At 37.1% G+C, this 230,686-nt stretch carries 214 protein-coding genes, 1 other RNA gene, 12 pseudogenes and 3 riboswitches (1 of these 230 cut by a window edge); of the genes and pseudogenes, 72 read left to right on the forward strand and 155 right to left on the reverse strand.

What is annotated here, in order from left to right:
• Window positions 1-698: 698 nt before the first annotated feature.
• Window positions 699-1,193: a hypothetical protein gene (locus OR571_RS08550; RefSeq protein ID WP_282242403.1), complete on the forward strand. Its 495-nt coding sequence runs from the start codon at window positions 699-701 to the stop codon at window positions 1,191-1,193.
• Between the two features lie 183 nt (window positions 1,194-1,376).
• On the opposite strand, the gene ssrS is transcribed toward OR571_RS08550, so the two are convergent.
• The 5 genes from ssrS to OR571_RS08575 all read right to left on the reverse strand — a co-directional run bounded on the left by ssrS (window position 1,377) and on the right by OR571_RS08575 (window position 4,460).
• A non-coding RNA gene (ssrS, locus tag OR571_RS08555) (6S RNA) lies at window positions 1,377-1,570 on the reverse strand.
• A 65-nt stretch (window positions 1,571-1,635) separates the two neighbouring features.
• Window positions 1,636-2,157 (reverse strand): YhcN/YlaJ family sporulation lipoprotein, encoded by a 522-nt coding sequence (locus OR571_RS08560; protein ID WP_142539159.1) that lies wholly within the window; start codon window positions 2,155-2,157, stop codon window positions 1,636-1,638.
• 64 nt (window positions 2,158-2,221) lie between these two features.
• Window positions 2,222-2,905 (reverse strand): YqjF family protein, encoded by a 684-nt coding sequence (locus OR571_RS08565; protein ID WP_282242404.1) that lies wholly within the window; start codon window positions 2,903-2,905, stop codon window positions 2,222-2,224.
• A gap of 107 nt (window positions 2,906-3,012) precedes the next feature.
• A complete protein-coding gene (locus OR571_RS08570) occupies window positions 3,013-4,074 on the reverse strand; it encodes a VCBS repeat-containing protein (protein WP_481900374.1) in 1,062 nt (353 codons plus the stop codon).
• Window positions 4,075-4,292: 218 nt separating this feature from the next.
• Complete coding sequence (locus OR571_RS08575; protein WP_282242405.1) at window positions 4,293-4,460, reverse strand: hypothetical protein; 168 nt, start codon at window positions 4,458-4,460, stop codon at window positions 4,293-4,295.
• 355 nt (window positions 4,461-4,815) lie between these two features.
• Here OR571_RS08575 and OR571_RS08580 point away from each other — a divergent pair, with 355 nt between their 5' ends.
• Window positions 4,816-5,745 (forward strand): C40 family peptidase, encoded by a 930-nt coding sequence (locus tag OR571_RS08580; RefSeq protein WP_282242406.1) that lies wholly within the window; start codon window positions 4,816-4,818, stop codon window positions 5,743-5,745.
• A 131-nt stretch (window positions 5,746-5,876) separates the two neighbouring features.
• Here OR571_RS08580 and OR571_RS08585 read toward each other — a convergent pair whose 3' ends face one another.
• Entirely contained in the window at window positions 5,877-7,271 is a 1,395-nt protein-coding gene (locus tag OR571_RS08585; RefSeq protein ID WP_282242407.1) for a UDP-N-acetylmuramoyl-tripeptide--D-alanyl-D-alanine ligase, read from the reverse strand.
• A gap of 144 nt (window positions 7,272-7,415) precedes the next feature.
• Entirely contained in the window at window positions 7,416-8,795 is a 1,380-nt protein-coding gene (locus OR571_RS08590; RefSeq protein ID WP_282242408.1) for a Mur ligase family protein, read from the reverse strand.
• Window positions 8,796-8,958: 163 nt separating this feature from the next.
• On the opposite strand from OR571_RS08590, the gene OR571_RS08595 reads away from it, so the two are divergent.
• Window positions 8,959-10,179 (forward strand): ATP-grasp domain-containing protein, encoded by a 1,221-nt coding sequence (locus OR571_RS08595; RefSeq protein WP_282242409.1) that lies wholly within the window; start codon window positions 8,959-8,961, stop codon window positions 10,177-10,179.
• A gap of 417 nt (window positions 10,180-10,596) precedes the next feature.
• On the opposite strand, the gene OR571_RS08600 is transcribed toward OR571_RS08595, so the two are convergent.
• From OR571_RS08600 to OR571_RS08615, 4 genes are all read right to left on the reverse strand, one after another.
• Window positions 10,597-12,765, reverse strand: coding sequence for a YheC/YheD family protein (locus OR571_RS08600; RefSeq protein WP_282242410.1), 2,169 nt, complete (start codon window positions 12,763-12,765; stop codon window positions 10,597-10,599).
• Window positions 12,766-12,901: 136 nt separating this feature from the next.
• Window positions 12,902-13,345, reverse strand: a complete 444-nt coding sequence (locus OR571_RS08605; protein WP_282242411.1) for a CotY/CotZ family spore coat protein — start codon at window positions 13,343-13,345, stop codon at window positions 12,902-12,904.
• Window positions 13,346-13,432: 87 nt separating this feature from the next.
• A complete protein-coding gene (locus OR571_RS08610; protein ID WP_348775032.1) occupies window positions 13,433-14,041 on the reverse strand; it encodes an ATP-binding protein in 609 nt (202 codons plus the stop codon).
• Between the two features lie 41 nt (window positions 14,042-14,082).
• A complete protein-coding gene (locus OR571_RS08615) occupies window positions 14,083-14,655 on the reverse strand; it encodes an ATP-grasp domain-containing protein (protein ID WP_282242412.1) in 573 nt (190 codons plus the stop codon).
• 205 nt (window positions 14,656-14,860) lie between these two features.
• Between OR571_RS08615 and OR571_RS08620 the strand changes: the two genes are divergently transcribed.
• Window positions 14,861-15,760 (forward strand): DMT family transporter, encoded by a 900-nt coding sequence (locus OR571_RS08620; protein ID WP_348775033.1) that lies wholly within the window; start codon window positions 14,861-14,863, stop codon window positions 15,758-15,760.
• Window positions 15,761-16,366: 606 nt separating this feature from the next.
• Here the strand turns inward: OR571_RS08620 and OR571_RS08625 are convergent.
• Together OR571_RS08625 and cypC are read right to left on the reverse strand one after the other, a co-directional pair.
• Complete coding sequence (locus tag OR571_RS08625) at window positions 16,367-16,591, reverse strand: hypothetical protein (RefSeq protein ID WP_282242413.1); 225 nt, start codon at window positions 16,589-16,591, stop codon at window positions 16,367-16,369.
• A 22-nt stretch (window positions 16,592-16,613) separates the two neighbouring features.
• A complete protein-coding gene (gene cypC / locus OR571_RS08630; protein WP_282242414.1) occupies window positions 16,614-17,870 on the reverse strand; it encodes a CYP152 family fatty-acid peroxygenase CypC in 1,257 nt (418 codons plus the stop codon).
• 152 nt (window positions 17,871-18,022) lie between these two features.
• Between cypC and OR571_RS08635 the strand changes: the two genes are divergently transcribed.
• Entirely contained in the window at window positions 18,023-18,649 is a 627-nt protein-coding gene (locus OR571_RS08635; RefSeq protein ID WP_282242415.1) for an alpha/beta hydrolase, read from the forward strand.
• A 75-nt stretch (window positions 18,650-18,724) separates the two neighbouring features.
• On the opposite strand, the gene OR571_RS08640 is transcribed toward OR571_RS08635, so the two are convergent.
• The gene (locus OR571_RS08640; protein ID WP_282242416.1) at window positions 18,725-20,128 is read right to left on the reverse strand and encodes a tetratricopeptide repeat-containing diguanylate cyclase; all 1,404 of its coding nucleotides are present in this window, start codon (window positions 20,126-20,128) and stop codon (window positions 18,725-18,727) included.
• Window positions 20,129-20,442: 314 nt separating this feature from the next.
• Between OR571_RS08640 and OR571_RS08645 the strand changes: the two genes are divergently transcribed.
• The 3 genes from OR571_RS08645 to OR571_RS08655 are packed head-to-tail and all read left to right on the forward strand — an operon-like array spanning window position 20,443 to window position 23,090.
• Window positions 20,443-21,420, forward strand: a complete 978-nt coding sequence (locus OR571_RS08645; RefSeq protein WP_282242417.1) for a BMP family lipoprotein — start codon at window positions 20,443-20,445, stop codon at window positions 21,418-21,420.
• A 21-nt stretch (window positions 21,421-21,441) separates the two neighbouring features.
• A complete protein-coding gene (locus OR571_RS08650; RefSeq protein ID WP_282242418.1) occupies window positions 21,442-22,077 on the forward strand; it encodes a hypothetical protein in 636 nt (211 codons plus the stop codon).
• 35 nt (window positions 22,078-22,112) lie between these two features.
• On the forward strand, window positions 22,113-23,090 hold the full coding sequence (locus tag OR571_RS08655) for a methyl-accepting chemotaxis protein (RefSeq protein ID WP_282242419.1): 978 nt from the start codon (window positions 22,113-22,115) through the stop codon (window positions 23,088-23,090).
• Window positions 23,091-23,624: 534 nt separating this feature from the next.
• Here the strand turns inward: OR571_RS08655 and OR571_RS08660 are convergent.
• From OR571_RS08660 to OR571_RS08670, 3 genes are all read right to left on the reverse strand, one after another.
• Window positions 23,625-24,806 (reverse strand): amidohydrolase, encoded by a 1,182-nt coding sequence (locus OR571_RS08660; RefSeq protein WP_282242420.1) that lies wholly within the window; start codon window positions 24,804-24,806, stop codon window positions 23,625-23,627.
• 15 nt (window positions 24,807-24,821) lie between these two features.
• On the reverse strand, window positions 24,822-26,210 hold the full coding sequence (locus OR571_RS08665; protein WP_282242421.1) for an MFS transporter: 1,389 nt from the start codon (window positions 26,208-26,210) through the stop codon (window positions 24,822-24,824).
• A gap of 394 nt (window positions 26,211-26,604) precedes the next feature.
• Window positions 26,605-28,806, reverse strand: coding sequence for a helix-turn-helix domain-containing protein (locus OR571_RS08670; RefSeq protein ID WP_282242422.1), 2,202 nt, complete (start codon window positions 28,804-28,806; stop codon window positions 26,605-26,607).
• Between the two features lie 509 nt (window positions 28,807-29,315).
• Between OR571_RS08670 and OR571_RS08675 the strand changes: the two genes are divergently transcribed.
• From OR571_RS08675 to OR571_RS08720, 10 genes and pseudogenes are all read left to right on the forward strand, one after another.
• A complete protein-coding gene (locus OR571_RS08675) occupies window positions 29,316-29,930 on the forward strand; it encodes a TerD family protein (protein WP_282242423.1) in 615 nt (204 codons plus the stop codon).
• 14 nt (window positions 29,931-29,944) lie between these two features.
• Window positions 29,945-30,520, forward strand: a complete 576-nt coding sequence (locus OR571_RS08680) for a TerD family protein (protein ID WP_282242424.1) — start codon at window positions 29,945-29,947, stop codon at window positions 30,518-30,520.
• Window positions 30,521-30,772: 252 nt separating this feature from the next.
• Window positions 30,773-31,798: an HpcH/HpaI aldolase/citrate lyase family protein gene (locus OR571_RS08685; RefSeq protein WP_348775034.1), complete on the forward strand. Its 1,026-nt coding sequence runs from the start codon at window positions 30,773-30,775 to the stop codon at window positions 31,796-31,798.
• A complete protein-coding gene (locus OR571_RS08690; RefSeq protein ID WP_282242425.1) occupies window positions 31,725-33,080 on the forward strand; it encodes a phosphoribosyltransferase domain-containing protein in 1,356 nt (451 codons plus the stop codon). Before OR571_RS08685 ends, OR571_RS08690 begins: the two co-directional genes overlap by 74 nt.
• Window position 33,081: 1 nt before the next feature.
• The gene (locus tag OR571_RS08695) at window positions 33,082-34,197 is read left to right on the forward strand and encodes a cysteine protease StiP family protein (protein ID WP_282242426.1); all 1,116 of its coding nucleotides are present in this window, start codon (window positions 33,082-33,084) and stop codon (window positions 34,195-34,197) included.
• A complete protein-coding gene (locus OR571_RS08700) occupies window positions 34,194-35,000 on the forward strand; it encodes an HAD family hydrolase (RefSeq protein WP_282242427.1) in 807 nt (268 codons plus the stop codon). The genes OR571_RS08695 and OR571_RS08700 overlap by 4 nt, the downstream gene beginning before the upstream one ends.
• A 171-nt stretch (window positions 35,001-35,171) precedes the next feature.
• Window positions 35,172-35,770 (forward strand): annotated as a pseudogene (locus OR571_RS22920) (YceG family protein); the annotation flags it as partial.
• Window positions 35,771-35,941: 171 nt separating this feature from the next.
• Entirely contained in the window at window positions 35,942-36,637 is a 696-nt protein-coding gene (locus tag OR571_RS22925; RefSeq protein WP_481900383.1) for a YceG family protein, read from the forward strand.
• A gap of 18 nt (window positions 36,638-36,655) precedes the next feature.
• The gene (locus OR571_RS08715; protein WP_282242429.1) at window positions 36,656-37,732 is read left to right on the forward strand and encodes a toxic anion resistance protein; all 1,077 of its coding nucleotides are present in this window, start codon (window positions 36,656-36,658) and stop codon (window positions 37,730-37,732) included.
• Between the two features lie 32 nt (window positions 37,733-37,764).
• A complete protein-coding gene (locus OR571_RS08720; RefSeq protein WP_282242430.1) occupies window positions 37,765-38,343 on the forward strand; it encodes a TerD family protein in 579 nt (192 codons plus the stop codon).
• A gap of 62 nt (window positions 38,344-38,405) precedes the next feature.
• Here OR571_RS08720 and OR571_RS08725 read toward each other — a convergent pair whose 3' ends face one another.
• The 22 genes from OR571_RS08725 to OR571_RS08830 form a co-directional block, all read right to left on the reverse strand.
• Window positions 38,406-38,597, reverse strand: coding sequence for a hypothetical protein (locus OR571_RS08725; RefSeq protein WP_282242431.1), 192 nt, complete (start codon window positions 38,595-38,597; stop codon window positions 38,406-38,408).
• 58 nt (window positions 38,598-38,655) lie between these two features.
• Window positions 38,656-39,843: an MFS transporter gene (locus tag OR571_RS08730; RefSeq protein WP_282242432.1), complete on the reverse strand. Its 1,188-nt coding sequence runs from the start codon at window positions 39,841-39,843 to the stop codon at window positions 38,656-38,658.
• Window positions 39,844-39,878: 35 nt separating this feature from the next.
• Window positions 39,879-40,592, reverse strand: a complete 714-nt coding sequence (locus OR571_RS08735; protein WP_282242433.1) for a Type 1 glutamine amidotransferase-like domain-containing protein — start codon at window positions 40,590-40,592, stop codon at window positions 39,879-39,881.
• Window positions 40,593-41,568: 976 nt separating this feature from the next.
• Window positions 41,569-42,666 (reverse strand): ABC transporter ATP-binding protein, encoded by a 1,098-nt coding sequence (locus tag OR571_RS08740; RefSeq protein WP_282242434.1) that lies wholly within the window; start codon window positions 42,664-42,666, stop codon window positions 41,569-41,571.
• A 283-nt stretch (window positions 42,667-42,949) separates the two neighbouring features.
• Entirely contained in the window at window positions 42,950-43,657 is a 708-nt protein-coding gene (gene nagB, locus OR571_RS08745) for a glucosamine-6-phosphate deaminase (protein WP_282243133.1), read from the reverse strand.
• A gap of 10 nt (window positions 43,658-43,667) precedes the next feature.
• Window positions 43,668-44,834, reverse strand: a complete 1,167-nt coding sequence (gene nagA / locus OR571_RS08750; protein ID WP_282242435.1) for an N-acetylglucosamine-6-phosphate deacetylase — start codon at window positions 44,832-44,834, stop codon at window positions 43,668-43,670.
• A 28-nt stretch (window positions 44,835-44,862) separates the two neighbouring features.
• Window positions 44,863-45,741, reverse strand: coding sequence for a MurR/RpiR family transcriptional regulator (locus OR571_RS08755; RefSeq protein ID WP_282242436.1), 879 nt, complete (start codon window positions 45,739-45,741; stop codon window positions 44,863-44,865).
• A gap of 40 nt (window positions 45,742-45,781) precedes the next feature.
• The gene (locus OR571_RS08760) at window positions 45,782-46,741 is read right to left on the reverse strand and encodes a GNAT family N-acetyltransferase (RefSeq protein ID WP_282242437.1); all 960 of its coding nucleotides are present in this window, start codon (window positions 46,739-46,741) and stop codon (window positions 45,782-45,784) included.
• A gap of 5 nt (window positions 46,742-46,746) precedes the next feature.
• Entirely contained in the window at window positions 46,747-47,661 is a 915-nt protein-coding gene (murQ, locus tag OR571_RS08765) for an N-acetylmuramic acid 6-phosphate etherase (RefSeq protein ID WP_282242438.1), read from the reverse strand.
• A gap of 12 nt (window positions 47,662-47,673) precedes the next feature.
• Window positions 47,674-48,837: an exo-beta-N-acetylmuramidase NamZ family protein gene (locus OR571_RS08770; protein ID WP_282242439.1), complete on the reverse strand. Its 1,164-nt coding sequence runs from the start codon at window positions 48,835-48,837 to the stop codon at window positions 47,674-47,676.
• On the reverse strand, window positions 48,834-49,805 hold the full coding sequence (locus tag OR571_RS08775) for a carbohydrate ABC transporter permease (RefSeq protein ID WP_282242440.1): 972 nt from the start codon (window positions 49,803-49,805) through the stop codon (window positions 48,834-48,836). Before OR571_RS08775 ends, OR571_RS08770 begins: the two co-directional genes overlap by 4 nt.
• Window positions 49,806-49,819: 14 nt before the next feature.
• A complete protein-coding gene (locus tag OR571_RS08780; protein ID WP_282242441.1) occupies window positions 49,820-50,764 on the reverse strand; it encodes a carbohydrate ABC transporter permease in 945 nt (314 codons plus the stop codon).
• A gap of 60 nt (window positions 50,765-50,824) precedes the next feature.
• On the reverse strand, window positions 50,825-52,159 hold the full coding sequence (locus OR571_RS08785; RefSeq protein WP_282242442.1) for an ABC transporter substrate-binding protein: 1,335 nt from the start codon (window positions 52,157-52,159) through the stop codon (window positions 50,825-50,827).
• A 24-nt stretch (window positions 52,160-52,183) separates the two neighbouring features.
• Window positions 52,184-52,381 carry an anhydro-N-acetylmuramic acid kinase gene (locus OR571_RS08790; protein WP_282242443.1) on the reverse strand — a complete coding sequence of 66 codons (198 nt, stop codon included), beginning with the start codon at window positions 52,379-52,381 and terminating at the stop codon, window positions 52,184-52,186.
• 41 nt (window positions 52,382-52,422) lie between these two features.
• Window positions 52,423-53,334 carry an anhydro-N-acetylmuramic acid kinase gene (locus OR571_RS08795; RefSeq protein ID WP_282243134.1) on the reverse strand — a complete coding sequence of 304 codons (912 nt, stop codon included), beginning with the start codon at window positions 53,332-53,334 and terminating at the stop codon, window positions 52,423-52,425.
• Between the two features lie 119 nt (window positions 53,335-53,453).
• The gene (nagZ, locus tag OR571_RS08800) at window positions 53,454-55,022 is read right to left on the reverse strand and encodes a beta-N-acetylhexosaminidase (protein ID WP_282242444.1); all 1,569 of its coding nucleotides are present in this window, start codon (window positions 55,020-55,022) and stop codon (window positions 53,454-53,456) included.
• Between the two features lie 11 nt (window positions 55,023-55,033).
• The gene (locus OR571_RS08805; RefSeq protein WP_282242445.1) at window positions 55,034-55,741 is read right to left on the reverse strand and encodes a PIG-L deacetylase family protein; all 708 of its coding nucleotides are present in this window, start codon (window positions 55,739-55,741) and stop codon (window positions 55,034-55,036) included.
• Window positions 55,742-55,751: 10 nt separating this feature from the next.
• Window positions 55,752-56,804, reverse strand: coding sequence for a serine hydrolase domain-containing protein (locus OR571_RS08810; protein ID WP_282242446.1), 1,053 nt, complete (start codon window positions 56,802-56,804; stop codon window positions 55,752-55,754).
• Between the two features lie 19 nt (window positions 56,805-56,823).
• Window positions 56,824-57,225, reverse strand: coding sequence for a GNAT family N-acetyltransferase (locus OR571_RS08815; protein ID WP_282242447.1), 402 nt, complete (start codon window positions 57,223-57,225; stop codon window positions 56,824-56,826).
• Window positions 57,226-57,245: 20 nt separating this feature from the next.
• On the reverse strand, window positions 57,246-57,770 hold the full coding sequence (locus OR571_RS08820) for a GNAT family N-acetyltransferase (protein WP_282242448.1): 525 nt from the start codon (window positions 57,768-57,770) through the stop codon (window positions 57,246-57,248).
• A complete protein-coding gene (locus OR571_RS08825; protein ID WP_282242449.1) occupies window positions 57,767-58,753 on the reverse strand; it encodes an N-acetylglucosamine kinase in 987 nt (328 codons plus the stop codon). The genes OR571_RS08820 and OR571_RS08825 overlap by 4 nt, the downstream gene beginning before the upstream one ends.
• Before the next feature lie 175 nt (window positions 58,754-58,928).
• Complete coding sequence (locus OR571_RS08830) at window positions 58,929-59,561, reverse strand: Yip1 family protein (RefSeq protein ID WP_282242450.1); 633 nt, start codon at window positions 59,559-59,561, stop codon at window positions 58,929-58,931.
• Window positions 59,562-60,039: 478 nt separating this feature from the next.
• Between OR571_RS08830 and OR571_RS08835 the strand changes: the two genes are divergently transcribed.
• From OR571_RS08835 to OR571_RS08850, 4 genes are all read left to right on the forward strand, one after another.
• Window positions 60,040-60,741 (forward strand): response regulator transcription factor, encoded by a 702-nt coding sequence (locus OR571_RS08835; RefSeq protein ID WP_282242451.1) that lies wholly within the window; start codon window positions 60,040-60,042, stop codon window positions 60,739-60,741.
• On the forward strand, window positions 60,738-62,096 hold the full coding sequence (locus tag OR571_RS08840; RefSeq protein ID WP_282242452.1) for a sensor histidine kinase: 1,359 nt from the start codon (window positions 60,738-60,740) through the stop codon (window positions 62,094-62,096). Before OR571_RS08835 ends, OR571_RS08840 begins: the two co-directional genes overlap by 4 nt.
• Before the next feature lie 80 nt (window positions 62,097-62,176).
• The gene (locus OR571_RS08845) at window positions 62,177-62,743 is read left to right on the forward strand and encodes a PepSY domain-containing protein (protein ID WP_282242453.1); all 567 of its coding nucleotides are present in this window, start codon (window positions 62,177-62,179) and stop codon (window positions 62,741-62,743) included.
• Between the two features lie 171 nt (window positions 62,744-62,914).
• Complete coding sequence (locus tag OR571_RS08850; RefSeq protein WP_282242454.1) at window positions 62,915-63,475, forward strand: PepSY domain-containing protein; 561 nt, start codon at window positions 62,915-62,917, stop codon at window positions 63,473-63,475.
• A 778-nt stretch (window positions 63,476-64,253) separates the two neighbouring features.
• Here OR571_RS08850 and OR571_RS08855 read toward each other — a convergent pair.
• Genes OR571_RS08855 through OR571_RS08865 form a run of 3 tightly spaced genes read right to left on the reverse strand, consistent with a single transcriptional unit; the run spans window position 64,254 to window position 68,560 of the window.
• Window positions 64,254-65,690 carry a M20 family metallopeptidase gene (locus OR571_RS08855; RefSeq protein WP_481900375.1) on the reverse strand — a complete coding sequence of 479 codons (1,437 nt, stop codon included), beginning with the start codon at window positions 65,688-65,690 and terminating at the stop codon, window positions 64,254-64,256.
• On the reverse strand, window positions 65,691-67,001 hold the full coding sequence (locus OR571_RS08860; protein WP_282242455.1) for an amidohydrolase: 1,311 nt from the start codon (window positions 66,999-67,001) through the stop codon (window positions 65,691-65,693).
• A gap of 17 nt (window positions 67,002-67,018) precedes the next feature.
• Complete coding sequence (locus OR571_RS08865; RefSeq protein ID WP_348775035.1) at window positions 67,019-68,560, reverse strand: AbgT family transporter; 1,542 nt, start codon at window positions 68,558-68,560, stop codon at window positions 67,019-67,021.
• A gap of 107 nt (window positions 68,561-68,667) precedes the next feature.
• Between OR571_RS08865 and OR571_RS08870 the strand changes: the two genes are divergently transcribed.
• Window positions 68,668-69,981: a helix-turn-helix domain-containing protein gene (locus OR571_RS08870; RefSeq protein WP_282242457.1), complete on the forward strand. Its 1,314-nt coding sequence runs from the start codon at window positions 68,668-68,670 to the stop codon at window positions 69,979-69,981.
• Window positions 69,982-70,348: 367 nt separating this feature from the next.
• Here OR571_RS08870 and OR571_RS08875 read toward each other — a convergent pair whose 3' ends face one another.
• The 8 genes from OR571_RS08875 to OR571_RS08910 all read right to left on the reverse strand — a co-directional run bounded on the left by OR571_RS08875 (window position 70,349) and on the right by OR571_RS08910 (window position 80,077).
• Window positions 70,349-71,659 carry a hypothetical protein gene (locus OR571_RS08875; protein WP_282242458.1) on the reverse strand — a complete coding sequence of 437 codons (1,311 nt, stop codon included), beginning with the start codon at window positions 71,657-71,659 and terminating at the stop codon, window positions 70,349-70,351.
• A 2-nt stretch (window positions 71,660-71,661) separates the two neighbouring features.
• The gene (locus tag OR571_RS08880; protein ID WP_282242459.1) at window positions 71,662-72,714 is read right to left on the reverse strand and encodes an ABC transporter ATP-binding protein; all 1,053 of its coding nucleotides are present in this window, start codon (window positions 72,712-72,714) and stop codon (window positions 71,662-71,664) included.
• A 14-nt stretch (window positions 72,715-72,728) separates the two neighbouring features.
• Entirely contained in the window at window positions 72,729-73,691 is a 963-nt protein-coding gene (locus tag OR571_RS08885) for an ABC transporter ATP-binding protein (protein WP_282242460.1), read from the reverse strand.
• Between the two features lie 15 nt (window positions 73,692-73,706).
• Window positions 73,707-74,612, reverse strand: coding sequence for an ABC transporter permease (locus OR571_RS08890; RefSeq protein ID WP_142539116.1), 906 nt, complete (start codon window positions 74,610-74,612; stop codon window positions 73,707-73,709).
• Between the two features lie 13 nt (window positions 74,613-74,625).
• Window positions 74,626-75,540 carry an ABC transporter permease gene (locus OR571_RS08895; RefSeq protein WP_142539115.1) on the reverse strand — a complete coding sequence of 305 codons (915 nt, stop codon included), beginning with the start codon at window positions 75,538-75,540 and terminating at the stop codon, window positions 74,626-74,628.
• A 376-nt stretch (window positions 75,541-75,916) separates the two neighbouring features.
• Window positions 75,917-77,464 carry an ABC transporter substrate-binding protein gene (locus OR571_RS08900; protein WP_282242461.1) on the reverse strand — a complete coding sequence of 516 codons (1,548 nt, stop codon included), beginning with the start codon at window positions 77,462-77,464 and terminating at the stop codon, window positions 75,917-75,919.
• Window positions 77,461-78,702: a M20 metallopeptidase family protein gene (locus OR571_RS08905; RefSeq protein ID WP_282242462.1), complete on the reverse strand. Its 1,242-nt coding sequence runs from the start codon at window positions 78,700-78,702 to the stop codon at window positions 77,461-77,463. Before OR571_RS08905 ends, OR571_RS08900 begins: the two co-directional genes overlap by 4 nt.
• The gene (locus tag OR571_RS08910) at window positions 78,689-80,077 is read right to left on the reverse strand and encodes a M20/M25/M40 family metallo-hydrolase (protein ID WP_282242463.1); all 1,389 of its coding nucleotides are present in this window, start codon (window positions 80,075-80,077) and stop codon (window positions 78,689-78,691) included. The genes OR571_RS08905 and OR571_RS08910 overlap by 14 nt, the downstream gene beginning before the upstream one ends.
• Before the next feature lie 180 nt (window positions 80,078-80,257).
• Between OR571_RS08910 and OR571_RS08915 the strand changes: the two genes are divergently transcribed.
• The gene (locus tag OR571_RS08915; protein WP_282242464.1) at window positions 80,258-81,445 is read left to right on the forward strand and encodes a M20 family metallopeptidase; all 1,188 of its coding nucleotides are present in this window, start codon (window positions 80,258-80,260) and stop codon (window positions 81,443-81,445) included.
• A 278-nt stretch (window positions 81,446-81,723) separates the two neighbouring features.
• Here OR571_RS08915 and OR571_RS08920 read toward each other — a convergent pair whose 3' ends face one another.
• Entirely contained in the window at window positions 81,724-82,365 is a 642-nt protein-coding gene (locus tag OR571_RS08920; protein WP_282242465.1) for an SIMPL domain-containing protein, read from the reverse strand.
• Between the two features lie 225 nt (window positions 82,366-82,590).
• Here OR571_RS08920 and yyaC point away from each other — a divergent pair, with 225 nt between their 5' ends.
• Complete coding sequence (gene yyaC, locus OR571_RS08925; RefSeq protein WP_282242466.1) at window positions 82,591-83,130, forward strand: spore protease YyaC; 540 nt, start codon at window positions 82,591-82,593, stop codon at window positions 83,128-83,130.
• Between the two features lie 35 nt (window positions 83,131-83,165).
• Here yyaC and OR571_RS08930 read toward each other — a convergent pair whose 3' ends face one another.
• The 11 genes from OR571_RS08930 to OR571_RS08980 form a co-directional block, all read right to left on the reverse strand.
• A complete protein-coding gene (locus tag OR571_RS08930; protein WP_282242467.1) occupies window positions 83,166-84,488 on the reverse strand; it encodes a CitMHS family transporter in 1,323 nt (440 codons plus the stop codon).
• A 254-nt stretch (window positions 84,489-84,742) separates the two neighbouring features.
• On the reverse strand, window positions 84,743-85,447 hold the full coding sequence (locus OR571_RS08935; RefSeq protein ID WP_282242468.1) for a response regulator: 705 nt from the start codon (window positions 85,445-85,447) through the stop codon (window positions 84,743-84,745).
• A gap of 210 nt (window positions 85,448-85,657) precedes the next feature.
• The gene (locus OR571_RS08940) at window positions 85,658-87,253 is read right to left on the reverse strand and encodes an ATP-binding protein (protein ID WP_282242469.1); all 1,596 of its coding nucleotides are present in this window, start codon (window positions 87,251-87,253) and stop codon (window positions 85,658-85,660) included.
• A 457-nt stretch (window positions 87,254-87,710) separates the two neighbouring features.
• Window positions 87,711-88,478 carry a LysM peptidoglycan-binding and 3D domain-containing protein gene (locus OR571_RS08945; protein ID WP_282242470.1) on the reverse strand — a complete coding sequence of 256 codons (768 nt, stop codon included), beginning with the start codon at window positions 88,476-88,478 and terminating at the stop codon, window positions 87,711-87,713.
• Between the two features lie 202 nt (window positions 88,479-88,680).
• Window positions 88,681-89,469 carry an ABC transporter ATP-binding protein gene (locus tag OR571_RS08950; RefSeq protein ID WP_282242471.1) on the reverse strand — a complete coding sequence of 263 codons (789 nt, stop codon included), beginning with the start codon at window positions 89,467-89,469 and terminating at the stop codon, window positions 88,681-88,683.
• 42 nt (window positions 89,470-89,511) lie between these two features.
• The gene (locus OR571_RS08955) at window positions 89,512-90,735 is read right to left on the reverse strand and encodes an ABC transporter substrate-binding protein (protein ID WP_481900376.1); all 1,224 of its coding nucleotides are present in this window, start codon (window positions 90,733-90,735) and stop codon (window positions 89,512-89,514) included.
• Window positions 90,736-90,895: 160 nt separating this feature from the next.
• Window positions 90,896-91,957: a branched-chain amino acid ABC transporter permease gene (locus OR571_RS08960; protein WP_282242472.1), complete on the reverse strand. Its 1,062-nt coding sequence runs from the start codon at window positions 91,955-91,957 to the stop codon at window positions 90,896-90,898.
• Window positions 91,958-91,961: 4 nt separating this feature from the next.
• Complete coding sequence (locus OR571_RS08965; protein WP_282242473.1) at window positions 91,962-92,294, reverse strand: ABC transporter permease subunit; 333 nt, start codon at window positions 92,292-92,294, stop codon at window positions 91,962-91,964.
• Window positions 92,295-92,296: 2 nt separating this feature from the next.
• The gene (locus OR571_RS08970) at window positions 92,297-92,992 is read right to left on the reverse strand and encodes an AMP-binding protein (RefSeq protein WP_282242474.1); all 696 of its coding nucleotides are present in this window, start codon (window positions 92,990-92,992) and stop codon (window positions 92,297-92,299) included.
• A 15-nt stretch (window positions 92,993-93,007) separates the two neighbouring features.
• Entirely contained in the window at window positions 93,008-93,781 is a 774-nt protein-coding gene (locus OR571_RS08975) for an ABC transporter ATP-binding protein (RefSeq protein WP_142539102.1), read from the reverse strand.
• Between the two features lie 523 nt (window positions 93,782-94,304).
• The gene (locus OR571_RS08980) at window positions 94,305-95,510 is read right to left on the reverse strand and encodes an EAL domain-containing protein (protein ID WP_282242475.1); all 1,206 of its coding nucleotides are present in this window, start codon (window positions 95,508-95,510) and stop codon (window positions 94,305-94,307) included.
• A 327-nt stretch (window positions 95,511-95,837) separates the two neighbouring features.
• Here OR571_RS08980 and OR571_RS08985 point away from each other — a divergent pair, with 327 nt between their 5' ends.
• Complete coding sequence (locus tag OR571_RS08985) at window positions 95,838-97,190, forward strand: uracil-xanthine permease family protein (RefSeq protein ID WP_282242476.1); 1,353 nt, start codon at window positions 95,838-95,840, stop codon at window positions 97,188-97,190.
• 587 nt (window positions 97,191-97,777) lie between these two features.
• Here OR571_RS08985 and OR571_RS08990 read toward each other — a convergent pair.
• The 3 genes and pseudogenes from OR571_RS08990 to OR571_RS09000 all read right to left on the reverse strand — a co-directional run bounded on the left by OR571_RS08990 (window position 97,778) and on the right by OR571_RS09000 (window position 100,787).
• On the reverse strand, window positions 97,778-98,677 hold the full coding sequence (locus OR571_RS08990) for a glycine betaine ABC transporter substrate-binding protein (RefSeq protein ID WP_282242477.1): 900 nt from the start codon (window positions 98,675-98,677) through the stop codon (window positions 97,778-97,780).
• Complete coding sequence (locus OR571_RS08995) at window positions 98,674-99,531, reverse strand: ABC transporter permease (RefSeq protein WP_282242478.1); 858 nt, start codon at window positions 99,529-99,531, stop codon at window positions 98,674-98,676. Before OR571_RS08995 ends, OR571_RS08990 begins: the two co-directional genes overlap by 4 nt.
• Before the next feature lies 1 nt (window position 99,532).
• Window positions 99,533-100,787 (reverse strand): annotated as a pseudogene (locus tag OR571_RS09000) (quaternary amine ABC transporter ATP-binding protein).
• Window positions 100,788-101,136: 349 nt separating this feature from the next.
• Here OR571_RS09000 and OR571_RS09005 point away from each other — a divergent pair.
• Window positions 101,137-101,694 carry a GbsR/MarR family transcriptional regulator gene (locus tag OR571_RS09005; protein ID WP_282242479.1) on the forward strand — a complete coding sequence of 186 codons (558 nt, stop codon included), beginning with the start codon at window positions 101,137-101,139 and terminating at the stop codon, window positions 101,692-101,694.
• A 52-nt stretch (window positions 101,695-101,746) separates the two neighbouring features.
• On the opposite strand, the gene OR571_RS09010 is transcribed toward OR571_RS09005, so the two are convergent.
• The 3 genes and pseudogenes from OR571_RS09010 to tlp all read right to left on the reverse strand — a co-directional run bounded on the left by OR571_RS09010 (window position 101,747) and on the right by tlp (window position 104,436).
• Window positions 101,747-102,529, reverse strand: a complete 783-nt coding sequence (locus OR571_RS09010) for a YqhG family protein (protein WP_282242480.1) — start codon at window positions 102,527-102,529, stop codon at window positions 101,747-101,749.
• Window positions 102,477-104,073 (reverse strand): annotated as a pseudogene (locus tag OR571_RS09015) (DEAD/DEAH box helicase). The gene OR571_RS09010 and the pseudogene OR571_RS09015 overlap by 53 nt, the downstream one beginning before the upstream one ends.
• Window positions 104,074-104,199: 126 nt before the next feature.
• The gene (gene tlp / locus OR571_RS09020; RefSeq protein ID WP_282242481.1) at window positions 104,200-104,436 is read right to left on the reverse strand and encodes a small acid-soluble spore protein Tlp; all 237 of its coding nucleotides are present in this window, start codon (window positions 104,434-104,436) and stop codon (window positions 104,200-104,202) included.
• A 169-nt stretch (window positions 104,437-104,605) separates the two neighbouring features.
• Between tlp and OR571_RS09025 the strand changes: the two genes are divergently transcribed.
• The gene (locus tag OR571_RS09025) at window positions 104,606-105,247 is read left to right on the forward strand and encodes a hypothetical protein (RefSeq protein WP_282242482.1); all 642 of its coding nucleotides are present in this window, start codon (window positions 104,606-104,608) and stop codon (window positions 105,245-105,247) included.
• Between the two features lie 231 nt (window positions 105,248-105,478).
• Complete coding sequence (locus tag OR571_RS09030; RefSeq protein WP_282242483.1) at window positions 105,479-106,504, forward strand: TDT family transporter; 1,026 nt, start codon at window positions 105,479-105,481, stop codon at window positions 106,502-106,504.
• Between the two features lie 34 nt (window positions 106,505-106,538).
• On the opposite strand, the gene OR571_RS09035 is transcribed toward OR571_RS09030, so the two are convergent.
• A complete protein-coding gene (locus OR571_RS09035) occupies window positions 106,539-107,309 on the reverse strand; it encodes an NRDE family protein (protein WP_282242484.1) in 771 nt (256 codons plus the stop codon).
• A 109-nt stretch (window positions 107,310-107,418) separates the two neighbouring features.
• Between OR571_RS09035 and OR571_RS09040 the strand changes: the two genes are divergently transcribed.
• Window positions 107,419-108,840 (forward strand): aldehyde dehydrogenase family protein, encoded by a 1,422-nt coding sequence (locus OR571_RS09040; protein WP_282242485.1) that lies wholly within the window; start codon window positions 107,419-107,421, stop codon window positions 108,838-108,840.
• 70 nt (window positions 108,841-108,910) lie between these two features.
• Here OR571_RS09040 and OR571_RS09045 read toward each other — a convergent pair whose 3' ends face one another.
• Window positions 108,911-109,222, reverse strand: coding sequence for a hypothetical protein (locus OR571_RS09045; RefSeq protein WP_282242486.1), 312 nt, complete (start codon window positions 109,220-109,222; stop codon window positions 108,911-108,913).
• 199 nt (window positions 109,223-109,421) lie between these two features.
• On the opposite strand from OR571_RS09045, the gene OR571_RS09050 reads away from it, so the two are divergent.
• Together OR571_RS09050 and OR571_RS09055 are read left to right on the forward strand one after the other, a co-directional pair.
• Window positions 109,422-110,297, forward strand: a complete 876-nt coding sequence (locus tag OR571_RS09050; protein ID WP_282242487.1) for a radical SAM/SPASM domain-containing protein — start codon at window positions 109,422-109,424, stop codon at window positions 110,295-110,297.
• 154 nt (window positions 110,298-110,451) lie between these two features.
• Entirely contained in the window at window positions 110,452-110,664 is a 213-nt protein-coding gene (locus tag OR571_RS09055; RefSeq protein ID WP_282242488.1) for a hypothetical protein, read from the forward strand.
• Window positions 110,665-110,736: 72 nt separating this feature from the next.
• Here OR571_RS09055 and OR571_RS09060 read toward each other — a convergent pair whose 3' ends face one another.
• From OR571_RS09060 to queF, 5 genes are all read right to left on the reverse strand, one after another.
• Window positions 110,737-111,276, reverse strand: a complete 540-nt coding sequence (locus OR571_RS09060; RefSeq protein WP_282242489.1) for a VUT family protein — start codon at window positions 111,274-111,276, stop codon at window positions 110,737-110,739.
• A gap of 30 nt (window positions 111,277-111,306) precedes the next feature.
• Window positions 111,307-112,035: a 7-carboxy-7-deazaguanine synthase QueE gene (gene queE, locus OR571_RS09065; RefSeq protein WP_282242490.1), complete on the reverse strand. Its 729-nt coding sequence runs from the start codon at window positions 112,033-112,035 to the stop codon at window positions 111,307-111,309.
• The gene (queD, locus tag OR571_RS09070; RefSeq protein WP_282242491.1) at window positions 112,028-112,501 is read right to left on the reverse strand and encodes a 6-carboxytetrahydropterin synthase QueD; all 474 of its coding nucleotides are present in this window, start codon (window positions 112,499-112,501) and stop codon (window positions 112,028-112,030) included. The genes queE and queD overlap by 8 nt, the downstream gene beginning before the upstream one ends.
• A gap of 3 nt (window positions 112,502-112,504) precedes the next feature.
• Window positions 112,505-113,164, reverse strand: coding sequence for a 7-cyano-7-deazaguanine synthase QueC (gene queC / locus OR571_RS09075; protein ID WP_282242492.1), 660 nt, complete (start codon window positions 113,162-113,164; stop codon window positions 112,505-112,507).
• 266 nt (window positions 113,165-113,430) lie between these two features.
• The gene (gene queF, locus OR571_RS09080) at window positions 113,431-113,931 is read right to left on the reverse strand and encodes a preQ(1) synthase (protein ID WP_282242493.1); all 501 of its coding nucleotides are present in this window, start codon (window positions 113,929-113,931) and stop codon (window positions 113,431-113,433) included.
• Window positions 113,932-114,047: 116 nt separating this feature from the next.
• Window positions 114,048-114,094: riboswitch (PreQ1 riboswitch) on the reverse strand.
• A 380-nt stretch (window positions 114,095-114,474) separates the two neighbouring features.
• Here queF and OR571_RS09085 point away from each other — a divergent pair.
• Window positions 114,475-115,293 (forward strand): purine-nucleoside phosphorylase, encoded by an 819-nt coding sequence (locus OR571_RS09085; protein WP_282242494.1) that lies wholly within the window; start codon window positions 114,475-114,477, stop codon window positions 115,291-115,293.
• A 27-nt stretch (window positions 115,294-115,320) separates the two neighbouring features.
• On the opposite strand, the gene OR571_RS09090 is transcribed toward OR571_RS09085, so the two are convergent.
• Complete coding sequence (locus tag OR571_RS09090; RefSeq protein WP_282242495.1) at window positions 115,321-116,358, reverse strand: threonine aldolase family protein; 1,038 nt, start codon at window positions 116,356-116,358, stop codon at window positions 115,321-115,323.
• Between the two features lie 301 nt (window positions 116,359-116,659).
• Here OR571_RS09090 and OR571_RS09095 point away from each other — a divergent pair, with 301 nt between their 5' ends.
• A complete protein-coding gene (locus OR571_RS09095; protein ID WP_282242496.1) occupies window positions 116,660-117,718 on the forward strand; it encodes an LLM class flavin-dependent oxidoreductase in 1,059 nt (352 codons plus the stop codon).
• Between the two features lies 1 nt (window position 117,719).
• Complete coding sequence (locus tag OR571_RS09100) at window positions 117,720-118,667, forward strand: ATP-grasp domain-containing protein (protein WP_282242497.1); 948 nt, start codon at window positions 117,720-117,722, stop codon at window positions 118,665-118,667.
• Between the two features lie 293 nt (window positions 118,668-118,960).
• Here the strand turns inward: OR571_RS09100 and OR571_RS22790 are convergent, their stop codons facing one another.
• The 16 genes from OR571_RS22790 to OR571_RS09180 all read right to left on the reverse strand — a co-directional run bounded on the left by OR571_RS22790 (window position 118,961) and on the right by OR571_RS09180 (window position 136,685).
• The gene (locus tag OR571_RS22790) at window positions 118,961-119,824 is read right to left on the reverse strand and encodes an HD domain-containing protein (RefSeq protein WP_348775036.1); all 864 of its coding nucleotides are present in this window, start codon (window positions 119,822-119,824) and stop codon (window positions 118,961-118,963) included.
• A gap of 70 nt (window positions 119,825-119,894) precedes the next feature.
• On the reverse strand, window positions 119,895-120,533 hold the full coding sequence (locus OR571_RS09110) for a DUF1643 domain-containing protein (protein ID WP_282242498.1): 639 nt from the start codon (window positions 120,531-120,533) through the stop codon (window positions 119,895-119,897).
• 206 nt (window positions 120,534-120,739) lie between these two features.
• The gene (locus tag OR571_RS09115) at window positions 120,740-121,405 is read right to left on the reverse strand and encodes a vWA domain-containing protein (RefSeq protein ID WP_282242499.1); all 666 of its coding nucleotides are present in this window, start codon (window positions 121,403-121,405) and stop codon (window positions 120,740-120,742) included.
• Window positions 121,406-121,510: 105 nt separating this feature from the next.
• Window positions 121,511-122,536, reverse strand: coding sequence for a macro domain-containing protein (locus OR571_RS09120; protein ID WP_282242500.1), 1,026 nt, complete (start codon window positions 122,534-122,536; stop codon window positions 121,511-121,513).
• 27 nt (window positions 122,537-122,563) lie between these two features.
• Window positions 122,564-122,845, reverse strand: coding sequence for a hypothetical protein (locus OR571_RS09125; protein WP_282242501.1), 282 nt, complete (start codon window positions 122,843-122,845; stop codon window positions 122,564-122,566).
• Complete coding sequence (locus OR571_RS09130) at window positions 122,832-123,080, reverse strand: hypothetical protein (protein WP_282242502.1); 249 nt, start codon at window positions 123,078-123,080, stop codon at window positions 122,832-122,834. The genes OR571_RS09125 and OR571_RS09130 overlap by 14 nt, the downstream gene beginning before the upstream one ends.
• A 10-nt stretch (window positions 123,081-123,090) precedes the next feature.
• On the reverse strand, window positions 123,091-123,468 hold the full coding sequence (locus OR571_RS09135; RefSeq protein WP_282242503.1) for a hypothetical protein: 378 nt from the start codon (window positions 123,466-123,468) through the stop codon (window positions 123,091-123,093).
• 4 nt (window positions 123,469-123,472) lie between these two features.
• The gene (locus OR571_RS09140) at window positions 123,473-123,736 is read right to left on the reverse strand and encodes a hypothetical protein (protein ID WP_282242504.1); all 264 of its coding nucleotides are present in this window, start codon (window positions 123,734-123,736) and stop codon (window positions 123,473-123,475) included.
• Between the two features lie 579 nt (window positions 123,737-124,315).
• Window positions 124,316-125,227, reverse strand: coding sequence for a PD-(D/E)XK motif protein (locus OR571_RS09145; protein ID WP_282242505.1), 912 nt, complete (start codon window positions 125,225-125,227; stop codon window positions 124,316-124,318).
• 19 nt (window positions 125,228-125,246) lie between these two features.
• The gene (locus OR571_RS09150) at window positions 125,247-125,930 is read right to left on the reverse strand and encodes a DUF6339 family protein (protein WP_282242506.1); all 684 of its coding nucleotides are present in this window, start codon (window positions 125,928-125,930) and stop codon (window positions 125,247-125,249) included.
• Window positions 125,930-126,874, reverse strand: a complete 945-nt coding sequence (locus OR571_RS09155) for a hypothetical protein (protein WP_282242507.1) — start codon at window positions 126,872-126,874, stop codon at window positions 125,930-125,932. Before OR571_RS09155 ends, OR571_RS09150 begins: the two co-directional genes overlap by 1 nt.
• Window positions 126,867-128,873, reverse strand: coding sequence for a hypothetical protein (locus OR571_RS09160; RefSeq protein WP_282242508.1), 2,007 nt, complete (start codon window positions 128,871-128,873; stop codon window positions 126,867-126,869). The genes OR571_RS09155 and OR571_RS09160 overlap by 8 nt, the downstream gene beginning before the upstream one ends.
• Window positions 128,873-131,746, reverse strand: coding sequence for a Z1 domain-containing protein (locus OR571_RS09165; protein ID WP_282242509.1), 2,874 nt, complete (start codon window positions 131,744-131,746; stop codon window positions 128,873-128,875). Before OR571_RS09165 ends, OR571_RS09160 begins: the two co-directional genes overlap by 1 nt.
• Window positions 131,747-131,968: 222 nt before the next feature.
• Window positions 131,969-132,415, reverse strand: coding sequence for a DnaA N-terminal domain-containing protein (locus OR571_RS09170; RefSeq protein WP_282242510.1), 447 nt, complete (start codon window positions 132,413-132,415; stop codon window positions 131,969-131,971).
• 108 nt (window positions 132,416-132,523) lie between these two features.
• A complete protein-coding gene (locus OR571_RS09175) occupies window positions 132,524-134,920 on the reverse strand; it encodes a restriction endonuclease-like protein (RefSeq protein ID WP_282242511.1) in 2,397 nt (798 codons plus the stop codon).
• Window positions 134,892-136,685 (reverse strand): McrB family protein, encoded by a 1,794-nt coding sequence (locus OR571_RS09180; protein ID WP_282242512.1) that lies wholly within the window; start codon window positions 136,683-136,685, stop codon window positions 134,892-134,894. The genes OR571_RS09175 and OR571_RS09180 overlap by 29 nt, the downstream gene beginning before the upstream one ends.
• Before the next feature lie 137 nt (window positions 136,686-136,822).
• Here OR571_RS09180 and OR571_RS09185 point away from each other — a divergent pair, with 137 nt between their 5' ends.
• Complete coding sequence (locus tag OR571_RS09185) at window positions 136,823-137,800, forward strand: HNH endonuclease (RefSeq protein WP_282242513.1); 978 nt, start codon at window positions 136,823-136,825, stop codon at window positions 137,798-137,800.
• 177 nt (window positions 137,801-137,977) lie between these two features.
• Here the strand turns inward: OR571_RS09185 and OR571_RS09190 are convergent, their stop codons facing one another.
• The 4 genes from OR571_RS09190 to OR571_RS09205 form a co-directional block, all read right to left on the reverse strand.
• The gene (locus OR571_RS09190; RefSeq protein WP_282242514.1) at window positions 137,978-139,192 is read right to left on the reverse strand and encodes a DNA cytosine methyltransferase; all 1,215 of its coding nucleotides are present in this window, start codon (window positions 139,190-139,192) and stop codon (window positions 137,978-137,980) included.
• A gap of 1 nt (window position 139,193) precedes the next feature.
• Window positions 139,194-140,270, reverse strand: a complete 1,077-nt coding sequence (locus OR571_RS09195; protein WP_282242515.1) for a DNA cytosine methyltransferase — start codon at window positions 140,268-140,270, stop codon at window positions 139,194-139,196.
• Between the two features lie 32 nt (window positions 140,271-140,302).
• Entirely contained in the window at window positions 140,303-140,530 is a 228-nt protein-coding gene (locus OR571_RS09200) for a single-stranded DNA-binding protein (RefSeq protein WP_282242516.1), read from the reverse strand.
• 932 nt (window positions 140,531-141,462) lie between these two features.
• Complete coding sequence (locus OR571_RS09205) at window positions 141,463-142,335, reverse strand: hypothetical protein (protein WP_282242517.1); 873 nt, start codon at window positions 142,333-142,335, stop codon at window positions 141,463-141,465.
• Between the two features lie 361 nt (window positions 142,336-142,696).
• On the opposite strand from OR571_RS09205, the gene OR571_RS09210 reads away from it, so the two are divergent.
• From OR571_RS09210 to OR571_RS09235, 6 genes are all read left to right on the forward strand, one after another.
• Entirely contained in the window at window positions 142,697-143,845 is a 1,149-nt protein-coding gene (locus OR571_RS09210; RefSeq protein ID WP_282242518.1) for an ABC transporter substrate-binding protein, read from the forward strand.
• A gap of 79 nt (window positions 143,846-143,924) precedes the next feature.
• Window positions 143,925-144,809: a branched-chain amino acid ABC transporter permease gene (locus OR571_RS09215; protein WP_282242519.1), complete on the forward strand. Its 885-nt coding sequence runs from the start codon at window positions 143,925-143,927 to the stop codon at window positions 144,807-144,809.
• Window positions 144,810-144,816: 7 nt separating this feature from the next.
• Complete coding sequence (locus OR571_RS09220) at window positions 144,817-145,797, forward strand: branched-chain amino acid ABC transporter permease (RefSeq protein ID WP_282242520.1); 981 nt, start codon at window positions 144,817-144,819, stop codon at window positions 145,795-145,797.
• Window positions 145,769-146,542: an ABC transporter ATP-binding protein gene (locus tag OR571_RS09225; protein WP_282242521.1), complete on the forward strand. Its 774-nt coding sequence runs from the start codon at window positions 145,769-145,771 to the stop codon at window positions 146,540-146,542. The genes OR571_RS09220 and OR571_RS09225 overlap by 29 nt, the downstream gene beginning before the upstream one ends.
• Window positions 146,535-147,245, forward strand: coding sequence for an ABC transporter ATP-binding protein (locus tag OR571_RS09230; protein WP_282242522.1), 711 nt, complete (start codon window positions 146,535-146,537; stop codon window positions 147,243-147,245). The genes OR571_RS09225 and OR571_RS09230 overlap by 8 nt, the downstream gene beginning before the upstream one ends.
• 53 nt (window positions 147,246-147,298) lie before the next feature.
• Window positions 147,299-148,423, forward strand: a complete 1,125-nt coding sequence (locus tag OR571_RS09235; protein WP_282242523.1) for an alpha-hydroxy-acid oxidizing protein — start codon at window positions 147,299-147,301, stop codon at window positions 148,421-148,423.
• Between the two features lie 208 nt (window positions 148,424-148,631).
• Here the strand turns inward: OR571_RS09235 and OR571_RS09240 are convergent, their stop codons facing one another.
• From OR571_RS09240 to OR571_RS09250, 3 genes are all read right to left on the reverse strand, one after another.
• Window positions 148,632-148,931: a hypothetical protein gene (locus OR571_RS09240; RefSeq protein WP_282242524.1), complete on the reverse strand. Its 300-nt coding sequence runs from the start codon at window positions 148,929-148,931 to the stop codon at window positions 148,632-148,634.
• Complete coding sequence (locus OR571_RS09245; protein ID WP_282242525.1) at window positions 148,906-149,910, reverse strand: glycerophosphodiester phosphodiesterase; 1,005 nt, start codon at window positions 149,908-149,910, stop codon at window positions 148,906-148,908. Before OR571_RS09245 ends, OR571_RS09240 begins: the two co-directional genes overlap by 26 nt.
• 149 nt (window positions 149,911-150,059) lie before the next feature.
• Window positions 150,060-151,214 (reverse strand): ABC transporter substrate-binding protein, encoded by a 1,155-nt coding sequence (locus OR571_RS09250; RefSeq protein WP_348775042.1) that lies wholly within the window; start codon window positions 151,212-151,214, stop codon window positions 150,060-150,062.
• 339 nt (window positions 151,215-151,553) lie between these two features.
• Here OR571_RS09250 and OR571_RS09255 point away from each other — a divergent pair.
• Window positions 151,554-153,544, forward strand: a pseudogene (locus OR571_RS09255) (catalase).
• A gap of 109 nt (window positions 153,545-153,653) precedes the next feature.
• Here OR571_RS09255 and OR571_RS09260 read toward each other — a convergent pair.
• Window positions 153,654-153,869, reverse strand: a pseudogene (locus OR571_RS09260) (ankyrin repeat domain-containing protein); the annotation flags it as partial.
• Window positions 153,870-154,047: 178 nt separating this feature from the next.
• Window positions 154,048-154,544 (reverse strand): annotated as a pseudogene (locus OR571_RS09265) (ankyrin repeat domain-containing protein).
• Window positions 154,545-155,356: 812 nt separating this feature from the next.
• Here OR571_RS09265 and OR571_RS09270 point away from each other — a divergent pair.
• Both OR571_RS09270 and OR571_RS09275 read left to right on the forward strand, forming a co-directional pair.
• Window positions 155,357-156,391, forward strand: a complete 1,035-nt coding sequence (locus OR571_RS09270) for a sensor histidine kinase (protein WP_282242526.1) — start codon at window positions 155,357-155,359, stop codon at window positions 156,389-156,391.
• Between the two features lie 38 nt (window positions 156,392-156,429).
• Entirely contained in the window at window positions 156,430-157,734 is a 1,305-nt protein-coding gene (locus OR571_RS09275; protein ID WP_282242527.1) for an MFS domain-containing histidine kinase, read from the forward strand.
• Between the two features lie 16 nt (window positions 157,735-157,750).
• Here OR571_RS09275 and OR571_RS09280 read toward each other — a convergent pair whose 3' ends face one another.
• The 10 genes and pseudogenes from OR571_RS09280 to OR571_RS22935 form a co-directional block, all read right to left on the reverse strand.
• A complete protein-coding gene (locus OR571_RS09280; protein WP_282242528.1) occupies window positions 157,751-158,044 on the reverse strand; it encodes a hypothetical protein in 294 nt (97 codons plus the stop codon).
• Complete coding sequence (locus tag OR571_RS09285; protein ID WP_282242529.1) at window positions 158,041-158,418, reverse strand: hypothetical protein; 378 nt, start codon at window positions 158,416-158,418, stop codon at window positions 158,041-158,043. Before OR571_RS09285 ends, OR571_RS09280 begins: the two co-directional genes overlap by 4 nt.
• Window positions 158,419-158,538: 120 nt before the next feature.
• Window positions 158,539-159,048 carry an ankyrin repeat domain-containing protein gene (locus OR571_RS09290; protein ID WP_282242530.1) on the reverse strand — a complete coding sequence of 170 codons (510 nt, stop codon included), beginning with the start codon at window positions 159,046-159,048 and terminating at the stop codon, window positions 158,539-158,541.
• A gap of 412 nt (window positions 159,049-159,460) precedes the next feature.
• On the reverse strand, window positions 159,461-159,673 hold the full coding sequence (locus OR571_RS09295) for a bacteriocin immunity protein (RefSeq protein WP_282242531.1): 213 nt from the start codon (window positions 159,671-159,673) through the stop codon (window positions 159,461-159,463).
• A 19-nt stretch (window positions 159,674-159,692) separates the two neighbouring features.
• The gene (locus OR571_RS09300; protein ID WP_282242532.1) at window positions 159,693-160,820 is read right to left on the reverse strand and encodes a hypothetical protein; all 1,128 of its coding nucleotides are present in this window, start codon (window positions 160,818-160,820) and stop codon (window positions 159,693-159,695) included.
• Between the two features lie 15 nt (window positions 160,821-160,835).
• Window positions 160,836-161,311, reverse strand: a pseudogene (locus OR571_RS09305) (T7SS effector LXG polymorphic toxin); the annotation flags it as partial.
• A gap of 1,260 nt (window positions 161,312-162,571) precedes the next feature.
• Window positions 162,572-163,189, reverse strand: coding sequence for a hypothetical protein (locus tag OR571_RS09310; protein ID WP_282242534.1), 618 nt, complete (start codon window positions 163,187-163,189; stop codon window positions 162,572-162,574).
• A 15-nt stretch (window positions 163,190-163,204) separates the two neighbouring features.
• On the reverse strand, window positions 163,205-164,383 hold the full coding sequence (locus OR571_RS09315) for a ParM/StbA family protein (RefSeq protein WP_142539054.1): 1,179 nt from the start codon (window positions 164,381-164,383) through the stop codon (window positions 163,205-163,207).
• Window positions 164,384-165,100: 717 nt separating this feature from the next.
• Window positions 165,101-166,513 (reverse strand): annotated as a pseudogene (locus OR571_RS22930) (DEAD/DEAH box helicase); the annotation flags it as partial.
• Between the two features lie 30 nt (window positions 166,514-166,543).
• A pseudogene (locus OR571_RS22935) lies at window positions 166,544-168,261 on the reverse strand (SNF2 helicase associated domain-containing protein); the annotation flags it as partial.
• A gap of 155 nt (window positions 168,262-168,416) precedes the next feature.
• On the opposite strand from OR571_RS22935, the pseudogene OR571_RS09325 reads away from it, so the two are divergent.
• Together OR571_RS09325 and OR571_RS09330 are read left to right on the forward strand one after the other, a co-directional pair.
• Window positions 168,417-169,648 (forward strand): annotated as a pseudogene (locus OR571_RS09325) (mechanosensitive ion channel family protein).
• Window positions 169,649-170,201: 553 nt separating this feature from the next.
• Window positions 170,202-171,095: a YsnF/AvaK domain-containing protein gene (locus tag OR571_RS09330; RefSeq protein WP_282242535.1), complete on the forward strand. Its 894-nt coding sequence runs from the start codon at window positions 170,202-170,204 to the stop codon at window positions 171,093-171,095.
• Window positions 171,096-171,155: 60 nt separating this feature from the next.
• Here the strand turns inward: OR571_RS09330 and hpaB are convergent, their stop codons facing one another.
• Window positions 171,156-172,604: a 4-hydroxyphenylacetate 3-monooxygenase, oxygenase component gene (gene hpaB / locus OR571_RS09335; RefSeq protein WP_282242536.1), complete on the reverse strand. Its 1,449-nt coding sequence runs from the start codon at window positions 172,602-172,604 to the stop codon at window positions 171,156-171,158.
• Between the two features lie 291 nt (window positions 172,605-172,895).
• On the opposite strand from hpaB, the gene OR571_RS09340 reads away from it, so the two are divergent.
• The gene (locus OR571_RS09340) at window positions 172,896-173,555 is read left to right on the forward strand and encodes a Dph6-related ATP pyrophosphatase (RefSeq protein WP_282242537.1); all 660 of its coding nucleotides are present in this window, start codon (window positions 172,896-172,898) and stop codon (window positions 173,553-173,555) included.
• Between the two features lie 147 nt (window positions 173,556-173,702).
• Here the strand turns inward: OR571_RS09340 and OR571_RS09345 are convergent, their stop codons facing one another.
• The 16 genes and pseudogenes from OR571_RS09345 to OR571_RS09420 all read right to left on the reverse strand — a co-directional run bounded on the left by OR571_RS09345 (window position 173,703) and on the right by OR571_RS09420 (window position 186,940).
• The gene (locus OR571_RS09345; protein WP_282242538.1) at window positions 173,703-174,554 is read right to left on the reverse strand and encodes an ABC transporter permease subunit; all 852 of its coding nucleotides are present in this window, start codon (window positions 174,552-174,554) and stop codon (window positions 173,703-173,705) included.
• Window positions 174,554-175,342, reverse strand: coding sequence for a phosphonate ABC transporter, permease protein PhnE (gene phnE, locus OR571_RS09350; RefSeq protein ID WP_282242539.1), 789 nt, complete (start codon window positions 175,340-175,342; stop codon window positions 174,554-174,556). Before phnE ends, OR571_RS09345 begins: the two co-directional genes overlap by 1 nt.
• A 13-nt stretch (window positions 175,343-175,355) precedes the next feature.
• The gene (gene phnC / locus OR571_RS09355) at window positions 175,356-176,129 is read right to left on the reverse strand and encodes a phosphonate ABC transporter ATP-binding protein (RefSeq protein ID WP_282242540.1); all 774 of its coding nucleotides are present in this window, start codon (window positions 176,127-176,129) and stop codon (window positions 175,356-175,358) included.
• A gap of 78 nt (window positions 176,130-176,207) precedes the next feature.
• Complete coding sequence (locus tag OR571_RS09360; protein ID WP_282242541.1) at window positions 176,208-177,248, reverse strand: PhnD/SsuA/transferrin family substrate-binding protein; 1,041 nt, start codon at window positions 177,246-177,248, stop codon at window positions 176,208-176,210.
• A 128-nt stretch (window positions 177,249-177,376) separates the two neighbouring features.
• A complete protein-coding gene (locus OR571_RS09365) occupies window positions 177,377-178,198 on the reverse strand; it encodes a PHP domain-containing protein (protein WP_282242542.1) in 822 nt (273 codons plus the stop codon).
• On the reverse strand, window positions 178,188-178,910 hold the full coding sequence (gene phnL, locus OR571_RS09370) for a phosphonate C-P lyase system protein PhnL (protein WP_282242543.1): 723 nt from the start codon (window positions 178,908-178,910) through the stop codon (window positions 178,188-178,190). Before phnL ends, OR571_RS09365 begins: the two co-directional genes overlap by 11 nt.
• A 20-nt stretch (window positions 178,911-178,930) precedes the next feature.
• Window positions 178,931-180,112 carry a phosphonate metabolism protein PhnM gene (gene phnM / locus OR571_RS09375; protein ID WP_282242544.1) on the reverse strand — a complete coding sequence of 394 codons (1,182 nt, stop codon included), beginning with the start codon at window positions 180,110-180,112 and terminating at the stop codon, window positions 178,931-178,933.
• A gap of 14 nt (window positions 180,113-180,126) precedes the next feature.
• Window positions 180,127-180,966 carry an ATP-binding cassette domain-containing protein gene (locus OR571_RS09380; RefSeq protein ID WP_282242545.1) on the reverse strand — a complete coding sequence of 280 codons (840 nt, stop codon included), beginning with the start codon at window positions 180,964-180,966 and terminating at the stop codon, window positions 180,127-180,129.
• A pseudogene (locus tag OR571_RS09385) lies at window positions 180,959-181,824 on the reverse strand (alpha-D-ribose 1-methylphosphonate 5-phosphate C-P-lyase PhnJ). The gene OR571_RS09380 and the pseudogene OR571_RS09385 overlap by 8 nt, the downstream one beginning before the upstream one ends.
• Window positions 181,814-182,929 carry a carbon-phosphorus lyase complex subunit PhnI gene (locus OR571_RS09390; protein WP_282242546.1) on the reverse strand — a complete coding sequence of 372 codons (1,116 nt, stop codon included), beginning with the start codon at window positions 182,927-182,929 and terminating at the stop codon, window positions 181,814-181,816. The pseudogene OR571_RS09385 and the gene OR571_RS09390 overlap by 11 nt, the downstream one beginning before the upstream one ends.
• A complete protein-coding gene (gene phnH, locus OR571_RS09395) occupies window positions 182,929-183,525 on the reverse strand; it encodes a phosphonate C-P lyase system protein PhnH (protein ID WP_282242547.1) in 597 nt (198 codons plus the stop codon). Before phnH ends, OR571_RS09390 begins: the two co-directional genes overlap by 1 nt.
• A gap of 19 nt (window positions 183,526-183,544) precedes the next feature.
• Window positions 183,545-183,967, reverse strand: a complete 423-nt coding sequence (phnG, locus tag OR571_RS09400) for a phosphonate C-P lyase system protein PhnG (RefSeq protein ID WP_282242548.1) — start codon at window positions 183,965-183,967, stop codon at window positions 183,545-183,547.
• A 555-nt stretch (window positions 183,968-184,522) separates the two neighbouring features.
• A complete protein-coding gene (locus OR571_RS09405) occupies window positions 184,523-185,227 on the reverse strand; it encodes a GntR family transcriptional regulator (protein WP_282242549.1) in 705 nt (234 codons plus the stop codon).
• A 61-nt stretch (window positions 185,228-185,288) separates the two neighbouring features.
• Window positions 185,289-185,627 (reverse strand): YrdB family protein, encoded by a 339-nt coding sequence (locus OR571_RS09410; protein WP_282242550.1) that lies wholly within the window; start codon window positions 185,625-185,627, stop codon window positions 185,289-185,291.
• Window positions 185,628-185,629: 2 nt separating this feature from the next.
• Entirely contained in the window at window positions 185,630-186,307 is a 678-nt protein-coding gene (locus tag OR571_RS09415) for an MBL fold metallo-hydrolase (protein ID WP_282242551.1), read from the reverse strand.
• A 12-nt stretch (window positions 186,308-186,319) separates the two neighbouring features.
• Window positions 186,320-186,940, reverse strand: a complete 621-nt coding sequence (locus OR571_RS09420) for a TetR/AcrR family transcriptional regulator (RefSeq protein ID WP_282242552.1) — start codon at window positions 186,938-186,940, stop codon at window positions 186,320-186,322.
• Window positions 186,941-187,030: 90 nt separating this feature from the next.
• Here OR571_RS09420 and OR571_RS09425 point away from each other — a divergent pair, with 90 nt between their 5' ends.
• Window positions 187,031-187,153: a hypothetical protein gene (locus OR571_RS09425; protein ID WP_282242553.1), complete on the forward strand. Its 123-nt coding sequence runs from the start codon at window positions 187,031-187,033 to the stop codon at window positions 187,151-187,153.
• A gap of 67 nt (window positions 187,154-187,220) precedes the next feature.
• On the opposite strand, the gene OR571_RS09430 is transcribed toward OR571_RS09425, so the two are convergent.
• From OR571_RS09430 to OR571_RS09440, 3 genes are all read right to left on the reverse strand, one after another.
• The gene (locus OR571_RS09430) at window positions 187,221-187,991 is read right to left on the reverse strand and encodes a sporulation protein (RefSeq protein ID WP_282242554.1); all 771 of its coding nucleotides are present in this window, start codon (window positions 187,989-187,991) and stop codon (window positions 187,221-187,223) included.
• 81 nt (window positions 187,992-188,072) lie between these two features.
• Window positions 188,073-188,810 carry a hypothetical protein gene (locus OR571_RS09435; RefSeq protein ID WP_282242555.1) on the reverse strand — a complete coding sequence of 246 codons (738 nt, stop codon included), beginning with the start codon at window positions 188,808-188,810 and terminating at the stop codon, window positions 188,073-188,075.
• Window positions 188,811-189,515, reverse strand: coding sequence for a hypothetical protein (locus OR571_RS09440; RefSeq protein WP_282242556.1), 705 nt, complete (start codon window positions 189,513-189,515; stop codon window positions 188,811-188,813).
• A gap of 202 nt (window positions 189,516-189,717) precedes the next feature.
• Here OR571_RS09440 and OR571_RS09445 point away from each other — a divergent pair, with 202 nt between their 5' ends.
• From OR571_RS09445 to OR571_RS09455, 3 genes are read left to right on the forward strand one after another with little or no spacing between them, the layout of a single operon-like run.
• Window positions 189,718-190,488 carry an isocitrate lyase/PEP mutase family protein gene (locus OR571_RS09445; protein ID WP_282242557.1) on the forward strand — a complete coding sequence of 257 codons (771 nt, stop codon included), beginning with the start codon at window positions 189,718-189,720 and terminating at the stop codon, window positions 190,486-190,488.
• 30 nt (window positions 190,489-190,518) lie between these two features.
• Window positions 190,519-191,076 carry a bifunctional transcriptional activator/DNA repair enzyme AdaA gene (locus tag OR571_RS09450; RefSeq protein ID WP_282242558.1) on the forward strand — a complete coding sequence of 186 codons (558 nt, stop codon included), beginning with the start codon at window positions 190,519-190,521 and terminating at the stop codon, window positions 191,074-191,076.
• Entirely contained in the window at window positions 191,073-191,561 is a 489-nt protein-coding gene (locus OR571_RS09455; RefSeq protein ID WP_282242559.1) for a methylated-DNA--[protein]-cysteine S-methyltransferase, read from the forward strand. The genes OR571_RS09450 and OR571_RS09455 overlap by 4 nt, the downstream gene beginning before the upstream one ends.
• Window positions 191,562-191,604: 43 nt before the next feature.
• Here the strand turns inward: OR571_RS09455 and OR571_RS09460 are convergent, their stop codons facing one another.
• The 3 genes from OR571_RS09460 to OR571_RS09470 form a co-directional block, all read right to left on the reverse strand.
• A complete protein-coding gene (locus OR571_RS09460; protein WP_282242560.1) occupies window positions 191,605-192,531 on the reverse strand; it encodes a DUF2971 domain-containing protein in 927 nt (308 codons plus the stop codon).
• The gene (locus OR571_RS09465; protein ID WP_282242561.1) at window positions 192,521-194,557 is read right to left on the reverse strand and encodes a bifunctional diguanylate cyclase/phosphodiesterase; all 2,037 of its coding nucleotides are present in this window, start codon (window positions 194,555-194,557) and stop codon (window positions 192,521-192,523) included. The genes OR571_RS09460 and OR571_RS09465 overlap by 11 nt, the downstream gene beginning before the upstream one ends.
• 285 nt (window positions 194,558-194,842) lie before the next feature.
• Window positions 194,843-195,601, reverse strand: coding sequence for an SDR family oxidoreductase (locus tag OR571_RS09470; protein ID WP_282242562.1), 759 nt, complete (start codon window positions 195,599-195,601; stop codon window positions 194,843-194,845).
• A 156-nt stretch (window positions 195,602-195,757) separates the two neighbouring features.
• Between OR571_RS09470 and OR571_RS09475 the strand changes: the two genes are divergently transcribed.
• Window positions 195,758-196,357, forward strand: coding sequence for a TetR/AcrR family transcriptional regulator (locus tag OR571_RS09475; RefSeq protein WP_282242563.1), 600 nt, complete (start codon window positions 195,758-195,760; stop codon window positions 196,355-196,357).
• Between the two features lie 51 nt (window positions 196,358-196,408).
• Here the strand turns inward: OR571_RS09475 and OR571_RS09480 are convergent, their stop codons facing one another.
• From OR571_RS09480 to OR571_RS09495, 4 genes are all read right to left on the reverse strand, one after another.
• Entirely contained in the window at window positions 196,409-197,599 is a 1,191-nt protein-coding gene (locus OR571_RS09480; protein ID WP_282242564.1) for a quaternary amine ABC transporter ATP-binding protein, read from the reverse strand.
• Window positions 197,596-198,456 (reverse strand): ABC transporter permease, encoded by an 861-nt coding sequence (locus OR571_RS09485; RefSeq protein ID WP_282242565.1) that lies wholly within the window; start codon window positions 198,454-198,456, stop codon window positions 197,596-197,598. Before OR571_RS09485 ends, OR571_RS09480 begins: the two co-directional genes overlap by 4 nt.
• A 75-nt stretch (window positions 198,457-198,531) precedes the next feature.
• Complete coding sequence (locus OR571_RS09490) at window positions 198,532-199,527, reverse strand: ABC transporter substrate-binding protein (RefSeq protein ID WP_282242566.1); 996 nt, start codon at window positions 199,525-199,527, stop codon at window positions 198,532-198,534.
• Window positions 199,528-200,468: 941 nt separating this feature from the next.
• Entirely contained in the window at window positions 200,469-201,464 is a 996-nt protein-coding gene (locus tag OR571_RS09495) for a 2-hydroxyacid dehydrogenase (RefSeq protein WP_481900377.1), read from the reverse strand.
• Window positions 201,465-201,550: 86 nt separating this feature from the next.
• Window positions 201,551-201,656, forward strand: a riboswitch (TPP riboswitch).
• A gap of 80 nt (window positions 201,657-201,736) precedes the next feature.
• Between OR571_RS09495 and OR571_RS09500 the strand changes: the two genes are divergently transcribed.
• The 6 genes from OR571_RS09500 (at window position 201,737) to OR571_RS09525 (ending at window position 206,161) form a co-directional block, all read left to right on the forward strand.
• Window positions 201,737-202,318 carry a YkoF family thiamine/hydroxymethylpyrimidine-binding protein gene (locus tag OR571_RS09500; protein ID WP_282242568.1) on the forward strand — a complete coding sequence of 194 codons (582 nt, stop codon included), beginning with the start codon at window positions 201,737-201,739 and terminating at the stop codon, window positions 202,316-202,318.
• A gap of 4 nt (window positions 202,319-202,322) precedes the next feature.
• Window positions 202,323-202,901, forward strand: a complete 579-nt coding sequence (locus tag OR571_RS09505; protein WP_282243138.1) for an ECF transporter S component — start codon at window positions 202,323-202,325, stop codon at window positions 202,899-202,901.
• Between the two features lie 19 nt (window positions 202,902-202,920).
• The gene (locus tag OR571_RS09510) at window positions 202,921-204,264 is read left to right on the forward strand and encodes an ABC transporter ATP-binding protein (protein WP_282242569.1); all 1,344 of its coding nucleotides are present in this window, start codon (window positions 202,921-202,923) and stop codon (window positions 204,262-204,264) included.
• Window positions 204,245-205,000 carry an energy-coupling factor transporter transmembrane component T family protein gene (locus OR571_RS09515; RefSeq protein WP_282242570.1) on the forward strand — a complete coding sequence of 252 codons (756 nt, stop codon included), beginning with the start codon at window positions 204,245-204,247 and terminating at the stop codon, window positions 204,998-205,000. Before OR571_RS09510 ends, OR571_RS09515 begins: the two co-directional genes overlap by 20 nt.
• 34 nt (window positions 205,001-205,034) lie before the next feature.
• Complete coding sequence (locus OR571_RS09520; protein WP_282242571.1) at window positions 205,035-205,535, forward strand: DUF1697 domain-containing protein; 501 nt, start codon at window positions 205,035-205,037, stop codon at window positions 205,533-205,535.
• A gap of 257 nt (window positions 205,536-205,792) precedes the next feature.
• Window positions 205,793-206,161, forward strand: coding sequence for a VOC family protein (locus OR571_RS09525; protein WP_282242572.1), 369 nt, complete (start codon window positions 205,793-205,795; stop codon window positions 206,159-206,161).
• A 35-nt stretch (window positions 206,162-206,196) separates the two neighbouring features.
• Here OR571_RS09525 and OR571_RS09530 read toward each other — a convergent pair whose 3' ends face one another.
• On the reverse strand, window positions 206,197-207,381 hold the full coding sequence (locus OR571_RS09530) for a DUF418 domain-containing protein (protein ID WP_348775043.1): 1,185 nt from the start codon (window positions 207,379-207,381) through the stop codon (window positions 206,197-206,199).
• A 114-nt stretch (window positions 207,382-207,495) separates the two neighbouring features.
• Here OR571_RS09530 and OR571_RS09535 point away from each other — a divergent pair, with 114 nt between their 5' ends.
• The 3 genes from OR571_RS09535 (at window position 207,496) to OR571_RS09545 (ending at window position 210,537) form a co-directional block, all read left to right on the forward strand.
• Window positions 207,496-208,200 (forward strand): response regulator transcription factor, encoded by a 705-nt coding sequence (locus tag OR571_RS09535; protein ID WP_282242574.1) that lies wholly within the window; start codon window positions 207,496-207,498, stop codon window positions 208,198-208,200.
• On the forward strand, window positions 208,201-209,895 hold the full coding sequence (locus OR571_RS09540) for a sensor histidine kinase (protein ID WP_282242575.1): 1,695 nt from the start codon (window positions 208,201-208,203) through the stop codon (window positions 209,893-209,895).
• A gap of 429 nt (window positions 209,896-210,324) precedes the next feature.
• Window positions 210,325-210,537: a hypothetical protein gene (locus OR571_RS09545; RefSeq protein WP_282242576.1), complete on the forward strand. Its 213-nt coding sequence runs from the start codon at window positions 210,325-210,327 to the stop codon at window positions 210,535-210,537.
• A gap of 66 nt (window positions 210,538-210,603) precedes the next feature.
• Here the strand turns inward: OR571_RS09545 and OR571_RS09550 are convergent, their stop codons facing one another.
• The 6 genes from OR571_RS09550 to OR571_RS09575 form a co-directional block, all read right to left on the reverse strand.
• Window positions 210,604-211,635 (reverse strand): ribonucleotide-diphosphate reductase subunit beta, encoded by a 1,032-nt coding sequence (locus OR571_RS09550; protein ID WP_282242577.1) that lies wholly within the window; start codon window positions 211,633-211,635, stop codon window positions 210,604-210,606.
• Complete coding sequence (locus tag OR571_RS09555; RefSeq protein ID WP_282242578.1) at window positions 211,607-212,050, reverse strand: flavodoxin; 444 nt, start codon at window positions 212,048-212,050, stop codon at window positions 211,607-211,609. Before OR571_RS09555 ends, OR571_RS09550 begins: the two co-directional genes overlap by 29 nt.
• On the reverse strand, window positions 212,050-214,275 hold the full coding sequence (locus OR571_RS09560) for a ribonucleoside-diphosphate reductase subunit alpha (protein WP_282242579.1): 2,226 nt from the start codon (window positions 214,273-214,275) through the stop codon (window positions 212,050-212,052). The genes OR571_RS09555 and OR571_RS09560 overlap by 1 nt, the downstream gene beginning before the upstream one ends.
• A 180-nt stretch (window positions 214,276-214,455) precedes the next feature.
• Window positions 214,456-214,634, reverse strand: a riboswitch (cobalamin riboswitch).
• A gap of 148 nt (window positions 214,635-214,782) precedes the next feature.
• A complete protein-coding gene (locus OR571_RS09565) occupies window positions 214,783-215,610 on the reverse strand; it encodes an undecaprenyl-diphosphate phosphatase (RefSeq protein WP_282242580.1) in 828 nt (275 codons plus the stop codon).
• A gap of 9 nt (window positions 215,611-215,619) precedes the next feature.
• Window positions 215,620-216,222, reverse strand: coding sequence for a DedA family protein (locus OR571_RS09570; protein ID WP_282242581.1), 603 nt, complete (start codon window positions 216,220-216,222; stop codon window positions 215,620-215,622).
• Complete coding sequence (locus OR571_RS09575) at window positions 216,222-217,340, reverse strand: metallophosphoesterase (RefSeq protein WP_348775037.1); 1,119 nt, start codon at window positions 217,338-217,340, stop codon at window positions 216,222-216,224. Before OR571_RS09575 ends, OR571_RS09570 begins: the two co-directional genes overlap by 1 nt.
• 127 nt (window positions 217,341-217,467) lie before the next feature.
• Between OR571_RS09575 and OR571_RS09580 the strand changes: the two genes are divergently transcribed.
• From OR571_RS09580 to OR571_RS09605, 6 genes are all read left to right on the forward strand, one after another.
• Window positions 217,468-217,821: a lmo0954 family membrane protein gene (locus tag OR571_RS09580; protein WP_282242582.1), complete on the forward strand. Its 354-nt coding sequence runs from the start codon at window positions 217,468-217,470 to the stop codon at window positions 217,819-217,821.
• A gap of 13 nt (window positions 217,822-217,834) precedes the next feature.
• Window positions 217,835-218,473: a PspA/IM30 family protein gene (locus OR571_RS09585; RefSeq protein ID WP_282242583.1), complete on the forward strand. Its 639-nt coding sequence runs from the start codon at window positions 217,835-217,837 to the stop codon at window positions 218,471-218,473.
• A 125-nt stretch (window positions 218,474-218,598) separates the two neighbouring features.
• Window positions 218,599-219,300: a cell wall-active antibiotics response protein LiaF gene (gene liaF / locus OR571_RS09590; RefSeq protein WP_142539005.1), complete on the forward strand. Its 702-nt coding sequence runs from the start codon at window positions 218,599-218,601 to the stop codon at window positions 219,298-219,300.
• On the forward strand, window positions 219,297-220,430 hold the full coding sequence (locus OR571_RS09595; RefSeq protein ID WP_282242584.1) for a sensor histidine kinase: 1,134 nt from the start codon (window positions 219,297-219,299) through the stop codon (window positions 220,428-220,430). The genes liaF and OR571_RS09595 overlap by 4 nt, the downstream gene beginning before the upstream one ends.
• Window positions 220,405-221,046, forward strand: coding sequence for a response regulator transcription factor (locus OR571_RS09600; RefSeq protein WP_282242585.1), 642 nt, complete (start codon window positions 220,405-220,407; stop codon window positions 221,044-221,046). The genes OR571_RS09595 and OR571_RS09600 overlap by 26 nt, the downstream gene beginning before the upstream one ends.
• A 59-nt stretch (window positions 221,047-221,105) precedes the next feature.
• On the forward strand, window positions 221,106-221,393 hold the full coding sequence (locus tag OR571_RS09605) for a coiled-coil domain-containing protein (protein ID WP_282242586.1): 288 nt from the start codon (window positions 221,106-221,108) through the stop codon (window positions 221,391-221,393).
• Between the two features lie 2 nt (window positions 221,394-221,395).
• Here OR571_RS09605 and OR571_RS09610 read toward each other — a convergent pair whose 3' ends face one another.
• Window positions 221,396-221,935 carry an AAA family ATPase gene (locus tag OR571_RS09610; RefSeq protein WP_282242587.1) on the reverse strand — a complete coding sequence of 180 codons (540 nt, stop codon included), beginning with the start codon at window positions 221,933-221,935 and terminating at the stop codon, window positions 221,396-221,398.
• A gap of 225 nt (window positions 221,936-222,160) precedes the next feature.
• Here OR571_RS09610 and OR571_RS09615 point away from each other — a divergent pair.
• Window positions 222,161-222,508: pseudogene (locus OR571_RS09615) on the forward strand (nuclease-related domain-containing protein); the annotation flags it as partial.
• Between the two features lie 63 nt (window positions 222,509-222,571).
• Window positions 222,572-223,030, forward strand: coding sequence for an RING finger protein (locus tag OR571_RS09620; RefSeq protein WP_282242588.1), 459 nt, complete (start codon window positions 222,572-222,574; stop codon window positions 223,028-223,030).
• Between the two features lie 489 nt (window positions 223,031-223,519).
• Here the strand turns inward: OR571_RS09620 and OR571_RS09625 are convergent, their stop codons facing one another.
• The 4 genes from OR571_RS09625 to OR571_RS09640 are packed head-to-tail and all read right to left on the reverse strand — an operon-like array spanning window position 223,520 to window position 226,527.
• Window positions 223,520-224,986 (reverse strand): sensor histidine kinase, encoded by a 1,467-nt coding sequence (locus OR571_RS09625; RefSeq protein WP_282242589.1) that lies wholly within the window; start codon window positions 224,984-224,986, stop codon window positions 223,520-223,522.
• Window positions 224,987-225,039: 53 nt separating this feature from the next.
• Window positions 225,040-225,693 carry a hypothetical protein gene (locus OR571_RS09630; RefSeq protein ID WP_282242590.1) on the reverse strand — a complete coding sequence of 218 codons (654 nt, stop codon included), beginning with the start codon at window positions 225,691-225,693 and terminating at the stop codon, window positions 225,040-225,042.
• Entirely contained in the window at window positions 225,690-225,857 is a 168-nt protein-coding gene (locus OR571_RS09635; RefSeq protein WP_282242591.1) for a hypothetical protein, read from the reverse strand. The genes OR571_RS09630 and OR571_RS09635 overlap by 4 nt, the downstream gene beginning before the upstream one ends.
• Window positions 225,835-226,527 carry a response regulator transcription factor gene (locus OR571_RS09640; protein ID WP_282242592.1) on the reverse strand — a complete coding sequence of 231 codons (693 nt, stop codon included), beginning with the start codon at window positions 226,525-226,527 and terminating at the stop codon, window positions 225,835-225,837. The genes OR571_RS09635 and OR571_RS09640 overlap by 23 nt, the downstream gene beginning before the upstream one ends.
• A 150-nt stretch (window positions 226,528-226,677) precedes the next feature.
• Here OR571_RS09640 and OR571_RS09645 point away from each other — a divergent pair, with 150 nt between their 5' ends.
• Complete coding sequence (locus OR571_RS09645) at window positions 226,678-227,544, forward strand: BsuPI-related putative proteinase inhibitor (RefSeq protein ID WP_282242593.1); 867 nt, start codon at window positions 226,678-226,680, stop codon at window positions 227,542-227,544.
• 95 nt (window positions 227,545-227,639) lie between these two features.
• Window positions 227,640-227,987, forward strand: a complete 348-nt coding sequence (locus OR571_RS09650) for an ASCH domain-containing protein (RefSeq protein WP_282242594.1) — start codon at window positions 227,640-227,642, stop codon at window positions 227,985-227,987.
• A gap of 56 nt (window positions 227,988-228,043) precedes the next feature.
• On the opposite strand, the gene OR571_RS09655 is transcribed toward OR571_RS09650, so the two are convergent.
• The 5 genes from OR571_RS09655 to aceA all read right to left on the reverse strand — a co-directional run.
• Complete coding sequence (locus OR571_RS09655) at window positions 228,044-228,412, reverse strand: YolD-like family protein (RefSeq protein WP_282242595.1); 369 nt, start codon at window positions 228,410-228,412, stop codon at window positions 228,044-228,046.
• Complete coding sequence (locus OR571_RS09660; protein WP_282242596.1) at window positions 228,413-228,634, reverse strand: transcriptional regulator; 222 nt, start codon at window positions 228,632-228,634, stop codon at window positions 228,413-228,415.
• A 253-nt stretch (window positions 228,635-228,887) separates the two neighbouring features.
• Window positions 228,888-229,010: a YhfH family protein gene (locus OR571_RS09665; RefSeq protein WP_188713325.1), complete on the reverse strand. Its 123-nt coding sequence runs from the start codon at window positions 229,008-229,010 to the stop codon at window positions 228,888-228,890.
• Window positions 229,011-229,022: 12 nt separating this feature from the next.
• A complete protein-coding gene (aceB, locus tag OR571_RS09670; protein WP_282242597.1) occupies window positions 229,023-230,615 on the reverse strand; it encodes a malate synthase A in 1,593 nt (530 codons plus the stop codon).
• 30 nt (window positions 230,616-230,645) lie between these two features.
• Window positions 230,646-230,686 carry the final stretch of an isocitrate lyase gene (gene aceA, locus OR571_RS09675; protein ID WP_282242598.1) on the reverse strand. The gene runs 1,243 nt beyond the window's last position, so only the last 41 of its 1,284 coding nucleotides appear in the window; its start codon lies off the right edge, out of view; it ends in the stop codon at window positions 230,646-230,648.

Raw genomic sequence — 230,686 nt, forward strand, 5'->3', positions numbered from 1 at the left:
CTCACTTTGTTTTGCTGGCATCATCATTAAATGATGTCAAAAAAATGTATTGCTATCAAGCTAACCGAGGTTAGTCTTTCAAGCTGTATGTCTTAACGTTTTGCATGTTCAGTTTTCAATGTTCATTTTTCGTAACCGATTATTCAGGGCAACTTTTATATGATAACAAGTTCAGTTGTCGTTGTCAACAAATTTTAATGTCGTTTTTAAAAATTAGTAATTAAAACGACAGGTGATTATCATACCACCCTCTAAATATTATAGCAAGTTTTTTCTCGAAATTTCTAAAAAAATTTCGAACAATTGATTTACCGAAAATTATATATAGAAGAAACTCATTTCATGTATTTCCTCTTACTAAGAAGAGGCCGACCAGATGTTACAGTAACAGAAGAGTTTAAGATCCCCTAAGACCGTGGTAGTTATAAGTACATCTTCAAAATTTAAGATTGGAATTTCTTTTATTTTTCACTCTATGATATCCACATTTATTAAAACCCGAAAAATCTTAGGTGATTCACTAGAGCTTGATGGATATTGTGAGTTACCAAATCAATTAAAAATTGCTTTTGAATATCTAGGAGAGCAACATTATAAATTTAATAAGTACTTTCATGGCAATGCTGATGGATTTATGAAACAAATAATTCTCGACTTAGAAAAAAGGCATCGCTGCAAGGAGTTAAACATTCATTTAATTGAAATCCCCCTACAATCATCCCGAAGAATTAAGTGATTTTATCAAACATGAATTAATTAAGCGTAACATCCCTTATAACGAGAAGATAGAAATTAGTACGGACTTGGTTTACAGATCTAAAAGTAAAATAGCTTATCTGAAATCTCTTGCAAAATTGAATAGCGGCGAACTCCTAACTAACCATTATGAGCATTATTTGACCAAACTCGACTTCAAGTGCCACAAGGGCCATACTTTCCAACTAAAACCTTATGATTTAGAAGTACTCGGTAAATGGTGTAAACATTGCAACTCTGAGAAACGGCGTCAAATACATTTTGAAGAATTACTTAAAATCGTTCATGAAAGAGAAGGAACTTGTTTATCTAATGAGTACATTGATTCAAAAACACCTTTAGTTTTCCGTTGTAAGGAAGGTCATAAATGGCATACTATACCATACGTAATAAAAAAGGACATTGGTGTACAGATTCAGATATCACGATTCATTTAGTATGATCTACTGGCATAGATGTGATTATGCTAAGCGATAATAAGAAATTTATGCATAAGTTTATATTTAGATATAAATTTCAATTTTATTGCGATAAATTTGCGACAAACCAAAAATCCATAAAAAAACACCCCAACCATTTCTGGAAGGAGTGCTCTATAAACCTTGCTATAATAAGCTTTTAAATAAGCCGCCTTTGCCGTATTTTATTAGAAAGTTTTAAACCACCACTCCTCAAAGTGGGTGTTCGCAAAAGCTATCTTGCATGTCCTTATTGTCAAAAGAGAATAAGGCCTGTCATTCCAGCTTCTATATAAAACTCCCTGTTACAGCATAAAGGTTAAAACTTAATATCCATACGTACAATGCAGCTCGTATTTATATAATAGACCTATTTCCTGCGAAAATCAACGGAAATGATTGCCACAGATTTTACTTTTAATTAATGTGCATCTGGGAATACTCTTTTTACCGTATCCGAAAACTCTTCAAAAAATCCTTCTACAGGTTCATTTGCTCTAATTTTCTCGCCGTATTCATTAAATTGTTTAGTGAAATCTGGATTTGTTGTCACGTACACATTATTAAAGTTTGCATTTGCCGCTCTAGCCTCATCTGCAACTTTATTTTCCAATTCTTCGCTCGCGTCTACCCCATCTTTCAGGTCAACAGCTACATAAGCATTGTTATCTGTTACAAATACACTTGCACCTTTTACTTCTTCCATTCCTTCGATTTTGTCAGCCACATCATCCGCTAGCTCTACTTTATGACCTTCGTGACCATTTGTATCGTCCGTGTCGGTATTAACAGTATCGGTGTCTGTATTGATGTTTGTATCCGTCGCATTATCCGTTGTAGTAGCGTTATTGTCAGCAACATCATCATTTTTGTTATTTGTTCCACACGCTGCTAATGATCCAACCAGAAGCATCATCATAGAAATTTGTAGCAATTTGTTCATATTAAATCCTCCTTTTAATCTAATTACTCGAGGATAGTGTGCGTTGTTTTTTACTATTTATTCATTACTTTTCTAATATTGGAGGGTAAAATCGAGCTTTTTTCATCGTGGAATAATGAGCTATGGGACGCTTCATACTAAAATTCTCTTTTAAATAGGGAGCCATTGTATTCTCATAAACAAGCCCATTTACATTTTGCAGTTTCCAAGGAGTATGGGATATCTCTACTCGGAACAATCGTCCTTTTGTTTTCGTCCATAGACAGTACCTTTCTGTAAGCCAAGTATTGAGCCGAGTGCTTTCCAAAGGTTTAGCGTTCGGTTTGAATGTAGTAAGGATACTTTCATTTGGGCGTTCGTATTTGCTGTAAAGTAAAAATGTTTTTTTATGTTTTTTAAAACTTATTTTGGCATTACGATACGGTAAAAAACCACCCAGGTTCGCTAATTCCACAACAAAGGGATGATTAGCATCTAAACTGAAGAAATAAACTCCTTTTTTTCCTTTATAAGTAACGTATGTTCGAATATTTAGTTCTAAATAAGATTTGAACCCAGGTAAAGGAGGGATGAATCTTGGGCGATTTCCTTTCACTTGGAAAAATACTACTCCAATCCATGCTTGATGATTATATAAATCCATTTCGAGTTCGGCGGGGATATATGTGCGTACTTTCTCAGGAGAAACTGGCCAATGCAGAAATAATACATGATGCCATTCCTGAGTCATGATCCAAGTTTTTTTCACATGAAGTTTCTCCTTTCATTTGAGATAACACGCTTATAGTGCCCTATTTTTTATTCCTCAAACCCAAAAACCCCTTTCAATTAAAAAAGGGGTTGTAACTTGTTCCTCTATGCATTTAAATCCTTACCGAATATAGAAACACTTTGTCGATTGACTACAAATTCCTGTCCATCCCATTTCCATTCATTTTGAACGTATCCCAGTGCATCCGCGTGATATCTACCTGCAATTTCTTGATAAGACAGTAGCTCGTAAGTGCCATCCCTTGCATAATCAACCGGATATAAACCACTAATCGGGTCTACCCATCCTTCTATCGGTTCTTTTAGCGTACCGTCCTTATTATAAATTTCCGATAAATACTCTTCTCCTTTGTACATTAAATCTAGTGTGTATTCCTTCTTTGGATTCGAGCTATTTACTGTTACTTTATAATGGTCTCGGTAGTTAACTTCATATTTGGAATGCTCATTATATACATCGGTATCAAATATTTGTTTCATTTCCCCATCTAAAAATGCAAATACATATGCATAAATCGTTCCGCCACTTCCGCCAGTATCGATTACTATTTGTATGTCATCTACATGATTTCCAGTAAAATCACCGAGAAAAATAGTTGGGTTATATCCCATATTTTCTTTCAAAGGAATACTTTCATACATATTCGTTTTTCCATTTAGTATTACAAGGGTAATGTTTTTCCAAAGTGGACTTCCCTTTGTCATTTCCCCGGATAAATAGACAGTATCCTGGACTCCATCACCGGTTACATCTCCCATCGCCCAATCTATTACAACTGGTCTATCTGAATTTGTTGTCCCCAGGTGATTTAAAATTTCTTGTCTTTTTTCTGTCAGCACTTCTTTTGATGGATAAGGAGTAGAAAAAGATAGAGCTTTATCAATAGAAGCTAAAGCTTGATCGAGCTCTCCCGCTTTCATTTGAGCATCAGCCAAGTAGTACCAGTAATAAGAATAATCATTTGTTTGTAGTAGCTTTTCATAATAGGCTGCGACTTTTTTAAAATAATAAGGATAGACATCTTTTGTCTGTACAAGATTATTTTTATCGACCCGATAAACTTCCACTTTATAAGCTTCCCCAGTATCATGCGTCCAAATAGCAAATTCATACTTGCCGTCTTTGTTCATATCTTCTACTTCCAACTTACTATAGACGATATCATTTGTAGGTAACCAGACAAAACCATTATTTGTCCATTGCAGTAAATTTAATTGGGACCATATACTACCTTGTCGCCAACCAATGATTAGCGTATTTATACCAGTATCTGTGAGTGGTAAGGCTACTAAATCTGAAATACCGTAACCACTTCCACTTAAAATAATTAATGGCTGCCACTGATTGTTTCTGTTTTTTAATATTAAAATATAGTTTTCCCTTGATACTGGAACGCCCCGATTAACTCAGCCACCTGATCCCCATCGATATCTGCTACTATCACTGCTGGTTTCTTTTCAGGTTGTTGCAATTCTAATATAGTTGCAGTTTGCGGCAAAAATTGCTTAAACATCTTTATATAATCGTTCATCATACACTCCTTCTACACATCATATGCAGAAATTTGGGCAAATGTGGCCTATTCGTTTAAAAATAAAGTGATTGATCTTTTCATTAGAATTAATGGTACAAATTAGACTTAGCCAAACCATAAAGATACATCTACTAGTAGAGCAGACACTACTTTCCACCCTTGTATACCAAGATATATAAGGATTTTTGTAACATTTGTAATCAAACTGTAAAGTTCCTCGACAAACCTTTTAGTGGCAAGGCTTCCTTCCTGTCACATTATCACGTGGAATAATCTACCTAAAAGTAGTCATACTTTTACATGCTAAAATCAGTGCAGTGAAAGCCACCAATAAAAATTCAGGAGGGACATAATGAAAAAAAAATTCGTCACAACTACATTATCAGTCGTAATCGGTTTTAGTGCATTAGGGGTTTCTCCTACTGTTATTCATCCAATAGAGGCTTCAGCTGCAGCCGTTAATAGTCAGCATAACCAACAAGCAGTAGAAGCAAAGGCCAATCAATTAATTCAAACAGCTAAGAGTTTAATAGGCAAAGCTACTTATAGTAATACGGTGTACAAGGATACATATCCTTACAAATTTTCATGTGCAAGTTTTCTAATGTACATTTTCGAGAAAAATGGAGTAGACCTTGGAACGTATAATGAAGATTATATGATGAAACAAGGAACAGCCGTTTCCAGAACTCAACTACAAAAAGGGGATCTTCTTTTCTTTGATAGCAGAGGTGGTAAAGTGCCAAATCACGTTGCCATGTATATAGGGAACAATAAAGTCATTCACATGGCAGACCCAAAACAAAATATTGTTATTTCAGACTTAAACAGTAAGCCATATTATAAAGATAACTATATTACAGCAAGAAGAGTATTACCGACTCTACTTCCTGCAAACCCTGCAACTAAAGGGGATAACATCGTTGCAAAAACGATCAGTTTAAAGAGTAAGGTGAAGATGGGTAATGTCAATAATGCTGCAGCATTACGTTTCACTGCTACTGGATTTGTGGATTATGTATACAAAGCAAATGGTGTTAAATTAGGGACAACTAATATGAAAGAACTTATGAAAAAAGGGACAACCGTATCTCGCTCCAACTTAAAGAAAGGTGATTTAATTTTCTTTAACAGTACTAAAGGATCTAAAACACCAACTATGGTAGCAATTTACGCGGGTGATCATCGTATCATTATTCCAAATTCAAAGGGAGTTATAACAAGAGTGCTATTTGTTGATTATTATAATCAGCATTATATAACAGCAAAACGCGTTCTTTAAGTCACTATAATATAAGAGGGAAGGAAAGTGGTCCGCCACTTCCCTTCCCTCTTTTTCGATATATTAAAAGCTGTGAAAACAAAAGAAGTATTTAATGCGTAGTGCCTGAATGCTTCTATTTTAGCATTCTATTATTTTCTTTTATTTTCTTTCAAGCTATTGGCAAATTCAATCATAGATCTGCTCGACATAGGACCTTTTATCAATAATATGGAATTTTCGTCAAGGATAGGCTCTAATACATCAATAACACCTTTGACATCTTTAAAGATATGGACTGTGGCCTCTGTTCCATCTTTCTTTGCTTGGTTTGCTATATCTTCTGCTTTGCTCCCTATTGTGATAAGTGTATGAATGTTTCTTTTTGCAACCATACTTCCAATTTCCCGATGATATTTCTTTTCAAAGTTTCCTAATCGCTTAATATCGCCGAGTACAAGGATGACCTTTTTCCCCTGCCCAATAGAATCTAGCACCTTTAATGCAGCTTCGACAGATGTAGGATTATTTGTCCAAGTATCATCTATAATTGTACTTCCACCTAGTCCATCTGAAAACTCTAAGTGTCTTGTCATATTTTTATAGGTCGCTAATTGGGAAATGGCTTCATTTATATCCATCCCCATTTCGTTTACAGCTGCGATTGCTGCGAGCGCGTTATATACTTGATGTTCACCATATCCTGGTATAAATGCATTATATTTTTTATTAGAAATATGAATTTGAAAATTCATTCCATTATTTGCAAATTTTATATTGGATGCTCTAAAATGAGACTTCTCACTTACTCCAAAATAAATTATTTTTCCTTTAAATGATTGTAAAGGAACTTTTTTTGAATTGGCATCATCGGCATTTAGTATTAATGTGCCGTTTTTCTTTATACCATCCACTATCTCTGACTTCGCTTTTATATATCCTTCCAGATTTCCACAACCATCTAAATGATGAACTCCGATATTTGTAATAATTCCGATTGTCGGCTGATAAATATTGCACTGATGTTTTATATTGCCGGTGTTACCCAATCCAAGCTCAAAAACAGCTGCATTTGTGTTTTCAGCAATACCCATCAAATAAGGTAAAGATTGACGTGGTTCATTTTTGCTGCTAATGGATGCTTGCACATTCCATCTTTTACTTAAAATATGTTTGATCATTTCCTTCGTTGTAGTTTTACCACATGTCCCTGTTATTGCAACTACTGGTATTTGAAATAGATTTCTATAGTAGTCCATAAATTTCCAATACGCTTGTACGAGACTTCTTACTCTTATAACGGTTGTATCCGATAGAGCATTTTTCAATTCTGAGGAAGGCTTATCTGAAATCACAAGAGAAGGTCCCTTATTATTAATTTCCTGCCAATTAATAGAATCACTCCTGCTTACAAACATTAGCGAATTTCGTTTTGTTAGTTCATGCCGATTATAGTAGATAGCATTACTTACATTCCAAAGTTCGGAACCACTTATTAGTTCCCCTTGTAATAAATTTCGGATTTCTTTCACGCGTAAAGGTTTCATAGTACCCTCCTTCCCTCTGTATAGTATGAAATCAGTTTTTAGATGATTAGGTATGAAATGTGCATAGTGTTTGTCCATCTTTTTAAATTTATTTATCACCAATATTTCAGAACAGTATTATTAGTAGCTTGGTGCAGTAATGAATTATTTCTTCTTCCTCAATAATGCAGCTAACTCAATTATAGGTTGGCTGTACATATCTCCCTTAATCAGAACAATTGTATTGGAGTCTACAATGTTATTTAATAGATTTAAAACGAGGACTTCATTCCTAAATGTGTAGACCGGTGAAGTTAAACCTCTTTTTACAGCATGGTCTGCTATTATGCTCGCATGCTCTCCTATCGTAATGAGGACATCCACTCCATTTTGATAAATTAAATCTCCTGCCTGTTCATGAATAATATAACCCCATGAACCTAAATCAGTAATTGTCCCTATGATTGCTACCTTCTTTTTTCCTTTGCCAATTTCATTTAATACTTTTAATGCTGCTTCTAAAGAGGTTGTTGTTATACTCCATGTATCATCTATAATTACAGAGTCATTTATACCATCCACCACTTGCAGTTGCTTATTGAACTTCCGAAATGTTTTTAATAGAAAAGCAGCTTCCGGGATAGTTACTCCCATTTCATAAACAGCCGCAATAGCTGCAAGCGCATTGTAGACTTGATGAACCCCCAGCCCAGGTACATATACTTGATAATTTCTCTTCTTGTGCCTAACACTGAATTCCATACCGTCTTGACAGTACTGAATATTACGAGCTCGAAAATGGCAAGATCTATGAGTCCCAACTTTTATAATTTTCCCTTTAAAGCTACTCATATTAATCTTGCTTGTATTGCTATCCTCCGCATTTATTATTAATATACCCGCCGGATTAACAATTTGTAACATCTCCCCTTTTGCCTCAATATAGGCTTCTAGCGTTTTACAATAATTTAGGTGATGTGCCCCGATATTCGTAATAATCCCTATTGTAGGTTTGAAATATTCTCCTGCTTTTAATACATCCCCTGGTGAACCAACAGCCGTTTCAAAAATAGCCGCATCCGTTTCTTCATCTATGCTTAAAAGATACTGCAAATTTGCCGTTCTAGAATTACTAGTAAGACTTGTAGCTGTAACTATCCTATCTGCCGAAAGAATATGCTTGATCATTTCTTTTGTTGTTGTTTTCCCAGAGGTTCCTGTTATGGCTACCACAGGGATATGAAATAGACTGCGATAGTAGTGAACAAATTTCCAATATGCTTCGTCGGCATTCGTTACTTGGATGACAGTTACATTCTCAGGAATTTCATCTTTATTATATTTCCACTCTGTTGCAAGTACTAAAGGGAAAAACTTTTTAAGGCTTCTCCAGTCGATAATTCTTTTATCTGTAAAAAGTATGGTATTTTGATTTTTTATTTGTTTTAAACGGTATGCTCCATATTTTACTAGCACTTCATCAGAACCTTGCACCAACTCACCAGAGATGATTGCTCTTATATTGCCGACTGTATGGGATTTCATTAGCTTATTCACACTCCTTTCCTCTATATAATATGTTTTTAAACGGAAGTTGACTGGATAAATGGAACATAATTGCGTGATACATAACTATGCCAAAGCTAGAACATGTCATAAATATAGAAAGAAACATATTAATGAAAATTTTGAGAAGGGAGTGAGCCGTTTGAAAGCAATTATTTTTATCAGCACAAACAAATCCGGATCTAGCAGGGAAGCGATTAAAGCAGCCGGAGATTTAGGATACTTTACCATCCTTTTCACAAATAACGAGAAGCAAATCCAACAAAGACAGGAATATACAGACGTCCACAAAATGGTTTTTGTAAACACATACGAGCTAGACGATATGAGAGAAGAAATTTTCAAGTTACAAAAAGTTGGTGTCGATATAAAAATCATCGTTAGTTTTGTTGATCCTTTTGTTCATACCGCTTCTATCCTTTGTGATGAATTTTGTCACAATTATGTTCTGTCTAAAGCCATTGAAATAATGGAAAATAAAGAGGAGACACGGTCGGTTTTAAAAGATCAGCCCTATACCCCTAAATTTTTCTTGATCAACCCAGGCGATTCAATTCCTATAGAAACGATATGTGAACAGTTTGATTTTCCTATTATTATAAAATCACCCAAATCCACCGGATCTAAAGACGTATTGTTAGCCGAAGGAAAAGAACAACTAAAAAAACATATTGAAAATCTTCTAAGTAAGAATCCAGATACCACTATAATGATAGAAGAATATATAGAAGGTGATCAATATTTGGTAGAAGTAATCGTTCACAAACATAAACCACGTATTGTTGGAATTCTTGAACAAGAAATTACAAAGAACAAGCGATTTATCATTACAGGTTATGGTGTGCTTGCAAATGTTCCTTTAACGATTAGAAAAGGAATTGAAAATGTTCTGCTATCCATTATTCAAGAGCTCAATATTGAAAATGGCGCTTTACATTTGGAAATCCGTTTAGCTAAGAATGGTTGGAAACTCATCGAGATTAATCCAAGAATTTCCGGAGGTGCCATGAACAAAATGATTCAAGCAGCATTCGGAATAAATTTAGTAGAAGAGACGCTTAAATTATATTTAGGAAAAAGTCCTGCTCTATTACCGAAATTTAAGAAGTTTGTTTTTACCAAATATGTTATTGCCACAAAGAAAGGAATACTAGCTAAAGTAACTGGTAAAGCGAGGGCTAAAAAGTCTCCGGGAGTCGTAGAGGTTTACGTGAAGCCTAAAAAAGGAACTCTTTTAACGCCACCATTATCCATGGGACATCGATATGCTTATGTAATTGCTGTTGGTAGTAGTTTAGAAGAAGCCAAAAAACTCGCAAATACTGCAGCAGGCGAAATTACTTTCCATTTAGAAGAGGAGTAAAACTAAGAACACCTTACAGGTGCTCTTTTTTTAATTTTATAAACAAAAGTGTAGTTCCTATCTCTGTCCGATGTCGCAAGGTGGAAATATAAATAGAGTAACGAATATTATAGGAATAATACGTGATAAGACAGAGCTATTAAGTGTCTGTTGGGATTTCCGCTACAGGGTGGACGCTTTCCGCGGGCACGGCTTCAATCTCCTCGTCGCTCACCTGGCGGAAAGCGTCCATATAGTAACGAAAATCACAGCTGTCACTAGTCAACACACTACGTCGCACTTTCTCTATACCACGCATCATAAAAAAAGTCATATCTTATTTTACTTAAAAAGTTATTAGCTTGTTTTTCTTAGCCCAAATACAAGAAACCTGAATAACGCTCCTTTAGTCAGAGTGTTATTCAGGTTTCTTTAAGATTATTCTTTAAACGTTTGATCCAAAAACTTGACTGTATCAAACATATTCGTTTTACTTGCTCCTTTGATCAAAATCGTATCGTCTTTCTCCACAATCTCTGCCAATAATTCATGTAATTGTTCCTTATTTAGAAAATGATAAACATTTTTAGAGGGAAATCCTTTTGCCTTCGCTTGAGCTCCAATTTCTTCCGTTCTAAACCCATAGGTGATTAATATATCAATGCCTTTTTCCTGAACGTAATCGCCTACTTTCCGATATTCTTGTTCTCTTAACTCACCTAGCTCTCTCATTTGACCAATAATTGCTATTTTTCGTTGTTTCCCTATATTAGCTAGTACATCCAACGCAGCACGTACTCCTTGTGGATGAGAGTGGACAGTGTCATCAATTACTGTAATGTTGTCCCGACAATTATATATTGTTAATCTTCTAGGCGGTTTTCTAAAAATCAACCCGGCTTTAATTTCCATTGGGGTGAACCCTAAATAGTCAGCCACAGCAATCGCATTTAAAGCATTGTATACATGATGCTCGCCTAAAATAGGGATAAATAGTTCAATTTCTTGCCGCTGCAGTCTCATTTTGAAACTCATACCATTCTCTTTATATTGAATCTTATAGGCCCTGTAGTTAGCTGGTGACTTTGTACTGACCGTCATTATTTTCCCTTTAAATTGCTGAGTCTCCAAATACTTAGAGTTTTCATCATCTTTGTTTACGACGAGGATACCTTCTTGATCCATCCCGTGAATTAGTTCAGATTTTGCATGAGCAACTCCTCTAATATCACTATCAAAGTTTCCGACATGTGCAAGACCGATATTGGTCACTATGCTAATGTTTGGTCTAATAATGCTACAATGTTCCGTGATAACCCCTGGATAAGCCATACCATATTCTAATACTACCGCCTCGTGAGCATCATTAATTTCTGCAGCATGTTTTTTGGTATGCTCCGTTGTATTCCAATAATCTTTGGATTCAAAAATGTTCCACCTCTTAGACAATATCGATGCAAGGAATGCCTTAGTCGTTGTTTTACCAGCGCTTCCCGTTATCGCAATGATTGGTATTTCTCCTTTTTCTTCGATCTTTTTCCTCTTTACTTTGCTAATTTCCTTTGTTATTTTCGTTTGATTTTCTGCTATAAATTTTGCATATTGAATGGAATGGATTACTACATCTAGTTCCAAATAAAAAGCAGGAGGACAGCCTGGACGCCAGTTTACTTCGTAAATCCAAATTTTTAAATTTTCATCTAGTCCAACGTCAATTCCTATTTCATCGATAACTTCTCCATATTTCACCATTTGTATTTCATCTAAATGATTAGCTAACGACAACGAAAAGTGCTCAAGCATCCGTCTAATATCAAATGCTTCTTCCTTAAATTCCTGTAGCAAAAATGGATCTAAATAATTTGTGAAACCACCATTATTAATATTGGGAATGATAGATCCGTTTGGAGCGACTCGTGGATAAATAGTAGTAATCACCCACTTGCCTTCCCCATTTTTTTGTACATGAAGCCTAAAATCATACACTTGACCAGATTTATTGACCGATTGTATATATGGTTGAACTATAAAAGTGCCAGACGATAGCTTATCCTCCAAAAATACATTCAGCTGTTCCCTTGTATAAAATACATTATCTGAGTCCTTCCTCACTTCATAACCCTTTTCTATTTCAGAAATAAAAAAGATTCCTTTCCCCTTTCTTCCATCAATCGGTTTAAGGACAACTTTATGAAAAGAAGAGATGAACTTGTAAAAATTCTCTACATTCTTTACCACTTCAGAGGGGATTAAGTAGCTTGCAAATTCCTTGGCCTCCATTAGGCGCTCAGTGATATTCCACTTATTACCTATTGAGTTTGTAGTAAATGGGATTTCACTTTTCAATTTATCAATGATTTCTTTTGACTTCGCTAATTTTTCAGGGCTCCCTGCATTATAAATAACATCTGGAAAAGGCATGATTTTCTCTTTCCAGCTTCCATTTTCATAAACTTGACCTCGAATAGATCGATTCACAAAATTTACTACACCTGGTGAAAAGTAAAAAAAGTTGACCCCCTCCGCTTTAGCGACTGCAGCATATGCATATGACTTGATGACGGATTTTGGATCTTTACGATGGTGCAGCATTCCTATTGTTGTCATTTAATATTCTCCTTTTAACATTTGTGTGATTATATTTGTATTAAATTCATCCATCTTGCATTGGATACGGACAAACGTTCAGTTTTTTTAGTAAAAATAAAAAACACCCCAAGACTTGTAGGGTGAAGAGGTGCCATTACCATTTCGGCTCAATAATTATTTTTCTTGTTAACAATTCGGTCTCCAATAGTTGTATGGCACAAATACGTGACAAATCAACATTCTTACATATAGATGTTTTTTCTAATCTAACCAAATCACAAAAAGAATTAGAGTAATTCCCCTCAATATCAAGAGGACGTAGTAACGAAATTGTTGTACAACATCTTTCTTTATCGATGGACTCTATTCTAAAATAAATTGTTTCAAAACACTCTTCCCTACTGCTAAAGCTTAATGGGTCCCCTTTTTTGGTTATTAAGAGTAAGGGAATCGTATCGGTACCTGCTATTTTGGCAAGTAATCGACCGAAAAATTTCGTTTGGGAATTATTTAATAAATCCTGGAGCAATTTCAATTCACAGAGTGCATCACATATACATTGGTTACTTTTTATTTCGCTGCTCAATTGATTTTTCAACCCCCTTCCTACTCTTAGTACTTATAATATTACGGCTTGAGAAGGTTACACGGGTAAACAGACTAACTTATTGAACCACTGTTGCTTTCAAAAAGGTTCTAGATAAAATTTAATTTCTTTTGCAGCTTCTAAGGCAATCTCTTCTGCTTGTTCCGCTGTTTCTGAAACAGCAATGACACATGCATAGCGATTTCCCATTGAATATGGGCTCGTTATAATTCTTCCTTCCAGAGGTTTAATGTGAACATGCCTCACACCTTCATGCATTAAAGCCTGTTCTTTTCCGGAAATTTTGAGTAGTTTTCCACGGGAACCTATTGTTAAATATTTGGCATACACTTGCTTTTTCTTCTTTTCTAGTAAAATAGGCTCCTCACCTAAATATATTTTTAAAATTTGTTCTAACAGATTAATCCCGGTTCCTTCTTCGATAATTCTATTCATCTCTCCTCCAGCCATTCTCGGATTTATTTCTATTAGTTTCCATTCACCACTAACAAGTTTCATCTCCATATGACAGGATCCATTCTCAAGACCTATTTCTTCTATAATTTTGGAAATGCCAGCATATAAACTGCGATATTCATCCATATCGACTTTCCCAGGAAAACTATAACCAGTAACGATAAATCTGCCATTGTATAACACTTCCTGCTCCACTAATCCTAGGAACTTAATTTCATTGTTATAAACCAAAATTTCAATAAGATACTGTGGTCCTTGTAAAAATTCTTCTATTAAAAATGGGTAATGTGGGTGATTTTTTTTAGTAACGTTAAAGCATTTACTAGCTTTTCTATCGTTTCAACAAGTAGTACATCCTTTGAACCATTTGATATTGGGGGTTTTATAATAAAGGGAAAGAGGGATTTATATTCTTTTTCAAACTTTTCAAGGGAATCATCTGACCGAAAAATTGTATAAAAGGGGGTAGTCGGAAAGTTCTTTAGTTTTTCCCTTATCGCTATTTTGTTTTCCATTAATATTAAGGAATCGATGGACGTTTCAGCTAGCTCAAAAAACTTTGATATCCTAGCTGCATAAGAAACATATGGATCAATTAAACTGACGCATGCGCAAATATGCTTCCCTTGTTCCATCAGCCTCGTTATTTCTTCCACCATTTGCTGTTCGTCTAATAAATCTTCCATTAGCACAAACTGATCCACTTCCGAGAAATCAGAATTACTCGTGATGCGCTTAGTCTTGTCCGTGCAAAGAACGACACAATATCCCATTTCTTTTGCTATCTTCAGGGCTTCCTTACTTGTTCCATATTTATAACTTCCGATAAATACAATTGTTTTCATAGGAATAGCCACCTATTCATTTATACACTTTTTCTCTATAAAGTATGTATGCAAAACCATTTAGCCACTACATTCGCCTAATAGGATATTTCTTTTCATTAAGTTGTTTTATAGTGGGTTTTATTGTAGTATTAGTTGTTTACTTTTACTATGTAATATAAATAACGGTAGGTGTTTTTTCATCTATTCGTTAGTAGAAAGTCTGGTGAAAAAATTGAATAAGAAAGCACTCATTTTAGCCTCATTTACAGTCTTTATCTGGGGATCCACTTTTGCAGCAATTAGTTCTAGCTTACACGGTGGCTATTCTGCCGGTCATTTGATATTATTCCGCTTTATCATTGCATCCATTATTTTCGCTATAATTGCATGTTGGCCAGGGGTTAGTTTTCGCTTGCCGAAAAAAGAAGATTTACTCAAAATAGCGTTTCTTGGATGGATTGGAATCAGTTTATATCATATATGTGTAACCTTTGGACAACTGACTATTACTGCCGGCACTGCAGGGATGCTAATCGGTTCTGCTCCCATCTTCACAACTATTATCGCAGTGATTGTATTAAAAGAACGTCTCGGAACGATTGGATGGTTTGGATTAGCATTTGGTTTTGTTGGTATTGTGTTAATCGGAATAGGTACTGGAGATTCCTTATTCAACATCTCACCTGGCGTATTTTTAGTTATTATAGCAGCTATTGCAACTTCCATATTTTTTGTATATCAGAAATCATTACTGTTAAAATACAATCCAATTGAGTTAACCGCTTATTTCACTTGGACAGGTACCATTCCTTTTCTTGTGTTTGCTCCAGGATTGCTAGACGACATCGGGCATGCAACTCTTGAAGCAAATTTGTCCGCAATATACATAGGAGTATTTCCAACAGCCATTGCCTATTTAACTTGGGCGATTGCTTTATCGCTAAGCAAAGCAAGCTCCATCTCTAGCTTACTCTATGCAGAACCGGTTATTGCGATAGTGGTCGCTTGGTTGTGGTTAGGTGAACTACCAACCATTCTTTCTATCATTGGAGGATTTATCGCAATCGCAGGTGTATTGATCGTACATTTGTATGGTAGAAGACGAGGTTCTGTTCGAAAATGAAATATAAAAGTGCTAAAGCTCCCGTTTCTGATCCGATTTAGCTTATAGGAATGATAAATGGAATAACGCGCATAATAGGGAAACTGCGTGGTAGAGAGTTGAATGAAGGGACCGCTGGGATTTTAGCTACAGGGTGGACGCTTTCCGCGGGCACGGCTTCAATCTCCTCGGAGCTCACGCTCCTGCGGGGCTTTCAGCTCGTACTGTTCCCGCCGGAGACGCCACCCCTTCGCTACAATCTAATAGAGTTTGCTATTTACTCCATAAGGAGACACTAAATTTAGTACTATGTTGCATTTTCTATGGGTGAAAACCTTTGATTAGTCAGCAAGTTCTATTGATTGAAGCGCAAGGCGGCGACACCTGCGGGAACAGCGGGACAGATGAGACCCCGCAGGAGCGTGCGACGAGGAGGCTCACCGCCCGCCCCGCGGTAAGCGTCCGCCTGGAGCGGAAATCAATTGCCTTTGCCATGTCTCTTTACCGTGCAGTTTCCCTATACCCCGTTTAAAATAAAAATATCCCATCCCTGACGCTACTTGAAAAAGTATCACATGACTAAACCTTTATAGATCCCCATTAAAAAATATTAGGTTTCAGTATAACCTAATATTTTTTCGTTTTATCTATTCTGTGATATTCGGATATTTGAATCACTCGAACGTTTCGCGTATTCAGTTCATGGTAAATTCCTCTACTATCGGTGAAGGAAATATATTGATCTCGCTCCATTTGAACAAGTTCTTCCGCTTTTTCTTGGGACTCTACATGGATGAATCTTCGAATATAATGCTCTTCATCAAAAAAGTAAGTTATTTTGAATTCTTTCACCGCTACTATCTCCTGTTCCATACTATAATCGTTTGACGTTTTTAAGAATTACTTTGCTATGAGGCATACTTGGCATGCTTACCAGACTGTAACTCAAATCTTGCGAGGGAATTTGATAGGATAGACGATTCGCTAAGTAATCCAAGCTTACCTTCATCACTTCAATTGTGACAAATTCTCCTGCACAGCGATGCCCCATCATATAATCTCCACCGCCTTGAGGAACAAAACTAAAAGGACTCCCCTTCCAATCAGCAAACCTTTCTGGATTGAATGTATCAACATCATCCCAAAGCTCAGCATCATGATTTGTTCCATACAAATCAAGCAAGGTTAGTGTTCCTTCTTCAAATGTGTAATCTTTCCATGTGAATTCTTTCTTTACTCTAGCCGCAACTAATGGGAAAAAAGGATAGTAACGTCGAATCTCTTGTACAAACATATGAGCATACCGGTCGTCACTGTTTTTCAACTTTTCACTTTCCTTAGGATTATGATGTATAGCCAACGCCGTAAAATTAATGAATATGGCAATCGCCACAATCGGGCGTAATATATTGACCAATTCCACAGCAGCTATTTCTATATCCAACAATTTTCCTTCTAAGTCACGATGCATAGAAATAGTATATAGCGCAGATTCTTCAGAGCATTTCATCGTTCCTTCTCTTACTTGTACGATCATCTCCTCTATCCACTTTTCCACTTTCTTGCGGGAATGTCGGACTTTCCAATACTCTGGACCTACGGAGATTGGAGATTCAAATAGATTCCCTAACTGATTTGCTCGTTCTAGTACTTCTCTTTCCTCCAATGGAATACCAGCCCATTGGCAAGCTATGCGGCACATAATTTGTTTGCTTTCTTCATAAAGTATGATCTCTTCTTTATGTTCCCATTTTTCCGCAGCATATGCCCATTGCTTTGTAGTAATACTTTTAAGTTCTTCTAGCTTTTCCGGAGTCATTAAGGACATGAACATCTTTTTACGATGCGTATGGGCCTCTCCATCTAAGGTTTGAACCCCTTTTTCACCAAATAATGTTTTCTGCACACGTTTGGGAGCTGCCCCATTTCTTATGAATTTTTCGTTATCATAAAAAACCTCTACTGCTTCTTCTCCGCCCATACAAATTGCTTTTTGCCCTAATAAACGTGTTTCAAATACCTCAGTTACAAAGCTATGTCTTCTATTTGGAATATACATGTATCCTTCTCTTAACAAGCTTAAACTATTATCTATTCCTTCTTCACGCGGTACTTGGCTAGAACCCGTCATATAATCCGTCTCCTTTTACTTCTCCATAGTTTTCTCCTTTCCTTATTCTTCCCTTTTCCTTCCCATTAAAACTCACTAAATAGATATCTGGCGATGAATAACTTCTGCTATGTTAAAATGGATATACTTTTAGCTTGAAAGGAAGAAATGAAATGAAATCACCTTTTACTTATAAACATACAGCTCCTGTGGAAACCGGAAAGCAACCGGGTATCTTTTTATTACACGGCATGGGAAGTAGCGAAGAAGACTTACCACAGCTTGTCAGAAGTTTTGAAGAAAGCCATCACATTTTCAGTTTACGTGGCCCGATTGTTTACAATCCAGGCTATGCGTTTTTTACAATTGCAGAAGTAGGTAAACCCGATCGTGATGTATTTGATAAAGTACTAACTTTTATTCAATCTTTTATACACGAAGCAATCGAAGAGTATGACCTTGATCCAAACGATATTACACTATTAGGCTTTAGCCAAGGAGCCATACTCGTACAATCTTTAGCACTAGTTATGGGGAATTCGATTAACAGAGTTGTTGCATTAAGTGGATACATACCTGCTTTTGTAAAAGAAGAATATAGTAAACGTCCAATCGACCATTTGAACATCTTTATTTCTCATGGGGATTATGATTACGTGATTCCTTCCCAGTGGGGGGCAGAAAGCAAAGATTATTTCGAAGCGCTCGGAGCAAATGTTACGTTTAAAACATACGGGGATGGGCACGGTGTAACACCGGAAAATCATCAAGATTTACTAACATTTCTAAAGGATCAATAATACCAACTTTCGGGACTCTTCTAGAGTCCCTTTTCAATTTCGAGAATAATTATCTGGCTCGGAATTTTCGTATATTTAACTTCTAGCATACACTTGATTCTTACCATTTTGTTTTGCCTGATACAGCCGCATGTCGGCCAGATGAAAAAGCTCATCAAAAGAATGAATGGACTCATGTTCCGTAGAAGAAATCCCAAAACTGGCCGCAATTTGTATAAATTGCCCGTTTTTCACTAATTGTAGGCTTGCTATTGTTTCTTTCAGGACATTCGCAAGTCTCAACGTCTCCTCAAAAGATTCTCTACCGATTATGACAAACTCATCTCCACCGTAACGACCAACAAAGAACCCAGCACTCAAAGTACTTTTACATAGCATCCCTACTTCTCGAATAACTTCGTCACCTACTAAATGTCCATGTACATCATTAACCATCTTAAACCCATCTAGGTCAAATGCTATACAACTAATTGGTGCATTTACATTTTTCAAGTCACTGAACCAACTTGTAGCAAGTTCATTTAAGTAGCTTCGATTGTACAAACCTGTCAAATAATCTAATTCTGCTTTTTTCCGTATCTTGGATAATTGATGCTTTACATTCAGCTTTATAGCCTTAAATTCAAGTTCTCGTTCATTAATCTTCTGCAGCAGTTGGATATACTCTTTTTGCACTTGGTAGGATTGATGGATGTCCTTCATAGCCTCGCTTATTTTCAATCGTTTTTCTTGGATAGTCTTCAATAAATACACATCCTGATAAGTATCTACAATTTCCTTTGCAGTGGAATATGCTTCAAAGGTTTCTTTATATGATCCTCTCTTACTCAGCCAGTCCCCTTTTAACATATGAAACTGTGCACGTTCTCGTATAAAGGATTCGAACACATTTTTCTTTTCCATTTCATCCATCACTAATTTCGCTTCTTCCAGTAGATTCAAGCAAATATACGCATGAGCAATATTAAACATTACTCGTACTTCTAACACAGAAGAATAAGGCTTATGTAGCTTTGCGGCAACAAGCCCTTTTTTAGCATTTTCTAATGCTTCTTCATAAGCATCGAGCTTAATACAAACATGACTATAATTACTATAGGCATTACTCAAAATGTTATATCTCTTTAGTCGCTTCGCAAGTTGCATACTTTTGTTTAAGGTTTCCTTTGCATACTCATATTGCTTATTGAATTCATATAACAAGAACATAACATTATATAATTGCAGATAGTCTGTATCATCCCCATGAACCATTGTAATTTCCTCATACCGTTCCATACTTGCAAAGGCTTCCTCTATGTATCCAATTGAATAATAAGAAGCGGCCTGAGTGATATGAGCAATAAGTATAGATTTGTAATCTTTATGTGCTATTCCAAGCTCTAATAGCTCGCTTGCCAGTTCTATTGTTTCTTGGTATTTCCCGTCAGCTCTTAACTGCGTAACCTCTGCCTGCAAACTGCTTAATACTTCTTTCATGATCACTTTACTCCAATCTTTTCGGGATTCTAGATTAAAATAATATGAATGATACTTAACACCTATTCTATAAAATGTGTTGAACACCCTTTTCCCTATATATCCATTTTTTTATAATCACTTTTTACTCAATTTATTATAACTTGGAAATGTCTAATTATCTAATCATTGTATTTATTCATAAGTGTGAAATAATTTGTCAATAGATTGTAATTTATCATTACTTTTAACATGCCATATCTCTAATTATTAATAACTTTACCGAGTTGCCGATACATATTAAGTGGAAATAATAAATAGTTAGGAATGATTTTATGAAGAAGAGCATCATTTTATATATGGCCATCATTTTTTCGCTTATACTCACTGGATGTTCGAATAAGGAAGAGAGTACAGATGCCAAAGAAAGAGTAAAGATAGGGGTGATGCTTTCAGATGACGGTCTAGGAGATCAATCATTCTCGGACCTTGGATTGATAGGCTTGGAACAAGCTCGTGATGAGTTAAATATATCTTTTGATTACCGAGAAATTCAAAATACAAATACATATGAAAATGGACTGGAAGAGCTAGTTGCACAAGGGAATGATTTAATCATAGGACTGGGCTTTTCTTTACAAGAGGCGCTTGAAACAATAGCTCCAAAATATCCAGATACTATGTTTGTACTTATTGATTCCGTATCAGATGTGCCTAATATTTATAATGTTACTTTTAAAGAAGATGAAGGCTCTTATTTATTAGGAGCTTTAGCTGCACTTAGAACAGAAAGCAATGTTGTTGGATTTATAGGAGGTATGGATACCCCCCTTATTCAAAAATTTGAGAGAGGTTTCACAGCAGGAGTCAAATCCCAAAACCCAGAAGCACAAGTGCTTACTACTTATGCAAATAGTTTTAGCGACGACAAACTCGGAGCAAGTATTGCAAAAGAAATGATTTCTGCTGGAGCTGATTTTATTTATCCTGCAGCTGGATTTACAGGAGTTGGGGCAATTCTAGAAGCCCAGAAAGCTGGTATTTACTCATTCGGAGTAGATAGTGATCAATACTATTTAGCTGAGAACAGTATCGTGTCCTCTATGTTAAAACAAGTAGACATCGCTATTTTCAAGACGATCAAAGAGTTCGTGGAAACCGGGGAAATTTCCGAAAAAAATCAGGTGTTAGGCATAAAAGAAAACGGTGTAAACTTGGCTCCTATTCGTGTCATTAATCTTTCACCCGCCGAACAGAGTAAACTCGATAAACTACAAGAAGATATTTCAAATGGCTCGATTACAATACAATAATAAAAAGCGAGGTGAAATTAGATGAAACTTAAACAAAAAATATTATTGATCTCTCTTATCCCATTACTGCTTTCAACTTGCATTATTGGATATAACATTACTCAATTAGCTTCACTAAAATCTTCTACCGAACAAATCGTGAAGGACTTAGTGAAAGTAGAAGAACTGAATAGCACAGCAAAAAGCCTTCAAAAATCTTTAAGCGCTTATTCTTTAAATATTTCCGAGAGCAATAAAAACGATATAGACGTCGACTTAGCAAATATGCAATCACTCTACGACGCACTAAGCCCCACCTTAACAAAAGAGGACCAGCAAGCTATTTCGAAACAACTTTTTCGTAAATATGAAGAAATTTTAAACGAGACAAATAACGCGTTAAGTACGCAAAATATAGCCGAAATAAAGCGGCAATCTCTTCGAACAAAAGGGATGATAAATGATGTAATCGAACTAAAACGAAGTATTACATCTGAATATCTAATGATGCAGACTGACTTACAAACGAAGATAAATGGAATTATGTCTATTTCAATTATTTTAGTGGCAGTCCTTTTAATTGGCAGTATTTTATCGACTTTCTTCTTTACGAACCGGATTGTACGTCCAATAAAACAAATTACTAAAAGTGCAGAAGAAATTGCAAAGGAAATTTAACTGTCAAACTAGCAGATGTCACAACTCGTGACGAAGTGGCAGCTTTACAAAATTCCTTCCAACAAATGACCATCCATTTAAGAGATGTCATTACCCATGTTTCAGATAGCTCCAGCCAAGTTGCTGCTTCTGCAGAAGAGTTAATGGCAAGTGCAGATGAAACAATGAAAGGAACCGAGCTAATCTCTACTTCCATTCAACTTGTTTCAGATGGAGCGGACCAACAAACCTTCATGTCTGATGAGTCTGCTCGTTCAGCTGAAGAAAGTTTAAACGCAGTCACTCAAATAGCTGAGCAAGCGAATGCAGTCATGGAGCTTTCCGTTTCAACCAATGAAAAAACAAAACAAGGTGCTGAGTTCGTTCAAGAAACCGTCTCACAGATGAAATCGATCAGCACATCCGTTGTGGAAACAGACAAAGCACTTATTATACTAAACGATCGCACCAAAGAAATCGTACACGTATTAAAACTAATTACTGATATCGCAGAACAAACAAATTTACTTGCATTAAACGCTGCAATTGAGGCTGCAAGAGCTGGTGAAGCAGGAAAAGGATTTGCTGTGGTAGCAGATGAGGTAAGAAAACTTTCCGAGCAAACAAGAAATTCTGTTTCAAGTATTTCCGGAATTGCATCAGAAATCGAACTAGATACTAACAAGACCGTTGCTTCGATAAATGATGTGAAGAATAGAGTCAATGCTGGTCTAGAAATTGCCCATCAGACCGAAGAGACATTCCATGATATCCTGGTTTCTGTAGAGCTTGTAAAAGAACAAGTAAGTACTATTACAATAGTTACTAACAATATTAATGATCAAATGCTACAAGTATCTACTCACGCGCAAGAGATGACCAATGTCGCTAAAATAACTGCGGACAGCTCCAATTCCGTTGCAGCTGCTTCCGAGGAGCAATTAGCCTCTATGGAAGAGGTCACTGCTGCGGCCGTTTCCTTAGCAAACCTTGCAGAAGAATTGCAACAAAGAATTTCCAAGTTTACGGTTTAGGGGAAACTGCGAGGTAAAGATGTCCGCCATAATTTCCGCTCCAGGCGGACGCTTTCCGTGGGGCGAGCAGTGAGCCTCCTCCGCTAATGCTACGTGCGGGGTCTCACCTGTCTCGCTAAATCCCACAGGAGTCGCCGCCTTGCGCTTCAATCAATAGAACTTGCTAATAATCTAAAGTAAATCTTATTCAAATATTGATAGGTTTTCCCTATAGAAAACAATCTAGTACGAGATCAAGTACATTATTTCTTAGTAATTAGCAAACTCTACTGGATTGTAGCGAAAGGATGGCGACTCAGCGGGAAAAGCACGAGCTGAAAGCCCCGCAGGAGCGTGAGCGACGAGGAGATTGAAGCCGTGCCCGCGGAAAGCGTCCACCCTGTAGCGAAAATCACGACGGACACCCAATGAAGCCTTACCGCACAGTTTCCCTTAATAGCGATTACCTTGTGAATTATTTTAATGCATTTTATCATGCAACAAAATTAGGCTATCTCTTAAGTCAAAATAGACTTTAGAGATAGCCTTACTTTTTTATTCCTGCAAACTACATACAACTTGCCCTACAGCTTTTGCAGCGACTAATAAAGATGCTTCATCAATATCAAATTTGGGATGATGATTAAAATATGGATCCTCCACTCCTTCAGGCGTACAGCCAATATAGAAGAAGCACGCTGGGAATTTCTCCGCATAGTAAGCAAAATCTTCTGATGGAGCTAGCGCCGGGAACTCTCTCACTTCTTTAATATGTGGATCATTGGCATTTTTAAGTGTCTCAGCCACTTTCGCTGTCAATTCAGGGTTATTGTATACTGGTGGATAATCTGGTGTATATGTTAACTCACAAGTAACACCAAATTCTTCTTCCAGTCCTTTCACAAGACGTCTTATTTCTCTTTCAATCGTTTCTTTCGTTTCCACTGTCATATAACGAATGTCGGCTTCAAGTTCTACACTATCTTTAATGACATTGAATGTACCTTTTCCATCAAATGAACCAATGGTAATCACTCCAATATCAAACGGACTTAATCTGCGACTAATAATCGTCTGAACTGCTGTAACAAAATGTGCACCTGCAACAATTGCATCATTCGCTAAATGAGGAGAGGAACCATGTCCACCTCTACCTTGAATTTTTAATTTCATATATGCTCTTCCATTGAATGCGAAGCCAGCGTGATAGCCGACTAATCCTGCCGGACCCATCGGTAGCAAATGAATTCCATACACTTCATCTAAATCATCAATTAATCCAGATTCTACAATACTTTTTGCCCCACCTGGTGGAACCTCTTCAGCATGCTGATGAATGATTTTAATCGTTCCAGACAACTCTGATTTCAATTGGATCAAGCAATCTGCCAATACCAATAAATAAGCTGTATGACCATCATGACCACACGCATGCATTACACCTTCATTTTTCGATTTAAATGGGACTGGTGTTTCTTCTACAATTGGGAGTGCATCAAAATCTGCACGAAGCCCAATTGTTTTACCAGGTTTAGCCCCTTTGATTGTTACAATAATACCGTATCCATTCCCAACATTCGTTTGAACTTCCACATCTTTACCTTTATAAAAGTCTTCAATATATTTAGCCGTGTTTTCTTCTTTAAAAGATAACTCTGGGTTTTCGTGTAAATATCGACGAATTTGAATAATTTCTTCTTCTCGCTCTTCTAACATTTTCATTAATGTTTCTTTCATAATCTGCACTCTCCCTTATTTAACTTCACTTTTACCAGCGTTATTAGGAACCATGAAGAGAATTGATAGCAATGCAATAATTGCGAAAATCACGTTTGTTATAATACCACCAGTTGCCGCTGCATCAACTCCACTTTTGTCTGCAATCATTGCATATACAGTAGCAGAAATTGCAACCCCAAAAGCTGAGCCGAGGGAACTAGCCATCTTATATATACCAGATGCTGCACCAATTTTATCATCCGGTGCATTGGATACAGCTGTATCTGTAGACGGCGTTGCGTACAGACCTAAGCCTAAACCGAACAAAGCAAAACCGATGAATACGACAACTGTATACGCTACGTCTGGTAAAAATGTTAAGCCCATTACACCAACGCCGATTAGAGTCAAAAATGCACCCCAAAGCATCGGTTTTTTCGCACCAATTTTTTGTAGAATTTTTTCACCAACACGAATCATTCCTAGAACTGCAATGAGGTAGCCTATTGATAACATACCTGATTGGAAAGATGTAAATCCTCTCCCCTCTTGTACATACGTATTTGCAACCACTAATGTCCCTGCAACCGCATTAAGCAAGAAGTTAGAAACTGTTGCACCTGTATATGGTGCATTTTTAAATAGCGCAAAATCGATTAACGCATTTGATTTACCATTTTCTACTTTCACGAATATTATCGCACCAATGATTGTCACCGCTACTAAAACGATTGTAATCCAGTTTGTCCAACCAATTTCAGCACCTTGTGTGATGAAAATATTCAGCGCCAACATCGTAATAATGAAGACAATTAATCCACCTATATCGAATTTCGAATTACCATTGTCTTTTGCTTTACTTTCAGGCGTGTCTTTTATTAACCATAACGCAAGAACTGCGAAGATAATTGAAAAAATGAAAATCCATTTCCATCCCATATACGTTGCGATTGCTCCGCCCAGTAAAGAACAAACACCAGATCCACCCCATGAACCAATAGACCAAAAGCTTAGCGCACGCTGACGTTCTGCTCCTTCGAAGTAAGCTTTCATTAATGCGATTGTAGAAGGCATAATACATGCCGCTGAAATCCCTTGAATAATACGACCAATAATGAGTAAAGTAGCACCATTTGCTAACACTAAGCAAAGTGAACCGATAATACTTAAGATCAGCCCAATATTAGTAATTTTCTTACGTCCCACTTTATCAGCAAGTCCACCTGCTGCTACGATAAAAATACCTGAGAATAATGCCGTTAAGCTAATAGCAATATTTAATGTTCCCATCGAAATCCCTAAATCTTGTTGGATAGCTGGAACCACGTTAACCATCGCTTGGGCAAATAACCAGAATGTTAATACACCAAAAACGATACCTGTAATCATTTTATTTGAACCTTTATAGGTTGTTTCCATCATGTACACTCCTAATTTCGTTGTTTCACTACGTAGTGATTATTTGTTAAAAATGCTGTTTCATACAAAATACCTTAGAATTAGTACAAGGCCTGTTTTAACTTGTTGGGTAAGCTTCCCTATAGCTATATTTTAAAAGAAAGATCATTTTATCATCATGCCTTTTTTGATGTGTTCCTATATAAAATTAGGCATTATTTTGATTGACGAAATGTTAGGTACAAAAAAGACGGTTAATATTGTACCTTTTAGTGTAGATTTTTCTCAAAGGTTCGTTCGGAAATATAGAACAATGGACAACGAAAAATATTATATTTGGTTGCACAAAAAAACACACCAGTGGAGACACTAGCTACGCTAGTATCACTGGTGTGTTCTGATGTCCATATGACTGCTGTTAAACATACGATTTGCGTATATCAAAAAAGTGAATGGCGTTGATTGTTAAATAGGAGTAGAATGACCAGTCTTCATCTATTGTTTCATCAAAAATTTGCAAGGATGGATGACTAAGTCGATTAATATATTCAGCTATTTCTATATCTACTCCATGCTTACTACCTAAGTTCCACCAATTTGTATAAAGTGCTCCATTATCTTTATCATACGTATACTTTCTAACCTGATACTCACCAGGCTTCAACCCCTCTATAATTACCCGTACATCCTTATTCAACTTTTTCAAAAATGCATCTTCAATGGAGAAATAAGGGTTTATATTAATACAATTCATGAGCACTAATTGATAGCCCCTCTCATACTCCGTCATGATGAAATCTAGTCCTTGTGCAACAATGCTTCCAGACAGTTTTTCTGCAAACGACATTGCATAAAAAGCAGGACGTTTTCCATTAAAATAATGAAACAATTCCATTCCTTCCAATTGAATACGATGGTGTTGATCATCAACTTCATGCAATTCCGTGTTAATCCAAAAAGCAAGTGAGTCGACATCATTTGAAATATCCCATGCACTTTTTAACACTAAAGCCCCTCGAAAAAATGTGCCGTTTGTATAACGTGTATTTCCAGATAACGTATTCCACGTCACTAAATGGAGGGGTTTGTCGATATGATGCTGCTTTAAATAATATTTCACCTTATTTGTTTTTTCTTTAATATAATCCTTTGCCAGCAAAAATCGATCATTACTCGTATCCTCAAAATCAATGACTTCATTTTGATTGGCATGGAAACCAATAAAATCTATGTTATCTTCTTCTTGTAAAATCCATGAATGACGATTGCTTGTTTTTTCTTCTTCAAAAGAAAACGGCAAATACACACCGATATGGATACCGGGAACAATTTTTTTGATACTGCTGTACAATTTCGTATACATACGGCACAATTCTTTTTGATCAACTGCTGTAAAATACGATTCATAAAAGAGAACATGCCACTTACTAACATAATTCTCGCCAAACACTTGAAGACAATGGCGAAGAAATTCCTCCAATTTTTTAAAATAAGAAGCTTCATTCGCTGATATATCTTGATAGCTAACACGACTAAATATGGCAAGATCATGCTTTTTCAAAAAGTTAATAGCCATATCTGCCTTAAAATACGGAGAAGAAGTCGCAATCGCCTCATCTGTTTCAACAGTTGGTAGAAATGTTGCATTACTTACTAAGTTTTGAATCCCTACATAGCTAAGCCTTAAATCTTCTTTTACAGTTAATACTTGCTCCCGTATATCCTCTTTTAACAGCTCTTTTAATTCTCGAACGATTAAGACATGATCTGGGCGAGTAATTTTGTCATTTATAGGAACAGAAACATCAATTCGTAACTCTTCAAAACGTGTTTCTGTATTGCTGTATGTTTTATTTGTTTCAGCAAGCATTGATCCTAATTGAAGAAAAATGGAGGATGAGTTAGTGATTGTTTCCACGCCTTTTATATTTCCAGTGTTATCGATGGTTATATCCTCTTTCATATGACGTTCCCGATATATTTTTGGTGTTTCCTCGTAAATTTCTTTAAAAAGGCTCGTAAAGGATTTAGTGTTCGGAAAGCCATTATTCATCGCTATAGAAGCAATGGAATCTGACGTATAAAGTAAGTCTTTCACACTATGCTTTAATCGAATATCCATTAAAAAACGACTAAATCCCAAGCCCATTTTTCGTTTGAAATAGCGGGATAAGTACCCTGGTGACACATAGAGCATATGAGCCATCTGTTCTAGTGTAATCTGTTCTTGATAATGTCTCTCCATATAATCAATGAGCTGTACGAGTCTATCATCTTCAGTATCTAGCTGCCCTAATGCATTTCCTTCCTCTTTGAAACGACGAATAAGTATAAGAAGAATTTCACTTACAATTCGTTGCATTTCTATCGTGTAAATATCGTCTTTCCGGTAGAAAGTGATGACCATTTCACCAAATAATGTACGGAGCTGATCCATTAATGCTTCCCGCCCGATGTCTATGTCTTGTGAAAAGCATTCAAACCATTGATGGCGATACTCTTTAAAGGATTGTTCCATATATAAATCAGAAATGGTGAATCGCAGAACACTGTTTTCTTTATTTCCCTTCATTTCAAAGAGCTCGTTTCGATTAATAACAAGTAAATCCTTTTCTTTCATTTGATAAATTCTACTACTCGTCTCAATGGTAAGTTCCCCTTCGATCACTAAAACTAATTCGATCCCGCGATTACTTCACGGTCCACATTTCCAATTTTTTGTATCCGAAGATGAAAATCTTTTAATCGCTCGTCCATAACGATCACCTCCTAAACTCTTATCGTCATCTTACTAATAGAGAAGTATATGGTGCAACATTTATCAGTTCATCTTAGCACTCTATCTTTTTACAGAGGGTTAATTTTGAGATTGTATTTATCGCAGTTTCTATTTTCAACGACCTCGATTGGTTAAAATAAAAAGAAAATAAAAAAACATTTACGGGACACTTTCATATTAAGTGAAGTTCAGCTCATTTTGTGTTAATAATAGTAATAGGTAAAAGATTCTGATATACATTCTCTACCTGCTCTTTATAAAAACAGAATGTATGATTTGTTCTATTTTTTGAAACTTTTTGCACGCAATAACGTATCATTATAAGGCTATTTTTAAATGGAGGGATATGAATGGGCATTAATTTGGTAAAAGGTCAAAAAATAGATTTAACTAAAGGGAGATCTTCCTTATCAAGCGTTATGGTTGGTTTAGGTTGGGACCCTGTTGAAAAGAAAAAAAGTGGTGGCTTTTTAGGAGGTCTACTAGGTGGCGGTGCTAGCGGTGCTGAAGTAGATTGTGATGCTTCTGTATTACTGCTAGATGAGAACGGCAAATTGCAATCTAAAAAAAACCTAGTGTATTTTGGCAACAAAGCAAGCCAAGATGGTAGTGTCGTTCACTCAGGCGATAATTTAACTGGAGCTGGAGAAGGCGATGACGAGGTTATCAATGTTAACTTAAACGCGATTTCATCTTCCGTACATAGGTTGGTATTCGTAGTTAACATTTATCAAGCGAAACAAAGAAAGCAAGATTTCGGTCTTATTCAAAATGCCTTCATCCGACTGGTAGATAATGGAACGAAAGAAGAGTTAGTACATTATAACTTATCTGAAAGCTATGCTGGAAAAACCTCTCTTTTCCCAGGTGAGTTATATCGTCATGGTTCTGAATGGAAATTCTCCGCTGTCGGTGAAGGCACATCTGATTTAGACATAGGTTCTATTGCAAACAAATACTTATAAGGAGTTGTTTATGAATGGGCATTAATTTATCAAAAGGACAAAAGGTAGATTTAACAAAAACAAACCCAGGTTTAGTGAATGTAACAGTAGGATTAGGTTGGGATACAAATAAATATGACGGTGGGAACGATTTTGACTTAGACTCATCTGTATTCTTACTTGGAAGCAATGGAAAATGCTCTTCTGAAAGTGACTTCATTTTCTATAATAATACAACGGGTGCTGGTGGTGCTGTTGTCCATACAGGAGACAATCGTACTGGAGACGGAGATGGGGACGATGAGCAAGTAAATATTAACCTATCAACTGTGCCGGCTTCCATTGAAAAAATTGCATTTAGTATTACTATTCACGATGCAGAAGCACGTGGGCAAAACTTTGGTCAAGTAAACAATTCATATGCACGAATTTTAAATGCTGATAGTGGAGAAGAATTGATCCGTTATGACCTAGGAGAAGATTTCTCTATTGAAACTGCAGTAGTAGTAGGAGAATTGTATCGTCATAACGGCGAATGGAAATTCAATGCCATTGGTAGTGGATACCAAGGTGGTTTAGCAGCTTTAGTTACTGACTTCGGTCTTAACTAAAACAGCACAAGCAAAAAGCAAGGGTCTTTTTCCTTGCTTTTTATTTTACAAAAAGTAAAACATAAGTGGAATATGGGTGAACCTAACAGCGCCTTCTTCATTTTTAGGAGTGAAATTCATGAAGCATTTTCGAGGAGTGCATGACAATGAATTACAACATTTTTTTCATGTACCGCCTAAAGATTTTTCGAAAGATCTAGATAAAAAAAATTAGGCATTGCACTAGGAGCTACCTTATATATTCCAGGTTCCATGCCGGACATCAAATCAAAGTTAACAAACAATAATTTACGAAATTTAACAAACGCTATTATTTGCTTAGAAGACTCGATTGCAGATTCTGAGCTTATCTTGGCAGAACATAACGTCATCCATGAGCTCCGCCTAATAGACCAAGGTTTTGAAAAAGGAGTAATTTCAGAACATGAACTCCCCCTTCTATTCCTTCGCATTAGAAACGTAGAGCAGCTTCAAAAACTAGCAGAACAATTAGGTAGCACCATTGGCCTTTTTACTGGGATTGTTTTCCCCAAATGTACAACTTCGAATGCCGAGAATTTTTTAGCCTGCTTGCAAGACATTAATCGATATTATTCAACCTATTTATACGCATTGCCTATTTTAGAAACAAAAGAAATAATTTATACAGAGTTGAGAGAACAAGAGCTTACTAGCTTGTACAAGTTATTCAAGGAATATGAAGATACTATTTTAACCATCCGTGTAGGGGCAACCGACTTTACAAGCCTCTTTGGTTTAAGACGCCCTGGCAACCGAACAGTATATGATATAAAGCTTGTTTCAGATTGTTTAACTGCTGTTTTAAACCAATTCACAAGGCAAGAGGATAACTTTATCGTCTCTGGTCCTGTTTATGATTATTTTAGCTCGCAAAACCATGCGATAACTACTGATGACTTAAATGGATTTGAAGCTGTTCTATGGAACGAAGTACAACTAGATATTGACAATGGTTTTTTCGGGAAAACCTGTATTCATCCTTCTCAAATTGACATTGTGAATGCTGCTTACATAGTACCAAAAGAAATATACGATGATGCACGATTAATCGTCGGAAATAAAGACGAGACGAACGGAGTTTTACGAAGTTCGGCGAGAAATAAAATGAATGAAGTGAAGCCTCATTATAACTGGGCTTTAAAAATACTAACACAAGCAGAAATATATGGGGTGCTTAAAGAAAATGTTACATCACTCGACTTCCTCCAACATATCAAAAACGTACAACTTACACGGAGACTTAAAATTAACAATTGAAGTAAAAAACAATCCAAATAACTTTTCACCTGATGCCCTTTTTGAAATGGGGGTAAGAATAAACAAAAAAAGAAACTTTTTATTCGTAAGCCGCTTACTCGGAAAGCATTTGGCAGTAGACCCCACCATCTCTCTTGCAACTGGGTCTATTTTAGCTTCTATGCTTCTTGAGAATGAAGGTCAAAAACCTCTTCCACAGTTAGATGAAATTGTGGAAATGATTAATTCAGGTATTCCAGATCGAGCATTAAGCGCAAAATCATTGGCATACAAAGCAAAATTACCAACCAAAACTGTTTTTATTGGTTTTGCTGAAACTGCTACTGGCTTAGGACATGCGGTATTCAACCACTTTTATGATGCAACATATATCCATACAACGAGAGAAGAAATAATCAATTTAAAGCCTTCCTTTTATTTTGAAGAAGAGCATTCTCATGCTACCTCACACCGCGTCTATGCACCTGAAGAAATATTAATGGAAGCGGAAACGATTGTCCTGGTGGATGATGAAATTACAACAGGCCTTACCGCCTCCAACCTTATCGCAGCATTAAGTAAATCATTTCCTGACAAACAATATAAAGTTTTATCTATTTTAGATTGGCGAAGTGACGATCAACGAAGTGAATTTAATCATGTGATGAAAGCTCGCGGTATATCAGCAGAAGTAATTTCTATTCTCTCTGGTCAGTTTTTATTGAGCAATGAAGCATCGATTGAAGAAAAAGAGCAGAGTTATCTTGAAGGCGGGAAGGAATTCGAACTATTTGCGGATAAATCATTAACGGCACCAGTCACTTCTTCTTATTATAGTGCACATGCTGCGTACAACAGTTTTACAGGCAGATTTGGTATAACCGCTGATCATCATGAAGAAATGGAAGAATGGATTCAAAATATGTTTAATAAGCTCCCTTCCATAGATAGAAACAAATCTACACTCGTGATTGGTGTGGGAGAAAATATATATGTTCCATTAAGATTTGCTTTGGCTTTTGGCGAAAAAACGAAAGTACAAACAACGACAAGAAGCCCTATTTTCGCTAAAGATGAAAAATCCTATCCTATTAAACAAAAATGTAAATTCACTTTACCGGACTCAATCGGAATCGATCAATATATATATAACCTAGCAGAAGTTGAAGCCGAACAAATCATTGTAATAGCAGAATCTGTGAAAGAAAAAACGAGCTGGTTTCCACTGCTTACACATCTAGAGAATTTTGCACCTGTTACATGGATATCCCTTACTATGCCATATGAAGAAGGAGGAGAATAAGATGAAGTTACATACGAATGAGTTAGTAAAAACAAGCTATTCTCCAGAAGATATTACTTTTTTATTGAAGGATTTATCGAACGAACAAATCGAGTCATCGATCGAATCACGGGAAAAGTCTTTTCAAAACGGTTCTCACTATGCTGAGTCATTACCGATTGAATATCGCCCCACCGCTGAATACGTTAAAGTATACGAGCAAGCGCTAAAGGATTCTGCTGATCATATCGCACAACTAGTTGGTATTTTAACAAGACGAGTGCGTAAATTCGCAAATACGGATGATGTCGTACTTGTTTCTCTTGCACGAGCAGGAAGCCCAATTGGCATATTAATGAAAAGATATGCTAAAAACTTTTTGAAACTTAATTGGCCTCATTTTAGTATATCTATACTAAGAGGAAAAGGAATCGATGAGGAAGCAGTTAAAACAATCAGGGAACTTCACCCAAATAGCCATATACAATTTGTAGATGGTTGGACTGGAAAAGGAGCCATTCAAAACGAGCTGACAAAATCAGTACTGCATTTAAATGAAGCATACAAACTTCGTTTAAATGATGATTTGGCTGTTTTAACCGACCCTGGGGAATGCGCCACTCTATTTGGTACAAGGGAAGATTTCCTTATTCCAAATGCATGCTTAAACTCAACCGTATCCGGCCTTGTTAGTCGCACCGTTTTAAACGATCAACTTCATCACCCTGGTGATTTTCACGGGGCGAAGTATTATGCAGAACTTGAAAATGAAGATGTATCTAATGAATTTATTGACCATATTTCTAAACGATTTTCAGAGCAGGAAACTAGCATTAAGAAATTAGCAGCAGAATTCCCTATTACGGATACAAGAACTTGGAGAGGTATGCAAGAAGTAGAAGCAATTGGTAAACAGTTCTATAAAACAATAGATATTAGTAAAGTAAAACCAAGTGTTGGAGAAACAACAAGGGTATTATTGAGAAGAAAACCATATAAAATATTAGTACGTGATACGAGCCATGAGTCAGTCCGCCATATCCTGCAGTTGAGCAAGGAAAAAAACATTCCAATTGAAGTAGTTCCCGAATTATTTTATCTTGCCATTGGACTGATTGAATCGGAGGATCTACGATGACTATCCTTTTTGCCAGTGATTTAGATCGTACACTTATCTATAGTAAAAACTCCAGAGGTGCCGAGGTCCAAGAAAAGGACCTTTCCCCTGTAGAATGGGTCGATGAAAAACCAACTGCTTTTATGACCACAAAAGAAATTGAATACTTTCATAAACTTTCACCTACCATCACTTTTGTACCAGTTACTACAAGAACTGCGAGTCAATATAATCGGATTACAGGGATATTCAAACCATCTGAAAAACCAACCTATGCAATCGTTTCCAATGGAGCTGTTATTTTAGAAAATGGAAAACCTCTTACGGAGTGGTCAGACAAAGTGAAAAAGCAACTCCAGCTAGATTGCACATCGATTGAACATGTAATGCCCCAGTTAGAGGCATATGCTAAAAAAGAGTTCGTTCTCCGCGTTTTACATGCAGAGTCTTGGTTTGTATATATGATTATTGATGAAAAAATGTTCTCAGTGGAAGAGCTTGAAAATCTTTCGCAAATTTTTTATGAACAAGGTTTTACACTTTCTCATCAAGGCAGAAAATTGTATATTATGCCAAATTGTATTAATAAATCAACGGCACTTCAATTTGTGAAAGAACGAATAGAGGCTAAAACTGTTATTGCTGCAGGTGATTCCATGCTTGATTTTGATATGGTTATAAGTGCTGATCAAGGCTATATCCCCTCTCACGGGGAAGCAGTAAAACAAAAGGAACTACTCCCTCCTCATGTTTTCGTTACAAACAATATCGGAGTACTTGCTGGGGAAGAAATAGTAAAAAAAGTATGTGAGTATTTGTTATAATAGTTGTGAATAGGGGGAGAACCCATGGTGAATTTAAATCCAAAACGGATGAACTCGTGGGATTCATCCAATATTGGAAATTGGTTAAAAGATTCTTTAGGAGATCCTACGAAAGTATCTATTGACGGGGAAACATTAACTTACCCTCAATTAATTTGCCAATACGTCGGTATGTCCTTAGATGAAGATGAATATTTCTCTTTCCTGCATACACAAGTAAACGAGTCTTCTGGCATGTTAACCATCCTTTCTGATGCGCTCAATAAAGAAATCACAGCAGAAAGGTTACGCTCGATCAATCAATTGTTTGATATGCATCGAAAAGAAAAAGGATTATCCCCAAATCGGATGGTCGCCTTTTTAGACGGGTATGCACTATTGCCTTCTTTAAATGATGCTGACCTAAATAGAAGAATTCGAACTACATTAATAGATCTATTAAAAACCTGCAAGCTACTTATGCAGAAGGAACCCTTCATCACGAATATAGACGAATTACAACCGATCTAGTGAAGTGGATTTTCAACCATGTAGAACCTGCTTTAGAAATAGTAGATTTTAAAAAAGGACTACCTGGATTTCTTTGGTATGGCGACTCTACACCGAGCGAAAAATGGTTCCTTTCCTATCTAGCTAATTTCGGTTTTCATGTAGTTGTATTTAATCCTTCCGATGAGGCTTGGCCAAAACAAATGCTAGGAATTGATGCAGAGCATAGCCATCGCTTTCCGAAAATAGAAACTGAACTAAAACCATTGCCAGATGAAATGCCTAAAATTGCAGGAACTGTTGCTTTTAAAGCAACACAAGAGATTAATGAACTATTACATCATGAAAACTCAGGATTATATAAGCCATTCCAATTCAAGTCTTTTTCTACGAATTCTATTCGGTTAAAAACGACGGAAGATGAAGTATTTTTAATCGCAAAAGAAAGAGCGATGATTCGCCCATATTTTGAGGTAAGCAATAAGCAAGTAACTATCCCTGTTGTGTTTGCTAAAATGATGGGAATTGATAAAAATCGAAAGCGCTTCTGGAACAATGTGCATTCTTTAACTGAACGTGAGGATACACATGTCATTCGACATTTCCCTTTCACAAAGGAGCAAAAAACAAATCAGCTTTTTCATTATCGAGATGCATTAGGAGCAAATGGAATACTAGATGCCGAAAAGATGAAATCTGCCAATTGGTGGACATATGGAAAATTACCCACAGGAACACAAACTGTCATTGGAGAAGCGATAGCTAAACATGCAGAAGATCCAATTTTACTTCCTCAAGGAAAAGAATCAACGGAAGATCTTCAGCTATATGCATTTGCACAATCGATGGTATTACCAGACTTTGTGATTCGTCTTTTACAAACTTTTGACTATCCACAATTTGTCCCCACCATTTTTCTTTATAATGAGGAAAATGGTCCAGAGTTAAGTAGAGCAGACGCTAATGCATTGTGTATGATGCATTTACTAGGACTAGATGTTATCATTGTTAACCCCAAAGGTCATTTGGACATTGAAAAATGGGTACAAGAAGGCACATTCGACTTACATTGGATGGATGATCGAAGTTTTAATGAACCATTTAAAAATCCAAGTGTCGTACAAAAAATCTTTAAAAAATTTCGATAGTATGAGGGGGAATAGAAAATGGAACTAGAAAAGCTAGAAATAGACCAACAAGAAAAGCTTTTAGAAGAAAGTAACGATTTAAAAGCACAACTAAAGCGAGATCCTCAAGTGTTACAGCTAGTAGCTAGAATAGATCCTAAAAACCAAGTGGAACTTCTAGAATTTGGTCGTGAGCCAGCAAATGAAATATCCACGTTTACAAGCAAAATTTTAAACACGATCAAATCGAGCAGCATGGAAGAATCAAGCGAACTTTTAAAACAGCTTGGTAAAATCATGGATAAATTCGACAAAAAAGATTTCGTTGAAAAGCCTTCATTCCTCGGTAAAATATTCAAACAAGGTGAAAAGCTTATCGAAAAGTTATTCAACAAATACCAAACAATGGGCAGTGAAATCGATAAAGTATATGTTGAAATAACAAAATATGAAAAAGAGATGAAAAATTCAACAGCTACATTAGAAGAGCTGTATGATAAAAACTTTAACTACTTTATGGAACTAGAAAAGTATATTGTTGCAGGTGAACTCAAAGTAAACCAGCTAAGACAACTTGTTCCTAATTTACAACAAAAAGCAGAATCCGGTGATCAGCTTGTATTAATGGAGCTAAATAGCCTACAAAACGCAATCGAGCTACTCGACCAACGCATATACGATTTAGAAATGGCTAAACAAGTTTCCTATCAATCGGCTCCACAAATTAGAATGCTACAACGAGGCAATACAAAGTTAATCGGTAAGATAAACTCTGCATTTGTCACGACTATTCCAATTTTTAAAACCGGACTAATCAATGCCATTTCTGCTAAGAGACAAAACCTTGTGGCACAATCGATGAGTGAATTAGACCGTAGAACAAATGAAATGCTTCTTCGGAATGCCAATGACATTTCGAAACAAAGTGTAGATATCGCTCGAATGTCCGGCCAACCGAGCATTAAAATTGAAACGATTGAACAAACATGGGATACAATTATGCGTGGAATGAATGAAACAAAGGCAATTGAAGAAGAAAACCGCAAAATGAGGGAACAAGGACGTCTTCGACTAGAAGAGCTACAAAAGAAATACGAGGACGGACAAAGAAAATAATTATTTTTAACAATGGATGAGGAGGAAACAGAATGTCAGTTATCAACCTTTCAAAGGGGCAAAAAATTGATTTAACGAAAACGAATCCAGGATTGAAAAATGTCTTAGTCGGATTAGGCTGGGATACGAATAGGTATAGTGGTGGGAATGACTTTGACTTAGACGCTTCCGCATTTATCGTAGATGGAAATGGGAAAGCATTTAATGAAAAAAGCTTTATCTTTTATAATAATCTTCAAAGTGAAGATGGCTCAGTTATCCACACTGGGGATAACCGTACTGGAGTCGGTGACGGAGATGATGAACAATTACTCATCAAATTACCACTTGTTCCAAGCGTTGTACAAAAAGTCGTTTTTACGGTTACTATTCACGATGCAGAATTACGTAAACAAAACTTTGGTCAAGTTTCCAATGCGTTTATCCGAATTGTCAATGAAGATACAAATGAAGAAATCGTCCGTTATGATTTAGGTGAAGACTTTTCCATTGAAACAGCACTTGTAGTTGGAGAAATTTACCGACATAATAACGAATGGAAGTTCAATGCAATAGGTAGCGGCTTCCAAGGCGGATTAGCTGCATTAATTACCGAATTTGGACTAAACTAAAGCGAAAACGTTTTGAGGCTATCCCCAATGTCAATAATGACTTGTGGATAGCCCCTTTTTACTTAACCTTTATCTTTGTACATTTTATCCGCTATACCCTCTTTACGTTGGTTCGGCGTCATTGGCTCTTGCTTTGGTAGTAAGCTATCAAATTCAGCCTCAATCGAAATTTCTTCTTTCATATTTTTGCTTTTAATGTCTGGATTTAACGAATTCGTGTATTTACTTGCTTTTTTATAATTTTCAAAAGACATGTCTACATCACCCTTTCATCTCATTCGTGCCTTTTTAATATGGCTAGTAAACCTGTTTTCATTCATGCACTAAAAATCGACGAAGGAAGCGTGAAAGTAACATCGCCACTAGAAGAAAAAAAGCGATCAAACTTACAACTCCAGCCCAACCAAAGTTGGACCAAAAAATACCACCCACAGTACCACCAATACTCGACCCGACATAATAAAAGAATAAATAAAGCGATGAACCTTGTGCTTTATCATGATCAGCTCGATGACTTACCCATCCACTCGCAATCGAATGAGTACCAAAAAAACCAAAAGTAAATATGGTAATGCCAACAATCTTTAATGCTAGATGAATATCAAGCGTGATAAGACTACCAGCAAACATGATGACAATCCCTGAAATCAAAACTTTTTGGCGGCCAAAACGATCAGCAAGGCTACCAAACCATGTAGAACTGAACGTTCCAACCAAATAAATGATAAAAATCCAACCGACAATGGTTGTACTCAACGAATAGGGAGGATTAAGTAATTTAAAACTAATATAATTATACAAAGAAACAAAACCGGCCATTAATGTAAAGCCTATACCAAAAAGACATAGCATTGCCGGATCTTTTAAATGAGCCATTAGCGATTTTGCCAAAGCCTTCACCTGTAACTTTCGCGGTTCAAAATGTTTAGAAATAGGCAAGGCTGCAACAAAGTAAATACTAATCGCAATACTAAGTAACCCAAGAAAAATCATTCCAATTTTCCAGCTAAACAAATCTGTCATCGTTCCCATAATAATTCGTCCTGCTAATCCACCAACCGAATTCCCACTTATATAAAGTCCCATAGCAACTCCAAGGCTTTTTGGCTCCACCTCTTCACCCAAATACGCCATCGCAATAGCCGGAAGACCTGCAAACGCAATTCCCTGAATGATTCGCAAAGCAAGCAGAAGTTCAAAACTGGGTGAAAAAGCAATTGCTAACGTTAAGACAGATGCCGAAATAATAGAAATCGTCATCAATCTTTTACGTCCCCATGCCTCTGAGAGAGATCCAAATATGACGAGACTAATCGCTAATGCAAAAGTTGCAAAAGACAAGGATAAACTCGCTACTGCCGGTGAAATATGATATTCCTTTGAAAACTCTGGTAGCACTGCTTGCGTACTATATAAATTAGCAAACGTTATAAACCCCGCAGCAAATAAAGCCAAATTCGTCTTTTTAAATTCTTTTGTTCCTCTTTGTATATAATTCATTTCTAAAAAATCGCCTCTTTATCGAAAACTACCCATTACATTTTATTATCACCATTTATTTCTTCTTTGCCTAAATACATTGTGGATAACTTTGTTTCTAAGCCCTTATCCACATAATATCCGTGTGCTTGTGGACGAGAGCTCACAACCTTGGACAACTTTTCATCTGTAAAATGTAGAGCAACTCCATCATCGGCAGCGTATCCCGCCCCAATAATGTCTTGTCCTATAAACTTTTGATACATAGGACGTCTATCTGCCTCACCATCATAATGGGGACAATTGCTCCCGCTTATTAAACCAAGACATGAAATAGGCTCAAGTTCATCTCCATAAGAGTCCGTCACCCCTTCTTCAAACCAGCAAAGCGATCCAGCACTAATACCTGATAAAATTGTTCCATTGTTATAAGCTTCTCGAATAGCTTTATCAAGCTCCCACTCTTTCCAAAGAACCATTAGGTTTTTGGTGTTTCCTCCACCTACATATAAGATGTCTTGTTCCATGATGAATTTCTTAATATCACGCGTAGAAGGTTTAAATAAAGAGAAATGCGTCGGTTCACATTCTTCTTGTCGAAAAAACTGATAAAACTTGTCTATATAACTATCTGCATCCCCACTTGCCGTTCCAATAAAACAAATTTTCGGTCTCTTTTTCGTGGATTGCTGCAAAATATATCGATCTAATAACGGGTTTTCCGGTTCCATTGAAAAACCGCCGCCCCCCATTGCAATAATTTGTCTCATTTCTTTATCCTCCTTTTAATATTGACATGGAAACAAGTTCCTTTATTGTTCCTATAATAACACGAAAAAAGAGCTATCACTAGAAAGCTAAAGCGCTTATCGCATGCCCAGAGGAACGATCATATGGATTAACGCACCTAATAGGGAAACTGCGCGGTAAGTTGCTCTATTAGGTGTCCACTATGATTTTCGCTGCAGGGCGGACGCTTTCCGCGGGCATGGCTTCAGCCTCCTCGGAGCTCTCGCTCCTGCGGGGTCTTCAGCTCACGCTATTCCCGCCGGAGTCGCCGCCAACAGTGAAAATCAATGGTAATTTCTTTTAATTGATAATCGACTTGCTAAAAACAAAATCATCAACATTTTTTCGATATTTAAATCCAATAAATGGCTAAGGGCAACCAAACAGCTGTCGAAAGCAACCGGATCTAGTCTGAGAGCAATTAATTTTCCTAAAACAAGTTAACTTGGATTAAGACGGCAATAATAACAGATTATTAACTAGGATTACTTTTCCAAAAGCTTCCGTTTGCTCGGCTTTGTCACGTTCCTAGTATCTATTGTAGGGTTACACCATTTATTGGCATTTGATAGTTGAAAAATCTTTGAAGAGGTTTCATTTGTTAAACAGTGACGGCTATTAGATGGCGTTATACTTCATAGATTGTAGCGGAAGGGCGTCGACTCCAACCGGAATAGCTTGAGTTGAAGACCCTGGACTGAGCGTAGCGAAGGAAGCGGCTGAAGCCAAGCCGGTGGAAAGCGTACGCCCTGTAGCGGAAATCTTAGCGGACTCTTCATTCAATGCACTACCGCGCAGTTTCCCTATATCATAGTTAAAACATGCCATTCTTTATGCTACTTGAAAAAGTTATCCACATGTCTACATTTTTTATAGTTACCTAACCAATAAAATAAACCACTCTTCCAAAAATAGAAGAGTGGCTCTTGTCATAATGATACATTGTGCGGCAACCGTTTATACAATCCGATTCTCTGTATTTGCATCGAAGAAATGCGCTTTCTCCATGTCGAAAGCTAATGAAATAGTATCTAATGGTTGAATTGTTGAGTTTGACTCAATTCTAGCGATAAATTCTGATCCGTTTAACGTTGAGTAAAGGTAAGTTTCTGCACCCATTAACTCGGCAACATCAATTGTAGCTTGAAATGTAGAATGGACATGTGCGCTAATATCTTTAGTGTCTGTATAAATATCCTCAGGTCTAATCCCTAAAATTATTTCTTTTCCAAAATAGCCTTTTTCTTTTAGGAGTCCCTGTTTGTTTTCAGGAACACGTATTTTTATATCTCCTAATAGTAAGCCATCAGCAGTCAACATTCCTTTAAAGAAGTTCATAGCAGGTGAACCGATAAACCCTCCTACAAATACGTTTACAGGTAGATCGTATACCTCTTTTGGAGTTCCTACTTGTTGAATAATACCATCTTTCATCACTACAAGTCGTGTAGCCATCGTCATTGCTTCCGTCTGATCATGAGTCACGTAAATGGTTGTCGTTTGTAATCGACGATGCAATTTTTGAATTTCTGTTCGCATTTGAACTCGCAATTTTGCATCCAAGTTGGATAATGGTTCATCCATCAAGAAAATTTTCGCATCTCGCACGATAGCACGACCTAATGCAACACGTTGTCGTTGTCCTCCGGATAAAGCTTTTGGTTTTCGATTTAAATACTCTTCTAAGCCTAATATGTTGGCCGCTTGTTGTACTCGTTCGTCAATTTGTTTCTTCGGTACTTTACGAAGTTTTAAGCTAAATGCCATATTTTCATAAACAGTCATGTGTGGATATAACGCATAGTTTTGAAAAACCATGGCAATGTCACGATTTTTAGGAGCGACATCATTCATTCGTCTTCCATCAATTTCAAAGTCCCCTGCTGAAATATCCTCTAGGCCTGCAATCATCCTTAGTGTAGTGGATTTCCCACAACCAGATGGCCCAACAAATACGATGAACTCTTTATCTTGGATATGTAAGTTAAAATCTTTTACCGCTAAGACACCTTTTTCGTATTCCTTTGTTAGATTAGTTAATTTTAACTCTGCCATACGACTTTTCCTCCCAAACTGTTATTAACTTTTTATCCCGCATTAACGGACTGTAAAACTCCCACTTCAAGATTTAAGAAAAGCGAAAAGATAAGTGGGAGATCAACTGCCCGTAAAAGCCCGATGAAATGATCCCAGACTAAGTACGCAACATCGTGTTGCTCCTGCGCAAAGCTCGTCGCAAAATAAAAGAGCGTTTGCAACGTCTGTGTGACCCACATCGTGTGGGTCACAACTAACAATCAGTGGAGGATGAAGACCCCCCACTGATTGAAGTTTCACTTTATCTACCATAAATTATTGTTACGTTTGGATGTTCCTTTAATCGACTTGCCGGGAAATCTTCTGATATGCCTTCTTGTTTTAATCGTTCTATCGCTCTCATCTTCTGTTCACCAAAAGCAAGTAGTATAATTTCCTTTGCTTGCATTATCGTTTCTATTCCCATAGAAATTGCATATTCCGGGACCTCCTGCTTAGAAGGGAAATATATCGAATTTGCTGCCCTCGTATCATCTGCTAATGTTACTACATGCGTTTTTGATTGAAACGAAGTACCTGGTTCATTGAAACCAATATGACCATTCACACCAATTCCAAGTAGCTGTAAGTCAATACCTCCGCTTTGTAGAATTAATTGTTCGTAACGAACACATTCTTCCTGCAAGTTTGGAGCTAATCCGTTTGGTATATGAATATCATTCTTCTCTATATCAACCTGACTAAATAAGTGTTCTTCCATGTAACTGTGATAACTAGTCACATCAGCTGGAGATACTCCAACATACTCATCTAAGTTAAATGTCTTCACTTGAGAAAATGAAAAAACCCTTTGCTTATATCTCTTCACGAGCTCTTCATAAAGTCCTATAGGACTACCACCGGTTGCTAATCCGAGCACACTATCTGGTTTCTGTAATAGTTGCTGTTCAAAGCAATCTGCGGCCTTTAAACTCATTTCTTGGTAAGTGTCTACTTCAATCCAGCGTATTTTCTTCGAACTAATCATGAGAATAACTTAGCCTACCTTTGCAAAAAGTGTAACGTACGTCAAATTCTTTACTAAGTAATACAATATCCGCATCTTTCCCAACCGTTAGGCTGCCTTTTCTGTCGTAAACTCCTAGCCTTTTAGCTGCATTCATCGATGTCATTTTTGCTAAATCCAAAACAGGAATTTCGGTCAGACTTTGTATTTTTTTTAGTGCATCATTCATTTTCAGCACACTTCCTGCTAGTGTTCCATTTTCTAAAGTTGCTTTGGATCCAATCACTTGTACTTTTTGGTCCGCTAACATGTAATTGCCTGACGGTAAGCCTTTAGCACGCATTGAATCAGTGATGAGTATTAAACGATCTGATCCGATTACTTGAACAATTAGCTTTAACATGTCATCGGATAAATGAATTCCATCAGCGATTACTTCACAAAATAATTGGTTATTCAAAAAACCTGCACCTACAACCCCAATTTCTCTATGGTGCAAGCCAGTCATGGCATTAGTGAAATGAGTTAAATGCGTTAATCCATGTCGAGTAGCTTCCGTAATATCTGCAAATGTTCCTGTTGTATGACCTGCTGAAGAGATTACCTCTTTTTTTGTAAGAAATTGAATCATTTCAAAGTTGGAATCTAACTCTGGTGCTAACGTTACTATTTTTAAATAGTTCAACTGTTCACCAAACCACTCTTTGACTAATTCAATAGAAGGCTTACGTATATGCTGTAACGGTTGTGCTCCTGATTGGTCTGGATGAATAAATGGACCTTCTAAATGGAATCCCAACATTTCAGCACCTTCATATTCCTCAAGCCCTGACAGAAAGCGGGAATTCACTTCCACACATTTCTGAATTTGTTGAGGAGAGTGTGTAAGGGTCGTCGCTAAAAACGAGGTCGTCCCTTCTTGAGGTAAGTATGCCGCAATTTCCTTTGTTGCTTGTTCCTCGCCATCCATAAAATCAGCACCTACTGCCCCATGAATATGAATGTCTATAAAACCGGGAAGTGCTAAGAACCCTTTACCATCGAACCGGGTTGCAATATTATTTTCTATGGACTGTTCAGAAATTAGCGCAATTTTTCCTTCTTGTATTAATATTTCTCCCCATTTCACTTGCCCATCTTCTAAACATATTCGGATATTGTGAAGGATATAATCAGACATTTTATGCACCCTCTTATTTTTAGAAACGTTATTTTTTCTTCTTTCGAAAGGTTTGATTTTGGATATCCTCAATTGCTTCTCTTGTAGAATCAAGATAAGTTATGGTTGTATCAAATTGTTTGGAAGCTACAGACATAAATAATATGTCCATCACATGTAATTGCGCCAATCTTGAAGAGGTCGCGCCACTTCGGAAATTGGCCTCTCTTGTTGGAGAGGTATATAGCTGGATATCTGATATTTGGGAAATAGGAGATTGACCGTACTTAGTTAAACTAATAGTCGTAGCTCCCTTCTCATTTGCTAATTCTAATATTTTCTCCACTTCGAACGTGTTTCCTGAGAATGAAATACCAAATACAACATCTTCTTTACTGGTGTTCGCAACAATCGTAGCTCCCATATGTAAATCTGTACTAACCGTTGATGCTTTATGAATACGTAAAAACTTCTGTTGAGCATCTATTGCGGAAATACCGGAAGCACCTACTCCAAAAAAATGGATGTTGTTAGCCTTTACAATTGCTTTTACAGCTAATTCTAACTGCTGACTGTCAATTAACTCTGCAGTTTCTAGTAATGTTTGGACTGCTTGTTCGGTCACCTTTTGTATCGTGATAGATACTGGCTCATTTGGTTTAATATCGCGGTCAATCGTTTCAACTTTACGGCCTAAGTCTCCATTTATCCGAAGCTTTAACTCTTGAAATCCTTTTAGTTTCAAAGATTTACATAATCTCGTTACCGCCGCTCCACTTGTTTGACTCAGTTCTCCTAGTTCGGACACCGTCATCCCTACTGTCTTTTCAGGATTTTCTAAAATATAGTCCGCAATTTTTTGCTCAGACGGTGGAAGCGTCTCTCGCATTTCACTTAATAAAACTAATCCTCCGCTCGCAATTCCCATCCAATCAATCCTTCTACCTATATTTCAATAGTTACAGTATTTATTCTTGTTGTCCATTTGTCAGTTCTTTTACCATGACATGGAACTTTCTAAAGGTTTGGAAACCATTTTTTAGATAAAGATGTCCTGCAGCACTCGTTTCACTCGTCCATAAAAACCATGCCCCAAGAATGGTTTGTTCTCTCATTGCTTGTAATGTCTCATGTAAAAGAATTTTTCCTAAGCCTTTACCTTGCTCATTTTCATCCACACCAAACGGTCCAAATCTCTCTCGAATCCCTTCATAGCCTCCGTAGAGGGCAAATCCAACTATATTATTATGCTTTTTTGCTACTAGAATTTGCGATGGATCCATTCCTTGTAATATACCCTCGCGGATCGCTCTTCCCCAATCAGGATTAAAATGGATATTCGCAAATTGGATTAATGCATATAAATCTCCGTCTTGAACTCGTCCAAAGGAGTACCCTTCCTGTTCACGTTGCTTTTTTAATTCCAGAACGTTTAATGGATATTCATAATTTGTTAATACACGATGCATAGCTACAGGAGAATATACTCTTTTAAACTTTTCTTTTCTTAAAAAAGCATAGCCACTTGAATATCGTTCTTCATCGATACCTGGTAAAAAGTAGTTGGGAGCATACGATGAAAAGAAAACCTTTTCTGCCCCTTGATCTTTAATATATTGACATGCTCGTTCTACCAATTTATGCCCGATTCCTTTTCTTTCATAACCTGCTTCCACCATGAAAAATGTAATCCATCCTGTATCTGATTCCAAATTCGTTCCTTCCATCGGCAGCTTCCTTGTTATCGCTAATATCGCTCCTACTATTCTTTCTTCTTGAACTGCTACAATCAATCCATTTGGATCAAAGTTTGCATCTAGTAATACTTGCTTCCGAAATCGTGATGCATTAATCGGATCGCGATTTAAAACTTTGTTCCACAATTCAATGATTCCTATTTCATCCCCGCTTCGAAATGATCGGTACATATCGTTCACCCCTCTTTTATAGAAGCTAATTTTACCGCGTCTCTTACAAATCCTCCTGTTTCTGAAATAAGCTTTTTTGCTTTAGCTTTATCTACACCTGTTAAAATAATGACAATTGCTAGTTTTACGTCATAAGCAGTTTCTTCAAGGATATGTTCTGCTTCCTCATCTGAAACACCTGTACTGTAACAAACCATTTTTTTAGCACGTTCTCTAAGCTTGAAATTGCTAGCATTCAAATCTACCATTAAATTTTTATATACTTTTCCAGTCTTAACCATAGCTGTAGTGGATATCATATTTAAAATCATTTTGTGAGCAGTGGCTGCGCGCAAACGTGTCGATCCTGTCAGTACTTCGGGACCTGTTACAACCTCAATATTAATAGAAGCAAATTCACTTATCGTCGAGTTATTATTACTTGAAAGACTCACAGTTGTTGCTTTACAGGAATTTGCATATATTAATGCACCTTTCACGTAAGGAGTTCGACCGCTTGCAGCTATTCCTATAACCACATCATTTTCGCTCACATTTAGTTTTTGCAAATCTTCTGCACCGAGCAATTCATCATCTTCTGCTCCTTCTACCGCTGTGAACATAGCTCCTTCTCCACCCGCTAAAACAGCTTTCACCTTATTTGGAGAAGTACTGAAAGTCGGAGGGCATTCTACTGCATCTAAGACACCAATTCTACCACTTGTTCCAGCTCCGATATAAATGAGACTACCTCCACTTTCAAAAGCTTTTACTACTTTTTTAACGGTTTCCTCAATTTGTGGAATCACTCTCTGAACTGCTTGGGGAATTGATTGATCCTCCTTGTTCATGAGTTCTAAGATTTCTTTTATATTCATCTCATCTAAGTGATGCGACTTCGGGTTAAACTCTTCAGTTGTTAGAAGTGATATATTGTTCATCGCTCTTCCTTCCTATCTATATCGTAAGTATGGTCGTCTATTTTCTATGAATTTATCACTGTCTAATTGACATGTTAATAGAAATTTATCTGTTTGATTTGTTACCAATCCTTTTCGTAAACTATCGCTGCCAGCTAGCAAATCGAACATGGGATGCTTTAAGTTGTCGTATTCTAGAAACTTTAATTCGTCCGGATACATTTTAGCAATTACCCTTAACACTTGGGCAATAGTAGATAATGGTTTAAACAATGTTCGATTGGTGATATGTAGCTGAATACCTTCACAACTTTTGCCTTCGTACTTTTGATACGTAGGGTTGAATGAGATTTCTCTAGCGGTTACCCCCTCCATCCCCAAAGCATTGATCTCATCCTGTAAATAGACTCCGTTTATAAATGGAGCACCAATAATTTCAAATGGTTGTGTGGTGCCGCGGCCTTCAGATAAATTAGTTCCTTCTATTAAGCAGGTGCCTGGATACAACAGCATCATATCTAAATTCGTTGTATTAGGCGAAGGTGGGATCCATGGCAATTGTATATCGGTTATATAACAATCTCTTACCCAGCCTTCCATTTCTACGACAGTCAAATCACAGTGTATGGAAAACTCTTCATTGAAATAGGTCGCCAATTCGCCGACAGTCATACCATGACGATTGGGTATTGGGTACAAACCGACAAATGATTTGAAATCATCCTCCAATAAATTACCCTCCACCGCAGATCCTCCAATTGGATTCGGACGATCTAATATAATAACCTTCTTCCCAATTTTGGCACATGCCTGCATCATGTAAACAAGTGAATATAAATAGGTGTAGTATCTCGAACCAATGTCCTGAATATCAAAAACTACTACGTCTACTTGTTCCATCATAATAGGCGTTGGCTTCTTAGATTGACCATACAGGCTAAATACTGTTATACCTGTTTCTTCATGGACCATATGAGAAAATCTTTCGCCTTCCTTCACAGCTGTTTTCAATCCATGCTCAGGAGCAAACAGTGTGGTTAAGTGAATGTCCGGATGTTGGTGAAATAAACGAATAGTAGATATTAACTTGGCATTAGCACCGGTTTGATTGGTTAAAAGCCCTACTCTTTTTCCCTTTAATACACTTACATGCTTTTCCATAAAAACATCTATACCCAATTTAACGTTATGTTTCATTCTTTTACTCCGCCTATCGTTAACCCCTTTACGAAGTAACGTTGGAATAAAATAAATACAATAATCATTGGAATAGCTGCAACCGTTGCGCCACTCATCAACAATTTAAAACTAGCTAAGTTGGCATCTTGTAATGTTTTTAATCCTACAGGCAATGTATATAACTCAGCACTATTCAAGACGATAATCGGCCATAAAAATGAGTTCCAAACATTCATGAAGGTAAAAATACCCAGAGCAGCCAGTCCTGGCTTTGCAAGAGGTAAAACGACAGTCCAGAACGTCCTCCACTCACTCGCCCCGTCCATTCTCGCCGCTTCGAGTAACTCGTCCGGGATAGAATACATAAATTGTCTCATTAAGAACACACCGAACACCATCGATAAATCAGGTAAAATGAGCGCCCAATGTGTATCCATCAGTTCCAAATCACGAATCATCATGAAAAGCGGTACGAGTGTCACTTGTCCTGGAATCATCATCGTAGAAATAATAATCCAAAAAATTAAATTTCTACCTGGAAATTTCTTTTTAGCTAATACGTAACCCGCCATCGAATCTATTAATAAGATTCCGAACGTAACAACCACTGAAATATACAAGCTATTAAAAAACCACTTTCCAATATCATGCTTTTGAAAGAGACTCTTAAAGCTTGAGAATGTATTGTCAACAATATGCTCCATCATCTCGCGGTGATATTTCTCATCTTCTATATTGTCTGCTTTTTTTGCTTCTCTAGCTCCAGACCAATGCTCAAAATATAAAGGAATTCCCATAGGATACATTTTTGGTGGATTTGCATCTACATAAGATATAGGGCGTTCCATATCTTTTGATTGATAGCTACTTAGCTGTAGTGATGTAGAGAATACCCAATAAAGTGGAAGTAGTGAAACAACCGCAAATATCGTTAATAGTACATAAATAATTAGTTTATTTAATCCGTTAAACGAATTTTTTTTCATAGTCGTTCCTCCAATCACTCATCATGACGTAGTACCCGAAATTGGATAATCGAGAAGATAAGGATGATAACAAATAATACAACCGATTGTGCAGCAGCGAAACCAAATTCAAAATCCCGGAAACCCGTTTTATAAATAAGATGGACTAACGTTTCGGTAGCGCTACCCGGTCCTCCACCCGTCATCATAATGATCTGAGTAAATACTTGAAAGGAGCCAATTGTACTTAATAACACTAGATACAATGTTGTAGGTTTCAGTAATGGCACTGTAATATAAAGCCATTGCTTAAAGGTACTTGCTCCATCAATCCTTGCTGCCTCGTAAAGAGATTCTGAAATAGAACCCATCGATGCTAAATACATAATGATACCAACGCCAAAGGGGATGAGGCATTGCATAATAATCAAAGCCCATAAAGCGCTTGATGATTGCCCTAACCAGTTGAGAGGTTCGATTCCAAACCAACCTAATACGTAGTTAAATAATCCAAATTCATAGTTATACATCCAACGCCATACCATTGCGATAATGACCATGGAAGTAACTGTTGGCAGGTAAAAAGCTGAACGAAAGAAGCTTTGAGATAGCTTTCCTAATACAAATATCATGGATGCAATGACAAGAGCACTAATCACACTAAACGGAACCGTTACAACCGTGAAAAGCAACGTGTTTTTCAAAGCTATTCGAAAAGCTTCGCTTTCAAATACTTTTATGTAGTTATCAATTCCAACAAACTCACTACCAAATACTTTGTACTCTTGAAATGAAAGCACAAAAGCCCAAACGACCGGAATGGCCACGAACAGTATAAATAAAAGCAATTTCGGCATTAAAAAGAGGTAGGAACTATAGTTTTTTCTCATTTGGAGAAAAATCGTTCTCCTTGGTTTTTTTCTTACTTTTAAAGCAGTTCCTTCTTTTTTTGGTGTTGCACCAATTGGCTGTTGTGTCAAAATGGGACACCTCCTAAAATTGAAGCAGGCTTGCGTAATGCAGAGCCTGCTATAACCTAATTATTTTAGTAACTCGTCAACAGCTTTCTTTGCATCTGCCATTGCATCTTCTGCTGATTTTTCTCCATTAAAAACCAATTGAAGCTGTGTTTGAATTGCTTCGTCAATTTTTCTCCATTCAGGATGACGAGGAAGCATAACAACTTGGTCAGACATCTCCATTGCACGAGTCATCTCTGGATTATCTTTAAAAGGATCCATCTCGGCCGCACTAACACGGGCTGGGAAAATACCATAATTTTGTGCCATATGGTATTGCTCTTCAGTTGTCGAGATAAATTTCATAAAATCAGCTACTGCTGCTTTTTTGTTTGCGTCTTCTCCTTGATGGAACATTACCCAACCACCTACACCACCGATTGTTGTAGGTTTTTCAGATTCGCCTGTAGGATAGTTAGCTACAGCAAAGTTTGTCGGATATTTACCTTGTGCAGCACCAATTGCCCATGTTGCCCAAGGTTGCATTGCCACCGTACGTTGTTCCTCATTTGCCCAAGCTTGGAATGTGCCACCAACGTCATTTCCACCATGAGTTTCAGGTGCGACTTTTTCTTTCAGCTTTAAGTCTGCCAGGTCTTGAATTGCTTGAACCACTTCTGGAGTATCAAATGTAAATTCTGTCATGTCTTCGTTAAGTGGTGATCCTCCGTTTTTATAGAAGAATGGCCATGCCTCATAGTATCCAGGCATAATATAAGTTGAAAAACCATAAACATCTATCTTTCCATCGCCGTCACGATCAAACGTTAGCTTTTTGGCAGCATCCAAAAACTCTTCATACGTCCATTCTCCACCTTCGGGAGGGGTTACTCCTGCTTCAGCAAACAAATCTAAGTTTAGAAGCATAGAGTGAAGCGTGATTGAGTTCGGAATGCCGTACATTTTTCCGTCATACGTGTAAGCATCTAAAGCATTTTCATAAAAATCGGCTTTTGCCTCTTTATCAAAATAGTCATCTAACGGCTCTACAACCCCTTGCTCGATATGATCGATACTTACAGCACTGCCGCTAATATCGACAGGTGCAATGTCTGGCCATGATTTTCCGGCAATAGCTACCCCTAGTTTATCTCCCATTTCCGCCCAAGGAACTTGAACTAGTTCAATTTCTACTCCTTCGTGTGCATCTTCGTATTCTTTTATCTTAGCTTCTAACCAATGAAATTTATTTTCATCTTTGTCTGGCCATCTTGGACCGTCCCAAACAGTTATCTTCCCTTTGAATTCATCCGCTGTACCGACTTCCTTTGTATCATCGCTACAAGCTGCTAATACAGAAGCTGCTAAACCTAGTGAAGCGATGGAAAGCATCGACTTTTTCCATATTTTCTTCATTCTACATTTCCCCTTTAAATGTTCTCACCAAGCAATTTTCCCCAAAATCGTTTGACGCTTCGCTCCTGTAGTGGAAGGTAAGTTATTCGGTACTTTATGAAATCCTAAATAACCAAGTAACGCAAAAACAAATGCTTCCTTTGCGTCACTATTTATACCTAAGGCATCTGATGGTTTCACAACTATATCTTCAGGTAAAAATTCCTTAAAATAAGCTAACAATGTAGCGTTATGAACCCCTCCACCACTAATGAATACCTCTTTTAATGATGTGTCTGAATGTATTTTTGAATTTCCCTTGCTATTGAACATGCAGTAAACATAGTTATTGTTGCTATTTTATCTAAAGCGGAAATTCCAAATTGATCCCCCTCTAACCAAAGATGCTCTGCATAGGCCTTCCCAAATAATTCTCTACCTGTACTTTTGGGCACAGGTAAACTGAAATAATCATTATTCATCAGTATTTTTAACCATTCCTGATGTACAGTACCCTCTTTAGCAAAATTACCATTTTCGTCATAAGGTTGCTCTCCATTTGTATACAATGAAACAAATGCATCAATAATCATGTTTCCGGGACCCGTATCATACGCAAGAACATCTTGCTCTGCATTCTTAGGAGGAAGTACAGTAATATTTGCAATTCCTCCAATATTGACAAGTACTCTTCCTACTTCCTCGGCTTGAAAAAGGAGTTGGTCTGCAAATGGCACAAGTGGAGCACCTTGCCCACCTGCAGCCATATCTCTCGTTCTGAAATCTCCGATTACTGGAATACCGCTATATTCCGCAAGTACGGAGATATCTCCAATTTGCAATGTATTCGATCGTGCAAACATTCCATCATATTCAATAATAGGTTCATGCCAAATTGTTTGACCGTGCGTACTGATTAAATCGATTGAATTATAATCCATTGAAAAATTTTCAAGAGCAGCTTTAATGAGTTGTGCGTAAAGTTCGCCTAAGTACATATTCATAGAAGACACTTCTTGAATGGTTACAGTTGGATTCATTAATTGTAATAATTGGGTCGTCAATTCCTTTGAATACGGGATCGTCATAAATTGCTTTAATTCATACTGAAGTTGTTTATCAACAAATGAAAAGTCTACAATGGCGATGTCTAGCCCGTCGAGAGAAGTTCCTGACATAAGACCACACACACGCATAGGTTTCAACGTGACACTCCCTTTCTATTAAAATAATAAGATGAAAGCGCTTAACTGTATTTTAAATGTTCTGAAATTAAATTTCAATACTTTTCTAAATTACCGAAAAATATTTTCACTTATTGTAATGCTACTGGTAATTTCCCTTTAATATCTCTTTTTCCAACCAAATATTCAGCAACGATTTCAAATGCCACTTTCGTAAATTCGTATGTGCAAATCATGCGATTTACCTGTGGAAATAATTTTGCATCATAAGGTGAACGTACGGCTACAACATCTATCGGTCTTCCTGTTTCTAATAATTTATTTACTAGTGTTTGTTGACCTTTGTGCTGAACTGCATTCAAGGTTAAAACAACTACTCTATCAAAGTTTTTCACTTGGTAGACTATAAATTCTATTTGATCTATGAATTGGGGTGACTTTATTTCTATTATTTCCATATTCGAATGTACCTTTTTTAATTGCTCCGCCATTTCTAATGTTGCGTATCGTTTATCTTCGACCATTGTTGCATATTCATTGGTCGGGAAAATGAGCAACACACGATCACTAGGTAATATAGCTGATTCCTGTCCACTAGCAATTGTAATACCAGCTTGATAAATCTCTCTCATCTCATTTTGATGACTTTCAGATCCAACGAAGTCTGCCACTACTTGCGAGGCCTCTATCTCCTCCCAGGAAGTATATTTGGCAATCATACGCTCAATTCTGGCAATAGAATCATCCAGTTGCCGCTCTTCTATATCTCCATTTTTTACCGCTTCCATAATTTCTAGTATTGCCTGCTCTTGCAAGGAATGTATGTGAGATACCATCACTAAGTCGACGCCTGCTTTAATGGCTTGTACGCATCCATTTACAGTTCCTATACCTTTTGCAATTGCATCCATCTCCATGCAATCAGTTGTCACAACCCCATCAAAACCAAGTTTCCCTCGAAGTAAACCTGTGATAACTGAGCGGGATAATGTAGCAGGTGTGTTCGCTTCCGTTTCAAGTGCCGGAAAATACACATGGGCACTCATGATGGCGTCAGCACCTGCCTGAATACACCCTTTAAAAGGAACTAATTCCACGTCGTGTAGCCTTTTAAGATCATGAGTAATAACAGGTAAATCCAAGTGAGAGTCCACACTTGTATCACCATGTCCCGGAAAGTGTTTTAAAGTCGTCATGACTCCTGCTGCTTGCATACCTAACATAGACTGTTTAGCCATTTCCGTTACTTCATCTGGTTTTTCACCAAAAGATCGCACTCCTATCACAGGATTTTCAGGATTATTATTGATATCTACCACAGGAGACAAGTTCCAATTAATACCGAGTGCTTTTATCTCTTTGCCAGTTACAAATCCTGCCTGATAAGCGTAATTAGGTCGATAAGTTGCACCAAGTAACATCGCACCCGGCACAATCGTTGTTCCTTCTCCCAAACGACGAACTACTCCATTTTCTTGATCGATACACATTAACAAAGGTGTCTTATAGCCGGCTTCTTTAGCTTCCTGCTGTAAGCTTTGGGTGAGGGCCAGAATATCTTTTGGAGTTCCTATGTTACGACCAAATAATATTACTCCACCTATGTGGTATTCATGTATAAGATGTTTGATCTCTTCGGAAATGGTCGTTCCTTTAAAACCAGCTATTAATAATCGACCTGCTTTTTTCTGCAAACTCATTGTGCTCCTCCTTATCCAATCGGAAATCCAGGAATATGTCCTTCTTTTCTTACATGTAGTCCCTTTGAGTTTTGTAGTGTCTGCGCATATGTTGTCCTTGCTAAACAACCACGCATCGTCCCTAATGCTTTGTAATAATCATAGTAGCGAAAACTGGAAGAATTCATGATAAACCAATAACAAGACAATGCTTCTAAGTAGGCGTCAAAAGATTCCGACACATCTACATATATATCCGGCTCATATCCCTCCATGTCCTCCCAATTTTCACTATGGAAAACTCTTCGAAGTCCGTGAGGTGGCAATCCGTCCAAATCAAAACCTGGAAGTGATGCTTTTAGCCAAGCGTCCTGCACAACTAATTGGCAAAGACGATGATCTGGATGCATGCTATTTATCCAGTGTGTTATGACAAAATCAGGCTTTTCTTTTCTGAAAACTGTTGCCACTTCTTTAACAAGCCCATCATTAAAAGTAAGCTCAGCATCCTTGTGATTTAGCGTAATACTTGTCCCACCTAAAACAGCTGCCGCTTTCTCCGCTTCTTGTATTTTTTGTTTTCTATACGTTTCTACATCTAAATGGGGAGGAGTACCTTTTTCTCCCGCAGTCAAATGTAGAAAGGTCACTTTATATCCTGCTTTTGCATATTTGTGTGCAATTGCACCAGCTTGTATTTCTCCATCTCCACAATGCGCACCTACAATCATTAAATGCATAATTACGCTCCTAACTAGTTAAATTTGTCATAATGAGATTGTGTAGCCGTGGTCTTAAACGAACCATTTCATCGTGCCTGCCAAAATACACACGATTTGTTAACAAAATAATAACAAGTTCGCTTTTTGGATCTATATAAAAGCTTGTTCCCGTAAACCCTGTATGTCCATAAGTTTGAGTAGACATCAAATCACCTATAGGATTCGTTCCATTTCCTTTTAATTGCCATCCAATTCCTCTTGCTTCTGAGGAGAACGAGGTGAAATTCTCTCGAGACTTTTGAATCCATAATGGATGTAGAAACTGCTTGCCATCTTTTTCTCCATTGCATTCCAACATATCACAAAACTTCGCAATATCTCCTATAGTTGAGAACAATCCTGCATGCCCACTAATTCCTCCCATAAATTCCGTATTGTCATCGTGGACAATCCCGTACTTAAAGTCTTGCAAGTGTGGCAAATACTCAGTTGGTGCATATTGATGTCTTTCTACACTAGGTAAATAGGTTGTATGGGACATTTGTAGAGGTTTATAAATATTATTCTTCACATAGTCTTGTAGAGGTTGATCAGTTACTTTTTCAATAATGGCGCCTAAAAGTATATAACCTAAATCACTATAAACTACTTTTGTCTCGGGAGTATAAACTAGATTTTCTTTGTAAATATCAGCTAACACCTCATCATACGTAAGCTGTTTTTCAAAATAAGGACGGTGGGCAATGAGTCCAGATGAGTGAGTCAATAATTGTTGAAGCGTTATATTTCCTTTATCATTTTGCGCGAAATTTGGTAGAAATCGGACTACCTTATCTTGCAAATAAATATCCCCAGTTTGAAAAAGTTGAAGTATTGCTGGTAAGGTAGCCATGACTTTTGTCAAGGAAGCCACATCAAAAAGATGCTCAGCTGTCATAGGAACTTTATCATCTTCCAAACTATTGCTTCCTAATGCCTCTTCTATAATCCATTCCCCTTTATGCTTGATGCGAATGACTGCACCAGGTGTTACTCTGTTATCTATTTCTTTTTGTAAAAAAGAAATAATCTGTGATTTCATCAACCATCCCCCTAAAATACTAAATAGATTTTGACATCGTTTGATACTCTTTCCATGGCATAAAAGAGAGTTTTTCATAAAAGCTAACTAGTTGAGTCCAGTCGATAACGATATAGTCCATCCCTCTAGCCATTAACTCATTGGCTGCAGCTCTTATCAAATCAATACCATACTGATTTCCCCTTACATGACGTGCAATCCCTAATGGACCAATTCCTCCGAGTGGTCCCGAAACTAAAGGAGACCAATATACATTCTGGGCGATAATAGGAGACTTTGTGTCATTTATCCTACAGAAGCCTTGCAATTCATCACCCAAAAATAATCCAATAAATTCTCTTCCATTTCCGCCCATGTCCGCATAACGCAAAGCTTCATAATGCCATCTCCCTGGAAATACTACTTTAAGAAATGAGAGCAATTTTGGAACGTCTTCCTTCGTTAATACTCTAAATGATGGGAGGAATTTTCAAGCTTGTATGGTTTCATGTTTCTTACTTCCTTCAATAAATCTGTTACGATGGAGCTGTTCTTATATCCATGTTTTTCAAACCATTTTATTGCTACTGTATCCTCGTAAGGTACTCCCGGAAAATAGTGCCAAGGATCTCCTCCTAATCGAATCTCACTTAGAGATAGATCGCAAAATACCTTCTCAACATGATTTAAAAGTTTGTATCCAATACCTTGATTTCTGGCTGATTTCCTAACAAGTAGACATTGAATCCAACCTATATTTGGAGATATATTTACCTGAAAATCTTCTTGATAATATTTCGCTACTACTAACCCCATTAACTGCTCGTTTTGATAAATTGCAATGGACGCCTCTCTTAAAACATTTTTATCCTGCAATGTGTTTTGCGTCCACAGTTTTTCAGACATCGGAAATTTTTCACCGATACTATCATTCCAAAGTTGGATTATGTCATCTATCTCTATATCTAAAACATTTTTTAATATCATAGTATATCAAACTCTTTAAACTGCTTATAGAACGTTTCAGCAAATTCTACTCCAGGCTTCATCTGTAGATTATTTAAACCAGCTACAATGGCACCGCCCACTGGTGGGATTATATTTTTACGAAACATGAGATTGGGTAAAGTGCTACTCATCGCTAATTTCTGGAAGCGTTGAATGAACAGTTTTGAATCTGTAAAAACCCCACCAGACAGCACTATTATAGTAGGCTCTTCATTTTGAAAGAGAACTTGGTGACAAGTCTTAATAGAATGGAACATTTTCTCACACGCCTCACCTATAATTTTCAGTGCTACTACGTCTTGATTTATTGCTTCTTCTACTACAAAACGACTAATTGTGGCTATCACAGATTTAGGATGTTCCCGACCATATACTCTTTCAATAATTTCAGGAACTGATTCTAGTTGAAAATAACTCAAAATGTGCTTTTTCAATGTAGTGGAAGGTCCACGACCATCATGTTCTTTGAATACAGCTTTTAGAGCCTCATTCCCCAAGTAAAAGCCACTACCTTCATCATCAAATAAATAACCCCAGCCACCTACACGTGACACTTTCTTATTTTTGTTGATCCCAAATGTGATGGCACCAGTTCCCGCTATTTGTACAATCCCTGCATCTCCTAACGTACCGGAATACAAAGCATTAACGGCATCGTTATCTACGAAGATATTGATTCTTGAAGGTAAATATTTTTTTAATAGTTCCTTCGCATATCTTTGACTACCTTTCTCTCCAACTCCAGCCATTCCCGCGAAGCAAACTTCAATTTGATTAAATATATCTGGATTTTTACTTTGTATTTGTTGCAATAATTCGCTTATAGTCCGTTCAAATTCTTCTTTAGACATGGAAGTTGGATTGCTTGGACCCGTTACTACCCTAACGAAAACGTTTCCATATGCATCTGCTACCACTCCTTCTGTTTTCGTGCCGCCTCCATCTATCCCTAATAGATACAATGAATCACTTCCCCTATTATTAATACAATTATATTCATCTATTATAAATATTTGAAATATTATTTCAACTTTTTATTTTAATTTCGTTAATTAATTTCATTAACACAAAAAGGTGCTAAAACTTTACTATTAAAAATAGATAAAGCGTTAGCACCTTCTATATATGAATATATGTTTAACCCAGAGATGAAAATACAATAGTGATTGTAATAATGAATACAATAATAAAAATCACAGTAGAAGGGATAATTATCGTCCAAAACCCTTTCCAACTAGAAAACTGATGTACTTCTCCAATTGCCTTACTTTGAATGACAATCATCCAAATCGTGAATGTCGTCATGATCAAAAACGATAGTAACGACCAACCAATTGCACCTGCGGATAATTGCCAAGTTATCGTATCTGCCTTTGCCTTGTTAGTAATTAATGCATCTACTATATAGTAAGGTGTCATCCAAATAATAGGAATCATACTTACTCCTACAGCTTGAACCATTTCTTTAAACTTTCCAGATCCACCAAACCATTTTCCGACAAAGGTATACAAAGCTGCTCCAATTGGTAATCCAATTAAACCGATTATGGGACCTAATATTAAACTCCCAATCAGCAACTGCCATAAAGGTATATCAAACCTCGTTTCCCATTCTCCTATCGCACCAATTGCATTTGGTATACTTGCAATAGCCACGATCATTAATGAAAACCTTATATCTTTATAATCCAACACATAACGAATCGTTTCTCTTGTGGAAAGCCAAATGGAGAAAAACGGATTTAGCGATTCAACTTCTTCCTTTTTCAAACTACTCCCCCCTCATGAATTTCTTTCTCTCTTAAAATATGCAAATACACCCATTTTTATTTAAAGGTTTACATATAGATTCGACAAAAAAACACCAAATTCCTTCCAATTTTATAATTTTCAATTAAAATTGCACTAGACTTTTTTCTATTCAAGATAGGAACCTAAGCGTTTCCAAGTAGATTTAATACACTATACTATCTCTTTAAAAGAGATAAAACTTGCAATTCGGAGGTGATTATATAGAGCGGATTGTATAAAAGTTGACTCAATCGGTTTCTGTCAATGGATTACGAAAGACTATTATCTCCTATCGTCTCACCATGTATTTGTCTAAAATGAAAAAGTAAGTGTCACTCAATTGGTTCGCGATGAATCAATTGAGCTTTTTTCATGGTTTCATATCAACTTCTTTTTATTATTTACTCAAGTAATGTAAGATATAGACAGTGATCTAGAACAAGGGGTGGAATAGCTTTTGTCCAAAGAATCTATTTTAGTTGTAGAAGATGAAGAGAAAATTTTAAGACTTCTGGAAATCGAGTTAGAATATGAAGGATATGAACTAGGGAAAGCTACAAATGGCATGGATGCACTAGAAGCGTATCTTTCTAAAAAATGGGACCTCATATTATTAGATGTCATGCTGCCCGGGATGAGTGGAATTGAATTACTCCGACGCATCCGATTAAAAGACTCTTTAATCCCAGTCATATTGTTGACTGCCAAAGATTCGATTGAAGACAAAGTATCTGGTCTTGATCTCGGTGCCAATGACTATATTACCAAACCCTTTCGCATGGAAGAATTACTTGCAAGAATTCGTGCAGTTTTGCGAATAAAACAAGTTGCAACCTCCACAGTAACAGTAGATGATGAATGGCTTCATGCAGGCGATTTAAAGGTAAATGAAAAAACACGAGAAGTAATTCGCCAAGAATGCGATATTGACTTAACGCCAAAAGAATATGACTTACTTTTATATTTATTAAAAAATAAGCGACAGGTTTTAGACCGTGAGCAAATTTTAGAAGCGGTTTGGGGCTATGATTATGATGGAGAAACAAAAATCGTAGATGTATATATTCGTTATTTACGCAAAAAAGTGGATGCCAATTACGATCACGCACTCATCCATACGGTAAGAGGCGTCGGTTATGTCTTAAAGGATGCGACATGAGACTTAGAAATAAGATAAATTTATATACTTCCGTTTTATTTATTGTTTTATTAATCCTAATGAACGCTTCTATCTATTTTCTTTTCAGCCATTTAATGCTGACGAACGAACTTAATAGAGCAGAGGCGAATGTAGAAAAGATTGTCACAGATATCGGAAAGACAAAAGATCGTCTTCCTCCTGATCAACTTCTTCGTGCTTATCTTCCCGTCGAAGGGATGATTCGAGTAGTAAAAGATGATTTAACAACTCACGCGAAAATCACCTCTCCTTCTGAGGCAGCACTAGAATCACGACCAAAGAATTTTTTGACTGGGGAGACAAGTGAAGTAGTCAAACTGGAAAAGAAACGCTATGTATTCGTCTCGTATCCAGTTGTTTGGAATGATGGAAGTGTTGTGAACCTACAAGTAACAAGTAGCATACAGGAAATGGATAACATGCTCAATATATTACGAATTGTGCTTATTGTTGTAACCATAATTGCGATGATACCTGTTTTTCTGTCTAGTAGAGTTTTGAGTAACTTGATAATCCAACCAATTAGATCCATGATTGATACGATGAAGGAAATCCAAAAAAATGCTCAATTTAAAAGATTAGAACTGGAAAATACTTCGGAGAGTGAACTAGTAGAAATGGGAGAAACATTTAATCATATGATTGATATACTCCAGTCAAACTTTGAAAAACAGGAACAATTCGTCTCCAATGCTTCACACGAATTGAGAACTCCCCTAACTATCATTGAAAATTATGCTGACCTTCTAAAACGAAGAGGCTTAGGAAGACCCGATTTGTTTGAGGAATCGATTGATGCCATTCACTCAGAAGCTGTGCGGATGAGAGAAATGACAGAGCAATTATTACAACTAGCAAGACAGCAGGAACAATGGAATATCCAAATAGAACAAATCAACTTAACAGAGCTTGTAACAGACACAGCAAACACCTTTCAAAATACTTATCAACGAAAAGTATTAGTGGAGGGCAACGGAATCACGACTGGTTACACAGATGCACAAAAACTGAGACAATTACTTTATATATTTTTAGATAATGCCAGAAAATATAGTGAGGACCAAATTATAGTTCATATCGGACAAGCATCCGATGAGAGATATATCCAAATTGAAGATAAAGGAATAGGAATACCAAAGGATGATTTACCTCATGTATTTGACCGTTTTTACCGTGTAGACCAAGCAAGAAGCAGAAAACAAGGTGGTTCTGGACTAGGACTTACAATGGCAAAGCAAATAGCAAATGCAATCGGGATACGGATAGAGCTTAATAGCTTAGAAAATCGTGGTACTACTGTTACGCTTTTTTTCAAATCAACAGAAAGCAGATAGAAAATCATCTATTTCTCATCATTTTCTTACTTTCAGGTTGTATACTATGGCTAACAAATTGTGACATGGAGTGATACAGAATGAAAAAGAAATGGGTATGGCCAGTAGGAATTATTCTCCTTGTGGTTTGCCTGGTCTTTTGGCTAGCCCCTTCAATCTCAGCAAAAGACCTAACAGAAGAAGAAGCGAACTCAGTTGTACTTGAAAAGTATCCCGGAGATATTATAAAAACAACAAAGACTAAAGACGAATATCAAATAGAAATAAAGCTCGAAACCGGCGTATATGTCATTAAAATAGATGCAAAAAGTGGGGACGTGCTTTCTCTAGCCCAAACAGAAAAGCCAGTGCAAGTAGCACCGGAACAAGTAGAAAAGGAAGAACCAGTACGGACAAATGAAGAAGAAAAACCAGCAGAAGAACCTGCTGAAGTCACCTTAATAACTAAACAAGAAGCTGTAGAAATAGCAGCCAATCATCTTAAAGGGATGGCAGATGAGGATGACGCAGAGTTTCATGCGATTTCTGGTCAATCTCCCTATTACCTAGTAGAAGTGGAAATCGAGAATGGGGACGAGGATCGTGAAGCCGTCGTTCAAGTGGATGCCTACACCGGAGAAGTGAAATCAGTAGATTGGGATGACTAATAGAATCTAAACACCAGGTTCACCTAATTAGAGGGTCGAACCTGGTGTTTTATTTGGTTAATATAATGAAATCTTTTTCTCTCCAAATTTTAACCTTCCTTTCCCCGTCCTTTAGTTTTGTCTGGTTATAGTATTAACTGTAAGACAAAACAAACTTAGGAGGCACAAATGATGAAAAAATTATTTATTGGTTCATTAGCAACTACTCTTTTAGTAAGCGGTGCAATCGGACTTCACGCATATGCACAAGAAGATAATGGAAAATTAGAAAACAAACAGTTAGCGAGTATTTCAAAATCACCTATTACTGAACAAGAAGCCATTGTTATTGCACAAAAACAAGTGGATGGCGAAGTGACTAGAATCAAACTAGATTCAGATGATGGAAGATATGAATATGAGGTAGACCTCCAAAATGACGATGGAGAATACGATATCAAGATCGATGCTACTACCGGCAAAGTGCTTGAACAAGAATGGGACGCTTTTGATAACAAAGCTGTTGCTAAGACATCGGCAAATCAAACACTTATCACTCAAAAAGAAGCCATTGCTATAGCAAAAAAGCAAGTAAACGGCGAAGTAACTGAGATTGAATTAGATAAAGATGATAATAGATATGAGTATGAAATAGAACTACGTACAAATAAAGGAGAAGCTGACATTACAATCGACGCTTCTACTGGAAAAGTGTTGGAATTAGATCTTGATGACGATGGCTACGACGACTGAGTTTTAAAATGAAGGAACAAAAGTGCAAGGGCCTATGTCTACCTTGATATAGCAAATGAAAATGAGGAACAATATTGGTATATCGCGTAAAAGAGGGATACTGCGCAGTAAGACTTTAACAGGTGTCCACCGAGATTTTCCCTGCAGTCGTACGCTTTCCGCGGGCATGGCTTCAGCCTCCTCGTCGCTTGCGCTCCTGCGGGGTCTTCAGCTCACGCTATTCCCGCTGGAGTCGACGCCTGCAGGGAAAATCAGTGGTAATTGCTTATTTAAATTGTATCTACTTGTTAAACAAAATTTTAAGCAGATTTACGATTGTCGATTGTTCATTGAAAGCAAGTAAATCTACTAGGAAAGCAACTAGATCAGCACGTGAGTAACCAAATTACTGGTGAAAGCAATCAATTCTTAAAATTACAAGTTTCCTTTTAAAAGCGGTAATTATGAAGAGATGTTATCTCCATAAATGGTGTAGTAATTCGAGTTTTATTCTGCTAAATGCAGATACTAAATGAGCAAGAAATTCCCATTGATTGTAGCGGAAGGTGGCGACTCCTGCGGGATGTAGCGGGACAGTTGAGACCCCGCAGGAGCATTAGCGACGAGGAGGCTCACCGCCCGCCCCGCGGAAAGCGCCCACCTGCAGCGAAAATCCTTTCGGTCACTCAATAAAACATTCTACGCGCAGTTTCCCTATACTGATCGACATGCCATAAAAAGGTACCAGGCCATTATAAATATAGCCTGATACCTTTTATTAGCACTTATATTTATTAATTTATCTAATACTTGGTTGGAGCTCTTTTGGTAATGGATTTCTATACGCCTTTTTTGTTTGCTTAGCGAGTTCTTCCTTCGCTTTTTCGATTAGCTCAGGATTTTCAAAAACCTCTACTGCACCAGCAGCAAGAACTTTACCTGCATACAATAGCCCTTTATGTGCCAAGGACGTTTTCCCTTGCGAAACAAGTTGCCATGTATGTAATGGAGTTCCCGCTACAAAACATGTTGTAAAAAATTGAGCTGTTGGTACAATCCAACTCACATCTCCCACATCTGTCGAGCCTTGCATAACTTCACGAGTTTTTGCGTAAGGGATAACCTCATTGAAAAAAGGATATTCTGGAGTATAAAATTCTTCCGATAGTTGATAGTTAGATAGTTTTTCTGCATCCAGAATAGCTGCATCTACTTCTTCTTGCGTAATAGTTTGAGCCATTTTTTGTGCATAACTTAATTCTTTATCATCATAATTTGGCAAACCGAAATGTTCTAATTGATCTTGCAAAACAATATTTAACGTATCGTTTGGAATGTAATTAGAGCACGCCTTATCAAATCGAACAGTAACCTTTGTCTCCGTCATCAACGCTGCGCCTTCAGCAATTTTAATAACACGTTGATAAATATCCTCTACCTCACTAATATGTGGAGCTCTTATCAAATACAGCACTTCTGCATCTGATTGTACAACGTTCGGAGAAGAACCACCTGTATTCGTTACAGCATAATGGACTTTAGCTTCGGAAATAATGTGTTCTCTTAAATAATTGACCCCCACATTCATCAATTCCACTGCGTCTAACGCGCTTCGTCCAAGATGGGGTGAATTTGCAGCATGCGAAGCTTTTCCTTCAAAAGAGAAATAAACTTGATAATTCGCAAGCGATGAAAACGAGAACACACCTGAGTATGAATTTGGGTGCCATGTAAGCGCGACATCGATATCATTAAAAACTCCCTCACGAACCATATAAGTTTTTCCCGATCCGCCTTCTTCACCCGGACAACCGAAATATTTGATAGAACCAGTAATTTTCTTTTCTTCTATTAGTTGCTTTAGTGCAACAACTGCTGCAATTCCTGCAGTACCTAATAAGTTATGACCACAGCCATGCCCATTGCCATTTTCCTCAAGCGCTTCTCTTACATCTGAAGCTTCTTTTTGACTCAGCCCTGAAAGTGCATCAAATTCTCCAAGAATCCCAATCACTGGTTTTTCTTGACCGAATGTCGCAGTAAAAGCTGTTTCAATGCCCCCTACTCCGCGCTCTACAGAGAAACCATTATCCTCTAAATAATCACTTAACAGTTTAGCAGATTGATATTCTTGGAATCGAGTTTCAGGAGTATCCCAAATTTGATCACTTAACTCCGTAATTTCCTTACTTTTTGCATCTATTAAAGAACCGATTATATCTTTCATATTGTCCATTTAAAGTTGCCCACCTTCCTTTTGATAAACTTGTTCAATTGCACCTAGCCAAGTGTTCAAAGTTATAGCGAGGACCTTTTCGTCAATATCGAATTTTTCATGATGATGTCCAGCTGCCAATGTTGTTCCGAAAACTGCGTATGTTGCATGTCCTCCCTGCTTTTGCACTTGGTCCATCATATAAGTTGCGTCTTCTGAACCAGCAGCAAATTTAGAACTTGGAATGATTTCTTCTAATCCTTGAACGCTTCCAGCCGCTTTAACAACTAATTCTATTAATTGTTCAGAAGATGAACAGGTTTTAGCAGCCCCTACTATTTCATAAGAAAGCTCTGTCCCATACATTTTCGCGGACCCCTCTAAAACAGCTATCGCTTGTTCATGAACGTATGTGTGTACATCGCTGTTCTCACCACGTGTTTCGAGTTGTAAAGAAGCATGTGCTGGCACTATATTACGTCCATCTCCCGCTATACAAGTTCCTACATTTATACGGGATGCACCCCCACTATGATTGGGAATCGCATGAATTCCTAAAATCGCGGAAGCGGCAGCAAGTAAAGCATTGCGCCCTTTCTCTGGCTCTGCTCCTGCGTGTGCAGCTTTTCCGACAAATTTTGCATTTATTTTAGTTGTCGCTAAAAATCCATTTGTCCCTGCAATTACTGTTCCTAGCGGAGATCCTGCTCCTACATGCATACCAAAAAAGTAATCTACGCCATCTACTACGCCAGCTTCCACCATTGATTTTGCACCACGTACACCTTCTTCCGCGGGCTGAAAAATGATTTTAATCGTTCCCTCAATCTGGTCTATATTATTTGCAAGCACAGTCGCTAAACCTAATCCAATTGCACAATGAGCATCATGGCCACAAGCATGCATATTTCCTTCATACCGAGAACGGAACTCGTATTGCTGAGGTATATGGGATGCTTCTTTAGATTCTTCTATTTCTAATGCATCCATATCAAAACGGAACGCGATGGTTGGGCCTGGTTTCTTCCCTTTAATCGTTCCAACTACTCCTGTATATCCTCCAATCATCTTTTTCATATAAGCCGTGTAGCCACCATTACTTTCAGCTTTTTCGTAACTGGCTTCTAATTGCTCTGGAGCGGGTACACCCATCCGTTCTGCTGATATTACTTCTTTTCCTATTTCCACTTGAAAGCCTAATTGGCTTAATTCGTGTGCAATGATGGAGGCAGTACGAAATTCTGTCCAACCGATTTCAGGATACTGGTGGAAATCTCTTCTCCATTCCAACATTTGTTCAGATAAACTTGAGTCAATCGCAAAAATACTCATCTTTTCCACTCCTTAGCCTATAGATACAACGAAACACCTGGTCCGATTGGAATTCCAAATAATGCGAAAACTAACATTAAAATAGTCCATACAATGAGGAACGCTATAGTATACGGGATCATGAGTGACATAAGTGTACCTATGCCTGCTTTTTTATCATATACATGCATGAACGATAAAATAATCGCAAAATAAGGATTTAAAGGTGTCACCATATTGGTAGATGATTCACCGATACGATACGCCAACTGAATAAATGCCGGATGATAGCCTAGCACCATAAACAGTGGAACAAACACTGGACCAACTAATGACCACAACGCAGAACCACTAATGATAAATAAACTTAAGAAAGCTGTTAATAAAACAAACAATACAATAACAAATACATTCGTCATATTAAGTGTAGTCAATAGATCTGCACTATGAACTGCCAACCAAATAGCAATATTACTCCAATTGAAGTAAGCTACAAACTGGGCAATCATAAAGATTAATACAATATATCCAGATAAACTTCCAATCGCTTCCGTCATCAGCTTTGGAATATCAGCTGAAGACTGAATCTTTTTTGTACTAACACCATAAGTAATTCCTACTACTAAAAAGAATAAAAATAAAATTGGCACAATTCCTGATAAAAACGGCGAGCGTAATATAGTGCCATCTTCATTCAAAAGCGGTGAGTTTGGAATGAGCATTCCAGCAACTATAACTGCTATGAAAACGATTGCAGAGATAAAGGAATTACGTAAGCCTCTTTTTTCTAACGGACTTATGTCTTTGGAGATAGATTGTTGCTCCCCTTTGTAGACGCCCAAACGTGGTTCGACATATTTCTCGGTAATCAAGGTACCTAGAGCAGCTAACACAAATGTAGAAACACTCATGAAAAACCAGTTATCAAGTGGAGTCACTATAACATCGGGATTAATCCCTTTCGAAATCTCAGTAGAAATTCCAGATAAAAGTGCATCTGTACCTGCAATTAATATATTCGCCGAAAATCCAATACCCGTACTCGCTAAACCAACTGCTAAACCAGCTATAGGATGTCTACCAACAGACAAGAAAACAAGTGCTGCTAGAGGAGGTATTACAACAAAAGCTGCATCCGAAGCTACATTTCCTAAAATTCCGATGAAGAACACTGCAAATGTAATAATCTTTTTTGGTGTACTTAAAATTGCCCTTTTCATGAGCATTTCCAATAATCCGACTTTTTCAGCTAAACCAATACCTAGCATGATCGTTAAAACTAAACCTAGAGGAGCAAAGCCTGTAAAGTTTTTGAGTGTATCAGATAATATAAACTGAATACCTTCCGCTGATATAATACTTTTAACCGCAACCATCTCTTGTGTATTCGGATGGACAACTGCTGCCTTAAACAAACTTAAAATCCATGATAGAATGACGAGAAGAACAGTTAAGTAGAAAAACAAGATAAATGGATGTGGAAGCTTGTTGCCTACTTTTTCAATAAACGACAAAAATTTTGAAAATCTATTTTCCTCATTCTTTTCAGCCTTAGTAAATACTTGTTGCAATAAAATCACCCCTTTTTGGATTAAAAGACCCCTTTGTGATATGTCTTTAAATAACAGAGTAAACGAATACAAAAAAATTATCAATATATTTTTAGAAAAAGGAGAAAAGTATAAAAATGCCAAGAATTCGTATTTTCACTACAAAAAATTCATTAAAGTGGGTCAAGAATGTAGAATTACTAAGCATTGAACCCTGTAATTTTGAGTTTACTGTTTATGATTCATTAGCCCATTTACAAGAAATATTTTTAGAAAAAATTCAACAAGTCGATGGTATATTGTTTAGTGGACAGATTCCTTATTTTTTTATTCAACAACATTTTCCGAATGTACCCGTCCCAATGTTGCATTTCGACATCACTCAAGCGGACTTTTACAGAGCTCTTTCCGAATATATTTATAAGCATAAAGATTTCCAAATGAAAAGATGTTTAGTAGATTTTTTATATGAAGAAAACAATTATTTAGGTGTGTATGAATGGGCTGAAAAAGATGATACCCCGTATCTCTTTGATCTTAGTATGCAAGCATACGCAGATATGGATGTATATAATAAATTGCGGGATTATCATATAGAGATGTGGAAACAAAACAAAGTAGATGTGAGTATGACACGACTAGGTAATTTACCTGAAATGTTAGAGCCGTATGGTATCAAGCCCATATTAGTTGTTCCTTCTGAACAAAGTATGAACAAGATAATTGAGGCGTTATTAAAAGAAATACAACTCCTTCAATTGATTGAAAACCAAGTAGTTATTGGTCACTTGGAAATGGCCATTAACCGTGATAATATGGCAGATTTAGAATATCGACAAATGTCATTACATAAGGCAATTCTTGATTTTAGTAAGAACAACCAAATGTCTTTTATTATCCATCGAAATGTTTTTTATTATGAAATTATAACTAATTATAGTGATTTCAAATTAATTACAAACGAGATGCAAAATTGTCAATTAGCATCATTTTTAACACGGGAATTAATATTTCCTGTACACATCGGTTGGGGAATTGGCAACTCCATTCAAGAAGCGCAACTTAACGCAGAAAAAGCTTCACAAATCTGTGCAACTTCAGAAACTCAGTCCTATATTTTGTCCAAGGAGGAAACATTGATCGGCCCACTAGGCGACAAAGATTGGATAAGAGTTGAAACGCAATATGATTTGGGAATAGAAAAATTAAGTGTAAAACTAAACACTTCTCCCTTACAAATACAAAAAATTATTGCCGTAATGGATAAATTACAATCTAACATGATCGCGTCCGAAGACTTAAGCACCCATCTAGGAATTACAACAAGAGCTGCAAATCGCATATTAAAAAAGTTAGAAGAACATGGAGCTGCCACTGTATCTACTCAACTTCAGAAAAAATTACGCGGACGTCCGAAAAAGGTGTATGAAATACATTTTGACAGACTATAGAGAGCAGACAGATCAACAAATGTAGTAATCGAACCCTCTTATGGATAGGCTTTTTTATAGATTACTATTAATCGTACAAGTTCTACGGTTAAAAATAATAACGAACCAATTGGTAGTTTCCTTTTAAGACTTATTCCCCACCTTTAATAGACTATACCTTGTACATCCTTTAAGAGAATAGTCATAATTAGGCATAATAAATTAAAAGCTCTAAGAACTTTAATAGTTCATTAGAGCTTTTATGTCTGTTTTTGGTGGTACAATCTTTCCAATCATACGATTTATGCCCAAAAAATGTTTTTACACTAGTCCTAAATAACATATTTTATCTCACTACCACGTAAGTACAGTACCAACTGAGACACAGCTACGTTAACTCTGATACAATAGCGTAAATTTTTTTCGGTCTTCCAGGTTTACCAGAAGATTCTTCTCTCACCACTTCTAGTAATCCCATTTGTTCAAGCTCATTTAAAATTCGACGTGTGTTTCGATCCGTGTTTTTTAAAAGGTCTGTTATTAGTTCACTACTAAATTGCTGAATATGTTTTAACTTTAAAAAGTGGTAGATTTTCGCTGGGATTACCGGTGTATAAGAATTTTCTTGTAAAGCTTTCTTCCAGTAAACAGGTAAATTCTCTACTGTATAATAACTTGTATGCTCTTTGGAATAATCAATGACATTCTTTTCTTCATTTACAAATAAAATACTCGTCTCGCCTTTAGATGATTCTTGAGAGAATGCTAAGTCTACATGCTTTTGTGCTTCATGAACAGTATAGCCTGATCCGATACCTACCCTTAACCTTAAAGACGTCTGCAATTCTACTTCTTTAATGATATCTTCAAATGACCTTTCCGAGTTAAGTAGTTCAAAGTCTCCATGCGTTGTATAAATATGAAATCGACCATCCTGCTGATTGCTTAAAGCGCCGTTTAGTAATTCAGCAACCTTTTGTAATTCTAGCTCAAGATGAAGACTTTTTTTCCGTTTTTCATATATGTACGTAGACAAATTAGATGATTGCTTCTCACGTAACTCGAATCCAATAATAGCGACTTTTAATTTTTCATATATTTGACTATTTGCTCGGGAAACAAGTAAATTTAGAACAGTCTTGATAGCAAGTTGAGAAGGGACTAAACGATAGCAAGGAATACCTTTTTTCGTTAATTCCTGGTATACCGTTAACAAACAAGTTAGTGCTACCTGAGTCTTTCCTTTTTCATATAAGTCTGAATGGAAATTAATTAGTTCATCATATGGTTTGTAACGTTCATAAGGTAACAATTCAAATGATAAATTGTTTAATGAAAATTCATTCAGTACTAGCCTTACTGTTGTCTCATCAACGGTATCTAAACTTATCCGCTTCACGATAGTTTCCTTATCCTGAACAACTCGCAGACAGGTACCAAGCAAACTGATTCCATGAAGCGGGGGAAAACTAGCTTCTTCTTCAGAAATTAACCCATGATGCAATGAATAGTAATAAGGATTTTGACCAGAAAATATCCACTGAGTGACATTATATCGATGTTCACTCAAAATGGTGGACAATTGACTCGGGTGCGAATATTCATATTCAACTAATTCAATACGTGCATCCTTGTTCGCCACTTCCCTAATCTGACTAAGTGAATCACTTGGTCCGATTGCTCCAATCCTCACTTTCATATTCATTTATCCTTTCTAGTCTTAATAACTTCAGGCAATACGTTTGTATTCTTGTCACTTAATGGATAATGACATGCGACAAAATGATTTGGAAATACCTCTAAATAATCCGGATCACTTTGTTTACAAAGATCTGTAGCATAAGGACAGCGAGGATGAAAATGGCAGCCTGATGGCGGATTGCTCGGATTCGGTATTTCACCTTCGATTAATTGGTGTTCTTTTCGAAAAAGTGGATCAGGAATTGGCACCGAATCGAGAAGAGCATGGGTATAAGGATGAAGCGGTCTCTCAAAAATTTCGTTCCGATCAGCAAGTTCTACCATTCTACCCAAGTACATGACCCCGATTCGATCACTAATGTGCCGTACTGCCGGTAATCCATGAGCAATGAATATATAAGTCAAGCCCATTTCACGCTGAAGCTTTTTTAATAAATTTAATATTTGTGCTTGAATCGATACATCCAAAGCAGAAACAGCTTCGTCACATACAATTACTTGTGGCTTTAAAGCTAAGGCACGCGCTATACCTATACGTTGTCTTTGACCACCACTGAACTCGTGCGGAAATCTTTTTAACTGGTGTTCACCTAAGCCGACTAACTTCATCAATTGCATTACTTCATCTCGTAATGCCTGTCCACTTGCCAGTCCATGGACAACCAATGGCTCACCAATAAGTTCTTCAACTGTCATTCGTGGGTTTAAGGAAGAGTATGGGTCTTGAAAAATAACTTGCAAATCGCGTCTCGCTTTCCTTAATTCCTCTTGAGACATACCCGCAATATCCTTATCTTTAAAGTATATATGACCTTCCGTGGCATCCAATAAGCCTAGAATCAATTGACCAGTAGTAGACTTTCCACAACCAGATTCCCCCACAATACCTAGCGTTTCTCCTTCATACACCTTAAAGCTAAGACCATCTACCGCGCGTATCTTTGTGGTGGTCTTTTTAACAAATCCCTTTGTCATGTCGAAATGTTTTTTCAAGTTTTGTACTTCTATTATAACTTTCTCTTCTGTGCTTAATTCCTCATTCAATTGAATCATTTCAAAATCACCCCCTACACTTTAATGCAACGCTTTGCATGCCCTTCACTAACATATTCTAAATCCGGATGGATTCTTTTGCATTCCACATCTGCCAATGGGCATCTTGGATGAAACTTACACCCTGATGGCATATTCGTCGGATTTGGAACAGTTCCTTCTATTGAATACAAATCATCTACAACATCATGTACTTTTGGTATCGATGCCATTAATCCCTTTGTATATGGATGTCTAGGATTCTTAAACAGTTCAAATACAGATGCTTCTTCTACTACTTCCCCTGCATACATTACAATAACTCGATCAGCAAGCTCCGCTACCACCCCTAAATCATGGGTAATGATCATAATACTCGTATTAGATTTTTCCTTTAAATTTCTCATTAATGTCAATATTTGGGCTTGAATAGTTACATCTAACGCTGTTGTGGGCTCATCGGCAATCAATAATCGTGGGTTACAAGATAAAGCAATTGCTATCATCACACGTTGACGCATTCCTCCAGATAATTGATGAGGGAAGCGTCCCATTACTTTTTCTGCGTCCGGGATTCCAACTAGCTCTAACATTTCTATTCCGCGAATATTCGCTTGCTCTTTTGTCATTTTATAGTGAACAATTAAAGTTTCTCGAATTTGATACCCAATTGTAAATACAGGATTTAAAGCAGTCATAGGTTCTTGGAAAATCATTGAGATTTCATTTCCCCGTAATGCTCTATAATCTTTTTTACTTAGTGTACGTAAGTTTTTTCCGTTAAATGTCATTTCACCCTCATATACCTCACCATTTGGAGGCAGAATTCCCATTAAAGCAAGAGAAGTAACGCTCTTTCCACTTCCGGATTCACCTACTATCGCTAACGTTTCTCCCTCATTCACATTAAACGTAACTCCATTTACAGTTGATACATGACCGTCTTCAGTTTTAAAACGTACTTTTAAATCCTTAACGTTCATTAGTTTTTCCACCATATTATCACCTCTCGATTAGTCTTTTATTTTCGGGTCAAGTATGTCCCTTAGCCAGTCTCCAAGGAAAATAACACCCAGTACTGTAACTGTTATCGCTATACCTGGGAAAGTCGCTACCCACCAGCTTGTGGCAACGTATTGTCGTCCATCGCTTAACATAAGCCCCCAAGAGACATCAGGTGATTGAATACCTAAACCTAAAAAACTTAAACTCGCTTCCATTATTATGGTTGTAGCTACATTTAATGTAGCTATGACTATAAAAGAAGAAATGACATTCGGCAAAATATATTTGGTAATAATTCGAAAGTCTTTAGCTCCAATAGCTTTAGCAGACCTTACGTAATCTCTTTCTTTGACACTTAGCGTCTCACTTCGCACCATACGTGCATATACAACCCATGAAGTTCCACCAAGCACTAGTATGAGCGTTGTTAAACTTGGTCCTAACACAGCTAGAATAATTAACATAAATAAGATGTTCGGAATTGCAAGAAAGGAATCTACAGTTCTCATTATTATGAAATCCCATATTTTCCCATAGTATCCTGCAATTAATCCAAAAAACATACCGATGATGCCTGCTAGTATTACAGAGCTAATACCCACTAATAGGGAAATTCGAGAGCCATAAATAATACGACTCAGTACATCTCGTCCTAAATTATCCGTCCCCAGTGGATAATCCATATTTCCACCCTCTGCCCAAAAAGGAGGCAATAAACGATGGACAACATCTGTTTTTGCTGGATCATACATCGCAATAAAAGGTGCAAAAATAGCCATAAGACTCACTACAAGTACAATTGAAAGACCAACAAGCCCAGTTTTACTTTTCAATAAACGTTTTCCTAATTTTCCTAATCGCTTTCCATAATTACGATTTTCAGCAATAGCTGTCCGTTCTATAGTGGAAGTCATTTCATCAGCCTCCTTAGTCGTATTTGATTCGCGGATCTAGTAGACGATATGTTAAATCTGCTATTAGGTTACTTAAAATAACAAATATAGCAATCAGAAATGTCGCTGCCTGAACAACGGCCATATCACGTAAATTAACAGCTTGGACAAGTAACTGGCCTAATCCAGGCCAAGCAAAAACTGTCTCGGTAATCAGTGTTCCACCGACCAATGTAGAAGTTTGTAATGCCATAATCGTCACAACCGGTATTAATGCATTCCTAAATGCATGCTTGTTTACAACAAGCGCTTCTTTCAGCCCTTTACTACGTGCTGTTCGGATAAAGTCTTGACCTAATATCTCCAACATACTTGAACGAATGAGTCTCGTCATTTCAGCAGCGATACCGGTACCGAGTGTAATTGCTGGCAATACTAAGTACAAAAGTCCTCCTCTTCCTGATACAGGGAATATTTGAGTGTTAACTGCTAGAAATAATATGAGCATAATACCTAACCAAAAGCTCGGCATTGCTTTACCAAGTACTGCACCACCCGTAATAAATAAATCTAGAAAACTATTTCTTTTTACTGCGGATAATATTCCAAGAGGGATTGAAATTATAATTGCTACAATCATGGAGGCAAAAGCCAATTCAAATGTAGCTGGTAAACGCTCCAATACGAGAGCAAAAGCATCCGTATTGTATCTAAAAGATTCCCCGAAATCTCCTCTCACTAAATCACTCAAATATGTAAAATATTGAACTGGAAGGGGGTCATTAAAACCTAATGCTTCTCTTAATGATTCACGTTCTTCATCAGTTGCGGTTTCAGGTAGCATAAGGGATACAGGGTCTCCGGTAACTCTTACTAGCAAGAACACAATCAATGTAATAAGGAGCAAGACAGGAATGGTTTTTAACAAGTTTTGAAGAAAATATTTCATATAATGGCTCCTCCTCTAATCTAGTTGTCTATTCAATATGTAGAATTTTTTTAATCCCAATCGAATAATTTTCAACCTTTGGACTTTTATAGTCGTATATACTCAATCTAATAAATGGAGTATTAAGAGATAAAGTGAAACTTCAATCAGTGGGGGTTTTTCGACGCACAGGACGTGCTAGTGGGGACGTTGCGACATGGACGTCGCGCTTTTAGTCCCCGTCATTCCCCACTGATTGTTAGTTGACCCAATCGGGCTTTTACGGGCAGTTGACCTCCCACTTATCTTTTCAATTTTCTTCAATCTTGAAGTGGGAGTCTTACTGCCCGTTAATGCGGGATAAATATTGAAAAAGAGGGGAATTGTCCCCTCTTTATTATTTCAATGTAATGTTATCTACATAGAACATTTCATCCAAACGAGGCTCGAAAGAAACTCGGTCATTCACACCATAAAGGGACTCCAACTGATATAGATAAATTTGTGGTCGATCTTCAGCAATTAACTCTTGGGCTTTTTTGTATTGCTCAGCACGTTCTTCTAAGTTCATATTCGATTCTGCGGTTACTAATAAACTTTCAGTTTCCGGGTTATCATAATCTGTTTCACCCACTGCCATTTCTTTCTTTAAACGGTCAAGCGCAAGTGATGCATCAAACATAGAGTTTCCATACCCAATATAAAATAAGTCTCCGAAAGAGCGTTCTTGATATTTTTGATTAAACGAACTCCATTCAAGCAGTTCTAAATTAACTGTAATCCCAACTTCTTGTAACATAGCTGCTATTAACTCAACAGATTCTTTATCTTTTAAATAACGACCATTTGGAGAGCTAAGCGAAAGTTCCAAGCCATCTGCATAACCCGCTTCCTTTAACAATTCTTTAGCTCTTTCAGGATCATATAAAGTTTTTTCATATAAATCCTCATTTGCACCTACGTTACCTGGTGTAACACGGGTACGAGTAACTTTCCCTGCACCTTCAAGTAAAGAATCAACAATTGCTTGTTTGTCAATAGCTAAGTCGATTGCTTCGCGAACAAGTGGATCAGCGGTAGGTCCCTCTCCCCCTGTACGTGCAACAAGCATCATAACTCGTTGCGTAGGAGATTTTAAAATATCGACACCCTCAGTAGATTCAATACGTTTTAAATCTGTCGGTGGAATATTCACTGCAATATCAACACCACCAGTTAACAATTCTGATACGCGTGTGGAATCTTCAGGGATACTGCGAAATACAACTTCTTCCCATTTTGCAGGCTCACCAAAATAATTTTCGTAAGCTTCAATTGTTAAGCGATCATCTTTCTTCCACTCTTTAAATTTATAAGGGCCAGTTCCAACTGGTGCTTCTAAAAATACATCCCAGCCTTCAGTTTCAATATAATCTTTCGGTAAAATACTTGAACCGAGACGGGACAAACGATTTAGAAGCGCAGGCTCTGGATTTTCCGTAATGATTTGGAATTCATAGTCTCCTAGTACAACAACTTCTTTAATTTGTTTGTAAGAACCATATTCTAATAACGTATCGTCTTTTGCAACGCGTTCTAGCGTGAACTTAACGTCATCTGCTGTTAAATCCTCACCATTGTGAAATTTAACTCCTTCTTTTAGCTTAAATGACCACGTTTTATCATCCACGTTTTCCCAGCTTTCAGCTAAGTCGGGTAAAAATCCATCTTCTCCTCCGTTTTTCACTAAGTAATTAAACATATTTACATGAACGGCTTCCGTACTAGTTGTATTGTGATTATGAATATCAAAAGATGATAAATCCGTTCCATTTGCAATAACCAATGTTTTTGAATCGCTTTTTTCAACAGGTGCCTCACCTACTGCACCTTCTTTATCACTATTAGAGCACCCAGTTACAATAAGAATTAATATTAGTAGCAATGAAAATATCTTTTTCTTCATTTAGTTTCCCTCTTTTCATCTAGTAAATATTGATAAGTAAGATAACTTAATACTGTCATTCCATATCGAATTGCTTCTTCATCCACATTAAATTTAGTAGTGTGAATGCCATGAGCGGTAGATTCTCCGGAATTCGTTCCAAGCCTGAAAAATACAGAGGGAACTTCTTGGGCAAAGTAAGCAAAGTCCTCTCCACCCATCGATGGATTAGTATATTTCAATGCATCTTCTCCAAATAACTCACTTACTACATCATGAAGTAATGCCTTTGCGGATTTATCATTTTGAACAGAAGGTGTGACTTTCTCATATGTTAATCGAACGGATCCACCAAAAGCGGCAGCTACATTTGATGCAATTTGCTCAATGCGTATTGGCATCGCTTCTCGTGTGGCAGGAATCATCGTACGAACCGTTCCATTAACTTTTACCGTATTCGGTAATATTGTGCCTTTTGTTCCTCCTTGAATTTGTCCAATACTTAGAACTACTGAGTCCAGTGGATCAATTTGACGGCTAACAATTTGTTGAAGGGCAACAAGCACTTGCGCTGTAATCATCACAGCGTCCACAGCTAGGTGAGGATGTGCAGCATGTCCTCCCTTACCAGTCACTTCTAGTTCGAAAATATCTACTGCTGCACAACTAAATTCTGAATTTGTAATAGAAAATTCACCCACTTGTAACGAAGGGGCAACATGAAGGCCTGCCATTAAATCCACAGGGGGATTTTGTAGTGCACCATCATCAATCATTGCTTTAGCCCCTGCTCCTACTTCTTCAGCAGGTTGGAAAAATAATTTCAAGGTCCCCCTCTCAAGTCCCATAACAGAAATTATTTTTGCAACTCCAAGTAAATTAGTTGTGTGGACATCGTGTCCGCATGTATGAGCAATACCTGAATTGACACTTCTGTAGATTTCATCAATTTCATCTGGCATTGGTAATGCATCCATATCAGCACGCAGTCCTATCACCGGTCCTGGATGCTCTCCTCTCAATATACCGATAACTCCAGTCCCACCAACACCTTCCGTTACTTCATATCCCCATTCTTTCAAACATGAGGCAACAATGGTGGATGTGCGTTTTTCTTGAAATGCGAGTTCCGGAAATTTACGTAAATCACGTCTGATGACAATCATGTCATCAAATATAGCGTCTACCATTTCTACTAGTTTAGGAGATAACTCCTTCACGCGTTCAAATGGATCTATCTGTGTATTAGATTGCTTCACTTGTCACTCCACCTTCCTCATTCATCTTTTCTTCAAATTTAAAAACGAGTGCAGCTATCAATTTAATATTTTCAACAAAATCCTCAATTCTTATATTTTCATTTGGTGCATGTGTATAGGAGGCAAAGTGACCAACTCCAAAGGAAACAGATGGAATACCATATCGTTGACTCAAGTCATACATCGGTCCTGTTCCTGGTGTGTTAGGCACAATATTTGGTGGAAGTTCGCTATATGTGCTAATAGTTTCAATGACTGCTTCTGCAATTTTTTCACTAGGATTGGTTCGTGCAGCCTCTTCAGCGCCAAAAACCCGAATGCCAATGTCTTCATACCCATTTACATCCAAATAAGTTCGTAAATCCTTTAATAACTGATCAGGTTTTTGTCCTGGAACTAAACGAAAATCAATTTTAGCAAATGCTGAAGAAGGCAAAATTGTTTTTGAGCCTTCTCCTGTGTATCCGGATTGGATTCCACAAATATTACAAGTAGGTTCATATAAATACTTTGACTTTAACTTTTCCCCAGAAAGTCCATTAATAAATTGTTTGAGACCTAAATGCTCCAATGTGGAGTTTTCCTCTAATATATAACGAGAAAGTAAAATTTCCTCTTCGGAAGTTACCGGTTGAATAGACTCATAGAAACCAGGTATGAGTACACGATCATTCTTATCTTTTAATAAATTTAATGCCCAAACCAAGCGCCAAATAGGACTTTCAATAATAGAAGCCTGAGCTGAATGTAAGTCTGTATTTGCACCGTCAATGAAAAGCTCTACATATAACATACCTTTTACACCGAGTGATACTTGCAAACGATCATCGGCATCCCGGTAACCAAACTCCCATACACATCCATCTGATTGGATTTTATCTTGGTGGTGGTTAGCGAAGTCAGCTAAATGGATACTACCTATCTCTTCTTCCCCTTCAAAAATGAATTTAATATCAATAGGCAACTCTCCCATTACTTGTTTAATAGCATGAATCGCTGCTATACGTGCTATGATATTTCCTTTATTATCAGCAACACCTCGAGCATAGATTTTCCCGTTTTTTATCGTTGGTTCAAAAGGGGGACTGTCCCATAATTCAATGGGATCTTCCGGCTGTACATCGTAATGATTATAAAAACTTAAGGTTGTGGTCTTCTTCCCAGCCAAATGAGCGTAAACGACTGGTTGTCCTCTTGTAGGCAATATTTCAGGTTTAGTTTGTAAAGCTTGGGCAAAAAGACTTTCTAGAAAATCCCTACTTTCTACCATTCCACGATTTTGTGCGGCAACACTAGGTATCTCACAAAATTTACACAGCCACTCTATATACTCTTCTCTATGCTCTTCAATAAACTCAAAAATACTTTTATCCAAGCTTTATTATCCCCCTTTTTGGAAATTTACCATTATTAATTCTTTTCATCTTACTGAACACAAAGTTACTTGTCAATGAGTTTTTATAAAATTTAAAATGTTATAAATATATTGATTTATTGAAGTATAAAAGGTTATTCTTATTACTATAAAAACGGAGAAAAGGAGATGCATTGGACAATGACAGACAGTTATAAATTTATATCACAAAATCTAGAGAACATTAGAGAAGATCTTATAAGTCTCGTACAATCGGAGTCTCCAAGTTCTGAAAAAAGCCTTGTGGATTTAACAGGAAATTTAATAAAGGACATTATCCATAATCGTCTTGGAGATAATTACATCTGTACAGAACATAAGAACAAGGAGACAGGAAATCACCTTCAATTCGAAAAAAAGGAAGACACTAAACCTCGTATATTATTTCTTTGCCACTTTGATACTGTTTGGAAAAAAGGAGAAATACCTCTTCGTTTCGAGGAAGATGTGTTTTACGGTCCTGGGGTTTTTGATATGAAAGCAGGATTAATATCATCAATCTGGGCAATAAATTCATTAGAAAATACACTAGATAGATTGCCCATATCACCAGTATTTCTTTTTACGTCAGATGAAGAAACTGGAAGTTTAACCTCTAGAGAGTTAATCGAAGAAATAGCAAAAACATGTGATGCCGTTTTTGTAATGGAGCCAGCTGAGGGTAAAACAAATGCATTGAAAACAGCTAGAAAAGGAGTAGGAATGTATCATTTGCATGTACAAGGTATAAGTGCTCACGCTGGAAACCACCATGAGGATGGTGTGAATGCTATCCTCGAGATTGCTTACCTAGTGCAACAACTTCAAGAGCTGACAGATTATACAAAGGGGACAACTGTAAGTGTTGGCACTATTAGTGGAGGAACAACTTCTAATGTGGTACCCGAACACGCTTCTATTGAAGTTGACTTTCGCATCGCTTCTTTAGATGAAGCAGATCGAATTATGCAAACCATTGAGCAACTAACTCCTAAAAACCCACTTGCTAAACTAACTATTGCAGGAGAGTTAAACCGTCCACCACTTGAGAGAACGGAAGCAAATCAACAATTGTTTAAGCTCGCCCAGAATGCAGGGAAAAAACTTAACATTGAAATTACAGAAACTAGCGTAGGAGGAGTAAGCGATGGTAACTTCACCTCTGCTTTAGGTATCCCTACTATAGATGGACTTGGCATTCCAGGGGATGGCCCTCATGCCAGACATGAACATATACGATTCGATTTGTTTGCAGAAAGATGCGCTCTTGTTGCAGAGCTGTGTATTATATTCGGCGAAAATTTTATAAGTCATTTAGAAGAAAAAGAAGAAAAATTTATTATGAAATAACTGCACTTCTAGCGAAATTCATAAACACAAGTAACTCATTAAATGTTATTGAAGTGCAATAGTTAGAAGTTTTTCTGTTTTTCTTACAAATTGTATAAAAGAAAATATCGTTGGCTTCCTAAATAGATAAAGTAAGCCAACGATTGTTATAATTTTATGGATGTTATCATTATCCTTTTGCAAATAAAAAGATTAACATTTTCACAGAGTTCTTTAGGGAGGAGTGGTTTCCTTAAAGAGGAAATCCCTCTCTGACCGTGCTCAAAGAGGGATTAACATCAGTATTGAAACTTAACCCTTACTGCTGCGCTAATCGTGATTTGGCCCTCTTCAATTGGAGTCGTAAAATTTTGTTCGGCCATGGCGACTGATTTAAATGCAACAGGTTGATTTTGACTTTCTTCTACAATTTCTATTGGATGTGGATGTAAAGGTAATTGCATCGTTTCGGCTATCGTTTTTGCTTTTGTTTGTGCATCTTGGAGTGCTAGTCGAAGTGCTTGCTGGTAATAAGGGGACGTATCATCAATTCTAAACTGAACAGATGAAACGCGATTTGCACCATTTTGTACGGCAGTATCGATAACAGTACCAACTTGAGCTGTGTCTGTTACTTTTACGGTAATCGCATTTCTTACTTCATACCCGCGAAACACTTGCCTTCCATCTACAAAGTCATAATTCGGAACTATGTTATAAGTAGAAGTTTGGATATTCTCTCTAGGTATCCCTAATGCTAAAATAGACTGAATGACCTGGTTCATCAAGTTCGCGTTTTCTTGTTGGACTCTACTTAAATCTTCCCCCTCTGTACTCACCTCTAGCTGGAGTTGTACATAGTTCGGTTGTGCATCTACTTTTCCATTTCCCGTCACTGTTATAACTCGCAGTGGAGGATATTGAACGTTTGAAAAATACATACCATCGCCCCTTTCATACTGTTCATCCTATTTATTCTATGCACGCGATTTCAGAAACATAATACCCCTTGATTGAAGCAAAGAAACTCCGCTTGAGTTTCGAACAATTCGGACTTATACTACAATTAATATAAACAGTTACATCGGAAGAATATTCTAAAGTGGACTTTCAACTGAGGGGAGCGTGACGAGGTGTTTCCTTTTAAGAAAAGAAAAACAGTGACTATGCATAATAGTACGTTGTATTTCACTTATTCCGCAGAATCATCTACGGAAGAAGATATGAATGAGATGTCCTCTCTGCTACGCACATTATGTAAAGCATCCAAAAGCGATATTGTCTTTCTATGCATTGGATCTGATCGTTCGACCGGAGATTCATACGGGCCATTTGTTGGAACTATGTTAAAAGAACAAAACTTCCCCTTCCATGTTTTTGGAACAATTGCAGAACCGGTACATGCACTAAATTTGAAAACTGTACTAGAAGAAATTCATCTCCAATTCAAAAACCCTGTTATTTTCGGCGTGGATGCCTGTTTAGGAGATGGTCACCAAATTGGTTCTATTATATTAAAGGACGGACCACTCACTCCAGGATATGCGATCAATAATATGCTACCGGCTGTGGGTAACTATCATTTAAAAGGAATTGTAAATTATTTAGACCCTGATTCCCCTATAAAATCATTAAATAGCACGAGACTTGATACTGTAATGAGTCTCGCAAAAACGACCTCCGCCATTCTATTAAGATCAATCTAAAAAGACGACGAATCCTAGATTCATCGTCTTTTGTATTATCCAATTGTAATAACACCTATCACTAATGCCGCAATTGTCATTACCACAACCGTTCCAAAAGCCCATTTCAATGCAAATCGCTGCAAATCACCAAATTCCGTTTCAACTAAGCCAATCAATAAATGTGCTGCTGCAACTAAAGGACTTAGTACGTGAACTGGTTGACCTAGTAACGATGCACGTCCTATTTCTACTGCACTAACACCGTATGCTTCCGCAGCTTGCGAGATAATCGGCAATACACCAAAATAGAATGCATTATTCGACATAAAGAAAGTAAATGGAGCACTTAGAAATGCCACGATTACTGTCAAATATGGTCCTAGTGCATCAGGAATAATCGCAACTAATGTATTTGCCATCGCATCAATCATTTCTGTACCACTCATAATCCCCGTGAAAATACCTGCTGCGATAACAATAGATACAACTGCTAATGCATTTTTAGAATGTACCGCAATACGTTCTTGTTGTAGTTTTATATCTGGATAGTTTACAAGTAATGCAATACCAAAGGCAATCATAAACAAGATAGCAAGGGACATGAAGTCAAGGATTAGACAAACCATCAATAAAATCGTTAATCCTAGGTTGAACCAAACAAGTTTTGGTCGTTTATAATGAGCTACTTCAGCTGTTGCAGCTAGCTCTGGGTTTGTATCAAACTGACTACCCCCGGATTTTTGGACTGGTTCCAGTTCAATAACTCCAACTCTTTTTCGTTCCATTTTTCCTAACATAAAAGCCGCTACAATAACCCAAACAAGTCCGATTCCCATTACTGGAATCATCGGGATGAACAATTCTGATGAATCTAGCCCTAATGAAGCCATAGCCATTGCGGATGCTCCACCCCATGGCGTCATATTCATAACTCCCATAGATAACATTGCTACAGTCGCTAAAACTAAACGATTCATACCGAGTCGCTTATAAAGAGGTAACAAGGAAGATACTGTGATGATATAAGTAGTTGTCCCATCTCCATCTAAAGCTACCATCATAGAAAGTACAGCAGTTCCTATAACAATCTTTAGGGGATCACCTTTTACTAACTGCAATATTTTAGCGATTAAAGGATCAAATAGACCGGTATCGATCATTATTCCAAAATATAAAATAGCAAATAAAATCATAATAGCCGTCATAGCCACTTTTTCTACGCCAGCTGCCATCATCGGTCCTAAGTCCGTCAAGAATCCACCGATAATTCCGAAAATTATAGGCACAATCATAATGGCAACTAATGCCGACAGTCGCTTCGACATGATTAAATACATAAATACGGCGACCATAGAAAAACCTAATAGTGATAACATTTATTAACCCCCTCATTACTTTGAAAACGTGCTCGCCTTCACTTAAGATTTCCAACGAATAAATTAAATGATAGCGCTTTCTTCACCTTTTTCTTATTTTTTTAATCTTATCAGCTATAAAAAATTTAAAATACAAAAAAACAATAATGGTTATTTTTTTTATTGTTATAATTATTTTCATATTTTTCACCAATGTTCTTCACATTAAAAAATCCCTATTGAGAAGTGTATGTCACAATTCATCAATAGGGATTTTATTTGGTTAACAGTTTGTATTTTCTTTCGGGTCTTCCAACACTTCCGTATAAAACTTCTACTTCCATTTCCTCTAGTGAAACTAAATACTCCAAATACCGACGCATAGTTGAATAACTTATTCCAACTAATCGACTAAATTCGTCTGCGCTTAAGCTCTCATTAATATGCATAATCTTACTTCTAACCAGTTTTAACGTGTGTTTATCAATTCCTTTTGGATAAGTTACTTGACTAGTGCTAGGCATCGACTTTATTTTATTGTTCGACCGGAATAAATCGTCTATGTTTTCCTGATTAACTAGTGAGTTTTGATGTAATTGCTCCCGCACTTCGTCATATTGCTTTAGTGCGGCAATAAACTTATCGATGATGATAGGCTTTATGAGATAACCAAATGCACCACCGCGTATTGCTTCGCTAACGGTTTTAGTATCATTCGCCGCGGTAATCATAATGACATCTATACCAAGATACTGTTTCCGAATTTCTCTAAGTAATTCAATTCCATTCATATCAGGCAAAAAAACATCCAGCAAGAGAAGCTGAGGCTGTATTGCTTTTAATAACTGTAGCGTTTGGCTTCCAGAACTTGCCGTAGCAATAACATTAAAATGATCAAGTTGATTGGTAAACTGTTTATAAATATTTACCGCATCTTCATCATCTTCTACAATAATGACATTTATCGTCTCTTTAGGCATTTTTCCTTTTACCCCTCCTTTTTTATCCCGCATTAACGGCAGTAAGACTCCACTTCAAAATTTAAGAAAAGCGATAAAGATAAGTGGGAGATCAACTGCCCGTAATAGCCCGATTGGATGACGGGGACTAAAAGCGGGACGTCCATGTCGCAACGTCCCCATTAGCACGTCCTGTGCGTCGGAAAACTCCCACTGATTGAAGTTTCACTTTCACTTTATCCTACTGTTTTGTGGAATAACAATTGTAAATCTTGCACCACCTAATTCACTTGTATCGATGTAAATCTGACCGTTCAATAATCCAATGGAATTTTTCACAATAGCCAAACCGAGACCATGGTTTTCTCCATCTTTAGTTGTATATCCTTCTTGAAAAATAATATCTTCCATCATTGTAGGAATACCCGGACCATTATCTTCAATATCAAATATGATTTCTTTGCCCAAATCGGTAAAAGATACTTTGACTAATCCTTTATGCTCGTTCTTTTTTCTTGTTGCTTCCATTGCATTCTCTATAATATTACCGATAATTGGGACGAAATGATTCGATTCTGCATTATCTAGGACGCTATCTAATCGACTATCAGGATCGATTTCTAAAGTGACTTGTAATTCTTTTGAACGATTTATTTTGCCAAGCAAGCAAGCCGCGATTAATGGATCTTTTACAGACTCCATAAGGAAAGAAACAATATTTTGTCGTTCACTCACTTCCGAAGATACGATACTAATCGCACGATCATATTCTTTCAACGTAAGCAACCCATAGATGGTATTTAATTTGTTGAGAAACTCATGGTTTTGGGCTCTCATGTTTTCAGAGAAAGTTTTTATCTTCGAAAATTCTTCCGTCAATTGTTCAATTTCTGATACTGTTCGTATTGTTAAAACAATCCCCATCAAATCTTGCTTACTTAATATTGGGGAAGCATCGAGCACATAGAGTTGTTGATTAAGCAACAGCTTCCTGTTTGTAAAACTTTCTTTTGTATTGATTGCTTCATTTATATAGTTCTCTAGCTGATTGTCTGCAATAATCGAACCAACAATAAGCTGCTGATCATGAAATAATTCGCGTGCACGCCTATTCATTGATGTAATTTTCTTATCGATGTTCACAGTAATTGTTGCTTCGCGAATAGATTCAAGTGTTGCTTCTTTTTCTGTAAAAAGAAAGGAGATTTCCGCTGGTTCTAATCCATACGTCAGTTTTTTAAGCCTTCTCGCTATTAATATTGCACCGCCTATTCCTATTAGAAGTGGAATAATAGCTAGTTGAATCACATGTTTTTTATAATTGAGTACTTGTTGTTCTATGCTATTCACTAAAAATCCGACGGAGGAGACTCCGATCACTTCTCCTTTATCGTTCCAAATTGGAGTTTTTGCTTTTATGGCTGGTCCGGATATCCCGTTACCACGGTAAATAATGGACTTTTGCTCGCGAAGCGGTGCCTCATTACTTGTAGCTGTTGGCTTCCCTATATTTTCTGGATTAGGATGCGAATAACGTATCCCCTGATCATTCGCAACAGTTACATAATCTGCTCCAGTTGTTTTTCGTATTGTTTCAGAAATCAATTGAATGCGTTTAGATGGATCTTCGTCTTCAAATGCTTCAATAATCGTAGGATGTTGTGCAGTTAGTTGTGCGACAGTCATCGCTTGTTTTCCCATATTGTTTTCTACAATATCATCGAGCATCGTAGAGAAGAGTATGCTAACTAACAATGTGCTGATTAAAACAACAACTATTATAAGTAAAGTCATTTGTGTCAATAACGTCACTCTCGATTTTTTCATCGGAACACCCATAACTCACTTCACGCCTTCGATATCATTAGTATGTATAGTGTTATAGCCTATCCAGTTATTATATAGTTTGTATCTCAATTCTTCAATGAGCGGAAGAGAGCACTTTTCCAAACAAGATCAGTGTGAGTAATAAAGGATATCTCGCATTCTAAGGAAACTGCGCGGTAGTGAGTTGAAGAAGTGTCCGCTTGGATTTCCGCTATAGGGTGGACGCTTTCAGCGGGCACGGCTTCAATCTCCTCGGAGCTCCGAAAACAAATGCTCCTGCGGTTACTCGTCCGCCTGGAGGGGAAATTACCTTTGCCATGTCTCTTTACCGCACAGTTTCCCTATAAAGTAACATACTTTATATTGTGGAGAAAAAGTTTTCCAGAAAACATAGATTTGATCATCATTTCAAGCACAAAAAAAAGACGAGTGCTAGGCCCCATCTTTTCTAACTATCTTAATCTAAAATTTTTACTTTAACGGTTTTCTTGCCCCAATTGACCGCTTCTTCTTTTGATGGGATGAAAATATCTATTTTATTTCCTTTAATCGCCCCACCAGTATCTCCAGCAATTGCTTCCCCATAGCCTTCTACCCACACTTTTGAACCTAGTGGAATAACGGAAGGATCTACAGAAATAACTTTCTGGTTAGGATTTGCAAGTAGGTCAATCCCTGTAGCTGTTACACCTGAGCAGCCTGCACAACTTGCTGTATAAGCTGTAGATGTAACCGTCAGCTCTTTCACTGCCTTTTCCACTGGAGCTGTTTCTTTAGCCACAGCAGGTTCTGCAGTTTTAGCTGTCTCATTAGATACATCTGCACTTGGTAAAGAAGCAGCACTTACTTTCGGTACAATCTTTTTCGTACCTTCAATTATTAATTCATCTCCAGGATGGATTAAGTCGCTAGTTAATTGATTACGATCCATTAACTCATCCACCGAGATATTATGTTGTTTGGCAATATTGAAAAGAGAATCTCCCAAAACAACGACATGCGTTTCAGGTTTATCTTCAATTTTTAACTCTTGAGCTGGAAAAATTACAGTTGATTCGAGTCCATTCCATACTTGTAAGTCTTGTACAGTTACATCTCTCTCTTTTGAAATAGACCAAAGTGTTTCTCCTTTTTCTACCGTATGAACACTTGATGCGGATGCTTGTCCCGCTGCTCCTACTGATAGTGCTGCGATTGCGGTTAGTGCAACAATTTGTTTTTTCATAAAATGAATTTCCTCCTTTTCACTAACGACACTTAGTTTAACATTTGAAGATGTCAATACTATTGCAAAATGATGAGAAGGAGATTTCAATTATATGACAAGATTTATTACACTTACTAAAAAACCTCCTTATCGATATTAAATAGAGGACGATAAGGAGGTTCTATTCTATTAATCTGGTCAACTCATTGACACAATGCAATTACCATACTACCCGTTGACGTCGTCTATATACTTTATTCTCTTTATAGTTTTTTTCCTCCTTTCCTATCCCTAAATAATGTTCACGAACCTCTTCATTGGATAATAGATAGTCCGCCTTTCCTTGCATGACGACTCTACCGTTTTCCATAATATATCCATAATCGGCAATGGAAAGGGCAACATTAGCATTCTGCTCCACAACTAACATGGAAGTTCCCTCTTCCTCATTGATCCGTTTAATGATTTGAAAAATCTCTTTCACCAGTAGCGGTGCAATCCCCAAGGACGGTTCATCCAGCAGTAATAGTTTTGGTGTTGCCATAATCCCCCTGCCAATAGCAAGCATTTGTTGCTCTCCACCGGATAAGTAACCTGCTTTTCTTGAGCGTAAAGCCTTTAGTTTAGGAAAATAGACAAATATCTTTTCCATATCTGCTTTAATATTAGTCCGATCTTTCCGTGAATAGGCCCCCGCCAATAAATTTTCTTCGACTGTTAAATCTCTAAATACATGTCTCCCTTCCATACAAAGAAATATGCCATTCTTTACAATTACATCAGGTGTCATATTGTTCAGACTTTTCCCTTGAAACTCGATTGTACCAGCGGTGATTTGTCCCCCCTCGCCAGACAATAAACCAGAAATTGACTTTAAGGTTGTCGACTTGCCTGCTCCATTGCTACCTAACAATGCAACAATCTTTCCCTCTGGTACATGAAGCGTCATGCCTTTCAATGCTAATATGATTTTCGAATAGACCGCTTCGACATTATTTACATGGAGCATCTTATTCTCCTCTCCACAAATTCAGTTATTTGTAAGCATTTATTAATCGTTGTGGCTGAAATAATCTGTTAACGGCTCCCATTTACCACCTTTCACAATACCAAGGCGTGTCTGTTCAGTACCTGTATGGCTATCTGCACTAAAACTAACAGGAGCTCCTAAACCACCAAGATCTAAATCCTTTAAAGATTCCAGTCCTGAACGAATTTCTTCCCCAGTTAAATCTCCTTCCGGATGTTTTTTAGCTGCTTCTTGAATTCCCGCTACTAGGATTTTTGCAGTTGTCCACCCTTGAATGAATTTTTGGTTTATATCTTCCAACGTCTTTCCTTCTGCATCTAAATACTCTTTTATTTCAGCCATTCCTGGAAGATCCTCTGACGGCATTGCATGAGAAAGAATTCCTATATAGCCTTCTGCAACGTCAGCACCAACAATGTCAATTACCCCTTCACCAGATGCCCAGTTCAAACCGATAAATTGTGTCTCGATTCCAAGCGTATTAGCATCTCTTAAAATAGTCGCTGTTGCCCCCCATGTTTCTTGAATAATTGCATAATCAGGATTTTTCTTTTGCATATTCAGCAATTGAGATTGCGCTTCTGTAGCTTGTACATCGACGATTTGTTCATCTACGATTTTTACACCTATTTCTTCACCATATGCTTTAATATCTTCAATCGGTGAACGTCCAAATGCAGTATCATTATATAAAAGTGCGACTGTTGGATCTGAACCTTTATGATTATCCTTGATCCATTTCAAAACAGAGCGCCCTTGGTCTGAGTAAGATGCAGCAGCCAAGAAATTATACGGACTTTCCTCAAGACTCTTTAAGTTTTCCGAATAGGAAGCAGAAAAGAATGGAAGTTTATCACTAGCCACTTGTTGACGTAAAGCTTCCGTGTCACCAGTCCCCCAACCAAGTACAGCGGAAACCTCTTCCTTATCACGAAGTTCCTGATAAATCTTTTGTGCTTGTGGAATTTCATACGCATAGTCTTTCCCTGTTAACTCAATAGTTAAGCCATCTACTCCACCTTTGCTTTTTAAATACTTGAAATATGCTTGTTCTCCTTCTGCATAAGGAGTCCCTACATCACCAGTTCCTCCAGTAATATCATAAAGCCCACCAATTTTAACCGTTCTGCCCCCTTCTTTTACTTCTCCGTTTACCGCTACCTTTTCATCCGAACATGCACCAAGCAATAAGACGAATATTATCCCCATTATCAAACTCGTAAACTTACTTTTTCTCATTTTCACGAATATCCCCCTTTTTTATCAAATTCGCCTCGGCGTATTTGCGCCCAGATTTTCTCGAACTTGCTCGAGAAATTCCTCTAAAAATCTGTGGCATCCGCCGGAGGCTTTAACTTTATTCAGCAGTTATTATTTGCTGAATGAAGTTAAAACCCTTTTATTATTAATAGGAAAATGGCCATAATCTAAAGTACTTTTTCATATTGAGCCAAATATGAGCTAATCCACCTGGTTCAAATATTAAAAACAAAATAATTACCGCACCAAATACAAAGTCTTTAAAAGCGGAGAGTAGCTGGTACAAATCTGGTGCAAAGGCAGCTAAAACGTCGATAATAGAGCTTAAACTTACCGGCAAAAGCGTGATAAAGATAGCTCCCAATATGGAACCAAATATACTGCCTAAGCCCCCGATTAAAATCATAGCCAAATATTCGATTGATACATGAAAACTATAAAGCTCTGGGCTAACAATCATCGTATAATGCGCTAATAACGCACCTGCAATTCCGACAAAAAAGGAACTGATCGCAAATGCCATTACTTTATACTGGAAGAGATTTATCCCCATTATTTGTGCTGCAATATCACGATCTCGGACCGCTAGAAAAGCTCTACCAGTTCGTGTTCTTATCAAATTTGTAGCATACAATATAGTTAATAGAAGAATAATTGCACATAAATAGTAATAACCTGTATTACTGGATAAAGAAAATTCCCCAATTGTCGGTCGGTTCAGGACCATTCCTGCCGTTCCTCCTGTTACACTATCCCATCTGCTAATAACAAAAAGAATAATGACTTGAGCAGCTAGGGTAGCAATCGCTAAGTACAAGCCTTTCAAACGCAATGACGGGATGCCAAATAGACCGCCTATTAGGGCCGTTACAATTCCCGCTATTGGCAACGCTATCCAAAAACTTAAACCATAAGTGGACGTCAATATTGCCGAAGTATAACCTCCCACCCCTAGAAAGGCTCCTACCCCAATCGATATTTGTCCTGTTAAACCAGTCAATATATTAAGCCCGATCGCCCCGACAGACGCAATTGCACATAATGTGAACAGTCCTATCCAATAGTTGGACACCAACAAAGGCAGTGCGAGTACGATAAGTACAATAAGTAGGGCTTTGACTTTAGCTCCAGTAGTTCCAAACAACTTCATATCGTCGCTATAGGAAGTTTTATAATTCCCACTTTCCCTTACAAATAAATTACGCACTCCATCACACCCTCTCGATTCTTCGACTACCAAATAATCCATGTGGTTTTAACATCAATATAAGGAGCACTATGATAAAAGGAACTACATCCTTCAGACCCCCTCCTACAAGAGGATCCAAATAACCTCCAGCTAAGTTTTGAACAATCCCAATGATAAATCCCCCAATAATTGCTCCTAGAACACTATCCAAACCACCTAAAATAACGACTGGTAAAACCGTTAAGCCAATTGCAGACATGGTAGGACTCAGACCATTTATATTACCAAGAAGCACCCCACCAACTGCAGCCACAACAGCTGCAATTGTCCAAGTTGCAGCATAAACGTATTTCACACTCATCCCCATGGACAATGCAGCTTGACGATCATCAGCAACTGCTCAACCAGCGTAAGATTTTTAGCAGCCTCTATTAAACTATTATGTGTAAGTAACACCCCTTTAGGTTTGCCAGTTGTCGCAGCACTATATGCAATCATTGCATAATCATCTCCAAGTATCTGCGCTAGTTTATCTTGAAAAAAGTGTGGATTATCCTCAATTAAATTGATTCCGCGATCTAATAAATCCTCCAAATCTATTAGCTTTGAATGTCTGTAATGGCGCATCCCCTGTTTGTTGTAGTAAATAATATATTCAACAAGCGGAATCTCCTCTTCGATTTCAAGTAATTTATCCACTTGCTCCTGATCTTCCACTACAACGATACGTGCCTGACAATCATTTAAGTAATAGACAATCTGCTCCGGAAGGGACTCCTGATAAATCCCAACCGATATCCCTCCCAAACTTTGGGCTGCCATTTGTGAATAGAGCCACTGTGGTCGATTCTCCCCTATGATTGCAAGTTTTTCACCGCTTTTGAAAGCTAACCTTTTAGCAAGCGAAATAGCTAATTGTTCTACTTTTTTTAAATAGTCACCCCAAGTAATTTCGTTCCATATTCCCAGGTGTTTTTGCCTGAGTGCAACTTCTAGTTCATGTTTAAATCCACGTTCCGCTAAAAGATTAGGTAATGTTTTTTTTGACCCCATTTTTGTTCCACCTTTCTAAATAACGGTTTCTTCCCCAATATAAGCTCGAATGACATCCGGATTTTTCTGTATTTCTTCCGGAGTACCAAATCCGATACGTTTTCCAAAATCTAAAACTGCAATATGATCAGATAAATTCATGACGATTCCTAAATCGTGTTCGATCAATACAACCGTTATATCCATCACCTCATGCATATCTAGTATGAAACGCGCCATCAAATCTTTTTCTGCATTGTTCATCCCGGCCATTGGTTCATCTAATAGTATTAACTCCGGACCGAGTGCTAGCGCTCTGCCTACTTCCACTCTTTTTTGTAATCCGTAAGGGAGTGTTCCAACAGGTGTATGTCGTATATCTTGTAGTTCTAGAAACTCAATGACTTCTTCTACTTTTCTTCGATGTTCAATTTCTTCCTTGGCTGCTTTGCCAACATACAATCCTCCGCTGATTGCACCCGAGTTCATCAATGTATGTCTACCTAGCTTTAAATTGTCTAATACCGACATATGAGCAAACAATGCTATATTTTGAAAAGCCCGTGCAATTCCAAGTGTTGTCCGATGATAAGGCTTCATGTTCACTATTTCCTGTCCTTTATAACGGATGGAACCACTAGTTGGTTGATATAAACCACTTATACAATTGAGCATACTTGTTTTCCCTGCCCCGTTAGGGCCAATAAGCGAGAAGATCTCTCCCTTTTTTATATGATAGGTAACGTCATCTAATGCTTTTACTCCACCGAATTGTAAAGACACGGCCTCTATCTCTAGAATAGGCTCCACTAGGATTCCCCTCTCAAACTAACATTTGTAATTTTTAATATATTCTGAATACTACTTCAGGAGCGACAGCTTTGTCAATGTAATTTATGGAACTTAAGAACTAGTATTTTGTCGATAATTACATTAAAATGCACAGAAAATGAAGAGGAAATAAAGTATGCTTTTTTCTATATAATTACAATAAAATAGACCGAATAGATTAATTGCACTAAGAGACTCTTTCATTTCGTAATTACTTTAACGAAAAAAACTCCATCTATGACGATTGATCATAAACAGAGTTACTAAGGTTATTCAACTTTCGACAAGAACTTCTTCATTCATATCTCTTTCAGCATTTGAAATTTTTTATAAGTATGAAGATATATTCTTTTAACATCTCTATTGAAGCTCTCTTATCCATGCTTTTAAAAAGACGAACGACTACTACAATCATTAAAAAATGCGAAAGGATATGACAAAGTCGCATCCCTCCGCATCAAGAATTCCAAATAGTAGTGTAGAACTCAAAACATATATTATTTTACCTAAAAATATTATGTTTAAATAAGTATTCATAGGAAATATCGATAAATAAATAACCATTTACATTAATAGGCAATGAAAAAGTACGCGTCATTTCCCCAGTGTCGATGTCACTATACACATCAGAAAAAACTCCGCTTTGATTATTGCGCATTGTAATAATCGTCTTCAAAAAGTATGGACGCCAACTCCAATTTTTATTGATCGCTTCTTTTTGTATATGCCACTTGTCATTAACACGCATAATATTAGGGGATGTTTGAAAACCTTCTTCATCGCAAATATAAAGGCGGAAGGAATAATTATCTAACGCTTCGGCAAGTGCAAGAAGCTGATTCGTGTCATCACTCGTCGGCTTTATCAGGTGTATAGATTTTTCTAATATACTCTGTAAACTTTTTAACTCCTTGTAGTTTTCTTCAAGAAGCCTTTTTTCTGCAGAGATGAATTGCTTACATTTTTCTTTAAAGCTTTCTTTCAACTGATTACGTGGAATCGTTGCTGTAAGTACATCTGCTAAGTACTTCCCTTGATAATAGCGACCGCCGTTTTTCCAAGCAAATTGAAGCTGGTGGACACTATCAATGCCTTCAAATAACATATTTGCACCAATCCTACGCGCCATTGTACTAAGGGAGGTGAACAAGTCATTTTCTACACCCCACGACTCATAGCTCAACTTTGCTATATTCAACTTCAGGATATTAGGAGATAGCATATTAATATAATCTAGATGACTTTCTGAACCAACCTGGTTTATAGCTATTTTTATCCCGTATGTTCGAAAATATCGAAGTACATTATTCAGTTCTTTAAATGCACCTTTAAAGTCGTGCTCCGATACGACGACCACTATGCGTTCTAGTTCATCTTCTGGAATATATTTTTTAATGATATCAAAATAACTTTCTCCATAGTCGAGCACAAGTAAATTGGCGTTACACGGCAAATAAATATCAAAATCTTTCGCTTCCTCTTCTAATCGAGAAAGAGCAAGATCCCAAATTTTATGTGTCACTTCCACACGGTACTCTTCCGGAATATCCTCATCAAAGGCAAATGAATTCAAATTCACCTCTTTATCGTCAACAATAAGTTTACCAGAGATTTCATATGCAATAACTATATGCTCATCCGCACTAAAAATTGGTTGAAAACACACTTTTAGTTGATCTAAATTCGTTAGTACTTCTATTGCATCCATTTTCGTATTCCCCCTTAAAACTTCAAACGACTTTTTCCTTCTTTTCATGGTATTCCAATGAAATACAACTTGCAATCGAATTGTATGTAATTTCATTTACAAATTATGACCCAATTTCAAACGAATCAATAGTTGAACTAAAATTCCATTGAAATCATGATTGTAATAATAAAATTTAATTCCGAACGTTTCACAACGCCATAAAACACAAACTTTATTTTAAAAAATATAAATATAGTTCGTGTTTGGTTTGGATATTTGTTTTATATTACTCTATAATATCAAATATATTAAACAAATACGAATGTTTAGGAGTGTTCACTAGAAATGCTAGTACCAATAAACAAACAAACGGAAGAAAAAAGGAACCATCCACACTTAACGGTTGGACCCGACGAAAAAGTCTCACGTGGGCAGTCTATTTTACTCGGTTTACAACATGTATTAGCTATGGACGTATATGTAGTTCCCTTTATTATCGCCATGCTGATTTCCCTACAAGCTGGTCAATCAACAGCTTTAATACAATCTACCTTTATAGCTGCTGGGATTGCAACCATTGTACAAACCTATTTCTGTATGAAACTACCTGTTGCTCAAGGGCCTTCTTTTATACCGATCGGGGCTATCGTAGGTATATACGCTGCTAGTGGTGGTGGAATAAATGGATGGAGTACGGTTTTAGGTGCTAGCTTTATTGCCGCTGTTCTAGTAATTATTTTAGGATTTACTGGCATCTTTCATAAATTGATTAGATCTTTTGTACCTCCAATTGTTGGGGGTACCATCATTTTTGTAGTCGGCCTGTCCTTAATGCCTGTTGCCTTAAATGATAATATTTATAATGCGGTTGGTGCTACTGTTACCCAAAATGTGTATTTAGCACTTATCTCAGGTACTATGCTTATTCTATGTGTGATGTTAGGTTCTTTGTTTCAAAATAATGGTCGCATTTTCCGTATTGCATCGGTTATAATCTCGCTAATCGTCGGGTGTATAGCAGCTAGTTTTATGGGAGTATTGGATTTATCTGCTGTTGCAGAAGCAAAATGGTTTAGTCTTCCCCAAATTCCTTTTATCGATTTTAGTTTTTCTTTTAACCCATCAGCGATTATTACAATGATTATTATTTACGTTGTGTTAATGGCAGAAACAACTGGCACGTGGTTTGCGGTAAGTAATGTAATAGACAAACCATTAACCGTTCAAAACATTAATCGTGGAGTTATCGGTGAGGGGATTGGCTGTCTAGTAGCTTCGTTATTGGGTACGACTCCTGTAACTGGTTATTCAACGAATGCTGGAATCATTTCCATTACCGGTGTTGCTAGCCGAATTGTTTTTGTTGTAGCTGGTGTCTGGTTTGTATTATTTGGTTTTTCAAGTAAATTATCTGCCCTAATATCGTCCATTCCATCTGCCGTAATCGGTGGCGTTTTCGTCATCATATGCGGCGTCATTGCTATTAGTGGAATGAAAGTGATGAAAAATGAGCATATCGGTGAAAAAGAAATGTATGTCATCGCTGTGCCAATGATTTTGACATTAGCTTTAACATTCATTCCTGATGATTTCTTATACGCTTTACCTACTACATTACAATATTTATTTAACTCACCCGTTGCAACTGCTGCCATCGTTGCAATTATATTGAATAAATTATTACCGAGTCTAAAGTAAGAAAAAGACCAATGTGCCTGTCTCTGGTTCGATCTAGCAAGTAGAAGCTGTGAATAGAATAACGTACATTATAGGGAAACTGCGCGGTAAGGCTTTATTAGGTATCCGCCTTGATTTTCGCTACAGGGTGGACGCTTTCCGCGGGCACGGCTTCAATCTCCTCGTCGCTCACGCTCCTGCGGGGCTTTCAGCTCGTGCTGTTCCCGCTGGAGTCGCCACCCTTTCGCTACAATCCAGTAGAGTTTGCTAATTACTAAGTCATAATGCACTAGATCTAGTACTATATTGTTTTTTCTATAGGGAAAACCTATGATTAATTGAATAAGACTTACTTTTTAGTTATTATTAGTAGGTTCTATTGATTGGAGTGCAAGGCGACGACTCCTGTGGGATTAGCGAGACAGGTGAGACCCCGCACGTAGCGTTAGCGGAGGAGGAGGCTCACCGCTCGCCCCACGGAAAGCGTCCGCCTGGAGCGGAAATCATGGCGGACATCTTAGTATCTTACCTCGCAGTTTCCCTATACTGTCTTTAATTCAAAAAAGCTCATCACCTATTACGAATGATGAGCCTTTTCATATATACTTTTATTCTTGTAAGTCTTCAATAGATGTAATGTCCATATAAGATGGGACAACTAAACCTATTTTTACACCCGTCATACTAGCACCAAGATCTTCAAACTTTCCATCGAACTTCTCTGCATAAGTTGCGTGAGTTAAAGGTAACCATCCCGCAAGTGATGCATCTGCACTACCATCGGCAACTGCAGTCCACATAGGACCTGCTTCTACTTGTACTGTTGTTACTTTATAGCCCATGTCTTCTAAGACTATTTTCATCACATTTGTGCTGGCAATTTCACTATCCCATGCTACATATGCAAGCTTAATTTCATCGCCGTCTACTTTTTCAACACCATTTGTCCATTCAGCAACTTTTTCTGCATTTGCATCAATCCAGGCTTGTGCAGCAACTTCTGGTTTTTCACCTTCTTGAATGGCAATCATAATTTCACCCATATCCTCTTCAGACCAACTGAAATTCGATAGGATTTGGTGAGCCTCAGGTAAGTCTTCTTGCAGTCCAGTTCGGCCGATTGTATGGATTTCTTCTTCCGCACCATATGAGCCTTTTGGATCTTCAAGATATTTCAAATCATATTTTGCGAACTTCCAATGAGGCGTCCAACCAGTAATAATAATTGGTTTTTCTGCATCATACGCCTTTTTCAAAGCAGCAGTCATGGCTGCACCAGAACCTGAAACTAAATCCCATTTTTCTAATTCATAATCTGAAATAGCACGTTCTGTTGCTTCCATAATTCCGGCACCTGGGTCAATACCAGTAATTTTATAATTGACTGACTTTCCAACTGAACCAGCTTCTGAAGTGGAACTATTACCCTCATCTGAACCACATGCAGCAAGTCCGATAGATAGTAGAGCGATTGCTCCTAAACCTGTAATTTTTTTAGCTAAATTCATGATAATTTTCCCCCTATTTTTTTCTTTCTAATACCTGCTTGTTGCGTAATACGATCTAAAATAATGGCAACAATAACGATAGAAACTCCAGTTTCCACCCCTACACCGGTTTTCAATTGTGTTACAGATCGATAAACTTCTTCCCCAAGTCCTGGTGCACCAACCATGGATGCAATAACAACCATCGATAGGGCAAGCATGATGCTTTGATTGACGCCGGCCATGATCGTTGGTTTAGCAAGTGGAATTTGTATTTTCATTAGTCGTTGTCCAGCCGTAGAACCAAATGCTTCTGTCGCTTCTATTAAATCCTTTGGAACCTGTTCAATTCCTAACATAGTTAAACGAATCGTTGGAGGCATCGCAAAAATGACCGAAGCTACTACTCCTGGAACAACTCCAATATTAAAGAAGAAAATCGCCGGTATTAAGTAAACGAATGCAGGCATCGTTTGCATTAAGTCTAGTAGTGGATTGACCACCTTACGGACACCTGCTTTTTGCGAACCCCAAATACCAATTGGAATACCGATTACTACAGCAAGAAATACCGAGGTTAATACGAGGGCCAACATTTGAAGCATTGGATACCAATAGCCTAAGTAATCGATGAACAAAAGACCGATTAATGTAAATAAGGCTATTTTTCGAGTAGAAATAAAATAAGCGATTAAAGCAAAGATGATCGCTAGTAAAATCGATGGAACCATATCCAGAACTGTTACCGCTCCTTCAACAACTCCTCCTAGTACATTAGCAATTCCATCCAACACAGAACCGAATGTAGAAACGAGCCAATCAACGCCACTATCAATCCAATCTGCAAACGGAAGTCTAGGTAATAATTCATTCATCTTATACTACCTCCGTATTCATTTGGTCTGCTGGCGCGATTATTCCATCATTATTGATAAACTGGTTATCACCTGATAAAGCACCAATCAGTGCCCCGCGAATAATAATCCCTAGCAGCTTTCGATCTTCACTAATAACCGCTACCGGAATCGTAGCAGTGGATACTACATCAAAAAGCTCAGTCAACACAGTATCTGGCGAAATCATTGGAAGATTAGAGATTAATACTTCTTCTAGTGACTTATCTGTTTCTGAAGCTGCTACTGCATCCTGTGCAGTTACTGCTCCCATTAAACGATTACTTTTATCTACCACATAAATAGAAGAAATTCCGAGTTGTTTCATTAAACGAAGGGCAACGCGAGGTCCTCTGTCTACCTGTACTGTATCTGCTTGTTTCATAATGTGTCCCGCCGTTAATACTTTCGCTAAGTCGACGTCTTCAACGAAGCGTTCTACATACTCATTCGAAGGGCTCATCAATATCTCTTCTGGTGTACCAATTTGCACAATTTCTCCGTCTTTCATAAGTGCAATACGATCTCCAATGCGAAGGGCTTCATCTAAATCATGGGTGATGAAAATAAACGTTTTCCCCATATCGCTATGAAGCTGCAGTAGTTCATTTTGCATATCTTTCCGAATAAGGGGATCTAGTGCACTGAATGCTTCATCCATTAGTAGAATATCTGGATCATTGGCTAGTGCCCTTGCAAGTCCCACACGTTGTTGCATTCCACCGCTCAGTTGGTTCGGGTATTGATCTTCGTATCCAGCAAGACCAACAAGCTTTAATGATTCGACCGCTTTTATTCGGCGCTGATCTTTTGGTACTCCTTGAATTTCCAAACCATATTCGGTATTCTCAACAATTGTCTTATGTGGAAAAAGAGCAAAATTTTGAAAAACCATGCCTATTTTTTTTTCGTCTCACTTCTCGTAACTGTTCTTTATTCATTTGCACAATGTCTTCGCCATCTAGCAAAATTTGCCCCACGGTCGGATCGATTAAACGATTTAACATCCGAACTAATGTGGATTTACCGCTTCCAGATAGACCCATGATGACAAAAATTTCACCATCATATACATCAAAATTTACATTTTTCACGCCTACTGTTGCGCCGGTTGCTTTTAAAATATCTCCTTTTGACTTTCCTTCTTTTAGAAGCTGTACTGCTCGCTTCATGTTCTTTCCGAAAACCTTCGTAGTATCCTTAACCACGATTTTTTTCTTGATACTTTGTTCGTTCATATACACACTCCTAACTGCTCATAATAAATGAACACCTAATCATTATATATGTAATATGTTTGTAAAACAACAGTAAAAACTTTTTCTATAGTTTGTACAGTAAAAACTGTATAAAAAATATTTAAATAAATTGCTTTTTTTCATGGATATAATACATTTAATTTAAATTTAAAGGGATGCCAAAATCCCTTTAAATTTAAATTAAGCCTCCGGCGGATGTCATAGATTTTGAAGGGAGTTAATTGCGATGGCGCAATTCAAAATCTGGGCACAATTACGCCGAGACGTAATTGATTTTTGTCAGCTAGTGTAATGAGAAAAGCTGATTTTTAGTGGAGGGAAGACGTAAATGGAAGGTTACGAAAAACTCGAAAAAGCACGGGAACGTATTATCGAGACAATTGCACAAAATATACATCTCTACGGTTTGGTACCTTCTGCAGGTAGACAGTACGGAATGATGTTTTTTCAAAATGAACCACTAACATTAGATGACATGACGGAAAAGCTTGGGATGAGTAAAACAAGCATGAGTACATCCGTTAGAGCTTTGTCTGATTTAAAATTAGTCGAACGCGCATGGAAAAAAGGAGTTCGAAAGGATTTATATAAAGTATCAGATGATTGGTATCAAAGCTTTATCGATTTGTTTTCGATTAAATGGCGGAGATCTGTTACCCTTCATTTAGTTGCGATAAAGAAGTCATTAGCTGAACTTGAGCAGCTACTTGCAGATCCAACAACTAGTGAGGAATTGCAGGAAGAAGTCCAAATCGATATCGAAAAACTAAAGTATATTAAAAATTATTATGAGTGGCTCGAGCGTTTGGTAGATGTCTTTGAAGATCAAAAGATTTTTGACCTTGTACCAATCATGAACGATTCAGATAACAATTTGAAAGACTGAACAATCGAAAAAGGTACTGCCGAAAAGAAAACTTTTCTAGCAGTACCTTTTTTCATTTCATATAAAATAATCCACCGTTTATAATGTCAATTTTAATCTTTGCCTCGTATTGTTCTGCCATTGCTTTTTTCTCCATCTCATAGCATTCCGGCTTTTCTTCTACCTCTTCGTAAAAGTGCTCTAAAATAGCCTGATCTTTTTGCCATCTACTTTTTGCTTCTTCTGCCCAAGCGTGATCTTCCTGTTGTATTAGATTTTCAATTACAGCATCTAATCTCTCTAGCGCACGAAGAGGTTTAATAATAAAAGGTAAAAGAAAGGCTCTTTCTGACTTTTGATCATCCAACTCTTTGGTAGTGATTGATTCCTGAAAACCATTTATCACCTCTCCAGTCATTAAATTAATACCTAATGAATAGAGCATTTCCTTTGTTCGATCACAATAATATGATACTTTATAATTCACCCCTAGCCACGGAGTTAATATAGGTCTAGTTTCCATGTTATTTAATATTCGTTCATACATTTGTACACAAGCACCAAGCTCTCTTGTTGTATGAAAGATCTGACTTAGTCTAGGAGAACCAAAATGCACCACCTCTCCTTTCATATTCTTACTAATCTTCGTTTGATCTGTGATTAAAGTTAATTGAGCCGGGTCAGGCACACCGTTTGTATTTTCTATATACTGCCAATGAAAAGGGCGATTCATAATTTTTTTGTCCATATCAACTGTTAATTGAACAGTCATATAATGCTCATTACCATGCACTATTTCACAATTATTTTCTTTGAAAAACTTTTGTAAGTAATCGTGAACTTGTTGTGGATACATAATGATCCTCCTTAAATTGTCTTTTTAAAAGTTGTCAGTATATCGTCGAGCTCTCCTACTACTTTTTCAAAGACATCTAATTTAACGTAAAGTAAGTCCAATATATCTTTTTCAATCGTGTTTTCAATCGCCAAATTGTAAATATGAACGTCATGTTCTTGCCCTAACCGATGGACACGTCCGATTCGTTGCTCTAGCTTCATCGGATTCCACGGCAAGTCATAGTTTATAACGTGATGACAAAACTGAAGGTTTATCCCTTCCCCACCAGACTCAGTAGCGATCAACACTTGAAATTTTTCTTTAAATAGATGCTTCATATATTCTCTTTTACTCTTATTGAATTGCCCGTTAAAGGGTACACTTGTTATGCCTTTAGAATTTAAGTACCATTGCAGATAAACTTGACTGGCCTTATATTCTGTAAAGATAATCACCTTATCATTTGCTTGGGAGATAATCTCATACACTTTTTCTGCCTTCGAGTTTATTTCTAATGTCATCAGTTTTTGAATAATATGATCAACGAAGGCAATTTCCTCTTGAGCAGTACAGTTTTGCCGCATTTTATTTAACGTCAAATAGGTCGCTTCTTTACTGCTGCACATTTCCTTTTGCAAAGTAATCATCGAAAATGCACCTGAGAAGACTGATGAGACATTTTTAAGTTCCAATATCAAATCATAAACTTCTCTTTCTTCTTTCGTAAATTCGATTGGTATAGTTTGAACACGACGACTTGTCCATTCAATACCTGTCTCTTCTCTTCTATTTCTTACCATTACTTGATTAACTAATTCTCTTAAGTATTCATCATGTTCTAGACTGTGTTTACTAGCGGAAAACGATGATTGAAATGTTTCATAACTACCAAGATGTCCTGGCTTCAGCAGTGAAATGAGATAAAATAGTTCAAATACGTTATTTTGAATAGGAGTTGCCGTCAATAACAAACAAAACTTTTTCTTCAAGCCTTGAACAAACTCGTAAATTTTCGTTTTATGGTTTTTAAGTTTATGTGCTTCGTCAATAATAATCATGTCATAGTTTTGTGCATATATAAGTTCCTTATGTGGGCTTTTTTTGGCAGTGTCCATACTCATCACAACTACATCATAGTAATCGATGGAAGTATTCTTTCTGTAGGCAATTGCAGGAATGTAAAATTTATAGTTCAATTCTTCAACCCATTGATTGATCAAAGAAGCAGGTGCCAAAATCAATACTTTTTTTACTAATCCTCGAATAAGATATTCCTTCAATATTAAACCTGCCTCAATTGTTTTACCTAGACCTACCTCATCTGCAAGAATTGCTTTTCCATTCATCCTACTAATGACCGTTTCTGCCACTTCTAATTGATGAGCAAGAGGTGTTAAGTTTGGTAAATACTTAGGTGATTGGAGCCCAGAAAAATCCGTTATCAGATTGTTTTTTACCGCTTCGTAACTCATCTTATATAATGTCCAATTATCCCAAGGCTCCTGGTTTTCTAATCTGCTTATGAAACCTTCTTTCCATTCAGATGACCTTTCAATTATCATGAATCTCACCTCATGTAACTTTCTTTTTCCTCTTAGAGTGTCCAAAAAAGAAGTACCTATGTTCATTTAAGCGAAATAAATTGGCGAATAAAAAAAGATGGAGATTTCTCTCCATCTTTTTGCTAGTTATGATGAGTAACCGTTTTTTCTAGCCTGAGTCTCATCGATAATCTCTTTTTGAAATCCTTCTAGACTCTTTTCACGACGTTCATTTTTCTGTTTGATAGCTTCTCGTTCCTCACCACTGGTATAAGCCATTAATTCTTCAGCTGCTTCCATATTGTCCTTTGTGTTCTTCACCATATCTTGAAGCTTTTCTACATTATCAGAACGATCATCTGGATTTGAAGTATTTTTACGCATTTTTTCCTCCTTCTGTACAAATATAGGCATACGAGAATTATCGTCCCCATTCAAACTAATAATATTCTGTATAACAATTAATACAAAAATCGTTTAAATAGTATGAATTAAATGAAGAATTTAGGAGAAGATAGAAAAGGAAAAACACTACTAAGGAGGCGAAGGTGATATGTCGATGGAATGGTTTAACAGAGTAGCTAGTGAGCTTCAGGAACAATTGGAATCCATTTGTGAGGAATATGACAAACGTGGACATATGAGTATAAATAAAGCTTCCAAACATCCACGAATGCAATTTTTTGTTGAAACCGATGAAGAGGAAAGAGAATATTTCTTTACTCTGCATTTCGACCCTTATAATGAAGAATTTTACGAAGAAAGTTTTGATACAGTACTTCACCAACCTATTAGAATAATGTTAGATGACATAACGGATATTATAGAAATAGTTCATGAAAGCTTCCATGAATTTATGGAAGAAGATGAAGCTGATTATTATGATTTAGAAGAGGGATACGAAGTTCTAGATGATGAAATTACGCTCGAAGAAATTGACGTTGAATGGGAAACTCCAGAAGTTACCGCCTTCCAAATCGATGATAAGATTGAAGTAACCTATCAATTTGGTATCGATAGCGCAAATGGTGATGGCGTTCTACGAAGAGTTAATCGTATTTGGACGGAAGACTCGGAGTACTTCGAAGACGAAAGTAACTTTAGCTTTAAAAAAGAAGAGGGCAGTACAATCATCGCTATGATCGCCAGCCATCTGGATCAAATGGTAGGCTATGAAGAAATTATAAACGAATAATTTAAATCGCATCTCTTTGTAGAGGTGCTTTTTAATGCAATGATTTAATAACTTTTATTGTTTTTAAGTTTTTTAAAAAAGGTATTGCTTTTTTCATGAAATGTGTTGTATACTATATCTTGTCTTCAATAATATATAAATGTTAACCCTTTGCGAGTATTTGCTCCTGAATGGGTTATTTTTTTTGACTAATTATAAGAGTTAAAAACTCTTTAAAACGGAGATCATGTTATGTTTTCTAATAAAACGATTGATGCTTCAGCAGGTTCGATTATTATGGCCTTTGGTATATTTCTTCTGGGTGCTGTTTATCAATTTCCATTTTTAAATATTCATCTAGGCTTAGTATTATCAGGGTTTTTAGTTATAGCTTGGCTTTTTATGTTCTTCTCATTTTTTCTTTCTTTGTCTAAAAGAGATTATCGAAATAGCTTTGTTAATTTACCTATTAAAAGCTTTGGTGTCGGTACTTGGATTGCAGCAACTTCCGTCATCGGCGACTTAATCTTACAGCGTATTCCTTCTCTTCTATCGATTGTTCAAGTTTTAGCATATGCTAATTTAGTTTTATGGATAGCTTTTATTGCTTTGTGTATTCGACAATGGAAAACAATTATCGTTAATAAGGAGACAAAAAATACGCATGGCGTTATCCTGCTTACCACGGTTAGCACTCAGTCAATTGGCAGTTTGTTGGTAACTACCTTTGGAACTGCTTTCCCCCTCCTCTTAATGATTGCTTTTATTATGTTGGGGATTTTGTTTTATCTGTTTTCCATTACGTTAATTAGTATTCGTTTTGCTTCAAAATGGCGGGATATCCACGAATGGAAAAATACTGATTGTATTATACATGGAGCAATTTCTATCACCGGATTAGCCCTTGTTCAATCAGGGAGTTTCACTTTAGCGACAATTCTGTTCATATGGTATGTCGTTCTTTTTTTATTTGTTATAGTTGAGACAGCGGAAATAATAAGAGGGATTGCAAGAATTCAAAAATATGGTTGGCAAAAAGGAATTTTTACATACAATATCACACAATGGGCGAGAAATTTCACATTTGGTATGTTTTATTTCTTTACAGTCAATTTAGTGCATACCTTTTCATCTTCAAGGAATTCTTTGTCCTTTCAAAATCATTTCCTCAATCTTTTAGGATGGATTGTTTTGATACTCTTAATTGTAGAAATATCCTTATTCTTAATTTTCATTGTCACAAAAATAAAAACTCTTGCGATAGCTAAAAAAATATAAACCATTGTTTCAACGGAAACAATGGTTTTTAAATTTAGGAAGAAGCTAGTTGAAAGGTAAAATGCTTCTCATCTGAAAATTCTCCGTCCACATATGTACGTTCTGCAAAAGTTACTTTATTGTTATTATCCACTAACACTACAGTGGAGCAACGAGTACCGTAATGAGGCATTTTGATAAACAAGGCCGATAAGCTCCTCTCCAGTTCAATTCCGACTCCTGTATTTGGCAGGTCCTCATCTAATGCAATTTCTGCATCTGTCATAATGGCAAACAATTCTTCTAAGTGCACCTCTTTTTTCTTTGAACTGTATGCTTTCAAACTCTCCCTTCCCTTTACTACCTTTGGCCATGACGTGTTTAAAAACTTATTACTCAACCCATGGGTTCCTGGTTGAATCTCTGTAATTTCACCTTCTATATTGTTATAATAGTAAAGTTTTTGTGGATTACCTATTATCAAATTGAATCCATTATATTTTTCTTTGTCTCTACCCAAGTCCTTAAGATACTCTTCGGATGACAGACTACCGACCAAAAAATTTTGCACAATTTCACCACGAGAAGTCTTCCCAACTGTTATTTCAGATGGATTTCGATAATTTGTTAGCGCCGCAAACTTCCCTTCTTTTGTAATGCCTAGCCAAGTTCCTAATCCTACTAGATCCCGACCAGCCAATAAATTCGGAGCATCCTTCCAAAAATGTGCGGACTCCGTTTTCCGATTATAAAACTCATCCCGATTAGCTGCTACGATTAGTTTATAGTTTGGATGGTTGTGAAATTGAAAATTAATTAAACACATTTCTAACTCTCCTACCCTGATTTTTCTTTGTATTCAAATAATTTAGTGGTTATCTTGTCAGATTACTTATATAGTTAATACTATACACGATTTAAGGAAGGGTGATTCGATGAATAAGCAATATTATGTAAATGGTGAATGGAAATCTTCAGAAAAACTTTCGGAACTAAAGTCTCCACACACAAATGAAATTATTGCACACATTCCGCAAGCTACTCGTGAAGAAGTGGAACTGGCAATCGAGGTGGCGGACGCTACTAGAAAAGAAATGGTAGAGCTTACTGCTTATAAGCGTGCGAGTATATTAGAACATATCGCACAATTGTTTGCCGACAATCGTCAAAAAGCTGCTGAAATAATGGCTTTAGAGGCTGCAAAACCTTTAAAATTTGCATTGGCGGAAATAGACCGGACAATTGAAACCTATAAATTTGCAGCAGAAGAAGCAAAACGGTTGACTGGTGAAATGATTCCAATGGACGCTGCCAAAAACGGTGCAAACCGCTTTGGTTATACAATTGAACAACCAATAGGCGTAATTGGAGCTATTACACCATTTAACTTTCCGCAAAATTTAGTGGCACATAAAGTTGGTCCGGCAATCGCATCAGGTAATACCATTGTTTTAAAACCAGCATCTCAGACTCCCCTTTCAGCTCTATTTTTAGCTGAACTGATTGATCAAACAGAATTGCCTAAAGGAGCCTTCAACGTTATTACAGGTAGTGGTAAAACGGTTGGGGATGCTTTAGTTGAAAGCGATAAAGTGAAAATGATTACGTTTACTGGAAGTCCGGCAGTTGGTATCGGTATTCGCAATAAAGCGGGATTGAAGAAAGTGGCTCTTGAGTTAGGTTCAAACGCGGGATTGATCATTGATAAAGATGTTGATATATCTCACATCGTACCTAAATGTGTTACTGGGGCATTTTCCAATCAAGGACAAGTTTGTATTTCGTTACAACGTACATATGTAATGGAAGAACAGTATGATGCTTTTATTAAACAATTTGCTACAGCCACAAAGGAATTAGTTATTGGCAATCCACTTGAAGAGACAACGGATGTATCTGCAATGATTCAACCAGGTGAACAGGATCGTGCCGTGGAATGGGTACAAGAAGCGGTTCAACATGGAGCAGAAATTATAACAGGTGGAACAATAGAAAATGGTGTTTTCATGCCTACCATACTAACGAACGTTTCAGCTAGTTTAAAAGTATCTTGCCAAGAAGTATTTGCGCCGATTGTTGTGGTGAACCGTATTTCCTCCGTTGACGAGGGAATCGCAGCTATCAACGATTCCAACTACGGTCTTCAAGCGGGAATCTTTACAAATGACATTCAAACAGCCTTCAAAGCTTCTAAACAATTAGAAGTTGGTGGCGTCATGATTAACGATATTCCAACTTACCGTGTGGATCAAATGCCATACGGCGGTGTAAAAGAAAGTGGTACGGGTAAAGAAGGATTGAAATATGCAATTCATGAAATGACCGAAACTAAATTAGTTGTGTGGAATCAATCATAAGGAGCTCTATCTCCTATAAAAATAATCACCCATCTGAGCAATGGGTGATTATTTCAATTTAGTCAGCCTCTTATCCTTCTAAACGCGATATTTTATAAATTTGATTGCTCAATGGCATCGCATGAGGAAAATTATAAAACTTTGGAAGAACAAGACCTACGTAGTCATCTAAAAACTTGTTTTCTTTTCTCTCTTCGATCAATACTCTGAATCTAGCCAGTGCGCTTGCTTTTAAATTTTCGCTAATAGGAGATATGCTAATTGTCTCCAAATGTTGTATGGTTGAGGTATTAGACCGCAGTACTTGTTCGACTTCTTTTTGATAATCTTTTGAATTGGTTACTTCTATCACTAGGTTTACTACTGTTATTACTTCGATCAATTGTTTACCTCCATGGATTAAAATCTGCGTACTCTATAATATGGAACCATAATACTATGCAAAAATAAGAAAATCAATATACTCAAGGAATAAGTCTTCTTCCTAATAATCACGCGTATCGATATACTATCCAATAATGTACGTATTTCTGTTAAAATGAGTAGAGTTAAATAACTAGAACTGGAATGGTGAATAAACGTTGAAAACATTTAAAAAAATGTATATCGAAATTACAAGTGTCTGCAATCTTGCTTGTAGCTTCTGTCCTCCTACTGCAAGGAAAGCAAATATCCTCAAGGTAGATAAGTTTAATGAAATACTCGATCAAATCAAACCACATACAAAATATATTTATCTACACGTGAAAGGAGAACCACTTCTCCACCCTAGAGTTGATCAGTTATTAGATGCTGCACATGCCAAAGGATTTAAAGTAAATATCACAACAAACGGGACACTTCTTAAAAAGAATAGACATAAACTGTTAGGTAAACCTGCTCTACGTCAAATGAACTTCTCCCTTCATAGTTTTGACGGACATGAAGGTTCTACCGACCGAGAAGGCTACCTAGCAGAAATCCTTTCATTCGCAAAAGAAGCTGCAGCACAAGGAGTCCTCATCTCCTTCCGCTTATGGAATTTAGACCCGGTTCATGCAACGAGTGAACAAAAGAGAAAAAACCAAGAAACATTAGAAATATTAGAAAAAGAATTCAACTTAGATTACAAAATTGAAGAAAAAGTAGTACCTGGTAGCGGAGTTAAAATTGCAGATCGCATTTATATTAACCAAGATCATGAATTCCAATGGCCAAGTCTACTTGCCCCTGAAGATGACGGTAAAGGTTTTTGTCATGCCCTTCGTAGCCAAGCAGCCATTCTTGTAGATGGTACGGTCGTACCTTGCTGTTTAGACGGAGAAGGTGTCATTGATCTCGGTAACATAAACGATAAACCTTTCTCAGAAATTATTGAAGGCGAAAGAGCTAATAATTTGTATGATGGCTTTTCTAGAAGAGAGGCTGTAGAAGAAATGTGCAGGAAGTGTGGATATCGGAAGAGATTTGGAGCTTAATGTCCTGACTAGTGTTTCATACCTACAAAAGATATGAATAACTTATAAGGGAGGACTTAACTTTGAAATTCTCAACTGCTAAATGGATGGTGATTAGTTTAGGTAGTGCATCAGCTATAGCCATTTTACTTATTTCTATCTAGATGAAAAAGATATGATGGTTCCCTTCTTATCAGCTACTATCAAACCGTTCTTGATGATAACGATGCCTCCTGTCATTATTTTACTTGCTGCTATGCTAATGGCAAATAAAGATAAAGATAAAACAAAAGATAACCGAATTTCCGGTAAACATTTCAAAAGAGCACTTGTCCTTCTAGGTGCACTTCTTTCTTATAAAATATTTTCAGGTTATTTTTCTAAATAATTTCAAAAAGCCCTCCAATCTATCGAAAATGCTCGATGAACTGGAGGGCTATTTTTATACTTAATAATGATGTTACTCCGAAACAAGCTGCTTTCTTCTACTCACATACACTTGATTCAATATCAATGCACCAAACATTTGAATAATCGTCTTCACAATAACCTGTCCCAAAATAGCAAAAGGCACTGCTTCCCAAGGAAGAAAATTAGCTCCAAGTGGGCTTAAGCCAATGATGACGAAGATCACAGAATCTAAAAATCCTCCTACAATTCCACTATAAAACACACGCCAAGCCATTGGCAGCTTTAACCTCGTATAGATCTCTGTATCCGCTGTTTCAGCGATAACAAACGACAGTGCGGATGCTACCACGATTAATAATGTGTCTCCAAGCATGAATGACACTAATGCAGACAAGCCTAAAGCAACAATAATAAATAAATACGTTTTTGCTCTTCCGTATTTATTTTGAACAAGATCTCGGAAAATGAATGTCGCTCCGATTAAAAGCGTTCCCATTGGGACGATAAACACGCCTAACTGTAATGGGGCAAATGCTGCCGTTACCACATTAGCAGTGACGATAGATATTAAATAAAATAAGATTCTCATGATGTTACTCCTTAGGTAATTTTTTGTAGCTTATACGCCTCTTTTATTTCCCCAAACAAGTGCGTGCAGCTGTGGTAGTACTTTAACATCTCTTAATTCCTCATCCGCAATCACCCGGTCAATTAATTCTTCGTACTTCATTAGTAAATGGTTGACTAGACGTGGGTTGTCAGTCGTTGTAATATCATCATTACCCACTTGGAAGTAAAAAGGAATCGCTGGATATCGAAGATGGACTTGCTTGGCATACTCATAATCCTCTTGATTGAAAATGACTATTTTGAGGGAAATATGCTGCTCGCTATTTCTATTGTTAAGCTTTTCAATGATAGAAGATAGAACAGAAAAGTCTGTGGTCATTCCGGAACTCGGAGGCTTTGGTGATATCGTTAGTTCATCGATTTCATACAGCCACTCCTGCCATTTACTCCCTTGCGTCTCCACACCAATTTTTATATTGTTTGCTTTTAAAAGAACAATAAGTGCCTCCAAATTTCGAAGGAGTACTGGATTTCCACCTGAAATGGTGACAAAAGAAAAACCATCTCCTCCAAGACGCTTCAACTCAGCCCAAATTTCTTCTGCAGTCATTTGGACAATTAGATGCTTCCCACTTCCATCCCATGTGAAAGATGAATCACACCAGGAACAGGAATAGTCACAGCCTGCAGTCCGAACAAACATTGTCTTTTGCCCTACCACCATTCCCTCCCCTTGAATCGTCGGTCCAAAAATCTCCATAACAGGTACTTTACTCAACTTCCATCCACTCCCGTCTTGCTTCTGCGTAGCTTGTCGGGGTTTCATACAGCCTGATAAATTCTACTCTAGCCCCGGTATATCGTTGGTCCTCAATCAATGCTTCGCTTAACTTCTCATAGATCCAAACAACAATGTTTTCAGCAGTCGTATTCATCGGTGGAAGTGTTTCGTTTAAATAACGATGATCCAAATAAATCTCTATTTTTTGTTTCCATATTTCTTTTAAATCGCCAAAATCTATCATCAGGCCTCGTTCATCGGTATATCCACTCACCCCTAATACTGCCCGATACGTATGACCGTGCAAATTTTTACATTTCCCTTCATAGTTATGTAAATGATGAGCAGCATCAAAAGTGAATTCCTTACTCACTAAAACTCGCTTGGCATGATACTTTAATTGACTACTTTGGATATCTTCCTCTATCTTTTGGAGCTTATCGACAATTCTAAAACCAGTCATGCTTTAAGACTCCTTTTTGGAGCTTAAATAATCATCAAGCCCTCTTTGTCGTAGCTTACAAGCTGGGCATTCCCCACAACCATCCGCCATTACACCGTTATAGCAGGTCAACGTTTTTTCTCGAACAAATTCAAGCGCTCCCAGCTCATCCGCAAGCTCCCATGTTTGTGCCTTGTTCAGCCACATGAGCGGTGTATCCACCACAAAAGTATCGTCCATCGCTAAATTTAGCGTTACATTCAAAGATTTAACGAAAATATCACGGCAATCGGGATATCCGCTAAAATCCGTTTCACATACCCCAGTCACGATATGCTTGGCTCCGACTTGGCTCGCTAAAACCCCTGCAAAGGAAAGGAACAGCATATTCCGACCAGGTACAAAAGTCGATGGCAATCCACCTTCTTCACCGTCTTCTACCTCTATGTCATCACGGGTTAAAGCATTTGGGGCAAGCTGATTTAAAAGAGACATATCCAGAATATGATGCTTGATACCAAGCTCCTCTGTTATTGCTTTCGCACACTCAATTTCAAGACGATGCCTTTGCCCATAATCAAAAGTTACTGCCTCTATTTCTTTAAAACGTTTTTTTGCCCAAAACAGACATGTTGTGCTGTCTTGACCTCCACTAAATACAATGATTGCTTTTTCCTGCTTCACCTGTAAAACTCCCTTATAACGAAAAAACGGCACTCTAAAAAGAATGCCGTTTTCTTCTTAGTTTTTTTAAGAGGGTAGCTAATAACCTCTTCCTTCATAATGCGGACTATTCAATTTATCCCGCATTAACGGGCAGTAAGACTCCCACTTCAAGATGTAAGAAAAGCGAAAAGATAAGTGGGAGATCAACTGCCCGTAAAAGCCCGATTGGTTCAACTAACAATCAGTGGGGGATGAAGAAAACCCCCACTGATTGAAGTTTCACTTTATCGATTATCTATTTTTTCTGGGTAAAGATCGTGATTCATCAAACGATAATCTGCCATCTCTTCATATTTAGTACCTGGTCTACCATAGTTACACCAAGGATCAATGGAAATTCCTCCACGTGGGGTGAATTTTCCCCAAACCTCAATATACCTTGGATCCAGTAATTTAATTAAATCATTCATGATAATGTTGACGCAGTCTTCATGGAAATCTCCATGATTTCTAAAACTAAATAAATATAATTTTAGCGATTTGCTTTCTACAATCTTTTTATCCGGTATGTACGAGATGTACATTGTCGCAAAGTCAGGCTGTTGTGTAATTGGACATAAACTAGTAAACTCTGGACAATTAAATTTTACGAAATAATCACGATTGGAATGAAGACTATCTACTGACTCCAATACTTCTGGTGCATACTCAAATGAATATTGAGTCCCCTGATTCCCTAACAATGTCAAATCCTTTAAACCTTCTTCTTGGCTTCTGCCAGACATAATAAAAACCTCCAAATAACATAATTTCTAAAGAGGTACCTTTAACCAGTCTATCGCAAACATATAGGATAAAAACAAAAAAGCCATGCCCAAATATGGACATGGCGAAACGTCATGTATCCATAGTTTTTTATAGAGGGTATCAGCTATGAACCTCTCCCGATTAAGATCGGGTACTTGTATATGATATAGAATACTTTCTAAAACGTCAAATAAGCATTCTAAAAGAATCTAAATTATTTTAGATTCTGGTTATTTTCTTTCTCAAGGAAAGATTTCTTGAAATACAAACCATACGTATCTAGCAGTAACAACAGAGTAAAATTAAAATGACCAATCGATGGGCTAAGATCAAGCTGTCAAATAGAAAAAGCGGTTCCTATGGTATTGGCTAGCAAATAGGATTCACCCCTCTGAGCTGTCAACTCAAGGATGAGTTATTTTTGATAATTTGCTCTCTATAATTTTTTTATGAACTATATAATTTAGGTGTATACTACATTTATATTGTTTTTTACTTGTTATTCCAAGGAGGATTTACACATGCATAACATTCAAGATATTACAGAAACTAGAGATTTCATTATGAGCAAGACAGACCACCGTCCTATGATTGGACTTATTTTAGGCTCCGGGCTAGGAAGCCTTGCCGATGACATACAAAATGCTGTTAAAATTCCTTATAGCGAAATTCCACACTTTGCAAAATCAGAAGCAATAGGTCATGCGAACGAGCTTGTTATTGGGGAATTAAACGGGAAGATTGTAGTTGCGATGAAAGGCCGCTTTCACTATTATGAAGGATTTACTATGGATGAAGTAACATTCCCAGTACGTGTGATGAAGGCATTAGGTATTGAAAATGTCATCATTACAAATGCTTGCGGTGCAGTAAATACAAGCTTTAATCCTGGAGATTTAATGTTAATTACAGACCATATCAATTTAACAGGTGCTAACCCATTAATTGGACCAAACAACGACGAATTAGGAACGCGATTCCCTGATTTATCAGACGTATATAGTAAGGAACTTCGTAGTGTTGCCACTAAAGTAGCGAACGAACAAAATATACCATTACAACAAGGCGTGTATGCTTGGTGGAGCGGACCTACTTACGAAACTCCAGCAGAAATTCGAATGATCCGTACATTAGGAGCAGACGCTGTTGGAATGTCTACAGTACCAGAAGCAATTGTAGCTACTCATGGCGGAATGAAAGTGCTCGGTATCTCTTGCTTAACAAATATGGCATGTGGAATATTAGACCAACCATTAAACCATGAGGAAGTAATTGAAGTTGCTAGTCAGGTAAAAGTTAAATTTGTAGGATTAGTAAAAGGAATATTGGAAGAGATTTAAAAAAATGTCCCTGTGCCAGAAACAATTCTACATTGTTTCCGGCACAGGGATATTAATATCTTCCACAAAAGCTCTTACCTCTTCTTCTTTTGTTGCCCATGATGTTACTAATCGAATGGCGGAATGAGTAGAATCAACCTTTTCCCATACAATAAATGCGTATTTTTTTTGAAGCTCCGCGATAAGTGAATTCGGTAATATTGGAAAGATCTGATTCGATGGAGAATAGGTCAAAAATGAAAAATGAGCTTTACTACATTCTTCTCTAAGAATGGTTGCCATTTTATTGGCATGCTGGGCCAATTCAAAAAACAAATCATCCCGGAACAATTCATAAAATTGAATACCTAAAAGCCTTCCTTTTGCTAGGAGTGCCCCTTTTTGCTTTAAATGAAAACGAAAATCTTCTTTTAAAGAATCACAACAAATGACCAATGCCTCTCCTAAAAGCGCACCATTCTTAGTTCCACCAATGTAGAAAGCATCCACTAGTGCAGGAATGTCACTTAGCTTTAAGTCATTATCATTAGAACATAGCGCTGAACCTAGTCTTGCCCCATCCATATATAATATAAGATTACGTTCTTTACAAAAATCTCTTAAATCTATCAGTTCGTCTTTCGTATAGATAGAGCCAATTTCTGTTGAATTGGAAAGATAAACTAACTTTGGTTTTACCATATGTTCATCTATATGTAGGTCGAGAACTTCTTTTATAAGAGAAGGATTCAATTTTCCATCTTCCGTTTCTACCGATATGACTTTATGTCCAGTAGCTTCAATCGCACCTGTTTCATGTGTAAAAATATGACCTGTACTAGCAGCGATTGCCGCTTCATGAGGTCGAAGAAAAGCGGAAATTGCCGTTAAGTTTGTTTGGGTTCCACCTGATAATAGGTGTATGTCCACATCTTGTCTTCCTAGTTTCTCCTTCAAAAGCTCGATTGCTCTTTGAGTAAAACTATCACTTCCATAACCTTCTTCTTGTACATAATTCGAATCTATTAAAGCCTGTAAGATTCTAGCATGTGCTCCTTCTGCATAATCGTTCTTGAAACTATACATTAAAATTCCCCCGCCGTTTACGCCCCTTTGTGATATACAATTCGAAATCATTTCTCACACAGGAACTGCTTTTAATATGTTTTAATGTATAATATTTGATTTAATATTACAATCCATTTCTAGACAAATGCCACTCATTACACAATCATCTATAAATATTTGTGGCCAGTCATACACTAAAATACAAACTAAATCACTCTGTTTTGACGGATTACATTGTTGAAGTGTATTTTATGTGGTAGTATCTTTTTATAACTAGTAGTCTAATAATTCTATCAAATAAGGAGAGGTTGATTTACAAATGAAATACGGTTTTTGGTTACCAGTTTTCGGAGGTTGGCTACGTAATGTAGAGGATGAAAATATGCCAGCTACATTTGATTATGTGAAAAAAGTGGCTCAAGACGCGGAAAGTTTAGGTTATGATATGACCCTCATTGCAGAGTTAAACTTGAATGATATTAAAGGTATGGAAGCCCCTACATTAGATGCATGGTCAACAACCGCTGCAATTGCAGCGGTTACGGATAAGCTGGAAATATTAACTGCCATCCGTCCAGGGTATTACAATCCAGTATTGTTTGCAAAAACAGCATCAAATATCGACCATATTAGTGGCGGTAGAATTTCACTAAATGTTGTCTCCGCTTGGTGGGAAGAGGAAGCACGCCAATACGGCGGCGTTTTCACGGCTCACGATGAGCGCTATGCTCGAACAGAGGAATTCCTTGAGGTATTAAAGGGCTTATGGACGCAAACACCTCACTCATTCAAAGGAAAATTTTACGAATATGAAAATACGTACTTATCACCTAAACCGGTTCGCAATCAACATATTCCCCTATATGCGGGTGGAGAAAGTGAAGCAGGAAAACAAGTAATAGCTAAAAACTGTGACTCATACGTTATGCATGGCGGCACGATTGAAGAAGTACAAGAGAAAATTGAAGACATGAAAGAACGACGTTTACAACTTGGCAAAGCACCATTTGATACATTTGGAATGTCTGCCTATATTGTTTGCCGAGATACGGAGGAAGAGGTACAGGCGGAACTAGCAAGAATTCAAAATGTACAAGAAAATAGCGCTGGTTATGCGGGCTATCAAGATTTCATTAGCAAATCCCAGCTAAATGTCAACGTTAGCTTAGAGGATTATTCCGTATCAAACCGTGGTTTACGTCCGAATTTAATTGGAACACCAGAACAAATTGCGAAAACAATATTAGCCTATGAAGAGATTGGTGTGAATCTACTCATTCTTCAATTCTCTCCACAACTGGAAGAAATGCAGCGCTTCTCTGAAAAAGTAATGCCAATCGTAGAACAGCTTAGATCAGAAAAGTTAGGAGCTCATTAATATGTCAAAAATTTATGTTATCCACGAAAACGATGAATGGACGATTCATTTAACAAAACGTTTAGAAGAACTAAAACTCCCTTACGAATTATGGCATTTAGATGAGGGTATTGTAGATTTGACAGTAGCGCCTCCAGAAGGTGTTTTCTATAGTCGAATGAGTGCTTCATCTCATACACGTAATCACCGTTATGCACCGGAACTAACAGCTGGAGTGCTTGAATGGTTGGAGTTCCACGGACGTACAGTATTTAATGGCACAAGGGCATTATCGTTAGAATTAAGTAAAATCAATCAGTACCTTGCATTAGAAAAAGCAGGCATTCGCACCCCTAAAACAATCGGTGCAGTTGGGAAAGAGCAAGTCATCAAAGCTGCAGAAAAATTAGGGAAGACTTCCTTTATTACCAAGCATAACCGTGCAGGAAAAGGATTAGGCGTTCAATTATTCCACTCTATTGATGCCTTAAAAGCTTACTTAAACAGTGAGCTATATGATGAACCAGTGGATGGCATTACATTAATCCAAGAATATATTAAAGCGCCAGAATCCTTTATTACCCGCGCTGAATTTGTAGGTGGAAAATTTGTTTATGCCGTCAAAGTAGACACATCAAATGGCTTTGAGCTTTGTCCTGCAGACGCTTGTCAGATCGATGACCTATTCTGCCCTGTCGGTGAACAAGTAGAAGAGAAGCCAAAATTCAACATCATCCATGAGGTTGATTCCGAACAAATCGCACAATATGAGGCTTTTTTACAGGCCAATAAAATAGCAGTGGCAGGAATTGAATTTATCTCGGATGAGAATGGTATAGTGTACACTTACGACATTAATACAAACACAAACTATAACAGCGATGCAGAAGCGAAGGAAGGCAAATACGGCATGCTGGAGTTAGCCAAATTCCTTGAAAAAGCATTGGAAGCAAGCAAACTATCCGTTTAAAATAGAGCCGTTTCAAAACCTCATTTAGAGGATATTGAAACGGCTGTTTTATTGTATTCTAGACTCTGTGGCCAATTAGGATGCTAATCTCATACAAAAGATTCATAGAAGTTTAGGCTAGGAAAACAACATTAACGAGTAACCGCCAGAGAAGTAGGTGTTTCAAAGGAAAAGTATAAGAGAAAACTTTGCCCCCCTCTTCTACACGGTCTTTAGAATCGCAATACCCTTAAATTTTTCACATCTTTGTAGTCATTGAGATTAATAATATTTGTAATCTTTTTTATTCGTTTTCATAAATCCTTCTGATTCCTCTTAAAATGTTGGAATAGTTCATCGTCCGTCCAATCCATATTCTTTTGAAATGCAATACAAAATCCAGCAAGAATAAAAGGTCCATCCGAATTTTTTTGAAATTCAATACCTCTTCTAGATAAATCCTCTAGTTTCAGACTTGTAGCATCGTAGTCATTCCTATATATTCTATCTGCCTCTTTTGAAATATCTTGCACTAGCTTCGTCAGTCCATGATCCTCTAAGGTTTTCCACATTAAATCATGTATTCCATAAGCACATGAAAATAGAATCGATATTTCTTTAATAGAAATAAGTTTAGTTGATCCAAATACCGCTATTACCTCTTTTTCTAGTTTGCCAATAAGCTTGAACTCTTTTTTTCTATGTGTTAGTGCTTTAACTATATTACTGTAATACCAATGTTGGTCACGTTTACCACGATTAAATCTATCCCAGACCACTTCTCCCTGCAACTCAATGTCTGCCCGAATGGATTTCAGGTTATGCAATTTGTCTGCAGTAATGACTTGTATTTCTTCTATAATAGCACTTTTCAATGCATTTATAGTGTGCTGCTTTCTCTCTTTCCACGGCAAACTTTTATCGGGTTCGGATGCAGCTTCTACTAATTTGGTGACTATATCTCCAAAGTGTTTCGATAACTCTTCGGTTGTGACAGAAGTATCCTCTAATATGTCATGGAGAATACCAGCAGCGATAACTTCATCCGAACATTTCGACTGTTGTAATATCATCCCTACTGCAAAGGGATGTGAGATGTATGGAATATCTGTTGATTTTCGGGTCTGCCCATCATGTGCTTTAGCAGCAAAATTAATAGCCTTTTCAATAATACTCATTATTTTTTATCCCCCAGTTGCGAATATCCACCTTCTAACGGAACTCTTTCGTGAACATCACCATGCATAATTAAGCTTCCTTCAGTTGAACTTCTAGACTATCTAGCAATATAATACGATTTTGAAGTGTGGCTGGTTTTGGGTGACGATAATATATTCCCTGAGAATGTTCAAGCCCTTTATGAACTAACTGTCTATCAACTACATCTTTTGCAATTTCTTTAATCGCAGAATTTGTGCCCCAAGCAAAAATCAAATTAGCTCCCTTTATATGACGATCTAATTCTCCTTTCCTTTTTTCACAAAAAATTGTATGTTCATTAAACTTGTTAGCTTTAAACTCTTTTAAATACTCCTTAAACTCTTTATAATTCCCAGTGCAAACATCCGATAAATTAATAATCTTCAGGTTGTTCCAATTCATTCGCTCCATCAAATTCATCAGTTGGTATTGTGTAGGATCAGGATTAGCCTTTACAAAATTCTTTTTCTCATCCAACGAGAAAAACTTAGCGTTTTTATCAACAGCACTACAACTACCGGGATTTGCCATCACAATAACTGTATCCACGTTCGATTTTTCTTTTCCTTTTCGAATAATTTTTGCTTCACTCCGCATTATATATTCTTTTTCATCAACTCGTACTGTATAAAAATGTGCCCATACTTCAAAATCTTTTCTTAAAGTTTCTGCTTTAATTAACATCATAAAATTGGCCCCCTTTTTTGATGCTTCAACAGTAAAATTACTTTTCTACTCTGCATTCCTCTTTTAATTAATTCCCGATGTTCAGCGCTTCGCTCGGATGAATCTTATTGATCGAATGAGGTCAGTTCAGATGAAGAAAAGTAAGCATTTACTGTGCAATAATATGATTAAATGTTTGTAACACAAAGAATGTTTACTAATTGCTATTAGTTTCTTGACTGTCGTAGTTGCTGACGGTTTTCAAAATCTTTTTCTATATCTTTTTTCCATGTTCTATCAATTTTTTTACCTTGACGAAATGATGTAACAGCCTCATTTAGTGCTTGGTAATTTAACTGTGTGCCTTCGTTATCTGCATGATATTCTACGGCGAAGTCCTCGTTGATACCAAATTTTGCAGCAGTGGAGATGGCATCAATATTGGCACCTAAGAATATAAATTCCCAGCCGTACGTATCTTTTTGGCGTGAAATCATTGCTTTTATCTTGTCGTAGCCATATTCGCGACTTGCATTTTCCATCCCATCAGTGGTGATGACGAATAGAACTTTTCCCGCACGCACTTCTTCACTCGTTCTTTTTTGCACATTACCGATTTTATGAATCGTAGAACCAATGGCATCTAGCAATGCAGTCGTGCCACTAACCTCATATTCCTTTTCCGTAATGGGTGCAATCCCTCTTACATTAATACGGTCGTGCAGTAATTCAATTTCATGATTGAATAGAACGGTTGTGACAGTTGCTTCGCCTACTTCATTTTTTTGTTTGGCAAGCATCGCATTATACCCACCAATCGTGTCCGCCTCAAGTCCAGCCATTGAACCACTTTTATCTAGGATAAAGACTAACTCGGTTACATTCTTTTTCATATTCGTCATCCTCCTTTTATTAGACACAGGATTGTTCTACCGGTTTTCTTTACAAACTAAGGATAACAATTTGTTCGAATGAATAGGTCGCTTCAAAAGCGACAATTACGCCCCTAATAACACTTGATCGAAAGTAAACAATGCCTCGTTAATTTCATGAATGTTAAAGTTCTTTTCCTCGATGAAGTATTTAATAATCAGATCGAATTTACTACTATTCGACAATGTATAGCCTGCTTTTGATAGCAAATCAACCGTTTCATCTAAATTTAATTCAAGTGCAATTGCAAAGGCGATAACCGTTTTTTTGTGTGGCGTGTAATCGACAGAATTGCGGATTCTGGAAAAGAGGCGACGGTCAATATTCGCTCTTTTATACGTCTCTACGTCAGTCTTCTCTTTTTCATCAATTAAACGCAGAAGCCTCACAGAGAATGATTCATCCAATTGATTTAATACATCCTCTAAACTTCTCTTTTTCCGTTTTTCCACCGGAGCTTCTTCAGAAAAAACCTGAGATTGTAAGACTTCTGCTTCAACTACTTGAGGCAGTTCATAATTGCTAAATTGTCGATTATGAAGGAATCGTAGGTCATTTTCTTCTACATAGTGCTCATCGATATATTCATGAATAGATGTGAATAACTTTTCACTTAGCCCAAATGCCTTCTTGTCATAAACAACAATATACACATGCATATCATGCTCCAATAAAAAAGCACTAATTGTAGAAATCGCAATTTGTAATGCTTCCTCCTTTGGATAGCCATAAATGCCAGAAGATATGAGTGGAAAGGCAATGGAATGATATCCTTGTAAATCAGCTAGTGCTAATGAATTTTTGTAACACTCTTTAAGAAGAGTTTCTTCATTAGCAGTCCCCCCTTGCCAAATAGGCCCAACCGTATGAATTATTTGCTTCGCTTGTAATTGAAAACCGTCTGTCATAACAGCCTGACCTACGGGACATTCACCAATATTATTGCACGCCGCTTGCAACTGCTCTTCACCTGCCGCACTAAAAATAGCACCATATACACCACCATCCTTTTGCAGTGCCGTATTGGTTGCGTTTACAATAACATCCACCTGCATTTTTGTAATATCGTTTCGAACGATTTCTATCGGCATAACTTCTAGACTCCTTCCCATCGACCTTTACGATATCTTATCTCTATACTTTAAAACCTCATTTAGTAGTAACCTTATTTCCTCTTCGGTAAAAGCTTTGATTTTAATCCATCCTCTTTCGTCCACGTCATACTTCTTACTATATTCGGCAATATCTCTGCCCCATACATACCCATTCCCCGTGTGGGTGAGTTCTATTACCACGACTTTGTTTTTATATTTGTAGTTCACTCTTTCACCTTTAAGAGTTTCGTATTCATCCAATGGATATGTCCTAAATATTTTCTTCTTTTGATCAAGCGTCAGCATCGTTATTTCCTCCACCAAACCGGTAACGGTAGGTAACAGTACTGCTTTTACCACTAGGTGGAGCATATACCACATCATATTTTTCATACCCAGGTACACTTCCCATTGCACTACAAACTGATGGATAACTATTACTCAAATTCATGGTATTATGTATATCACGCGCACAAACGATAGCAGAATTCTGTCCTGTCGCCTTCTCGGATTGTAGAATCATTGCAATATAATTACGCATAGCATCTGTTTTATTGCCCGTCTTTTGGACTGGAGTCGATATATACTTTAACAGGCTCTTCTTTTATATGCGAAACAAAAGCAATTAATCGTTCTTTTTGTTCGATATCTTTTCCATTTGTAAGAATGTCACCGATCTTCCAAAAATACATATCCAGCACTTTCATTGGTGTATAACGAATTGAATCTTTTGCTGTTTCTTCAATAAAGGAATCAAACTCTTCCTTGAATCGATTATAAAAAGATTGAAGTTGTCCAAAAGAGTTTTCATTAAATTGTTTGTTGATACCATGAAAACCTGCTGCTTCTTTAAAAAAGCGATCGTACGCAGGCACTACTCCAAATACACCGAGTAGTATTTTTGATGTTAAAGTGTCGCTAACTCTCAATAGGTCATTTCCATTTAACTTCTCTCAATACTGGTAAATATGCAGTACGAGTGTCTTCTATAAATGACTCTAACAATTCCATATCATTAACATTCGTAGAAACAAGTACACGTCCAGCCAGTAAATCTGCATACTCTGATTTTACAACTACATTACGCAAAAACTTCTGATGAACTTTATAATCTCTTTGCAATAAAAAAGAGTTCCGTAACATACCCCAACTTGCCAAATAAAAAGCTAAATGCAAACAAGCATGGTCAGCTACCATAGCATCTTTTAGTTGATTTCGATTATCCCTAAAAAAAGTATTGCAATGCTCCCAAGAACGAAAACGGTGATTTTCAATTTGAGACGAATCATTATGAAACGCTTATAATACTTCTTTAATCATTAAAATACCTCCATTTTAGAATAGTGTTGATTTTAAAAGATACCGATTTCTAAAACAATTTAAGAGACTTTATCATATACCGGTCTACTAATGACGCTACATCCCATTCTTCTATCATTTTGTGTTCTTGCTTCGTGCAATCTAAACATTGCCGTATTTGAAACTTGTACAATGCCTAAATCCATCAGCTTATTTTTATTTTAAATATTCTTAATAATAAGCTTTATCATTATACATCATCCCTAACTATCATCCAATACTTGTTAATATTGAGTTTTAATTTCCTATAAATAAAAGACTATAAAACGGATGCTATTTTCTTAGAATACTGATTAATTATATTTGTTAAAATATCAGTTCTAATTGAAATCAGATTTTATAGAACCTGAGTACAATAAAAAAACCCCTTGATGCGTCAACATCAAGGAGCTAAAATTCGATAATAAAAAACATCGACTATTTCTCTTGGAATTCCTTTAGATCAATAATTTCCCCATTCAATCCATCTAAATCTAATTTATATGTCAGTCCACTAATATGTTGAGACAATTGTCCATCAATAAAACTTTCCGGTACGATTTTTGGAAAACTTTCATCGATTTCGTATTTCTTTACCTCGAGTAAACGATAAGATTTTGTACGAACTTCACTGCCTACTGGATATTTTAGTTTTTCAAGTGCACGCTGGATTTCCGTTTCTGCTACATCCAATTCCACTAGTTTTGTAATCATGTCGTTAATAGAAATACCGTACATAGCAGGCTCAAAACGATAAAATAGTAAATAGTTTGCTTGTAACTGGTATTGGCTATTAATTGTAATTTGTGAACCATAGCGTGCTATCGTTGATTTCACTTCATAGTAACCATCGTCACAATCAATATCAACCGAACCACCGAATGGTCCTACCCAAGATGCTTCTTTTTCTTGCTTCAATAAATAGTAATAACTTAGCATTTCAGCTAGTACGCTATAGGTTGCTTTTTCAATATTGGCATTGCCTATCAATTCTTTCATTGAATGCCACCAAGAAATCGGATTCATTAGGATTTCTTGATACGTTTCCGCATCAAGTACCTTTTCTAAAAACCCAGCACAAATAATTGCAAAATCATCGTATAACTTTGGATGATTAGATACGAGCATTAATAAGTGCCGCTCTTCACTGCCAAGTATATATTCTTTTGTATAATAAGAAATGCTAGCAAATTGCTCATTTACATGTTTATCTGCCGATATTTCAATGGCGACACCCTGCATACCGTCAATTTTCACAATCCAATAAAACTGCTCTTTTAATGTAATAGAAGATTTTTCAATTGTTCGAAAATAAGCGAATCCATCTCTAATTTTTTGTATTGTTTCCATATACTTGACTCCAATTTCGCTAAATTTCATTCAAAAAATACTTATACAAATCTGTTACATATTTTTCTGTGCCACCTTCTACTAAACTAGGCTCAATCATATTTAACCGTGCTGTGTTTAATTTCAACACTCGCCGAAATAATTGTGGCACTTTGCTACTAGCATGTACTTTATACTGGCGCATCATTTCACGTGTAAGTTCTACCCGATAACCACCACTACCTGAACGATCCAGTAGCTGTAGGATTTCATCTGACGAATTATCTTTTAGTGTATCGAATGTTGATTCCTCTGTTCCTTGCCAAGATAGATGAATATACCACCAAATACTTTTCAACCAAATGCGACGTGTTCCTTTATAAAAACGCTGATCATTCAATCCAAAACGTTCGTATACTAAATCAGGAAATACTTCCAATGATAAATAACGCCACATTTCATCTTGAGCTGCTATTCTCTCATTAAAACCGTAGTCTTCTTTTAGCACACGGTACAATTTCAATCCCATATGCAAATCAAATGCATAAGAATTTATTTTCTTCATTTCATCCATTAAAAATGTTTTCATTTCATTCATCATGATTTCACGTAGCTGATCAAAAGGTACTTTAACTTGGCGTGGTGCACAGTTTTCTGGTTCGGCCTCAATTTGTTGAAACTTAAATTTTGCTTGTGCTTTTGTATAGATTAAATCTTCCCACATTAAATTTCACCTGTCTTTAATCGTGTTTCTAAATCTCTACGTAGAGACATCGCTAGTTTTTCTGGTGTATCAAAATCCCAATTTAGTGTTGTTTTGAAGTAATGCATGACTTGCCCGATAGACCCTTCTTCGCAGTTTCTTCCGTCCTGAATATCCTGCCAATCCGGACATTCCATCAAATTTTGCAAAATAAGTTGCATGGCACCTGCTAAAAACTCTACATACAATGCTCGATCGAGCTTCGTTTTCGGTTTTTGAAGCGATGGGAACGCAACATGTGCTTTATTTAAATAAATCGCGATATATTCTTTATCGAAAGGCTCGACTAACGGCTCCGAATAATTGAAATCGACATACCATAACGGTCTATCTTGTTCATTGACAATGACAATAGGGAAAGTCGAGCCAGAACCATCTAAAACGACAAGTTGTTCTACTAACTTACCTAAAATTGTACCTGGTAATTGCGCTTGGCCTCGCATACTATTGCGGCTAGCCTTTTTCAGATAAACAACAAGCGATATATGTACTTCACCAAATAATTTATCCTTTTGAAAATAATGATCAATAGGAATAATCATGTCGTTGGGGGTTGTACTTGTAATGGTTGCAAGCGGAATTATTCCACGCTGAGAAGATTGCTTTGATGACCATTGCAATGCAACCCCTAACTCTGCATCTGCGTTGACCAATAGCATGGGACCAAACAAACTAGACGGACTACCTAATATGACATTACCTAAGAGTCCCAATCCTTTTTCTACATAGTCCCAACTATCATCAGCATTACTCAATAATGTTTTATACTCATAGTCCTCAGTTTGACTGAGGAATTGCTTTGAGCCGTCTTCATCACTATAAAAGAACTGCAAATCTGTCGATACATTTAACAACTCTTCCATAGCCTCATCATAAAGTCGATACATGCTTACCTTATTAGCCATTGCTTACACTTCCTTCTGGCTTCATCAACATTTCGACCTGTACATGAGGGTCGGTACAAGTAAATACTAAAATGCCTGTACATTCTACTGGCTTGTCTTTTTTCTCAATACGTATAGCATGTAATACTTTGCTATCACTTTTTTGAGCAGCAGATCGACCAAATAGACCAACCGTATCTGGGAAAGAAATCTGTGTAATTTGTACTGGGAATGGTGTACCTACACTATTTTCTGATTCCCAATCTGTTGCTGAAATTTTCCCACCTTCAGAAGCAATAAATAACTCTATTGTAAAATTAGTGACATTTCTCGCTAGTTTCAATTGAAAACGAACTTCTAAAGCACCAGTATCTAGGTATTTTTGTGATACAATCGAAAAATTATTTCCGCTACTTCCTTTATTAGTAGAAGGCTTCGTACCACCAGCTCGGTTGCGACTAGAAGCACGACGACCAAATCCAGACGGTGGTAATAGCATTTTTCCAACATTGCGTGCTAGTGTATTCATGCCTTGCTTTTCTTTCACATCTTCTTTATTTTCATAGGATGATTTAATCTTACGACGAACTTGTGAGCGAATCTTCTCTACAATATCAAGTGGCTTACTTTTTATAATAATGTCTGTCCAAGAGGTATGATCGGCCATCTCACTTTTTCGTAAATACGCCTCTAAATCGATAACATCATTATCTGAATTGAGTAATTTGGTGTTGGAATTCGGCACAAAAATAGCCACTAAATATTCGTGCTCTTCTGTTGCACCAAGTCCTTTACACCATTCTCCATCTGTTTCATAATTGACAATCATTCCCGGCCTTCTCGTATAAGCCATCAGCGGCGCATTTTGCTCACCTAGCGGATTTTTTTCATTTACACATGTAAACGGACTTGGACCATTCAGTGGAGCTAGCATATCTAGCTCCTTCTTCGAGAACTTCTTATATGCTACTCGCCCTGCATTATTTACTTTATTATGTTCAAAATAATTACGAATTTGAATATCATTGACAAAATAACGATTTGATTTACTACCGAGTGCAGCCACGTTATACATCATTTGTAGCTCAAGGAATAATGGTAAAAAGTCTTCCTTTTCCAGTCTCTCTCCATTTACATATCCATCTAAATATTTGCCATATGAATATTTACTATTTGCTAAGCGTGGTGCATACCAACGTTGCATTGCCACACGAATATAATCTACTACATTCGATTCCCATGGTTTGTTTTCATCTGGATTGATTTCGTGCTTAATAAGTAACTTCTGTTCATCGATAAATGGAATAATGATTTTGGTTCCTATACGTTCTCCCTCAAAAGGCTCTATAGAGAAGGATTTTAAAATATCAAAGATAGTTGCTTCATCTGTAATTGGAATTGTATCGCTACTATCTGGTGCTACACGTTGGCCCCACCAAGCAATTCCACTCGAGACTTTCCCAGCAGTTTTTGGAATTATCGTATGAGGTAGTTTCTCATTTTCTACTAATGTCACAGCTAAGCGATGCTCGTACTGATCTTGGTCATTTAAAATACGTGAATAGTAAACTACTAAGCCAATACCTACACGGAAGTAGACAGTCTTCCCTAATCCCCAAGATCCGCCAGCACCGGGTGTTTCCTGTGCCATACTAATCCCATAAATTAGTTTAAAAATATTGCCGTTTGGCGAATGTTTAAAGTCTAATGAACCCGTTAATCCCGTTGTGTTGGAATCCTCAATATAAATCGCCTTTTGTGGCGAGGCTCCGAATTTTTCGTTTAATCGATCTGTAATTCCTTCTAAATGTTTAGCAAAGTTTTGGACATTGACATCTTTTATACCAATGTCCACATACACAGAATCGTGCCCTTCTATACGAATTCCTGCATCCAAACTATTTTGCACAGCTTCCCGGACAAGTAAATCTAGGATCGGTAATTCGTTATTTTGAATAAGTTTCAATAATGAATTGCCGGATTGAGACATTTTCCCAAACTCCGCAATCTCAATTTGCATTACTCTTCTCCTTCTTCCGTTTCAGACTCACCAATTAGATTTTCAATACGAATCGACAATTTTGTCGCCAAATTTTTACTCGAACGATATCCTGGTACAAATAAACTAACACCAATTAGATCTTCTGAAGCATTCAAGTCATAACGTCTACTAGCTTCTTTTGTATTTGCACTTTGTTCTTTTTCAAATTTCGATTCTCGGTTTATACGATATAAAAGTAGTTGCGGTGTTAGGCCAAGACCAGCGGCTTTACGCATTTCATTGACAACACTTTTCTTTGGTTGTTTTTGATCAATTCCCTCTAATTGATCTTCGATACGTGCACGCTCTGCCTTTCCAGCTTGTGTTGACTTAAATTCTTCTGGAATCGAATCATACACCTCTTTCGTCATATCTGCGTATAAATCCGATGGAGTACGTAACACACCAATATTAATTTTTTCACCAGTAGCCGAACCACGACGACTACGTGAAACTAGTCCTACACCGCGATCACCAACTATCCATTGTTGTTCGTTCTCATCTAGCTTACCGCTGCCGGATAATACGACATTCCAATTTGTATAGCCGGCTTCCACTTCTTTCTTTTGATACCATTCAAAAAACGTTTTCATATTCGAGAACTCACTCTGCTCACTAAACGAGAATTTACCGAAAAAGTCATCCATAATTTGTTTAAATGAAACATTTTCCCAATAAAGACCTCGGCTATTGCGAGTTTCATTTGGATTGCCTAAACGATTTAAAAATTGCTCCGTCACTTCAATATTTTGTCTTTGAATAGCAACGTTATCATCAAATATAATGGTTTGACTTGATGTTCCAGAGAAGTCTAAATCGATTTCCTCTGCACTTTGCATACGATTTTTCGCTGTAATACGTAGCCATGTTAGTCTTGGTGAGTTTTTAATTTTTGGCCCGTATTCGTTGGCATCCATACCCTCTAAAATATAAGTTTCAATATCTTCACGTAACTCCTCTTCAAGGGTCGCCATAAATCTAAATTTCGCCTCTGTATCCTTTGTTAGCCAAATACGTGGCAACATTTCATAACCTTTACGGTAACCAAAGAAACGCCCCATTTGCAGTAATGTATCTGCCTGTGAAGTCGTACGAAGGAAATATGTACTTACTAACCCTTCAATCGTTAAACCACGTGATAACGTACTACCACCGATAACAATAAATGCTGGTGCAGGTGCTGGATAATTCGGCGATTGGGGATCTGGATATGCTAAGCGGACATGCTCCAAATCTTCCGTGATCTTATTATTTGCACAGTTATCGATACATAAATGAAGACCGTCATGATATTCCAACCTTTTAGTATCTTCTAACACATTGATGTGGGAAGGATGATGACTTATTAAACGTTTTAATTCCTCTTCAATTTTTTCAAATGGAGGGTAATCTTTCACATCATCTTTATTTGGGTACACTTCAAATTCCATTTCGAAGTCTTCTTTTGTATATTTCTTCTGCTCTTTTTCATATAGCACACGACACGCTTCAATAATTTTAACTTTTGATGTACGAAAATAATCGTTGATTAAATCCGCAAAAACTTGATGATGTATTTGCTTTTGACTGGTATGTACAAGCATACTAATAGGCTTTTTATATTTGCGGTAACGCATCGTAGAAGTTGCCAATAAAAACCAATGTAGGGCATCTTCAAATGATGATGGTAAATAAGATTCCTCTCCAGTATGGATATCATTGACTAATTCACGGTCATCATCTGTAATTTCACGTACCATTGGCAGCCCACGATAATATTCATTATTTTCTAATCCAAAAATTTGTTTAGCACCAAAATATTCTTTCGCTGGATTTAATACAGCGACAAAATCACGTGGATATAGTGACTCTTCTGAAGCCTCATTTAAAAAGTTAGCATAAGGTGTAGCTGTGTAACTGATGTAATTCATACTTAACGGTTTAGAACCATCATTTGCCTGAATATTTACCAGATCTACAATAGCTTTATTCAATGCTGTACGCTCCGCAACCGAATCATTTACATCATTTGTATTAATTCCACCCTGATCTGATTCATCATCAATGATTAATATACGCATTTGCGATAGCTTTTTACCGTCTTCTTTTAACCAATGGATTAAATCATTTAAACGTGTTTTATTTTTCAAGCACACATTTAAGTAACGTTCACGTGACATTTTGGTTAATACAAGGCTGCTTACTTTATGAGAAGAGCTCGGCTTTAACGAAAGTTTACTTAAACGTTCCCAAGAAAGATTTCCGGACGTTTTTAAATCACTCATAAGTCGATCTTCTGTTTGTTTTCGCAAATTTTCAATTGTTCCAGATAAAACAATGAAGAAATTAAACTCCCAGTCAGCGGCCATTGCCATTAATGCAGCCATGCTTGCTGTTTTACCAGATTGCACATGACCAATAGTTAAACCTTTGATCGGATTATCAGTCTCAACTCGGAGCTTTCTAAGAATACTAATTGTTGTATTTTCAACATCTTTTACCGATTCATCAGTCCAACCTTGTCTAATTAACTTGTTCTTATATAATTGCCAACTACTCGTCGCACTACTTGGGATCGTCAAATCATTATCCTGACGACGACTTAAAATACGATTATTAGCAATTTTCTCTTCGATCGATTGTTCACGCTCTGTGGCTTCACGCAAAAACTTTACGATTGCTAACCAGATTGGGGCATTTAAATCTTCGGGAATCATATCATCTTCTTTTAATTGCTCGAGTTTATTTTGTAGCCCTTCTTCATCCTGCTTGCCGTAATATTTAATAAAATCCCAGTCGCGTCCTTTGTTACGCAATTTTTCGATTACTTTTCGATGCTCATCATATTTTGGAGAAGAAAAATCGCTTATCATGTTTATCGTGTTTAAGACCATTATTATGTACCTCTCTTTCTATCATTTATAAATACTTCATAATTTCATATATAATACTAATCTCATTTTAACATTTCAATTTTGTAAAAAAAGAGAAAAAACATCTTAAAATGTAAAAAATTTGAATAAACAACACTCTGAGATCGATATCACATAGTTTTTATGACCAGAAAGAAAAATTAAAAAGTAAAACAATTCCCTCTAGAACCCGGCACTAAACACTAATTTTTTTATTAACTTGGAATTCCAAAAATATTCCATTCTTGTCACTTCTTTAACTGTCGAAAGAATTTTACTATAGTAATGCTTTTTGACCCAATCTAATTGAAAGCTGTTGTTACAATTAACACAAATATGTTGGTCTTTTATTTTTACTGCCCAAGTTCCTTTCAACCATGTCTCAAAAGGAGCCGGTGAAATGTCTCGCTCAAGGATCATCAGCACCATATACCAGTCTGCAAACTCTTCTCCGTCGATTATGTTTGATTTTTCATTTTGGAGCTTCTTTTCCCTATCTGTATCATCTATTTCTTCCAATAGAATTTTAAACGTTCCAACTCTAGGTATGTTGATTGTTGACACTGGTCCGTCTGCCTTCATGCTTTTAAAATGAAGTAAAAGTTCAGCTTCGGATTCTATATTTACCATTAGTTTCACATATCCTTTCAAACATTAATTGGAGTTGATAATAAATTTAACACAATGGAAATTTTAATTACCATTACTACTTTCTGAATAAAAGCTATTCCAATTAGATTAACTTAACAATTTTTGCACTGCTCGTACTACTTGATATGGTTTTTCAAATATATTTTGTTCACTGATTCTCTCTTCTCCGACCATCAATATATTGTCCTGTAAAGTGAAACGATGGCCGGCAAAGTGGAAAGCAATTACTGAACAGTCATCCGATAATACTTGGGAATCTAAATCCACAACGATATCGCGTGAAACTCGACGTAATGCTCGCCATACAGCATACTCTAGTTCACTTCGAACAAATAGATCATGTAATCTATTCGCTTCAACTAAACTTGTTTTTGTTGTCATAAAGTTACCATCTACACGGACATCTTCCACATCAATATTTGTAAGCGTAACCCATGTATCAACTTCAAATATGATTTTGTCGGTTGTTTCTCTTTGACCCACAACTTTTCCATGTTCTATACGACCTTCCTCTTCAATAAACAAGATAAGCCAGGTTACTTGCGAGAATTTTGCCGGTAAATCGTACTTCTTTATTTCTAATTTCCGTTCACTAAAGTCGTATGAAGTTGTTTTAATGAATAAAGCGAGGTTGTCTAAAGAAGTACTTTTCGGCTCTAATACGCCAATTGGCAATATCCCTTCCTTCAGCAACTCATCCCCATTCTTATTCAATAAATTATATATTACTTCTGATACAAGATCAGTCGCATTTGGCAAAAATGGCAAACCGCCGATATTCACCGAATCTATACTTTTATACAAGGGGTGTTTTTTGAATCCTTGCATGTCTTTCCAAGGGAATAAAACATATGCTCCAAATGCTGTTCGCTCATACGCACCGTTATTCGCCACAACAATCGCATCTCTGTAACGATGCATCGTGTTAATGTCTTCTTGCTTTGGTGCAGGTCCTAGTTTACTACTAAAATCAATTTTATATTTTGCGTCAAATATATATTGAAATTCGTAGTCCTTACCTTTCTTCGCAATACTAAGCATTGAATCAGGTTTTTGCTGTACTGTTGGTACGCTCTTCCCGGTATCATATTGATAAACTAATGAAATTGTTTCACCCGTTATTTTATGCTCGAATGTCCGCTCAACACGCTGACCATCCTTTAAATTTACATATAAACCATTTGAGTCAAATTCGATGACATTTTGCTTTATCTCATGACATGTTTCAGATAAAATTTTACCAAGCTTTAAAAATGTCCAGTACTCATACAGCTTCCAAATACTCTTTAAAGACATTTTATATAGCTCTGCTTGCAACACAATACTTTGAGCTAAAATAGCATAAATTTGATGCACTTCACGGTAACCGGGCGCCATTTGCAACACCAGGCTATGCACTTGGCGATCTAACTTACCAATACTAAGCCAAAATGATGAATTCAAGCGCTTTTGCATTCGATTGTCAATAGCTTTTAAGTCCCTCACTAATTCTAATGGAATGACAAAAGTCTTATCCTTTGATTTTCTTGTTTTTTCTATTACCTCAATCAGTACATGCAATCTTGACGTTATTCGCTGCATCGTCCATTTTACATAACGATTTTCAAGGGTATCAAAACTTTGCTCTTTTTTTGTAAGCAACCCCTTTATCGGCATCAAGTTCTTTCCAGCAATATCAATCCCTTTTCCAATAGGCACTTCCGTAAACTGTCGTGCATTTTTTCGTAAATATGCATACCCATGGCTATCTTGTTTACGCAAACGTTCTCCGCGTACTTCTATATATTGCTTTGTAAGCTGATGATGAGGCATGCGCTCAATTTGGTCAATAGCCTTTGCATAATTTTCAATATGCGCTGAAAACAAACGATAAAATTCACCAAGAGAAGGATCCTGGTAATATTTCGCTTCACCTAAGACATACGTTCGTTGCACAAATTGATACGCTAAATTATAGAGCTCTTCCTGCACCTCAAATAATAAGTCTTTATAATCCGTTTTATAGTCAAGTTTCGTAGGAAACACTTCAATAAGCACATCTAGTAACGTAGTATCCTCCTCACGTATTTCGAAAGAGGATAACCCTACTTCGTTTTGAAAATGTAATGTCCCGGATAAAAAGTTTAATCTTCTTGTCTTTGTTACCGCTTCCCGAAAAGGAGCATATTCATGAAAGAAAGATACCTCTCGTCCTTTTGCAGGTTCTATAATTACTTGATAGTAGCCATTTTCAAAAAAGATAGGTGGTAAATCTTGTCCCGTATACGGTACAAGTTCACCCATCTGTGCATCCAAAATTTCCACACTGTTTACTTTTCCTAATGCTTCATAACGAAATTGCATCCTGTCTTCCAAACTATACGGAACAAATTTATTTTGGTAACGTTCGAGATTTAAGTCTCCTTTAACAACTAGCGTAAACACATCCGTCTCAATACAAAGCAACTCTACATTTTTAAGAGATCCAGAAGGAAGTGAAACCATCCACTTTTAGCCTCCCTAACATCTCATCAACCTTAGCAATGCTCTTCGGATATTTTGACACTAGACCATCTTCCCACTGCTCAGTCCATACCTCTCTTAAGCCCATTAATACATCCCGGGCAGCTTGACCTCCGCTAATACGTGGCAATATTTTTTGCATATAACAGAAGTCCATCGCTTCATCTTCACTTAGTAATCCCGCTACCGCATTATGAACCATGTAGAAACAAATCTCATCGCGGACTCGGTAACCAACTTCTGCTTTTATTAATGATAAATATTGATTAATGCTACTTAGTTGAGTTGAAATTTTTTCAACTAAATCCTTGTGCTCAAAATAGACATCACTAATTTGTATAAAAGAAGCTTCTAAGTGTTCATTTGCTATAGCACTTGATTCAACCTGTTCGCTATTTTCTAGGAAACTAAAGTTGTTTAAATCAATTTCATTAAACTCAATTGTATTTGCACGGTCTAACACTTTTTTACTGAAAGGATACGTTGTTTCATCCATATTCACAGTACCAATTATGTATAAATTATTTGGCAAATAAATTTTTTGTTTCTCTTGTTCTTTGGGTATTTCAAGTAGAACTGAAGATACAATTTGATCTTCTTGTCTATTGCGACTTTCCATAACACTTAAAATATCACTAAAATAATACTCAACGCGCGCTAAGTTCATTTCATCTAAAAGAACAAAATGTGGTCGCTCTGGTTGCGCTGCCGCACGTTCGATCATTTCTGTAAGTGGACCTTTGATAAATTTTCCTGTTAAATCGGCATATCCAAGCAATTCCGAGCTATCGCTCCAATCAGGACGAACCGGAATCAACTTAAACTGGCCATTGTCCTCCGTAGCCCCAATACTCTCGGCAAACAATCGCACAATCTTCGTCTTCCCTGTTCCAGAGATACCAGAAATTATTACGAATGGCTTGCTTCGAAGGGAGAGGTATAGGTTTTTGATGTTTTCTAAAGAGTAGGAAAAGCCCTTAGATATGATGAAGAAATAAATATGGTTAATTAATTGAATATCATTTAAAAATACCGTAGACATTTCTTCATCTTCTCTAGAAGCTCCTCTATATTCTTTTAATTCTAATAGTATTTTAAGGCTTGTATATTTTATAGGATTCCCGCTACCTTTATGTAAATCACCAATGTCTAAACCGATTAATTTACTTTTTATCTCATCCGATGCAACTTTCCCCTGTAAAATATATCTGGCTGGTTCCCTTCTCGGTAATTCTTCTTCAAAACCTAAGAAATCATACACTTCAATAATTTCATTCTGATAAACTGCACAATAATATTTTAAATTCCTTGTGGCGGTCTTTCCAAAACTGGCTACCCAGCTAAAACTTGTAGCATGATACAGCTCTTCTGGGGTCATATTTTCTTTGTAGGATTTATTAATTTTGATTAGGACTACATCTTCAATTTGGATCATACTGCTTTTTTTCAAAATATCCTCGTCCCCTTCATACTTATTTACAGTTCCTAAAAATTCTTTATATTTTTTCAAACCTGAACTACTCATTCGATTTCCCAAGTTATCATAAGCTATAAATTCTGGGTTATTGAGTATTTCATTTATTTTAGAAAATTCAGTTATTCCATATACATTTAATATGTTTTCTTCACCCCCTATATTAGAAAATTTATCTTCTACATAGCGAATACCTCTTAGATAATTCTTTATAGTAGTCTCACTTAATGGTTGTTCATTTAGCCATTTTTCGAATGATTCTTTATTAGCCATTAATTAGTCTCCTATTCGTCTTAACGATCTGCCTTTACATGAGTCAAAATAAGTTTGGAAGTATATTGATAATAGAATATAATAAAATTATAACAATAATCGTATTATATTATTCTGATTTTTCGAGGTGTCAATATATGACTTATTATTTAAAAAAACTTGGTCATCAAGAATTGGGAAGTGTCACGGCAGCAAGACCCACTCCTTCTAGAGGGAGATATATTTATATCTCTAAAAATATAAATGTACTTTCATTTTTCCCTCCATTATCTGAAACTGTTAAAAATGATTCATCCTTACTACCGATAATTCCCTTATATTTAAATGAACCTGTAAAAATTTATTGTAATTATATTTATCATAATGACCACTTGTTTGGTGGTTCACGTAATGAATATAGAATCTATTTAAATAATGAATTGGAAAATAATACTTTCTTATTTACTAGTACCGATATAGTTGTTTTTAAAAAAGAAGAAATTAAAATTGAGGACGAAACTCAGATTGTTTACTTTTTAGAATTACTTAAAAATACAGACGGCTTATATGATTTTTGTAATGATATTATTGAAAAGTCAAGTATACGTGGAGATCATGCAACTTACGACGGAGAACTCAAAATTGTTGATGACAAAATTAGTCGTTTCTTACAACATGGAACTTTTAATCCTATTGTAGATGAAACAGTGGCTAAAAAAGTTGAAGAATCTCCTAATAATATAGAAAACTTATTTAATGCGACTTCTTTTAGAGATTTTGTAATGACAGGTTATGGCGGGGTTTGTGCTATTACTGGTAATGTTATAAAATACGGCCAATTCAATAATTTGGAAACAGCACATATTAAACCCAAAAGTCATGGTGGGACATATTTACCTAATAACGGAATACCCCTTAGCAGAGATATTCATTGGGCTTTCGATAAAGGATTCTTTACCTTATCTGATGATTATACGATAATGGTGCATGAGAAAGTAGAAAATGAGTATTTAACTTCATTAGATGGTTCTAAAATTAAAATACCCGAAAATGAATTTTTCATGCCAGATAAGTCTAGTCTTAAATATCACCGTAACTATGTCTATGGTTTGTTTTTAACTTCAGGGAGACTCTAAAATATAATTTTGTGAAATTATAAAATAGCCTAGGGAATAAAAATTCTCTAGGCTATTGTTATTTAAAATGCAAGATAACACTTCCGTAGTTAAATAAAATAGTTAGTACATCTTTTCAATCATATTGTAATCTTTTCCTTAAAAAGTACAGATATAATAAATCCATTTCTAATTTTATTACAAAATTTCTAGGAGTGCCAGAGCTAGCTTTTCAGCAAACTTTGGAGGTACAGCATTACCTATCATTTTATAATTGTCTCCTGCACTAGATATAAATTCATAATCGTCAGGAAAAGTTTGTAATTTGGCAGCTTCACGCACTGTAATAGAGCGAGCCTGTTCAGGATCTGGATGAATATGACGTAGACCATCTTTATATAAATGAGCTGGTATGGTATTACTTGGTTTATCCCAACGTAATACATGATATTTGTGAACATTTGAGTTTTTACCAGTAAGTCGTGTATACAAATTTCTTAATGCCTCTGTCGATGTGTATTCGTTTCTACCTGCCTCAATGTCTTCGGCTAGTAAGCGGAATATATCAATATCCCTTGCACTGTGGAATCTTGGCATATGATTTTTAATTGCTTGATCTTCACTATAAGAGTGTGATAACTTTTTTCCACCTATTTTTTGAATTGTATCTAATGGAAACAACCTCGGAAGGTCAAATAATGTATCACGAACCGTTCGAGTGTTCTCTTTATACTGTGGCAAAATATTAGAGTAAAAGTCTAATAGCGTTTCTTGAGGATTTTCATATAAATCATTTCGAAGACCTATTAAAATTACACGTTTTCGTAATTGAGGAACACCATATTCTGCAAGATTTATTTGTGCATGAGTTCGTAAATCATCAATGATTGTATAGCCTAGATCATTAATAGCGTCCCTTATTAAAGTTGTAACAGGCACCCCACCTGGAGTAGCACTTAACATGCCAGGAACATTTTCAAATACGAATACTTTCGGTCGGTATGCGCCGATGATTTTTAAGTAACTTTCGAATAGATAGTTTCGATAATCCTCACGCATACCATTTTCATCTCTGATTCTGCCTGCCACGGAGTATGCTTGACATGGAGGACCACCTATTATGACATCAACCTCTTTATTATTAATTAGACTGTTCAGCCCCGGATGTGATCCGTAATCTCCATCATCGGACCATCCGTTTAATAGCTCCTCTGAACGCTGAATATCAAATCGCATAACAATTTCATCCGCATTTGGGTAATCCCATCTTGTTTTTAAGCGATTGATAAGGTTTAACACTTGTGGCTTTTCCCATTCAATAGCAGCTAATGTTTTATATTGATTAGTTGCCTTAAAACCTTCAGATAAACCTCCGCAACCTGCAAAAGCATCGATAAAATTATAAGTTGCCATATTATTTATCCTCATCAGTAATATATTTTTTTAATTGTTTCCCCAAGGCAAATCCTAAAAGTGGAGGAACAGCATTCCCAACTTGTCTATATTGTTGCGTTTTGTTTCCATAGAATCTGAAATCGTCTGGGAAAGATTGTAATCGAGCATTTTCTCTAACAGATGGTACTCTATTGAATTGATAATGGAAGTGATTACGATGACCAGTATCAATTGTTTTAGATGGTTTATTACGATGATACCTAGTCCATGCCTCGTTAAACTTTCGACTATTTCCTACACCAGGTGGTAAATCTTTATGGTTCCCACCTTCTGGAACTTGGGAAATAACATCGATTACAAGTTCGGTATGTTTTGTTCCGACATGGTTAAATAATTCAGTTGATTTTTTACGCATTAACTTTTGATACTTACTTTGTGGAGCTGATTTGTAAGAACTTACTTCAGACCCCAAATTGTCATCGGTGAAATCGTGCAAATCACTTATTGCATCGCCACATGTTACGTATTTATCAGGCGTTAAAATTGGTTCCGGGAATTTAAATGTCTCTCCATGTAGAAGTCCAACAAAGAAAAGACGCTTTCTGATTTGTGGTACTCCGTAGTCTGGCGCATATAAAATTTGATCATTGACTGTATATCCTAAATCAGTGAATTCTTTTATGATGGCTTCTCGAGCCTTCCCTTTATATAAGGTAGTTAAGCCAGGAACATTTTCTAAAACGAAGGCCTTAGGCTGGAAGAATGCTACAGCATTAACCATTGACTTAAATAAAGTATTTCGTTCATCGTCTTCCTCACGTTTCCCAGTCAATGAAAATCCTTGACACGGTGGTCCACCTATAATCAAATCGACTTGACTATTATTTGTTAGACTGGCCATTTCTAATATAGTTGAACCTTCAAATAAGTTTCCATTCATTGCGACAGCACCATTATGGTTTGCTTTAAAACTAACTAGTGCGTCTTTATTATTATCAATACCTAATAAAACTTCATATCCAGCATCCATAAATCCTCTTGATAGTCCACCGCATCCACAAAACATATCGATTACGGTCGGTTTTTTCTTATTCATAAATTTCAACTCCGCATATATTTCTCTGTTAATTAAATTTTTGTATAAATTTGTTGATTTGCACTGCTTTTTTTAGTCACTTTTATCCCCTCTTTTAAACGACCGTTTTTAACTTCGTTTAAAAATAAAGAACCTAATAAACGGCGTTCACCTATTGCTAGACGATTCCATTCATATCCTTTAAATAGGTCCTTCACCAAGAATTCTTCATCAGATTGCAAGTATTTAGTTTCTTTCATTGCAATTTCTAAACAGTCCATATATTTAACCCTCCATAAACATAAGCATAAGCTTATTCATATGTTTATATTAAAGGAAAAGAGATTCATTGTAAATGGTCTACCCAACCACAAGGAACATACGTTCCGTATATAGTATATCAAATTGGAGGTTCAAAACCAATATAAAAATGGAGTGCTAAAATTATCTTATAAGATTTTTAAATATAAGCACTTTTAAAAAGTAAGACCCCGATGATAATGATCTAGATGAAAATACAATTGATTCAAATAAAAAACAGAACAGGCATATATAACAAAGAGAAGACTCTATTCTAGAGGTATGCACTGACCTAGAAAAATGAGTCAATTTAAACAGAAAGGGCTGCCGAAATTGTAATTTCGGCAGCTTGCAAGATTGAAACCTATGCTTACTACGTTTTTATCTACTCACTCAATCATCAATATCTCCCGATTATCCTCCTCACTCTTACCAAAAACTCCATCCTGTTCCGAATGTATAATTTCATCGATTAAACTCATCTTGCCCCCGTTAAGTTTAAGTTGGTGCCTCTTACTTATGATGCGATGAGGACAAAGTTATTGGCTATTCGCTAGGATTAATCCTTCTGAGCGGCACTCAAAGAAACCCCTGATACAAGTGTCACTCATTCAGGGGGTTCATCATTTAATTCTATTTCTTCCTATTACTTACTCCTTCTTAGAATGAAAATCTCCAAGTAAATCATCTAAACTTTCGGGTTCGACATTCTACGCCACCCTGTATTAAAAAATTTATGTTTTTTTTAACGCATAGTCATAAATCTAATGGATGGTGTGAGTAACTCCTTAACCAAGGTTATAAGGAGTACCTACATCTACATAAGCTATTACTCTTACAGATACTCCAAATTCTTCATCGATTTCTCGATGAAGAGTTCTTGAGTATTATCCATATTAATGATGAAGGTATCTTAAAACGAAAGTTGCTGTGTCCAATAAGAAGCAACTAATGAGGGTAAGGTCATTCCGTGAATTAATAATCCTTCTTTATTAAATACGATTAATTCAAATTCATTATTTTCCATGTTTTTTCTAACTTCACCAGTAGCACAGAAAATGACAGAATCATTCTCTTCCGAAAAGCGCTGAATATATGGAAATAAATTAAAGTATGTTGGAGCTGAAGCAAAAAATGCTTTTTCAAATTTCACATTGATATACGTATTGTTTTTAAAAATCCTTACAATTGTATTTTGCTCTGAATAATCTACACTCTGTATTCTACCTATCAACGTTCTAGCTTGACCCAAGTCATTTTTCTTTAATGTGTCCACATCTCTTTTGTACAATCTCGCTTTTAATTTTGGAGAGTCCTCCGTTAACATACTAGGATCAAGAATCATATGCATAGTGAGTTGTTCTGATGTGCTTCTTTTCCTTAATCGCTTATTTCTATTATTTCTTTGTCTACTTTTATCTTCTAATCGTTTTACTCTTTCCTCTTCACTCAACACTTCCAATTCAAATGCTTCTTTTTGTGATCTATTCATTTGGTCACCATAAACCACACCAATTTGTACATTAGACCTCTTACCGCTGATTTCCCCTTCTTCTTTATCAAAAAAATGCAGGCAATGCTTGGAATGTAAGCTATACCTCCAAGTTCTTAGATAACTTCTATTGCCAGACTTTGCGACAAACGATAACTTTGCATTGCACCCCTCTGTAGAGCAAAATAATTTCCTTCTATAATTTTCTGTATATCCTTTTGGAGTAATGTCTTTTAATTCGAGAACAATTTTTTGACCATTATTCACATAAATCGAATCAAAGATTTTAGCCAATTCCCCCACCCCTTGAATCAAAATTAGATTAAAGACAATTTACTAGCCTACTATAAATTAATAATTCGACATATAACTGGAAATTCCTCTCATCATTAAAAGGTAATTCCTAAACAACAGGCGTGTTAGACTAATAGCTTTTTTGAGCAATCACTATTAGATAAAACTAGAATTTCCCTCATTAAAATCGCGTTCCTGTGTCAGAAACAAATGATCGTCTTCTTTGAAACAGGAAGCTTTTAATCTAACACTATCTATTTTTGTATAGAAAATTTAAATAATTCTAAATAATAACTTTACTTTACAGAATTTATTGGATTTAATAGAACTGTACGGTAAAGAATCTATAGGGGGTAGAGAGATGAGAAATAGTTTTAAAAAAGTATATCTATTAATCTCAGTTCTAATGGTAGTTATGTTAGCTGCATGTAGTGAGGATGAAACGAATGCTACAAGTGAAAAATCTGGAGGTCCTGTCTCAGCAAAAATAGGCGTTATATCCTATATGACCGGCCCTGGGGCAGCATACGGGGAAGCCATTACAAATGGATTTAACTTAGCCCTAGATGAGATTAATGAAAAAGGCGATGTGAAGATAGAGCTTATTATTGAAGATTCTGCTGGAAAACAAGACCAAGCATTGACTGTTGCTCAAAAACTAATGAGTTCAGATGATATTGTAGCTTTACTTGGACCAACTTTAAGTACTGAAATGAATGTTGTTGGACCAGAAGCAGACATAAACGGAATTCCTATTATGGGGACTTCTACAACTGCTGCAGGTATTCCACAGATCGGTGAGTATGTTTTTAGAAATTCGATACCTGAGTCTCTAGCAATACCCGCTGCTTTAGAAAAAGCAGTGAATAAATATGGAGCAAAAAAGGTTGCAATTCTATACGGAAATGACGATTTGTTTACACAGTCGGGATTTGACACGATGAAAGCAGAAGCAGAAAATATGGGCCTAGAAATTTTAACAATTGAAACTTTCCAGAAAGGCCAATCCGATTATAATGCACAACTAACAAAAATAAAGGATCTTCAACCAGATTTGATCTTAGCTTCAGCTCTTTACAATGAAGGTGCGGTTATTATGGATCAAGCAAGAAAAATGGGAATTGATTTACCTTTTGTGGGAGGAAATGGTTTTAACTCTCCACAAGTTATAGAAATAGCTGGAGAAGCATCAGAGGGCTTAATAGTTGCAACTCCTTGGTTTGGTGAAAAGGATGATCCGAAAGTGCAAGATTTTGTTAAAAAGTATGAAACTGAGTATGGTCATAAACCAGATCAATTTGCTGCACAAGCGTATGATGCACTTTATATTATGGCTGAGGGCTTGAAGAACGCTGGAGTAGCTGATAGAGACGCACTTCGAGATGCACTTGCTGAGATAAAGGATTTAGACGGTATACTTGGGAAATTTTCATTTGATGAAGATGGCGATGTGATCATGGAACCAACAGTACTCATTATTAAGGATGGGGCATTCCAACAATTTGAGTAAGTAGGTTTGCACTTAGCCATTTTGTACAAATACAGGTAAGGGTAACTTGCCCTTACCTAATTTGAAAGGGTGAGATTTCTTGCTATTAGAACAAATAATCAATGGAATAACACTTGGAAGCATTTATGCCATTGTTGCCCTAGGTTTTACGCTTGTATTTGGTGTACTTGGCATTATTAATATGGCACATGGTGAGATTTTTATGATTGGGGCTTTTATCGGGGTACTAATAACAAGTGTGTTAGGGCTGCCATTGTGGATCGCGTTCATTGCTGCAATTGGAGTCACAGTTATTTTAGGTTATATGCTTGAGCGTATTGCATTACGCCCTCTCCGCGGTAAACAGGGTGTTTCACATCTTGCTCCTTTAATAAGTACGATCGGAGTTTCTATTTTATTGGAGAATCTCTCTCATCATATATTTGGCGCTGGTAACCATCCCTTCCGCCATTCATTTGCGCAGATTCAATTTCAAGTTGGTTCCATAACCATTTATCTTGTTCAAATTTTAATATTTGTCATATCAATTACATTAATGGTTGTACTCTCCTATTGGCTTTCCAAAACGAAAGCAGGGAAAGCTCTTCGTGCTACAGCAGAAAATTTAGAAACGGCAAGTCTGCTTGGTGTGAATACAAAACGAACGATAACAACAACAGTAATTCTTGCTTCTGCACTTGGCGGGATAGCTGGTATTTTAGTAGGAATGGCATTTAACTCTGTTAACCCCCAAATGGGATTATCAATGGGACTAAAGGGTTTAGCAATTATTATTTTAGGTGGAATGGGGAATGTCAAAGGAGCAATGGCAGGAGGATTACTTCTTGGTCTTGCTGAAACGATGATTGTTGCTTACGGTGACTCCGGATATCGTGATGCGATTGCCTTTATAACAATCATATTCATTCTTCTCTTACGACCACAGGGGATTTTTGGTAAGAATACCGCTGAGGCAGGAAGGTGATGATGGGATGTTAGGAGATATTATAAATCCATATCATTTACAAATAATCTCTTTTATTCTTATTAATATAATTCTAGGAATAAGTATTTACATTACTCTTTCCTCTGGTCAACTATCTTTAGGAAATGCTGGTTTTATGGGTATCGGAGCTTATACTTCCGCCTTATTAACAATTAACTTTGATCTTCCGATTTTCCTAGGCATCATCTTAGGTGCAGTTGTGGCAGGTGTATTTGGGATTCTAATTGGTATTCCTGCACTTAGACTATCTGGAGTCTATTTGGCCATTGCTACCTTAGGTTTTGGTGAAGTTATCCGGGTAATCTTTGTAAATTGGGAATCTATTACACAGGGCTCCATAGGTCTATCTGGTATTCCACATCTAGGAAGAGAACTATTTAAGACCTTTAAGCTTACAGGATTCGATCCTGACATGCTCGGGTTAAAGAACAATCAATTTATTTATTTACTAGTCGTGTTGATCTTATTATTAGTGAATATTTTACTCGTATGGTTCTTTATTAGACAAAATAAATCGCGTGTTGGAAGAGCTTTTGCAGCCATTAAAATGGATGAAAAAGCTGCAGAGTCCATGGGTATAAATATTACCTATTATAAAGTTCTGTCCTTTACGCAAGGAGCCATTTTGGCTGGCTTTGCTGGTGCCTTGTATGCCCATGTAATGGCCTATATCAGTCCTGCTGACTTTGCCTATCACCGCGCAATAGATATCCTTATCTTCTCCATCTTTGGTGGTAGTGAATTAATCTGGGGGGCGATATTCGGAGCAACATTTATGACCATCTTACCTGAGGCTTTACGATTTATAAGTGATTACCGTTATATGATATATGGTGTAATCCTTATTGCCATGATGGCATTCCGTCCTCAAGGAATTATAGATGTGTCTCTTCTAAAGTGGTTCAAAAAGAAATTAAAGTTAAAAAGGGGGGGCAGCCTTGGTATTGGAACTAAAAAATATAACTAAGAACTTTGGCGGGATTTCCGCTTTAACGGATGTATCCTTCCAGATTAATGAGGGTGAAATATTCGGTTTAATCGGACCCAATGGTGCTGGAAAAACGACCTTATTTAATGTGATTACGAACATGTTCCCCCCTACTTCTGGAGAGATCAGATTTCTTGGCGAAAAAATATCAGGCCTTAAACCACATAAAATTACCGATAAAGGAATTTGTCGTACATTCCAGAATATCCGACTTTTTTCGCAAATGTCGGTACTAGAAAATGTTTTAGTTGGAGGGCATTGCCGCAGTAAATCAGGTGTGATAAACAGTGTTTTGAGAACTAAATCGCAACGTAAAGAGGAAACTAATTCACTTGAAGCTGCATTAGAACTATTAGAACTAGTAGGTTTATCTAAGTTTCAAGACTCTATCGCTGAAAATTTAGCATACGGACAACAAAGAAGACTTGAAATCGCTAGAGCTTTGGCTAGTAACCCTAAGCTCTTACTGTTAGATGAGCCGGCAGCTGGAATGAATGAAACCGAAACAGAAAGCCTATTTGATTTAATAAAAAAAGTACAAAAAAGAGGCGTCACCGTGCTATTAATCGAACACGATATGCCCTTTGTTATGAAACTGTGTGATAGAATAACCGTTTTGAATTTTGGGAAGAAACTTGCAGAAGGAACACCAGCAGAAATCCAGAACAACCAAGAAGTGATTGAGGCATACCTCGGTGCAGAGGAGGACGATGAAATTGCTTAAAGTAACGGGCATTGAAACTTTTTATGGGAAAATCCAGGCTCTTAAAAGCGTAAGCCTTGAAGTGGAACAAGGTCAGGTCGTAACTCTTCTTGGTGCAAACGGTGCAGGAAAAACGACGACGATGAAAACTATCTCTGGATTATTGAAACCAAAGCATGGAACAGTTGAATTCTTAGGAGAAAATATTACTGGACTTAGACCCGATCAACTTCTAAGAAAAGGAATTGCTCTTGTACCTGAAGGTAGAGCAATATTATCCAGTATGACCGTTATGGAAAATCTAGAAATGGGTGCCTACCATCGAAATGATAAAGAGATAAAAAAAGATATTGAAGAAGTAATGTCCCAATTTCCTATTTTAAAAGAACGAAAAGAACAACTTGGAGGTACACTTTCAGGCGGACAACAACAAATGCTCGCTATAGCTAGAGCTTTACTTTCCAAGCCCAAATTATTATTACTAGATGAACCTTCTATGGGATTAGCACCATTAATTGTAGCTGATATCTTTAAAATGATTCGAGAAATAAAAGAAAATGGAACGACAGTTCTTCTGGTAGAACAAAATGCAAAACAAGCTCTAAAAGTCGCCGATTATGGTTTCGTGATGGAAACTGGGAAAGTAATTATCAATGGTGAGGCTAAAAGTTTATTAGAAGATTCAAGGATCGTAGAAGCTTATCTTGGCAAAAAATCAAGTTAAGTTGACGAAAAACTCTTTTTACACATCCAAGGAGGTAAGAAAGGAAGATACCAATGACAAATTCTGTTTCTAATCTAGAATTACCCCATTCTGTTTCACTATTAGAAAAAGTGGCCGCTGAGTCTATAGAAAACGGCCCTTTTACATATGTTCATAGTGGGTCTGGTAATGAGATTACGTTAAAAGCTAATATAGATGCTTTTGAAAGTTGGCAAATCGTCCCTAAATATTTAAATGACGTCAGCATTCGGGATACTTCCTCCAAAATATTAGGTACTACATTTCCTAATTCTTTCGCATTAGCTCCTGTTGGTGTACAAAGCATCTTCCATCCAGAAGGAGAGCTAGCTTCAGCACGAGCTGCTGCCCACCACGGGGTGCCGTTTATCGCTAGTACTTTTACATCTCATTCACTTGAGGAAATTGCTACTCACCTTGGAGATACCCCTCGCTGGTTTCAATTATATTGGTCTAAGGATGAGGAGTTAGCAATAAGCATGGTTAAACGAGCAGAAAAAGCAGGTTACTCTGCTATCGTCATTACGGTTGATACATCTTTGATCGGAAACCGGGAACGAGACTTAAATAATGGATACTCTCCCCTTAAACTAGGAAAGGGATCAGCTAACTATATAAATGATCCTGTTTTCCTAGAGAGATTCAAAACTCGCCCTTCTTCTGATGACAAGGGAGTTATAGACAAAATAGGGGATTTATTATTTAATCCTTCGTTAACATGGGAAGACTTACGCACGATTAAAAAGCATACCTCTCTACCAATTTTATTAAAGGGTATTCTTCACGAAGAGGATGCATCTAAGGCACTGGATTACGGGGTGGATGGACTAATTGTTTCCAACCATGGTGGTAGACAACTTGATGGTTGTATCTCTTCATTAGAGGCCTTACCTCCTATTGCTGATGTAATTCAGGATAGAATACCGATTTTGTTAGACAGTGGAATTCGAAGAGGATCAGACGTTATTAAAGCACGTGCTCTTGGTGCTTCAGCGGTTTTACTAGGTAGACCCTTTGTCTATGGATTAGCTGTTTCAGGGGAGCAAGGTGTTCGACACGTTCTAAAGAATCTTATAAATGATATTGACACCTCCTTGGCTTTAACAGGATGCACATCCATGACCCAAGTTAATGAGTCTATAATTCGCAGAAAGAATTGAAACTTAGGCTACACCTTGTATAGTGAATCCAAAACCTTTCAGTTTCACTAAAAGGATTACTAGAAAATAACTGCCATCATCGTAGTACATTCATATACAATTAATCCTATTTGACAGAATTAAAGTTTAAAATTGAAAAGATAGAGAATGGTTCATATAAGAATCCTCCCTCTATCTTTTTTGTATCATTTCTCTATCTGCATTGATTTCATATAATAACTTTACCTTCATCGTCTTTTATATCTACTATGTACTGACAAAATGTTTCAATTACTTCCCTTTCTTCTATTGACAATTGCCTATATTCCTCTGTATGTTGCTCTGACAGTTCTTGCAATTCCTCGTAACTAACTTCTCTTTTTCGTACAGCACCTTCCACCTCTATTGCCTTTTGCTTTGCATCAGCTAGATTCGTAAAAGCATAGGCTAATTCCTCATCTTCTGTGGAGATGGCTACACCATCTGTATGTTTATAGTAATGCTCACCTATTTGTATAACATAATACACAACCATATTCAGTGAATCCAAGTTGCACCTTCTTTACTTTCAGAATGCTTGTTTTTCTTTTTCGCTTCTTCAAATTATCAATTATACACCATCTAATCCAACATCCACTGACATTATTGCAACAGTCTTTTGTGTATTCAATATAATCCGTAAAATATCCATCCACATTGAATGCTTTGACACGTTTCTGCTCATTTTTTTGTGTTTCTTTATCTGTAAAGTACACATGTACTTCTTTTCCTTTTAGATGTAGTTCATTAACAATATCTAAATTTACATCCGTCGATTCAATACCAATGAATGGATAGGGCGATAATAAAGCATCTTTTAGATCAAATTCCCCTTTACTATATAACAAAGTTAAGGGTATTTCAGGCTCTAACTGGTGTATTTTGTTTAAGCTTTGGCGGGAAAAGGATTGAATCGTGACTAACTCTTTTGATATCAAATTATTTTCTTTCAGCAGTTTGATTAAGGCTTCCTTCATCTTTAATTCACCATTAACCAACCTTGTCTCAATATAGTAATGTTCTGTATCGTTAAAAGTTGCAATGATTTCATCCAATGTTGGTATTTCTTCTGATAATGTTTGACCATTGTATTCGCCAATAGTTGGAATAGATTTTATTTCTTCCAAAGAATAATCTATAACTTCTCCGTTTCCACTCGTTGTACGGTCAATTGTTTTATCATGCATTGCAATTAGTGAACCGTCTTTTGTCATACGCAAGTCAATTTCTAATGCATCAACACCATCTTGTGCAGCAACTCTATAAGCTGGTACCGTCCCTTCGTTTACCCGGTCATTAGCACCGCGATGTGCAATTATTTTTGGTGATTCTGCTACAGACTGTGTAACATATAACGCTTTGTTTGAAATTATATTGGATTTGGTTACTATATTAGTTCCAAATATCTCTAAAATAGACACGATTGCTACCATAGACAGGATAGTCATCAATACATTTTTTTTGGTCAATTACTCCCGCTCATTTCTAAAGGATAGTCATTCCCTATCTTCTCTCTGTTTTTTATCTTTCATAATCATAATAAACAAAATTAGAAAAAATAAGAGAAAAAGTAATGGTCAAGCATACTTTTTTCTCTCGAATATTATTCTTATAATTTTTACTCGCCTCTTGCAGCATTAGCTTGTTCAATAGCAGCATTGTATTGGTCAACTGCAGTAGTATATGCTTCGTTTACATCTCCACCATTATAGATAACTTCAAGAGCGGTTTCCATAATTTTACGACCTTCTGGAAGCATATCCATTAAAGCCCCTTGTGTTGCATAAGAAGCTTTTGTATCTTGTAACTGGTCAACTGTAACTTGCAATTGTGGTTTTTCAGAATGAGCATCTTTTACAACCTGTTCTTCATATGCAGCTGGGTTGATAGCAAAGTAACCAGTACCAACATGCCACTCGGCTTGGACTTCTGGAGTTTGTAAGTATTTCATAAACTCCCAAGCAGCTTTTTGTTCTTCTTCTGATTTACCATCAATCATCCAAAGACTTGCCCCACCGATAACAACACCTTGACGTTCTTTATCTTCTGGATGTGGTAAGTAAGCAATTCCTACTTCAAATGGTGCATTATCAATAACATCTCTTGAGCTAGCAGAAGATTGTAAAAACATGGACACATCACCTGCTAAGAAACCAGCCATCATGTTATCTCCATTTGTACCATAGTTAGCAAATGTTTCATCATCAACCATACGTTTTACCCATTCTAAAATGGATTTACCTTCTTCTTCAGTCCAACCAATTTCAGTAGGAGTATCCGTACGTCCATTATCATTATTCAATAATAATGCACCTTGGTTAGCTAATAATTGCTCCCATAACCAACCATATGCTTGTAATGCAAAACCCTTCATCTCTGGATTAGATTCAACGATTTTTTTGCTTGCTTCTTCTACTTCTTCGTATGTTGCTGGTGGAGTCTCTGGGTCAAGTCCTGCCGCTTTAAATGCATCTTTGTTGTAATACATGACAGGTGTTGATGAGTTAAACGGCATTGAATAGAATTTACCATCTAAAGAATAGTAATTAGTAATATTTTCTTCTAAGCCACTCAGATCATAGCTATCCGCATCAACGAACTCTTGAATTGGCGTGATTTGTCCGCTATTGATCATTGACATTGTTCCAATTTCAAATGTTTGAATTACTGTAGGTGCACTATGGTTTTTTCTAAACCAAATAGGAATCCCTATTTTAATACTTAATCTTTTCTCAAGACTTGGAAGCTTCTTTTCTCTATCTGGATCATCTATTTAATAGTATCTTAAATATCCCCACGCCAGGTATTTTGATAGTTGACATAAGTTGATTTGACTTTATTGTATTTAAATGAAGTAAAAGGTCAGCTTCGGATTCTATATTTATCATTTTTTCTCATACCCTTTCAAGGATTTATTATATTAGATAATAATACATCTATAATGAGGGATTATAGAGTTCCAATCTAATTATCCAATACTAAACCCAAAAGAAAATACATACAGTATATATAGAGCCCAAGTGTGGCGTAGGTTAGTAAACGAAGGGAGGATTAAGTGGATAAATCGTCGTCAGATCAAAATAAAAAGGAACAGCAATTAGAACAGTTCCGTATGAACAATGATGGGAAAAAGCTTACCACCAATCAAGGATTAAGAGTATCCAACGATGAAGATTCCTTGAAGGCTGGGATACGTGGTCCAACAATTATGGAGGATTTTCATCTTCGAGAGAAAATAACCCATTTCGATCATGAGCGAATCCCAGAGCGAGTGGTGCATGCTAGAGGATACGCTGCTCATGGAGAATTCGTGTTGTATGAATCGATGACGGAATATACGAAAGCAGGCTTTTTGCAAAAGCTGGTACGAAAACTCCTGTGTTTACGAGGTTTTCCAATGTTGTTGGTAGCTTGGGTTCCCCTGATACAGTTCGTGATGTTAGAGGTTTTGCGGTTAAGTTTTATACGGAGGAAGGAAATTATGATTTAGTTGGAAACAATATTCCTGTTTTCTTCATACAAGATGCTATGAAGTTCCCAGATCTCATCCATGCTGTTAAGCCAGAACCACATAATGAAATGCCACAAGCAGCTTCTGCACATGATACATTCTGGGATTTTGTTGCAAATAATCAGGAGTCAGCTCATATGATTATGTGGCATATGTCTGATCGCAGCATACCAAAGAATTATCGGACGATGGAAGGGTTTGGGGTAAACACTTTTCGTTTTGTCAATGCAGAGGGAGTTTCTAGGTTTGTGAAGTTCCACTGGAAGCCTGTACTAGGGGTTCATTCGCTTGTATGGGATGAGGCTCAGAAAATTTCTGGGAAAGATCCAGACTTTCAGCGACGGGATTTATGGGAATCAATCGAAAATGGCAATTATGCCGAGTATGAACTGGGTGTGCAGTTAATAGACCAAGCTGATGAATTCAAGTTCGACTTTGACGTGCTTGATGCAACTAAAATTTGGCCAGAAGAGCTAGTGCCTGTAAAAATAATTGGTAAGCTAACATTGAATCGAAATGTTGATAATGTTTTTGCGGAAACAGAGCAAGTAGCATTTCATCCTGGAAATCTAGTACCAGGTATCGACTTTACAAATGATCCGCTTTTACAAGGGCGTTTATTCTCGTATATAGACACACAATTACTTCGGCTTGGTGGTCCAAATTTTACGGAAATTCCTATTAACCGACCAATTTGTCCATTCCATAATAATCAGCGAAACGGCTTTAGTCGTCAGACAATAAACGTTGGTCAAGTAAGTTATCACAAAAATTCACTCGCAAATAATACACCTTCCACAAGTACAGCAAAAGAAGGTGGATTTGTACATTACGCAGAAAAAGTAGAAGGACGCGTCATTCAGGCAAGAAGCGAGTCATTTAATGACCACTTCTCGCAAGCAAGGCTTTTCTGGAACAGTATGTCGCCTCCGGAAAAACAGCATATTATTGATGCATTTTCTTTTGAAGTTGGTAAAGTTAACAGTCGAGATGTAAGACAGCAAGTGGTGGATATGTTCGTTCACGTAGATAAAGCAATGGCAACCAAGATTGCAGATAATTTAGGGGTAAATAGACCGACCGGGGAACAATCCCAAGTCACTGCCTCCTCCCCTGCACTTAGTCAAGAAAACACTGTAAGGGTTCCACAAACGCTGAGAGTGGCTGTGCTGATCGGTAACGACTTTAATCTTCCCGAAGTAGAATCGACTATAAAAACACTAAGACGGTACGGTGTAGACTATAGAATTGTGAGCGAAAAATTCGGGACTATTAGAAGTTCAGATGGACAAAAAGTGAGGGTAAACGAAACATTCCTTACTACCTCTCCTGTTTTGTTTGATTCGGTCTATGTCGTCGGGGGAATAGCTAACCATCAAGCAAAGTTAGATTCGGATATAACCAACTTCATAAATGAAGCCTATAAGCATTATAAGCCAATAGGTGTAGCGACTTCTGGAGTTCCTTTTTTCAATAATTCCAATGCAAAACCAGGACCCGGAATTGCATTTGCTTCAAATAACCCCGATTTCGGAATAGAGTTTGTTAACATTATCGCTCAACAACGGTTCTGGGATCGAGATATTTACTAGATTTGTAGGAAAAGAGAAAGCTACCAGGTTCTAACACAATATTAGTTTGTGTTAGAACTTGCACTCGTATAATTTATTAACCACTTTAATTATTCCTGCATCGCTTTTTTTATCCCTTTTCATCCACCTTTCGCTTTAAATATTCAGCAATTTCTGTTTGCTCTCTTTCAACGGCATATGCTTAAGCATCCATCTCTTTCATGTTTTTACCCGAGTATTTTATATAGATATCTATATTATTCTCAACTAACAATTTAACAATCTAAAAATGACCACCATATATTGGAGAAAATAAAGGATTTCTAAAAGGTTCACCTATGTTAATATTTCTGGTTCTTTCTTAAGTAAATCTTTTAATGTATCCAATTGATCATTTTGATAGCATTTCTGAAGTCTTTTGCAATTTTGGTCTTATCCATTTTAGTTTCTCCTTTGACTTCCAACAAATTGTTGAAAAATCCTTTTAAATACATAATATTCAGACTTATTCCCAGGGAAATAATTTATTCCTTTTCATTCTTCTTTCGCTTTAGGTACTCAGCAATTTCTGTTAGCCCAAATTCTTTAGCATACTCATAGGCATTCATATTCTTCATATTTTATCCGGTATATCTAATTGAAATATCTATTCCTTTTTCAACTAGAAGATCCACTACTTCTTTATGTCCTCCATAAATTGCTATAAATAACGGGTTTCTTTTTGCTAAACTCACATCTAGTTCTGCCCCTGCTTTTATTAAATATTTTACTATCTCCAAATGCCCTGCTCCTGAAGCCACTCTTAAAGGAGAAGCATCAAATACATCCCCTTTTGTGTTAACCTCAATTCCTTTATCGCTGTTTCAAAGTGCCCTTTCTTTGCTGCAACATGTAGCCAGGTTTCAAATGGTGTCATTGTATGTAAGGACTCTGGATTATCGTCTATTAAACGCTTTACTTCTTTCATATCTCCAAGCTTAATAGCTTTTCTTATAGCTTTATTCAGATTTTTTTCATCCATAACATTTACTCCTGACTTCTACTTCTTGTACAAGTTACAACTATAAGGCACACACAATAATTTCACTAATAGGGTATGTTCCCTTCCACTCACAAGGCCATCCACCTTGTTTATATACTTTAAAGATTTTTCATAAAAGTTATCTGACTTCCCATTAACTAATCGATTTAAAGCACACATCGTATGGCCTCCCTCAACTTCTTCTTGAATACCAATATAGTCAAAAGAAAGAAATTCATTCATGTAATTATGATTGCCACCAATAAAGTCACATAAATCATCTTGCTGAGTTATGAAATGTAAATTATATATCTTTTCAACAATACCTTCTGCTTCTTTTGTTTTAACGTATTCCCAGCTTCATTTGAGTCCTAAGACCAGGCAAGATTTTGTGTTGCATAGAAATCATTTCGTACCTAATAAAAGGTAGCAGGTTCTAATACAATTTATAATTGTTACAATACCTTATGATTATGCGATTTGTTTATCACCCTATAATCTTCTGAATATTCATTAATAAATATTGTATATTCCACAATCTTTCGTTACTATTAATTTATAAAAATTATTAGGAGATGTATAAATTGGGAATTATAACTATGCATTTTCTATTTAATCTTTCCTTATTAATGATTATATTTTTTATTTTTTTTCTATTAAATAAGAGAGTCGGTAGTATCCATTTACATAAACGAGCAAGTTTATTTTATTTTGTTATTTCGTTAATACTTTGTTCTCTATTTTCTTATCCCATACAAAGTGGGTATGTTCTAGATTTGAGGATCATTCCTTTTATATTGGGTGGTCTCTATTTGAGGTTCAGTCCTATACTAGGATTTTTGGTTATATTCTTTCGGGCATTTCATGGAATAGATGTTGGATTCTTTATAGGAGCTGCGTTTTATACCGTATTCAGTTTTTTTATATGGTATATTTCTCCTTGGTTTTTAAAACTCACTTCTAATATACGAATGCTTTTTTCCGCAGGTATTACTTTACTGATAAGTGTTGGTATATTCACTATAGCATTAAACAAAGTATCTCCTGACCAATTGCTAGACATATTCATCGCCTATTTAATAGTCCCGCCACTTGGGGTTGCCATGATTTCTACCCTCATTGAAATAAGAGAAAAAAATCAACAGTTGCAACAACAGTTAGTCATCGAAGAGAAGTTGGCTGCACTCGAACAAATGGGGGCTGCAATATCTCATGAAATTAGAAACCCATTAACTACAGCAATTGGTTTTATAGAGCTCCTCGACCAAGTTTCTTTAGATAGTAATAATAGTGCAAAATACCTCTCCATTATCAAAGACGAATTAGATTCTGCAGAAGGTATCATACAAGATTACTTAACCTTTTCTAAACCAATTATGGAATCAACAGAAGAATTAGATATTCAGAAAGAACTAACGCATATTTTGAAATTACTACATCCACTCGCTAATTATCATTCAGTAAAGGTTTCTACTGATTTTTCTGCCTCTGGAACTATCCAAGGAGATAAATCGAAATTCCATCAATGCTTTATTAATATTATAAGAAATTCAATCGAATCCATGCCTTATGGCGGTGCATTAATGATAAAGACGACTGCTACTCAGAACAAAATAATTATTTCTATTCAAGATACAGGAATTGGATTGAGTAAAGAACAGATTAAACGCATAGGGGAACCATATTATTCTACGAAGGGATCCGAGGGAACTGGTCTCAGCATGATGGTTGCTTACAGTATTTTACGTGCTATGAGAGGAACAATTGAAGTTCATAGTGAGGTCGGCAAAGGTACCATCTCCCAGTTTCATTTTAAGCGGCATAAAACTAAGATAAAAAGAAGATGAATCTTTTCTGCATAAAATAGTAATGGAGGAATCATACCTTGGAATTAACAGTATATTTCTTTTTTAACCTATCCTTGTTGATCGTATTACTATTTTCAGGATTTTTATGGGCAGAAAAGTCGAAAAATTCTTGGTCTTACCGAACTATTTTCATCATCTATTTAATAATTAGTTTAACCCTCTGTTTTATTTTTACTTATCAAATAGAAGGCATTAATGTCCTTTTTGGTTTACGAAAAATTCCGTTCATTGTCGGTAGTTTATATATGGGATTAGGTCCTTTTTTGGCTGCATTCATTATGCTTGTAAGAGGGTTTTTGGGAATTGACTATGGTTTTTGGAGTACCGTCCTTTATTATGGAGGGTTTGCTATTCTTTTTTGGCGAATTTCTCCATGGTTTTTAAAACGCTCTCCCAAGCAGCGCATTCTTTTTTCCGTAGGCGTAACATTTCTGTTCAGTTTTGTCCAAACTTTTACGCTGGGAATCTGGCACTTGCCTCATAGTAGCTTCAAAGTTTTGTTTATTTTTTTAGTCATTCAACCAATTGGAGTCGGAATTATTTCTTATATTATTGAAGAAATTCTGATGACTATACAATTGCGTCAACGCACGATGAAGTCCAAACGGTTAGAGGCTGTGGAACGAATGGGTGCAGCTATTAGTCATGAAATTCGTAACCCGTTGACAGTAGCCATTGGTTTTGTTCAACTTTTGCAAAATAATGCTATTTCCAAAGAAAACCACAATCAATATCTCTCCATTATTAAAAACGAGCTGAAATCTGCTGAAAGAGTCATTCAAGAGTATTTGAATTTCTCTAATCCTGAAATTAAATCGATGGAACCTCTAGTTGTTCAGGAAGAACTAAAACAAGTAGTTCAATCACTAAAACCATTGGCAAAGCAAAATTCGGTCAAGATAGTTTCTATTTTTTCAGAGGGAGAGGAGATTGAAGGAGACAAACAAAAATTTCATCAGTGTCTTGTAAATATTATGAAAAACGCAATAGAAGCAATGCCAAACGGAGGCACATTAACGGTTGAAACGGAGAGCACACCAACAACTTTAGGTATTCTCATTAAAGATACTGGTTCAGGTATGACGCTTGAACAAGTGAACCGTTTAGGTGAGCCTTATTATTCAACAAAAGGAAGCAAGGGGACTGGCCTTGGCATTATGGTAGTGTATAGTATCGTACGTGCTATGAATGGGACAATTCATGTAGAAAGTGAAATTGGACAAGGAACGACATTTAAATTCACATTCCCTTCCTTGTCACCTAGTTTTCTAGAACCTGTAGAAACAAAGGAAACTGAGAAGGAACTTGTTGGGAGTCGATAGCTTGGGGTGCCAGGTTCTAATACAATTTAAAATTGTTTGAGAACCTGCCTCCATTCGATTTTCCAAGTGCCTTCGGATTATTAGGTACATAATTTTTATCAATCTCAATTTGGTACACTCTTCTAGATACATCTACTTCCTTTCCACCAACTTTAACTGTTCCTTTTACTTCTACTGCAGTATACTTGTCAGCTAGCCAATCTAATTCAATTTGTTCAGAAGATAATTTCCCAGATTTAAGCCCCGCAACTTCACCCGTACCCTTAACACCGCTCTCCACCCTAGCCTTGGAGATTATCTGTTCCTTCAATCCGCTTGCATTGACTGTGTTATAAGGAACTTCACCTGCGATCGAAACTGTGGACGGGGTCCGTAAGGTAATAGATTAGCTAATGATGCAGAGGCATTATTTACGGCTCCAGTTACTGTTTGAACAGCTGCCTTTGTGGCCGCAACCCCTGATTTTGTAAGTGCACCGACACCCTTTGTTCCGACTATAGACGTGGCGACTGTGCCTAATGCGTAGGTTACCCAGTAGGCACGGGAATTGGCATCCCCATTCACCATATCACGTTCGTAGGAAGAAGAGATTGCCGATTTTATTACGTTGAATGTCTCTACCAGATTCGTAACCGCTTCTACTGTAGCGTCCAACGTGGCTTTTGGGTCCTGGATTATATCCACAATACCTGTGACAAAATCTTTTCCTAAAGTGAAAGGTGCCAAGTTCTAACACAATTCGAGATTGTATTAAAACTGGCACCTTTGATTAATTATTTTTTTGCTTGGTCACTGTAACACTTTTTATTCTTTTTCATCCATTTTTTGCTTTAGGTATTCAGCAATTTCTGTTTGTCCAAATTCTCTAGCATACTCATAGGCATTCATATCCTTAATATTTTCGCCAGTGTACCTAATTGAAATATCTATGCCTTTTTCAACTAGAAACTTAACTACTTCTTTATGTCCGCCATAAATCGCCCCAAATAATGGGTTTCTTTTTGCCAAGCTCACATCTAATTCTGCGCCTGCCTTTATTAAATATCTTGCTATCTCCAAATGCCCCGCTCCTGCAGCCACTCTTAAAGGAGAAGCATCAAATACATCCCCTTTTGTGTTAACATCGATTCCTTTATGAATTAGATATTCTACTATTTCAAAGTGCCCTTTCTTTGCTGCAACATGTAGCCATGTTCCAAATGGTGTCATTGAATGTAAAGATTCTGGATTATCGCCTATTAAACGCTTTACTTCATCAATATCACCAAGCTTAATAGCACTTCTTAAAGCTTTATTTAGACTTTTTTCATCCATAAGGTTACCTTCTGTATAATGATTGGGATGCCGTATATTGTTTTTCAACAAACTGATCATTCTCTTCACCATCTATAGTTAGATCTGTTTCATTTGCCTTTCCACAGAAATATCTCGTGATAACTCATAATCATATACAAGTTCTCCAAAAACCTTTCTAGTCATTTTATTATTTCCTCGCTTTGTTTGTTGGCAACTTCCCCAGTTCAAAAGTTCCTGAATTTATCTAATTTGTAAAAAGTAAAAACACAAAGTAAAACAGATAATTTAATACATCATATGGGGTTTTCAAGGTTTATCTCTATTATCCAAATAACAAATGGTTTAGTCTCCACTAGGTAACTCCTCAAAAAAGAAACTTCGAATGGTAAATAGCCATTCAAGGTTTTTCTAATAAATATTCCAAATACCATTACTTTTCCTCTTTATACGCTAACGCAATCTCAACTACTTCCTCTGGAGATAAATCTTCATCATTCCAAAAAATTAAGTCACTAGGGGCAGGATGGGGAACATTCCATTCTAGGATTTCTATATATTCACTTATTTCTTCATCAGACAACTTTGGATTACATATTTTATTCACAAGTTCAGCTAATTCCTCTTTAGATAGCTTTTTACTCATTTTTTCCACCTCCCCTTAATTACTGCCCTTTCTTTCCAAAATGATAAGCAGGATCTAATATATCTTGGTGCATTTTTGGTGAAGTAATCATTATATTATCAAGATTATAAACTTCCCCACCCTTGTCTATAGGCTGTTTATGGTGAAGTATATATGACTTATGTTTGCCATAATGTTCAACTTTGGGAGCGATAGGAGCATTTCCTTCTAGCATCCTTGCCACATTTCGGTTGTTAAACTCCTTTTCAAAACTTGAATTGGCTACTGACTTCCAAAACTCTTTTCTAAAATCATCAAAGGAATTGAATTGTCTATCTATCAGTTTTTTTCTTATTTCATTAGGTAATACACCAATTGCACCTTTGTTATACATAAGCTTAGTCTGTGTTTGAAGGCTTCTATCTAACTTAAAACTTTCATTTACAACACCTGGCTTATTCCTCGGACTCTTACTTAAATCTTTCCCCGTACTCTTAACAGCACTCTCCACCCTAGCCATGGAGATTATCTGATCCTTCAATCCGTTTGCATTCACCGCGTTATAAGGTACTTCACCTGCGATCGCAAACTGTGGACGGGGTCCGTAAGGCAGTAGATTAGCTAATGATGCAGAGGCATTATTTACGGCTCCGGATACTCTTGGAACAGCTGCCTTTGTGGCCGCAACCCCTGATTTTGTAAGTGCACCAACACCCTTTGTTCCGACTATGGATGTGGCGACTGTGCCTAATGCGTAGGTTACCCAGTGGGCACGGGAATTGGCATCTCCATTGACCATATCACGTTCGTAGGAAGTAGAGATGGCCGATTTTATTGCGTTGAATGTTTCTACCGGATTCGTAACCGCTTCTACTGTAGCGTCCAACGTGGCTTTTGGGTCCTGGATTATATCCACAATGCCTGTCACAAAATCTTTTCCTACATCAAATAAACCCGTTAAAATTCCATCCACTACTTCTAAACCAGTATCTACTGCCGACTTTTCTTCCTCTACTTCACGCAGGCACACTTCTGCTTCGTTTGTCGGTGTCTTAAAGGTTAACGGGGGACTACAGGAAGCGAGCTCTGCCCAACGATCTGTTTGGAAGTGAATATCCGTGAGATGATTGTTGAACATATCTTCCATGTTATGAATCCATGTTTCCATTGCATGCATGTCTTGCTCGAAAGGTAGTAAGGCGGCTGTTTGTGTTGCATCAAATTCTTGCAGCCTATTTACTGTGTCGTCTCTTTTTCTTTTGCATCTAGAACACCCTCCTGTACTCCACTATCATCCAGATGCGGAAGGGCAACGATATCGCTCACCTGGTCCATAATACTGTTTGACTCATTCGTTAGATTTGCAGTCAATCGTGCGATTGTAGTAAGTCCCAGCTCTACCTCACCTACTAGAAATTGCTCTACAATATGACCTGAAGTATCTGGTTCGAGGGCATCGAGAGCGCTTTGCATTTGTTGCAGTACTTGCTTATAACCAGCAGCAGAGACTACAAAGTGTTGGAGTAACGGCAGATGACATTCCGCGTAATAAGCTCGGATTGCATTACCCCCTTCTCCTTTTAGTTTTTCATCCATCGCTACTAATCCTTCTACTGCATGTTGAATTGCTTTCATTTCGCTATCCAGCCTGTCTAACATTGTGATATTTCGATTAAGCCCTTCTTGTAAAAAAGTGAAACTCAATCAGAGGGGAGGCCTTCCCCCCTCTGATTGTTAGTTGAACCATTCGGGCTTTTATGGACAGTAAAACCTCCCACTTCTGCTTTTGAAGTGGGAGGTCTACTGTCCGTTAAAGCGGGACAAGTCTACATCTAGTATTTTCATAGGCACACCTTGGTTTCTTTTCTTCTATTGAAAGAATGTAAGTGGCATCTGTTAACTCTAAAACATGATATCTTCCTTTCCTGGTCCATCAAACTCCTCCTTATTCCTATTAGTTTTAATATTCCATTTTTTATAATAAAGGTAAAGATGGAATTTTGTGAAATTGGAAAAATGATCCTTAAGAAGTCTAAGGTTTGCAACAAAACCAATACGTACGTCATAAACCAGTTTCTATTTAGGAATACAAATACCTATCTATATAAGTTTTATAGTTCATGAATATCGGTAAATTATCTCATTGGTTAAATAATCTCTTCATACATATAGAAAGAAAAAAGGCTAAGCGGCCTATAGCCTGTCCAATTTACCTCAATAGGAATAGATTAACTGTGTGGTAGTTAATAGGCATTAATCCAAGTAAACTTGCTAATTTAAGAACTAGTTGCTCTCATACAGATTTAGTTGTTTTTAGAATAGAATTGGTTGCTTTCCATGACTGATTGATTGTCTTTAGCCATTAACTGGACAATATTGCTAGGAGATACTTCGAATTATCGGGACACTGCGTGGGGAACAGTCACCAGTCTTCGCTCTATTACCAAAAGAGCATCCGCTGCTCGGTTGGTTTTATCGCGTTCGCAGCCTGTTATGTCTGTCTTATTACAACATTTACTGAATTATATTATTGGGTCTTTTCCTAGTAATAGATTTTATTAGAACAATGGATATTAATTAAGCAGCAAGCTCCTTTGATTTTCACTTCAGGCGTCGACTCCAGTGGGATGAGTGGGCTAATGAGACATTCCAACGACGCCCAAAGCGGCGGGAATGGCTCATCGCTCACCCCACGGAAAGCGTACGACTGCAGTGAAAATCATGGTGGACACTGCATTCAAATCACTATCAAGCAGTATCCCTATAACACGATTAAATTAAAACATGCTGTTCCTTATGCTTCTTGAAAAAAGTTATCTATACATCTAAATCTTTTATAGTTTCCTAACCAATAAAAAATTCGCCTTAAACCAGCTCTCACTGATTTAAGGCGAATTTAATCTTTAATAGACGGTATTGTTACTTATTCATTCTCGAAAGAAAATCTCCAAGTAAGTCATCTAAGCTTTCGGTTTCGACATTTTCCACTGAATCTTCTTCAGTGGACGCATGCTCATGTTTTACTTGCTCCCAGTCAAAATTCATCAAATCATCTTCTAGTTCGTCAGCAAGCATTTCTTGTTGAATCTCTTCTGATTCTGTCGAATTATTATCGTAAGGACTTGTATCTAGATCATTTTTTACAGTTTCCGTCGGCTCGGTTTGTAAATACAGGGCTTGGTCGATATCTAAAGCATTGCTGTTAAGAGAGGCAAGAATAGACATTGCCCGAACAGGATCTGACAGCAAATGATAGACAATGTTTCCTAGCATAGCTTCTGAATGTGCGTGTTTTAGCCAATTGCGCTGTTCCTTACTTAGCTGTTTTGGCATTGGAATGGTAATAGTTTCTCTATCCTTGGATAAGGAATTACTTACACCCTCCATAACAAACTCGGCTATTTTGCTAGAAAAGTTTCTTCTCTCTGTTTCTTTTAACTTTTGCATTTGCTTTAAAATATGATCAGGAGTATCAGAAGGGAGCCGAAACGTAATAGCTTGCCCCCTTTGAATACTTGATTTCCCTGACTTTTCCATGAAATCACCCTATTTTTATACTTTTTGTATCGTTGCCTCAGCTTTTTTCGTCTCTTTAGCATTCTTTCTGACAAAATCAGAGATTAGTTTGTGATAAGCATTTGCCATCATCCAAATGCTCTCTTTTTCATCTTCAAAGAATTCGATATTGTAGCCATTCAAGTTGTTATTTAACGTTTTAATATAATCTTTTAAAACGATTGACCCGCCGCCTACAAAATAGCAGATCTCTGTTTGCGAATTTTTTTGCCATACATTACGTAAATGACGATATTCTTTCTTCGCTAAGTCTAAAAGAATACGATCTGTAATATCATGAACGCTTGTACGACTACCGTTCACCATAATATGATTTCGGTCATTCTTTCTAGTGATGATATCTACAACATCTCTACGACTGTCTAATTCCACACCATGTTTTAGTCTAATTTCTTCTCGAATAGACTCTAGTGCTTCAGAAACGCCTAGATTGAAGCCTTGTGCTTTATCGTCGTCCACATTACGATTCTTAATGACTGCCACATCAGTTGATAGGCCACCAATGTCTTGAATAAGGATGCTTTTATCTACTAAATCTCTATTTATAATGTTTAAATCATTATCCATTACTAGGTTGATATAAGCTGCGAATCCTTCAGGGTATATTTTAACTTCATCAAATTTAATATTTACTTTTAGTCCTTGGTATTTAGGTGTTACTAAAAATTCAACTTGATGAACTGATCCTAAGAGCTGTGAACGGTAGCCCACGTCTTTTCCTTCTTTTACTTCACGAAGGGGCAGACCAGTACCTAACGTATAGTTTGCATCTATTACATTATTATTCTTTTTAAATAGACCTGCATTTTCTTCTCTAACTGCATCTAAAGCCAAAGTAGCAAATAACATGACTAATGTTTGATCTTCCTCTGATTTGTTACTTCCAGGGTCTAATTCAGTTGCATTATCGCTTTTTGTCGCTAAGCTACCAACACGATAAATTATATTATTTTCATTAAGGGCAGGGGAGTGTACTCTAATATGGATTCCTTCTATAGGATCCTTATCGTTTAATTCCTCTATACCTATAACCGGTCTATCTTCTGTTGATACCGCAATTACATTGGGAATGTTTAGTTCATAATCCAATTTACCAAATAAAGCTTTAACTGAGTCATTTCCTACATCGATTGCACAAACTCTTGAAGTGTTCATCAAATCATCCCTTCTTTTTATAGGTTCTACCATTTTAAGGTTATCTCACAGGGATTACTCCGTCAATCCATCAAAAGGTGTATTCAAATTGTAAACATTCAATCTAATCTTGTTTACAACACACACATTTTCGTATACTTGTAATCTTTTTTGTATACATCCCTATTTAACAACATGCGTACGTATTTGTATACATGTTTACATTATTGAATACGTTATGTTTACTTATTGTATACTTGTATACACAACTGATTATTTTCTCTTTTAAGTAAAAGTAAGCTTTTCTATCTTTATTATTTGATGCTTTTACCTCACCTAATATTATTTAAAAACAAGGAATTTCTGTGAAGAAATATCTACTAACTGAAATTATAAGATTTACTTCTCACTTACTCCTCTAAAGAAGAAATATTAGTAAGAAAATTATCAACCTCACTTTTCGCTTCCTTACAACAGAAATTATCTATTAACCACTTAAGCTAGTCGGTTTTTTTATTTAATTAGCATTTTAAGGGTGTTTTAGACCATTTAAACCACTTAGCATGTTTTGGTATGGAATTATTATTAGAGCGGCCTTAAAAGGGCATATTTTAAGGTGATATGAAGGAGAACCTTAATAATACCGTCTACAGGAACCAAATACTATTAATTTTCTTCATTGTTATAAACAGAAAAATCCAAGATAAGCGATGCATGCTTTTCTTGGATCTTAAGTTTCTATTCAATCATTAATATCTCTTTAATATCCTCTTCCGTCATAGCGGACAGTGCATCCTGCCCTGAGTGAATGACTTCATCGATGAGGCTTTTCTTTTTGTATTGCAGTTGCGTAATTTTTTCTTCGATCGTACCCTTTGCTATTAAACGAATGATATGGACTTCGTTTTCTTGTCCCATTCGATGCGCACGGTCTGCAGCTTGCTGCTCCACCGCTGGATTCCACCACAGGTCGTAAAGCACTACTGTATCTGCTCCAGTCAGATTAAGCCCAGTTCCCCCTGCTTTTAGCGAAATTAGAAATAGATTCCCTTCTCCGTTATTAAAACGATCACATAATGCTACTCGTTCCTCCGATGGTGTTTGGCCGTCTAAGTAGAAATAGGGAATTCCCTCTCGGATTAGTTGCCTTCGAATAATACCTAGCATCTGTGTAAATTGTGAAAAGATGAGCACTCGTCTACCTGATATTCGACATTCCTCTAAAAGCTCCATCAGCTGTTCAAATTTAGCGGAGCTTCCCTTATAACCTTCCACAAACAGAGCTGGGTGACAGCATAGTTGGCGAAGTCTTGTGAGTCCGGCCAATATTCTTATCCGATTTCTTTGGAGCTCCCCTTTTTTCAAATGCTTCAATGCATCTTGTTTAAGCTCAGCCAAATAGGCTGCATATAACGCTTTTTGCTCTATTTGTAACTCGGAATACAGCATTGTTTCTGTCTTGTTTGGTAATTCCTTCAGTACATCCTGTTTCATGCGACGCAATATAAATGGACGTACTCGTTTTGCTATATTTTCACGGCTTAATTCACTGAATGCCCTTCTTCCGGGTAGTAACTCTGGAAACACAACATGAAATATAGACCAGAGTTCATCTAATGCGTTTTCGATTGGCGTGCCGGTAAGTGCAAAGCGGTGCTCTGCTCGAATCAACTTCACCGCTTTTGCTGTTTTGGTGAGTGGGTTTTTAAAAGCCTGTGCTTCGTCTAAGAACAGCGTATAAAATAGGCGATTCCTATATAGCTCTGTATCCATTCGAAGCGTTGGATACGAGGTGATTATTACATCTACATGAGTACTCTGTTTCCACAAATCAGTTCTTTTGGTTTTATTGCCATCTATCACCTGTGTTTGAATATGTGGCGTGAATTTTTCTAACTCATTCTTCCAATTGTATAGGAGGGAGGCTGGACATACGATTAGTATCGGTAAATGACGGGTGCGGACATCTGAAAGAACAGATTCAATGAAAGCAATGCTTTGAAGCGTTTTACCAAGCCCCATATCATCGGCAAGAATCCCACCGAATTTGTATTTTGATAGTAATTGGAACCATCTAAATCCTACTTTTTGATAATCTCTAAGAACCCCTTCTAAAGGGATTGGACTATCCAACTGTAAGTTTTCAGGGTTGTGTAAGTTTTTCATTAGCTTAGCAAATTTTTCTCCCGGTTCCACTAGGTCACTTTGCTCTAAGGAGTCGATCATCTGCATTCCTTTTATTAATGGAACTCGAATTACCTCTTCCATCGTATCCGCGTCAATCCCCATATCAATAATAAAGCTTGATAAAGCTTGGTATTCAGGTGTCTCAAGCGAAACTAAGTTACCACCTGGAATGCGGTAAAATTTTCGTTTTTCTTCAATAGAAGCCATCAGCCGCTGGATTTCCTTTTCCGAAATTTCTTTTAGATCGAACTTGAACTCTAGCCAATCTGTTCGTTCCTTTACTTCGACTCTTATCCTTGGACCAATGTAACCTCTTTGCACACGCATTTTCACGGCTGTCGAAGCATAAACCTGCACCCATTTTTCCATGTTACCAATTACATGGTATAAAAATGATACTCTGCTTCCTCGTCGTATAAAAAAAATCCACCTTCTGTTTGCGTAAAGGAGTTTTCCTCAAGCAATTTAATGACTTGAAGTTCCTTATTGCGCTGGCGTCTTATTCCTGGATAATGCGAAAATGTTTCTTCGGTTTCCTCGCATGGATTGATGACTAAATGCCCATAATGAAACTCTAATCCTACTAATAACCGATGTTTCACTCGGTCTAGGAACATCTTAATACGAAGCGGCGTTTCCCCTAGTCGTTTGGAAATGGATTCTGCAATTATCACTTGCCCGAGCTTCATCAAACCAGGTATAACTTTTTCCATAAAATGATCTATTTGATCGTCTGATATAACGAGTTGATGTGTTCCTGACTTATCCAGCATTGCTTTCAGCTCTACTAGCCTATTGCACTCATCTGCAGGAAGCTTATATAGGACACCATCTGACAGTGCATAGTCATAAGCCTTTAATACGCTAATTTGCTCGAGACCTTTCACATTCAATTGATAGCCGATCGTATTTCCTTCCTCAAATTCAAAGCTGAGAGAAAGCTCTTTTCCTATATGAACGCCATTGAAAATCTGTCCACCGTGCATTACTCTAACTGCCGGTGCTTTTTTCAATAAAGGAAGTAGCTGTTCCCAATCTGAGGCGGAGATAAGTAACAGTCCTTCTTGTAAGGCGGTTTTACTTTTTATTCGCTGGCTTTTTATCAGAAATTGAAGAACTTCATCCGTTTCTCTTGGAAAACTGAAGAGCTGTGGTGTATAGATCAAGCCCGGTGCATATTCGAAGGGTTCTCTACTTTCCATTGCACTCAAAAATTTTGCTATATGGGAGACTGGATGTAGCTTACGGGAACCAATACTTAACTGTATGCCTAATGCATACTCCCCCTCTGTTTGATAAACAGGACGGTATGTGAACTCCACATGCAATGTCTGTCTTTTATCAAAATGTAGCTGCTTACCGGTAGGAGCTGAGGATTTATTTTCAAATAGTTCTAGCATTTGTGCCGCTAAGTGATCCTCCGCCTGCTGCTTCTCTTCAATAGAAAGTAATACGGCCGCAATATGCTGGCAGTATGTCTGTACAAAGCTTATTTGCGGACATGTACAACTAGCCACTATTTTTCCACCGGGAGTTGCTTTTACCATGACATCAAAGCCATCTCCCACTTTCACATTGGCGGTAATAACTGTACTTTCTTTTTTAGCTGGGTGAAGATTTACTTTTTCCGCCTGAAAGTATGCCTTCCCCTTTTTAAATGCAGTAACGCCGCATAGTTTTTTGATTTTTGTTTCATTCATCGAAAAGTTCATATTGTAGTCCTTTCTCGATTACTGTTAGTTATCTCTGTTATGGATTTGTTCTGTTTGGTAATATCTTAGCATGTTTTGTGTTGAAACATGGAACAAGGTGAAGGTCAATTTATTTTGATATAATGATATTTATGTCAACAAATGGAGTGAAATAGATGGAAATCGTAAGCCAACAGCTTTTAAAATATGGAATGGATGCTACCTTAGTTAAATATCTATCCATAGTCATTACCATTCTTTTAATAATGATTTTCTGTATCATAGCGAACTTTATCACCAAAAAAGTAGTAATCAGGATGATTACCAAAATTGTGAATAACACTAAATTCCATTGGGATAATGTCCTTTTAGAAAGAAAAGTTTTTCATAAGCTTTCACATATAGTTCCCGCAATTATCATTTATCGCTTTGCCTCTACTTTTCCATCTTATCGCGATTTGATTGAAAAGGGTGCGATGGCCTATTTAATAATTATGGGGTTAATCGTTATTAACAGCTCTTTAAATGCAATGAATGATATCTATCAAACATATGAAGTGTCAAAGACTAAGCCTATTAAAGGATATATTCAAGTAGTTAAAATTATTGTCATTACGTTTGGTGCAATTCTTGTGATTGCGAACCTCATAGGAAAAAGCCCGCTGCTTCTTCTAAGTGGAATTGGTGCTCTCTCTGCTGTATTCATGTTGGTTTTTAGAGACTCGTTATTAGGACTTGTTGCAGGAATTCAGTTGTCGACCAATGATATGGTTCAAGTTGGCGATTGGATAGAAATGTCTAAATACGGGGCAAACGGAGACATTATTGATATCTCCCTCAATACCGTTAAGGTACAAAACTTCGATAAAACGATAACGATGATTCCAAGCTATGCGCTAATATCCGATTCTTTTATCAATTGGCGAGGGATGCAATCTTCTGGAGGCAGGCGGATTAAGCGTTCATTAAATGTCGATGTTAATAGTATTGTATTTTGTACAGAGGAAATGATCAGTAGCTTTAAAAATATCCATCATCTTTCGGACTATATTCCGCTTCGAGAACGTGAGATTACAGAGTACAATAATAAAAATAAAATTAACAAAAGTAATCCCGTGAATGGTAGGGCGCTTACGAATATCGGGGTATTCAGAGCGTATATTAGCAACTATCTTCGAAATCATCCTGGAATCAACCAAGAAATGACCTTAATGGTTAGACAATTAGCACCAACCGAACACGGATTACCAATAGAAATATATGCATTTACAAATGATGTAGCATGGGCTGTGTATGAGACTGTTCAAGCCGACATTTTTGATCATCTTTTGCCATTGCCCCAGAGTTTGGAATTCAAGTATTCCAGAATCCATCTGGGAACGACTTAAAAAAATTCACGAATATATAAGGACGAGCTATTACTGTAAACCATCAGTAGTAGCTCGCTTTTTTGTTTGATATATACCAAATAGAATCTCTTTTAATAGATTAGAAACTTTCTTAAACTTTTTTTCTAAATCCAAGTATAAAAGTTAGATAGATTGACTATATTGTTAATAGATTATGAAATAACAAAAAAGGAGGAAAGAAAATGATGAGTCCATTTGAGTTACCAGAGCAATTACCAGAAACATTGGAAGAGTTATTAAAGTTGTTATTACACACAGTTATTGCATAGGAGAGATTTAAATAAAAAATGTTAACCGGAAACATAAAGAAGTAGATATTTCTACTTGTTGTAGTAGAAATATCTACTTATTTGAACTTATTACATATAACTCTTTCGAAAATAAAATCTGCGCTTATCCTCTTCTCCCACCCTACTCTTCTCAATAATTCTCTTTTATTTGTTATATCCAATTTCAAATTCCTCCTTCTTTTTTGTTTCATCCAGAATTCAATTGGGTATTCTATAAAACAAGTAACATATCAAATCTTAAAATAATAGGAGGAACACTATAATGGCAGATAAAAAATATGTTGGATCATTCAGAACGGAAGAGGAAGTATTGCATAAGATTAAAGAGTTAAAAAATGAAGGTTATGTAGAAAATGATATTTATGTAGTTACCAATGATAAAGATTCTTTATCAATTGTTCGTGGTCAGACTGATGTGGATCTCGTATCAGCTGATGGAAACTGGTTAGACAAATTTATAGCCTTTATGAGCGGAGATGAACCTGTTCGTGCAGCATTCCATGACATGGGCTTTACAGAAGAGGAGTCACACCGATACTACAGCGATGTCAAAGATGGTTCTTTTTTACTTTACGTAGACAAGAATTATGGAACTATTTACGACGACAAAAATATTGATTTAGGCACAGGCGCAGGTTACGTTGGTACCAATATCGATTCTACCGATACGGCTTATGTGGGGGACAATTCCCAAGAAGAACATTTGCAGCTTCATGAGGAACGATTATCGATTGACAAAGAACGCCAACTGGCAGGTGAAGTAAACGTCGATAAATACGTTGTAGAAGAGCAAGAAACAGTGGAAGTTCCTGTTGAAAGAGAAGAAGTATACATCGAAAGACGCGCGGTCGATGCAGAGACTGCGGCTGGAGAAGTATTCGATGATGGCGAGAGTATTCATATTCCTGTCATGGAAGAACGCGTTGAAGTGACAAAACGCCCAGTGGTAAGTGAGGAAATTGTTGTAGGTAAGAAAAAAGTAAAAGATAGCGAGACGGTTAGCGAGACTGTTCGTCGTGAACAGGCAGATATCCACCGTACTGATGGGATTCCTAATGATCCAGATGCTATTTTAGAGAGAAATGCTTTGGATAATGACCCGTTAGAGGAAAATATATTAGGTGAAGATACATTAGATAGACGAAATAAGCTTTAATTGTTATTGGTAAGTCAACCAATGATGAAAATCCCAACCATTTAAAATGGTTGGGATTTCTTATTTCAAGGAGAATGCTTCAACTATTCCTTTCACTCGTTCCACATACGGCTCTTTATTATACGATTGATACAATTGACTAGAAAGTCGTATCGGATCACCAAAGAAAAAGCGTTCATACAACGTTTGGCGTGTGCCAAATGGACTCATAGTTAAATCCCAAGCTAGACGAAAAAGTTTGACACGATCTTCAGCATTTTCCCCTCTGGATTGTAGGTACTGGTCTAAATCCTTTCGTATAGACGACTGAAAAGCATGCTCTGTTGGAACAGTCATCAGTCCACTAGCACCTAACAGCTGAATGATTTCCGTAAATCTTGGATAAATACGTGGAAATATATTAATACCCACGAGTAGTGTTGTACTGTCTGGACGCATTACCCCCCATTCATCCAACTTTGCTTCTACTTCTGACTTGATGACTAATGCTTTCATCGTTTCAAGGCCCACTATAATCTCGGCAACTTTCTCCTGCACATGCTTGTATTCGGATATATTAATCGTGTTAATAATGGACTCTGCGATGCCTAATATAAATTCAGTTTTCACGATTTGCCTCGACACCACTTGATGCAATGCAAAGGCTTGAAAAGAGCTAGTTATTTGGAAGCTGTTCGCAACTGCTGAATTATCATAATAAAATACGCGCTCCCATGGCACCAGCACATTATCGAACACCACAATACTATCCATTTCTTCAAAGCGTGAGCTCAAAGGATAATTAAATACAGAGTCTCCACCTACAAATGATTCCCTACAGATAAATTTTAATCCTTTACTATTACTGGGGATGGAAAAAGCAAATCCACTCTCCTCATCCAAAATTCCTCCTGCAGAAAGGACCAAAATTTCGTCTGTGATTCCCCCTTGTGTCGCTAATAATTTTGCTCCTTTTACAACAATTCCTTCTGCGTTTCGCTCCACAATTTTCGCTACTATAGGCTCACTGTTTTTTTCAAAGTAAAATTGTGTCCTATTCACTTGTGGGTCGATAAAAGTATGTGTCATCGATAGATCGTGCTCGCGAGCATATTCATAGAATGCTAGCAAATGTTCAGGAAAGCAGTTTTTCTTACCTCTCAATAGCTCGGATGATGATGCTAGAGCCATTAAAGTCGTATTCATATAGTCCGGGCTTCTTCCCATAAGCCCATTAGTTGATTTTGCCCACTGTTGAATCATTTCTCTTCTTTTAACTAAATCCTTTTTGGTTTTAGGCTGAAAATAAGACATACCTACAAGTTCGCCAGTAGATGGCGATGGATAAGTCATAATCTCTTTTAACGAATCATCATGCTGTAAATCATACAAGGCTGCTTGGCTCTTCATAACTCCTTTAAATGCAGGATGCTCCGAAATATTACCTATCACTCGTTCACCATCTATCCATACTTCCGTTTTTAACTTATCAATCCTTTCGATGTATTGCTTTCCCGTAATCGTTGGCATACTTCCACTCCTCGATGGTACAAGCTGATTGTTTCGAACTTCCTTTGATGTATACTATTAATATTTGCCAATGATTGTTACAGAGGGTCAAGTAGGATGTTTTATTCGTATAGGAAGAAAACGATCCCTTAACCCATTTAGTTGTTCCTCTATGACTGCTTTCCTTAGTCTTGTAGTTGCTCTTTTTTCGAAATGGATTGCTCTCGACCATTTTATTCCACAGAAACAGAATCATCACTTGAAATCTTCTCAAGTAATCATGTACCTTAGTATAAAAGGGGTGTTTCTAGCATGCAAAATGCAAGTTTCGTAGCTTCATGGAGTGGTGGAAAAGATTCTGCATTGGCTTATTACCGAGCAGTACAATTAGGAATGACGCCGAAAAAAGTGCTGACGATGTTTGAGGAAGACGGGGAAATTTCTAAGTCGCATGCACTTCCATTAGAAGTCGTCCAAGCCCAAGTAGAGCGACTTGGCGTACCTTTATTAACAAAAGCAGCTAGTTGGGGTACATATGAGCATCAATTTACTAATGCAATGGATGCTTGCCGAGAAGAAGGAATTACACATGGGGTGTTTGGCGACATTGATCTGGAAGAACATTTAGAATGGGTGCAAAAGACATGTGCAAAGTCAGATATTGTAGCTGTTCATCCACTTTGGCAAATGACAAGAAAATCTGTTGTGTACGAGTTATTAGCTGAAGGGTTTGAAGCTTGGATCATTGTTGTAAACAAAAAGATGATGCCCGCTAAGTATGTTGGGAAAAAATTGACGCGAGAGTTTGTAGAGGAACTCGAGCTTGCTGGCATTGATGCTTGTGGAGAAAACGGTGAGTTTCACACGGTTATAGTGGATGGACCAATTTTTTCTTCTCGGGTTCCGGTTATTATTGGTGAGCCAGTGCATCGAGGAGATTATGTGTTTTCGCCAGTTTCACTTGAAGAATAAGTAAGTAGTTTAGCTGATTCTATTTGTGATGAGTTTTTTTGTCGCGTTAAGGATATCTTTACCTAAAATTATTGTTTTAACAAGAAAATAATTACATTCATCTTTGGTTAAAAAGGACTTTCCATAATCGGAAAGTCCTTTTCCTAATTATCTTACAGCCTTTGCTGGGAAATAGCGTTTTTTCAATTGAGTCGACATAATTTCCAACACAATCGCTAGTAATAAGATAATATAAGTGATTAACCCCACTTCTCTCATATCAAAGTAGAATCCGGAGGCCATAAACAGTTCAAATCCAATTCCTCCTGCTCCAGCTGCTGCTCCCATTGCAACAGCTACAGAAAAGTTAATCTCGAATCTCAGGAACGTCCAAGATAACAAATACGTAAAAGTAGAGGGTAAAACAGCGTGGGTGATAATATGCCACCAATTAGCCCCTGTTGCCGTCAATGCTTCTAAAATTCCTTTATCCACTTCCTCAAATGCCTCTGAAAATGCTTTGACCAAGTAAGCAATAGAATGAAAAAGCATCCCTAGTACAGCTGCTTCGCTTCCCAAACCTGCAGCAATCGCAAAAATTAGAACCCATAAAACAGTCGGTACTGCACGAATAAAAGCTACAACGATTCGTACAGTCTTAGATACCCAGAGATTAGATAAATTGGTTGCAGCCATTAGTGCTAGAAAAAATGCGATAACTGCTCCTAGAATCGTTGCTAGAAAAGCTAATCCTAAGGTAATCCCTACTTGATAAACGGCTTCTCCCCAAGTGAAATGGCTTAAAGCTGGCTCCAAAAACATTGTTTTTAAATTATAAGCCGTCTCGGGGATAGCTCTCGATATATCCAGTCCCGCATAATTGAAAAAGAAAAAAGCTAATATGGTAAGAAGGGTTAAAACGAATATTGTACCGGCCATGACTTGCTCTACCTTATTGCCTGATTTAATCGAAATACGACCATTTGCTCTCCGTTTTGCCAAGGTTGTAGTGGCTTCCATTATAAAATCACCTTCCGTATTCTGTTTGACATAAGTTCAATAATAATGACGGAGATGACGATGACGAAAGTAACTAGTGCTACTGCATTATAGTTAAGTGTCTTGTAATACAAGTCAAAGGAATACCCGATCCCCGTTCCTGTTAAAATGCCAACTAGTGTTGCGCTCCGGATATTTGTTTCAATCATAAACAAAATCCAACTGATCATTTGAGGTAGGCATTGAGGAATAACCGCTTTGAAGACGATTTGAAAATAAGTAGAACCTGTAGCTCGGAGCGCCTCCACCGCACTATGACTAGCTTCATCTATCGTTTCAATGAATGCTCTCGTTAGAAAACCTAAAGAACCTACAAATAAGGCCAAATATCCTGTCATCGAGTTTTGTCCAAAAGACAGAAGAAGTATTAAAGCCCAAGCGACCACCGGAATATTTCTTGCAACAGAAGCAATAAATCGAGCGAATACACCTAATACACTACTTGTACCAGTCGTTTTGGACCCCATTAACCCTAAAAATAATGAAAAGATTGTCGCTGTTGTTGTTGCTGCAATAGACATAAGAATCGTTTCGGCTAATTTCTCCAATATTTTAGGCAGTCTTTCCAGTGTTTCTGGTGTTATAGTCAAATTAGAAAATATCCATGTAATGGCATTCGGTAAAGTGGCAATCCCATGTATGATATTAAAATTTGTAATATCAGATGCTAAATAAGTAAATGTGATAATAATCGCTACCCAAATAATCGTTTGCCATTTTCGCTGGCTCCGCATTGCTTTTTCATTCACGTTTAGTTGCTCCTTACACAGTGACTAGCTTTCTAGTCTCTACTGTTTTTGTCCTATAGATTTCGTCTGTATGAGCAGAAGTTAGCATAAAGCTCGGACCGTCAAATACCACGGTACCTTTACTTAAACCAATAATTCGATCTGAATAACTACAAGCGATTTCTACTTGATGGAGGTTGACGATGCACGCAATATTTAGTTCTTTTGTGATTGATTTTAAGTAGTCCATAATGATTTCAGAAGAATTGGGATCTAGTGAAGCAATTGGTTCATCGCAGAGCACCAACTTTGGTTCTTGAATTAGGGAACGAGCAATACCAACTCGTTGCTGTTGTCCTCCACTTAACTGATCACATCTTTTATATGCATGATCTGCAATGCCTAACTTTTCTAATAGAAAAAATGCATGTTCTTTTTCAAGCTCCGTAAATCGGTTAAATACACCTTGTAAGGTTGTTTTGTAGCCCAAACGACCATGTAATACATTTTCAATAACGGAAAGCCGCGGCACGAGATTATAATGTTGAAAAATCATCCCTATATTTGTGCGCATTTTACGTAGTTCCTGTTTGTTCAAACTTCCAACATCAACCCCATCAAAAATAACATTCCCTTCATCAATTTCAACCATTCGATTAACGCATCGTAAGAGTGTCGATTTTCCTGCTCCAGATAGACCGATAATCGAAACGAACTCACCAGCTTCTACTTCAAAACTAACACCCTTTAATACTCTCGTTTGCGCATTATAAGACTTACCTAGGTTTTTCACTTCAACTAACGTCACGCTTTTACCCTCCTTTTTGTAAATTGGAGCATGCACGTTAATACATGCATGCTCCAATTGTCCTTAAATATCGTTGATTTAGTTAGAAAGCTCACGGATTGGATCGAACCATGCATCTTCTACTTCTGCGAATCTTTCATTTTCTGTTTTGAAAAATAATCCTGGTTCTCCAGAGTCTTTTGGAACGAAGATTTTCTCATTGTTTGCAATCTCATCCGAAGAGAATAATTCTTTTAATGTATCATAATCCTCTTGTCCTAAAGCATCTAAGTTCGCTGCGAATGGCGCGTTTAATACTGGTGTAACCGACATTAAGATAAATTCTTTTCCAGTTACTGTGTTAAATGGTTCAGCTGCATCGTCTTTTACTTTGTATACGGATCCTACTTTATTTTCTTCTCCTTCTATAACTTCTACATAGTTTCCTACGCAAGTGTCACAGAAAGCTGCTACTTCTGAATTGTTACTTAATAAATTTACCGCTGACCCTTGGTGTGAATTTCCGAATAATACTTGTGAGAATAGCGGTCCACCTTCCATTAGATCTTCTGGTACTAAATCTTCAAAGCCCGATTTTTCGGCATAGAATCCGATAATCGATGAGGATGGGACGACAAATCCTGAAGTTGAACTATTGGAAACGAAAGACATACTTTTTTGTTCTAATGTTTCTAATGAAAATTCCCCGTCTACTTTAAAATCATCTTGTGCATCTACATTTACCGCTAACCAGCTATGGTACAATGCATCATCTAATGTACCGGATGCACCAGTAGGAACTACTAAAGGTTGTATTGCATCGTTTCCATTTTTTGCTTCTATATATCCTTGTGCTCCCATAAAAGCAAGGTCAGCATTATCATTGACCAATGTTTCAATGGCAATCGCATAATCTGTTGTTAATTGGTGCTCCACTGTTTTGCCTGTTGCTTCTTCAATTACTCGACCGATTTCATCACGGGAAGATTTCATATCTGTTCCAGACTCATTTGGGTACCAAGCAATTTTAATCACGTCATCCACTTTTGCATCTTTAGCTCCAGCTGTTCCTTCTGAGCATGCTGATAATAATAGAGCAACTACTAAAAACAGGCTAATTCCAAACCAACTTTTCTTCATTACTAATTCTCCTTTTCGCTAAATAAAATGGCATTGCAATGTTGTAGCTCACCTTACTTTTATATTGAACCACATTACTTTTTACAATTGTGGAAATTTACAGTAACTTTATAAAGGATTAACCTTATTTACACCATTTTTTTATAACTTTTAAGAAGATTTGAAGGACTAGTAATCTCACCAACTTCGATGGTCGCTCCGTATGCGCCGTGAAAATCTGTGCCACCTGTCATAACCAGTCCATATTGCTCAGCTAAGGCCTCTACTTTTTGGTGATCGCTAGCAGTATGATCTGGATGATTTCGCTCGATTCCCCCTAAACCATATGGTACAAGCTTGGGAATCAAGTCATAGGAATCTAGCTGACCGGGATGGGCCACTACAGCAAGTCCCCCATCTGCTACAATTGCTTTTACAGCATCCACCGCATCGATATAGACAATGTCCCCTGATGCCACCCCTTTGCCCTTAAATAAGCTTTTATATAATTGCTTATATGAAAGAGATGTATAATCAGCTTCCGTTAAATGACGCATAATATGCTGCTTGTAAATCGTCTCAGAAGGCTTAGCAGTTTCTATTATTTTCTCTACATCCAGTTCGTATCCCGCTTTTTGAATTTGTTTTATTTGCCATAGAGAATGGGTCTGGCGCCGTTTGAGTAAATCATCACATATCGAACGAATATGTACTGCTTCGGGGTCATAATTATAGCCGAGTATATGTACTTTTCGCTCTCTTTTGAAGTCATACGCAGAGATTTCTATACCTGGTATGACTTCAATCCCGTGTTTTTCACCGATCGTACATATTTTAGTTAGCCCTTTAACTGTATCGTGATCGACAAAGCTAATTTGGGTAACGGCTCGCTCCTTTGCAAGCTTCATTATAGTTTCGACGGTTTCAGAGCCGTCTGAGTAGCTACTATGAACATGTAAATCAGCTTTCATGACTTACTACTTCTTGCGTTATCGTTAGTTGTCTTGTTTGCATGTCATATACTTTGTCGCATAGACCGTCCATAAATTCGATATCGTGGAAAATCCCAACTAAAGTTGTACCTTGTTTTTTTAATTTCTCGATGATTTCTCGAACTTTTATTTTGGATTGTTGGTCTAGGCTCGCGGTTGGTTCATCTAATAGTAATAATCTAGGCTTTTTCACGGTTGCCATCGCGATATTCAATCGCAGTTTTTCTCCACCTGAAAATGTATTTGGATAACTGTCCCATAGTTTCGGGTCTAACTCAAAATGAGCTAATGCTTTTTCTGCTTCTCCCCGTGCAACAGCTTCCGACTCACCCATTTCTAACAATGCGTTCGTTACGAGTTGACGACAGGTCGTTCTAGGCATGACACTTAAAAACTGTGATACATAGCCAATCTCATATTTTCTCAAATACAGCATTTGTCTTTCCGAGATCTGCGCCAAATCAATTTCTCCAAAGCGTTCGGAGTCGTACATAATTTTCCCTTCGTCCGGTAAATATGTTCGATAGATACTCTTTAGTATGGTGGACTTACCGCTACCACTCTTACCGACAATTCCGATGAATTCTCCAGCTTCCAATGATAGATTGATATTTTGGATAGCGGGCATCGTTTTTCCTAAATGATGAATGGTGAATCGCTTGCCAAAATCCACAATTTCTAGTATCGCCATGTGGCTATCTCCTCGTTTCATTATTTAATTCGGTAATTGGTTGTCGTGATTAAAACACCATTGACCATTGTTGCAGTTAGCATCGGGTATCCATCTTCCATTCGTTCAATCACAAGAAGGTCAGCTTTTTTTCCGACCTTTATCGAACCTAGTTCTTCATCCATGCGCACTGCTTTTGCAGGATTTAGTGTGACCATCATAAACATTTTGTGTAAATCATTGCCGTGCTTTTCATGAAGTTCAAAGATAGCGTGTAGTAGCGCAGCAGGATAGTAATCGCTGCACAGAATATCCACACAATCTTGCGAAATGGCTGCTGCTGCAGATAAATTGCCTGAGTGGGAGCCACCAAGCAACACATTTGGTGCACCTGCAATCGTATGTAAGCCAATTTCCTTTGCTTTTTTTGCAACATCAAGTGTTATCGGAAACTCACTAATCGTCGTTCCAAATGACTGCACTAGTTCCAATTTTTTTATGTCATCATCGTCATGAGAGGCAACCGCAATCCCTTTAGATAAAGCTATATCCGCGACTTCCTTCATCTTTTCAATCGTTAAAAACTCTGTGCTTTGTCGTTCGGCTATGAGCACATTTACATCATCATCTGAAATATTGCGATACCCTTTTAATGTTTCACGATACACCTCTAAGTTCCGGTATTGTCCTTGACCTGGAGTGTGATCCATAAAGGATAGTAAATGCACCTTTCCGTCCTCAATATTTTGGACAAGACTGTCTACTTCATCAATATTGTCTATTTCAAATCGTGCATGTAATCGATGGCGTATTAAATGCAATTCACTGTGTGTAGCATCTATTGCATCTACCATACGTTGAATATTCTTTGGATTTCGCATCGGTTTATGGGTAAACACGTCTTCTTTGTAAAAAGAAAGCGAATGGAACATCGTTGTAATACCATGACTGATCAATATTTTCTCCGCTTCTCTTAAACTAATATTGAAGTCCATCATGCTTGTAGGTCTTGGGGATGCAACCGTTTCGATATAATCTGAATGGATATCGATAAATCCTGGTGAAATATATCCACCTCGTGCATCTATTAGCTCCACATTAGGATAAGCTGACACTTCTTCCTGAGGGATAATCGCTTCAATAATCTCTCCCACAACTACGACTGCTTTTCCTTCAATAATTCCCTCTTCTGTTATAACTTTTCCATTATGAATAATATACAAAGTGGTCGCTCCTCCTAAAGTAATGAATAGACTAATTGTTGTGTGTACTCATGTTGTGGGTCTTCTAACACTTGATCTGTTAAACCTTCTTCAATAATTTTTCCGTTCAGCAAAACAATGGTGCGGTCTGCGAGCATACGAATAACAGCTAAATCATGTGATACAACAATCATGCTAATTCCTAAATCACGTTGTATTACTTTGATCAAATCGAGTACATTTGCTTGTACAGATAAATCTAGACCGGTCGTTACTTCATCCAAAAATAATATTGGCGGATTGTTTGATAATGCTTTCGCAATTTGAACACGTTGTTGCATTCCACCGGAGAAGTTCCTAGGCTCTTCTTTCATTCGGTGCAATGGGATATGCACGTTTTCTAGTAGCTTTTTGCTTGTCGCTTCCATTTGCCCAACATTTTTGTTGCCCGCTGCAATTAGTTTCTCTGCAATATTACCGACAGAAGAAAAGTTCATCTTCAAACCTTGCACTGGATTTTGATAAACCATGCCATAAACATGATTTCGGATAAAACGCTTTTGTTGCGCTGACATTTCAAATATATTTTTTCCTACCAAGTCGGGTGTATGGATATATGCCTCTCCTGATGAAACTTCACTATCAAAATATAAACATTGCATCATCGTTGATTTTCCGCTTCCACTCTCTCCGACAATCCCTAATACTTCACCAGGGTACAAGTCGAATGAAATATCCTGGCAAGCATACAAGGTGCCACAACTTTTGCAAAAGTTTTTCACTAGCTTTCTAGTTTCCTTCTGCCGACACTCTATACAGCCTGTACCGAATTGCTTCTGTAGATTTCTAACTTCTAATATTGGCTCTTCATACATAGCTCTTTTGGGCCTCCTCTTCCACTTTTTTATTCAACTGATCCATACAGAAACTTGTATCATTACATTGATGAATAGTTTCTCCTGTTTGGGGATCGATTAGTTCATCTAAAAAGACATCCGTGGAATTGCATAAATGACAATGCTTATCTTCAAAAGCTTCTACCGTAAATGGGTAATCTTCAAAAGCAAGAGATTCTACTTTTGTATAAGGGGTACCGCATAAATTTTCTTTTCTCTTCCTGCCCCAAGCAGGATTAAAGCTTCCGATTCGTGCAGTTTGGAGTTATCAAATCGCGGAATCGGACTAGGTGCCATCACATAACGATCATTCACATAAACCGGATGATCTGCCGCAGTTGCTGTCTTGCCATATTTCATGATTTGTTCAAATAGCATGAGCCAAGCGCCGCTATAATCATTTTCTGCATGCATTGTCTTTGTCTTAAGCTCGCTTGCTTCCACTGGGCGAAGTGGTTCTGGCATTGGAACCTGTAAGACAATTATTTGATCTTTGGTTAGTGCGACTTCTGGTATGCGGTGCCTCGATTGGATGAGGCTAGCTTCTTCTGTTTGTTCCGTTAGCTCTATACCGGTCGTATCATGGACTAGTTTTTTTATACTAACGGCATTTACTGATTCATCTGCTCCTTGGTCGATCACTTTCAACACATCTGATTTTCCAATGATGGAAAGAGTGATTTGCAAACCACCTGTCCCCCAGCCTCTTGCAATCGGCATCTCTCTAGAAGCGAATGGCACTTGGTAACCAGGAATTGCTACAGCTTTTATGATGGCACGACGAATTTCTTTTTTTGAACCTTCATCGAAAAAAGCAAAATGCGTATTAGTTTTCAACTTCCTGCACCTCTTTCTTCACTTGGCGTACACTGTCTAGCTTCGATTGGAACGTTACATAATGCGGTAATTTCAAATGGGAAATAAACCCTGTCGACTCCACGGAATCGATATGCAATAAAACAAATTCCTCATCATGTGTTGGAAAATCAGCTTCTGGGTGCTCTAGACATTGATCCAAAATACTCATCGCAATGGCCTTTGTTTCGTTTTGCCCATAGCAAATGCCATAACCAATTTCAAATTGCAGTTCATATTCGTTGTTGGCATTTTTCACTTGTGTCGGGACAAATGACTCCACTTCCGTTACTTTAATATCTCCAATATAAAAATCATCCTCTATATCATGCTCCATTTCATTTGGATGCCCTACATAAATAGGGACAGCACCAACGCGCACTTCCCCAACGGTCGGATGCACTTGCCCATAACCTCTAAGTGAAGCATATCCTAACGATGTGACGGCACCTGTTTGCCCTCTTGTCATCACTTGCAGTCGCTCACTTCTAGTGGAAGGAAATTGTAAACTTTGTTTCGTAATATCTTTAGGAGCCGTGTTATTTCCTTCGTAATTTTCAAAAAGCCCTTCTTCGCGTAAATAATCCACTACTTTAGGGAAATATTTCACTTCATCGAAAGCATCTACTTTCTGCAATTCTGTTTGGTAGTTTTGCAACCAACGCTGAATGCTTTCCGAGCTTTCATTTATTAGATCAAAATCTAATAAACGATGCGTATAATCATAGGTTGCACCTAATAATTGACCACCTGGTATATCTTTAAAACTTGCGGAAATACGACGCTCGACAAGCATAGTCTCCGGTTCCACCGTCTTACTATAATAAGGACGAGGCAATGTAGAACGATGTGCTCTCATAAGGAAAACGGCTTCTTCCATACTACCTTCCGCTTGCTTAATCGCTATCGCGGCTAAGAAAGGTGAGTATAAGCTACTTTCGGACATTACTTGATCAATCATCCCACGCATGGTGGACATAATAGTTTGAATTTCTATTGTTTCATTACCTTTTAAACGCTCGTATTTTAAACGCTTAATAGAAGCATCTATTGCTTCCGTGCCACCTTTTACTGGAACGTAACCCATTAGCTCACCTCCGTAATTTCTACTGTAGTTGTGCGTGGAATACAGACAACTTGGGCATTCTCATCTGTGAAAATCAAGTCAATGCCTAGTGGATATTCCTTTGTTCGTTCGTTTCTTGCTTGCCATAATAGTGGGCTTAAACTTGTATGTAGCCTAGCTTCATGTTGAATGCCAGGACCCGTTAATGTTAGTTCCCCTGAATTGGACAAGATAGAACTTTCCATAATCCATATAGAGGAATGTTGTGGATCAATAAGCGTGCCATTTTTACACTCCAAAAAAGCATGTTGAATGGATTCCTCGGTATCTTCCTGCAAAACAATGATAAAATCCGCTTCGTTAATCGGTGCATATTTTGAGGATGTGTATGCAGAGATTTTATCTATTAAGCGTTGTTGGGTTGAAGAAAGAATATGAAACGTCACTTCCGCATCCAAAAATGTCATTGCACTTAAGAACGTTGCATGGAAGCAAGACAGGTCAAAATCTACTTTCTTCGCATTATCAGCTAGCGAAGAAATGGTGCCTGGCCGCGACATACTATGCAATATTTTTCTATATACTTGCTGCAAATCATGTACTTGATCGATAGCCATACTATCCCTCCTTTTTTCGTTAAACTTCCATTGTTTCAAAGCTTACTTTCGTTTTGAAAAGCTCTGCTTGTTTTTTTGCACGTTCTTTTGTGTTTTGTTTTTCCGCTTCAATAAGCTGGCCTCGCCACGTGATTGTTTCTGGTAATTCTGCTTTATATGCTGCATCTATTATTGCGAGTTGTTTGGCAAGTTCCTCTTCCATGCCTACAACGATTCCTATTCCGATGCAATTATTTATCTCTACTTTTGCTTCTGTAATAAGGACTTCCCCTATATAAAATAAGGATTTTTTAGCGGATTCACGCATTTTAATCATCGTTAATCCATATTGCGGTTCTGAGATTTCTTTGCATTCATATGCATCTATTATTGTTGCCGATAGCTTTTTTGCTAATTGGCCATTTTCTTGTATGAGAATTTCCGTGCGTCTTCTTCTTTTCATCTTGTTGAATCCTCCTTTGCAAGTTCATCTTAACTTGTCGCCAAGTTGTTGTGTTTTAAGGTATCGTAAATGTTTGTAAATTTTCTTAATAATTGGACTTGCATCAATCTTTATGCTTATGCTCATGGAAAAACGAGCATATTTAAAGGGTAGTTTTTGCTGTATAGGAATGTGTTTCGTAAGGAGAGATGAAGTGTCCGCCACACTAAATCCCTCAAGTTATGAAGTTACACAATAAAAATTCCTGATAAATGGCTAAGGGAGACCAAACAGTTGATGAGAGCAACTAGTAGCAGTCTGATAGCAACCAAATCGTCCCTAAGAGCAACTAACTTCTCATTCGACAAGTTAACTTGGAGTGAATCGGAAAGGATTTTGAGTGTTTTTTTATAAACGTTGCGCAAATGTCCCAAAATGTTGCGCGTATGAAGCGGAATGTTGCGCATATGCACTTCAACGTTGCGAGTATGGCTGGAAACGTTGCGCATTTATATTTCCCTGCAATTGGTACAAAAAAACAGGCAAAGGACACTTTCATCCTTTACCTGTTTTTGGTCAATCCATCGTAATATCATATTTAAATTTGTCGCTTCGATACAGTATTTTCGTATGCTCAAGCACTTTGTTTGAAGCTACATCGATGCAATCACTTTCCACAACTATGAGCGGTACCATACTTTTACAAGCGAGCAATTGTTGTTCGGCGGAAGTCGGAAATGTAATACTTAACAAGCTTTTTTTACTGGCAAATTCGTTGTAGCCAAGCTTTCGATAGTAAGCAAACATCGACTCGATTTTTGGACCATCTTCTGCGATATCTGGGAACATTTTATTACTCACATAGGAATTATGGATGGCAATTGGTTCCCCGTTAATATAACGGATTCTGCCTATCTTGTAGACATTCTCCCTTTTGCTTGCGTTTATATTTTGAAAGAGTTGTTCATTATACGAAATTTTTTCGCATTGGATATTTTCTGTTTTTAAATCATATCCTGCTTCTTTCATTTTATCTGTAAAACTCGTTTTTCCGGTTAGATGTAATTGGATTTGAGTCGATGCTTCTTTTAAATAACGACCTTTTCCTTGCACCGAGTAAATGTATCCGCGTTCTTCTAGTTTTGTCAGAGCATTTCTAACCGTCATTCTTGGCACTTTATATTTGGTGGTGAGTTCGTTTTCAGAAGGCAGTTTTTCTCCATGCTTCATTGTTTTTGAAACGATTCTATGCATGATGTCGTCGATAATTTGTGTTTCCATATCCGCTGAAATAAGAATCTCCTCCCTATGGATGATATCTTTTATTCTACTATTGGTTGTATCAATCTTCTATCGTATACATCAATATCATCTCTATTAAAACAACCACTCCAAATATAATGGCAAGTTTGCTTTTATCGGAGAAATGTAAAGCTGCTACGGCCAGAGCAAATATAATAGATTGAAGAAGGATTGTTAAAGGAATGGATACGGGAATAGAAGCCTTTGGAGCAATGAAAGTCCCCCAAAAAATAGCTACTAACAGGGGTGTACCCAATCCAAGTAAACTACTTATAAGCCATCCACGATTCATATGAAAACCCCAATAGGAAAAGGCCGCAAGTGCACCTAATTCCATTAGAAAAAACAGACCAAAAACCGTATAATGAACAAGTTGCACGATTATATCCCTCCGTGTTTTTTCTCTGCTTTTCGAACATATTCTTCTAATTGTTCAGCAGGGTTAAACACCGAGCAACCATGACATACCTCTAGTCGTTTTGGTTTTAGTTTTTCTACAATGGTAGCACTTTTCACCGCTTCCTCCAGGAAAGGAGTGAACATAGGAGGTTGTAACTTTCCCTTTTTAGAATTAAAAAGATCACCACCCAACAACACTTGATCCTTTTCATGATAATACACGACATGACCTGGAGAATGACCTGGTGTTAGATATGGCCTTAGTCCGCCTACAGATTTCAAGTTTCCAATATCATCTTCAGAAAGAGGCTGCGTTAGCTGTTTAGGCAGGTTATGTTCCAGTTTCTTTCGTTTGGGATATAACACTTCACCTTCTAAATAGGGAATTTCAATACGATGTGCATATACCGGTACTTCATTTTCAGCTAAGATACCTTTTACCGATCCCACATGATCGGAATGACCATGTGTTAAAAGGATTCGATTTAAAGATCCTGCGTTAAGTTGGTTCATAAATTTCTTAATTCCTTTTGCCATGAATGGCATCCCAGCGTCTACTAATGTGACCCCGTCGTCATCCAAAACTACCCACACATGAATAGGAACTATCATCCACTTTTTTAAGCTCCAAATATGTTCAGAAACCTTCTCCACTTTCATTGTCATGTCCCCTTATTTTATTTTTTCTTTGAAGCCCAATAAAAGAATTTCAATGGCGAGGTCAAACGTTGGTGTCAATCGTTCCATTAATACATCGAGTGGTTCATGTTGATAGGAATAAGTACTTAAAACGCCATTTAACTGATAATAATAAATTCGGGAAATAGCCAACAGCTGTTCATCGTTTGCAATCGGAAGGCATTCCTGCATAACTGATTTCATTAATGCAAAAATCTCCAAGCGTAGTTTGTTAATTTCTAGTTCTGGTGCTTCTACATCTACTCTTGTAGATTTTGCGTTGAAAAAGATATCGTACATATTGCGATTATTCAAGCAAAAGTAAACATATTCACGGCTAATGTCCTTTAGCCTTTCCTCTGCTGATACAGTCTTTACTGTAGAAATCTCTTGCAGCTTTTTGTATAACTCCTGCAAAGATGGCATGGAAAGCTGATGCAGCAATTCGTCCTTATCTTTGAAATAAAGATAAATCGTTGTATGTGAACAACCCGCATCCTTTGCAATTTCTCGTATAGTTACTGCATCATATCCTTTGTTAGCAAATAGTTGCCCCGCTGATTGCAGGATTTGCTTTTTTGTTTCTTCCGAACGTTTCTCTTGTTTATTTTTCATATAATCACTTCCTCCCCACTAAACTAACCAATGGTCATATTATAACCATTGGTTAGTTTAGTGTCAATTCGGTAAACGGTGGGCTTTTAATTGGAATTGGTCATGATAGTTGTAAAATTAGTAGTTTTAGTTGTAATTGCGAAGGATTTAGTTGTAAAATCGATGTGTTTAGTTGTAAAAGGATATATTAACCAGTATTTTCTTTTGCATTGATATTTAAGCACTCAAAAACCCAGAAACATTTACTAGTTTCTGGGTTTATCTCTCATCTAGGTATTTCTTAAAGGTGGTTTGAGATTATTTGTTTCAGTTTCTCTTGTAAATTCGGTAAATCTTGCGTAGTGATGGTCATTCTAATATGACTCTCGTCCATTTCAAAAGCTTCTGCTAGAAAACTTCCTATGCCCCGTACTTTTCGGTCCACTTGCATAAGTATTTCTGCTGATTGTTCGGACTGTGCCAAAAATACAATTTCCAATTCATCTAGTCTCCCTCTATACGGGCCGCTCGTTGGAATAAATTCAAATTCTTGAACAAATGGATAGTTTTTGCGCATTCTTTTAGAAGCCTGCTCACATTCCGCTTTCCTTAATTGGAAGCCAAGTTGTTGAACTTCTTCTAGAATTTGTTTTGCTAGTTTAGAAGGTTTAACCTCAATATAATCTTTATCTCCAGGATCTGCTGCATTTTTTATATCAAGTCCTGTACTCACCCATACTTGTGTCTTTCCAATGGTGATAGGTGTATCAACTGGAAGCTCGATAGAAAATGGAATTACTTTCGTTTCATTTGATTTAATAATAAAGGGTTCATTGATCTTAAGCTTTTTCACAGGTGCTACTTCTGTATATTTTTTATCATCTGATTCTCGAATGTAAGTTGTGTATACAGTTAAATGGATAGAGTCAATTTGTTGATCGATATTTCCTCCGTAGACTTCCACTTCGCCACTCATCATTTCGCCAGCGACATACGTTGATCTTTCAAGCTTTGTATCTACTTTGGCCCCCCCTACTCCGAAACTCGCCAGTACTTTATTAAAAAAAGACATCTATAAATCCTCCCTCTAACCTTTTATAAATTTATATACGCACTTCGCAAATCAAAGGTTTCAAGAAAAGTTTACAATCCTTTATGGATACTCAAGTTCTGATTCATTCACCAACATGACATTTTCAATACCTACACTGTTATTCAAGATGGAACTATTACCCGTAGAACGTTCTGGATAAATAATAGTATCTGATCTATCAAAAGTATTCCATCCAAAATACATAGGTTGAAACGGTTGGAAAAAGAGATCTGGTTGCTTTGCTTCATTCAACTTGTTCCATTCATCTATAACGGAAATCCACTCAGTATCCAATTGTATGCTTCCATACGTTTTTTCTGAAAATGAAATCTTTCTTTCCAGTTGAACCGCTGGGTCGTAATGATGAACATCCCCCAAGATATGGTAACCTCTTTGTTTAATAGCATATAGTTTCATATAACTAATTTGGTCATTAGAAGGAAAATTCCATACAAAATGATAAGTAGCGGAATCTTTACTATTAATTTTCCATAATCGCAGGTCACCGGTTGTATCAATTTCTTCGACCTTCCATTTCCGATGTTTCCAGACCCAGAAGCTTAAACCATAATTGTTTTCTTGTGAAATATAAGGAACAAATACATGCTGTTTATCAAGATACACTACATCTTGAATGACATCTGCATGCGCTTCCGCATAAAAACTATTCATCTCCTTCAATAACTTATCATCCATTGGAAAAGCATGAGGCTTCGTAAAATTAAACAAATAAAATATAACGATTGTCAGCAATAACATAGCTAGCCCTATCGAAATCACCAATCTTCTCTCCGTCACTTATTTTCCCTCCTCTAATAAGGATTGGTCGGAATGAAAATAAAATTGCTTTTTCGGGGTTACCACTAAGAGACCTTTTCCATCGCCTTCTATATATACATTAGTAATGAGTCCGCTTCCCCATTTAGGTGAAGTATTTATAAGCATATATGGAAAACGTTCACTTCTTTTGTTTGCCTCTGTATTCATATAAGTCTCGTTATACCATTTGTCACTAAAGAATTGTTTTTCTTTTAAATTATGTATTTGTTTTAATAGGTCTTCTTTGATTAGTGAGGTTTCTTTTGCTGATGGATGAATGGCAATAATCGATGCACTTTCTACGTTTGATATATATGTCTTCATTTCATTTTCAGGGTAAACGAAGTGATTGATAGGTATAGCGATTAATGTTGTACTTAAGAAAATGAAATTAGCCCAAAAGCCTAGCCATGCAAAAGGTCGATACTTTTTCCAACATCCTTCTTTTCTTTTTAAAATGGCATACAAAATCCATACGCCAAGTGGTAGAATCGCAATTTGAATGAGTGTATCAAATACATTCCATTTAATCGAAAAAGAAAAGAGACCTATTAAGATGACTATAATTATTTTCCAAGCTTTTGGGTGCTCCACTTGTTTTTTATAAATCCGAAATGCCAGTGTACCAATGACTATCCAAGCCAATATGGATGTTGCTACTTCTATGATGTTTCCGTTCCACAAGAATATCATCCCCCTCATTTCCTTAAATTCTACAAAACTTCCAATATTACCTTCAAGGCTTATATAAAAAGGGCTACCATCGAATATTCCCAATAGTAACTTCAATGAAAACAAGTTATCACTCCTATCAGACCATAAGCGCAAGAAAAAGGACGAAAACAGTACTTCTAACTTGCTAATATGAATCTAAGGAGGTTTTATTATGAATAAAATTCAAAGATTCAATAAGCTCCATCAATCTACCGAGCCATTATTTTTAGGCAATGCATGGGATTTATTATCTGCTTTAACTTTAGAAAAGGCGGGCTTCCAAGCAATCGGAACGACTAGTTGGGGAGTGGCGAATTCACTTGGTTTAAAAGACGGAGAACTTATCGACTTCGCTCGACATTTACAGATCATCCAAACAATCACTGAGCACGTCACTGTTCCGGTATCTGCAGACATAGAAAGTGGTTATGGCGAATCTATAGAAGCAATTGTGCAAAATGTTTTAAGGACAGCTGACGTTGGAGTGGTGGGGATAAATATAGAGGATTCGTTTAAAACACTAAATGGTTTAAGAGATATCTCTTTGCATGCAAAGCTTTTATTTGAAATTAGAAATACTTTAGAGCATAGCGGCTTCAAAGATTTCTTTATCAATGCTCGAACAGATACGTATCTCCAAAAGGAAAATCCTCTATTGGAAACAATAGAAAGAGGAAAGACATATGTGGATAGTGGAGCAAGTGGAATTTTCGTTCCTGGTGTGACGTCGGATGAGGATATCGCAGAAATTTCATCGAAGATAAAAGCCCCGCTAAATGTTTTATCTTTACCTGGCCTAACTAATTGTAATAAGCTTAAGGAATTAGGAGTGCGACGATTTAGCTTTGGAAATGCATTATCGGACAAAGTCATTGCCTTTATGGAAATGAATACCGCTCAATTATTTGCATTAAAAGATACAACACATTTGTATGAAGATTAAACTAGAAAGGACAGGAAGTTGTATGCCATTATGATCAATCTTACATTTGAAGAAAAGTGGGAAAAAATTATTGCTTGTGACCAGACATATGATGGATTATTTTATACCGCTGTGAAAACAACAAGAATCTATTGTCGTCCTTCCTGTCGTTCTAGAAAACCAAAGAAACAAAATGTAGAGTTTTATCTGGACAAAGAAAAAGTAGAAGAGGATGGATTTCGTGCTTGTAAAAGGTGCAAACCAGAAGTGGATCAGTCTCCCAACACACAATTTGTTCAAAGTGTTATTACGTTCTTGATCAATCATTCAAATGAAAAAGTTGTGTTGCAAGATATTGCAAATCATGTTGGAGTAAGTACTTATTATTTGGACCGTCTTTTCAAACAAGAGACCTCTGAAACACCACGTATGTATTTAGAAAAAGTAAGAATTGATAAAGCAGCACATTTGTTGAAACATACAAACAAAACGAATTTAGAAGTTTGTTATGAAGTTGGTTTTCAAAGTGCATCCAACTTTTATAAAGTATTTTTTCGTTTGAAAAATTGTACTCCAAGTGAGTACCGACAGAAGGAGACCGTTATATGAGTAAACTTTTTCAATTAGATTATCCAACTCCTATTGGGGTTTTGGAAATCGTCGGTTCGGATAAAGCAGTCCATTCTATCCTGTTTGCAGAGCAAGATGTTGTAGTATACCCATTAACAGGGGAAACTCCTATGGCGCTAAAAGAATGTTACGTTCAGATGGATGAATATTTTAAAGGTGAACGGCGGGAGTTTTCATTTCCTTCCATTAGCATCGGTACAGAATTTCAAAAAAGTGTATGGCATGCCTTAACAACTATTCCTTATGGGGAAACTGGATCTTATAAAGACATTGCACTAAGCATCGGAAATGAAAAAGCCATTCGTGCAGTAGGAAGTGCAAACGGCAAAAACAAGCTAAGTATCGTAATTCCTTGCCACCGGATTATCGGTTCTGACGGAAAACTAACTGGATATGCAGGTGGCTTGTGGAGAAAAGAATGGCTACTTGCACATGAAAAAGGTATTACTAGACTTCCAATATGATTGGGGGTCTTTTTTCTTTGATTTTGTTGCTGATTTTTTCACTTTATCGGTATGGAATATGAGATATCTTAATAGGAACGGTTGGGTATCCAACGTTTTTTAAGTAATAGTTAAGGCTTCTTGCTGTGAACTCGTTTGTTCCAGAAGGCCCTACTGTTATTTGCTTAATCGGGAGTTTGTTATCGTTTTGCGTCATTTTGTTATGTGTCAACAATTCAATATAAGGCAAGATAATATTATCGCGGGCACGAAATTTTAGTTCGTGCTGATAGGGCATGCTTTTGGAGTTTGTTACGATGATACGCCATTCTTTCTCTTCAGAAAACGTGGAATGCTTAAAGAGTGGTAAGAAGTACCCGATTGTTCTAGCTACTTCTTTCGGTGTATATGCTTGTTTTGTGGTATTCATTTCTCTGCTAACTAATGCGATTTCAATAATGCGATGGATAATTTGCTGTTGTAGCTGATGATTATAGATGACTTTTCGTGGAAAGAAGTTTTCTTCACTCAGATGAAAAGAGACGTCAAAAAGAGCAGCATAGTCAAAGCCTATCGATACACCATATTTACTTCGGCTGTATCCTCGCCATTGACTTAGCAAATCTTCACTTTCACAAAAAGACACGACAAAAATATCCGTATCTTGCTCCTCTAGAATCGTAAATACTTCCTCTAAATAGATGCGTCTTGGATTTTCTTTTGGAAATTCTTGTATTAAATTTTCTACAATTGCCTCACATATTTCCAGGCCATGGCTATACTCTTTGGAATCATTCATAAATTTTATATGGGAAGCCCAAAATGTCTTATTGCTTATAATCCCTTGGGCTCCTTCTAGATCTGTGTAATGATACAACGCTGTTATATCTTTCGTAAAATGAGATTTGAATTCTTTACTAATGTATGGAATAAGTGATTTAGAATTGACTTGAGGACTGTTCATTTCTATTTCAAACTGATCATTCGACATCTTTATTCCTCCATCCTTTTAATTCTTCCGGTATCATCGGCTTTGCAAAATAATAGCCCTGGATGATTGGATCCTTACATGTTGCAACTAGAAACTCTACTTGCTCCTTGGTTTCAACCCCTTCAAATACAACTGCTAAGTCTAATGATTCTCCTAGTCTTATAATTGCTTGAATGATCGAAGAGTCCTTTTGAGAATGTGGTATTTCATCGATAAACGACTTGTCGATTTTTAGGGTGGAGATCGGCATCTGCTTTAAATAAGATAACGAGGAGACACCAGTCCCGAAATCATCTAATGCGACCGAGAAGCCTTCTTGACGAAGAACACTTACAGCTCGCATCGCTTCTGCAATATTTTTCACGAATGTTGTTTCTGTAATTTCTAGCTCTAACTGTGCCGGTCTTATATCATAATCATTTAACGTCTGCTTTAATACATCTAATAACCTCGGAGAAGTAACATATTGACCTGGAATGTTGATGGCTACTTGTCCAAAAGGAATTCCTTCAACATTCCAGATGGAAATTTGGCGACAAACAAGTTTGATAATCCAATCTGTGACGTCTTTCATTCGATCATGATTTTCTAAGATTGGAATAAATATACCTGGGGAAAGCATTCCATAAACAGGATGATTCCATCTCAGTAATGTTTCGACACCCATGATTTCATATGTTTGCATACTAACTTTAGGTTGATATACAAGATATAGCTCACCTTTAAGCATTGCGTCGAACACGTCATCAGCAATCTCCCTTTCAAACGTATACGTGTGAATAGAGGGGTCATACATAACCACTTCATGGTTGTATTGAACGGATGGATGATTTAAAACACTTAATGCATTTGTATATATACTTGATGCTTCCTCATAATTATATGCTTTTGAAATGGCACAGGTCGCTTGAAGAGTCACTTCCTGATTTTGAATGAAAAATGGCTGACGAAGTAATTCCGCTACTTTCTCCATCTCTTCTTGCATTTGCTTTTCTTCATACATATCCCTTGTCAAGAAAGCAAAACGATTACCTTCTATTCGGTATAGGTCTACCATTTTGGAGGTGGACAGCTCTAACACCTCGGCCACCCATTGAATCACCTCATCGCCAAACTGATAATCGTACTCTCTATTCACTTTTTCTAAATCATGTAAATGCCAAATAGCTAAATGTTCTGGAAATATCGGTTTTCTTAGCTTTTGTTCAAATAAACGGCGATTCGGTAATTTAGTTAACACATCAAAATAGTTGGCCCTGTATTCTACATAACGATCTACCAAGCTGGAAAATAGTAAGGTTCCTAGTAAAACAATCATTCCAATAGCTACACTTATTGCAACTCCATTCATGTCCATCATATGCATATGCATAGAACTTGGAATAAAATCTTTAGGAACATAAAAAGTAATAGCTGCCATTCCCGTATAATGCATCGAGGAAACAGCAAGTCCCATGATGATAGCTGTTATAAGCTGAATAAATCGATTCACAACAAAACGACGAAAACCTGAAAATATATATATTGCTATAACGGAAACGATTATCGCAATAACAATAGATGCTATAAATAAACTCCTATCGTATGTATATAATAGATCCATCTCCATTGCATACATTCCTAAGTAATGCATGGAAGATATGCCTATTCCCATTACACTACCTGCCAATATATACGTCCAATAAGTTCTGTTCGAACGACTAGCAATATAAAATGCTATAAAAGAAGCTAGCATTGCAGGAATAACAGATACGATCGTTAGCGATTTATGGTAATGCATTTCAACCGGCAACGAATAAGCACTCATTCCTATAAAATGCATGGACCAAATGCCAAAACCCATCGCTATTGAGGCAAGGGCGAGCCAAAAGTTACGATGAAAAAAACTATTTTTATATGCACGTTCATTCATTGATAATGCAGTATAGGAAGCAATAACTGACATAATAATGGATAATGCTACTATAGGAATCGAATACTCTCCATTTAACTCGATTAAATTGCTACTGGAAGGATTTTTAAACAAGTTTCCACTCTTCTCCGCGTATATTTTTCTCTTAAAAATATAACATGTAATGGCCTCTTTATAGTTATATAGTATGTGACAAAAAAAGCAAACTACTAAAAAAGTATCCTCTTTTAGTAGTTTATAAACCTTTTTTACTATCACCAAGAAATATGGGCTCTTCCAGCCTTCTTTTATAACATCAGATATCAACAGTATGATCCAATTACCTAAAGAGATTAGTCGCTCACAACTCTAAAAAAAGACCTTTCTCCATTATCGAGAAAGATCGTTTCAATCCATCTATTAATATGCTGTCCAGCCAGCATCCGCAGTTATGACGGTTCCATTCACAAAACTAGACTCATCGGACGCAAGGAATAGTGCAACCTTTGCAATCTCTTCTGCTTTGCCTGTTCGCGGATTTAGTGCAAGTCCTGCTTGTGTGCGTCCAATACCAAATGCATTAATATTCGTCATAGATGTACCAATATTTGTTTCTACACCACCGGGTGCAATTGCATTACATCTAATTCCTTGTGGTGCGTACATAAATCCTGTGTTTTTCGTAAAACCAATTACGGCATGCTTTGAAGCCGTGTAGGTTGCTCCTGCACGTGCACCATATAACCCACCAGCAGATGCAACATTCACAATAACACCTTGCTGCTTTTCTAAGAATATTGGCATCACTTTTCTTGTTGCACGCATGACACTCGTTGTATTCACAGCAAATACTAGCTCCCATTTATCGTCCTCAATATCACCGGCAGGCTCAAAGTTGTCCATAATACCCGCATTGTTTACAAGAATATCAACAGTTCCATATGTGTTGACTGTTGTATCAATAAGATTTTGAATATCCTCTTCTTTTGCAACGTTTGCTACAACAGCGATTGCTTCTCCTCCGCTTGCTGTGATTTCTTCTGCCGTTTCTTTTGCAGATGCTTCATTTAAATCAGAAACTACTACTTTTGCTCCTTCTTTCCCGTAAAGAGTAGCAATTGCTTTTCCCATACCTGACCCTGCTCCCGTTATAACAGCGACCTTCTGTTGAAGTCTCATTCTCTTCTACACCCTTTCTTTTTGCACTTATTTATCAGTTCTATTGAACAGATGTGCAATAAGTTCTTACTACATATAGTATAATGAATCTACACTCAGCCGTTCAATCAGCAAAGAGAGCAATTATTGTACTCTAATATACAGTGGAGGTCTTAAATGTCTACTAAATCTATTTACCAGGATAGAAGAATTAGAAAATCGAAAGCTGCTTTGAAAGAATCTCTTATTGCTATAATGAAACAAAAAGATTTTAAAGAAATATCTATTACTGATATTGTACAAACTGCCGATTTAAATCGCGGTACATTTTACAAGCATTATCAGTATAAAGAAGAGCTTTTAGAGGAAGCGATCGACGATGTAATTAAGGATTTAATCGATTCTTATCGTGAACCTTATCAAGAGGTAGAAGTTTTAATCGTAAGCAAATTATCTTCTTCTACGATTAAAATATTTGATCATGTCGAAAAGTACTCTAACTTTTATTCATTGCTAGTTAAATCTAATGTATTATTTGAATTACAAAAGAGAATTTGCGATGAATTAAAAAAACTTGTACTACAAGATATCACTAATCAGCCATTGCAACATAATATAAATGCAAATCTTATTGCTAGTTATCAGGCAAATGCAATCTGGGGTATGATAAGTGAATGGATTCAAAGTGAATTTATATACTCTGCTGCTTATATGGCGGAGCAATTATTAGCTATCCTTCATTTAAATTCTGCCAAGAACACATACAGAGAAACATAGAAAAAACTCCCGAATCGGAAGCTCTTAGGAGCATACATTCGGGAGTTTCTTTTATTCTTCTATATTATCACTTATCAAACTTGCTAATACATGCACTCTTAAAATGATTCCTTTTATCGTTAAGTCTTCGTCTGTAACGACTATTGGATATTTGGAATCGAGTACATATGGAATAATATCCTGTACATAATCATCCGGTCGAACAGTTTTTACTTCTGTAGACATTACTTCTTGTAACGTCTTTTTCTGTTTAATCCCATCAATCGCTTGGTCAATGGTAACAATTCCTTGTATTTGGCGCTTGCGATCTGTTACAAAGGCGCTTGATATTCCGTTCTCACGCATTACCTGAGTCGCCACATTCAACCCGTCTTTTAAGGACACTAGCCCATAAGGTTTTGTCATAATATGCTCTGCTTGCAGAATTTTAGAGCGATCAATATCTCGGATGAATTCAGATATATAGTTACTTGCAGGTTTATCTAAGATTTCTTCCGGTGTTCCGATTTGTTCTACTTTCCCATTTTTCATCACTGCTACACGATCTCCGATTTTAAATGCTTCGTTAACATCATGCGTGATAAAAATGATTGTTTTTTGCAATCGATTTTGTATATCGAGTAGCTCAAGCTGCATTTCTCTTCGGATGAGTGGATCGAGCGCACTGAAAGGTTCATCCATAAGTAGAATATCTGGGTCATTTGCTAACGCCCTTGCAATACCTACTCGTTGGCGCATACCACCCGAAAGCTCATCTGGATATTTGTTTTCATATCCTTTTAGTCCAACTGTTTCTAAATGTTTCTGGGCTATTGCTTGACGCTCTTCCTTGGACATGCCGCGCACTTCAAGCCCATATTCGATATTTTCGAGAACAGTCCGATGACTAAAGAGACCAAAGTGCTGGAACACCATTGCTATTTTTTTCTGACGATAGTATTTAAGCTGGTTTTTATTGTAATCTACAACATTTTCCCCATCGACGTAAATGGCGCCTGATGTCGGTCGATTTAAAAGATTTAAGCAACGGATCAAAGTGGATTTTCCACTTCCGGAAAGGCCCATAATTACGAATGTTTCGCCTTCCATAATTTCCATAGAAGCATTGTAAACGCCAACCGTATGTCCCGTTTTTGCGAGAATTTCTTCTTTTGGCATACCGTTTTCAACCATGGAGATTGCCTTTTTAGGTCGTGGTCCAAAGATCTTTGATACATTTTCTAATTTTAACTTTACTGTCATGCTGCATCCCTCCTATGTTTCTGAAGGCGCCTTGCAATTCCTCCGGTAATTCGGTCAATAATAATCGCTAAGAAAACGATACTTATACCTGCTTCAAAACCAAGAGAAATATCAATACGATTAATTGCATATAGTACTCTTTCACCGAGTCCCTGTGCCCCAACCATTGATCCGACAACAGCCATAGCCAGCGCCATCATGGTTGTTTGGTTTATACCAGCCATAATTGTCGGTAATGCTTGTGGTAATTGTACTTTCATAAGCATTTGGCTAGTGGATGAACCAAAAGATTGTGCAGATTCAACTACTTCTTCATCTACATTTCGAATTCCTAGTTCCGTTAATCGGATTACGGGAGGTAATGCGTAGATAATCGTCGCAATAACTGCGGGTACATTCCCTAATGGGAAGAAGAATATAACAGGAATTAAATAAACAAAACTTGGCATCGTCTGCATCGCATCAAGTATCGGTCGCATTATAGTCGACATTACTTTACTAAACGCCATCCCAACACCTAATGGAATACCGATTACAAGAGATAGTACGACGGAGATTAATACGATTGAAATAGTGGTCATCGTTTCTGGCCACAAATCAAAAGTACCGATCAAGAAAATAAAAAATGAAAAAAGAATACCACCATACAAGTTAGTAAAATACCAGCCTAATAAAAAGATAATAACAATAAATAACCACCAAGGAATAGCTAGAAGACCAGCCTCTAGCCCCTTGATCAATGAAGAAGAAATAACAAAAATGAAATCAAAGAACGCATCAAAATGGGATGCTAAAAAATCGATGAATTTTTCTACGCCATCTCCAATTGGTATTCGAACATCAGGAAATTCTGTCATAAATAGCGAACTGTATCAAAGGAACAGTCGCATTCACCTCACTTTTCTTGGATAAACTAATTCGATCATGAACCTTTATTTCAAAGCTGCTTTCACTTTTTCCGCAACTTCCTCAGACACCCAAGTTGTCCAAACATCTTCATGTTCTTTCATCCACCATTGTGCGGCTTCATCAGGATCTGCTCCATTTTCATTCATATAATCTAGTGCTTCTTCTGTTAATGCGTTACTTGTTGAATATTTACTTAAAAAGTCAACCACATCTTTTGCTTGCGTTGGTAAGTCTTTATGTACTGCGATTACTACATCGTTCGGAGGAAATTCAGTTCCTTTTGACTCTTCCCAAGTTGCTTCGTCATATGGATTATCTTCAAGTAAAGTTAAATCATAGCTAGCTGTAACCCATGTTGGTGACCAATAATAACCTACCCACGGAGCTCCCTTTTTGTATGCTCCGGCTAAATCTGCAACGATTGCAGAATCAGATCCTGGTGCTAAATAGTTATACTGCTTGTCAAGGCCATATGTTTCAAGTTTCGTCTCCAAGTGTTCACTAACTACCCAACTAGATGGTGCTCCGACAATACGCCCTTTGCTACTATCTTCGGGATCTTGGAAAATCTCTGGATACTTCTCTAAGTCTTGAACCGTTTTTAAATCTGGTGCGATTGGCTCAATGCCTCTTTCTGCATCTCCTTCTATCACGTAAGTTGGAACATATAATCCTTGCGAGTTATCATTAAAGTTTGTAGCTACTTTAACAATATTGCCGCTATCAATTGCTTTCTCATAGATTTCTTTAATGTTATCGGTCCAGACTTCCATATTGACATTAACGTCCCCCTGTTCAAGGGCTTGCATCGTAGCAGCAGTTGTTCCGCTTGTCACTTCCGTGTCATAGTCGTAGCCTTCCTCCACGATAAACTGTGCTATGCTATTATGTACACGAACACTATCCCATCCTGCATCCGCAAATTTAATCGTTTTAATACTGTCTGTACTTGCTTCTTCACTACACGCAGCCAACAATAAAACGGTGCAAAGTGAAATGAACAACATCAATTTCCTCATAAGTTTCTACCCCTATTCTCTCTTTTTAAATTAGACGCATAGTCCTATCCTCCTCTTAATACCCGCCAACAATAAGTTTAAACATACAATACTTTTAAATTATTAAACTTCCAAAATTCCCATATTTTTGGAGCATCTAATTTATAACTGTTTATGTTACTAGACTTGAAGTTTCATTGCAAATCGAATAGCCTGAAAAGTCTACTTTTTATTTATTATTATGAATATTTAGAATCAAATTTATAGTTAAATAGATCATGCTTAGTGGAATTTTTTATGAAATTCAAACCTTTCAATATAGGTCTTAAGATGCTTTCGGTAAAAAATAATAATAATGCTCTTTTGAAGCGGAAATGCACAAACAAATAGCTTTGCCCTAATAGATCAAACAGGAATGATGAATGGCATGAGGCACATAATAGGGGAACTGCGCGTTAGTGCGTGAAAGAATGAGACCACTCGAATTTAGCACGGCGTCGCTTCGCTTTCCTCTGGCGTGCTTGGTGATGTTTCGTCGCGAGCGACTGCAGGGTCTCGTGCTCCCGCATTAAATCCATCCAATTAAGTAGTGCAGAATAAATATATCCAATAAGTGGATAAGGGCGACCAAACAGCTGTCGAAAGCAACTAGTTCTAGTCTGAGAGCAACCAAACGACTGTTGAGAGCAACAAGTTGCAGTCTTACAGCAACCAAATTTCCCCTGAGAGCAACCAATTTTTCATCATACAAGTTTACTTGGGATGAGACAATAATAATGGCCCCTCATTGGAATTACTTTACAAAAAGCATCAACTTGCTTGCCTTTGTCGCGTTCATAGGCTAGTTTGTCGTGTTGACAGTATGTTATGTCGCATTACACCATTTATTGGTATTTAATAAGCGGAAAAATAAAATAGGCGACTTGGAATCGATTACTTTTCGATTCCAAATTGCCTATTCATCAAACTACCCGATTTTCCGTTTCTTTTCCTTCCAATACTGCCTCAATAGCTTCCGCATTCATCTGCATCATAGCCATTCGCGTGTGAATACTGGCACTACCGATATGAGGTAGCACGGTTACATTCGGTAAAGTGAGGAGTGAATGATCCATTGGCACTGGTTCTACCTCAAATACATCAAGTCCAGCCGCCCATATCTTATTCGTTGTTAAAGCGTCATATAGTGCTTGTTCATCAATAATTCCACCACGTGCAACGTTAATAATTGCTGCAGTTTCTTTCATTAATCCTAACTCTCGTTCCCCAATTAATCCTTTCGTTTCAGGTGTTAATGGGGTTAGTAGAACAATAAAATCCGATTCTTGTAGAAGTGTGTCCAGTTCTTCATATGAAAAACCAAATTCTTCCTCCGCCTCAATTTTGCGAGTTCGATTATGGTATAAAACTTTCATGTCAAAACCTTTTGCACGTCTTGCTACTGCTTCACCTATGCGTCCCATACCGATAATTCCTATTGTTGCACCAAACACATCCATACCTGTGAGACCCATCGGTGTCCATGATTTCCATTTACCGTCACGAAGATCACGTTCTGCTTCTGTTACCCGTCTTGCTGTCGCTAAAAGTAAAGCAAACGTAAGATCAGCTGTTGTTTCTGTTAATACTCCCGGTGTATTTGTGACGACGATACCCCGCTCTTTTGCAGCTTCCACATCTATATTATTGTGGCCAACCGCTAAGTTACTAATTACTTTCAAGTGTGGCAGGCTTTCTATTAGTTCTCTATCAACTTTATCTGAAAGCACGGTCCATAGTGCATGAGCGTCTTTTGCTTCCGTTTTTAACTCCTCATAGGTCATTGGAATTTCTTCGCTATGCCACATTTTCACGTCAAACTTTTCTTTTAATGGATCGACTATTTCATTTGGTAATTTTCTAGTTATAAATATTTTTTGCAAAGCACTAACCTCCAAACGCTCTAATAATTTTAGCATGGACGAGTTGGTGAAATTTTTCAACTATATTTACTTTACTATTTTCATAAGGTATACTGGGGGCACATAAAAAAACTACATACCGTTTTTCGCACTAGGGGTGCCCATTATGGCTGAGATGTGAGCAATTGCTCCGATCCCTTATAACTCGATCAGGATAATACCTGCGTGAGGAAGTGCGGTGACTTTCCGAATTTTTTATAATGGATAAGTGGCTGCATCTTCACGGATGTGGTCTTTTTTTATGAAAATTTTTCGGGAGGTTTTTTATAATGCAATGCGGTTTAAGCCCTATCGTCGGATTTCGTTTTTCGTTACATCCGATGACCAATGATTTTATTTCGGTGATTAAAGGAGCACTTCAAGAAACGGATACATCGAACGTATGGATGCATACAGATGATGTATCGACGGTCATTCGCGGGAAACAAGTACATGTATTTAACGTCGCAAAAGCACTAACGCTACATGCTGCTAAAACAGGAGTACATGTTGCGTTATCAGGGACTTTTTCTGCTGGTTGTCCTGGAGATACTGCAGGGGACGTCTTTTTAGATAAAGGCGATGAGGTGGCGAATGTGGATTCAACGAAGCAATATGTCTCTTCTCAATTTGCTTTATATCCGATGAATAATTCGAATTATATGGATGTCATTTACCGAGAGGTGGAACGTGCTAAAGAGCGCGGGGTATTCAATGAATCGATGCATTACGCAAGCGGTATTCACGGAGATATTCATGACGTCTTTGCTTTTTATGAGGAGACATTTACACATGCTCGTTCGGAAGAGCATAAACATTTAGTTATGACGGTTTCGATGAGTATTAATAGTCCTTCGCATGGAGGTCAATGATATGTTGAAATCTTGGAAGTTAAAAGAGATTGTATTGATGTCTTTATTTGCAGTCGTGTTTGGGATTGTGTATTTATTGTTCTTGCACGTCGGCAATATTTGGGCAGGATTTATCGGTCCAATCGCGTATGAATGGATTTTTGGTATTTGGTTTATCGTGTCCATTATTTGTATGTATATTATTCGTAAACCTGGTGCCGCTGTCGTTTCCGAAACTATTGCTGCTGCGATTGAGGTTTTGCTAGGTAATGCAGTGGGACCAAGACTAATTCTTTCAGGAATTGTTCAAGGGTTAGGGGCGGAAGCTGTTTTTGCAGCGACCCGCTATAAACGATTTGATCTGTGGGTACTAATGCTTGCAGGGGTTGGTTCTTCCATTTTTAGTTTTGTGTATGGTTACTTTTTAGGTGGATTTTCGGTGTATAGCACTGGTTATGTTGCTTTAATGCTCGGCATTCGCATATTAAGCGGTGCAATGATTGCAGGTATAGGTGGAAAAGCAGTGGCGGACGGACTATTAGCAACAGGTTCTCTTCGTGGGTATGCTATTTCACGCTCGAAAAAGGGTGAGGCTCGTGCATGAGGTTATCCATTTTGACAAAGTGAGTTTTCGTTATCCAGATGAGGAAAAGTGGATACTGGAAGAGCTTTCGTTTACCATTCAGCGCGGGGAACGAGTAGTGATAACTGGTCCAAGTGGTTGCGGCAAAACGACATTACTATATTTGTGCAATCGATTATATCCTGATAATTGCGATGGTATTTTGTTAGGTTCTGTAAAACTTTTTGGGAAAAACAGCTCTTCTTTTATTCCCGGGGAAATAAATCATCGCATTGCAACCGTTTTTCAAGACCCTGATTCTCAATTTTGTATGCAAACAGTCGAGGAAGAGCTTGCATTCACATTGGAAAACTTACATGTAAAGCGGGATGAAATGGAGAATAGGATTCGTGATGTATTGGCACTAACTGATTTAACGGAGTTTCGATATGCAGTTATCCAAAAGCTTTCCGGTGGTCAAAAACAGCGAATTGCTACTGCATGTGCACTTATCATGAAACCGGAAGTTTTGTTATTAGATGAACCGCTTTCTCATTTAGATCCATTCACGGCAAAAAAATATGTAGAGTGGTTAGACGAGTTACAACAAAAATGCGCTATGACGATTGTTGCCATTGAGCATCGACTCGATTTATGGGGAGATTTTTTTGAAAGAAGTATTTCATTGAACAAAAATGAAATGGCTCCTATTTTGATAAAGAGGAAAAGCAGTAAACAGAAAAACGATTCCCTAGTTGTTAATAAACTGCAAGCTAATACCTATTTGCAAGAAACTAGTTTCACATTAAAACGTGGAGAAGTAGCTGTGCTTGCAGGACCAAATGGTAGCGGAAAATCGACTTTGTTGAAAGCGTTATGTGAGCTTATTCCTTCTAGCGGGTCTGTAGAATCTAAGCTATTAGGCTATGTTCCCCAGTCACCTGAGTTTTTATTTCTCACAAAAAATGTGCGAGATGAAGTTGGCTTTGGTGGTGGGGATAATACGGAGGAATTGCTTGCTAGATTGCAGCTACTTCCTATTGCGGACTCTCATCCTTTTGCGGTGAGTCATGGGCAAAAGCGTCGTGTGGCGATTGCTGCAATGCTTTCAGACGGGCGAGAAGTTATTCTAATGGATGAACCGACTTCTGGGCAGGATGCGAAAGCCTTATCGGAGTTATTTCAATTAATTGATGAGCGAGCCCGAGAAGGTACGACATTTTTAATTGTTACACATGATATGGAATTTGCTTACTGTTTGGCGGACTCGATTTTATTGATGAATGATGGACGTTTGACCGGGCAGTTTAACGCCGACATAGTGTGGAGTGATGATCACTTGTTGATGGACCATAATCTGCTCTCTCCAAAAGAGGTGATTCTTCGTGAAAAATGCTTTGCATAGAATGAATCCTTCCGTGAAGTTTTTAGCGATTACTATTTGTATGTTCACTATGGCATTCTTTTTCGATCCTTGGACACCGCTAGTATTTTGGGCAGGTGTACTTGTGCTACAATTCTTCTTTAGTGAAATTAACTGGAAGAGATGGCTGTTGTTCATGCTTCCATTTTTTGTGACGTCTTTCGGTTATTTTTGGACTACACTTGTTTTTGCGGAAGACAGTTCAGGATCTGTTGTATGGTCTATTTGGAATTTGCAAATTACTGAAACACAGTTAAACCATGCATTGTCTCTCAGCTTTCGAGTATTGGCGTTTTCTAGTTTATCTTTATTATTCGCTTTGACAACCAATCCTGTGACGTTCATTTTAAGCTTGATGCAACAATTAAGACTTTCTCCTAAAATTGCGTATGGTGTAATGGTTGGTTATCAGTTTTTGCCTGTCCTGAAAGATGAATTCGTACAAATTGGTCAAGCTCACCGATTAAGAGGTGCGGGAGGGGAGAAAAATACGTTACAGCGACTGCTTGGAGTTCGAAGAATTTTAATACCTATGCTTGCGGGCGCTGTCAGAAAAGCAGAAAGAGCGGCATTTGCAATGGAAGCTAGAGGTTTTACTGGCGAACGAAGAAGCAGTTATTTTCGAGTGATTTCGATGGGGAAATTGGACATAGCGTTAGTTAGTTTATTTTTATTTTTGTTAGTTTTAAGCTGTACGCATATATGGTGGCTTGGTTAATATAGAAGTAGATATTAGCTAAGGGGTGATAAGCGTGTCATTTGTTGCTTTACTTCGCGGCATTAATTTGGGTGCCAAAAACAAAGTGGAGATGAAATCATTGAAGGCGTTGTTTGAAGATTTGGGCTATGAAAATGTGCGAACGTATATACAAACGGGAAATGTGATTTTTGATAATGCCGTTTATGATATTCTGCATCTAGAGCACACGCTTCGCGATACGTACGGCTTTGACATTCCAGTTACTGTTCGTTCAAAAGCAGAGCTAGAAGAGCTACAACAGCATCCGATTTTTTTGAAAGACCAAGTCTATGTTATGTTTTTAGAAAAAGAAATTTCAGATGAACAACAGACATTGCTCGATAGTTTAGTAGACGATGATTTTGTTGTATGGAATCGTCGAAATGTCATCATTAATCTTTCGAATAACTATCATCAGACGAAATTTACGAATGCTTTTTTTGAAAGAAAGCTTGGTATGGCGTCTACCGCTCGGAATCGAAATACGGTGAATAAAATAGTGATGAAAATGTAGATTGTTTCCACCTTTTTTGGGGTGGAAACTTTTTTTGGTTGCTCTGGGCGTTATAGTGGTTGCTTTGGTCTTGATTTGGTTGCTCTTTCTTCTAAATTGATTGTTTTCATAGATTTTTAGTCGCCATTCACCATTTAATGGAAAAGAAAGCTCTCTGTGTATTGATTTTACTTATGTGAATCGATAATTATAATAGATTTTCCAAATGACCCTCTTTAGGTTAAGCTTAAACTAGAACAAAACAAGGGGGATTTATCATGTCATTTATTTTTAAATCAATCGATCATGTTCAACTCGCAGCTCCTAAAGGTTCAGAAACAATCGCTAGAAACTTTTTTAATGGCATATTAGGATTTCAAGAGATTGAAAAGCCTGAGACCTTAAGAAAAAAAGGTGGTGTTTGGTTTGCATTTGCAAATTATCAAATTCACATCGGTATCGAAGAGCCTTTTGCTCCAGCCAAAAAAGCACATCCAACTTTTCACGTTGAAAATTTGGAGTCGCTGAAAAAACATTTAACAGAAAATGAAGTTAGTTACATTGTAGACACTGAATTACCAGGGGCAAACCGGATTTATATTCATGACCCGTTTGGAAATCGCATGGAACTTTTAGAGTGGATTTAATAAGCATATTCCATAGATCCCTACTCCTTCTATTTCTAACTAGAAGGAGTATTTTCAAGTTTTACTTTCTTTCTTATTCTTACTGAACCATTCAAGGAAAAATTTGTTCCAATCCTCAACAATAATTCGAGCGGCCCTCTTCTAAACTTCTTTAAATACAAGAAACTACATACGCTTTGTATAACAAATATGCCCAGTCCAAGTATAATGCTATTTAACATACCTAGTTTTCCAAACAAGCCCAAACCATACCCGTAAAAGACAGATGTACATATGACACTTTGCATAATATAGTTCGTTAGCGAAAGCTTTCCTACACTTTCAAAGGCGAGAAAAACCTTGGAATTAGAGAATGCTACAAATAGAAGGGCAAACAGAGATATGTATCCAACAGATAGAAGCTGGGCACCAACATTTAATAACATTGCAGACCAAGCATTTTCTTGTAGTAAGACACCAGCACTTTTCAACGCAAGACCTATCGGTAAGAGTACTACACCTACTTTATACCATTTTTGTTCCGTTCGTGGTCTAGTAAACAAGTTTGCCTTTGCTGCCGCCATTCCAAAAAGAAATAGTGGAGCCGTTACAAATGGAGCTAAAATGATCACGAAAATCATAAGAAATTCCTCCTCAAATAGAGGTGGCATTTCATTATTTCGATGATAAGAAATCTCTGAATAAGTGCCGTTTGCGTAAATATCATTTGTTTTAGTTATATAAGTGGAAAGTTTTTCTGCTTGTTCCTTCGTTTCTTCCAACACCCCATAGTTCATGGCACTCGTTAAAAGGAATAAAATAGCTCCCCATATGATCAGCGTTTTTACCTTTCTGTTTATGAAAAAAAATAAAAAGAAACCCATTAGTCCATAGAAAAATAAAATGTCGCCTTCCCAAATATACGTGCTATGCAATATACCAAGTACAATAAGTAGCAGGAACCGTCTAACTAAATGCCATCTTTCCCTAACTTCTTTTTTCCTTAAAGATTCCACTAGTTTGATCAGTGAATATCCAAACAAGAATGTAAAAATCGGCATGAAACTGCCTTCTACTACTATTTTTATAAATTTGTATGCTTCTGTGTCTAGATACGACAAAGAGAAGTAAGATATTTCATCTTTTCCCCACATTCCATATTGAAATATAAGCATATTCGCTAGTAGTATCCCGAACAGACTAAGACCTCTTAAGCCGTCTATTAATCTCACTCTTTCCATTTTCAATAAAAACCTCCTAGAATTTCATATCGCTCATTTGTTAGTATAAAATAGGAAGCTTATACCAGAATGAAACATACCTTAAATAAATCTTAAATTTTGGAGTGGATATTGGTGTTAGATACGAAAATTTTAGTCGTGGATGATGAACAAGCTATCGGAGACATGGTAGACATTATTTTAAGAAAAGAAGGTTTTAACCAGATAGATGTATGCTCTAGTTATCAAGCTGCCGAATCACTTATAGCAGAAAATCGATATGATCTTTTTATTTTCGATATTATGCTACCTGATGGTACTGGCCTTGATTTGGCTAAAAATGTACGCATCAAATCAGATGCTCCCATTTTTTTCTTAACTGCAAAGGCTAACGATGCCGACAAACTTCGTGGATTTATGTATGGGGCAGATGATTATATTACAAAACCTTTTAACCCAATGGAACTTGCTGCTCGTGTGAAAGTGCAGATGAGACGATATAAATCATCTTCTCCTTCTTCTATCTCAAGGCAAGTATTTGACTTCGGTCGTTTCCAATTCGATATCTCTGCGGCCGAACTAACAGTTGCCGGGAATACAACGATTTTGACAGGAAAACTCTTTCACTTACTTCAGCTTTTTTGTGAACATCCAGGCCAAATCTTATCCAAAGAACAAATTTATGCTCAAGTTTGGGGTGAAGAGCATTTTATAGACGATAATACAATCATGGTTCATATTCGAAAGCTTCGTGAAAAGATAGAAGTGCAACCCGGGAATCCTAAACTTTTGTTAACTATCCGTGGTATAGGATATAAATTGATAAGTGAGGAGCTTTAAATGGGCTTATCTACAAAAATGACCACTCGTTTTTTAGCCTATTTTTTTGTCTTTTATGCTGTATTGCTTATTGTGTCGATTGGGCTCATTGCCTATTTTATTTATGACGTAATGGAGAACAATAGCTATACAGATATTCGTGAATTAGATGCATTTGAGCTTGAGTCCGATTTTAGAAAGAATCCGAATGGAGCTTATCATTTATCTCAAGATTTAATAGATTCAGCACGAGAAAACAATGGCCTTGTTCAATTGGTCAATAAACACGGGATAGTCCTTGCTAGTTCAGAAAATAACAGTGATTGTTGTCAAAACTACTCTATAGCTGAGTTTGTAAACATGACAAAAACGAAAGAGGCATTTGTGTGGGATCAGGGTAGTGGCTTGTTTATTGTGTTTATTGAAAAACATCCTGCAACTCAGTTACTCGCTCTAATAGTTCAAGAAAATAGTGAAATTTTGTCGGATGACATAAAAAAGAAGCTAGCCGAAGCCGACGCTATTTTTGAAATTTATTCGCCAGAGGGAATGAGAGAACAAGTTGTTTTTGGGCCAACAAAACAAGCACTTAGTGGAATCGAAATACTAGCTAGTTCCCATAATTACGCTGAAAGAAAAGAAGTCGTTGCTTCTAGGGTATTAGATAATGGAACGGTTGCTGTTGTCAGAGTCAATAATGCAAACTATAACCCTTTTGAGCCTGCTTTTATAGATGGAATGAAGAAATTTGGAATAGGTCTTCTTTTATTTCATCTCATTCTTTTTTTCTTCACTATATTATTTTCTTTTTGGATTGGGACACGCTTTGGCCGTCCTGTTTTGTACTTCCTTAAACGTATTGAAAAGTTAGCGAAGCAAGAATTTGAACCTTTAGATGATCGAAAATTAAGGAATCATAAAACAGGTCGTCTTAAGCGTAAATACCGTGTATATGAAAATATTGATCAGTCTCTTTCCGAATTGGCCAATACGTTAGAAGCAAACGAGCGAAAAATTAAACAGACAGAAAAGTTACGGGAGGACTGGATTACTGGTTTATCCCATGACTTAAAGACACCGCTCAGCTCGATTTTCGGTTATTCTACTATGATTGCTTCGGATGAATATGAGTGGTCAGATACAGAAATAAAAGGTTTTGCAAAAACAATGCAAGAAAAATCAACCTACATGAATGCACTAATAGAAGATTTAACTTACACTTATCAATTAAAAAACAATGCGATTACGCTAAATAAAGTAAATGTGAACCTTCTAGAGTTCATAGAGGCATATGTAAAAAATGTTGTTTGGAAGGATTTACAAAAACCGCAAGGAAGTATTAGCGCAAAAGTTTCTATTGATCCTAAACTATTTGCACGAGTGCTTGATAATCTAGTTGGTAATGCAGTTAAACATACACCTGAAGGAACAAAAGTACTACTAGAAGTTGAGCAAAAAGAAGATACCGTTCGATTAACTATTCAAGACGAAGGTCAAGGAATTCCAAAAGAGGAGCTGGAAAACCTGTTTAATCGCTACTATCGTGGGACTAATACAACTACGGAAACTTCGGGTACCGGGCTTGGACTTGCAATAGCAAAACAACTTGTAGAAGCACATGATGGAAATATATTTGTAGAGTCTGATCGAAATGGAACGAAAGTGACGATTACTTTACCATCCAATACCCAAAAGCATATTAAAAAGCTATGTTAAGGGATATTAGATTAATATGATGGAATTATCTTATTTAAACATCGACAAAACAGCCACTCTTTGGTTGTTTTGTCTTTTTTATTAAATGCATAACCTCCCCGTTTCTGTTGCAGTCTACAACAAGAAAAAGCGCTTGTTTCATATGAACCTCTAAAATTTAAGATATATTTAAGATTGGGTTAAGTTGGTTATAAGTTCTCTCTACTATACTACTAAATAGAGAGGTGAAGTTACATGCTATCAATTAGTAACCACGACTACTTACAGCTGCTAAAAAGCATCAAATCAATCTTAGTTATTCAATTCATCCAACTAACTGATCAATTTCAGGGTTTGCTTCCTGACTTCTTTAGTCCTCAATCGGTTAACAGTTATGCAACCATCACTTAAATCTATATTTTTGAAAACCCATAAAGGAGAACTATAAAAATGAAAACAATACTAAGCTTTTTCTTTTACCTTTTAATGACCATTTTCATGTGTTATTTACTATACAATCAAATACCAACATTATTTCAACCATCAGTCGAGTTGATAGAATATTTGTGGTTTGTCATTCGAATTATTGTCGTGATTACCTTTAGTGTAAATATAATGAAGCTCTTAACTTCAACGAATACCAATAATGGAGACATTAATTGAGATATTGATACACACTCAAAGAAGCGCTCAATCGGTCATCCACAAACGATTGAGCGCTTCTTTTTATTACAAATCATCAAACCCATTATCAATCGCATTCACTTTTACGTATTGGCGAGATTTTTGCTCAAAGAAATCTGTTTTTGTGCCGTCTATATTGTCTGCATAGGCACGTATCCATTTCATCGGATTTTCTACGTATTCCGGATATATTTCATTCAGGCCAATAAGACGCAGCATTTTATTTGCTCGGTATTTAATATAGCCCTGCATATCATCTAGATCGATTCCTTCAATATCCTTCAATACATAATTAGACCATTCAATCTCTAAATCCACGGATTCCTTAAATTGATCGTAAACCCAACTTATCATTTTTTCATTATTAAGCTCTGGATTTTCCGATAACGTAGCTCTGAACAATTCGGAGATAAAGCGACCATGCTCCAGTTCATCCCGGTTGATGTAGCTGATCATGGTAGATGTACCAACCATCTTGTTGTAACGGGCTAAGTTGTAGAAAAATGCGAACCCTGAATAGAAAAATAAGCCCTCTAATAGTGTTGTATACGTTAATGTTTTGACCATATTTTCTGTTGTAGGGTTTTCCACAAATTCATTATAGTATTTAATGATATTTTCATTTCGTTTCAACAAAATAGCATCTGTTCTTCCAAAATCAAATGATTTATTTTGCTCATCTAGCGACACAACGGAAGACAAGACGTATGAATAACTTTCATTATGAACCGCTTCCTGTTGCGCAATTACCGCCATAATTGACTGGACAGATGGGTCTGTTGCATAAAGAGATATTAACAAGGCCGTTCTTGTTTGCGGTGCATCGAGTGTGGCAAGTAACCCGATCACTTTCAAATAAGCTTCTTGCTCTGCTTTTGTTAAATTAGGGAATTGTTTTACATCGCTCGACATATTGATTTCGTCTGCTTGCCAGTAGTTTCCTAGTAATCGCTTATATATTTTATACCAATGTGGATAGGCGATATCGTTCCAATTTAATATCCCACTCGATTTGCCGTTAAAAATTCCTGTCGATTTATTAGGATTTCTAGGTTCTAATGTTTTTGCTTTTTCCATGTTTTAAAACTCCTTCTATCCAGTTAGTTACTATTTTTTCTTGGCTACCTCTTGGAGATTGCTCTATTTTTAAACCTTCATATGTACTGTTATAAAATTTTCTTAACTTATCAACAGCTCCGCAAAATAAATCATTTCCACCAAATTGGGTATCCCCAGAACCAAATACATATACATTGTCCGGTTTGTAACCAATTTCGCGTACAAAATCTTTCATTTCGTCTGGTGTGCTGCCTCTATCCCATGTAAACGTTCCGAAAAATAATTTATCGTATGTGGATAGGTCCGGCACAACGCCGAAACCTATCATATACATATCCACAATGTATCCACTTGCCACAAGTTGTTCCTTTATTAACTCCGCTACTTCTTCCGTGTTTCCGCTATAGCTTAAAAAACAAATGATTGCTCTCATTAGCTTGAGCAAGAATCACAATCGACTAATTCAACAGAAGTCGAGCGTACATAATAAGTCGTTTTGAGTCCACTATTCCAAGCGTCTAAGTGTAAATCTAATAATTCTTTAGCTTTGATCGTGTTTTGCACGTATAAGTTTAGCGAAACTCCTTGGTCGATATGGCGTTGACGCGCTGCATTTTGTTTTAGTGTCCAATGTTGATCTATGAAATAAGCTGATTTATAAAACCATGTTGTCTCTGAATTCAAATCTGGCACTGTTACTGGAATTTTATAATCCTTTTTCTCTTCCGAATAGAATTTTTGGAAAATCGGATCGATGCTCGCCGTGCTTCCAGCTAGAATAGATGTCGATGAGTTCGGTGCAACTGCCATTAAATAGCCGTTTCGGATTCCGTTTGTAGCTATATCTTCGCGCAATTCATTCCACTCTTCGTTTTCGTACCCTCGTTTTTCAAAGTAAGCTCCCGTTTGCCAATCTGACCCTTCAAATAAAGGATATGCCCCTTTTTCTTTCGCAAGTTTACTAGATGCTTGAATCGTTAAAAAAGCGACTCTTTCGTATAATTTATCCGCAAACTCTACCGCTTCCTCGGATTCCCAGCGAATGCTATTTAAAGCAAGTAAATGATGCCATCCAAATGTTCCAAGACCAATTCCGCGATATCTTGCATTTGTGCGCTCCGCTTGAGGAACCGGAATCATATTCAAGTCGATTACATTGTCGAGCATACGCACTTGGATGTTGATTAAGCGTTCCAAAACATTTGCTGGGACTGCTCGTCCAAGATTTATAGAGGACAAATTACATACAACAAAATCACCTGCTTTTCGACGTGTTACGATAACATCGTCCTCTAATTGAATCGATTCAAACGATGTAGCGCTTTGGTTTTGGAAAATTTCTGTACATAAATTACTGCTATAAACCATACCTGCATGCTTGTTCGGATTACTGCGATTCACTTCATCACGATAAAACATAAACGGTACACCTGTTTCTAGTTGAGAACGCATAATACGTTTCATCAGGTCGATTGCAGGAACCGTTTCACGAGATAAACGACTGTCATTTACACACTCCATGTATTTTTCTCGGAATGATCCTTCTCCACGTTTCTCATCATAAAAGTCTTCTAGTGAGTATCCCTTTAGTTGGCGTACTTCATGTGGGTCAAATAAATGCCACTCCTGTCGAGCATCTACCTTTTCCATAAATAAATCTGGTAAGCATACACCCGTGAAAATATCATGTGCACGAAGTCGATCATCTCCATTGTTCAAGCGTAAGTCTAGAAACGTGAAAATGTCTTTATGCCAAACGTCCAAGTAAACAGCAATTGCACCCTGACGCTGTCCGAGCTGATCCACGCTTACTGCTGTGTTATTTAATTGTTTAATCCAAGGAAGTACTCCGCTGGATGCTCCTACAAATCCCCGAATCGACGAACCGCGGCTACGAACCTTGCCCATATACACGCCAATTCCACCACCGAATTTGGATAGTGTCGCAACGTCTGTGTTGCTGTCATATATTCCTTGCAAACTATCATCTACCGTATCGATAAAGCAGCTGGAAAGCTGTCCGTGAGGCTTTCCGGCATTCGACAGAGTTGGTGTTGCTACAGTCATATATAAATTACTCATTGCCCAGTAAGATTCTTTTATTTTTGCAAGACGATTTTCTTTCTCGTCTTTCATCAATGTCATTGCAATCATCATCCAACGCTCTTGTGGAAGCTCTACGATAGAATTATCAAAGTCTTTTGCAACGTATCGATCTAGCAATGTTTTTAAAGCAATATAAGTGAATAAATAATCACGCTCTGGAACTATAATTTCAGCTAATTGTTGCAGTTCTTCTTGTGAATAAGCTTCAGCTATACGTTTGTCATATAGCCCTTTTGCAACTAAAGCTTGTACATTGCTTGCGAATTTTTTATACACTTCCTCTGAAGTCGTCTTTCTAGTTACCGCTATTCTTTCATAGACGTCTGCTAAATAGATGCGGGCTGCTACATATGTCCAATACGTTTCTTGCTCATCTAAAAAGCTTAATGCTTCTAGCGACATCGACTTAGCCCATGCGGATGTCGTCCCTTCTGGATGTTTCGCTGTCCATTTTTCATGTACTCTCACTAGTGGAGCAATGTTTGCTTCTCCAAATTCCTTTATTAATTGGTGTAATAGCTCTTGTTTTGTTGTGTTGGATATCGTCGTCATATTTTTTCCTCCTTAGTTAATCGGTACGCACACTGTGGGGACACAAAAAAGCGATGTCTCAAGCCTCTTCGGCTGAGTCATCGCTCATAATTTAAAAGTAGGAAACAATAGGACAATCCCCATCCGAATGATTGAGAAAGAGTCCTTCGCCTCCACCTCTCAACCCCCGAAGAAAGTGTTGCTTCATACGAGAATCAGGCAGGTCTACTGGCTCGTGTTTCATCCTTCTGTCTTCCTTCCCACGATTGCTCGCAGTGGTTATTTCAACAGTCGTCCACACTTACAGTTGCGGGGACAGCTTCGGTATTGAACCGAATTCCCTTTTAAACCATAATGGTACCTAATTTTCGTTCACATACTATATATTGTGTTTTTATTACTTATATAGCCTAACATATTGTGTTTAAACCTGTACAGTGAAAAAAATAATCACAACTAAAGAATCATTTTAACAGTTATTTGACCAAATAAAAAGATGGACACCCGTAAAATGTCCACCTCTTCTCATTACATGAATACAATAACCGCTAGCACTGCGGCTAACACAAGACGATAAATGGCAAATGGCATTAATTTTATCCGTGAAATTAGTTTTAAGAAAAACTTGATGGAAATTAGCGCGAATACAAATGCACTGATAAACCCTACTGCATAAAAGCCCATATCATTCATATTAATATGTTCCCAGTTTTTCAAAACAGATACTAAACTTGCCCCGGCCATAATTGGCACAGCCATGATGAAAGTAAAATCGGCTGCTGTTTTATGACTCATTCCGAATAATACACCACCTGAAATCGTTGCACCTGAGCGGGAAAAACCTGGCCATAATGATAGACATTGAACCAATCCCACTTTAAATGCCTGTGCATATGTAATTTGGTCCAGACTAACGATTTTCGGTTTTTTCGGTCCAAACTTATCTGCAATAATCATTAAAATAGATCCAGCTACAAGACTATATATAACTGTTTTTACACCAAATAGATTATCATCAATAAAATCTTTAAGCGCGAATCCTAAAATAACAGCAGGCAGCATACCAACAATCACATGTAGCAAGTTGAACTGTTTGCTCGACTCTTCGCTATCTATTTTATACAATCCTACTAAACTAAATAGTCGCTTCCACATAACAACAACTACTGCTAAAATGGAGCCCAATTGTACAACAATTTTAAACGTATTTGCTGAATACATCCCTAAAAATTCTTCCGTTTTTAACCACATATCATCCACAATAATCATATGACCTGTAGAGGAAACTGGTGCGAATTCTGTCATACCTTCCACAAAACCTAATATTAATGCTCTTAATAATTCTAGAAATTCCATAAGATCTCCTTAGTCACGTTTTTTAAAATACCAAATAAGAAATGCGATACCTACAACTGCTAAAATTGCATATACAATATTGGAGTAAATATCCATATACCCTACTATTTCATCCCAATTCTCCCCGACTGCTGCTCCAACCGAAACTAAAACCGTATTCCAAATAAGCGTTCCAAGCGTCGTGAACAACAAAAATAAGCTAAACTTCATATTCGACATACCAGCAGGAATCGATATTAAGCTTCTAACAAGCGGAACTAATCTTCCAAAAAACACTGCCCACACACCATACTTGTCGAACCAAGCATCTGCCTTATGAATGTCTTTAATCGTCAACCTTAAAAACTTTCCATATTTCTGCACTATTTTCTCTAAACGCTCTACATCTAAAAGTGTACCTATCCAATATAAAATGGCTGCTCCACTAACCGATCCAGCCGTTGACGCCACAATCATACCAAATTTGGTCATCAATGTTGTCGTCGTCATAAATCCTCCAAGCGTTAAAATTACTTCTGAAGGAATTGGTGGGAAAATATTTTCTACTAATATTAGTAAAAATACACCCAGGTATCCAAACTGGTTCATCCAGTCTGCAATCCATGCTTCCATTATACTCCCACGTCCTCTAACTTAATGTTTACTGACCATAGCTCCGATTGACTACCTAAACGAATAGGCGGACCCCAAAAACCAAAGCCAGATGATACGATTGCATGCAAGCTTCCTTTTTGTTTATAGCCATAATCTAATTCAAATAATTTCCGAGTAAACAGATGGTTCGGCCACATTTGACCGCGATGAGTATGCCCAGATACATGAAAATCAGTGCCCTCTTTTTCGGGAATCACTAAATTCGAAGGTGTATGATCCATCACAAACCACGGAAGATTATGTACTTTTGGGGCTAAATCTGAAAGCTGCTTTCTTTCTTTATTCGTTAAATCTTCTCTACCAGTTAAATAGAACGAATCCGCTACTACAATTGTTTCATCTAGCAACATTTTTACATTAGATGCTTCCATTTCTTCTACTAAGAGTGGAATTTTCTTGCCATAGTATTCATGATTTCCAAGTACCCCATAATTACCATACGTAGAAGTAAGCTGTTTCATCACTTCGGACATCCCTTTTTTCACAAACCAGATAGGATCGTCATCAACTAAATCGCCAACTAATAATACTACATCTGGGCGCTCTTCGTTGGACTTTTTCACAAAACGTTGTAAATGCGCCTTATTGGATAATAAACCAAGATGGAAATCAGATGCAACCACCACTTTTAAAGTGGTCAACTTTGCATCCCTTTTGGGCAACGTAATGGAAAGCTCGCGAACTACAGGCGTATATGCATTGTACGTTCCAATAATTATACTCATTACAAATAAAAAGAAAACAATCGAGCCTATGACTATAAGTTGATCTGGCATAATCCATGTCGCAATTGTTGCTATTGGAAAAAGGATTATCCCGTACTGCATAATAATCATCCAGTAAGAGCCTATTATATGAAACACCCGGAATCGATGATCAATTCTCGCAATCAATAATGCATATGCCATAACTGTCCATCCACTAAAGAAAATCCATCTATTCACAGAAAGAAAAGCATCCAACCATATGAAGACACACCAACCCAAATAAAACACAATGGCGGAATAAACGAGGATTGCTGTTGTAATAGCGCTGATTTTCTTCATGATTCGCTCTCCAATTTTTATATTTTTCATTAGTATATCAGATTCTTTCCTATAACTAATAAGCCTCTAGACCGATACGAAAATCATTTCTAAGCCCGTTTGGATAAGTTTGTGGAATTGGTAAGCTATAACTACAAACGAGAGGAGGAACACTCACATGAAAAAATTTGGTTTATTAGTACTTGGTATTACTGCAGGAATCGTAGCTCTTACCAACTTAGGTTCCCTATTAGGATTAGGTGTGTCAGCGTTAATCGTATTTGCGGGGATGCACTTCTACTTAAAAAGTGAATCTACTTTCTTAAAAATCTTTTGGGCAAGCGTCGGTATTCTTGGATTAATCTCTGCAGTAGTAAACGTGCCTGGTTTCTTCGGAATTTTGGCAATCGTAGGTGTCTGGTACGTAGTGAAAAAATGGAACAACGAACCTGTAAGCTTTTCCAAATCAGCAGTAAAGTCAGATGACCCATTTGTCAATTTCGAAAAACAATGGAACGAACTTTCAAAATAAGGAGGAAACAAACATGACATCATTATGGAATCGATTCAAATATTCAGTAGAGGCAGATTTACACAAGCTATTTGATAAAAAAGAAGAAAAAAACCCAATCGCAATGCTTAACCAATACATCCGTGAAGCAGAGAAACAAACAGAGCAAACCGGAAAATGGTTAGAACGCCAAGAACAATTAAAACAACAACTTGAAAAAGAACTTGAAGAAACTACTCAGATGGTAGAAAAACGTTCACGTCAAGTGGAGCTTGCAACCGCTAGCGGCGAAGAGGATTTAGTTGCTTTTGCACAAGCAGAAGTAGATGCTTATAGCGAAAGAACTGCTGTATTAAAAAACAGTATTTTACAAACAACAGAAGAACTTTTCGGGTTAGAACGTAAATACGAAGAGATGAAGCACAAAATAAAAGACATGAAGGTCCGTCAATTACAATTAATGGGCAAAGAAAATGTCACTCGTGCCCATCACCAAATGGATCGCGTGCTACAACCAGAACAAAAAGAAAAAAACTTCGGCACATTCCAAGAGATGGAACAATATATTGAACGCTTAGGACAAAAGATTGAAAAAGAACATGAAGTAACTTCAATGGAACAACGTTTAGTAATCTTAGAAAAAAACGCACAAACTAAACAAGAAATTGTGTAAACTATAGATAATGATCGGGGGAGAAGTAATCTTCTCCTCTCTTTATATCTCATTACGAACAATAAGATATGTACTTAACGTTTTAAGACCGTATCTTATTGTTTGTAAAAAAGGAGGGAAACTGTATGAAGGAAAACCAAACGAACAAGCTTGCATTCATTCTCATCTGTTTTGTTTTTCTTATGTTCATTGAGGCTACAGTTTTTGGAAACGGTAGTATTGTATTAGCCCTTCTTGGCATTGGGATGATTTACTTCAGCCTTCGTAAACAACGCCGCTTTTTATTTTGGACTGGAGTTATCTTTATGCTTATGGCTGTTTTCTCCATGTGGAGTTTGCGACTTTTATTAATGGCCATTATGTTGTATATCCTTTATAAGCTTTGGAAAAATGAACCGATACGTAATGTGGTTCGTCCATTCGGTAACGTATATGAAGAAACGCCGAATAGTATCATACAAAATAAGTTATTTTCAGCTCAGACGACCCCTTTCCAAGCGTATGAATGGCAGGACGTCCATGTGCAAGGTTTTTACGGGGAGCATATGATTGATGTGACGGAAACAGTTTTACCGAAAGGCACTTCTTTTATTTCCATTCGTCAAACACTTGGAAAAGTAGTTATTTATGTTCCATATGAAATTCCTGTGCGCCTCCATTATGCAACCATTATTGGAGAAGCGAATATTTTTGGACGCGGCGCTCAGCGCTTATGGAACCAATCAATCGTATTAAAGGATGGTTATTTGAATGATGTGACATATGCTTCCGAGTTAGTAATCACTGTATCTACATGGATCGGGGATATCGAGGTGATTCGCAAATGAAGATATTTCTAGGGCAAGGATTTTCTATTTTTCTTACTTTATTGGCACTGGCAGCTCTTCTTTTATATGCCGTTTGGGGCTGGCCAAATGATTTCATGTGGTGGTCTTTACTAGAAAACACGTATGCGCAAATACCTTTAGGAGTGTGGATTATTGTTGTTTTAGCATTTATAAGTTTTAGTTTTTCCTTGAACACACTCCAAAAGGTTCGGGATCAAGAAAAAAAGATTGAAACAGGCTTACGACCTCTGTTAGAGGCAGAAACTCCTGTACCGAAAAAGAAAAAGTATGTGTATTCCAAGCGCCTACAGGTTACAGCTAACCAATTGGAACAACTCATCTTAACGCAACGAAAAACATTACAACGAATCACAAATGAAAAAGCAGAAGCACAAGATAAGCTTATTCAAGAACGAATCATTCAAGAAAGACAAAGACTAGCAAGAGAGTTACATGATTCGGTTTCACAGCAATTGTTCGCCGCATCGATGCTTCTTTCTACAATGGTGGAAATAGAAGAATCGAAGCATGGTGAAGCACCCAAAACATTAATGCAAACCGAAAAAATCGTACAGCAAGCCCAGCTAGAAATGCGTGCTCTTTTGCTTCACCTTCGCCCAGCGGCTCTGCATGATAAAACGTTGAAAGAAGGATTAGAAGAATTACTAGTTGAGCTGCAACAAAAAGTATTTTTCACCATACGTTATCGACTAGAAGAGGTTTCATTGCCTAAAGGCGCCGAGGATCATTTATTCCGCATTGCGCAAGAAACACTTTCTAATACATTACGACATGCAAATGCAACAGAAGTGGATATTCTCTTCGTCGAACGAGACAATCTTGCCATCTTCCGCGTACAAGATAATGGCGTTGGCTTTGAAATAACGGAAGGGAAAAACGGCTCATATGGACTGCAAAACGTAAAAGAACGAGCAGTAGAAATTGGGGCGACTTGTAAAGTAGTATCGGTTCCTTCTCAAGGCACAATTGTTGAAGTGAAGTTACCAATAGAAAAGAAAAGCGAAGGAAGCAAGATTAACCTCGATAAGCAGCGAGCAATTCCTGAGAATGTAACGTCGGATACTAGAAAAAAGGAGATAGAAAATGATTCGAATATTATTAGCGGATGATCACGAAATGGTCCGAATTGGCGTATCTGCTTATTTACAAGCACAGCCTGATATGGATGTTGTGGCGGAAGCAGTAAACGGGCAAGAAGCGGTAGAAATGGCTTTACAGCATAAACCAGATATTATTTTAATGGATATGGTCATGCCCATTATGAATGGTGCCGAAGCGACACGCGAAATCGTACAAAAATGGCCCGAAGCAAAAGTAATGATTGTCACAAGCTTCATCGATGACGACAAAGTATATCCCGCCCTTGAAGCCGGAGCAATCAGTTATTTGTTGAAAACTTCCAAGGCTTCTCATATTGCGGATTCTATTCGTAAAACCTTAAGTGGCAATGCCGTTTTAGAACCTGAAGTAACAAATAAAATGATGAAGCGCATGCGCCAAGGTTCTGAACATGCATTGCATGAGGAATTAACGGATCGAGAACTCGAAGTGTTGCTATTAATGGCGGAAGGTAAAACAAACCAGGACATAGCAGACACCCTTTTTATCGCATTAAAAACAGCCAAAACGCATGTCAGCAATATTTTATCGAAACTAGAAGTAAGTGACCGAACGCAGGCCGTTATTTATGCGTTTGAACATAAGCTGGTAACACCGAAAAAATAACCTATAAAGGGGATTTATCATATGCTAATGAAAAGATGAAGTAAAGGATGTTAGCATACATGATACCTGAAGATCCAAACGATGAATTACCACCTAACCTTGGCTTGACCGTCGGGTTTATAGCGTCTGTCATTCTTTCGATTGGATATGTTGTAGATACGATCGGAACAGGCATTGCGTTATATGAAGCAAATCGAGATTATAAGGCAGCTGAGCGTGCAGCACAGGATCAGCAACAAGAAATCTCAGACATACAAAATAAGCTCGATCAATTGTTAGGTCAAATGGAAGAGTTAAAGAAAGAACAAGATGGATCTAGAAACCGTTATAGACATAAAAGAGGATGACCTTATTGATAGGGAGTTCTCTTTTTTGTATATTTGTTAGCTTTTAGTCGGCGAAACCAATCTTCTACCTCTTTATCTGTTTGAAAACGAGACACTTTTTGCTCATAAGCACTAAATTTTGTTAGAAATTCAGGTTTCATTTGTTCTTCGAAGTATTTATTCCATCGGAACATTCGACGAAATATAGAGAATGTCGGTCTATAATTCGCTTTCTCTATTCGCAGCAACTGGCGGATATATCTTTTAGTAATTCTTTGTATGCGTTTTGCTGAAGCGAGATCTAAAAAAATTATTTGATCAGCCTCTTCCAAGCCTGGATCTGTCCAATCTATATGAACCCCTTCCATCACCCAACTATCGATTGTAATTGCGTCCTGTAGCAACTGGTTACGGACTTCTATATCATTTCGAACATCCCCTGTCGGATGCCTTGTCCATACGAAATTATCTGTTTCAAAATGCGGAATTTGAAGCTTTTTTGACACTTCACGAGCAAGCGTTGTTTTACCGCTACCAACCGAGCCGACGATATAAATCTTCATTTGCATATCTCCTTTTTACTAAGTATCTCAAAATGGAAATGGAAGGTACTAGTATAGCTTGTAAATTTCTTAATAAAGTGCTAATTTCTATACTATAAACACTACAATAAAGGAGGCTATTTTATCGATACACACCGTGATTTGCCAAGAATCGTCCCCCTCTACCAACGTTTGCTTCTTCGCCTACCTAAAGATCAAAATCTCTAGCTGGAAATAGACAAAAAGATTAGGTCCGCTACAGCGGGATATAAAGGGGAATGTTATGTCGACAACTTTCTAAAACAAGTAACTTATCCTAAACACTTCGCCATTCTAAAAGACCTCCATATCCCATTAAATGAAAATAACTATTTACAACTTGATACGCTCATACTAACCAGAAAATATATTGCCATTTTAGAAATTAAAAACATTCGTGGCAAGATATCTTTCCAAAAAAATCCGGATCAACTTATTCGTGAAGCCGATGGAATTACTACTCCTTTCAAGTGTCCCGAACAGCAGCTAAAAAGACAAGTAAAAAACTTACAAACCCTTCTACAAACAGCTAAAATAAATATCCCGATCAAGAATCTAATCGTGCTTGCCTATTCAAAAACCCATGTTGTACTCCCCCCTAAGTACACTAAAATTGTAATGGGCTGTGATATAGCCAATCATGTGGACGACTATAATCAGCTTCCAGATGCCATCTCAACAGTTAAATTCCAACAATTACTGAATTTTTTTATATCCCAATCTCGTGATTTTGTCCCTAAGCCTTTAGCACAAACTTATACACTATCGCTCTCTCACATTAAGACAGGCCTACTTTGTCCAAACTGCGCGATAAAAATCAAAAATAGAAATAAATGTCCGATTTGCAAAACTCCCAAAACACTCATGCAAAAACAAGCCATTGAAGACTGGTTTTACCTTGTCAAAGATACTATTTCCAATCACGAATGTATGTATTTTCTTGAACTGAAAGACAAGTATGCAGCAAGCTACTTGTTAAGAAAACTCGATCTACAACCAATGAACCAATTCAAATCCAGATATTATGTCTTACGAAAACCTAAAATATCCTTTGTAAATAAAGGCGACCCGTTGTAAAAACGGTCGTCTTTTTGCTTGCTCGGCTAACTAGGATGGAGTGACTGGACATAATTCCCTTTTACAACTAAACTCGCAGTTTTTACAACTAAATCCTCCAAAATTACAACTAAAGCTTCTGGTTTTACAACTAACTTGGCTCCTCCACTTGAAAGCCCTCAATTTGAAGGCTAAAACAAGTCTATTAGCTGGTTATAATTCCCTTTTCCAACTAAACTCGTAGTTTTTAAAACTAAATCCTCCGAAATTACAACTAAAGCTTCTGGTTTTACAACTAACTTGGCTCCTTCCACTGGAAAGTCCTCAATTTGAAGTTAAAACAAGACAATCAGCTGGTTATAATTCCCTTTTAAAACTAAACTCGTAGTTTTTACAACTAAATCCTCCAAAATTACAACTAAGCCTGCCACTTTTACAGCTAACTATTCCACCCCTCCATTTCCTCACGCCAAAAAACGGGAAATCCGCCATTGGATTCCCCGTTTTTAGTTAAATCACTTCAATTTTCACTGTCACTTTGAATAAATCTCCGTCTACTTCCATTCGCAAACTGCCTCCGTGTAAATCCACGATAGACTGAGCTATCGCTAGGCCTAAACCAGATCCGTCTGTATGGCGCGATGTGTCTGCTCGTTTGAATCGCTCGGTTAATTCATTTACGTCATTGCCTAATTCATATTTCGCTATATTTTTGATAACAAAAACGGCTTCTCCGTCCAGTTGATCCAAATTGATATATACTCTTGTATTTGGGAGTGCGTATTTCAATGTGTTGATGATTAAATTATCCAGCACTCGCCACCATTTTTGTCCATCGACATACGCCATGATTGGTTTTGTGCCGATAGCTACACGATATTCTAGACCGGATTTATCAATGTCTTCTTGGTGTTCGGCAATGGCCTGTTGCAATAATTGGGTTAAATCGACTTTCCTTTTATCTAACTCCATATTGCCGGTTGCCATTTTCGACACTTCGAATAGGTCTTCAATTAGTGTTTTCAAACGCATTGATTTTTTATCCAAAATTGCAATATAGGATGCTCGCTCTTCATCTGTAATGCTTGGATTTTTTAATAAGTCCGTATAGGTGATAATGGATGTTAACGGTGTTCGCAAATCATGGCTTACATTGGTGATTAGCTCTGTTTTTAATCGCTCACTTTTTGCTTGCTCGGAATGAGAAGATTTTATTAGACTACGTATTTCATTCAACTGGGCGGCATGCTCTGCAATTTGTGATTTTCCTTTTACTTCAATTTCATGGCCAGTGACGCCTTTTGCCATTTCCTCTGTTTTCACAAAGATACGGTTTAAGTACGCCGTTCTCGACATTAAAACAACGAGTACTGGAATCCCTATCAATAAAGTCGCTGGTATCCACACGATCAATGCTACCGGTATCATAAGGACAAGTAATGTTCCAACGCCCCAGAAGAATATGATGATTAGCATAAGCAACGTTTGAAGCCCGATAGATTGCTTCAAGAAAAACCCTTGTAATGATTGTCCCCAGCTATAAGTAAGGCTCTTTTTCCAATCTACTGTGCCAAAGCCTGCACGCATCCACTTCCATTGATATAACGTTATCGCCGTAAAAATTACTGCAAAAATAAATGTGATTATTTGCATGTCATAGTCTCTATATAATAGGAAATCTTCTAAAATCACAATAGTAATACTTGCTGTCAAAATACTAATGAGGAAGAATGCTAATTTTACATCAATCGGCAACTGGCGATATTTTTCTTCCCTGCTCTTATCTCGAAATGTTTCGCTATTTTTTCTCCACAATAGAGTAAATGCGACTGCAGCTAAAATCCCTGCTACGACTACCCCATAAAACATACGTTGGTTTGTTAAAAAGTTTTTATATTCATTAGCTCTATGCCCGCTCAAAATACTAGCTTCCGGAACAGTAATCGTTCCTTCGAAGCGTGCAAATGGATTTCCCATTGTGTCAGTGACTAGCCCGTTTTCATTTACTTGTTGATAAACAGTGCGCTTTCTTAAATAGCCGTATTTACTAGAATATTCTTTTTAAATGCATTTTTCGCGCTTATTTCTCCGTTTGTAAAACGCTCTCCTGTTTCGACATTTTTTAAGTCATATATAAAGTCCTCTTGCTGACTTAATAAATCATTTTTTGCATGTTCGACAGCTTTGTAATAGCTATCTACTTCTGCTTCTTTTTCTGCTCGGATCTTTTTTTCTACATAGCTGTCATCTGTGAAGTTTTTCGTGATATCTGCTAGCTTTTTATCACGCTCTGCAAGTAAAGCAGCGTCCGGTGTTTCCACGGTTGTTGTTTCTTCGGTTGCCGCATCTGTAGCTGTTTCTGTTGTGACTTCCCCTGTCTCACTTTGATATTGATTTCTAATCGAATCTAATTGGCTTTGCAAGTCGCCATATCGATAGCGATATTCTTCAATTTCCTCAGGCGTTACCGTAATCTTTTTCTTTACTTCTTCTTTATCTGGCGGTGCTAACACTAATGGAACAATGGATTCCTCAAATTCATCGAACTGCCATTCAAAGTCATCGCTATCGAAATAGCTTGTACCGATAAATTGTCGCCCTTGCCCGATTAGTGTAAATAGACCTAATACGGTGATTACCGCCAATGCGCTAAGTAAAATATTTCTTCCGATCGCATGCTTCATCCTGTAACGCCTCCTCTCATGTTTTGGATAATTTGTACAAAGCTTTCTTTAATTTCGATTAGTGGCATCCAGTTAGCTAGACAGTAGGTTAGACAAATGATGCCGCACGCAATTGCTAAAACTGACAACAGTAAACTCCATTTACTTGTCGATTTTATAGCCAACGCCCCACACCACCTTCACATATCTTGGATTTTTCGGATCCGCTTCTATTTTTTCGCGTATTTTTCGGATATGTACTGCGACGATGTTCTCCGCGTTGTAGGCGGGTTCGTGCCAGACTCGCTCATATATTTCATTGATCGAGAACACTCGCCCTGCGTTCACCATCAGAAGCTCTGTAATTTTAAATTCGATAGGCGTTAGTTTTACTGGTTCACCTTCTACTGTCAGCTCTTTTGCTTCTTTGTTTAACACAAGTCCATCGACTTCAATAATTGCTTGCTGTCCTTGATACGTACCGAGCTTTGTATATCGTCGAAGTTGCGATTTCACGCGTGCCACTAGTTCCATTGGGTGGAAAGGTTTTGTCACGTAATCATCTGCTCCAACCGATAATCCATGAATTTTATCCGAATCCTCTGCCTTCGCACTAAGCATAATAATGGGGATATTTCTTTGCTCTCTTATTTTAAACGTTGCTGCAATGCCATCCATTTTTGGCATCATAATATCTAGTACAATGACATGTACTTCGTTTTCTTCTATTAGTTGCAATGCTTCTAGTCCATCTGCAGCTTTCAATACGTTATAGCCTTCATTTTTTAAGTAAATTTCGATACCGTCTCGAATATCCTGGTCATCGTCTGTCACTAAAACTGTAAACTGTGTCATTTGCTTACCTCCAATCTTTTCTTTCTTATGTTTCTTATTGTACCGTTCATTTCTTAACATTTCAGAAGGATAATTATGAAGAATTTCTTAAGAAATAAATATGTAACTTTCCAGAGAGTAAACAGTCTAATCCTATAAAGGAGTGATTCCATGAAAAAACTTATTTGGGGAGTATGTTCGATTTTCATCATTTTGCTCCTAGCAGGCTGTGGAACAAGTAATGGAGATCCTACTACAGGTGGAGACCCACAACCGCAGGAAGACAAAACTATTTCGACAAAATTAGAAGTGAATGAGGATGGCAATGCTTCCTTTACGATTAAAAATGAAACAGAAGTCGAAAAGAGCTTAACATATCCAAGTGGACAGGAAATTGAATATCAGCTTTTAGACAATGAAAATAATATCGTTTATACGTATTCAGCCAATAAAACATTTACGTTAATGCTACAAGAAAAAATATTAAAACCAAGTGAAGAATTAGTCATTCCACTTGAGCTACAAACAGAGCTAGCAGAAGTACCCGCCGGTTCCTATACACTCATCGCGTGGTCTACTTCTGATGAACTAAGTGAACAAAAAGAAGAGGTAGCTTATGAGTGGGCTGGAAATAAAGAGCCTGAAAGCACTGTAACAACAGAAAAAGTTACTGTCTACCAAGCGGATGCAAATGCAGAATATGTAGAGCCATATGATATAACCATTGATCCTTCAGGTGATGTAGTCCGTCAAATTTTTGAAGAAATAATGGTGCTTGATGTGGGATTAATTGATTATCGTTTCGAGAATAATAACACGAAACTCATATTAAATATGGACAGCGGATTAAATAATGTTCAAGGTAGTGCCGGGGAGCACATGTTTATCGGGACAATTGTACATTCCTTTTTTGATAACTTTCCCGATTTAGAGGAAATATATTTTGAAAGGGAAGGCAAATCACCTGTTACACTTGCTCATCTAGTTGTGACAGAGCCTTTTACACGAGACCAAGTCTATACTGATTCTCCCAACTAAAAAATACTCTTTTATAACCATAGTCCACAAGGCATTAAACGTATACACTTAGCTTAAATAGCAAAGTAAAATTATTTTAACAAGGTGGGCTATACATGACAAATCCTGAAAAAACGAATTTACCTCCTAAAACATGTTCAGTTGAACGACTAATCACGAAAGAATCCGATATAGAATTGGTATTGCAAGGGAAGAAAACTGCTACTCGACGTAATGGACGCTATGCAGATGTAGGGGAAGTAATGGACCTTAATGGTCAGTCTTTCGTTATTGACGCCGTCTATATTCAAACTCTTGGTGAGTTGACGGATGCGCATGCACAGCAAGAAGGGTTCGAATCAGTAGAAGACTATAAACAATCCATCCTTTCTTATCATCCGGGTATGCCATGGTTACCTCAAATGACTGTGTGGGTTCATGAATTCAGTCCAGTAAAGGCTTAGTCACCAATTAAACCACCTGCCATAAATGGTTGGTGGTTTGTTTTACGTCTATTCGTTCATAATAGTATCGTTACATCCACGATTTCATCTAGTTGTATGGTGAATGAGTTGAAAACGTCTTCCATTTCAATTGTTCTTCTGTTTATATCCACCCAAGTTACCTTTCCTAGGTGAGTATGGAAAGCTCCGTTTCTCCAGGTTTTTACTTCTACTTCTACATTTCGTTTCATCGCTAATTGAATATTTTCTTGAATGATATCTAAATCCCATTCATCTAGATCTGGACGAGGAGCCTTCTTTTGTTCTTCCATGTATTCTCTAAGAAGTTTAACGTGTTCTGGCAGCATCATTGCAACCCACTTTTTGCTTCCTCGATCCCTTACTTTTGATAAATCTAGACTATCCATTGCTTTATCAAAATCCACCTAGATCACCTTGCTTTCTTTTGGACTAACAGGAGCGATTGCTAATACGTTCGTTATAAGAAATGTTCGTTTTGCCTTCTTTTTAAAGCAATATGCTTGAAAAGAGCTATCCTGCACCTTGAGTATTTTAACTCTTCTCCTGCTAATTTCTTTCGATTTAGATAGGTATATTAATTCCACATGCTGTCCTCGATTGAAATATTTCTCTAATAGAATACGCACAAACGTTCCCTCCTTTTTAATTAGTATATGAAACGTATGTTCTTTTTACAACAAGAAAATGTTGCTAATTGCATTTTATTTCACCTGTCATTCGCTCCGTTGTTTTCCGAAGCTTACTCACAAGAGTCGAGCGGACGCTTCTCCAAACAAAGTAAACTTCTAGTCCACCACAAGTTAAAAAATAATTGTTTCCTAAATCCTAAAAAGCCCTATCCTCACTGTTAAAAGAAGGATAGGGCTCTCATATACAAGGTTATTCTTCATTCATGCCGATGCAACGTTCGCATTCGTAAAGGGATGACTCTACTTTTTCATGAATTTCACATCCACATTCACGACAATGCTTTGTATTTGCCTCTTGAGTAGTTGTTTTCATGCAAATCACCTCCTATAATTTTTCATAGCCTGGTAATGTGAGAAATTCAACAAATTCTTGTTCACTTATTAAGGAAAGGAAAAGCTCGACTGCTTCGTTGTATCGTCCATTTGCATAGTTTTCGCTGCCAAATGCTTTTTCCAGCTTATCTAGTTCTTCTTGCAAAGTTTGACGTACCAAGCTATCCGTAACTTTACGACCATCTTCTAGTTTTCCTTCTGGATGACGAATCCATTGCCATACTTGCGTTCGAGAAATTTCAGCGGTAGCAGCGTCTTCCATTAAATGATTGATCGGTGCAGCTCCGTTTCCACGTAACCATGAGGCAATATATTGAACCCCTACACTACAATTTAAACGCAAGCCTTCTGCTGTAATGGAGCCTTGCGGGACTTCCAGTAAATCTCTAGCTGCCACTAGCACATCTTCTCGTTTACGATGAATCTGATTAGGCGTAGGCATATGTTCATCAAATTCTCCTAATGCTACAGGGACTAGACCAGGATGTGCTACCCATGTTCCATCATGCCCATCGGTTGCTTCTCTACGTTTGTCTTCTCGGACTTTTGCAAATGCTGCTTCATTTGCTGCTTCGTCCCCTCTAATCGGTATTTGAGCTGCCATCCCACCGATCGCCGGTGCATTTCTACGATGACATGTTTGAACGCAAAGTTGTGTATACGCTCGCATAAATGGCGAGGTCATCGTCACTTGACTACGATCCGGTAAAATTACATCTGGTTGATTGCGAAGACGTTTAATATAACTGAAAATATAATCCCAACGTCCACAGTTTAGACCAGCTGAATGATCGCGCAGCTCATATAAAATTTCATCCATTTCAAAAGCAGCCATTATTGTTTCGATTAATACAGTTGCCTTAATCGTCCCATTTGGAACACCTAATTGCTTTTGGGCAAAAACGAAAATGTCATTCCATAATCTTGCTTCAAAATGACTCTCGAGCTTTGGCAAATAAAAATAAGGACCAGTTCCGCGTGCTAATAATTCCTTCACATTATGGAAAAAATACAATCCGAAATCGAAGAAGCCACCTGCAATCTGCTCCCCATCAATAAGCACATGTTTCTCAAGCAAATGGAGACCTCTAGGACGAACCATTAAAACAGCTGTATGTTCTTTTAAGTTATATTCTTTTCCATTTTCTTGTTTAAAAGAAATCGTTTTTCGAACGGCGTCACGCATATTCACTTGGCCTTCTATCATATTTTCCCAAGTCGGTGAAGTAGCATCCTCGAAACAAGCCATAAATGTTTTTGCGCCGGAATTTAGAGCGTTTATAACCATTTTACGATTGACTGGACCTGTAATTTCTACTCGGCGGTCTTTTAAATCCTCTGGAAGTGGAGTAATTGTCCAGTCCCCTTCTCGAATGGCCTTTGTTTCTTGTAAGAAATCTAATGTTCCTCCATTATCTAACTGTTTTTGTCGTTCTTCCCTCGTTTCTAGAAGCTCTTTTCTTCTTTCATTAAACAAGCGATGAATGGATGCTATGAAATCTAATGCTTCTGGTGTTAAAATTTCTCTACTTGCATCTGTTTCTTTTCCAACTATTTCAATCCTTTTAGCGGTTGTTTGTTTCATTTATCAATAACCCTCCATCCCCATGATTGATTATATAAATTGTGCTACCTCCGTAGAACCTTTCATCGCTG

It is taken from the genome of Psychrobacillus sp. NEAU-3TGS, assembly GCF_029955155.1.
Classification (GTDB): Bacteria; Bacillota; Bacilli; order Bacillales_A; family Planococcaceae; genus Psychrobacillus.

Excerpts from the sequence above, each read along its gene's own strand:
- OR571_RS08875 (WP_282242458.1), bottom strand. The coding sequence starts at position 71,659 with ATGAAAGTGAGGATTGGAGCAATCGGACCAAGTGATTCACTTAGTCAG.
- OR571_RS09100 (WP_282242497.1), top strand. The coding sequence starts at position 117,720 with ATGTCAAAAATTTATGTTATCCACGAAAACGATGAATGGACGATTCAT.
- OR571_RS09170 (WP_282242510.1), bottom strand. The coding sequence starts at position 132,415 with ATGGTAAATATAGAATCCGAAGCTGAACTTTTACTTCATTTTAAAAGC.
- OR571_RS09095 (WP_282242496.1), top strand. The coding sequence starts at position 116,660 with ATGAAATACGGTTTTTGGTTACCAGTTTTCGGAGGTTGGCTACGTAAT.
- OR571_RS09090 (WP_282242495.1), bottom strand. The coding sequence starts at position 116,358 with ATGTATAGTTTCAAGAACGATTATGCAGAAGGAGCACATGCTAGAATC.
- OR571_RS08585 (WP_282242407.1), bottom strand. The coding sequence starts at position 7,271 with ATGAAACCTTTACGCGTGAAAGAAATCCGAAATTTATTACAAGGGGAA.
- OR571_RS09560 (WP_282242579.1), bottom strand. The coding sequence starts at position 214,275 with ATGACGACGATATCCAACACAACAAAACAAGAGCTATTACACCAATTA.
- OR571_RS08670 (WP_282242422.1), bottom strand. The coding sequence starts at position 28,806 with ATGAAAGAAAAGGATTTACTTGTTATTAATCGAAACGAGCTCTTTGAA.
- OR571_RS09555 (WP_282242578.1), bottom strand. The coding sequence starts at position 212,050 with ATGAGAGCAATCATTTGTTTTTTAAGCTATAGCGGAAACACGGAAGAA.
- OR571_RS09550 (WP_282242577.1), bottom strand. The coding sequence starts at position 211,635 with ATGGAAAAAGCAAAAACATTAGAACCTAGAAATCCTAATAAATCGACA.
- OR571_RS09035 (WP_282242484.1), bottom strand. The coding sequence starts at position 107,309 with ATGTGTTTAATTAATTTTCAATTTCACAACCATCCAAACTATAAACTA.
- OR571_RS08675 (WP_282242423.1), top strand. The coding sequence starts at position 29,316 with ATGGGCATTAATTTGGTAAAAGGTCAAAAAATAGATTTAACTAAAGGG.
- OR571_RS09585 (WP_282242583.1), top strand. The coding sequence starts at position 217,835 with ATGACATCATTATGGAATCGATTCAAATATTCAGTAGAGGCAGATTTA.
- OR571_RS09610 (WP_282242587.1), bottom strand. The coding sequence starts at position 221,935 with ATGAAGATTTATATCGTCGGCTCGGTTGGTAGCGGTAAAACAACGCTT.
- OR571_RS09005 (WP_282242479.1), top strand. The coding sequence starts at position 101,137 with ATGGAAGGTTACGAAAAACTCGAAAAAGCACGGGAACGTATTATCGAG.
- OR571_RS08895 (WP_142539115.1), bottom strand. The coding sequence starts at position 75,540 with ATGAAATATTTTCTTCAAAACTTGTTAAAAACCATTCCTGTCTTGCTC.
- OR571_RS08805 (WP_282242445.1), bottom strand. The coding sequence starts at position 55,741 with ATGCATTTAATGATTGTAGGTGCGCATTGTGGAGATGGAGAAATACAA.
- OR571_RS09580 (WP_282242582.1), top strand. The coding sequence starts at position 217,468 with ATGAAAAAATTTGGTTTATTAGTACTTGGTATTACTGCAGGAATCGTA.
- OR571_RS08810 (WP_282242446.1), bottom strand. The coding sequence starts at position 56,804 with ATGAAATCACAGATTATTTCTTTTTTACAAAAAGAAATAGATAACAGA.
- OR571_RS08795 (WP_282243134.1), bottom strand. The coding sequence starts at position 53,334 with ATGCGTGTGTGTGGTCTTATGTCAGGAACTTCTCTCGACGGGCTAGAC.
- phnG (WP_282242548.1), bottom strand. The coding sequence starts at position 183,967 with ATGAAAAGAAGAAGACGCACGGAAATTCTCATACAAGAAAATGGCCAA.
- cypC (WP_282242414.1), bottom strand. The coding sequence starts at position 17,870 with ATGACGGGTTCTAGCCAAGTACCGCGTGAAGAAGGAATAGATAATAGT.
- OR571_RS08775 (WP_282242440.1), bottom strand. The coding sequence starts at position 49,805 with ATGAAAAAAAATTCGTTTAACGGATTAAATAAACTAATTATTTATGTA.
- OR571_RS08920 (WP_282242465.1), bottom strand. The coding sequence starts at position 82,365 with ATGTATTTTTCAAACGTTCAATATCCTCCACTGCGAGTTATAACAGTG.
- OR571_RS08880 (WP_282242459.1), bottom strand. The coding sequence starts at position 72,714 with ATGATTCAATTGAATGAGGAATTAAGCACAGAAGAGAAAGTTATAATA.
- OR571_RS08785 (WP_282242442.1), bottom strand. The coding sequence starts at position 52,159 with ATGAAGAAAATATGGAAAAAGTCGATGCTTTCCATCGCTTCACTAGGT.
- OR571_RS09220 (WP_282242520.1), top strand. The coding sequence starts at position 144,817 with ATGTTAGGAGATATTATAAATCCATATCATTTACAAATAATCTCTTTT.
- aceB (WP_282242597.1), bottom strand. The coding sequence starts at position 230,615 with ATGAAACAAACAACCGCTAAAAGGATTGAAATAGTTGGAAAAGAAACA.
- OR571_RS09185 (WP_282242513.1), top strand. The coding sequence starts at position 136,823 with ATGACTTATTATTTAAAAAAACTTGGTCATCAAGAATTGGGAAGTGTC.
- OR571_RS09150 (WP_282242506.1), bottom strand. The coding sequence starts at position 125,930 with ATGTGGGAAGATTTAATCTATACAAAAGCACAAGCAAAATTTAAGTTT.
- OR571_RS08980 (WP_282242475.1), bottom strand. The coding sequence starts at position 95,510 with ATGGATGCAATAGAAGTACTAACGAATTTAGATCAACTAAAAGTGTGT.
- OR571_RS08940 (WP_282242469.1), bottom strand. The coding sequence starts at position 87,253 with ATGAAAAAATCGAGAGTGACGTTATTGACACAAATGACTTTACTTATA.
- nagA (WP_282242435.1), bottom strand. The coding sequence starts at position 44,834 with ATGTCTGATTATATCCTTCACAATATCCGAATATGTTTAGAAGATGGG.
- OR571_RS09625 (WP_282242589.1), bottom strand. The coding sequence starts at position 224,986 with ATGGGAAATCCATTTGCACGCTTCGAAGGAACGATTACTGTTCCGGAA.
- OR571_RS09650 (WP_282242594.1), top strand. The coding sequence starts at position 227,640 with ATGACAAATCCTGAAAAAACGAATTTACCTCCTAAAACATGTTCAGTT.
- OR571_RS09430 (WP_282242554.1), bottom strand. The coding sequence starts at position 187,991 with ATGTCTTTTTTTAATAAAGTACTGGCGAGTTTCGGAGTAGGGGGGGCC.
- OR571_RS09195 (WP_282242515.1), bottom strand. The coding sequence starts at position 140,270 with ATGAATAAGAAAAAACCGACCGTAATCGATATGTTTTGTGGATGCGGT.
- OR571_RS08770 (WP_282242439.1), bottom strand. The coding sequence starts at position 48,837 with ATGAAACATAACGTTAAATTGGGTATAGATGTTTTTATGGAAAAGCAT.
- OR571_RS08950 (WP_282242471.1), bottom strand. The coding sequence starts at position 89,469 with ATGCTCCATGTAAATAATGTCGAAGCGGTCTATTCGAAAATCATATTA.
- OR571_RS08935 (WP_282242468.1), bottom strand. The coding sequence starts at position 85,447 with ATGCCTAAAGAGACGATAAATGTCATTATTGTAGAAGATGATGAAGAT.
- liaF (WP_142539005.1), top strand. The coding sequence starts at position 218,599 with ATGAAGGAAAACCAAACGAACAAGCTTGCATTCATTCTCATCTGTTTT.
- OR571_RS09525 (WP_282242572.1), top strand. The coding sequence starts at position 205,793 with ATGTCATTTATTTTTAAATCAATCGATCATGTTCAACTCGCAGCTCCT.
- OR571_RS08870 (WP_282242457.1), top strand. The coding sequence starts at position 68,668 with ATGCCAAGAATTCGTATTTTCACTACAAAAAATTCATTAAAGTGGGTC.
- OR571_RS08640 (WP_282242416.1), bottom strand. The coding sequence starts at position 20,128 with ATGAAAGAAGTATTAAGCAGTTTGCAGGCAGAGGTTACGCAGTTAAGA.
- OR571_RS08615 (WP_282242412.1), bottom strand. The coding sequence starts at position 14,655 with ATGAAAACAATTGTATTTATCGGAAGTTATAAATATGGAACAAGTAAG.
- OR571_RS09010 (WP_282242480.1), bottom strand. The coding sequence starts at position 102,529 with ATGTATCCACAACAAGTTCACGATTACTTACAAAAGTTTTTCAAAGAA.
- OR571_RS22790 (WP_348775036.1), bottom strand. The coding sequence starts at position 119,824 with ATGAGTATTATTGAAAAGGCTATTAATTTTGCTGCTAAAGCACATGAT.
- OR571_RS09125 (WP_282242501.1), bottom strand. The coding sequence starts at position 122,845 with ATGCTGACGCTTGATCAAAAGAAGAAAATATTTAGGACATATCCATTG.
- OR571_RS09390 (WP_282242546.1), bottom strand. The coding sequence starts at position 182,929 with ATGGGTTACGTTCCAGTAAAAGGTGGCACGGAAGCAATAGATGCTTCT.
- OR571_RS09565 (WP_282242580.1), bottom strand. The coding sequence starts at position 215,610 with ATGGAATTTCTAGAATTATTAAGAGCATTAATATTAGGTTTTGTGGAA.
- OR571_RS09630 (WP_282242590.1), bottom strand. The coding sequence starts at position 225,693 with ATGAAGCATGCGATCGGAAGAAATATTTTACTTAGCGCATTGGCGGTA.
- OR571_RS08590 (WP_282242408.1), bottom strand. The coding sequence starts at position 8,795 with ATGAAATCCCATACAGTCGGCAATATAAGAGCAATCATCTCTGGTGAG.
- OR571_RS08760 (WP_282242437.1), bottom strand. The coding sequence starts at position 46,741 with ATGTACCGATCATTTCGAAGCGGGGATGAAATAGGAATCATTGAATTG.
- OR571_RS09200 (WP_282242516.1), bottom strand. The coding sequence starts at position 140,530 with ATGGACTGTTTAGAAATTGCAATGAAAGAAACTAAATACTTGCAATCT.
- phnL (WP_282242543.1), bottom strand. The coding sequence starts at position 178,910 with ATGGCGATACTAGAAATTGTGGATTTTGGCAAGCGATTCACCATTCAT.
- OR571_RS09345 (WP_282242538.1), bottom strand. The coding sequence starts at position 174,554 with ATGGAAGCCACTACAACCTTGGCAAAACGGAGAGCAAATGGTCGTATT.
- OR571_RS09190 (WP_282242514.1), bottom strand. The coding sequence starts at position 139,192 with ATGGCAACTTATAATTTTATCGATGCTTTTGCAGGTTGCGGAGGTTTA.
- OR571_RS08660 (WP_282242420.1), bottom strand. The coding sequence starts at position 24,806 with ATGAAAGAAACATTAATGAAAATGTTAGAAGAGCGAGAAGAAGAAATT.
- OR571_RS09485 (WP_282242565.1), bottom strand. The coding sequence starts at position 198,456 with ATGACAGAATTTCCTGATGTTCGAATACCAATTGGAGATGGCGTAGAA.
- OR571_RS09160 (WP_282242508.1), bottom strand. The coding sequence starts at position 128,873 with ATGCAAATTGAGATTGCGGAGTTTGGGAAAATGTCTCAATCCGGCAAT.
- OR571_RS09530 (WP_348775043.1), bottom strand. The coding sequence starts at position 207,381 with ATGGAAAGAGTGAGATTAATAGACGGCTTAAGAGGTCTTAGTCTGTTC.
- tlp (WP_282242481.1), bottom strand. The coding sequence starts at position 104,436 with ATGCGTAAAAATACTTCAAATCCAGATGATCGTTCTGATAATGTAGAA.
- OR571_RS09600 (WP_282242585.1), top strand. The coding sequence starts at position 220,405 with ATGATTCGAATATTATTAGCGGATGATCACGAAATGGTCCGAATTGGC.
- OR571_RS08755 (WP_282242436.1), bottom strand. The coding sequence starts at position 45,741 with ATGGGAATTGCGAGCGGAGGATTAGTTTTATTAAGTGAAATGCGAGAG.
- OR571_RS09055 (WP_282242488.1), top strand. The coding sequence starts at position 110,452 with ATGATGGTTCCCTTCTTATCAGCTACTATCAAACCGTTCTTGATGATA.
- OR571_RS08855 (WP_481900375.1), bottom strand. The coding sequence starts at position 65,690 with ATGGACAATATGAAAGATATAATCGGTTCTTTAATAGATGCAAAAAGT.
- OR571_RS09620 (WP_282242588.1), top strand. The coding sequence starts at position 222,572 with ATGGGCTGTGATATAGCCAATCATGTGGACGACTATAATCAGCTTCCA.
- OR571_RS08725 (WP_282242431.1), bottom strand. The coding sequence starts at position 38,597 with ATGTCTTTTGAAAATTATAAAAAAGCAAGTAAATACACGAATTCGTTA.
- OR571_RS09365 (WP_282242542.1), bottom strand. The coding sequence starts at position 178,198 with ATGAAAGCTGATTTACATGTTCATAGTAGCTACTCAGACGGCTCTGAA.
- OR571_RS09310 (WP_282242534.1), bottom strand. The coding sequence starts at position 163,189 with ATGGAAAAGTCAGGGAAATCAAGTATTCAAAGGGGGCAAGCTATTACG.
- nagZ (WP_282242444.1), bottom strand. The coding sequence starts at position 55,022 with ATGAGTTTGCAGAAAAAAGCAGGTCGATTATTAATAGCTGGTTTTAAA.
- hpaB (WP_282242536.1), bottom strand. The coding sequence starts at position 172,604 with ATGCCAACGATTACGGGAAAGCAATACATCGAAAGGATTGATAAGTTA.
- OR571_RS08635 (WP_282242415.1), top strand. The coding sequence starts at position 18,023 with ATGAAATCACCTTTTACTTATAAACATACAGCTCCTGTGGAAACCGGA.
- OR571_RS08575 (WP_282242405.1), bottom strand. The coding sequence starts at position 4,460 with ATGAACGATTATATAAAGATGTTTAAGCAATTTTTGCCGCAAACTGCA.
- OR571_RS09405 (WP_282242549.1), bottom strand. The coding sequence starts at position 185,227 with ATGGAAACACAAATTATCGACGACATCATGCATAGAATCGTTTCAAAA.
- OR571_RS08730 (WP_282242432.1), bottom strand. The coding sequence starts at position 39,843 with ATGAATTATATACAAAGAGGAACAAAAGAATTTAAAAAGACGAATTTG.
- OR571_RS09665 (WP_188713325.1), bottom strand. The coding sequence starts at position 229,010 with ATGAAAACAACTACTCAAGAGGCAAATACAAAGCATTGTCGTGAATGT.
- OR571_RS09415 (WP_282242551.1), bottom strand. The coding sequence starts at position 186,307 with ATGAAAGTGGAGAAGGTTTCTGAACATATTTGGAGCTTAAAAAAGTGG.
- OR571_RS08970 (WP_282242474.1), bottom strand. The coding sequence starts at position 92,992 with ATGGGGTCAAAAAAAACATTACCTAATCTTTTAGCGGAACGTGGATTT.
- OR571_RS08700 (WP_282242427.1), top strand. The coding sequence starts at position 34,194 with ATGACTATCCTTTTTGCCAGTGATTTAGATCGTACACTTATCTATAGT.
- OR571_RS08695 (WP_282242426.1), top strand. The coding sequence starts at position 33,082 with ATGAAGTTACATACGAATGAGTTAGTAAAAACAAGCTATTCTCCAGAA.
- OR571_RS09330 (WP_282242535.1), top strand. The coding sequence starts at position 170,202 with ATGGCAGATAAAAAATATGTTGGATCATTCAGAACGGAAGAGGAAGTA.
- OR571_RS08650 (WP_282242418.1), top strand. The coding sequence starts at position 21,442 with ATGAAACTTAAACAAAAAATATTATTGATCTCTCTTATCCCATTACTG.
- queF (WP_282242493.1), bottom strand. The coding sequence starts at position 113,931 with ATGTCTGGCAGAAGCCAAGAAGAAGGTTTAAAGGATTTGACATTGTTA.
- OR571_RS08560 (WP_142539159.1), bottom strand. The coding sequence starts at position 2,157 with ATGAACAAATTGCTACAAATTTCTATGATGATGCTTCTGGTTGGATCA.
- OR571_RS09300 (WP_282242532.1), bottom strand. The coding sequence starts at position 160,820 with ATGGAAACATGGATTCATAACATGGAAGATATGTTCAACAATCATCTC.
- OR571_RS09500 (WP_282242568.1), top strand. The coding sequence starts at position 201,737 with ATGCAATGCGGTTTAAGCCCTATCGTCGGATTTCGTTTTTCGTTACAT.
- OR571_RS08685 (WP_348775034.1), top strand. The coding sequence starts at position 30,773 with ATGCCGGACATCAAATCAAAGTTAACAAACAATAATTTACGAAATTTA.
- OR571_RS08900 (WP_282242461.1), bottom strand. The coding sequence starts at position 77,464 with ATGAAGAAAAAGATATTTTCATTGCTACTAATATTAATTCTTATTGTA.
- OR571_RS09540 (WP_282242575.1), top strand. The coding sequence starts at position 208,201 with ATGGGCTTATCTACAAAAATGACCACTCGTTTTTTAGCCTATTTTTTT.
- murQ (WP_282242438.1), bottom strand. The coding sequence starts at position 47,661 with ATGAACAATATATCACTTCTAACAACTGAAGAGTTTAACCCGAAGTCG.
- OR571_RS22925 (WP_481900383.1), top strand. The coding sequence starts at position 35,942 with ATGATTCGCCCATATTTTGAGGTAAGCAATAAGCAAGTAACTATCCCT.
- OR571_RS08580 (WP_282242406.1), top strand. The coding sequence starts at position 4,816 with ATGAAAAAAAAATTCGTCACAACTACATTATCAGTCGTAATCGGTTTT.
- phnH (WP_282242547.1), bottom strand. The coding sequence starts at position 183,525 with ATGGCTATCGATCAAGTACATGATTTGCAGCAAGTATATAGAAAAATA.
- OR571_RS08990 (WP_282242477.1), bottom strand. The coding sequence starts at position 98,677 with ATGAATTTAGCTAAAAAAATTACAGGTTTAGGAGCAATCGCTCTACTA.
- OR571_RS09570 (WP_282242581.1), bottom strand. The coding sequence starts at position 216,222 with ATGGAAGCATGGATTGCAGACTGGATGAACCAGTTTGGATACCTGGGT.
- OR571_RS08715 (WP_282242429.1), top strand. The coding sequence starts at position 36,656 with ATGGAACTAGAAAAGCTAGAAATAGACCAACAAGAAAAGCTTTTAGAA.
- OR571_RS09490 (WP_282242566.1), bottom strand. The coding sequence starts at position 199,527 with ATGAGGAAATTGATGTTGTTCATTTCACTTTGCACCGTTTTATTGTTG.
- yyaC (WP_282242466.1), top strand. The coding sequence starts at position 82,591 with ATGCATAATAGTACGTTGTATTTCACTTATTCCGCAGAATCATCTACG.
- OR571_RS09545 (WP_282242576.1), top strand. The coding sequence starts at position 210,325 with ATGAAAACAATACTAAGCTTTTTCTTTTACCTTTTAATGACCATTTTC.
- OR571_RS09295 (WP_282242531.1), bottom strand. The coding sequence starts at position 159,673 with ATGAGTAAAAAGCTATCTAAAGAGGAATTAGCTGAACTTGTGAATAAA.
- OR571_RS08930 (WP_282242467.1), bottom strand. The coding sequence starts at position 84,488 with ATGTTATCACTATTAGGTTTTTCTATGGTCGCCGTATTTATGTATTTA.
- OR571_RS09120 (WP_282242500.1), bottom strand. The coding sequence starts at position 122,536 with ATGCCGATAGAAATCGTTCGAAACGATATTACAAAAATGCAGGTGGAT.
- OR571_RS09060 (WP_282242489.1), bottom strand. The coding sequence starts at position 111,276 with ATGAGAATCTTATTTTATTTAATATCTATCGTCACTGCTAATGTGGTA.
- OR571_RS09575 (WP_348775037.1), bottom strand. The coding sequence starts at position 217,340 with ATGAAAAATATAAAAATTGGAGAGCGAATCATGAAGAAAATCAGCGCT.
- OR571_RS09605 (WP_282242586.1), top strand. The coding sequence starts at position 221,106 with ATGATACCTGAAGATCCAAACGATGAATTACCACCTAACCTTGGCTTG.
- OR571_RS08645 (WP_282242417.1), top strand. The coding sequence starts at position 20,443 with ATGAAGAAGAGCATCATTTTATATATGGCCATCATTTTTTCGCTTATA.
- OR571_RS09480 (WP_282242564.1), bottom strand. The coding sequence starts at position 197,599 with ATGACAGTAAAGTTAAAATTAGAAAATGTATCAAAGATCTTTGGACCA.
- OR571_RS09110 (WP_282242498.1), bottom strand. The coding sequence starts at position 120,533 with ATGATGTTAATTAAAGCAGAAACTTTAAGAAAAGATTTTGAAGTATGG.
- OR571_RS08840 (WP_282242452.1), top strand. The coding sequence starts at position 60,738 with ATGAGACTTAGAAATAAGATAAATTTATATACTTCCGTTTTATTTATT.
- OR571_RS09130 (WP_282242502.1), bottom strand. The coding sequence starts at position 123,080 with ATGCGTAATTATATTGCAATGATTCTACAATCCGAGAAGGCGACAGGA.
- OR571_RS09495 (WP_481900377.1), bottom strand. The coding sequence starts at position 201,464 with ATGCTAAAATTATTAGAGCGTTTGGAGGTTAGTGCTTTGCAAAAAATA.
- OR571_RS08890 (WP_142539116.1), bottom strand. The coding sequence starts at position 74,612 with ATGACTTCCACTATAGAACGGACAGCTATTGCTGAAAATCGTAATTAT.
- OR571_RS08945 (WP_282242470.1), bottom strand. The coding sequence starts at position 88,478 with ATGAAAAAACAAATTGTTGCACTAACCGCAATCGCAGCACTATCAGTA.
- OR571_RS08740 (WP_282242434.1), bottom strand. The coding sequence starts at position 42,666 with ATGGCAGAGTTAAAATTAACTAATCTAACAAAGGAATACGAAAAAGGT.
- OR571_RS09085 (WP_282242494.1), top strand. The coding sequence starts at position 114,475 with ATGCATAACATTCAAGATATTACAGAAACTAGAGATTTCATTATGAGC.
- queD (WP_282242491.1), bottom strand. The coding sequence starts at position 112,501 with ATGACTGGTTTTAGAATTGTCGATAAGCTCCAAAAGATAGAGGAAGAT.
- OR571_RS08860 (WP_282242455.1), bottom strand. The coding sequence starts at position 67,001 with ATGAGTATTTTTGCGATTGACTCAAGTTTATCTGAACAAATGTTGGAA.
- OR571_RS09030 (WP_282242483.1), top strand. The coding sequence starts at position 105,479 with ATGTTTTCTAATAAAACGATTGATGCTTCAGCAGGTTCGATTATTATG.
- OR571_RS09360 (WP_282242541.1), bottom strand. The coding sequence starts at position 177,248 with ATGAAGAAAAGTTGGTTTGGAATTAGCCTGTTTTTAGTAGTTGCTCTA.
- OR571_RS09455 (WP_282242559.1), top strand. The coding sequence starts at position 191,073 with ATGAGTAAACTTTTTCAATTAGATTATCCAACTCCTATTGGGGTTTTG.
- OR571_RS08845 (WP_282242453.1), top strand. The coding sequence starts at position 62,177 with ATGAAAAAGAAATGGGTATGGCCAGTAGGAATTATTCTCCTTGTGGTT.
- OR571_RS08850 (WP_282242454.1), top strand. The coding sequence starts at position 62,915 with ATGAAAAAATTATTTATTGGTTCATTAGCAACTACTCTTTTAGTAAGC.
- OR571_RS09445 (WP_282242557.1), top strand. The coding sequence starts at position 189,718 with ATGAATAAAATTCAAAGATTCAATAAGCTCCATCAATCTACCGAGCCA.
- OR571_RS09420 (WP_282242552.1), bottom strand. The coding sequence starts at position 186,940 with ATGAAAAATAAACAAGAGAAACGTTCGGAAGAAACAAAAAAGCAAATC.
- OR571_RS09645 (WP_282242593.1), top strand. The coding sequence starts at position 226,678 with ATGAAAAAACTTATTTGGGGAGTATGTTCGATTTTCATCATTTTGCTC.
- OR571_RS09140 (WP_282242504.1), bottom strand. The coding sequence starts at position 123,736 with ATGGTAGCTGACCATGCTTGTTTGCATTTAGCTTTTTATTTGGCAAGT.
- OR571_RS09460 (WP_282242560.1), bottom strand. The coding sequence starts at position 192,531 with ATGTCGAATGATCAGTTTGAAATAGAAATGAACAGTCCTCAAGTCAAT.
- OR571_RS09155 (WP_282242507.1), bottom strand. The coding sequence starts at position 126,874 with ATGGCTAATAAGGTAAGCATGTATCGACTTTATGATGAGGCTATGGAA.
- OR571_RS09145 (WP_282242505.1), bottom strand. The coding sequence starts at position 125,227 with ATGGAAACAATACAAAAAATTAGAGATGGATTCGCTTATTTTCGAACA.
- OR571_RS09235 (WP_282242523.1), top strand. The coding sequence starts at position 147,299 with ATGACAAATTCTGTTTCTAATCTAGAATTACCCCATTCTGTTTCACTA.
- OR571_RS09115 (WP_282242499.1), bottom strand. The coding sequence starts at position 121,405 with ATGAAAAAGAATGTAACCGAGTTAGTCTTTATCCTAGATAAAAGTGGT.
- OR571_RS09025 (WP_282242482.1), top strand. The coding sequence starts at position 104,606 with ATGTCGATGGAATGGTTTAACAGAGTAGCTAGTGAGCTTCAGGAACAA.
- OR571_RS08885 (WP_282242460.1), bottom strand. The coding sequence starts at position 73,691 with ATGGTGGAAAAACTAATGAACGTTAAGGATTTAAAAGTACGTTTTAAA.
- OR571_RS09595 (WP_282242584.1), top strand. The coding sequence starts at position 219,297 with ATGAAGATATTTCTAGGGCAAGGATTTTCTATTTTTCTTACTTTATTG.
- OR571_RS09380 (WP_282242545.1), bottom strand. The coding sequence starts at position 180,966 with ATGTATGAAGAGCCAATATTAGAAGTTAGAAATCTACAGAAGCAATTC.
- OR571_RS08735 (WP_282242433.1), bottom strand. The coding sequence starts at position 40,592 with ATGAGACAAATTATTGCAATGGGGGGCGGCGGTTTTTCAATGGAACCG.
- OR571_RS09475 (WP_282242563.1), top strand. The coding sequence starts at position 195,758 with ATGTCTACTAAATCTATTTACCAGGATAGAAGAATTAGAAAATCGAAA.
- OR571_RS08985 (WP_282242476.1), top strand. The coding sequence starts at position 95,838 with ATGCTAGTACCAATAAACAAACAAACGGAAGAAAAAAGGAACCATCCA.
- OR571_RS08690 (WP_282242425.1), top strand. The coding sequence starts at position 31,725 with ATGTTACATCACTCGACTTCCTCCAACATATCAAAAACGTACAACTTA.
- OR571_RS08820 (WP_282242448.1), bottom strand. The coding sequence starts at position 57,770 with ATGATATTAAAAAATGTTTTAGATATAGAGATAGATGACATAATCCAA.
- OR571_RS09180 (WP_282242512.1), bottom strand. The coding sequence starts at position 136,685 with ATGGCTAATAAAGAATCATTCGAAAAATGGCTAAATGAACAACCATTA.
- OR571_RS09470 (WP_282242562.1), bottom strand. The coding sequence starts at position 195,601 with ATGAGACTTCAACAGAAGGTCGCTGTTATAACGGGAGCAGGGTCAGGT.
- OR571_RS08915 (WP_282242464.1), top strand. The coding sequence starts at position 80,258 with ATGACAGACAGTTATAAATTTATATCACAAAATCTAGAGAACATTAGA.
- OR571_RS09040 (WP_282242485.1), top strand. The coding sequence starts at position 107,419 with ATGAATAAGCAATATTATGTAAATGGTGAATGGAAATCTTCAGAAAAA.
- OR571_RS09315 (WP_142539054.1), bottom strand. The coding sequence starts at position 164,383 with ATGAACACTTCAAGAGTTTGTGCAATCGATGTAGGAAATGACTCAGTT.
- OR571_RS08720 (WP_282242430.1), top strand. The coding sequence starts at position 37,765 with ATGTCAGTTATCAACCTTTCAAAGGGGCAAAAAATTGATTTAACGAAA.
- OR571_RS09340 (WP_282242537.1), top strand. The coding sequence starts at position 172,896 with ATGCAAAATGCAAGTTTCGTAGCTTCATGGAGTGGTGGAAAAGATTCT.
- OR571_RS08995 (WP_282242478.1), bottom strand. The coding sequence starts at position 99,531 with ATGAATGAATTATTACCTAGACTTCCGTTTGCAGATTGGATTGATAGT.
- OR571_RS09450 (WP_282242558.1), top strand. The coding sequence starts at position 190,519 with ATGATCAATCTTACATTTGAAGAAAAGTGGGAAAAAATTATTGCTTGT.
- OR571_RS09210 (WP_282242518.1), top strand. The coding sequence starts at position 142,697 with ATGAGAAATAGTTTTAAAAAAGTATATCTATTAATCTCAGTTCTAATG.
- OR571_RS09175 (WP_282242511.1), bottom strand. The coding sequence starts at position 134,920 with ATGGTTTCACTTCCTTCTGGATCTCTTAAAAATGTAGAGTTGCTTTGT.
- OR571_RS08600 (WP_282242410.1), bottom strand. The coding sequence starts at position 12,765 with ATGACAACAATAGGAATGCTGCACCATCGTAAAGATCCAAAATCCGTC.
- OR571_RS09290 (WP_282242530.1), bottom strand. The coding sequence starts at position 159,048 with ATGGATGAAAAAAGTCTAAATAAAGCTTTAAGAAGTGCTATTAAGCTT.
- OR571_RS08665 (WP_282242421.1), bottom strand. The coding sequence starts at position 26,210 with ATGATGGAAACAACCTATAAAGGTTCAAATAAAATGATTACAGGTATC.
- OR571_RS09640 (WP_282242592.1), bottom strand. The coding sequence starts at position 226,527 with ATGACACAGTTTACAGTTTTAGTGACAGACGATGACCAGGATATTCGA.
- OR571_RS09165 (WP_282242509.1), bottom strand. The coding sequence starts at position 131,746 with ATGATAAGCGATTTTTCTTCTCCAAAATATGATGAGCATCGAAAAGTA.
- OR571_RS08680 (WP_282242424.1), top strand. The coding sequence starts at position 29,945 with ATGGGCATTAATTTATCAAAAGGACAAAAGGTAGATTTAACAAAAACA.